General features: G+C 65.7%; 206 protein-coding genes, 3 tRNA genes, 1 other RNA gene and 1 riboswitch (2 of these 211 running past the window's edge). Of the genes, 68 read left to right on the top strand and 142 right to left on the bottom strand.

What is annotated here, in order from left to right:
* From HF684_RS05260 to HF684_RS05220, 9 genes are all read right to left on the bottom strand, one after another.
* Window positions 1-411: the start of a sugar phosphate isomerase/epimerase gene (locus HF684_RS05260; protein ID WP_169251655.1), read on the bottom strand. It extends 591 nt beyond the left edge of the window; the window shows 411 of its 1,002 coding nt (coding positions 1-411); its start codon is at window positions 409-411; its stop codon lies beyond the left edge, outside the window.
* Window positions 412-506: 95 nt separating this feature from the next.
* Window positions 507-2,039 carry a glycerol kinase GlpK gene (gene glpK, locus HF684_RS05255; protein WP_169251654.1) on the bottom strand — a complete coding sequence of 511 codons (1,533 nt, stop codon included), beginning with the start codon at window positions 2,037-2,039 and terminating at the stop codon, window positions 507-509.
* Window positions 2,040-2,097: 58 nt separating this feature from the next.
* Window positions 2,098-2,820: an MIP/aquaporin family protein gene (locus tag HF684_RS05250; protein WP_169251653.1), complete on the bottom strand. Its 723-nt coding sequence runs from the start codon at window positions 2,818-2,820 to the stop codon at window positions 2,098-2,100.
* A gap of 132 nt (window positions 2,821-2,952) precedes the next feature.
* The gene (locus HF684_RS05245) at window positions 2,953-4,671 is read right to left on the bottom strand and encodes a glycerol-3-phosphate dehydrogenase/oxidase (protein WP_169251652.1); all 1,719 of its coding nucleotides are present in this window, start codon (window positions 4,669-4,671) and stop codon (window positions 2,953-2,955) included.
* Between the two features lie 203 nt (window positions 4,672-4,874).
* Window positions 4,875-5,852: a Ppx/GppA phosphatase family protein gene (locus HF684_RS05240; RefSeq protein WP_169251651.1), complete on the bottom strand. Its 978-nt coding sequence runs from the start codon at window positions 5,850-5,852 to the stop codon at window positions 4,875-4,877.
* Window positions 5,853-5,894: 42 nt separating this feature from the next.
* Window positions 5,895-6,689, bottom strand: coding sequence for an enoyl-CoA hydratase/isomerase family protein (locus HF684_RS05235; protein WP_169251650.1), 795 nt, complete (start codon window positions 6,687-6,689; stop codon window positions 5,895-5,897).
* Between the two features lie 24 nt (window positions 6,690-6,713).
* Window positions 6,714-7,835 (bottom strand): bifunctional 2-methylcitrate synthase/citrate synthase, encoded by a 1,122-nt coding sequence (locus HF684_RS05230; protein ID WP_169251649.1) that lies wholly within the window; start codon window positions 7,833-7,835, stop codon window positions 6,714-6,716.
* Window positions 7,832-8,737 carry a methylisocitrate lyase gene (gene prpB / locus HF684_RS05225; protein ID WP_025777995.1) on the bottom strand — a complete coding sequence of 302 codons (906 nt, stop codon included), beginning with the start codon at window positions 8,735-8,737 and terminating at the stop codon, window positions 7,832-7,834. The genes HF684_RS05230 and prpB overlap by 4 nt, the downstream gene beginning before the upstream one ends.
* On the bottom strand, window positions 8,737-10,233 hold the full coding sequence (locus tag HF684_RS05220; RefSeq protein WP_169251648.1) for an MmgE/PrpD family protein: 1,497 nt from the start codon (window positions 10,231-10,233) through the stop codon (window positions 8,737-8,739). Before HF684_RS05220 ends, prpB begins: the two co-directional genes overlap by 1 nt.
* Window positions 10,234-10,428: 195 nt before the next feature.
* On the opposite strand from HF684_RS05220, the gene HF684_RS05215 reads away from it, so the two are divergent.
* Window positions 10,429-10,968, top strand: a complete 540-nt coding sequence (locus HF684_RS05215; protein ID WP_169251647.1) for a DUF4916 domain-containing protein — start codon at window positions 10,429-10,431, stop codon at window positions 10,966-10,968.
* 158 nt (window positions 10,969-11,126) lie between these two features.
* Window positions 11,127-12,044: a universal stress protein gene (locus tag HF684_RS05210; RefSeq protein ID WP_169251646.1), complete on the top strand. Its 918-nt coding sequence runs from the start codon at window positions 11,127-11,129 to the stop codon at window positions 12,042-12,044.
* Between the two features lie 36 nt (window positions 12,045-12,080).
* Here the strand turns inward: HF684_RS05210 and HF684_RS05205 are convergent, their stop codons facing one another.
* Window positions 12,081-14,042: an FN3 domain-containing metallophosphoesterase family protein gene (locus HF684_RS05205; RefSeq protein ID WP_169251645.1), complete on the bottom strand. Its 1,962-nt coding sequence runs from the start codon at window positions 14,040-14,042 to the stop codon at window positions 12,081-12,083.
* Window positions 14,043-14,188: 146 nt separating this feature from the next.
* A riboswitch (TPP riboswitch) is annotated at window positions 14,189-14,297 on the top strand.
* Window positions 14,298-14,319: 22 nt separating this feature from the next.
* Between HF684_RS05205 and HF684_RS05200 the strand changes: the two genes are divergently transcribed.
* Genes HF684_RS05200 through HF684_RS05190 form a run of 3 tightly spaced genes read left to right on the top strand, consistent with a single transcriptional unit; the run spans window position 14,320 to window position 17,316 of the window.
* Window positions 14,320-14,946, top strand: coding sequence for an ECF transporter S component (locus tag HF684_RS05200; RefSeq protein ID WP_169251644.1), 627 nt, complete (start codon window positions 14,320-14,322; stop codon window positions 14,944-14,946).
* Entirely contained in the window at window positions 14,946-16,478 is a 1,533-nt protein-coding gene (locus HF684_RS05195; RefSeq protein ID WP_169251643.1) for an ATP-binding cassette domain-containing protein, read from the top strand. The genes HF684_RS05200 and HF684_RS05195 overlap by 1 nt, the downstream gene beginning before the upstream one ends.
* A gap of 10 nt (window positions 16,479-16,488) precedes the next feature.
* Window positions 16,489-17,316 (top strand): energy-coupling factor transporter transmembrane component T, encoded by an 828-nt coding sequence (locus HF684_RS05190; RefSeq protein WP_169251642.1) that lies wholly within the window; start codon window positions 16,489-16,491, stop codon window positions 17,314-17,316.
* Between the two features lie 22 nt (window positions 17,317-17,338).
* Here HF684_RS05190 and HF684_RS05185 read toward each other — a convergent pair whose 3' ends face one another.
* The 5 genes from HF684_RS05185 to HF684_RS05165 form a co-directional block, all read right to left on the bottom strand.
* The gene (locus HF684_RS05185; protein ID WP_169251641.1) at window positions 17,339-17,881 is read right to left on the bottom strand and encodes a hypothetical protein; all 543 of its coding nucleotides are present in this window, start codon (window positions 17,879-17,881) and stop codon (window positions 17,339-17,341) included.
* Between the two features lie 50 nt (window positions 17,882-17,931).
* Window positions 17,932-18,252, bottom strand: coding sequence for a putative quinol monooxygenase (locus tag HF684_RS05180; protein ID WP_101555848.1), 321 nt, complete (start codon window positions 18,250-18,252; stop codon window positions 17,932-17,934).
* 77 nt (window positions 18,253-18,329) lie between these two features.
* Window positions 18,330-19,073: a class I SAM-dependent methyltransferase gene (locus HF684_RS05175; RefSeq protein ID WP_169251640.1), complete on the bottom strand. Its 744-nt coding sequence runs from the start codon at window positions 19,071-19,073 to the stop codon at window positions 18,330-18,332.
* Window positions 19,074-19,082: 9 nt separating this feature from the next.
* Entirely contained in the window at window positions 19,083-19,685 is a 603-nt protein-coding gene (locus tag HF684_RS05170; RefSeq protein WP_169251639.1) for a class I SAM-dependent methyltransferase, read from the bottom strand.
* Between the two features lie 22 nt (window positions 19,686-19,707).
* Complete coding sequence (locus tag HF684_RS05165; protein ID WP_169251638.1) at window positions 19,708-20,583, bottom strand: LysR family transcriptional regulator; 876 nt, start codon at window positions 20,581-20,583, stop codon at window positions 19,708-19,710.
* Window positions 20,584-20,761: 178 nt separating this feature from the next.
* Between HF684_RS05165 and HF684_RS05160 the strand changes: the two genes are divergently transcribed.
* The 5 genes from HF684_RS05160 to HF684_RS05140 all read left to right on the top strand — a co-directional run bounded on the left by HF684_RS05160 (window position 20,762) and on the right by HF684_RS05140 (window position 26,543).
* Window positions 20,762-21,982, top strand: coding sequence for an FAD-binding oxidoreductase (locus tag HF684_RS05160; RefSeq protein ID WP_248279122.1), 1,221 nt, complete (start codon window positions 20,762-20,764; stop codon window positions 21,980-21,982).
* 102 nt (window positions 21,983-22,084) lie between these two features.
* On the top strand, window positions 22,085-23,620 hold the full coding sequence (locus tag HF684_RS05155; protein ID WP_169251637.1) for an aldehyde dehydrogenase family protein: 1,536 nt from the start codon (window positions 22,085-22,087) through the stop codon (window positions 23,618-23,620).
* Between the two features lie 234 nt (window positions 23,621-23,854).
* Entirely contained in the window at window positions 23,855-24,622 is a 768-nt protein-coding gene (map, locus tag HF684_RS05150; protein WP_169251636.1) for a type I methionyl aminopeptidase, read from the top strand.
* 117 nt (window positions 24,623-24,739) lie between these two features.
* The gene (radA, locus tag HF684_RS05145; protein WP_169251635.1) at window positions 24,740-26,107 is read left to right on the top strand and encodes a DNA repair protein RadA; all 1,368 of its coding nucleotides are present in this window, start codon (window positions 24,740-24,742) and stop codon (window positions 26,105-26,107) included.
* Window positions 26,108-26,150: 43 nt separating this feature from the next.
* Complete coding sequence (locus HF684_RS05140; RefSeq protein ID WP_169251634.1) at window positions 26,151-26,543, top strand: VOC family protein; 393 nt, start codon at window positions 26,151-26,153, stop codon at window positions 26,541-26,543.
* A 4-nt stretch (window positions 26,544-26,547) separates the two neighbouring features.
* Here the strand turns inward: HF684_RS05140 and HF684_RS05135 are convergent, their stop codons facing one another.
* Entirely contained in the window at window positions 26,548-27,285 is a 738-nt protein-coding gene (locus HF684_RS05135) for a hypothetical protein (RefSeq protein ID WP_169251633.1), read from the bottom strand.
* Window positions 27,286-27,402: 117 nt separating this feature from the next.
* Here HF684_RS05135 and HF684_RS05130 point away from each other — a divergent pair, with 117 nt between their 5' ends.
* Window positions 27,403-28,434, top strand: a complete 1,032-nt coding sequence (locus HF684_RS05130) for an A/G-specific adenine glycosylase (protein ID WP_169251632.1) — start codon at window positions 27,403-27,405, stop codon at window positions 28,432-28,434.
* Between the two features lie 93 nt (window positions 28,435-28,527).
* On the opposite strand, the gene HF684_RS05125 is transcribed toward HF684_RS05130, so the two are convergent.
* Together HF684_RS05125 and HF684_RS05120 are read right to left on the bottom strand one after the other, a co-directional pair.
* Window positions 28,528-29,112: an amino-acid N-acetyltransferase gene (locus HF684_RS05125; protein ID WP_101555858.1), complete on the bottom strand. Its 585-nt coding sequence runs from the start codon at window positions 29,110-29,112 to the stop codon at window positions 28,528-28,530.
* A 107-nt stretch (window positions 29,113-29,219) separates the two neighbouring features.
* On the bottom strand, window positions 29,220-31,760 hold the full coding sequence (locus HF684_RS05120; RefSeq protein ID WP_169251631.1) for an ATP-dependent Clp protease ATP-binding subunit: 2,541 nt from the start codon (window positions 31,758-31,760) through the stop codon (window positions 29,220-29,222).
* Window positions 31,761-31,910: 150 nt separating this feature from the next.
* On the opposite strand from HF684_RS05120, the gene HF684_RS05115 reads away from it, so the two are divergent.
* Window positions 31,911-32,801: a macrolide 2'-phosphotransferase gene (locus HF684_RS05115; protein ID WP_169251630.1), complete on the top strand. Its 891-nt coding sequence runs from the start codon at window positions 31,911-31,913 to the stop codon at window positions 32,799-32,801.
* Window positions 32,802-33,093: 292 nt separating this feature from the next.
* On the opposite strand, the gene HF684_RS05110 is transcribed toward HF684_RS05115, so the two are convergent.
* From HF684_RS05110 to HF684_RS05050, 13 genes are all read right to left on the bottom strand, one after another.
* Window positions 33,094-33,423, bottom strand: coding sequence for an Lsr2 family protein (locus tag HF684_RS05110; protein ID WP_025778016.1), 330 nt, complete (start codon window positions 33,421-33,423; stop codon window positions 33,094-33,096).
* Window positions 33,389-33,640, bottom strand: a complete 252-nt coding sequence (locus HF684_RS05105) for a hypothetical protein (RefSeq protein WP_169250772.1) — start codon at window positions 33,638-33,640, stop codon at window positions 33,389-33,391. The genes HF684_RS05110 and HF684_RS05105 overlap by 35 nt, the downstream gene beginning before the upstream one ends.
* Window position 33,641: 1 nt before the next feature.
* Window positions 33,642-35,201, bottom strand: a complete 1,560-nt coding sequence (gene lysS, locus HF684_RS05100) for a lysine--tRNA ligase (protein WP_169251629.1) — start codon at window positions 35,199-35,201, stop codon at window positions 33,642-33,644.
* Between the two features lie 44 nt (window positions 35,202-35,245).
* Complete coding sequence (locus HF684_RS05095; RefSeq protein WP_169251628.1) at window positions 35,246-36,136, bottom strand: DUF2520 domain-containing protein; 891 nt, start codon at window positions 36,134-36,136, stop codon at window positions 35,246-35,248.
* Window positions 36,133-37,983, bottom strand: a complete 1,851-nt coding sequence (locus tag HF684_RS05090) for a PH domain-containing protein (RefSeq protein WP_169251627.1) — start codon at window positions 37,981-37,983, stop codon at window positions 36,133-36,135. Before HF684_RS05090 ends, HF684_RS05095 begins: the two co-directional genes overlap by 4 nt.
* Window positions 37,984-37,985: 2 nt before the next feature.
* Entirely contained in the window at window positions 37,986-38,486 is a 501-nt protein-coding gene (locus HF684_RS05085) for a PH domain-containing protein (RefSeq protein WP_169251626.1), read from the bottom strand.
* Window positions 38,483-38,944, bottom strand: a complete 462-nt coding sequence (locus HF684_RS05080) for a DUF3180 domain-containing protein (RefSeq protein WP_169251625.1) — start codon at window positions 38,942-38,944, stop codon at window positions 38,483-38,485. The genes HF684_RS05085 and HF684_RS05080 overlap by 4 nt, the downstream gene beginning before the upstream one ends.
* A 28-nt stretch (window positions 38,945-38,972) precedes the next feature.
* Window positions 38,973-39,869, bottom strand: coding sequence for a 2-amino-4-hydroxy-6-hydroxymethyldihydropteridine diphosphokinase (folK, locus tag HF684_RS05075; protein WP_169251624.1), 897 nt, complete (start codon window positions 39,867-39,869; stop codon window positions 38,973-38,975).
* A complete protein-coding gene (folP, locus tag HF684_RS05070; RefSeq protein WP_211168071.1) occupies window positions 39,866-40,744 on the bottom strand; it encodes a dihydropteroate synthase in 879 nt (292 codons plus the stop codon). Before folP ends, folK begins: the two co-directional genes overlap by 4 nt.
* A 24-nt stretch (window positions 40,745-40,768) precedes the next feature.
* A complete protein-coding gene (gene folE, locus HF684_RS05065; RefSeq protein WP_025778024.1) occupies window positions 40,769-41,392 on the bottom strand; it encodes a GTP cyclohydrolase I FolE in 624 nt (207 codons plus the stop codon).
* Window positions 41,392-43,575 carry an ATP-dependent zinc metalloprotease FtsH gene (ftsH, locus tag HF684_RS05060; protein WP_169251623.1) on the bottom strand — a complete coding sequence of 728 codons (2,184 nt, stop codon included), beginning with the start codon at window positions 43,573-43,575 and terminating at the stop codon, window positions 41,392-41,394. Before ftsH ends, folE begins: the two co-directional genes overlap by 1 nt.
* 178 nt (window positions 43,576-43,753) lie before the next feature.
* Complete coding sequence (hpt, locus tag HF684_RS05055) at window positions 43,754-44,305, bottom strand: hypoxanthine phosphoribosyltransferase (protein ID WP_169251622.1); 552 nt, start codon at window positions 44,303-44,305, stop codon at window positions 43,754-43,756.
* A 47-nt stretch (window positions 44,306-44,352) separates the two neighbouring features.
* Window positions 44,353-45,624, bottom strand: coding sequence for an MFS transporter (locus HF684_RS05050; protein WP_169251621.1), 1,272 nt, complete (start codon window positions 45,622-45,624; stop codon window positions 44,353-44,355).
* 116 nt (window positions 45,625-45,740) lie between these two features.
* Between HF684_RS05050 and HF684_RS05045 the strand changes: the two genes are divergently transcribed.
* Window positions 45,741-47,015 carry an amidohydrolase family protein gene (locus HF684_RS05045; RefSeq protein ID WP_211168070.1) on the top strand — a complete coding sequence of 425 codons (1,275 nt, stop codon included), beginning with the start codon at window positions 45,741-45,743 and terminating at the stop codon, window positions 47,013-47,015.
* Between the two features lie 3 nt (window positions 47,016-47,018).
* Here the strand turns inward: HF684_RS05045 and tilS are convergent, their stop codons facing one another.
* The 3 genes from tilS to dacB are packed head-to-tail and all read right to left on the bottom strand — an operon-like array spanning window position 47,019 to window position 50,522.
* Window positions 47,019-48,041: a tRNA lysidine(34) synthetase TilS gene (tilS, locus tag HF684_RS05040; protein WP_248279121.1), complete on the bottom strand. Its 1,023-nt coding sequence runs from the start codon at window positions 48,039-48,041 to the stop codon at window positions 47,019-47,021.
* Window positions 48,028-49,044, bottom strand: a complete 1,017-nt coding sequence (locus HF684_RS05035; RefSeq protein WP_169251619.1) for a zinc-dependent metalloprotease — start codon at window positions 49,042-49,044, stop codon at window positions 48,028-48,030. The genes tilS and HF684_RS05035 overlap by 14 nt, the downstream gene beginning before the upstream one ends.
* A complete protein-coding gene (dacB, locus tag HF684_RS05030; RefSeq protein WP_169251618.1) occupies window positions 49,041-50,522 on the bottom strand; it encodes a D-alanyl-D-alanine carboxypeptidase/D-alanyl-D-alanine-endopeptidase in 1,482 nt (493 codons plus the stop codon). The genes HF684_RS05035 and dacB overlap by 4 nt, the downstream gene beginning before the upstream one ends.
* A gap of 108 nt (window positions 50,523-50,630) precedes the next feature.
* On the opposite strand from dacB, the gene HF684_RS05025 reads away from it, so the two are divergent.
* Together HF684_RS05025 and HF684_RS05020 are read left to right on the top strand one after the other, a co-directional pair.
* The gene (locus HF684_RS05025) at window positions 50,631-51,119 is read left to right on the top strand and encodes an inorganic diphosphatase (RefSeq protein WP_169251617.1); all 489 of its coding nucleotides are present in this window, start codon (window positions 50,631-50,633) and stop codon (window positions 51,117-51,119) included.
* A gap of 171 nt (window positions 51,120-51,290) precedes the next feature.
* Window positions 51,291-51,932 (top strand): VOC family protein, encoded by a 642-nt coding sequence (locus tag HF684_RS05020; RefSeq protein ID WP_169251616.1) that lies wholly within the window; start codon window positions 51,291-51,293, stop codon window positions 51,930-51,932.
* Between the two features lie 149 nt (window positions 51,933-52,081).
* Here the strand turns inward: HF684_RS05020 and HF684_RS05015 are convergent, their stop codons facing one another.
* The 11 genes from HF684_RS05015 to HF684_RS04965 form a co-directional block, all read right to left on the bottom strand.
* Window positions 52,082-54,163 (bottom strand): PhoX family phosphatase, encoded by a 2,082-nt coding sequence (locus tag HF684_RS05015; protein ID WP_169251615.1) that lies wholly within the window; start codon window positions 54,161-54,163, stop codon window positions 52,082-52,084.
* A 146-nt stretch (window positions 54,164-54,309) separates the two neighbouring features.
* Complete coding sequence (locus HF684_RS05010; protein WP_169251614.1) at window positions 54,310-55,071, bottom strand: CPBP family intramembrane glutamic endopeptidase; 762 nt, start codon at window positions 55,069-55,071, stop codon at window positions 54,310-54,312.
* Between the two features lie 24 nt (window positions 55,072-55,095).
* On the bottom strand, window positions 55,096-58,992 hold the full coding sequence (locus HF684_RS05005) for an efflux RND transporter permease subunit (protein WP_248279120.1): 3,897 nt from the start codon (window positions 58,990-58,992) through the stop codon (window positions 55,096-55,098).
* A 237-nt stretch (window positions 58,993-59,229) separates the two neighbouring features.
* Entirely contained in the window at window positions 59,230-60,483 is a 1,254-nt protein-coding gene (locus tag HF684_RS05000) for an MFS transporter (protein ID WP_169251613.1), read from the bottom strand.
* Window positions 60,480-61,343, bottom strand: coding sequence for a nitroreductase family protein (locus HF684_RS04995; protein ID WP_169251612.1), 864 nt, complete (start codon window positions 61,341-61,343; stop codon window positions 60,480-60,482). Before HF684_RS04995 ends, HF684_RS05000 begins: the two co-directional genes overlap by 4 nt.
* The gene (msrA, locus tag HF684_RS04990; RefSeq protein WP_169251611.1) at window positions 61,343-61,873 is read right to left on the bottom strand and encodes a peptide-methionine (S)-S-oxide reductase MsrA; all 531 of its coding nucleotides are present in this window, start codon (window positions 61,871-61,873) and stop codon (window positions 61,343-61,345) included. The genes HF684_RS04995 and msrA overlap by 1 nt, the downstream gene beginning before the upstream one ends.
* Window positions 61,874-61,921: 48 nt before the next feature.
* Entirely contained in the window at window positions 61,922-62,587 is a 666-nt protein-coding gene (locus HF684_RS04985; RefSeq protein ID WP_169251610.1) for a peptide deformylase, read from the bottom strand.
* Between the two features lie 14 nt (window positions 62,588-62,601).
* Window positions 62,602-63,405: a CoA ester lyase gene (locus HF684_RS04980; RefSeq protein ID WP_169251609.1), complete on the bottom strand. Its 804-nt coding sequence runs from the start codon at window positions 63,403-63,405 to the stop codon at window positions 62,602-62,604.
* A gap of 8 nt (window positions 63,406-63,413) precedes the next feature.
* The gene (locus HF684_RS04975; protein ID WP_169251608.1) at window positions 63,414-63,944 is read right to left on the bottom strand and encodes a MaoC family dehydratase; all 531 of its coding nucleotides are present in this window, start codon (window positions 63,942-63,944) and stop codon (window positions 63,414-63,416) included.
* Between the two features lie 131 nt (window positions 63,945-64,075).
* Complete coding sequence (locus tag HF684_RS04970) at window positions 64,076-64,612, bottom strand: SRPBCC domain-containing protein (RefSeq protein WP_169251607.1); 537 nt, start codon at window positions 64,610-64,612, stop codon at window positions 64,076-64,078.
* Window positions 64,609-65,058, bottom strand: coding sequence for a metalloregulator ArsR/SmtB family transcription factor (locus HF684_RS04965; protein ID WP_169251606.1), 450 nt, complete (start codon window positions 65,056-65,058; stop codon window positions 64,609-64,611). Before HF684_RS04965 ends, HF684_RS04970 begins: the two co-directional genes overlap by 4 nt.
* Window positions 65,059-65,240: 182 nt before the next feature.
* Between HF684_RS04965 and HF684_RS04960 the strand changes: the two genes are divergently transcribed.
* Window positions 65,241-66,062 (top strand): HAD-IIA family hydrolase, encoded by an 822-nt coding sequence (locus tag HF684_RS04960; protein ID WP_169251605.1) that lies wholly within the window; start codon window positions 65,241-65,243, stop codon window positions 66,060-66,062.
* A gap of 209 nt (window positions 66,063-66,271) precedes the next feature.
* Window positions 66,272-67,243, top strand: coding sequence for a hypothetical protein (locus HF684_RS04955; RefSeq protein ID WP_169251604.1), 972 nt, complete (start codon window positions 66,272-66,274; stop codon window positions 67,241-67,243).
* A gap of 78 nt (window positions 67,244-67,321) precedes the next feature.
* On the opposite strand, the gene cls is transcribed toward HF684_RS04955, so the two are convergent.
* The 4 genes from cls to HF684_RS04935 form a co-directional block, all read right to left on the bottom strand.
* The gene (gene cls, locus HF684_RS04950) at window positions 67,322-68,794 is read right to left on the bottom strand and encodes a cardiolipin synthase (protein ID WP_169251603.1); all 1,473 of its coding nucleotides are present in this window, start codon (window positions 68,792-68,794) and stop codon (window positions 67,322-67,324) included.
* A 192-nt stretch (window positions 68,795-68,986) separates the two neighbouring features.
* On the bottom strand, window positions 68,987-70,159 hold the full coding sequence (locus tag HF684_RS04945; protein WP_169251602.1) for an acyl-CoA dehydrogenase family protein: 1,173 nt from the start codon (window positions 70,157-70,159) through the stop codon (window positions 68,987-68,989).
* A gap of 47 nt (window positions 70,160-70,206) precedes the next feature.
* Window positions 70,207-72,216, bottom strand: coding sequence for a biotin carboxylase N-terminal domain-containing protein (locus tag HF684_RS04940; RefSeq protein ID WP_211168069.1), 2,010 nt, complete (start codon window positions 72,214-72,216; stop codon window positions 70,207-70,209).
* A gap of 17 nt (window positions 72,217-72,233) precedes the next feature.
* The gene (locus tag HF684_RS04935; protein ID WP_169251600.1) at window positions 72,234-73,847 is read right to left on the bottom strand and encodes a carboxyl transferase domain-containing protein; all 1,614 of its coding nucleotides are present in this window, start codon (window positions 73,845-73,847) and stop codon (window positions 72,234-72,236) included.
* A gap of 134 nt (window positions 73,848-73,981) precedes the next feature.
* On the opposite strand from HF684_RS04935, the gene HF684_RS04930 reads away from it, so the two are divergent.
* Window positions 73,982-74,614, top strand: coding sequence for a TetR/AcrR family transcriptional regulator (locus tag HF684_RS04930; RefSeq protein ID WP_169251599.1), 633 nt, complete (start codon window positions 73,982-73,984; stop codon window positions 74,612-74,614).
* On the opposite strand, the gene HF684_RS04925 is transcribed toward HF684_RS04930, so the two are convergent.
* The 3 genes from HF684_RS04925 to HF684_RS04915 form a co-directional block, all read right to left on the bottom strand.
* Window positions 74,601-75,521 carry an NADP-dependent oxidoreductase gene (locus HF684_RS04925; protein WP_169251598.1) on the bottom strand — a complete coding sequence of 307 codons (921 nt, stop codon included), beginning with the start codon at window positions 75,519-75,521 and terminating at the stop codon, window positions 74,601-74,603. The two genes, HF684_RS04930 and HF684_RS04925, sit on opposite strands and share 14 nt — an antisense overlap.
* Before the next feature lie 139 nt (window positions 75,522-75,660).
* Window positions 75,661-77,838, bottom strand: coding sequence for a 3-hydroxyacyl-CoA dehydrogenase NAD-binding domain-containing protein (locus HF684_RS04920; RefSeq protein WP_169251597.1), 2,178 nt, complete (start codon window positions 77,836-77,838; stop codon window positions 75,661-75,663).
* 1 nt (window position 77,839) lies between these two features.
* The gene (locus tag HF684_RS04915) at window positions 77,840-79,048 is read right to left on the bottom strand and encodes an acetyl-CoA C-acetyltransferase (RefSeq protein WP_169251596.1); all 1,209 of its coding nucleotides are present in this window, start codon (window positions 79,046-79,048) and stop codon (window positions 77,840-77,842) included.
* A gap of 411 nt (window positions 79,049-79,459) precedes the next feature.
* On the opposite strand from HF684_RS04915, the gene HF684_RS04910 reads away from it, so the two are divergent.
* Window positions 79,460-82,123, top strand: a complete 2,664-nt coding sequence (locus tag HF684_RS04910) for a LuxR family transcriptional regulator (RefSeq protein ID WP_169251595.1) — start codon at window positions 79,460-79,462, stop codon at window positions 82,121-82,123.
* A gap of 122 nt (window positions 82,124-82,245) precedes the next feature.
* Here the strand turns inward: HF684_RS04910 and HF684_RS04905 are convergent.
* Window positions 82,246-82,318 (bottom strand) — tRNA-Thr (locus HF684_RS04905).
* Window positions 82,319-82,527: 209 nt separating this feature from the next.
* On the opposite strand from HF684_RS04905, the gene HF684_RS04900 reads away from it, so the two are divergent.
* On the top strand, window positions 82,528-83,646 hold the full coding sequence (locus HF684_RS04900) for a M20/M25/M40 family metallo-hydrolase (RefSeq protein ID WP_169251594.1): 1,119 nt from the start codon (window positions 82,528-82,530) through the stop codon (window positions 83,644-83,646).
* A gap of 39 nt (window positions 83,647-83,685) precedes the next feature.
* Here the strand turns inward: HF684_RS04900 and HF684_RS04895 are convergent, their stop codons facing one another.
* Both HF684_RS04895 and tmk read right to left on the bottom strand, forming a co-directional pair.
* Window positions 83,686-84,843 (bottom strand): DNA polymerase III subunit delta', encoded by a 1,158-nt coding sequence (locus HF684_RS04895; protein WP_169251593.1) that lies wholly within the window; start codon window positions 84,841-84,843, stop codon window positions 83,686-83,688.
* 1 nt (window position 84,844) lies between these two features.
* A complete protein-coding gene (tmk, locus tag HF684_RS04890; protein ID WP_169251592.1) occupies window positions 84,845-87,667 on the bottom strand; it encodes a dTMP kinase in 2,823 nt (940 codons plus the stop codon).
* Window positions 87,668-87,776: 109 nt separating this feature from the next.
* On the opposite strand from tmk, the gene HF684_RS04885 reads away from it, so the two are divergent.
* Together HF684_RS04885 and HF684_RS04880 are read left to right on the top strand one after the other, a co-directional pair.
* Window positions 87,777-88,532: a lipoate--protein ligase family protein gene (locus HF684_RS04885; RefSeq protein WP_248279119.1), complete on the top strand. Its 756-nt coding sequence runs from the start codon at window positions 87,777-87,779 to the stop codon at window positions 88,530-88,532.
* Between the two features lie 9 nt (window positions 88,533-88,541).
* Window positions 88,542-89,036, top strand: coding sequence for a GNAT family N-acetyltransferase (locus HF684_RS04880; RefSeq protein WP_169251591.1), 495 nt, complete (start codon window positions 88,542-88,544; stop codon window positions 89,034-89,036).
* Between the two features lie 141 nt (window positions 89,037-89,177).
* On the opposite strand, the gene topA is transcribed toward HF684_RS04880, so the two are convergent.
* Together topA and HF684_RS04870 are read right to left on the bottom strand one after the other, a co-directional pair.
* Complete coding sequence (topA, locus tag HF684_RS04875; protein ID WP_169251590.1) at window positions 89,178-92,015, bottom strand: type I DNA topoisomerase; 2,838 nt, start codon at window positions 92,013-92,015, stop codon at window positions 89,178-89,180.
* A gap of 169 nt (window positions 92,016-92,184) precedes the next feature.
* A complete protein-coding gene (locus tag HF684_RS04870) occupies window positions 92,185-93,843 on the bottom strand; it encodes a class I SAM-dependent methyltransferase (RefSeq protein WP_248279118.1) in 1,659 nt (552 codons plus the stop codon).
* Window positions 93,844-93,877: 34 nt separating this feature from the next.
* Here HF684_RS04870 and HF684_RS04865 point away from each other — a divergent pair, with 34 nt between their 5' ends.
* The gene (locus tag HF684_RS04865) at window positions 93,878-96,154 is read left to right on the top strand and encodes a DEAD/DEAH box helicase (RefSeq protein WP_169251589.1); all 2,277 of its coding nucleotides are present in this window, start codon (window positions 93,878-93,880) and stop codon (window positions 96,152-96,154) included.
* Between the two features lie 8 nt (window positions 96,155-96,162).
* Here HF684_RS04865 and HF684_RS04860 read toward each other — a convergent pair whose 3' ends face one another.
* The 9 genes from HF684_RS04860 to HF684_RS04820 all read right to left on the bottom strand — a co-directional run bounded on the left by HF684_RS04860 (window position 96,163) and on the right by HF684_RS04820 (window position 104,260).
* Complete coding sequence (locus HF684_RS04860; protein WP_169251588.1) at window positions 96,163-96,480, bottom strand: Rv3654c family TadE-like protein; 318 nt, start codon at window positions 96,478-96,480, stop codon at window positions 96,163-96,165.
* Complete coding sequence (locus HF684_RS04855) at window positions 96,477-96,863, bottom strand: TadE family protein (RefSeq protein WP_169251587.1); 387 nt, start codon at window positions 96,861-96,863, stop codon at window positions 96,477-96,479. Before HF684_RS04855 ends, HF684_RS04860 begins: the two co-directional genes overlap by 4 nt.
* Window positions 96,864-96,869: 6 nt before the next feature.
* A complete protein-coding gene (locus HF684_RS04850; RefSeq protein WP_169251586.1) occupies window positions 96,870-97,115 on the bottom strand; it encodes a DUF4244 domain-containing protein in 246 nt (81 codons plus the stop codon).
* A gap of 187 nt (window positions 97,116-97,302) precedes the next feature.
* The gene (locus HF684_RS04845) at window positions 97,303-97,905 is read right to left on the bottom strand and encodes a GNAT family protein (protein ID WP_169251585.1); all 603 of its coding nucleotides are present in this window, start codon (window positions 97,903-97,905) and stop codon (window positions 97,303-97,305) included.
* 42 nt (window positions 97,906-97,947) lie between these two features.
* The gene (locus HF684_RS04840; RefSeq protein ID WP_169251584.1) at window positions 97,948-98,538 is read right to left on the bottom strand and encodes a type II secretion system F family protein; all 591 of its coding nucleotides are present in this window, start codon (window positions 98,536-98,538) and stop codon (window positions 97,948-97,950) included.
* 2 nt (window positions 98,539-98,540) lie between these two features.
* Entirely contained in the window at window positions 98,541-99,236 is a 696-nt protein-coding gene (locus tag HF684_RS04835) for a type II secretion system F family protein (RefSeq protein WP_169251583.1), read from the bottom strand.
* Window positions 99,233-100,405, bottom strand: a complete 1,173-nt coding sequence (locus HF684_RS04830; RefSeq protein WP_169251582.1) for a TadA family conjugal transfer-associated ATPase — start codon at window positions 100,403-100,405, stop codon at window positions 99,233-99,235. Before HF684_RS04830 ends, HF684_RS04835 begins: the two co-directional genes overlap by 4 nt.
* Window positions 100,402-101,409, bottom strand: a complete 1,008-nt coding sequence (ssd, locus tag HF684_RS04825) for a septum site-determining protein Ssd (RefSeq protein ID WP_169251581.1) — start codon at window positions 101,407-101,409, stop codon at window positions 100,402-100,404. The genes HF684_RS04830 and ssd overlap by 4 nt, the downstream gene beginning before the upstream one ends.
* A gap of 244 nt (window positions 101,410-101,653) precedes the next feature.
* Window positions 101,654-104,260, bottom strand: coding sequence for a hypothetical protein (locus HF684_RS04820; protein WP_169251580.1), 2,607 nt, complete (start codon window positions 104,258-104,260; stop codon window positions 101,654-101,656).
* A gap of 336 nt (window positions 104,261-104,596) precedes the next feature.
* On the opposite strand from HF684_RS04820, the gene acs reads away from it, so the two are divergent.
* Together acs and HF684_RS04810 are read left to right on the top strand one after the other, a co-directional pair.
* Window positions 104,597-106,534, top strand: coding sequence for an acetate--CoA ligase (gene acs / locus HF684_RS04815; protein ID WP_169251579.1), 1,938 nt, complete (start codon window positions 104,597-104,599; stop codon window positions 106,532-106,534).
* A 177-nt stretch (window positions 106,535-106,711) separates the two neighbouring features.
* Window positions 106,712-107,119: a phage holin family protein gene (locus HF684_RS04810; RefSeq protein WP_169251578.1), complete on the top strand. Its 408-nt coding sequence runs from the start codon at window positions 106,712-106,714 to the stop codon at window positions 107,117-107,119.
* 95 nt (window positions 107,120-107,214) lie between these two features.
* On the opposite strand, the gene HF684_RS04805 is transcribed toward HF684_RS04810, so the two are convergent.
* Together HF684_RS04805 and nth are read right to left on the bottom strand one after the other, a co-directional pair.
* Window positions 107,215-107,946: a CoA pyrophosphatase gene (locus HF684_RS04805; protein WP_169251577.1), complete on the bottom strand. Its 732-nt coding sequence runs from the start codon at window positions 107,944-107,946 to the stop codon at window positions 107,215-107,217.
* Window positions 107,943-108,716, bottom strand: coding sequence for an endonuclease III (gene nth / locus HF684_RS04800; RefSeq protein WP_248279198.1), 774 nt, complete (start codon window positions 108,714-108,716; stop codon window positions 107,943-107,945). Before nth ends, HF684_RS04805 begins: the two co-directional genes overlap by 4 nt.
* A 248-nt stretch (window positions 108,717-108,964) precedes the next feature.
* Between nth and HF684_RS04795 the strand changes: the two genes are divergently transcribed.
* On the top strand, window positions 108,965-109,642 hold the full coding sequence (locus tag HF684_RS04795; RefSeq protein WP_101545702.1) for a Crp/Fnr family transcriptional regulator: 678 nt from the start codon (window positions 108,965-108,967) through the stop codon (window positions 109,640-109,642).
* A gap of 137 nt (window positions 109,643-109,779) precedes the next feature.
* Here HF684_RS04795 and HF684_RS04790 read toward each other — a convergent pair whose 3' ends face one another.
* The 15 genes from HF684_RS04790 to HF684_RS04720 all read right to left on the bottom strand — a co-directional run bounded on the left by HF684_RS04790 (window position 109,780) and on the right by HF684_RS04720 (window position 126,842).
* Complete coding sequence (locus tag HF684_RS04790; RefSeq protein WP_169251575.1) at window positions 109,780-110,544, bottom strand: MBL fold metallo-hydrolase; 765 nt, start codon at window positions 110,542-110,544, stop codon at window positions 109,780-109,782.
* Entirely contained in the window at window positions 110,541-111,515 is a 975-nt protein-coding gene (locus HF684_RS04785) for a hypothetical protein (protein WP_169251574.1), read from the bottom strand. Before HF684_RS04785 ends, HF684_RS04790 begins: the two co-directional genes overlap by 4 nt.
* Window positions 111,505-111,978, bottom strand: a complete 474-nt coding sequence (locus tag HF684_RS04780) for a RidA family protein (RefSeq protein WP_169251573.1) — start codon at window positions 111,976-111,978, stop codon at window positions 111,505-111,507. Before HF684_RS04780 ends, HF684_RS04785 begins: the two co-directional genes overlap by 11 nt.
* A gap of 82 nt (window positions 111,979-112,060) precedes the next feature.
* Window positions 112,061-112,216, bottom strand: coding sequence for a hypothetical protein (locus HF684_RS04775; protein WP_009883339.1), 156 nt, complete (start codon window positions 112,214-112,216; stop codon window positions 112,061-112,063).
* Window positions 112,217-112,497: 281 nt separating this feature from the next.
* Window positions 112,498-114,819, bottom strand: a complete 2,322-nt coding sequence (locus HF684_RS04770) for a transglycosylase domain-containing protein (protein ID WP_248279117.1) — start codon at window positions 114,817-114,819, stop codon at window positions 112,498-112,500.
* Window positions 114,820-114,922: 103 nt separating this feature from the next.
* Complete coding sequence (locus HF684_RS04765; RefSeq protein ID WP_169251571.1) at window positions 114,923-115,870, bottom strand: metallophosphoesterase; 948 nt, start codon at window positions 115,868-115,870, stop codon at window positions 114,923-114,925.
* An 88-nt stretch (window positions 115,871-115,958) separates the two neighbouring features.
* Complete coding sequence (locus HF684_RS04760; RefSeq protein ID WP_169251570.1) at window positions 115,959-116,867, bottom strand: metal ABC transporter permease; 909 nt, start codon at window positions 116,865-116,867, stop codon at window positions 115,959-115,961.
* Entirely contained in the window at window positions 116,864-117,733 is an 870-nt protein-coding gene (locus HF684_RS04755; RefSeq protein WP_169251569.1) for a metal ABC transporter ATP-binding protein, read from the bottom strand. Before HF684_RS04755 ends, HF684_RS04760 begins: the two co-directional genes overlap by 4 nt.
* Window positions 117,734-117,735: 2 nt before the next feature.
* Window positions 117,736-118,773 carry a zinc ABC transporter substrate-binding protein gene (locus HF684_RS04750; protein WP_169251568.1) on the bottom strand — a complete coding sequence of 346 codons (1,038 nt, stop codon included), beginning with the start codon at window positions 118,771-118,773 and terminating at the stop codon, window positions 117,736-117,738.
* A 400-nt stretch (window positions 118,774-119,173) separates the two neighbouring features.
* On the bottom strand, window positions 119,174-120,226 hold the full coding sequence (locus HF684_RS04745; protein ID WP_169251567.1) for an aspartate-semialdehyde dehydrogenase: 1,053 nt from the start codon (window positions 120,224-120,226) through the stop codon (window positions 119,174-119,176).
* Window positions 120,223-121,548 carry an aspartate kinase gene (locus tag HF684_RS04740; RefSeq protein ID WP_169251566.1) on the bottom strand — a complete coding sequence of 442 codons (1,326 nt, stop codon included), beginning with the start codon at window positions 121,546-121,548 and terminating at the stop codon, window positions 120,223-120,225. Before HF684_RS04740 ends, HF684_RS04745 begins: the two co-directional genes overlap by 4 nt.
* A gap of 364 nt (window positions 121,549-121,912) precedes the next feature.
* On the bottom strand, window positions 121,913-122,146 hold the full coding sequence (locus tag HF684_RS04735) for a helix-turn-helix domain-containing protein (RefSeq protein WP_169251565.1): 234 nt from the start codon (window positions 122,144-122,146) through the stop codon (window positions 121,913-121,915).
* Complete coding sequence (locus tag HF684_RS04730; protein WP_169251564.1) at window positions 122,146-122,775, bottom strand: hypothetical protein; 630 nt, start codon at window positions 122,773-122,775, stop codon at window positions 122,146-122,148. The genes HF684_RS04735 and HF684_RS04730 overlap by 1 nt, the downstream gene beginning before the upstream one ends.
* A gap of 147 nt (window positions 122,776-122,922) precedes the next feature.
* Window positions 122,923-123,528, bottom strand: a complete 606-nt coding sequence (recR, locus tag HF684_RS04725; RefSeq protein ID WP_025780860.1) for a recombination mediator RecR — start codon at window positions 123,526-123,528, stop codon at window positions 122,923-122,925.
* Window positions 123,525-126,842, bottom strand: coding sequence for a DNA polymerase III subunit gamma and tau (locus tag HF684_RS04720; RefSeq protein ID WP_169251563.1), 3,318 nt, complete (start codon window positions 126,840-126,842; stop codon window positions 123,525-123,527). The genes recR and HF684_RS04720 overlap by 4 nt, the downstream gene beginning before the upstream one ends.
* Before the next feature lie 92 nt (window positions 126,843-126,934).
* Here HF684_RS04720 and HF684_RS04715 point away from each other — a divergent pair, with 92 nt between their 5' ends.
* From HF684_RS04715 to HF684_RS04680, 8 genes are read left to right on the top strand one after another with little or no spacing between them, the layout of a single operon-like run.
* Window positions 126,935-127,597: a DUF1707 domain-containing protein gene (locus HF684_RS04715; RefSeq protein ID WP_169251562.1), complete on the top strand. Its 663-nt coding sequence runs from the start codon at window positions 126,935-126,937 to the stop codon at window positions 127,595-127,597.
* Entirely contained in the window at window positions 127,594-127,839 is a 246-nt protein-coding gene (locus HF684_RS04710) for a hypothetical protein (RefSeq protein WP_169251561.1), read from the top strand. The genes HF684_RS04715 and HF684_RS04710 overlap by 4 nt, the downstream gene beginning before the upstream one ends.
* Window positions 127,840-127,870: 31 nt before the next feature.
* On the top strand, window positions 127,871-128,899 hold the full coding sequence (locus HF684_RS04705; RefSeq protein WP_169251560.1) for a GNAT family N-acetyltransferase: 1,029 nt from the start codon (window positions 127,871-127,873) through the stop codon (window positions 128,897-128,899).
* A gap of 24 nt (window positions 128,900-128,923) precedes the next feature.
* Complete coding sequence (locus HF684_RS04700; RefSeq protein ID WP_248279116.1) at window positions 128,924-129,574, top strand: DUF4178 domain-containing protein; 651 nt, start codon at window positions 128,924-128,926, stop codon at window positions 129,572-129,574.
* Window positions 129,574-130,185, top strand: a complete 612-nt coding sequence (locus tag HF684_RS04695; RefSeq protein ID WP_169251559.1) for a DUF2617 family protein — start codon at window positions 129,574-129,576, stop codon at window positions 130,183-130,185. Before HF684_RS04700 ends, HF684_RS04695 begins: the two co-directional genes overlap by 1 nt.
* The gene (locus HF684_RS04690) at window positions 130,182-130,619 is read left to right on the top strand and encodes a hypothetical protein (protein ID WP_211168068.1); all 438 of its coding nucleotides are present in this window, start codon (window positions 130,182-130,184) and stop codon (window positions 130,617-130,619) included. The genes HF684_RS04695 and HF684_RS04690 overlap by 4 nt, the downstream gene beginning before the upstream one ends.
* A gap of 18 nt (window positions 130,620-130,637) precedes the next feature.
* Window positions 130,638-131,066, top strand: a complete 429-nt coding sequence (locus HF684_RS04685; protein ID WP_169251558.1) for a DUF350 domain-containing protein — start codon at window positions 130,638-130,640, stop codon at window positions 131,064-131,066.
* Complete coding sequence (locus tag HF684_RS04680) at window positions 131,063-132,715, top strand: polyamine aminopropyltransferase (RefSeq protein WP_248279115.1); 1,653 nt, start codon at window positions 131,063-131,065, stop codon at window positions 132,713-132,715. Before HF684_RS04685 ends, HF684_RS04680 begins: the two co-directional genes overlap by 4 nt.
* 111 nt (window positions 132,716-132,826) lie before the next feature.
* Here HF684_RS04680 and HF684_RS04675 read toward each other — a convergent pair whose 3' ends face one another.
* From HF684_RS04675 to HF684_RS04665, 3 genes are all read right to left on the bottom strand, one after another.
* The gene (locus HF684_RS04675) at window positions 132,827-133,228 is read right to left on the bottom strand and encodes a DUF4190 domain-containing protein (protein ID WP_169251557.1); all 402 of its coding nucleotides are present in this window, start codon (window positions 133,226-133,228) and stop codon (window positions 132,827-132,829) included.
* Window positions 133,229-133,331: 103 nt separating this feature from the next.
* Complete coding sequence (locus HF684_RS04670) at window positions 133,332-133,922, bottom strand: TIGR03085 family metal-binding protein (RefSeq protein WP_169251556.1); 591 nt, start codon at window positions 133,920-133,922, stop codon at window positions 133,332-133,334.
* 67 nt (window positions 133,923-133,989) lie between these two features.
* A complete protein-coding gene (locus tag HF684_RS04665) occupies window positions 133,990-134,901 on the bottom strand; it encodes a Sir2 family NAD-dependent protein deacetylase (RefSeq protein ID WP_169251555.1) in 912 nt (303 codons plus the stop codon).
* Between the two features lie 58 nt (window positions 134,902-134,959).
* Between HF684_RS04665 and HF684_RS04660 the strand changes: the two genes are divergently transcribed.
* The 4 genes from HF684_RS04660 (at window position 134,960) to HF684_RS04645 (ending at window position 137,841) form a co-directional block, all read left to right on the top strand.
* Window positions 134,960-135,409 carry an NAD(P)H-dependent oxidoreductase gene (locus HF684_RS04660; RefSeq protein WP_169251554.1) on the top strand — a complete coding sequence of 150 codons (450 nt, stop codon included), beginning with the start codon at window positions 134,960-134,962 and terminating at the stop codon, window positions 135,407-135,409.
* A gap of 156 nt (window positions 135,410-135,565) precedes the next feature.
* On the top strand, window positions 135,566-135,988 hold the full coding sequence (locus tag HF684_RS04655) for a hypothetical protein (RefSeq protein WP_169251553.1): 423 nt from the start codon (window positions 135,566-135,568) through the stop codon (window positions 135,986-135,988).
* A 13-nt stretch (window positions 135,989-136,001) separates the two neighbouring features.
* A complete protein-coding gene (locus tag HF684_RS04650; protein ID WP_169251552.1) occupies window positions 136,002-136,364 on the top strand; it encodes a transcriptional regulator in 363 nt (120 codons plus the stop codon).
* A gap of 70 nt (window positions 136,365-136,434) precedes the next feature.
* Window positions 136,435-137,841 (top strand): amidase, encoded by a 1,407-nt coding sequence (locus tag HF684_RS04645; RefSeq protein ID WP_248279114.1) that lies wholly within the window; start codon window positions 136,435-136,437, stop codon window positions 137,839-137,841.
* Window positions 137,842-137,856: 15 nt separating this feature from the next.
* Here HF684_RS04645 and HF684_RS04640 read toward each other — a convergent pair whose 3' ends face one another.
* From HF684_RS04640 to HF684_RS04625, 4 genes are all read right to left on the bottom strand, one after another.
* Complete coding sequence (locus tag HF684_RS04640) at window positions 137,857-138,522, bottom strand: DNA alkylation repair protein (RefSeq protein WP_169251550.1); 666 nt, start codon at window positions 138,520-138,522, stop codon at window positions 137,857-137,859.
* Between the two features lie 108 nt (window positions 138,523-138,630).
* Window positions 138,631-139,701, bottom strand: coding sequence for an FUSC family protein (locus HF684_RS04635; RefSeq protein ID WP_169251549.1), 1,071 nt, complete (start codon window positions 139,699-139,701; stop codon window positions 138,631-138,633).
* Window positions 139,702-139,881: 180 nt separating this feature from the next.
* Window positions 139,882-141,096: a DUF6596 domain-containing protein gene (locus tag HF684_RS04630; protein ID WP_169251548.1), complete on the bottom strand. Its 1,215-nt coding sequence runs from the start codon at window positions 141,094-141,096 to the stop codon at window positions 139,882-139,884.
* A gap of 24 nt (window positions 141,097-141,120) precedes the next feature.
* Window positions 141,121-141,528, bottom strand: a complete 408-nt coding sequence (locus HF684_RS04625; RefSeq protein WP_169251547.1) for a YciI family protein — start codon at window positions 141,526-141,528, stop codon at window positions 141,121-141,123.
* A gap of 275 nt (window positions 141,529-141,803) precedes the next feature.
* On the opposite strand from HF684_RS04625, the gene HF684_RS04620 reads away from it, so the two are divergent.
* The 3 genes from HF684_RS04620 (at window position 141,804) to HF684_RS04610 (ending at window position 144,951) form a co-directional block, all read left to right on the top strand.
* Window positions 141,804-142,472 carry a hypothetical protein gene (locus tag HF684_RS04620; RefSeq protein ID WP_169251546.1) on the top strand — a complete coding sequence of 223 codons (669 nt, stop codon included), beginning with the start codon at window positions 141,804-141,806 and terminating at the stop codon, window positions 142,470-142,472.
* A gap of 250 nt (window positions 142,473-142,722) precedes the next feature.
* Entirely contained in the window at window positions 142,723-143,256 is a 534-nt protein-coding gene (locus HF684_RS04615; protein ID WP_169251545.1) for a type 1 glutamine amidotransferase domain-containing protein, read from the top strand.
* 114 nt (window positions 143,257-143,370) lie between these two features.
* Complete coding sequence (locus HF684_RS04610; protein ID WP_169251544.1) at window positions 143,371-144,951, top strand: SpoIID/LytB domain-containing protein; 1,581 nt, start codon at window positions 143,371-143,373, stop codon at window positions 144,949-144,951.
* 102 nt (window positions 144,952-145,053) lie between these two features.
* Here the strand turns inward: HF684_RS04610 and sfnG are convergent, their stop codons facing one another.
* The 3 genes from sfnG to HF684_RS04595 form a co-directional block, all read right to left on the bottom strand.
* Window positions 145,054-146,202 carry a dimethylsulfone monooxygenase SfnG gene (sfnG, locus tag HF684_RS04605; protein WP_169251543.1) on the bottom strand — a complete coding sequence of 383 codons (1,149 nt, stop codon included), beginning with the start codon at window positions 146,200-146,202 and terminating at the stop codon, window positions 145,054-145,056.
* Between the two features lie 534 nt (window positions 146,203-146,736).
* Window positions 146,737-146,824, bottom strand: a tRNA-Ser gene (locus tag HF684_RS04600).
* A 145-nt stretch (window positions 146,825-146,969) separates the two neighbouring features.
* A complete protein-coding gene (locus tag HF684_RS04595; RefSeq protein WP_169251542.1) occupies window positions 146,970-147,866 on the bottom strand; it encodes a helix-turn-helix transcriptional regulator in 897 nt (298 codons plus the stop codon).
* A gap of 121 nt (window positions 147,867-147,987) precedes the next feature.
* Between HF684_RS04595 and HF684_RS04590 the strand changes: the two genes are divergently transcribed.
* The 3 genes from HF684_RS04590 (at window position 147,988) to HF684_RS04580 (ending at window position 151,330) form a co-directional block, all read left to right on the top strand.
* Entirely contained in the window at window positions 147,988-149,529 is a 1,542-nt protein-coding gene (locus HF684_RS04590) for an MFS transporter (RefSeq protein ID WP_169251541.1), read from the top strand.
* Between the two features lie 2 nt (window positions 149,530-149,531).
* An RNA gene (ffs, locus tag HF684_RS04585) (signal recognition particle sRNA small type) lies at window positions 149,532-149,627 on the top strand.
* Window positions 149,628-149,818: 191 nt separating this feature from the next.
* A complete protein-coding gene (locus HF684_RS04580; protein WP_248279113.1) occupies window positions 149,819-151,330 on the top strand; it encodes an Ig-like domain-containing protein in 1,512 nt (503 codons plus the stop codon).
* Between the two features lie 47 nt (window positions 151,331-151,377).
* On the opposite strand, the gene HF684_RS04575 is transcribed toward HF684_RS04580, so the two are convergent.
* Window positions 151,378-152,406, bottom strand: a complete 1,029-nt coding sequence (locus HF684_RS04575; RefSeq protein WP_169251540.1) for an iron-siderophore ABC transporter substrate-binding protein — start codon at window positions 152,404-152,406, stop codon at window positions 151,378-151,380.
* Window positions 152,407-152,584: 178 nt separating this feature from the next.
* On the opposite strand from HF684_RS04575, the gene HF684_RS04570 reads away from it, so the two are divergent.
* On the top strand, window positions 152,585-152,944 hold the full coding sequence (locus HF684_RS04570; protein WP_248279112.1) for a helix-turn-helix transcriptional regulator: 360 nt from the start codon (window positions 152,585-152,587) through the stop codon (window positions 152,942-152,944).
* Here the strand turns inward: HF684_RS04570 and HF684_RS04565 are convergent.
* From HF684_RS04565 to HF684_RS04545, 5 genes are all read right to left on the bottom strand, one after another.
* On the bottom strand, window positions 152,941-153,270 hold the full coding sequence (locus HF684_RS04565; protein ID WP_248279111.1) for a hypothetical protein: 330 nt from the start codon (window positions 153,268-153,270) through the stop codon (window positions 152,941-152,943). The two genes, HF684_RS04570 and HF684_RS04565, sit on opposite strands and share 4 nt — an antisense overlap.
* 71 nt (window positions 153,271-153,341) lie before the next feature.
* Window positions 153,342-154,016, bottom strand: a complete 675-nt coding sequence (locus HF684_RS04560) for a response regulator transcription factor (protein ID WP_169251539.1) — start codon at window positions 154,014-154,016, stop codon at window positions 153,342-153,344.
* Complete coding sequence (locus HF684_RS04555) at window positions 154,013-155,323, bottom strand: sensor histidine kinase (RefSeq protein WP_169251538.1); 1,311 nt, start codon at window positions 155,321-155,323, stop codon at window positions 154,013-154,015. The genes HF684_RS04560 and HF684_RS04555 overlap by 4 nt, the downstream gene beginning before the upstream one ends.
* 80 nt (window positions 155,324-155,403) lie before the next feature.
* Window positions 155,404-155,985 (bottom strand): ATP-dependent Clp protease proteolytic subunit, encoded by a 582-nt coding sequence (locus tag HF684_RS04550; protein WP_169251537.1) that lies wholly within the window; start codon window positions 155,983-155,985, stop codon window positions 155,404-155,406.
* The gene (locus tag HF684_RS04545; protein WP_169251536.1) at window positions 155,982-156,617 is read right to left on the bottom strand and encodes an ATP-dependent Clp protease proteolytic subunit; all 636 of its coding nucleotides are present in this window, start codon (window positions 156,615-156,617) and stop codon (window positions 155,982-155,984) included. Before HF684_RS04545 ends, HF684_RS04550 begins: the two co-directional genes overlap by 4 nt.
* Window positions 156,618-156,762: 145 nt before the next feature.
* Between HF684_RS04545 and HF684_RS04540 the strand changes: the two genes are divergently transcribed.
* The 3 genes from HF684_RS04540 to HF684_RS04530 all read left to right on the top strand — a co-directional run bounded on the left by HF684_RS04540 (window position 156,763) and on the right by HF684_RS04530 (window position 158,717).
* Window positions 156,763-157,401 carry an endonuclease gene (locus HF684_RS04540; RefSeq protein ID WP_169251535.1) on the top strand — a complete coding sequence of 213 codons (639 nt, stop codon included), beginning with the start codon at window positions 156,763-156,765 and terminating at the stop codon, window positions 157,399-157,401.
* Between the two features lie 52 nt (window positions 157,402-157,453).
* Window positions 157,454-157,759 carry a hypothetical protein gene (locus tag HF684_RS04535; protein WP_248279110.1) on the top strand — a complete coding sequence of 102 codons (306 nt, stop codon included), beginning with the start codon at window positions 157,454-157,456 and terminating at the stop codon, window positions 157,757-157,759.
* A 136-nt stretch (window positions 157,760-157,895) separates the two neighbouring features.
* Window positions 157,896-158,717, top strand: a complete 822-nt coding sequence (locus HF684_RS04530; protein WP_169251534.1) for a YidC/Oxa1 family membrane protein insertase — start codon at window positions 157,896-157,898, stop codon at window positions 158,715-158,717.
* Between the two features lie 101 nt (window positions 158,718-158,818).
* On the opposite strand, the gene HF684_RS04525 is transcribed toward HF684_RS04530, so the two are convergent.
* From HF684_RS04525 to HF684_RS04510, 4 genes are all read right to left on the bottom strand, one after another.
* On the bottom strand, window positions 158,819-161,368 hold the full coding sequence (locus HF684_RS04525; RefSeq protein ID WP_169251533.1) for an ATP-dependent Clp protease ATP-binding subunit: 2,550 nt from the start codon (window positions 161,366-161,368) through the stop codon (window positions 158,819-158,821).
* Window positions 161,369-161,484: 116 nt separating this feature from the next.
* Window positions 161,485-162,276, bottom strand: a complete 792-nt coding sequence (locus tag HF684_RS04520; RefSeq protein ID WP_248279109.1) for a DUF3152 domain-containing protein — start codon at window positions 162,274-162,276, stop codon at window positions 161,485-161,487.
* Window positions 162,277-162,381: 105 nt separating this feature from the next.
* The gene (locus HF684_RS04515; RefSeq protein WP_169251532.1) at window positions 162,382-163,050 is read right to left on the bottom strand and encodes a VOC family protein; all 669 of its coding nucleotides are present in this window, start codon (window positions 163,048-163,050) and stop codon (window positions 162,382-162,384) included.
* On the bottom strand, window positions 163,038-163,739 hold the full coding sequence (locus HF684_RS04510) for a VOC family protein (RefSeq protein WP_169251531.1): 702 nt from the start codon (window positions 163,737-163,739) through the stop codon (window positions 163,038-163,040). Before HF684_RS04510 ends, HF684_RS04515 begins: the two co-directional genes overlap by 13 nt.
* Before the next feature lie 192 nt (window positions 163,740-163,931).
* Between HF684_RS04510 and HF684_RS04505 the strand changes: the two genes are divergently transcribed.
* From HF684_RS04505 to HF684_RS04480, 6 genes are read left to right on the top strand one after another with little or no spacing between them, the layout of a single operon-like run.
* Window positions 163,932-165,641: a TIGR04028 family ABC transporter substrate-binding protein gene (locus tag HF684_RS04505; RefSeq protein ID WP_169251530.1), complete on the top strand. Its 1,710-nt coding sequence runs from the start codon at window positions 163,932-163,934 to the stop codon at window positions 165,639-165,641.
* Entirely contained in the window at window positions 165,638-166,717 is a 1,080-nt protein-coding gene (locus HF684_RS04500; protein WP_169251529.1) for an ABC transporter permease, read from the top strand. The genes HF684_RS04505 and HF684_RS04500 overlap by 4 nt, the downstream gene beginning before the upstream one ends.
* The gene (locus HF684_RS04495; RefSeq protein WP_169251528.1) at window positions 166,714-167,574 is read left to right on the top strand and encodes an ABC transporter permease; all 861 of its coding nucleotides are present in this window, start codon (window positions 166,714-166,716) and stop codon (window positions 167,572-167,574) included. The genes HF684_RS04500 and HF684_RS04495 overlap by 4 nt, the downstream gene beginning before the upstream one ends.
* Window positions 167,571-169,265, top strand: coding sequence for an ABC transporter ATP-binding protein (locus tag HF684_RS04490; protein ID WP_169251527.1), 1,695 nt, complete (start codon window positions 167,571-167,573; stop codon window positions 169,263-169,265). Before HF684_RS04495 ends, HF684_RS04490 begins: the two co-directional genes overlap by 4 nt.
* Window positions 169,266-169,270: 5 nt before the next feature.
* Window positions 169,271-170,338 carry a putative FMN-dependent luciferase-like monooxygenase gene (locus tag HF684_RS04485; RefSeq protein WP_169251526.1) on the top strand — a complete coding sequence of 356 codons (1,068 nt, stop codon included), beginning with the start codon at window positions 169,271-169,273 and terminating at the stop codon, window positions 170,336-170,338.
* Between the two features lies 1 nt (window position 170,339).
* Window positions 170,340-171,677, top strand: coding sequence for an alkylhydroperoxidase domain protein (locus HF684_RS04480; protein WP_169251525.1), 1,338 nt, complete (start codon window positions 170,340-170,342; stop codon window positions 171,675-171,677).
* 92 nt (window positions 171,678-171,769) lie between these two features.
* Here HF684_RS04480 and HF684_RS04475 read toward each other — a convergent pair whose 3' ends face one another.
* The 5 genes from HF684_RS04475 to HF684_RS04455 form a co-directional block, all read right to left on the bottom strand.
* Complete coding sequence (locus tag HF684_RS04475) at window positions 171,770-172,189, bottom strand: DUF779 domain-containing protein (protein ID WP_127363926.1); 420 nt, start codon at window positions 172,187-172,189, stop codon at window positions 171,770-171,772.
* Window positions 172,189-173,712: an aldehyde dehydrogenase gene (gene adh / locus HF684_RS04470; protein WP_169251524.1), complete on the bottom strand. Its 1,524-nt coding sequence runs from the start codon at window positions 173,710-173,712 to the stop codon at window positions 172,189-172,191. The genes HF684_RS04475 and adh overlap by 1 nt, the downstream gene beginning before the upstream one ends.
* Before the next feature lie 172 nt (window positions 173,713-173,884).
* Entirely contained in the window at window positions 173,885-174,505 is a 621-nt protein-coding gene (locus tag HF684_RS04465; protein WP_348981434.1) for a M23 family metallopeptidase, read from the bottom strand.
* Entirely contained in the window at window positions 174,496-174,939 is a 444-nt protein-coding gene (locus tag HF684_RS04460) for a GNAT family protein (RefSeq protein ID WP_211168067.1), read from the bottom strand. Before HF684_RS04460 ends, HF684_RS04465 begins: the two co-directional genes overlap by 10 nt.
* Window positions 174,936-175,163: a hypothetical protein gene (locus HF684_RS04455; protein WP_169251523.1), complete on the bottom strand. Its 228-nt coding sequence runs from the start codon at window positions 175,161-175,163 to the stop codon at window positions 174,936-174,938. Before HF684_RS04455 ends, HF684_RS04460 begins: the two co-directional genes overlap by 4 nt.
* A gap of 58 nt (window positions 175,164-175,221) precedes the next feature.
* Between HF684_RS04455 and HF684_RS04450 the strand changes: the two genes are divergently transcribed.
* Complete coding sequence (locus HF684_RS04450) at window positions 175,222-175,446, top strand: hypothetical protein (protein WP_169251522.1); 225 nt, start codon at window positions 175,222-175,224, stop codon at window positions 175,444-175,446.
* Between the two features lie 17 nt (window positions 175,447-175,463).
* Here the strand turns inward: HF684_RS04450 and HF684_RS04445 are convergent, their stop codons facing one another.
* Window positions 175,464-176,534: an AI-2E family transporter gene (locus HF684_RS04445; RefSeq protein WP_169251521.1), complete on the bottom strand. Its 1,071-nt coding sequence runs from the start codon at window positions 176,532-176,534 to the stop codon at window positions 175,464-175,466.
* 94 nt (window positions 176,535-176,628) lie between these two features.
* Between HF684_RS04445 and HF684_RS04440 the strand changes: the two genes are divergently transcribed.
* Window positions 176,629-179,211 (top strand): M3 family metallopeptidase, encoded by a 2,583-nt coding sequence (locus HF684_RS04440; protein ID WP_169251520.1) that lies wholly within the window; start codon window positions 176,629-176,631, stop codon window positions 179,209-179,211.
* Between the two features lie 127 nt (window positions 179,212-179,338).
* Window positions 179,339-179,950, top strand: a complete 612-nt coding sequence (locus HF684_RS04435; RefSeq protein WP_169253760.1) for a queuosine precursor transporter — start codon at window positions 179,339-179,341, stop codon at window positions 179,948-179,950.
* Window positions 179,951-180,159: 209 nt separating this feature from the next.
* On the opposite strand, the gene tgt is transcribed toward HF684_RS04435, so the two are convergent.
* Window positions 180,160-181,416: a tRNA guanosine(34) transglycosylase Tgt gene (tgt, locus tag HF684_RS04430; RefSeq protein WP_211168066.1), complete on the bottom strand. Its 1,257-nt coding sequence runs from the start codon at window positions 181,414-181,416 to the stop codon at window positions 180,160-180,162.
* Between the two features lie 21 nt (window positions 181,417-181,437).
* Here tgt and mmuM point away from each other — a divergent pair, with 21 nt between their 5' ends.
* Window positions 181,438-182,370: a homocysteine S-methyltransferase gene (gene mmuM / locus HF684_RS04425; protein WP_169251519.1), complete on the top strand. Its 933-nt coding sequence runs from the start codon at window positions 181,438-181,440 to the stop codon at window positions 182,368-182,370.
* 24 nt (window positions 182,371-182,394) lie between these two features.
* Here mmuM and HF684_RS04420 read toward each other — a convergent pair whose 3' ends face one another.
* A complete protein-coding gene (locus tag HF684_RS04420) occupies window positions 182,395-183,402 on the bottom strand; it encodes an isopenicillin N synthase family oxygenase (protein WP_169251518.1) in 1,008 nt (335 codons plus the stop codon).
* Window positions 183,403-183,507: 105 nt separating this feature from the next.
* On the opposite strand from HF684_RS04420, the gene HF684_RS04415 reads away from it, so the two are divergent.
* Window positions 183,508-184,113 carry a flavin reductase family protein gene (locus HF684_RS04415; protein WP_025778780.1) on the top strand — a complete coding sequence of 202 codons (606 nt, stop codon included), beginning with the start codon at window positions 183,508-183,510 and terminating at the stop codon, window positions 184,111-184,113.
* 19 nt (window positions 184,114-184,132) lie between these two features.
* On the opposite strand, the gene HF684_RS04410 is transcribed toward HF684_RS04415, so the two are convergent.
* Window positions 184,133-185,539: an FAD-linked oxidase C-terminal domain-containing protein gene (locus tag HF684_RS04410; protein WP_169253758.1), complete on the bottom strand. Its 1,407-nt coding sequence runs from the start codon at window positions 185,537-185,539 to the stop codon at window positions 184,133-184,135.
* Between the two features lie 2 nt (window positions 185,540-185,541).
* Window positions 185,542-186,603, bottom strand: a complete 1,062-nt coding sequence (locus HF684_RS04405; RefSeq protein WP_169251517.1) for an aminotransferase class I/II-fold pyridoxal phosphate-dependent enzyme — start codon at window positions 186,601-186,603, stop codon at window positions 185,542-185,544.
* Window positions 186,604-186,817: 214 nt separating this feature from the next.
* Between HF684_RS04405 and HF684_RS04400 the strand changes: the two genes are divergently transcribed.
* A complete protein-coding gene (locus HF684_RS04400; protein WP_169251516.1) occupies window positions 186,818-188,293 on the top strand; it encodes a malate:quinone oxidoreductase in 1,476 nt (491 codons plus the stop codon).
* A 101-nt stretch (window positions 188,294-188,394) separates the two neighbouring features.
* Here HF684_RS04400 and HF684_RS04395 read toward each other — a convergent pair whose 3' ends face one another.
* The 3 genes from HF684_RS04395 to HF684_RS04385 all read right to left on the bottom strand — a co-directional run bounded on the left by HF684_RS04395 (window position 188,395) and on the right by HF684_RS04385 (window position 192,050).
* Complete coding sequence (locus HF684_RS04395; protein ID WP_169251515.1) at window positions 188,395-189,219, bottom strand: bifunctional allantoicase/(S)-ureidoglycine aminohydrolase; 825 nt, start codon at window positions 189,217-189,219, stop codon at window positions 188,395-188,397.
* A gap of 34 nt (window positions 189,220-189,253) precedes the next feature.
* Window positions 189,254-190,561 (bottom strand): aldolase/citrate lyase family protein, encoded by a 1,308-nt coding sequence (locus HF684_RS04390; RefSeq protein WP_169251514.1) that lies wholly within the window; start codon window positions 190,559-190,561, stop codon window positions 189,254-189,256.
* A 106-nt stretch (window positions 190,562-190,667) separates the two neighbouring features.
* Window positions 190,668-192,050, bottom strand: a complete 1,383-nt coding sequence (locus HF684_RS04385) for an NAD-dependent malic enzyme (RefSeq protein WP_169251513.1) — start codon at window positions 192,048-192,050, stop codon at window positions 190,668-190,670.
* 161 nt (window positions 192,051-192,211) lie between these two features.
* Here HF684_RS04385 and HF684_RS04380 point away from each other — a divergent pair, with 161 nt between their 5' ends.
* Window positions 192,212-192,991 carry an IclR family transcriptional regulator gene (locus tag HF684_RS04380; protein ID WP_169251512.1) on the top strand — a complete coding sequence of 260 codons (780 nt, stop codon included), beginning with the start codon at window positions 192,212-192,214 and terminating at the stop codon, window positions 192,989-192,991.
* Between the two features lie 25 nt (window positions 192,992-193,016).
* On the opposite strand, the gene aceE is transcribed toward HF684_RS04380, so the two are convergent.
* From aceE to uraD, 4 genes are all read right to left on the bottom strand, one after another.
* Window positions 193,017-195,758, bottom strand: coding sequence for a pyruvate dehydrogenase (acetyl-transferring), homodimeric type (aceE, locus tag HF684_RS04375; protein WP_169251511.1), 2,742 nt, complete (start codon window positions 195,756-195,758; stop codon window positions 193,017-193,019).
* Window positions 195,759-195,853: 95 nt separating this feature from the next.
* Window positions 195,854-196,738 carry a factor-independent urate hydroxylase gene (gene pucL, locus HF684_RS04370; protein WP_169251510.1) on the bottom strand — a complete coding sequence of 295 codons (885 nt, stop codon included), beginning with the start codon at window positions 196,736-196,738 and terminating at the stop codon, window positions 195,854-195,856.
* 155 nt (window positions 196,739-196,893) lie between these two features.
* On the bottom strand, window positions 196,894-197,217 hold the full coding sequence (gene uraH / locus HF684_RS04365) for a hydroxyisourate hydrolase (protein WP_169251509.1): 324 nt from the start codon (window positions 197,215-197,217) through the stop codon (window positions 196,894-196,896).
* The gene (gene uraD / locus HF684_RS04360; protein WP_169251508.1) at window positions 197,214-197,705 is read right to left on the bottom strand and encodes a 2-oxo-4-hydroxy-4-carboxy-5-ureidoimidazoline decarboxylase; all 492 of its coding nucleotides are present in this window, start codon (window positions 197,703-197,705) and stop codon (window positions 197,214-197,216) included. The genes uraH and uraD overlap by 4 nt, the downstream gene beginning before the upstream one ends.
* A 199-nt stretch (window positions 197,706-197,904) precedes the next feature.
* Here uraD and HF684_RS04355 point away from each other — a divergent pair, with 199 nt between their 5' ends.
* Window positions 197,905-199,098 carry a glycerate kinase gene (locus HF684_RS04355; RefSeq protein WP_169251507.1) on the top strand — a complete coding sequence of 398 codons (1,194 nt, stop codon included), beginning with the start codon at window positions 197,905-197,907 and terminating at the stop codon, window positions 199,096-199,098.
* Window positions 199,095-199,571 carry a thioredoxin-dependent thiol peroxidase gene (gene bcp / locus HF684_RS04350; RefSeq protein WP_169251506.1) on the top strand — a complete coding sequence of 159 codons (477 nt, stop codon included), beginning with the start codon at window positions 199,095-199,097 and terminating at the stop codon, window positions 199,569-199,571. The genes HF684_RS04355 and bcp overlap by 4 nt, the downstream gene beginning before the upstream one ends.
* A 70-nt stretch (window positions 199,572-199,641) precedes the next feature.
* Here the strand turns inward: bcp and HF684_RS04345 are convergent, their stop codons facing one another.
* The 13 genes from HF684_RS04345 to HF684_RS04285 form a co-directional block, all read right to left on the bottom strand.
* On the bottom strand, window positions 199,642-200,631 hold the full coding sequence (locus HF684_RS04345) for a DUF559 domain-containing protein (RefSeq protein ID WP_169251505.1): 990 nt from the start codon (window positions 200,629-200,631) through the stop codon (window positions 199,642-199,644).
* A gap of 144 nt (window positions 200,632-200,775) precedes the next feature.
* Window positions 200,776-202,131, bottom strand: a complete 1,356-nt coding sequence (gene allB / locus HF684_RS04340) for an allantoinase AllB (protein ID WP_169251504.1) — start codon at window positions 202,129-202,131, stop codon at window positions 200,776-200,778.
* Window positions 202,132-202,243: 112 nt separating this feature from the next.
* The gene (gcl, locus tag HF684_RS04335) at window positions 202,244-204,037 is read right to left on the bottom strand and encodes a glyoxylate carboligase (RefSeq protein ID WP_169251503.1); all 1,794 of its coding nucleotides are present in this window, start codon (window positions 204,035-204,037) and stop codon (window positions 202,244-202,246) included.
* Window positions 204,038-204,123: 86 nt separating this feature from the next.
* Window positions 204,124-205,050 carry a 2-hydroxy-3-oxopropionate reductase gene (locus tag HF684_RS04330; protein WP_348981446.1) on the bottom strand — a complete coding sequence of 309 codons (927 nt, stop codon included), beginning with the start codon at window positions 205,048-205,050 and terminating at the stop codon, window positions 204,124-204,126.
* Entirely contained in the window at window positions 205,047-205,871 is an 825-nt protein-coding gene (locus tag HF684_RS04325; RefSeq protein ID WP_169251501.1) for a TIM barrel protein, read from the bottom strand. Before HF684_RS04325 ends, HF684_RS04330 begins: the two co-directional genes overlap by 4 nt.
* 170 nt (window positions 205,872-206,041) lie before the next feature.
* The gene (gene guaD, locus HF684_RS04320; RefSeq protein WP_169251500.1) at window positions 206,042-207,325 is read right to left on the bottom strand and encodes a guanine deaminase; all 1,284 of its coding nucleotides are present in this window, start codon (window positions 207,323-207,325) and stop codon (window positions 206,042-206,044) included.
* A 67-nt stretch (window positions 207,326-207,392) separates the two neighbouring features.
* Window positions 207,393-208,178 carry a xanthine dehydrogenase accessory protein XdhC gene (gene xdhC, locus HF684_RS04315; RefSeq protein ID WP_169251499.1) on the bottom strand — a complete coding sequence of 262 codons (786 nt, stop codon included), beginning with the start codon at window positions 208,176-208,178 and terminating at the stop codon, window positions 207,393-207,395.
* Window positions 208,175-210,553 (bottom strand): xanthine dehydrogenase molybdopterin binding subunit, encoded by a 2,379-nt coding sequence (gene xdhB, locus HF684_RS04310; RefSeq protein ID WP_169251498.1) that lies wholly within the window; start codon window positions 210,551-210,553, stop codon window positions 208,175-208,177. Before xdhB ends, xdhC begins: the two co-directional genes overlap by 4 nt.
* Window positions 210,553-212,010, bottom strand: coding sequence for an FAD binding domain-containing protein (locus tag HF684_RS04305; protein ID WP_169251497.1), 1,458 nt, complete (start codon window positions 212,008-212,010; stop codon window positions 210,553-210,555). Before HF684_RS04305 ends, xdhB begins: the two co-directional genes overlap by 1 nt.
* A gap of 196 nt (window positions 212,011-212,206) precedes the next feature.
* Window positions 212,207-213,667, bottom strand: coding sequence for an NCS2 family permease (locus HF684_RS04300; RefSeq protein WP_169251496.1), 1,461 nt, complete (start codon window positions 213,665-213,667; stop codon window positions 212,207-212,209).
* A gap of 287 nt (window positions 213,668-213,954) precedes the next feature.
* A tRNA-Ser gene (locus tag HF684_RS04295) sits at window positions 213,955-214,045 on the bottom strand.
* A 63-nt stretch (window positions 214,046-214,108) separates the two neighbouring features.
* Window positions 214,109-214,540 carry a nucleoside deaminase gene (locus tag HF684_RS04290; RefSeq protein ID WP_169251495.1) on the bottom strand — a complete coding sequence of 144 codons (432 nt, stop codon included), beginning with the start codon at window positions 214,538-214,540 and terminating at the stop codon, window positions 214,109-214,111.
* 32 nt (window positions 214,541-214,572) lie between these two features.
* Entirely contained in the window at window positions 214,573-215,124 is a 552-nt protein-coding gene (locus HF684_RS04285; RefSeq protein ID WP_025777001.1) for a tRNA adenosine deaminase-associated protein, read from the bottom strand.
* A 73-nt stretch (window positions 215,125-215,197) separates the two neighbouring features.
* Between HF684_RS04285 and upp the strand changes: the two genes are divergently transcribed.
* From upp to HF684_RS04270, 3 genes are all read left to right on the top strand, one after another.
* Window positions 215,198-215,836, top strand: a complete 639-nt coding sequence (gene upp, locus HF684_RS04280; RefSeq protein ID WP_025777002.1) for a uracil phosphoribosyltransferase — start codon at window positions 215,198-215,200, stop codon at window positions 215,834-215,836.
* Window positions 215,837-216,122: 286 nt separating this feature from the next.
* A complete protein-coding gene (locus tag HF684_RS04275) occupies window positions 216,123-216,941 on the top strand; it encodes a winged helix-turn-helix transcriptional regulator (RefSeq protein ID WP_101594512.1) in 819 nt (272 codons plus the stop codon).
* Window positions 216,942-217,016: 75 nt separating this feature from the next.
* A complete protein-coding gene (locus tag HF684_RS04270; RefSeq protein ID WP_169251494.1) occupies window positions 217,017-217,958 on the top strand; it encodes an endonuclease/exonuclease/phosphatase family protein in 942 nt (313 codons plus the stop codon).
* A gap of 24 nt (window positions 217,959-217,982) precedes the next feature.
* On the opposite strand, the gene HF684_RS04265 is transcribed toward HF684_RS04270, so the two are convergent.
* Both HF684_RS04265 and HF684_RS04260 read right to left on the bottom strand, forming a co-directional pair.
* On the bottom strand, window positions 217,983-219,173 hold the full coding sequence (locus HF684_RS04265) for a MarP family serine protease (protein WP_169251493.1): 1,191 nt from the start codon (window positions 219,171-219,173) through the stop codon (window positions 217,983-217,985).
* A 9-nt stretch (window positions 219,174-219,182) separates the two neighbouring features.
* Complete coding sequence (locus HF684_RS04260) at window positions 219,183-220,793, bottom strand: PrsW family intramembrane metalloprotease (protein ID WP_211168065.1); 1,611 nt, start codon at window positions 220,791-220,793, stop codon at window positions 219,183-219,185.
* A 389-nt stretch (window positions 220,794-221,182) separates the two neighbouring features.
* Here HF684_RS04260 and HF684_RS04255 point away from each other — a divergent pair, with 389 nt between their 5' ends.
* The gene (locus HF684_RS04255; RefSeq protein WP_169251492.1) at window positions 221,183-223,198 is read left to right on the top strand and encodes an Ig-like domain-containing protein; all 2,016 of its coding nucleotides are present in this window, start codon (window positions 221,183-221,185) and stop codon (window positions 223,196-223,198) included.
* Between the two features lie 9 nt (window positions 223,199-223,207).
* Here the strand turns inward: HF684_RS04255 and HF684_RS04250 are convergent, their stop codons facing one another.
* Window positions 223,208-223,933 (bottom strand): MerR family transcriptional regulator, encoded by a 726-nt coding sequence (locus HF684_RS04250; protein WP_248279107.1) that lies wholly within the window; start codon window positions 223,931-223,933, stop codon window positions 223,208-223,210.
* A gap of 47 nt (window positions 223,934-223,980) precedes the next feature.
* Here HF684_RS04250 and HF684_RS04245 point away from each other — a divergent pair, with 47 nt between their 5' ends.
* A complete protein-coding gene (locus tag HF684_RS04245) occupies window positions 223,981-224,460 on the top strand; it encodes a DUF6194 family protein (RefSeq protein WP_169251490.1) in 480 nt (159 codons plus the stop codon).
* 19 nt (window positions 224,461-224,479) lie between these two features.
* Here HF684_RS04245 and HF684_RS04240 read toward each other — a convergent pair whose 3' ends face one another.
* The 6 genes in view from HF684_RS04240 to HF684_RS04215 are tightly spaced (at most 11 nt apart) and all read right to left on the bottom strand, a layout consistent with a single transcriptional unit that may run on beyond the window.
* Complete coding sequence (locus HF684_RS04240) at window positions 224,480-225,268, bottom strand: HpcH/HpaI aldolase/citrate lyase family protein (protein ID WP_169251489.1); 789 nt, start codon at window positions 225,266-225,268, stop codon at window positions 224,480-224,482.
* The gene (locus HF684_RS04235; protein ID WP_169251488.1) at window positions 225,253-226,038 is read right to left on the bottom strand and encodes a fumarylacetoacetate hydrolase family protein; all 786 of its coding nucleotides are present in this window, start codon (window positions 226,036-226,038) and stop codon (window positions 225,253-225,255) included. Before HF684_RS04235 ends, HF684_RS04240 begins: the two co-directional genes overlap by 16 nt.
* A gap of 11 nt (window positions 226,039-226,049) precedes the next feature.
* Window positions 226,050-227,186, bottom strand: a complete 1,137-nt coding sequence (hpaD, locus tag HF684_RS04230) for a 3,4-dihydroxyphenylacetate 2,3-dioxygenase (RefSeq protein WP_169251487.1) — start codon at window positions 227,184-227,186, stop codon at window positions 226,050-226,052.
* Between the two features lie 7 nt (window positions 227,187-227,193).
* The gene (locus tag HF684_RS04225; RefSeq protein WP_169251486.1) at window positions 227,194-228,699 is read right to left on the bottom strand and encodes an aldehyde dehydrogenase; all 1,506 of its coding nucleotides are present in this window, start codon (window positions 228,697-228,699) and stop codon (window positions 227,194-227,196) included.
* Window positions 228,696-229,433, bottom strand: a complete 738-nt coding sequence (locus HF684_RS04220) for a GntR family transcriptional regulator (RefSeq protein WP_169251485.1) — start codon at window positions 229,431-229,433, stop codon at window positions 228,696-228,698. Before HF684_RS04220 ends, HF684_RS04225 begins: the two co-directional genes overlap by 4 nt.
* A protein-coding gene (locus HF684_RS04215) for a fumarylacetoacetate hydrolase family protein (RefSeq protein ID WP_169251484.1) crosses the window boundary here: on the bottom strand, window positions 229,415-230,686 show its 3' portion. The gene runs 219 nt beyond the window's last position; 1,272 of the gene's 1,491 nt are visible here — the last part of the coding sequence; the start codon falls outside the window, past its right edge; its stop codon occupies window positions 229,415-229,417. The genes HF684_RS04220 and HF684_RS04215 overlap by 19 nt, the downstream gene beginning before the upstream one ends.

The raw sequence follows: 230,686 nt of genomic DNA, 5'->3' as shown, positions 1-230,686 counted from the left end.
GTGGACCTCTTTGGCGAGGTTCGCGGTGATCCGCAGCTTCTCCCAATGGTCTTTGTGCAGCACCCGGGGCAGGAACAGCAGGGTCGGGGCATGCAGGGAGAGGACGTCGAGACCGGTGTCGCTGGCGAGTCCGTTGATGAGGTCGACATCGCGGGTGTCGGCATTGTGGGTGATCATGATCTCGACCCCGTCGTAGCCGTGTTTGGCTGCTTGGGCGAAGGTCTCCTCGACGGTCATGGGTGAGACGGAGGAGCTGGAGAGGCCGAGTCTGATCCGGTTGTCGGAGACGTGATGAGCGTCTTTCTCATAGATGTCGTGTTTGTCGAAGTACTCCTTGTGGCGCTTCGAATTCGAGCGCGCGGAATTCTTGGTGGTCAACACCTTCCGCTGGGACTTCGACTTCCTGCTCATCTCTTCCAGTCTAACGCGGCTCCCCCACCCCAGAACTACCTGACGGCGGCCCAGCAACCTCGCGCGAGGTTGCTGGGCCGCCGTCGGGTAGTAATTCAGCCGTAGAGGGTTTCGGTGTCCTCGTCGACCCAACCCTTGGAGCGTTCGACGGCCTTGTTCCAGAGGCGGTAGAGACGGTCGACCGTCTCGTCGTCCATCGACGGATTCCAGCGCTTGTCCTCACGCCAGTTGCCCTTCACGTCGTCCTCGCCGTTCCAGAACTTCACGGCGATGCCCGCCGCATAGGCCGCGCCCAGCGCCGTGGTCTCGATGACCTCGGGACGGATGACGGGCACGCCGAGGAGGTCGGCCTGGAACTGCATGAGCGTCTCGTTCGCGACCATACCTCCGTCGACCTTGAGCTCGGTGAGCTCGACACCCGAGTCGAGGTTCATCGAGTCGAGCACCTCGCGGGACTGGAAGGCCACGGATTCCAGGGCCGCACGGGCGATGTGGTTCTTGTTCACATACCTCGTCAGACCCACCATCACACCGCGGGCGTCGGACTCCCAGTGCGGGGCGAAGAGCCCGGAGAAGGCGGGCACGATATAGCAGCCGCCGTTGTCCTCGACCTGCTTGGCCAGGGTCTCGACCTCGGGGGCGTCCTTGATGATGCCGAAGTTGTCGCGCAGCCACTGGACGAGCGAACCGGTCACGGCCACCGATCCCTCGAGCGCGTAGACGGCTTCGTCCTCGCCGATCTTGTACGCGACCGTGGTGAGCAGGCCGTTCTTGCTGGCCACCGGCTCATTGCCGGTGTTGATGAGCATGAAGTTGCCGGTGCCGTAGGTGTTCTTCGCCTGCCCCTTCTCGAAGCAGGCCTGGCCGAAGGTCGCGGCCTGCTGGTCGCCGAGGATGCCGCAGATCGGGGTGTCGATGATGAGTCCGTTCTTCGCCCCGTATCCGTAGATCTCCGAGCAGGACCTGATCTCCGGCAGCATCTCGACGGGAATGCCCATATCCGCCGCGATCTCGGGGTTCCAGTCGAGGCTGTCGATGTTCATCAGCATCGTCCGCGAAGCGTTCGTGACATCGGTGACGTGGATTCCACCGTTGACTCCGCCGGTGAGGTTCCAGATCACCCAGGTGTCCATGGTCCCGAAGAGGAGGTCTCCGGCCGCGGCGGCTTCCTTGACACCGTCGACGTTGTCGAAGATCCACTTGGCCTTCGGACCGGCGAAATAGGTCGCCAGGGGCAGACCCACCCGGTCCTTGTACTTATCCGGTCCTTCGTCCCCGGCAAGCTCATCGCAGACCTTCTGGGTGCGCGCGTCCTGCCACACGATGGCGTTGTAGACGGGTTCACCGGTGTGCTTGTTCCAGATGACGGTGGTCTCACGCTGGTTGGTGATGCCCACGCCCTCGAGCTGGTGGCGGTTGATGTTCGCCCGGGTCAGGGCCTGACCGATCGCCTCGTTGGTGTTCTTGATGATCTCGATCGGGTCGTGCTCGACCCAGCCGGCGCGAGGGAAGATCTGCTCGTGCTCGAGCTGACCGGAGGACACGATCTGTCCGTCATGGTTGAAGACGATCGCCCGCGACGAGGTGGTGCCCTGGTCGATGGCGAGGATGAACTTTTCCTGACTCATTGTGACTCCTGTGTCGAAGTGATTGTCTGTGATCGTGGTCGGTTGTCTGCGATCGTACTCAGACGAATGCCTGCGAGGCCAGACCGGCCGCGACGCCGCCGACGAGAGGCCCGGCGATCGGCACCCACGAGTAGGCCCAATCGGAGCCGCCCTTGTTCGGGATCGGCAGCAGTGCGTGGACGATGCGCGGCCCCAGGTCACGGGCCGGGTTGATGGCGTAGCCGGTGGGGCCGCCCAGGGAAGCACCGATGACGACGACGAGGAGGCCGACGGCCAAGGGGCCGAGCTCGTGCGGGGTCTTGCCGAAGAGGAGGATGACGAACACGAGGACGAAGGTTGCGATGACTTCGGTGACGAAGTTCCAGCCGTAGGAGCGGATCTCCGGGCCGGTGGAGAAGGTGCCGAGGATGTTGCCCGCGTCCTTCTCTTCGTCGTAGTGCTTCTTGTACACGGCCCAAGCGAGGACGGCACCGAGCATCGCACCGATCATCTCCGCCGCCAGATAGGCGACGGTGTGACCGAAGGTCACGGCGATGCCGGGAGCGTATTCGTCGGCTCCGCTGGCGAGGATGCCGAAAGTCACGGCCGGGTTGAGGTGCGCTCCGGTCTTGTAGGCGACGAACACACCGGCGAAGACCGCGAGGCCCCAGCCGAAGGAGATCAGCAGCCAGCCGCCGCCGTTGCCTTTGGTCTTGCCGAGGACGACGTTGGCGACGACACCGACGCCGAGCAGCATGAGCATCGCCGTTCCGGCGATCTCGAAGAGGAAGATGGTGCCCATATCTCACAAACTCCTATTGTTTGTCTTTCCGGTGGGTTCTCCGGTCGTTGGTCGCCCCGGAGGGTGCTCCGAGGTCGGTCGATATTCGATTGTCGGTATTCGGTTGTGGTCCCGCACTTCGCTGTGAACGGTTCAGTGGAGGGTCGCACCGACCAGGGCCGCCGCCGAGGCGTCATCGTCGGTGGACTCGGCCGCGACCTGGGCGTCGACGTGGGCTTTGAACGCCTCGACTTCGGCCGCCCGACGGTCGTCGTCCCAGCCGAGGACGGGTGCGACGATGGCCGCGACCGCCTCGGCGGCGTTCTTTCCCCGGTCCCGGGATTCGTAGTTCAGCCGCATTCGCCTCTCGAGGATGTCGCCGAGGTGGACGGCCCCCTCTGCGGCGGCCGCGTAGTGGGCTTCGACGCGCAGGTAGCGCTGCGCGCCGTCCAACGGCTGGCCGAGTTCCGGATCCTCATCGACGAGGTCGAGCAGTTCCTCGATGAGGGTGCCGTAGCGGCGGATGAGACGTTTGACGCGATCTTCGTCCCACCCGTACTTCTCCGCGATCCCGGACTGGCCGCGCCGCAGCGCACCCACCCCCTGGGCACCGAGCAGCGGCACGGATTCGGTCAGCGACCTGCGGTCCTTCGCATCGTCGCCGAGGACGAAGTCGACGGCGTCTTCGGCCATCACTCGGTAGGTGGTGAACTTGCCGCCGGCGATCGCGGCCAGGGCCGGTTCGACTTCCATCACGGTGTGTTCCCGGGAGACCTTCGTCGAGGCCTGTCCTTCTTTGACCACCGGTTGGAGCAACGGGCGCAGTCCGGAGTAGACGCCGATGACATCGTCGCGGGTGAGTTTGTCGGCGAGGATGGCGTTGGCGTGTTCGAGCAGGTAGTCGATGTCCTGCGAGGTCGCGACCGGTGCGTCGACGTCTTCGTTCCACGGGGTGTCGGTGGTGCCGATGACCCAATAGCCTTCCCACGGGATGACGAAGAGGACGGATTTCTCGGTCTTCGAGATGATTCCGGTATTCGGGTCGGCCTTGATCTTGTCTTCGGCTACGGTGATGTGCACGCCCTTGGAGGCGAGCACCTTGAGTCCGGCGTCGGCCTTCGCCAGATCCTGCTGCTCTTCGGTCCAGACGCCTCCGGCGAGGATGGTGCGGCGGGCGTGGATGTCGAATTCTTCACCGGTGATCTCGTCCCGGGCGTGGACGCCGGTGACCTGGTCGCCGTCGTGGAGGTAGCCGATGACGGAGACGTGGTTGGCGGCAGCGGCCCCGTAGCTCACGGCCGAGCGGACCAGAGTCATGACGAAGCGGGCGTCGTCGACCTTCGCGTCATAGTATTCGAGGGCGCCGACGGCGGCGTCGTCGGCCAGTCCCGGGAAGTGGGCGCTCAGCGCCTTCTTTCCCAGGTGACGATGCATCGGCACGGCGCGTTTGCGACCCGGTCGGGTGGCCATCGTGTCGTAGAGGAGCACACCGGAGCCGATGAAAGCCCGATCGATGAGGCGGTGCTCGAAGGGGAAGACGAAAGCGACGGGTTCGACGAGGTGAGGCGCGGTGTGCTGGAGCAGCAGGTCACGTTCCTTCAGCGCCTCGGCGACGAGTTTGAAGTCGAGCATCTCGAGGTAGCGGAGTCCGCCGTGCATGAGCTTCGAGGACCGGGATGAGGTTCCCGAGGCCCAGTCCTTCGCGTCGACGACACCGACCTTGAGTCCGCGGGTGGCTGCGTCGAAGGCCGATCCTGCTCCGGTGACTCCCCCACCGACGACGAAGACGTCGAGCGGGTCCGCCGCACTTGTCGTCTTCAGGGTCTCCAGAGCCTGGTCACGGAAGTTCGGGGACAGCTCACCATTTCGCATCAGCTGGTTCGTGCTTTCTGTCAGACGTTTCGGACTTCGACCGAGGCCGGCACGGGCAGATCAGTGCGGGTGCCGCCTCAGCGACTAATCAAAAACTAGCAGGCGAACCTGAATTCCGATACCGATCGGCAGATGCGAAGGCTGATGGAGTATGTCCGGGAAACGCGAGATCGCAGTCCGGCGACCCCGGGGGCCGCGATGACTCAGTCCAGGGCAGCGACAGGCTCGACGCGCATCGCCGAGGACTGCTCGGCCGAGTCGAGGAGGTCGAGTTTGCGCATGATGATGCCTTCACGCAGTGCCCATGGGGAGATGTTCATGACGCCGATGTCGAAGATCGTGAAGGCCGCCTCGGCGACGATCGCTCCGGCCAGCACCTGACCGGCACGAGCTTCGGACACGCCCGGAAGGGTTGCCCGTTCCTCGGGTGTGCGGGAGGCGAGGGTATCGATGATGCCGTCGAGGTCGCGGCGGAAGAGCTTGCGCGGAGCGTAGATTCCGTCTCCGCTGGGGGCGGCGCCGGCGATGCGGGCCAGGGAGCGGAAGGTCTTCGATGACCCGACGACCTGGTCGGGCACTCCGACCCTGTTGATGTCGCCGGCGATGCGTCCGATCTGCGCCCGGGCATGCTTGCGCAGGCGGTGGATGTCGTCTGCAGTGGGCACCGGGTCAGGGAGGAAATCCGAATAGGTGCGTCCGGCTCCGAGCGGAACCGACACGGCTGCCTGTGGGTATTCGTCCTGGCCTGCCGCGATCTCCAATGAACCGCCGCCGATGTCGAGCAGCAGGATCTTCCCGGCCGACCACCCGAACCAGCGGCGGGCGGCGAGGAAGGTCACGCGGGCTTCGTCACGGCCGGACATGACGTTGAGGGTGACCCCGAGCTGGGCGTTGATCGATTCGATGAGGCCGACCCCGTTCGGGGCTTCCCTGACCGCCGAGGTGGCGAATGCGAGGATCTGCTCCGCCCCTTGGTCTTCGGCGATCTCGACGGCATCGGCGATGAAGGAACGCAGTCGTTCCTGACCTTCTGCATCGATCGAACCGTCGTCGCTCAAGTATTCGGCGAGCCGGAGCACCTCCTTGTGCGAGGTGGCCGGCAGGGGCGGTGCTCCGACGTGGGCGTCGACGACCAGGAGGTGGACGCTGTTGGAGCCGATATCGAGGACTGCTAGGCGCATTCGCTCAGTTTATCCTCTCCTCGGGACTCCTTGCCCACGAACTCAGGAACCGTTCTGCCAAGCAGATTTGGTGAAACCGAATTCCGGCGGTTCCTTGGCGAAGAACGCCTCCTGGCCGCGGGTGATCTCTGCACGGTAGGCATCATCGAGCCACCGAGGCGGCCGTGTGCCCTCGGTCAGATCACCGTCGAGGATCGCCTTGGCTCCGACCTGGCTGAGTCGGGACAGTCCCACGATCCGCTCCCCCAGAGCCTGCGCGGTCTCCGATGGGGTGTCGGAGACCTCGTGGAAGAAGCCGAGTTCGGCCATCGTCTCGAACTTCACGATCGAGGCCGTGATGAGCAGATACCTCGCCCAGGCATCACCGAGGATTCGAGCCAGTCGCTTCGTGGGTCCGGCCGGGTAGACGAGTCCGAGCTTTGCTGCGGTGACGCCGAAGATCGATCCGGGGGCGGCGATGCGGATATCGCAGGCCGCGGCGATCTCCGTTCCCCCGCCCACGCAGTTGCCGGTGATGGCGGCGATCGTCGGTGTCCGCGAGTTCGCCAGGGCCGCCTCGGCGGTGGAGTTGAGTTCCCAGAAATCGTCGAGCGGCACATTGAGGTCGGCGATGTCCGAACCGGCGGAGAAATGTCCGCCGGCCCCTGTGATCACCAGCGCGCCGATCGAATCGTCGGCATCGACGTTCGCGATGATCTGCGGCAGCGCCCGCCACATGGGCCGGGAGATCGCATTGCGTTTCTCGGTCCGATCAATGACGAGGGTTCCGACCCCGCCGGAGACGGTGAAGTCGAAACCCTCGAGATCGACCGGACGGTATGAACCGTCTGGTCTCATATGTGTGTTCTGCCTTTCGAGAGGTCAGCCCCGGTTGTCGGGAACCTCGCGCTGGTCCTCACCGTCGTAGGCGCTCAGGGGACGGATGAGAGCGTTGTTCGCCTGCTGCTCGAAGATATGAGCGGTCCAGCCGGTGATGCGGGCCATCACGAAGATCGGGGTGAACTGGTCGGTGTCGAAGCCCATGAGGTGGTAGGCCGGGCCCGAGGGGTAGTCGAGGTTCGGGTAGATGCCCTTGCGCCCGACGAAGTCCTCTTCGAAGGTGTTGTACAGATCGAGCAGATCGTTCGCACCCTTGACGGCGACCATGTCCTCGAAGGCCCTGCGCATGGTGGGAACGCGCGAATCGCCGTTCTTGTACACGCGGTGGCCGAAGCCCATGATCTTCGCCTTCTTGGCCAGTGCCTCGTCGATCCAGGCCGAAGCCTTGTCGGCGGTGCCGACCTCTTCGAGCATCGCCATGACGGCTTCGTTCGCTCCGCCGTGCAGCGGACCCTTGAGCGCGCCGATGGCACCGGCGACCGCCGAGTACAGGTCCGATGTGGTCGAGGTGATGACGCGACCGGTGAAGGTCGAGGCGTTGAACGAGTGCTCGGCGTAGAGGATCATCGACACGTCGAAGCAGCGCACGACTTCCTCGGCGGGAACTTCGTCGAAGACCATCTTGAAGAAGTTCGCGGCGTAGCCGAGGTCCTTCGTCGGGGCGATCGGGTCGAGGCCGTGACGACGACGGTGGTCGATGGCCACGATCGTCGGCAGCTGGGCGTAGAGACGCTCGGCCTTCGCGAGGTTCGCCTCGGCGCCCTCGGTGTCGGCCTCGGGGTCGACGGCACCCAGGTAGGCCACGGCCGTCTGCACGACGTGCATCGGGTGGCAGTCCTTGGGCAGGCCGAGAATGAGGTCGACGAGCTTGCTGTCGATCTCACGCTGGGAGCGTTCGCGTTCCTGGAATTCTGCCAGCTGCGCCTCGGTGGGCAGTTCGCCGTTCCAGATGAGGTAGGCGACGTCTTCGAAGCTGCGCTTGGCGGCGAGCTCCTGCACGGGGTAGCCGCGGTAGGTCAGCGAGTTGGTCTCCTGGACCACTTTGGACACTGCGGTGGTGTCGACCACGACACCGGCGAGGCCCTTCTTGATTTCTTCGGTCACTGGTGACCCTCCTGTGAGAAGTTGAATACTGCGGCGTCGAACTCGTTGTACGCCGAGTAGTCGATCGTGTCATACAGGTCCGCACGGGTCTGCATGCCCTCGAGCAGGTCCACCTGAGTGCCCTTGTCCCGAATGGTCTGCAGGCCCGATTTGATCGCACCCATGGCGATGCGCAGAGTCGTGACCGGGTAGATCACTAGTTTGACTCCGACATTCGCCAACTGTTCGGTGGTGAACAGTTCGCTCTTTCCGAATTCCGTCATGTTCGCCAGGATCGGCACGTCGACGGCCGAGGCGAATCTCTCGAACTCTCCGAGATCTCGCATCGCCTCGGGGAAGATCATGTCTGCTCCCGCATCGGCGTAGGCCTTCGCCCGGTCGATGGCGGCGTCGAGACCTTCCCCAGCGCGGGAGTCGGTGCGGGCGCAGATGACGAAGTTCTCGTCGCGGCGTCCCTTGACGGCGGCCTTGATGCGCTTGGACATCTCGGCCGCGGTCACGACCTCCTTGCCGTCGAGGTGGCCGCAGCGCTTCGGGTTGACCTGGTCTTCCAGGTGCATGCCCGAGATTCCGGCGTCCTCGAACTCCTGGACGGTGCGGGCCACGTTCATGGCTTCGCCCCATCCGGTGTCGGCGTCGATGAAGGTCGGCAGGTTCGTCACTCGGGCGATATTGCGTCCGTGGTCGGCCACCTCGGTGAGCGTGGTCAGCCCGATGTCGGGCAGGCCCATAGCCGCGGAGAACGCGCCGCCGGAGATGTAGACGCCTTCGAATCCGGTCTGCTCGATCAGCTGAGCATTGATCGGGTTGATGGCGCCGGGGAACTGGACGATCTCGTCGCCTGCGAGCAGCTCGCGGAACGTGGCGCGGCGCTCGGCGGGGGTTGCCTGTGCGCCGAGCATCAGAAGATGCCCTTCGATCCGCTGTGCTCGAGTCCGTCGACGACGAAGCTCAGTTCGGCAACGCCCTTGGCGTCGAGGCTCTCGAGGTTCTCGGCCAGATCGAGGAAGCGAGTCTGCTCCGAGTCGGAGACGATGCCCTCGGCCAGGGTCTTGAACTTCTCGATGTAGTTCGCACGGGCGAAGGGACGGGCACCGAACGGGTGGGCGTCGGCGACGGCGATCTCGTCGGTCAGCGTCGAGCCGTCTTCGAATTCGATCTCCACGCGTCCGCCGAAGGCCTTCTCGTTGGGGTCGATCGAGTGGTAGCGGCGGGTCCACTCGGGATCCTCGGTGGTCTCGATCTTGTGCCACAGTTCGACCGTGTCGGGACGACCGGCGCGCTCGGGGGCATAGGAGTGCTCGTGGTGCCAGCCCTGGTCCTGCATGGCCACGGCGAAGATGTACATGATCGAGTGGTCGAGGGTCTCGCGGCTGGCACGAGGATCCATCTTCTGCGGATCGTTCGCACCGGTGCCGATGACGTTGTGGGTGTGGTGCGAGGTGTGGATGACGATGCGCTTGATCTTCGTCAGGTCCTCGATCTGTCCGCCGAGCTTGCGGGCGAGGTCGATGAGCGCCTGGGCCTGATATTCGGCCGAGTGCTCCTTGGTGTAGGTGTCGAGGATCGCGCGCTTCGCTTCGCCCTTGCCCGGCAGCGGGATGGTGTAGCGGGCTTCGGGGCCGGAGAGGATCCAGGCGATGAAGCCGTCCTCGCCTTCGTAGATCGGGTTCGGGGCGCCCTCGCCGCGCATGGCACGGTCGACGGATTCGACGGCCATCTTGCCGGCGAACGCCGGAGCGTGGGCCTTCCAGGACGAGATCTCGCCCTTGCGCGACTGACGGGTCGCCGTCGTCACGTGCAGTGCCTGCTGGACGGCCTGGAAGGTGACCTCCGTGGGCAGGCGGAGCATTGCGCCGATACCAGCTGCGGCCGAGGGGCCGAGGTGGGCGACATGGTCGATCTTGTGCTCGTGCAGGCACATTCCCTTGACGAGGTCGACCTGGATCTCGTAGCCGGTGGCCACACCGTTGATGAGGTCTTTGCCGCCGATGCCCTTGTGCTGGGCGACTGCGAGCACGGCCGGGATGTTGTCACCGGGGTGCGAGTACTCTGCGGCGAGGAAGGTGTCGTGGAAATCGAGTTCGCGCACGGCCACACCGTTGGCCCAAGCGGCCCATTCCGGTGAGAAGCGGTCGCTCACCGGCAGACCGAAGATGTTGGCACCGGGATTGAACGGGTGGGCCTGGGCCTGTTCGCGAGCATGGGTCGGAGCGGAGCGACGCACGGATGCGGCAGCCACAGAAGCGTTGTCGATGACGCGGTTGATGACCATTTCGGTAACTTCGGAATCGACCGGCGTCGGGTCGGATGCGACCTCGGCGATCTTCCATGCGAGCTGATCTTCGCGAGCCAGGTTCTCTGAGCTCTTGTAGGTGCGGACTTCATGATTGATCATGGATACCCCTTCATAGTCCTTGACCGGAAATGGTCACATAGTGCTGACACAACTGTAGGCCACGTCACTCGACAGGTCCCTGCCGGTCGGAAATTTATCTCGACATCAAGATATTTTACCCGAAGCGTGTCCCAGTTCACCAACGGGGTCTCCATGCTCTTCTGCCGCGAGGGATGGTTGTGGGAATATTGGGTCATGACTCGGACTGCCCTGGACTTCGACGAGAACTGGTTCGACGACGCGGAATATGCGCGCCTGCGCAGACGCATGCCGATCCCCTATGTCAACGCCATCCCGGTGCGGGTGAGCGAGACCGGCAACGTCGAACGCATCGGCCTGCTGCTGCGCAGCCTCGAGGACGGCACCCTCGGGCGGGAGGTCGTGGGCGGGCGGATCCGCTTCCATGAGACGATCCGCACGGCGCTGGTGCGTCACGCCGAGAACGACCTCGGCCCGATGGCGCTGCCGGTCATTCCGCCGGCGATCAGCCCGTTCCACATCGCCGAATACTTCCCCACCGAGGGTTCGGCGCTTCTCCATGATCCGCGCCAGCACGCGATCGCCATGTGCTTCATCATGGAGGTCCGCGGCGAATGCACTCCGCGGGCCGATGCCCTCAGCCTCGATTGGCTGACCCCCGAGGAGACTCTGCGCCCCGATATCGTCGGCGAGCTCTGCTACGGCCAGGACCATATTCTGCGCATCGCGCTGGCCCACCTGGGCTTCCGCGTCTGAGCCACGAGCGCGCCCGGATGAGACGAAGCTTCTCACCTCCGGACTTTTTCTACAGCCCGTAGAACCTACTTGGTAGACTGAAGGCGACGCGGACGATACCGCCTGTCGGGGCCGTCGTCGGCGTCAGGGTTGACCAGGCCCCGATCGAGAGGTGCGAGATGTCTGCTCAATCCAATCCGTCCGAATCCGGCCTGAACCTCGAACTCGGCGTCCTCGTCGGCTTCGACGGCTCCGAACTCGCCGCCCAAGCCGTCCGCTACGGCTCAGTCGAGGCCGAACGACGCAGAACCGTTCTCACCGTCGTCACCGCCTATGAGCTGCCGACGATGATCTACCCGAATATGGCCTCCATCCCCAGCGAGCCCGAGGATGACAAGGCGAAGACGAAAGCAGAGAAGACCCTCGCCGAGGCGGTCGACCTTCTGCGCGACTACTCCGGTGAGACGTCCTTCCGCACGGCGCCCGGCAACTCCGCCGGTGCGCTCGTCACGCTCAGCGCCGATGCCGAGGTCGTCATCGTCGGTGCCCGCGGGCGCGGCGGCTTCATGGGCCGCGTCCTCGGCTCCGTGTCCACGGCTCTGCCTGCCCACGCTCACTGCCCGACGATCGTTGTTCCCGAACGGTCGACTTCAGCATCTGCGGACACAGACCCGGTGGTCGTCGCCGTCGACGGGTCCGAGACCAGTCGGGTCGCCATGTTCACGGCAGCCGCCGAGGCGACCCTACGCGGAGCGGAGCTCGAACTCGTCGTGGTGCTGCCGGCCGGTGAGGAGTGGCTCTATTGGTACCCCGATCTCGAACTCAGCTCCGAGGTCACCGCGCGTCGGCAGAAGCAGCTGGCCGAAGGTCTGGAGAAGGAGGCCGCGACGCTGTCCGAGCAGTTCCCGGATCTGACGGTGACCACCTCGGTGCCGGTCGGCGATCCGACCGAGACCCTCGTCGAGATCAGCTCCCGCGCTCAGCTGACCGTGTTGGGCACCCGCGGGCGCGGGCGGATCCGCAGCGCTCTGCTGGGATCGGTCTCGCGCGGAGTCCTCAACCATGCAGAAGGACCGATCATGGTGGTTCCGAGCTGATCGGCAGCGCCGTGCTGATCAGCCAGGAAGTGCTGATCAGCCGAGCCCGGCACCTCGACGGCGACGGCTCACCAAGAGAAGTGTCGCGCCGAGTGCCAGCGCTCCCGCGCCGACGGCCAAGGGTAGTGCGAGCCCACCGCCGGTGCGGGGCAGGTCTCCATCCCCACTCGCCGAGGCGGTCCCGGAGGAATCCGAATCATCGCCCGTTCCTACGGCGTTCGCCTCGGCTGCATCTGCCTCGGAGCCGGAGTCGGCAGTGCCGGCATCTGCCGTGCCGGCATCGAATCCGTTGCCGTCGTCGGTACCGTCAGACCCGACATCACCCGAGGCAGCACCGTCGGAGCTGGCGCTGTCGGAGGCGGTGCCGCCCGTACCAGCGTCGGCATCTGCACTCGGGCCATCGGCACCTGCGTCCACGTCGTCGCTGGTTCCGGCATCCTCGGAACCTGCGTCTGCGTCGTCGCTCGTTCCTGCACTGTCGGCGTCATCGTTTGCACCTGCGTCATCAGCACCTGCCGCGGAGTCGGAGCCGGCATCGGAACCGGCGCCGGCCTCCGCATCGTCATCCGGGGCTGGTTCTTCCGCCTCGGCGCGCCTGAGTTCGACATCGTCGATCTGCTCGGATGCGGCCTGAGCTTCCGCGCGCTCACCATCGGCGGGTGCCCCGCCTGCCGGCACCTCATAGGTCGTCGCTCGCAGCGCTTCGTCGCTGACTCGAACCCGGGTGAAAGCGGGCACGTCGTTGTGGACGCTCTTGCCTTCCCAGTCGAGGCCGGGAACGTAGTCATAGAACTTCGACCCTGACGAGGAGGTCAGCGTGAGGTAGAGCGTCTGCCCGTCTTCCTTCTCTTCCTCGGCTCCCGCTTCCGACCCTTCCACTCGCTTGCCTTCGCCGTCCATGAGGAAGGTGCGGTTGAAGATGTGGTCATGGCCGGAGACGACGAGGTCGATGTCATTGCGGGCCGCGACCGGAGGGATCGCCTTCCGCAGCCGTTTGACGTCGATGTCGTCCCAATGGGTTGCCGTCGAATAGATCGAGTGGTGGAACCCGAGAACAGTCCAGCGTGCCTGGTCTCCGTGCTCGGCGACGACCTCGTCGATGAACTCGGCGTGGGCATCCACGTCCGGGCTGTTCGAGTTGATGTTGAGGAACAGGACTCCATCTTCGATGAACCAGTAGTCGCCGCCGGAGGTGATGACGCCGCCACCGCCGTGGTCCTGGCTCACATTGGGTCGGTTGAAGTGCTGCTCGTAGGCTTTCGAAGACACATCGTGGTTGCCGATCGTCGTCGCCTGCGGGATCGTGCGGGTCGCTTCCGGTGCCAGGTATTGAGCATACTGCTCCTGGTTGCCGGCGGAGTTGACCTGGTCTCCCAGCGAGTAGAAGAAGCTCGGGTCGTCGGCGGTGGCCACTGCCGAGGACAGGGTCCGGTCCCAACCGGCCGCGTCGTCGGGATCTCCGCCTCCGGCGCCGACCTGGGGGTCGCCGAAGACGAGGAATTCGTCATCTCCTCCGGACGATCCCGTGGTGAACCGCTGCACCTCGGTGAACCCGTCCTCGTCGCTGCCGACCTGGTAGGCGTAGTCGGTGTCGGGTTCCAGGTCGGTCATGCTCGCGTGGTTGTAGTGGCGTTTGAGGTCGGTGGCGAGACCGGAGTCCGTGGTCTCAGCCGCTGCCGCGTCGGCGGGAAGTTCACCTCCCTCGAGTTCACTCACCGGTGCCCACCGGACCTCTCCCCCGCCGGAGCTCTCACTCATCCACGAGAGGTTGCGCGTCGTCGAGTCGGCCCCGACCTGCAGCACCGCGTCGGTGATCGCCTCACTCCCCGCATCCGCCTCGGCGGGCGTGTCCGTCGGGTCCTGGCTCGCGGTCGCACTCGGTCCGCCCGAGCCGAGAGATGGTTCGGCGCGCACGGGCACCGGGGCCGCCACCAGAGCGGCGAGCAGGGTGGCGGCGGACAGGGCACTGAGTGGTCGCTTGAGTCGTTGAGTGTTCACCCGCCCATTCCTACCGATCAGTAGTGTCTGGTCGTTCGAGGCCCGTCGACGAGACAGGGAACGGGAGGTGAATCGTCGATGACGGATCCCGGCCTCCGCGTCGCTTCCGCTCCCGGTCGCTGCTTCGCTCACCTGTTGTACAGTGGTGGCTACGACAGGGGAGCGCCGTCAGGGGCGCTGAGAGTGCAGAAGAAGCTGCAGACCCTCGAACCTGATGCGGTCAGTACCGCCGAAGGAAGTCGAGACTCTTCACCCCTCCTTGATATGAGGAGGCACAATGCCGGAAACCACCGCGCCGACCACCACCCCCGCCCGCGCGCGGGCCTTCACCGCGGCGCCGAAATCCAAGCAGTGGCGGGTCGTCGACTATGTCACCACCGCCGTGCTCGGCATCGCGGTGGGACTCGTCTTCTGGGTTCTCGCGCTGAGCTGGAAGGTCCTCGAACTCGCCTTCCAGGCATTCCCGCCGTCGATCGGCCTCATCGCCGGTCTCTGGGTGCTGGCCGGTCCGCTGGCCGGTGCCATCATCCGCAAACCCGGTGCCGCGCTCCTGTGCGAACTCATCGCCGCCATCGTCGAAGCCGTGCTCGGCTCCCACTTCGGGGCGACCGTTCTGCTCTCGGGTCTGCTGCAGGGCCTCGGTGCCGAACTCGTCTTCGCCGCTTTCGGCTACAAACGCTTCACCCTGTGGGTCACCGCCGCTTCGGGCGTGCTGGCCGCGGCGTTCATGGCCGTGAGCGAGAACATCATGTACAACGCCGAATGGCAGTTCGGCTTCCAGGCGATCTACGCGGTCTGTGCGATCATCTCCGGCCTCGTCATCTCCGGGATCGGCGCGTGGTACGCCTACCGGGCGATCGCGGCCACCGGGGCTCTGAGCTCCTTCGCCTCCGGCCGTCGCTGATGGCGCTGCCGATCACGGCCGCGGGCTTCTCATGGACGCACACCGACCGTGAGGCACCGGCGGTCGGTCCGCTCGACCTGGAGATCGCGGCCGGAGAGAAGGTGCTGCTGCTCGGCGCCTCCGGAGCCGGGAAATCGACGTTCCTCCACGCCGTCGCCGGTGTCCTGCCCGAGGAATCGGGTGAGGCCACCGGTGAACTCCTCGTCGGCGGTGAGAAACCGGATCCTCGCCGAGGATGCACCGGGCTGGTCCTCCAAGATCCCGATTCGCAGGTGATCTTCTCCCGCATCGGTGATGATGTGGCGTTCGGGATGGAGAACCTCGGACTCCCGGCCGCGGTCATCGAGGCTCAGGTTCCCAGATCTCTGCAGGCCTTGGGACTCGATCTGGCCCCGGAGCATCCGAGTGCCGCTCTGTCCGGCGGGCAGAAGCAGCGGCTGGCTCTGGCCGGGATCCATGCGATGGCCCCGGAGGTCATCGTCCTCGACGAACCGACCGCCAATATCGATCCCGCCTCGGCGACCGAGGTCCGCGATGCCGTGCTCACCGTGCAGGCCGAGACACAGGCGACCATGCTCGTCGTCGAACACCGGGTCGAGCTGTGGATCGAGCACGTCGACCGTGTCGTCGTACTCGGCCGTGACGGGATCGTCGCCCAAGGTCCGCCCGAGCGGATCTTCTCCGATCCGGACCTGACCGAAACGCTCATCGGCTGCGGCATCTGGATTCCGCAGGACTCCCCCACCCCGCGCCGAGGCGGGGCCGCAGGAAGCGGTGGGACGTCGGGCCGCCTCGGCGAGGTTCTGCTGCGCACAGATCGGCTCAGTGTTGCTCGACCGCGCATGGCCACCCCCGCCGCGACCGGCTTGGACCTGAGACTGAGCGCCGGTCAGGCGCTCGGAATCGTCGGCGCCAACGGGGCAGGCAAATCAACCACGGCCCTGACCTTGGCCGGCCTGCTGCCCGAATTCTCCGGGCAGGTCTTCGCCGAGGCGGCCCTGCGGGAAGGAGCCAAACGACCCCGACCGTTCGCGTGGCCGTCGAAGCAGTTGGCGGCGCGCATCGGCATGGTCTTCCAGGAACCAGCCCACCAGTTCCTCACTTCGAGCGTGGCGGCCGAACTCGAACTGGGTCCCCGGCTGGCAGGGTGGTCTGCCGCCGAGTCGCAGGCACGGGTGGATGAGCTTCTTGAGGGGCTCGGGCTCGTCGGGTTGGCGCAGGCTCATCCGCAGAGTCTCTCCGGTGGGGAGAAGCGACGCCTGTCGGTGGCGGCGATGCTGGCTCCCCGGCCCCGGGTGCTCATCGTCGATGAGCCGACCTTCGGTCAGGATGCGCTGACGTGGGCGGGGTTGGTGGAGATGTTCCTCGATGCTTTGGAACACGGCTCCGCGGTGGTCGCGGTCAGCCACGATCTGGCGCTCCTCGAGGCCATCGGCGCCGATCTCCTCGAGCTCGGCGACCGCAGCAGCGCTGCACGAGTCGGCGACAATGAGTCGGATTCGCATGTCAAGGCGGGTGATAGCGGTGAGTGACAGTCTCGATATGCATTCTCGCCCCGCCCCCGAGGCCGCCGTAGAAGATCCGGGGCAGCTCATCCCCGTGGTGCGTTCCACCGCTTTGGCTCGGTGCAATCCGCTGACGAAGATCGCAGTCGCGCTCATTCTCATGGTCGGGGCGCTGCTGAGCATCGATCCGGTCTCTGCGGGGGTGGTGCTGCTGGCAGCAGTGCTGGCGCTGCCGGCGACGGGACTCGATCTGGTGGCGGCGGCCAAGCGGCTGTGGTTCCTGCCCGCCGGCGCTCTGCTCGCCGCTTGGGGCACGGCTCTGTTGGCGGAGAAGACCGGGGATGTGGTCGTCGACTTCGGCCCCGTCCTGTTCACCACAGGGTCCCTGGCCGCGGCTGCGGCGATCTTCGTCCGCGCCCTCGCCTTGGCGATCCCGCTCATCGTGCTCGCATCGACGATCGATCCGCGTGACCTCGCCGATGCGCTCATTCAGCACCTGCGGCTGCCAGAGGTCGTCGTGGTCTCGGTTCTCGCGGCCTCTCGTCTGCTCGGACTGTTGGTCAGTGAGTGGCAGGTGCTGGCGATGGCGAGGAGGGCCAGGGGTGTCGCGGGTGGTTCGCTTCTGCGGCGCACGGGCAGCCTCTTCAGCGGGGTGTTCGTCCTGCTCGTGGTCTCGATCCGCCGGGCGACGACCCTGGCGATGGCGATGGAGGGTCGGGCATTCGGTCGTCCCGGACGCACGTGGCGCAGGCGGTCGAGGTTCGCGGTCCGAGATGTCGTGGCGGTGCTTCTCAGCCTGGCTGTCTGCGCGGTCGCGATCGGTGCGGCTCACATGCTCGGAGTCTGGAACCCGATCGTCGGGTGAGGCGACGTAAATATGGCACGACTCAGAGCTGTTTGAGGAGGTCCTTGCCGAAGGCCCGCCATTCCTCCAAGGCTTCGGGGCTGGGCAGTTTGGACGCGGTGAGGACGAAGAGCGTCTTGTCATCGCTCTTCGTCTCGGCTGCGGCTTCGACCTTGATGCCGCCGTCGAGGTTGGCTCGCCAGAAGGAGCGCTTCGTCGTCTCCGAGGTGCGGGGATCGCCGTCGAGGGCCACCTCGTTGAGGGTGTCGCCGACGAGGGAGGCGAACTTGGCGATGAGTTCGGAACGATCGCCCGGGATGGTGCGGGAGACGGCGACGTCGAAGGTGCCGTCGGCGCGCTGGCCGGGGACGCGACGGCCGATCTCCTGCTCATAGGCGACGACGGCGCCTTGGACCCACCAGCCGTGGTTGTCGACTCTGCCGTCGAACTGGGGATAGAGAGCGTCGGCGAGTTCTTTGTGACTCGCCGACGCTCCCCCGGCCGCCTCGAGGCGTCCACGGGTGTCTGCCCATGGTTCGCCGAGGGCCTTTTCGATCGATCCGATGTTCTGCGCTTTGGTCGCCATGGCAGAAGTCTATGTGCTCGTTCGACCCGGGATGAAGGCCTGGAAGGGGTTCAGTCGATCTTGAGTTCACCCATCTCGTCCCAGCCCTCACCGTCGATCTTGCGGGAAATGATCTTCGGGGTCGAGACCAGATGAGGGCGCATGGCTTCGAGACCGGCGGCGAAGTGATCGCTGGTGACGTGTGGTTCTGCGCCCTCGTCGGTGAACGCCTCGACGAGGACGAACTCGTTCGGGTTCTCCAGGCTCTTCGACCATTCGAAGAAGAGGTTGCCGGGTTCGGCGCGGGTCGCCTCGGTGAAGGCCCGAACGGCCTCGGGGAACGTCTCGACGCTTTCGGGTTTCACGTCATATTTCACGACGATGAAGATCATGGTTATTCTCCTTCAGCTGATCAGCAGTACGGGTCGATCCCAGCTTAATTCTGCCGCAATTGCGAATCGACCGCTGTTCAGTCGAATACTTTGCTCGCTTCCACAATGATCAAGCGTTCTTCTGCCGATCCGGTGAAAGGAGTCCGGTGCCAATCGCTCCACAGATTGTCGACCCGCAATCCGACTGAGTGAAGATCACGTTGCAGTGTTTCGGCAGACCGGAAACGCAGTCGCAAAGCAGTTTCAATGGTTCGACCGGCGCCGATGAACTCATGACTAGTTGTCATCGTCACTGTTCCATCTGCGTCGGGACCCGAGACTGATTCGGACTCTCGCAACGTACCCGCCGAAGTCTCGCGAACTTCAGTCGGGCCGCCCCACGCCTTCCACGATTCGTTGCGTGGGTTTCGGGTCTCGAATACGAGACGCCCGTCTGGCTTCAACCCTTGAGCGATATCGAGCAGAGTTGTCTCCCATGCCTCGTCGATGATGTGCATGGCGACGTTTCCGCTCATGAGAATCAGATCATTAGCGTCGCGGTCAATGAGTTCGGAGGTGCCCATTCGCCATTCGACCCGGTCGCCGCCGGGCCGATTTGCCGCGTGAGAAAGCATCGCAGCCGCAGGATCGATACCGACGATTCTGCGTCCCTTCTTGGCGAGGGTGACAGTCAGAATTCCGGTTCCACAGCCGAGGTCGGTGATAAATGAAGCCGAGAGATCGTCAGCCATCGCACGAAAGTAGTCGTGGTCAGGTCCGTCGCCGTTGTCCTCGTCATAGATTCCGACGAGAAGCTCGTCGTCGTAGCCGGCATCCTCCATCCGACCGGCTCACAGCCTTTCGGCGATGAGGACGAGGAAGTCGCTGTCAGCTTCGAAGGGACGGAGTTCCCAGGTGGAGAACTTCTGGTCGACGAACAACCCCGTGGCTTTGACGTCCTCGATGAAGTCGTCGAAATCGTACCCGCGTCCGGCACCGAAGCCGGACACGAATCGACCACCGTGCTTGAGGGTCGATTTGATGTTGCCGAGGGTCTGCCGACGCGAGGCGGGATCGAGGAAGGACAGGACGTTTCCGGCGCAGAAGGCCACGTCGATCTCGGTGATTCCGGCACCGGCGAAATCGAAGTCGGCGAGGTCGCCGGTGTGCCATTCCCCGCTGGGGAAGTCCTCCTCGGCGACGGAGATGAGGAATTCGTCGAGGTCGACGCCGAAGACGGTGTGTCCTTCGTCGATGAGCTGTCCCCCGGCCCGTCCGGTTCCGCAGCCGGCGTCGAGGATGCGCGATCCCCGCGGAGCCATGGCGTTGACGAACCTGGCCTCACCGCCGATGTCGTGCCCGGCGGCCGCGAGATCGCGCCACCGCTGCGCGTAATTCGCCGAATGGTCGGGGTTGGCCCTGCGTACCTTGTTCCACTGATGGTCGAAGCTCATGCCCTCATCCTAGGCCGGAATCTCAGGCGAAGACTTCGGTGACCACCTCGGCGACCGCCCGGACGGGATCGCCGGGGTCCGGGGAAGTCAGCACGATGATCTCGCGTCCGCCCGCCTCGGCGACCGGGTGGAGGTCGACGTCGGGCCCGCCCAACGACATCATGATCGGCGTCGCCAGGGTCAGACCGAGCCCCGTTCCGGCGAGTGCCAACGCGACCGCGGTGTCCGTGACGATGTGGGTCTCCCTCGCATTGATTCCCAGCGCCGAGGTGGCCAACCGCATCGCGCGGCCGAAGAGCTCCTCGGCCGGTGGGAGGATCCAGTCGGCCTCGGCCAGATCGTCATCGCTCGGCCGGGACGTCCCCGCGGGGACGACGATGCCGAAGTCCTCCACGGCCACCGCCTCCCAGCGCAGCCCGCGCATCGGCGGCAGCGGCGCGGCCGGGTAGTTGATCCCGATGCCTAAGTCGATGACTCCGTCGATGACGGCGGCCGACATGGTCTCGACATTGATCTCCCGCGCCCGGACTTCGATATGCGGATGACGCTCGGCCAGCGCCCGCACCACCTTCGGCAGCGCCGTCGTCGATGCCGACCCGAAGACGCCGAGGGTGACGATGGCCTCGCTGCGGAAGTCCCGGCCGAGCATCGCCATCTCCGCCTGCTGCTGAGCGGCGAGGATGCTCCGGGCCCTGGGCAGCAGGGTGCGCCCGGCTTCGGCGAGGACGAGCCCGCGGCCGCGACGTCGGAACAGGTCGGAATCGACGACTCGGCGCAGCGCTGAGATGTGCTGGGACACGGCCCCGACGCTGTAGCCGAGGTGGTCGGCCGCCCGCGTCATCGACCCGAGTTCGGCCACTGCGACGAATGTGCGCAGCTGTCCGAGCGTCCATGTCATGGCAGCACTCCCTTGTCTTTAGGTTTCTTGAACACTGTGTTCACAAACTCTCCCTTGCCCTTAAGTGTGATGGCAACCACAATGAAGTCAAGACATAAACGCCGACATCGCCGTCGGCACTCTCCGTTTCCGGGGTGACCAATGACGGTCGCCCCAGCAGCAGACAGCGAGGTGAACCGTGGAATCTCCCACCGCATCGACCACCGCCCCTAACACCCACGGGGTCCCCGGCACGTCCAGAGCCCTGCCCGCCGAAGCTTCCGTGGTCATCATCGGCGCCGGCGTCATGGGAGCGGCCATCGCCTACCACCTGGCCGAACGCGGAGCCCGCGACGTCGTCATCGTCGAACGCGACACCCCCGGAGCCGGATCGACGTCGAAGGCCGCCGGAGGTGTGCGTTGCCAATTCTCCGACGAGGTCAACATCGCCCTGGCCGCCCGCGGGCTCGACGTACTGCGGAACTTCGAGACCGATTTCGGCGTCGACATCGACCTGGTCAGCAACGGCTACCTGTTCCTCCTCGACAACGATGACGACGTGCGCGCGTTCACCGACAACGTCGCCCTGCAACAGCGGATGGGCTTGGACTCGCGGATGCTCACCATCGCCGAGGTGGCCGAGCTGGCCCCGTTCGTCAACACAGAAGGGCTGATCGCCGGGGCGTTCAACCCCGGCGACGGTCACTGCACCCCCGAGGCCGTCGTCGCAGGCTTCGTCACCGCCGCCCGCGAGCGCGGGGTCACGGTGGTCAAGAACTGCGAGGTCACCGGATTCGACACCGGCGGCGGGACGGATCGCAGAGCCACCTCGGTGATCACGAATCAGGGCGCGATCAGCTGCGAACAGGTCGTCGTCGCGGCGGGAGCCTGGTCCGGCCCCATCGGGGACATGGCCGGGGTCGACCTGCCGGTCAAGCCGCTGCGGCGGGAGATCATGGTCTCCGAACCCGTCGATTTCGACACCTCGCGGATGCCCTTCACGATCGACTTCTCCACCAGCTACTACGTCCACCCCGAAGGCGCCGGGCTGCTGTTCGGCTGCCCCGATGAGGTCGATGACTGGTCCTTCAACGACAAACGCGACCCCAACTGGCTGGCCACCCTGGCCGAGCACATCGACGCCCGCACCCCGGAACTCGGCGATGTCGAAGCGAAACACGGGTGGGCGGGACTGTATGAGATGACGCCCGACCACAATGCGCTCATCGGCGAGGCCGAGGAGAGGCCGGGATTCTTCTACGCCTGCGGATTCTCCGGTCACGGCTTCCTCATGGGCCCGGCCGTCGGAGAGGTCGTCGCCGACCTCATGACCGGCCGCAGCCCCTTCGTCGATGTGACTCCCATGGACAAACGACGCTTCACCACCACCGGACTGCGTAAGGAGCTCAATGTGATCTGAGTCCTCGCACACCCGCCCTCACACCCGACCTCCCCAACAACGACGGAACACCGCCGACCGGCCAAGCGGCCGATCGACACAGCAGATGACGAAAGGACAGCAATGACCGCACTGCCCACCGATCAGACCATCACCGACCTCCTCACCTCAGGGCTGAGCGCCTGCGGAGTGGACGCATCCGTGCTTGAGGGATCGACCGCCTCGGCGAGCCTTCCGGCCCGCTCCCCCATCACGGGACAGGACCTCGGCACGATCGCCGCGGACACCGCGCAGACGGCGGCGAACAAGATCGCCGCGGCCCAGTCTGCGTTCGAGACCTGGCGGGACGTGCCCGCTCCGATCCGCGGGCAACTGGTGCAGCGGTGGGGACAGCTGCTCGGCGAGCACAAGGAGGATCTGGCGAAGATCATCACCGTCGAAGCCGGCAAGACCCCCTCCGAGGCGGCCGGTGAGGTGCAGGAGATGATCGACATCTGTGAGTTCGCACTCGGTCAGTCCCGGCAGCTGTGGGGCAAGACCATGCCCAGCGAGCGGCCGGGTCACCGGCTCATGGAGACGTGGCATCCCCTAGGCGTCGTCGGTGTCATCTCCGCGTTCAACTTCCCGGTGGCCGTGTATTCCTGGAACACAGCTCTGGCCTTGGTGGCCGGTGACGCGGTTGTGTGGAAGCCCTCGGAGAACGCCGTGCTCGCAGCCCTCGGGGCACAGTCCCTGCTGGCCAGGGCCGCCGCCGAGGTGGGGGCACCGGAGAACCTCGCGCCCGTCCTCATCGGCGGCCGGGACATCGGCGATGTCATGGTCCGGGATGACCGCGTGGCCCTGGTCTCGGCGACGGGATCGGTGCGGATGGGTCGCGAGGTCGGCCCCGTCGTGGCCGAGCGCTTCGGCAAGATCCTGCTCGAGCTCGGCGGCAACAACGCCGCCATCGTCGCCCCGAGCGCCGATGTCGACCTGGCACTGCGCGGAGTGGTCTTCGCGGCCGCCGGAACGGCCGGTCAGAGGTGCACAACACTGCGACGGCTCATCGTGCACGAGTCCATCGCCGACGAGTTCGTCGCCAAGGTCGTCGCCGCGTACAAGACGCTGAGCATCGGATCGCCGACCGATGACGGAGTGCTCGTGGGACCGCTCATCAATTCGGGTTCGTACGAGGCGATGCAGGCAGCCCTCAAGCAAGCAGAGGCAGAGGGCGGCGAGATCCTCTGCGGAGGCGGCCGGGTGCTCGCCGATGAGCGCCCGAACGCCCACTACGTCGAACCGGCAGTGGTGCGGATGCCCAGTCAGAGCGCCGTGGTCAAGGAGGAGACGTTCGCCCCGATCCTCTACGTCGTCACGTATTCGGATCTCGATGAAGCGCTCGAGATCCACAACGGGGTGCCGCAGGGTCTGTCCTCGGCGATCTTCACTGCCGAACTCGCCGAGTCCGAGAAGTTCCTCTCCCGCTCCGACTGCGGCATCGCCAACGTCAACATCGGCACCTCCGGCGCGGAGATCGGCGGTGCCTTCGGCGGTGAGAAGGAGACCGGCGGCGGACGCGAGTCGGGTTCGGATTCGTGGAAGGCCTATATGCGTCCGGCCACGAACACGATCAACTACTCCGGCGAGCTGCCGCTGGCGCAGGGCGTCGAGTTCCTCTGAGGAACCGTCGCCGACCGCCTGCCTCGTCCAAGGGCTGGCGCAGATATCACCCCGTCCACGAATGGATATCTGCTGCCAACCCTTGACCGAGCGAGTCGGGAGGGAGGCGCCGCGCGACTGTCTGCTTGCCCACAGATCCGGGTGCGGCCGCGACTTCGGCATTGCCGAGGACTAAAATCGAGTCTGGACCAGTGAACGCCGTTGAAACCCCGCACCTCATTGAAGGAGACCCCTGTGATTGAGCTGAAGACGCCCGCCGAGATCGACAAGATGGCGGTGACCGGCCGTTTCGTCGCGAAGACCTTGGCCGAGCTGACCTCGATCGCAGAACCGGGCATGGACATCATGCACCTGGAGAAGACCGCGCGGAAGCTCATTGAGGACGCCGGAGCGAAGTCCTGCTACTGGGACTACGCCCCGTCCTTCGGCTCCGGCCCCTTCCGCAATGTCGTCTGCCTGTCCGTCAATGACGGCGTCCTCCACGGCAAACCGCACAACTACGTGATGAAGGACGGCGATCTGCTCACCCTCGACTTCGCCGTGTCCATCGACGGCTGGGTCGCCGACGCCGCCCGTTCCGTCGTCGTCGGCGACGGCAGCGATGAGGACCAGCGCCTCATCGACACCACCTGGGCCGGCCTCGAAGCCGGCATCGGCGCCGCCCAGGCCGGCAACCGCCTCGGCGATATCTCTAAGGCCATCGGTGACGTCGCCGATGCCCACCGCATCCCCGTCAACCTCGACTTCGGCGGGCACGGGCTCGGCCACACGATGCATGAAGATCCGCATGTGCCCAACCGCGGCAAGGGCGGTCGCGGGCTGGTCCTCAAACCAGGACTGACCCTGGCCATCGAACCGTGGTGGTCGTTCACGTCGAAGAAGCTGTCCGTCGACAAAGACGGCTGGACCCTGCGTCTGGCCGACGGTTCGAATGGTGCCCATTCGGAGAACACAATCGCCATCACCGAGGATGGTCCCCGAGTCCTCACCACGCTCGACTGACCGAGCTGCCGCACTCTGCCGGCAGGGGCGTCCGACGAACTCATCGTCGGACGCCCTTTCTAATGTCTCGCCGCTCCTCAGATCTGCCATGTCAGCGGTCCGTGCCAGAATTGCGGTATGTCTTTCACGTGCTCGGAATGCGGCTATTCGACGGTCAAGTGGTTGGGACGCTGTCCCGAATGCCAGGCCTGGGGCACTCTTGAGGAGAAGGGTGCGAACTCGTCGAAGGTGAAGACGAAGGTCAAGAAATCCAGCGCGGCGAAGCCCATCAGCGAGATCGACTCGACGCTCGCGCAGGCACGGTCGACATTCGTCCCCGAGTTCGACCGGGTGCTCGGCGGGGGCATCGTACCCGGCGCGGTCGTCCTGCTCTCCGGAGAACCCGGTGTCGGCAAGTCGACGCTGCTGCTCGACGTCGCTGCGAAGATCGCGATGTTCGGAGTCAAGGTCCTCTATGTCACCGGTGAGGAATCCGCCGGCCAGGTGCGGCTGCGCGCCGAACGGATCAACGCCCTGGCCGACTCCCTGCTCCTCGCCGCCGAGACCGATCTGGGTTCGGTGCTGGGAATGATCGAGGCCGAACAGCCGGAGCTGCTCGTCGTCGACTCTATCCAAACTTTGGCCTCTTCCGAGGTCGAAGGCATCCCCGGCGGAGTCACCCAGGTCCGCGAAGTCGCCTCCGCCCTCATCCGAGAAGCCAAGGCCCGATCTCTGCCGACAGTGCTCGTCGGCCACATCACGAAGGACGGCACAATCGCCGGCCCTCGCCTCCTCGAGCACCTCGTCGATGTCGTGTGCACCTTCGAAGGTGAGAGGCATTCGCGGCTGCGCATGCTGCGAGCGGTGAAGAATCGCTTCGGCCCCACCGACGATGTGGGCTGCTTCGATATGGAGGAGAACGGGATCAAGAGTCTCGAGGACCCCTCGGGCCTGTTCCTCTCGCGCAGCGGGGCGAACCCGCCCGGCACCTGCCTGACCGTGACGCAGGAGGGCAAGCGTCCGCTCCTCGTCGAAGTCCAATCGCTCATCACCGAATCCGCCGGCGGCCAGTCCCGTCGGTCCGTCTCCGGAGTCGACTCCTCACGTGTGGCGATGATGCTGGCCGTGCTCAGCCAGAACGTCGCGCAGGCGAACCTCGCCAAGAGCGACGTCTTCACCGCTACGGTCGGCGGAGCGAAGCTGTCGGAACCGGCCAGCGATCTGGCGATCTGCATGTCCCTGGCTTCGGCGCTGCTCGGCAAGCCGCTGGCTCGCCACCTCGTTGCGATCGGCGAGGTCAGTCTGTCCGGAGAGATCCGCAACGTCCCCAATCTCGGCCAACGCCTCAACGAAGCCAAACGTCTGGGCATCACCCATGCCGTCGTGGCCAAGGGCGCGATGACCAATGTGGCGACGCCGGAGAAGATGAAAGTCGAGGAGTGCGAACACATCGCCGGGGCGGTCGAACTCATGCTGACGAATGGCGCCCTGCGGGAGCAGAAGTGAGAAAGTTCGGGACTTTCGCACGGTTTTGGCGCATCCTGGTGTCATGACCACGACAGTATTTCCAGCGTTCCGGACCACCGATGCGGCAGCGACGATCGAGCTGCTGGTCACGCTCGGATTCACCGAAAGACTGCTCGTACGCAATGAGCAGGATCCTGCGCTCGTCGATCATGCCGAATTCGCACTCGGAAACAACGGCGGGATCATGTTCGGCTCGGTCCGCCACGACGGATCGGCACTCGACGCGGTGGGCGGCAGCTCGATCTACGTCGTCGTCGACACCGAACGCGAAGTCGACCGGCTCTACCAGGAGATCGTCGACCTGGGGCATGCGATCGTGCGACCGGTTGCGACTCAAGACCACGGCGGCCGCGAATTCGACTTCCGCGACCACGATGGCAACTCGTGGGGAGTCGGCTCCTACCGCGGTGCCTGAGGGCTCAGTCCTGCGGTTCCTCTGACTGCGTCTCGCCGGAGTCCTTCTCTCCGGAGTCCTGCTCCGACTTCTTCTCTTCGTCGGCTTTCTTCTTCTCCTCCGCGGCCCTCTTCTCCTCCGCGGCCTTCTTCTCCTTGGCCTTTTCAGCGGCGCTCTTCTCGAGCGTGAACTCAGTCGGTTCGCTCTTCTTGTCATCGAGTTTCACGATGAGCTCATAGTCACCGGGGGCGAAGTCATCGTCTTCGCGGTTGCAGTTCTTGTCGACCTTGATCCGGTTCCACTTGAGCTTCGCGGTCTTCTCCGACTGCGGTGCGAACTCAGTGGACGCCTCTGCATTCTCGTCTTTCGAGGCCGCGCAGTACTTCGACGACCACACGACGTCGCCGTCTTTCTCGACGATGAACTCCTGCTTGTCGGTGCCGACCTCGATGAGGCAGGTGGCCGAGTGTCCGTTCTCGATGACCATGCCGAATTCGGGTTCTTTTCCGTCCTTCACGGAATTCGGATCCACCTTCGCCTTCAGCGAGACCTGGTCCTCCGGGCACTTTCCGCTCGCCGCTTTCTTATCAGGCACCGGGGCCGCTGTCGTCGATTCGGCCGGAGTCGTCTCCTCGGCAGCAACCTTATCCGAGCCATCACTGCGGCCGCCGATGGCCGTGACGATGCCGACGATTCCGAGCACCAGGAGCCCCACGACTAGGAGGCTGGCCACAGCGAGCGTGATGCGGCGTCTGCGGTACACGTGAGCAGGCAGCTTCCCGCTAGACTGGCGGGGCTGCCCGGCAGCTCTGCTCGGCTGCGAACCACGATTGGAAGGAGTCATCGCTTTGAGCCTAGGCAATTGCGAATGAGCATCCAAATGACACACCGAGCCGGTTCCGAATCCGATTCCTCCGGGCCTTCTGCCGCCTTTCCCGAGGTGACGGAGCCTGTGCTCAGACGGGTCCAGGACACGATCATCGCCTGGTTCGAAGAAGCCGCCCGCGACCTGCCGTGGAGGGCTCCGAACACGAGCGCCTGGGCGATCCTCGTCAGCGAGATCATGTCTCAGCAGACGCCTGTCGCCCGGGTCGAACCACGGTGGCGTGCCTGGATGGAGATGTGGCCGACCCCGACCGATCTCGCTGCCGCGCCGACCTCCGAGGTCCTCCACGCCTGGGATCGTTTGGGTTATCCGCGCAGGGCCCTGCGGCTGCAGGAAGCCGCCGAAGTCATCGCTGCGAACCTGAACAACCGGGTTCCCGAAACGACCGAAGAACTCGAACGATTGCCGGGCATCGGTTCCTATACCGCCGCTGCGGTCTCGTCCTTCGCCTTCGGCCGAAAGACGACCGTGCTGGACACGAATGTTCGTCGGGTTCTCATCCGTCTCTTCGCAGGAAGAGAACGTCCTACCAGTTCCCCCAGCCGGAAGGAGACTGAGTGGGCGGCCGGCCTCGTGCCCGAGGATGGACATGTTGAGTGGAACGCCGGTGTCATGGAGTTCGGAGCCCTCGTCTGCACGGCTCGCAATCCCGACTGCCCCGCCTGCCCGCTCCAGGACATCTGCACATGGAACCAGTTGGGCCGACCCGCCTCGGCGGCGAAGCCGAAGACACAGAAGTGGGCGGGCACGGATCGACAGCTGCGCGGAGCGATCATGGACGTCCTCAAAACCGCCCATGCCGCCGGGGACGACCGGGACGGCGTCAGCCTCGACGTCTTCACCACTCCGATGACTGACTTCGATCCAGCGCTTCTCGACTCATTGGCCGAGTCCACGGCCGCAGCAGTGGCCCGAGTGCGGGAACTCAGCGCCGACCGGGACAGGCTCTCTCGACTCATCTCTGATCTCGTCACCGACGGACTGGCACAGCAGATCGACGGCCGATTGGCACTGCCGAACCGCTGAAGCCCGAGCCGGCGCGCGACAATAGGAACAGCAGAGGTGGGGCGGCCGCCATCGCCCCCACCCGGCCGGTGAGAGGTGTGATCTGAGTCCGTCTCAGAGGTATTTGATCATCCGTGAGTTGCCCAGGGTGTTCGGTTTCACCCGTGCCAGATCGAGGAACTCTGCCACACCCTCATCGGTGGAGTGAAGCAGCTCGACGTAGACCTCGGGTGAGACGGGGATGCCTTTGATCGGCTCGAAGCCGAGCGATCCGAAGAACCCGGTCTCGAAGGTCAGGCAGAACACCCGGTCGACACCGATCTCACGGGCATCGGTGAGGAGCTGTCTGATGATCGCCTTGCCCACCCCCCTGCCCCGATAGTCCGGGGACGTGGCGACCGTGCGGGCCTCGGCGAGGTCAGCCCAGATGATGTGCAGGGCACCGCAACCGGCGAGGATCTCCGACCCGTCGGGCTGCGGGTCGACGACCAACCAGAACTCCTGCAGCGACTCGAAGTACGTCACCGTGTCCTTGGCGAGCAGAATCCGCTCCCCGGCCAGCGGAGCGACCAGTGCCTCGATGCCTTTGACGTCGCCGGTCCTCGCCCGTCGCAGGTACAGGCCTCCGGGCAGTTCGTGCTTGGAATGGTGGTCTTCGGAGATCCGCTCGTGGTCGAAGTCGCCTGCGTGTGAGCTCATACCCACATTCAACACCATCCCCGGCTGCGAATACGAAAGAGTCCGGGGAGCCGGCTGGCTGCCGACTCCCCGGACTCTTACGCGTTATCCGAGAAGGTGAGGAACGATCAGGCCGAGGTCTCCGAGGACCCGCTCGAACCGGACGAACTCAAACCTGCGAGTTCGCTGTCGACATCCTCAGCGGGCTTCAGGCTCTCGGTCTCGATGCCTTCGAAGGTGAACTCAGCGTCCTTTCCTTCACCCTTGACGTCGACCTTCACGGTCTGGCCACGCCCGAGCTCCTTGAACAGGATCTTCTCCGACAGGGTGTCCTCGATCTCGAGCTGGATGGTCCGACGCAGCGGTCGGGCACCCAGGACGGGATCGTAGCCGCGTTCGGCGAGCAGATCCTTCGCCTTGGCGGTGACGTCGACCTTCATGCCCTGATCGGCAAGGCGGACGTCGAGACGCTCGAGGAAGAGATCGACGATCTTGATGATCTCGACCATGCTCAGCTGCGGGAACACGATCGTGTCATCGACGCGGTTGAGGAACTCGGGACGGAAGTGCTGCTTGAGCTCTTCGTTGACCCGCTGCTTCATCCGGTCGTAGTTGGTCTTCGTGTCACCCTCGACCTGGAATCCGAGCTGGAGTCCACTCGAGATATCACGCGTACCGAGGTTGGTAGTCATGATGATGATGGTGTTCTTGAAGTCCACCTCACGGCCCTGCGAGTCGGTCAGGCGACCGTCCTCGAGGATCTGCAGCAGCGAGTTGAAGATGTCCGAGTGGGCCTTCTCCACCTCATCGAAGAGGACGACCGAGAACGGCTTGCGGCGAACCTTCTCCGTGAGCTGACCGCCCTCTTCGTAGCCGACGTATCCCGGAGGCGAACCGAACAGTCGCGAGACCGTGTGCTTCTCGGAGTACTCGGACATGTCGAGGCTGATGAGCGAGTCCTCATCGCCGAAGAGGAACTCGGACAGCGCCTTGGCCAGCTCGGTCTTGCCGACGCCGGTGGGGCCGGCGAAGATGAACGAACCGGAGGGACGCTTCGGATCCTTCAGTCCGGCACGGGTACGACGGATCGCCCGCGAGATCGCCTTGACCGCGTCGTCCTGACCGATGACGCGCTTGTGCAGCTCGTCTTCCATCCGGAGCAGACGCGAGGATTCCTCCTCGGTGAGCTTGAAGATCGGGATGCCCGTGGCAGAGGCGAGCACTTCGGCGATGAGATCGGCATCGACGACCTTCGAGGTGTCGGTGCCGGACTTGCGCCACGCCTCGGTCTGCTCTTCCTTCTCCTTCTGCAGCTTCATCTCGGAGTCACGCTCCGAGGCTGCCAGTTCGAAGTCCTGAGCATCGATGGCGGCTTCCTTGCGGTGGCGGGCCTCGAGGATCTTCTCCTCCAGGTCACGGATCTCCTGGGGAACCGACAGACGCGAGATGCGCAACTTGGCACCGGCTTCGTCGATGAGGTCGATCGCCTTGTCCGGCAGATACCGGTCGTTGATGTAGCGATCGGACATGTTCACCGCGGCTGCCAGGGCCCCGTCGGTGACGGTGACCTTGTGGTGCGCTTCGTACTTGTCCCGAAGACCCTTGAGGATCTCGATCGAATGCGCCAGCGACGGTTCGGGAACCTGGATCGGCTGGAACCGACGCTCGAGGGCTGCATCCTTCTCGATGTGCTTGCGGTACTCGTCCAGAGTGGTCGCACCGATGGTCTGCAGCTCTCCCCGAGCCAGCATGGGCTTGAGGATCGACGCGGCGTCGATCGCACCTTCGGCGGCTCCGGCACCGACGAGGGTGTGGATCTCGTCGATGAAGAGGATGATGTCGCCGCGGGTGCGGATCTCCTTGAGCACCTTCTTCAGGCGCTCTTCGAAGTCACCGCGGTAGCGGGAACCTGCGACCAGCGAACCGAGGTCGAGGGTGTAGAGCTGCTTGTCGGCGAGGATCTCGGGGACATCGCCGTTGACGATGGCCTGTGCGAGTCCTTCGACGACAGCAGTCTTGCCGACACCGGGTTCGCCGATGAGGACGGGGTTGTTCTTCGTGCGGCGCGAGAGGATCTGCATCACGCGCTGCATCTGCTCGTGCCGGCCGATGACCGGGTCGAGCTTGGCTTCGCGGGCCGCGGCGGTGAGGTTGGTGCCGAACTGGTCGAGCACGAGCGACCCCGAGGGGGTTCCCTCTTCGCGACCGCCGGCGGACACGGGTTCCTTGCCCTGGTAGCCCGACAGCAGCTTGATGACTTCCTGCCGGACGCGTCCGAGATCCGCGCCGAGCTTGACGAGCACCTGCGCGGCAACGCCTTCGCCCTCACGGATGAGGCCGAGCAGAATGTGCTCGGTGCCGATGTAGCTGTGACCCAGCTGCAGGGCTTCACGGAGGCTGAGCTCGAGGACCTTCTTCGCCCGCGGGGTGAAGGGAATGTGGCCGCTGGGCGCCTGCTGGCCCTGGCCGATGATCTCCTGGACCTGGTCACGCACCTGTTCGAGGGAGATGTCCATGCCCTCGAGAGCCTTCGCTGCCAGACCTTCACCCTCGTGGATGAGGCCGAGCAGAATGTGCTCGGTGCCGATGTAGTTGTGTTTGAGAAGTTTCGCTTCTTCCTGCGCGAGCACCACAACGCGTCGTGCTCGGTCGGTGAACCGCTCGAACATATTCATCCTCCTCGGTCTTCTGATTCTTCTGAGCCTAACCACCACGACCGCGGATCTATTGCAGGTTTCGCCATCAGCCGAAAGGGTTTGGCTGTCGGCGAAATTCTCTAGACTCGAGACCCATACAGCAACGTCAGAGAGGACGCAGACATGCCCACCGATCCCGCGATCATCCGGGACCTGGCCCGGGCCCACGGTCTCGACATCATCACCGATTCCATCGTCATCAACGAGCTCGGCCTCGACTTCCAGGTCGCCATCGCCGAGGCGGTCGACGGCGAATCGTGGGTGCTCCGGATACCTCGGCGTCCGGATGTCTCCGCCCGCGCCGCCGTCGAGGGCCGGTTCATCAAGGCCATCGCACCGCACCTGAGCGTCGCGGTCCCGGATTGGCAGGTCCACTCGGACGATCTCATCGCCTACCCGCTGCTGCCAGGCACTCCCGGGCTGACCGTCGATGACGCCGGAGTGCCGCAGTGGCATTTCGATGTCGAATCCCCCGAGTATGCCGCGTCGCTGGGATCTGTCCTCGCGGAACTTCACACCGTCGACCCGGCCGCCGTTCGGGACACAGGCATTCCGGAGTTCTCCCCCGCAGAGATCCGACAGCGCAAGCGCGATGACATCGAAACCGTCGCCGCTGAGTTCGAGGTGGCGCCGAACCTGCTCCGACGGTGGACCGCGTGGCTCGACGATGACAGCTATTGGCCGTCGTTCTCAACCGTGACTCATGGCGAAGTGTACCCGGCGCATCAGCTCATGGACGGACCCGTCAATCTGAGCATCCTCGACTGGACGACTGCTGCAATCGGCGATCCGGCCAGGGATTTCATGTTCCACCACGCCAGCGTCTCGGCCTCAGCGTTCGAGAACGCGAGCGCGCGATACGTGGAAGCCGGCGGTCGGATATGGCCCAGGTTCGCAGAGCACTGCGGCGAGCTCTACTCGACGTCGCCCGTCGAATTGGGTCTGTACGCTCTGCAGACTGGAGACTCGGAGCATATGAGCGCAGCACGAATTCAATTGAACCCGGAGAACTGAACCAACTTCAATAGCCGTCCGGTGAGCAGAAGTCGTGCCTCAGCCGCAGTGCAGGCTCCCTTGATTCGTGTGCAACTTCATCGAATCATTTGGCTGCCCATCAATCGATATGATCTTCAACTACTCTCCACCTGGCAATTGTCTGTGATGTTTCATCATTGCTGTGTTGCCGCATCGCCGGAAGAGGTCAATTGAAAATGCCGAGGCCGAGCACAAAAGCCCGAGGGGCCAGCGATTCAATTCGCTGGCCCCTCGGGACTAATCGGAGGTTATCGGCTTTCGAATGAGCCTCTTACTTCTCCGCTGCTTCGTATGCTTCGACGATCTCCAGCGGGATCCGCCCACGATCACCGAGCTGGTATCCGTTGCTCTGAGCCCATTCGCGGATCTTCGCCGTGTCCCGCTTGGGTCCCGACGAACCCGCACGGCGGCCACGACCACCGGTGTTGGCTACACGACGTGCTTTGGCGATGAATGGGGCGAACGTCTCACGGAGCTTTTCGGCATTCTCGGTTGAGAGCTCGAGTTCGTACGTTGCCTGGTCGAGGCTGAAGCGAACGGTTTCCGCCGCTTCGCTTCCGTCGAAATCATCCGTGAGAACGAGGCGCATTTCCCTTGCCATGTTCACTCTTTTCGTAATCAGAGGATTTTGTCGATGTCATCTTAACATCCGTTTCAAGATTGTCCTCGATTCCGCTAACTTCAATCTCTGAATAGTACTTATCAACCTGTGCGCGTTCATTGCGATCTGCGCGGACGATATTCCGGAATACATACCAGAACAGCAATCCCACACAGATCGACGGGAGCAGCGCTTTGAGGATATCCAACATATTCACATCAGCCCTCCTGAGCCGAATCCTCCTGCGAAGAAGCCAATGGCTTGGTGAATGGGAACAGAATTGTTTCGCGGATTCCCAATCCTGTCAGTGCCATGAGCAGACGGTCGAGCCCCATTCCCATTCCGCCGGTCGGCGGCATTCCGTGTTCCATGGCCATGAGGAAGTCTTCGTCGAGACCCATCGCCTCGTCGTCGCCGCGAGCGGCGTCCGCAGCCTGAGCTTCGAAGCGCTGCCGCTGGATGATCGGGTCGACGAGCTCGGAATAGCCGGTCGCCAGCTCGAAGCCGCGCACGTACAGGTCCCACTTCTCCACGACGCCCTTCTTCGTCCGGTGCTCACGCACCAGCGGTGAGGTGTCGACCGGGAAGTCGGTGACGAAGGTCGGAGCCCACAGCTTGTCCTGATAGAAGTGCTCCCACAGCTCTTCGACGTACTTGCCGTGTGACCTGAAGACGCCGTCTAAGTCGACGTTGTTGTCGGCGGCGATCTTGTCGAGGACGTCCAATCCGGTCTCGGGAGTCACCTCGACGCCGGATTCCTCGGACAGGGAGTCGTACATGCTCACGACCGGCCAGTCTCCGCCGAAGTCGTATTCGGTGCCGTCGTCGAGAGTCACGATGAGAGATCCGGTGGCTTCCTGGGCCGCGTTCTGGATCAGGGTCTTCGTCAGATCGGCGATCGAGTGGTAGTCGCCAAAGGACTGGTAGGCCTCGAGCATCGCGAATTCCGGGGAATGCGTGGAGTCAGCGCCCTCATTGCGGAAGTTCCGGTTGATCTCGAAGACGTTCTCGATTCCGCCGACGACCGCCCGCTTGAGGAACAGCTCCGGGGCGATGCGCAGATACATGTCGATGTCGTAGGCGTTCATATGCGTCTTGAATGGGCGCGCCGAGGCACCGCCGTGCATGGTCTGCAGCATCGGGGTCTCGATCTCGACGAAGTCCTGGTCCGCGAAGGTCTTCCGCAGCGATGACATCACTTTGGCGCGGGTGAGCATCGTCTCCCGGGCCTGCTCGCGGGTGATGAGGTCGAGGTAGCGCTGGCGGACGCGGGTGTCCTCGGCGAGTTCGGTGTGCAGGCCGGGCAGCGGGCGGATGGCCTTCGATGCCATGGTCCACGAGTCCGCGAGGACGGAGAGTTCACCGCGCTTGGACTTGATGACCTTCCCGTGCAGGAACAGGAAGTCGCCGAGGTCGACGTCGGTCTTGAAGTCATCCAGGCGCTCCTGACCGACTTCGCGCAGCGAGAGCATGCCCTGCAGTCGGGTGCCGTCGCCGGCCTGCAGGGTGACGAAGCAGAGTTTTCCGGTGGTGCGGACGAAGACGACGCGGCCGATGACGCCGACGACGTCGTCGGTCTCCTCACCGGCTTCGAGTCCGTCGTGGGCGGCGTGGACCTCGGCGAGGCTGTGCGTGCGGGGCACCGTGACCGGGTAGGCGTCGGTTCCGTCATCGAGGAGACGCTGGCGCTTGTCCTTTCGGATCCGGATCTGTTCCGGGTCGAGGTGTTCGGGTGAAAGGTCTGCGTTCTCAGGTATCTTCGAGTCGGTGTTCGCCATGCTTCAAGGCTACCGTGGACGGGCCGCACGGGGGAATTCGGCGGTCAGTCCAGAGCAGTCAGAATCTGCTGTGCCTGGGCTTCTGTGATCCGTCCCATCGCCAGGGCTTTCGCGGCTGTCGATCGCGCGAGTGCGATGTAGCTGTTGCGCACGGATGGGTTCGACCGGCTGAGGCTGAATTCGCTCAGTGCGGCCAGGTGCGCTTCGATGGTTCCGACGTCGCCGCGGCTGATCGGCCCGGTCAGTGCCTTGGGCCCATTCTGCATGGTGTTGGCGACGCTGGCGTCGACGAGGGCGTGGAGGACGGCCGAGGGATCGGCGACTCCCGCCTCGGAGAGCAGTTCCATGGCTTCGGCGAGGATCGTGATCGAATGGTTCGAGGCATGGGTGATGGCCGCGTGGTAGAGGGGACGGTCCGCTTCGGCGATGTCGATCGGTTCGGCACCGAGTTCGACGACGAGGGCCTCCCCCACCGGACGGATCGGTGCCGGCGCGGTGACCGCGATCGTCGCCTGCCGCAGCCGACTCAGGTCGACTTCGGTTCCGGTGAACGTCATGGACGGGTGCAGGGCGATGGGCAGGGCGCCGAGGCGGGTCCCGGCGTCGAGGACGTCCGTTCCGTACCGGCCCGAGCAGTGCACGAGGATCTGCCCGGCGTGGATGCGTCCGAGGTCGGCCAGGCCCGTGACCAACGGCGCGATCTCGTCATCGGGAACGGCGACGAGGACGAGTTCGGCGCGTTCGGTGATCTCGTCCGGGTCGAGGACGGGCACTGCCGGCAGCATCTCCTCGGCGCGTTCGAGGCTCGCCGCCGAGGTGGCGCTGACGCCGATGATCGCGTGCCCCGCCTGCCTCCAGGCGGCTCCGATGCTGGCCCCGACTCGGCCGCAGCCGATGATTCCGATGCCCAGCCGCGGTGCGTCGCCCTGGCTCATCTTTCGTCCTCCTCGAGGATCTGTGTCCGGTCGGTGTGGGCACTCTTCGCCGCCGCGTCGTAGGTCTGGCGGGCGATCCGAGTGCGTTCGGCATGCTCGGTGAAGAAGCGTTTGGCGGCGTCGACGTCCTGATGCTTCACGAGCGGGGTGATGGGTCCGGCGGTCGAATGCACGGCCACAGTGCCCAGGTTCAGCGCTCGCATCAGTGGGCCCTGGTAGTAGCGCAGGGACTGGACCCTGACATGGGGCACGAAGTCGACTCGTCGGTCGAGGATGCCCAGGCGCAGCACGAGCAGGGAATCGGTGAGCGCATAGGCGCGTCGTTTCCAGACGAGAGGGTCGATTATCCGTGAGGAGCGCGGCTGCGCATGGAACAGCTCCTCGGCCGCCGCTGCGTCGGGGTGTGTGGACTTCCGGTCGTACATGGCCGACCGGACGAGGCCGTCGGCGGAGATGCCTGCGGGCAGCTGCGGGTCGGGCAGGGCGAGACCCACCATGAGCAGAGCTTGGTCGATATCGCCGACGGGCAGGAGCAGATTCTCGTCGTTCTTCCCACCGTCGCTGGCGATGTTGTATTCGGCTCTCCACCAACCGGCCCAGCGCCACAGCAGCGGCTGATGCAGGCAGACGGCCTGCAGCCGGTCGAGCGGGATGACCTTGCGGGAGGTGGAGAAGAGTCCGTGTCTGACGGCCAGTCCGTCTTCGCTGATGCGGACGACGAAATTGGCATTGTCGAGGTTCTTCTTGAATGCGGTGAATGCGGCGAAGATGCCGGGCAGTCCACCGATGAGGATCGGGAGGAAGGCCTCTTCGATCCCGACGACGAGGAAGACGACGGCAATGGCGATGAGGGCGACGATCACGCCGACGGAGATCAGCGTTCCGGTGTTGAGCAGGGAGGACACGATGACACGGTGGGCGGGCACACGGATGATCTCGCCCTCCTCACCGACATCGGCCGAGAGGTTGTACGGGGCCAGCAGATCGTTGAGGCTGCCTTCCGCTTCGTGGGAGACGTCGTCGGCGAGGGCGCCCAGCCGTTTGCTCAGCCGGACTCCGATGCTGTCGGCGCTGCGTTCGGGCACGGAGAGATCGATACCCCGCTGTTCTCCGCTGGAGTCGTGGGCTGGGCCGCCGTGGTCACCGGCCGTGACGCGAGCCTGACCTGCCGCATCCGCACCGGTTTCAGCTTCACCGGCTGCTCCTGTTTCGGGCTCGGGCCCACCGTGCTCGACTGTGGTTCCGCTCGGTGCCGTGGCGGCCGCAGTGGAAGCGTTCTTCTTCGCCTTCACCGCGGCGAGAAGCTCATCGCGAAGCTCTTCGGCACGCTTCTTCGACAAATATTTCAGGGAGATGTTCGAGTCGGTGCCGCCGGCGACGTCGAAGACGAGTTCGCCCATTCCGAGCATGCGCGGCAGCAGCTTCTGCTGCAGGTCGATCGACTGGACGCGGTCCAGACGGGCCTTGCGCAGCTTCTTCGACAGCAGTCCGCGCCGATAGTAGATCGCTTCGGCGTCGACCCGATATCCCATGACTCGCCATGCCAACCAGCTGAAGAAGGCTGTGAGAACGAGGATCAGGATGATTCCGCCGACGACGGCGAGGATCACCAGCGGGTGGGCGCCCAGCCATTCGGCGAAGGTGAGGTTGACGGAGCGGCCGGAGGCCAGGTCTTCGACGGCGCTCTGGAAGAAGTTCTGCAGACCGTAGACCGCGGCGATGAAGATGCCGACGAGGACGCCGAGGCTCTCGAGAATCGGCGTCAGCGGATGGACACGGTGCCAGACCTCCGGTGCGGCCGCCTCGGCGGGAGCGTTCGGGGTGTCGGGCGAGGATTCGTCGCTCATGGTCACAGTCCGGCGAGATTGGCCTGGCCGAGTCCGGCGAGGCTGTCGCGCAGGCGATCGGCTTCGGCGCGGGGCAGTCCGGGGATCGTCGCGTCGGTGGCGGCGGAGGCGGTGTGGAGTTTGACGGTCGCCAGGCCGAACATGCGGTCGATGGGGCCGGCGTCGACGTCGACGAACTGAAGTCGGCCGTAGGGCACGACGGTGGCGCGGTGGAACATGATGCCGCGGCGGACGAGCAGGTCGTCTTCGCGTTCGGCATAGCCGATGGCACGCGCCTGCCGAAGGATGATGATCGTCGAGATGATGCCGTAGACGGCGACGGCGATCCAGGCCAGGTGCAGCCAGGGCATCTCGGAGGTGAAGATGATCGCGACGACCAGACCGGCGATGAGCAGCGGAACGAGCAGAGTCATTGAGGCGAGGACCTCTTTCAGCCCGTACTTCGGGCTCACCCGGTTGAAGGGCACATCGGCTCCGATGGAGAAGAAGCGGTCGCGGTTCATGCTGTTTCGGCTCCCGGCGGGTCTTGGGGTGGGATCTCGCAGAATCCCTCGACGATCATGCCGACGATCATGAGCACGGCGGCAGAGATCATTGCGACAAGCATACCTGCGGCCAGGTCGTTGCGGATCCCCGGGGCCGACAGGAAATAGTACCCGGCGTTGCCGAGATACCAGCCGGAGAGTCCGGCCCCGGTCAGGGCGCTGGCCTTGGCCATGATCGCCACTCTCGCCGCTTGGATCGGGTCGATCTCCTTCGTCCGGTCCCCGTCGTTCCATTTCTTGATGGGCCAGCCGAGCATGAACAGGATGGCGGAGAGGACGAGCATGCCGATGACGGCGAACCAGGGCAGGCCCGGCAGTGAGAACCCTTGGCTTTCGAGCACCACGTCGACCACGATCGCGAGCACCGTGCCGATGACGGCCCACACGGCGAGGGTGGACGAGGAGGTTCTCTGCATGCTTCCCAGTCTCTCAGATCGCGGACGGTTATCCAGAGGTGATCCGGGAGATGTCCTGGTCGTCGAGTTCGGCCAGAACCGCGCTGAGGGGGCGCCGTCCCTGAGGGGTGTCGATGAGTGTGTCTCCGACGAGCTCGGCCCAGGGGGCGAGCACGAAGGCGCGTTCATGGGCGCGTGGGTGCGGCAGCGTCAGCCGCGGGGTCCGGCGGTGCTGCTCGGCGTCCTCGCCGCCGAAGCGGATGAGGTCGATGTCGAGGGTGCGCGGTCCCCACCTGAGTTCGCGCGTGCGCCCGCAGGCGACTTCGATTCCCTGTGCCACCGACAGCAGCTCGAGTGCCGACAGCGTCGTGGTCACGAGCACTCCGAGGTTGAGGAAGTCGTCCTGGTCGACTCCGCCCCAGGGCGCGGTGCGGAAGAGTGAGGAACGGCCGGTGACGGTGATGTCCGGATGCCGGTCGAGGGCGGCCACCGCCTGGTCGAGGGTGTCCGCGGCATCGCCGAGGTTCGCCCCGAGGCTGAGATACGCTTCGGTCTCCCCCGCGTCTGCGCCGGCAGCGCGGTGGCGTTCGACGCGGATGCGCACATCATCGAAGGTCCGCTGGATCGGAGCGGATGGTTTGTGGACGACGAGTTCGACGTGTTCACACAGGCTCAGGCAGTGGTCGGCGATGCGGTCGGCCAGTGTCTCGATGAGGTCGAAGGTGTTGTTCTCGACGATTCCGGCGACGTCTTCGGCGAGTTCGCCGTAGTGGATCGTCTCGGCGAGGTCGTCGGTGGCTGCCGCGCGTTCGATCGAGGTGTGCAGGGTGACGTCGATGACGAAATCCTGGCCTTCGCGTTTCTCGAAGTCGAACACGCCGTGATTGCCGCGCACTGTCAGCCCGCGCAGTTCGATGCGGTCGGGGGTCGCCTCGGCGCCGGTCATCGTCCGTTGCCCTCCGAGTCGAGGTTCGCGGCAGGGTTCGCTGCTGCGGAGTGTTCCCGGACCGCGGCGATGACCTTGCACGCGACCGCCGAGATGGCCGGATCGTGGACGCGGACCGCCCAGGCGCCGGCCTGTGCGGAGATCGCGGAGATCGTGGCCGTGGCCTGATCCTTCGCCGCCTGTTCGGCCCGCTTCGGGTCGTCGGGGCTGAGCAGGGAGGCGATGAAGCGCTTCCGGCTGGCGGCGACGAGGAGTCGGTGGTCGAGGGCGGCGAATTCGTCGAGGGAGGCCAGCAGCTGCCAATTGTGTTCGGCGTTCTTCGAGAACCCGAGGCCGGGATCGACGATGATGTTCGCAGGTTTCACGCCGACGTCGATGGCTTCGTCGATGCGGGTGCGCAGTTCGGCGATCACCTCGGCGACGACATCGTCGTAGTGGAAGGTCGCCGAGGCCTGATCGAGGTAGCCGCGCCAGTGCATGAGCACGATGGGGGCTCCGGACTCGGCGGCGACGCTGAGCATGGTCGGATCCGACTGTCCGGCGGAGACGTCGTTGATGATATGAGCCCCGGCTGCCAGGGAATCTGCGGCGACACGGGCACGCATCGTATCAACGCTGATGACTGCTCCGGCAGCAGCGAGCTCACGCACGACCGGCACGACTCGGCGCAGCTCTTCGGCTTCGTCGACGCGGGCCGATCCCGGACGCGTCGATTCGCCTCCGACGTCGATGATGTCGGCACCGGCGGCCACGAGTTCGAGGCCGTGGGCGACGGCCCTGTCGTGGTCGAACCACAGTCCGCCGTCGGAGAAGGAGTCGGGGGTGACATTGAGGACGCCCATGATCTGCGTCGTCTTCACTGCTGAGAGATCCATCGCTGTGTGATCCGTGTTCTGGCCTCAGCGGCCGAGGATGAGACTCATCGCTTCTGCGCGGGAGGCGCTTTCGCGCAGCTGCCCACGCACGGCCGAGGTGATCGTCGAAGCTCCGGGCTTGCGGACTCCGCGCATGGTCATGCACAGGTGTTCGGCTTCGACGACGACGATGACGCCCTGCGGTTCCAGGTGGTCGACGAGCGCATCGGCGATCTGCGAGGTCAGGCGTTCCTGCACCTGGGGGCGACGAGCATAGATCTCGACGAGGCGGGCCAGCTTCGACAGACCCGTGACCTTGCCGTTCTTGCTCGGGATGTAGCCGATGTGGGCGACTCCGTGGAAGGGCACGAGGTGGTGTTCGCAGGTGGAGTACAGGTCGATGTCGCGGACGAGGACGAGTTCCTCGTGGCTGATGTCGAAGGTCACGCCGAGGACTTCGGCCGGGTCGCGGTGGAGACCGGCGAAGATCTCCTCATAGGCGCGGGCCACTCGGCCCGGGGTCTCCAGCAGCCCTTCCCGGTCGGGGTCTTCGCCGACGGCGATGAGGATCTCACGCACGGCAGCGGCGATGCGCTCCTGGTCGACCTTGTTCTCCTGCCCCGAGGGTGCGGGGCCGAGGCCGGCGGAGACCTCTTCGATATCGGCCATCAGTCGTTGTTCCCTCTGTCTTCGTTCGTCTCATTCGTCGCCGGTCCCCCGGTTCCGGGACCGCCTGTGCCGGATCCTCCGGCCGGGCCGGTCGGTCCGCCCGTCGGGCCGGTGGGGCCGTTCGGGTTCTCGGGTCCCGGCGGGTTGTGCGGGACATGGGGTCCGCTGACACCGGTGGGTCCGGCTCCGGGGATGTCGGTGGTGTCGACCTCGGCTCCGGTCGAGCCTTCACCGTCGCTGCGTTCGCTCAGCGGTGCGGGAGGTGCGATAGGACCGCGTTCGGAGACGGGTCGATCGTCGTGGGCCAGCCACACGTCGCGGGTGGCGCGTTTGACGACAGGGGCGAAGATCTCTTCGAGGGCGGCCTGGTCCAGCGTTTCGCGTTCGAGCAGCTGGTAGGCGAGGTTGTCGAGCACATCGCGGTTGTGCGTCAGCGCCCAGTAGGCGTCGGCGTGTGCGGAGTCGATGAGACCGCGGACCTCGCGATCGATCGAGGACAGGGTCGAATCCCCGTATTCGTCGCCGCCGCCGTAGCCGCGTCCGGCGAAGGGTTCGGATTGGTCGTCACCGATCTTGACCATGCCCAGCTTGTCGCTCATTCCGTACTGGGTGACCATCTTGCGGGCGATGTTCGTCGCCTTCTCGATGTCGTTGCTGGCGCCGGTGGTCGGGTCGTGGAAGACGATCTCCTCGGCCACGCGCCCGCCCATGGCATAGGCGAGCTGGTCGAGCAGCTCATTGCGAGTCGTCGAGTACTTGTCTTCGCTCGGCAGCACCATCGTGTAGCCCAGTGCCCGTCCGCGCGGGAGGATCGTGACCTTGGTGACGGGGTCGGTCTGGTTCATGGCCGCGGCGACGAGGGCGTGTCCGCCCTCGTGGTAGGCGGTGACGAGGCGTTCCTTGTCGTTCATCAGTCGGGTCCGCTTCTGCGGGCCGGCGATGACGCGGTCGATGGCCTCATCCAGAATTCGATTGTCGATGACCTTCGCGTTCTCTCGCGCGGTGAGCAGGGCCGCCTCGTTGAGGACATTGGCCAGGTCCGCACCGGAGAATCCGGGGGTCCGCTTCGCGACCTGCCCGAGGTCGACCTCGTCGGCCAGCGGCTTGTCGGCGGCATGGACCTCGAGGATGTGCTTGCGGCCCTTCATATCCGGGGCTTCGACGGGGATCTGCCGGTCGAAGCGGCCGGGACGCAGCAGCGCCGGGTCGAGGACATCGGGACGGTTGGTCGCGGCGATGAGGATGACGTTGGTCTTGACGTCGAATCCGTCCATTTCGACGAGCAGCTGATTGAGCGTCTGCTCGCGCTCATCATGCCCGCCGCCCATACCGGCACCACGCTGACGGCCGACGGCGTCGATCTCGTCGATGAAGATGATGCAGGGGGCGTTCGACTTCGCCTGCTCGAAGAGGTCACGGACCCGGGAGGCACCGACGCCGACGTACATCTCGACGAAGTCGGAACCGGAGATCGAGTAGAACGGGACTCCGGCCTCACCGGCGACGGCCTTGGCCAGCAGGGTCTTACCCGTACCGGGCTGACCGTAGAGGAGCACGCCCTTGGGGATCTTCGCTCCCACGGCCTTGAACTTCTCCGGTTCGGCGAGGAACTCCTTGATCTCTTCGAGCTCCTCGAGGGCCTCGTCGACTCCGGCGACGTCGGTGAAGGTGACGTCCGGGTTCTCCTTGTTGACCAGCTTCGCCTTCGACTTGCCGAAGTTCATCATCTTCCCGCCCGACATCTGCGAGATGAGGAACCAGAAGACGACGAAGATGATGACGAACGGGATGAGCGTGCCCAGCAGCGACATCAGCCAGCTCTGCTTGGGAACCTCGTCGGTGAAGCCCTTGTCCGGGCCGGCGGAGTCGACAGCCTTGACGACCTGCTCGCCGCGCTGTTCGACGTAGAAGAACTGGACCTTCTTGCCGAAGTCCTTGTCGCCGACTGTGAAGTCGTCCTTGAGAGTGAGGTCGACGCGCTGGTCCTTGTCGACGATCTTGGCCTGTTCGACCTTGTCGTCTCCCAGCAGCTGCAGACCCTGTTCGGTGTCGATCTGGCTGAACCCGGACTGGCTGAACAGCAGCGCACCGATCGATACGACGAGCAGTGCCAGGACGATCCAGACCAATGGGCCCTTCGTCGCCTTGTTCAGCAGGGGGCGACGTTTGTTCGACTCGGCCATAAGTCCTCTCAGGAAAAAGATGTGGGCAACCGTTTCAGGCTACCGAGGCTGCCTGGGAACATCCCCCACAGCCTAGTACTTCGCACCCTTATAGCCCGAATGCGTGCCGAATCTATTCCGTCACAGACCCCGGAGGCGGCCCGGGTTCGCCGCGGGCGTAAAAAGCGGTGCAGTCGGTTCAGCTGTAGACGTGCTGAGCCAGGGTCGCGACGAACGGCACATTGCGGTACTTCTCCGCGTAGTCGAGGCCGTAGCCGATGACGAATTCGTTGGGCACATCGAATCCGACGTACCTGACGTCGATGTCGACCTTGACGGCTTCGGGTTTGCGCAGCATGGTGCAGATCTCGACAGTGCTGGCCCCGCGGGTGCGCAGGTTCTGGACCAGCCAGGACAGGGTGAGGCCGGAGTCGATGATGTCTTCGACGATGAGGACGTGACGATCGGTGAGGTCGGTGTCGAGGTCCTTGAGGATCCGCACGACGCCGGAGGACTTGGTGCCCGACCCGTAGGAGGACACGGCCATCCAGTCCATCGTCACCGGAGAATGCAGGGCACGGGCGAGGTCGGCCATGACCATCACGGCCCCTTTGAGGACGCCGACGAGGAGGATGTCCTTGTCTTTGTAGTCTTCATCGATGGCTGCGGCCAGTTCAACGAGTCGTGCGGCTATCTGCTCTTCCGAGACGAGTACTTTTTCGATGTCATTGCCGAGATCGTTGATGTCCACGAGTGTCGATTCTCCTCAGATGCGGGTCCTGGAGATTCCATTATGGGTCACTTTGCCTCACCGGTGCCAGTGGGCCCGGATGTCGGTGCCAGTTCGTCGTCGACGGCCCCCGGACCGGCCGACAGCCAGCCGGTGATCGCCATCAGCGCGGAGATGATGACCATGAACCACAGCGGCACCTGCCAGCCTCCGCTGACGCCGAGCAGTCCGCCCACGGCCAGCGGGCACAGTGCGGCGAGCACATAGCCCGACGACTGGACGAATGCCGAGGTCGAGGCCGTGACCGAGACCTCGCGGGTGCGTGAGGTGATGAGCGCCAGTGCGGCGGGGAAGGCGAATCCGCCGTAGCCGAGCAGAGCCGCCCACAGCCACGGGACGCTGAGCGGGCTGAGCAGCAGTCCGGTATAGCCGGCGACGGCGCTGACGCCGAAGGAGACGAGGAAGGCCCGTGGGGCGATGGACCGGACGATGATCTGCGGGGCGAGGAATCCGCCGGGCAGACCGCCGAAGGTGACGATCGTGAGCATGATCCCGGCGAGGAAGGGGTCGAGTCCGGCATCGCGGTAGATCTGTGGCAGCCACCCGAACTGCAGGTAGGCGTTGGCCGATTGGAGACCGAAGAACATCGCCATGTACCGCGCCTTGGGTGAGGTGAAGACCGGTCGCCGAGGCGGCGCCTCCTCCTGCTGCCCACCGGGATCCGCGGCCTGTCCGGTCAGGACGGGCACGGACTTCAGCGTCCGCAGCACCGTCCAGGTGACGAGTGCGGAGAAGGGCACGACCATCCAGAAGCCGAGGCCGACGCGCCACCCGCCGAACTGTTCGGCCAGGGGCGCGGTCAGCAGCGAAGGCAGCATCGATCCGAGGCCGAGCGAGACGGTGAACGTCGTCGCTCCCAGGGTGGGCCGGTGCGGGAAGCGGGACTTGACGTAGACGGGCAGGATGACATTGCCGATCGACATTCCGGCCAGGGCGAGGACCGTGAGCAGAGCGAAAGCCACCCATTCGGTGACGATCGCGCGCAGACCGACGCCTGCGACGATGAGAGCCGCACTCATGGCCAGAGCGGAGAACAGACCGAGTCGTTTGAGCAGGGGCACGGCGATGATGCCGCAGACGGCGAACACGAGTCCCGGCAGAGCCGTGAGCAGACCGGTCTGCCATTCGGCCAGGGAGAATCCGTCGGTGACCTCGGAGAGCACGGGGCCCAGCGAGGAGGCGGCCGGCCGCAGTGAGGCGGCGATGAGGACGAGGCAGGCCAGGGCCAGACCGTCGAGGCCGCGGGAGCGTCGGAAGCCCTGCTGGGGCGAAGTCGTCATGGCCTCATCCTTTCAGACAGCTGTTGTCGCCGGACACGCGGGCCGCGGTCCCACGGAGGCGCGCTATCGGACACAATCTCCGATGGTATACCGTTTGACGGTCGTAGGCTGGGCACATGATCCTTGTGAAGAATGTGCGCCTCTTCCCGCGCACCCCCGATGCTCCCGCCGTCGATGTCGAGATCACCGAGGGACGATTCTCTCGCCTCTCCCCCGCCGAGGATGCCGCCCCCGGTCCCACCCCGACCGGTACGGGGACGACGCCGACCGGGGTCGAGGTCATCGACGGTGCCGGGCGGATCCTGCTGCCGAGCCTCGGCGATGTCCATGCCCATCTGGATTCGAATCGGATGGGCCAGACGTTCCGTCCGCACACCGCCGACGGCACTCTGCACGGGTACATCATGAACGATCGGGAGAACTGGCGAGGCGGCGAGCGCAGCGTCGCCGATCAGGCCGCATTTGCGATTGCGAAGATCATCGCTTCCGGAGGCACGCGCATCCGCTCACACGCACAGGTCGATGCCGACTGCGGTCTCGAGCGCTTCCACGGGGTCAGGGCCGCGCTCGAGGCTCATGCCGATGTCCTCGACTTCCAGGTCGTCGCGTTCCCGCAGGCCGGAATCGTGCACGAGCAGGGCGTCGAAGAGCTGCTCGATGCGGCTCTGGCCGACGGCGCGGACCTCGTCGGAGGACTCGATCCGCTGCTCTACGACCGGGATCCGGTCTCCCACCTCGATGTCGTCTTCGGCCTGGCTGAGAAGCACGGCAAGGGCATCGACATCCACCTCCACGAAGCGGGCACCGCGGGACTCTTCTCGCTCGAGGAGATCGCCGCGCGGACACGAGCCGCGGGCATGGCCGGGCAGGTCACGGTCTCCCATGCGTTCGCACTGAATACGAACCCGGAACCCGAGGTCGCCCGGGCCCTTGATGTCCTCGCCGAGGCGGGAGTGGCCCTGACGACGGTTGCCCCGGCCAAGGGTGCGCTGCCGCAGGCGCTCATCCGTGCCCGACGCATGGCTCTGGGGCTCGGTGAGGACGGTCAGCGGGACTATTGGAGCCCCTATGGTGACGGCGACCTGCTGCGCCGGACCTGGCAGCTGGCGTTCACGAATGGGTTCCGTGCAGACGCAGATATCGAAGGCTGTCTCGATATCGCCTCCCGCGGAGGAGCTCAGGTCATGGCCGGCGCCCGCCCCGACGGTTCGGCGCTGGTCGACGATTCCCGGTTCGGTCTGGCCGTGGGCGCTCCCGCCGACTTCGTGCTCGTCGAGGCCGACACGGTCACCTCGGCGATCATGGACTGCCCACGGGACAGGGACGTGTTCAAGGCGGGTCGGCTCATCGCCTCCGGCGGCGAATTGGCAGGCGGGCCGCGGCTGAGCTGAGCCTCAGCGGGCCTTCGCTGCGAGCTGGAACACGGCCTGCCCGCCTCCGACGACGACTTCCGTGTCCCCGGGCAGGGACAGTCGACCGCGCCTGCGGTCGCGGATGAGGGCGCAGAGCTCGGCGACCCGCACCGCTCCGAGGTTCTGTCCGGGCACGCCGAGTGAGATCACCCAGTCGCGCACGACGCGGCTGAGCACGGCATCGTCGAGTGCGGTGAAGACCTCCACCGGCACCGAGGCGGCTCCGCGGACCTGCTGCCCTGCCGCCTCGGCGTGGGCATCGACGAAATCGGCGTCGGCTCGGCAGAGGTCGGCGGTGCGGGCGAGGTTCGCGGTGACCGGTTGACCGAGTTCGGCTTCGAGTCCGGCCAACAGCTGCCGGGCCCGGACTCGGGTGAACGCGGTGTCGGCGTTCATCGGATCGTTCCAGATCTCGATGCCCTGGGCCTGACAGGACGCTTCGGTCTGGTCTCTGTCGAGGCCGAGCAGGGGCCGCATGAGGCGACCGGCCAGCGGGCTCATTCCAGCCAGGGACCGGGTGCCCGATCCGCGCATGAGGCCGAGCAGTACGGTCTCGGCTTGGTCGCTGCGGGTGTGGGCGGTGAGGATCCAGTCGGCTCCGGCTGCGGCCCGAGCGGTTTCGAGGGCGGCATAGCGGGCGGTGCGCGCCGCAGCTTCGAGGCCTTCGTCGCCGGCGTCGATGCTCACACTCATCACCTCGGCGGGCACGCCCCAGGATTCGGCGGTGGCGGCGACCCGGTCGGCCACCTCGGCGGTGACGGTCTGCAGACCGTGATCGACGGTCAGCGCACGGGCACGGATCTCACCGCGCCGATGGAGGAACGCGGCCGCGTGCAGCAGAGCCATCGAATCCGCTCCCCCGGACACCGCGACGATGAGGCCCGGTGCGGACGCTCCTGCGTCCGCGAGTGCGGCACGAACGGCAGTGCGGATGGCAGCACTCGCCGGGTCGAGGGTCGGCCGTCTCGGCGAGGCTGCGTCGCGCGGACCCTCAGCCGTGGACACGGTCGAGCCAGAGCTGCGGATCGTGGATCTCTGCCGTGCGGGGAAGGTTCGCGGGTTCGGCATAGATGCGGGAGAAGCCCTTCTGTCCGACCTCGCGGCGGACGGCCCGGACGAACTTCGCCCCGTCGCGATATTGGGCGAGTTTGAGATCCATTCCGAGCAGATTGGTGAGGAAGCCTCCTTGGGCGGCATCGCGGCGGGCCTCGAACTTGCGGCGCAGCCGGCGCACGCTCGGGATCACTCCCGCGCCCACTTCGTCCATGACGACATCGGCGTGGCCTTCGAGCAGGGACAGGATCGCAGTGGCCTCGTCGAGTGCAGTGCGCATGTTCTCGTCACGGATGAGGTCGATGATGCTGGCCTCGCCCTTGACGATGCGCCCGAGGGTGGCGAAGAGGTCGACGATCCCGCCGACTCCCGGCATCGTCAGTCGGGTCGACACGGCCCCGGAGAGCAGGGTGCGCATATGGTCGCGCAGCCAGGGCGCGGTCGCGAACTGCACTTGATGGGTGGCTTCGTGGAGGGCCACCCACATGCGGAAGTCACGCGGATCGACGTCCATGGCCTTCTCGGCGATGAGCACGGCGGGGGCGACGAACATCAGCCGTCCCGTTTCCACGGCGAAGGGGTCGAACTGGCCGAGCACGCGGGTCGACAGGAGCGAGAGCACCCCGGCGACCTCGACGGCACCGGCCATCGCGGTGGCGGGGCTGACCGGGGCGGGCAGGGCCGCCTCGTCGAGCATTCCGTTGACGGACTGCGCGTTGGCTTTGACCCAGCTGACCTGGTCGAGGACGAGCACGGAACCGGCGGCGAGCCGCCCGCGCACAGCATCGGCGTGCTCCGGCGGCAGCAGAAACGAGTCGAGCACGAGGTCCTGAGCTGTCAGCGCATTGTCCTTCATCCCCTCGACGAGTGTCTCGAGCACACCCGGTTCGGGGACCTTCGCCGCGGAGACGAGCTCACGGGCGGTGCGGGCGGCGAATCCCTCGTCGATGATCATCGGCAGCCGCAGTTCGCGAGGGCTGTGACGATTTCGTCCACGGTCTTTCTGGCTTCCAAGATCTCGTCCTTATCCACGTCGTCGATCTGGATGGAGAATACGAGGTAACGTCCCTCCGCGTCGAGGACCCCCCCGGCCAGGGAGGTCACGGTCGACAGCGTTCCGGTCTTCGCATGCACCACCCCGGAGGCGTTCCTCTCGTCGAGGAATCGGTCATGCAGGGTGCCGGTGAGTCCGCCGACGGGAAAGTAGCTGACGAGCCCGGCCAGAGAGTCATCGGCGACGACCGAGGCCTGCAGGACGGTCGTGAGATCGTGTGGGGCGATCCGATTGTCATAGGACAGCCCCGAGGTGTCGACGAGGTGGGTGCGTCCGAGATCGACGGATTCGCCGAGGGCCTCCAGGACCGCCTTCGGACCGTTCTCGAGGCTGCCGTCCCTGCCTTGGGCGATGGCGACCTCGTTTCCGAGCACCTCGGCGACGACGTTGTCGCTGTGCACGAGCGCGTATTCGACGATCTCGGAGATCGTCGCCGACTCCACCCGGGCGAGTTCCTTCGGGTTCTCGGACGGCGTCTCGGTTTCGGACTCGTCGGCCTCCGCGGTGACGGTGATCCCGGTCTTCTTCAGCTCTTCTTCGAAGATCGAGAACGCGTCCTTGGCGGGGTGCTCGCTGCGGCCGCGCCATTCGGCGTTCGTCGATCCGATGTAGGCGGTGTCGACCATGATCGGCTGGATCGGGGTGATCACGCCCTTGGCGATATCGGACCGGGACCACCCGGAGTCGAAGTCCTCGCCGACGTAGCGGCTCGTGTCCAGGTTGAGGGCCACCTCGGTGATGTTCTGGTCTTTGAGGGCGGCCGCGGTGTCCTCGGCCAGGGTCCGCAGTCCCCCGTGCCCGTTGACCGAACCGGGATCGGAATCTCCGGCCGACAGGAGCACATCGCCTCCGGCGGTCAGCGTCAGGGTGTGCGTGTCCGCATCGAAGTCCGTCGTCGTCGCCAAACGCTTCTCCCCGCCGATCGCGGACAGCGCGGCGGCCGCGGTGAGCACCTTCGTCACGGAGGCGGGAGTGCGCGGCTTCGTCTCGTCCTTCGCGTAGAGGACGTCATCGCTGATCCCGTCGCGGACCTCGAGGCCGAAGCCCTTGACCTTCGAGTCCTTGAGCACTGCGTCGATCGTCTTCGGGATCTGCGTGGGAACGGGAGCGGAATCGTCGACCGCCGAGGCGGGGGCGGGCACCTGCCCGGCGTGAGCCTGCGGGGTGGGCACGGTCTGGACCTCGACCTGGGGGTCGGTGGTGAGCACACCGGGCAGACCGGGCACGAGGTCATAGGCGTCGACGGCGGCGTAGGCGCCGAGCACGAGAACGACGGCGCCGGCGGCGATCGCACCGCCCCTCTTCCGCCGCGATTTCCTGCGTTCGCGGCGCGGGGAGCCGGAGTCCGACGGGTTCTGCGGCGCATCGGTGTCGTTCAAACGCAGGCTCTCATTCCTCGACGACCGTGGGGTGGCCGCCGTCGGTGGGCGGTGACGGGGACTTGTACCATCTATTCTAGTGATGCACCCCTAACGTGAAGGAGCACTATGGAACTGCTGGCCACAATCGAGATCCCTCAGGGGTCCCGCAACAAGTACGAAGTCGATCATGAGACCGGTCGGGTCAAGCTCGATCGCTACCTCTACACCTCGATGCAGTACCCCGCCGACTACGGCTATATCGAGGACACCCTCGGCAACGACGGCGACCCTCTCGATGTGCTCGTGCTGCTGCCGGAGCCGCTGTTCCCCGGCGTGCTCGTCGACATCCGCCCGATCGGCATGTTCCAGATGGAAGACGAGGCCGGCGGCGACGACAAGGTTCTCGCTGTTCCCGCCGGAGATCCCCGTTGGGACTCCTACACCGACATCTCGGATGTGGACCAGTTCATGCTCGACTCGATCGAGCACTTCTTCAGCCGGTACAAGGACCTCGAGCCCGGCAAGTTCGTCAAGGGGTCGAGCTGGGCGGGCCGCGAAGCCGCCGAGGCCGAGATCAACGCCTCCATCGAACGGTTCAAGGCCGAGGGCCACTGAGCTCTCCCCTCACTCCCTGTGCTGGTCGCTCAGCACTTGTTCCGAACCGCCCGGATGATGACATCCGGGCGGTTTCGCATGTCCTCCGCCGCTGCCCGAGCGTGACGATCATCACGATTTCTTAGGTGACCCTAAGGGGCAGTGTGAGCCAGGTTATGCGATTGTCGAGTCATGAAACTCGATCATGTGTCATACGCCAGTGAACCTGACGGCTATCGTGCGACCGCCGAGCGGATCTCGGAGAAGCTCGGTGTGGTTCCCTACGACGGCGGTGTGCATCCTCGATTCGGCACCAGAAACCTCATCTTCCCCCTCGCGAACGGCCATTACCTCGAAGTCGTGGAAGCCTTGGAGCATCCGGCCGCTCTCTCGACGCCCTTCGGTCAGGCGGTCCGGGCTCGTTCCGAGCTCGGCGGCGGCTGGATGGGCTGGTGCGTCTCGGTCGACGATCTCACCGCAGTCGAATCCCGCCTCGAACGCAAGGCCGTCGACGGCAATCGCACGCCGGAGTCCGGTTTGGAACTCAAGTGGCTGCAGATCGGTGTCAAGGGGCTCATCGCCGATCCCCAGCTGCCGTTCTTCATCAAGTGGTCCGCCGACTCTTCGCAGCACCCGTCGACGTACAAGACGAATGCGGGAGTCGACATCGACACCCTGCAGATCGCCGGGGACCGCGACCGTCTGCGCGACTGGCTGGGCACTCAGGATGCCAAGCCGATCTCGGAGATCAACATCGACTGGTCCGCGCCCCACGGGACGCCGGGCATCATGTCGGTGAGCTTCAGCACGGAGAACGGCCCCGTCACCATCTGAGACCCTGCGGGGTCGCTGGTGAACCGGTGGGGCTCTGTGCCACAGCACAACAGAGTTCAGGACGATCTGTGCGGAGTTTCCCTTGAGAAACCCGCACAGATCGTCCTGAACTCGTTTTGAACGCAGCCGCTGACTATCGGCTGCGGCGCTCACTTGTCGCGGCCGTGGCCCTTGCCGTTTCCGCGGCCGTTGCCCTTGCCTCCGCCGTTGCCCTGGCCCTTGATGACCTGAACGACTGTCGGGCGCGGCATCGCAGCCACTCCCTTCTTCACGTCGGTGGAGTCGACGTAGTCGGGGAACTGCGAATGCTGATCCGAATAGGATCCGTCCTCGCCGGGGTGCTGGACGGCGACGAAGGCGGACCGGTATTCGTCGTGGATGAGCGGCCCGCAGACCTCGGCCTCACGCGGCACCGACAGGAACTGTTCGACTCGGCCGCGCTGCTTGCCCTCAATAGTCACTTTGAAGAGGCCATCACAGTAGCCGATGCCGTCGGGAGCGCCGTCGGTGGAGATCCACAGATTGCCCGCCGAGTCGAAGGCGACGTTGTCAGGGCAGGAGATCGGTGAGACCTGATCGGCGGGGAATCCCGAGAAGTATGTGGCATCGCCCTGTTTCGGGTCTCCGCAGACGAGCAGCAGGGTCCAGTCGAAGTCCGTCCCGGTGTGGTCGCCTGTCCGTTCGGTGATCTCGACGATATGGCCGTCGCGGTTCTCCGTGCGCGGGTTGGCCTCGTCGACTCCGGCCTTGCCGGAGGTTCCGCGGTCGGAGTTGTTCGTGCAGGCGACGTAGATCCGCCCGTTGACCGGGTTGGGTTCGACGTCCTCGCAGCGGTCCATCTTCGTCGGTCCGACCTTGTCCGCGGCCAGACGAGTGTTGACGAGGACTTCGTCGACGGAGAAGCCGGACACCTGCGACTTGCCGTCCTTGACCAGCGGAAGCCACTGTCCGCTGCCATCGAATTCGCCGTCGGAGGGCACGTCGCCGCTGCCGTCGATCTCGGACTTCGGGGAGTTGCCGGTGAACTTCGCGACATAGAGGTCGCCGTCGGTCAGCAGCGTCTTGTTGTGTTCGCGATCGCCTTCGATGAAGGTGTCCTTCGACACGAACTTGTAGAGGTAGTCGAACTTCTCGTCGTCACCCATATAGGCGACGGCATGACCGGAGTCGGAGATCGTGACGTTGGCGCCCTCGTGCTTGAACCGCCCCATACTCGTGTGCTTGACGGGAGTCGATTCCGGATCCCACGGGTCAACCTCGACGATCCAGCCGAAGCGGTTCGCCTCATTGGCGTAGCCGGGCTTGTTCGTGTCGAAGCGGTCGACATCGTTCTCCCAGCCGTTGGCCGAATCCTCGCTGTCGAGTCCATAGCGTTTGTCGGCCGCCGAGGTGCCCTGGGCCTTGAAGTAGGAGTTGAAGTTCTCTTCGCCGGAGACGACCGTTCCCCATGGGGTGAGTCCGCCCGAGCAGTTGCCCAGCGTGCCCTGGGTCCTGTCGCCCTGCGGGTAGTCCTTCGTCCGCAGCAGGTCGGAGCCGGCGGCGGGGCCGGTGAACTCGTATTCGGTGTCGATGAGGAAGCGACGGTTCTTCTTCCCGTTGACGTCGACCGACCACGGGGAGTTCTTGTGGCGGCGTTCGAGCTCGACGACGGTCAGACCGTGGGCCTGCCGGCTGATGGCGCGCTTGTCAGCGGCGGCCATCGACTCCGGGTACATGATCTCGTCGTTCGTGTACTCCTGGTTGGCGAAGAGCAGTGCCCGGTTCTCGTCGGACTCGTCGACCTGGATGGACAGGAAGTCGTTGTTGTAGCCGAATTGGCGACGCTGCGCTTCGGGGCTCTGGTTCTCCGGATCGAATTTCGGGGAGTCGGGGAACAGCGGGTCGCCCCAACGGACGATCGGATGCCAGGAGTAGCCCTGCGGAACGATGAACTCATCGACTTCGTGATGGACGGGGTCGATGGCGGAGAACTTCAGGGTGCCGTGTCCGGCCGCCGCGGCGCTGCCGGCGGTCGGGCTGGGTGCGGTGGTCACGGCGAGCGCCAGGGCTCCCGCGGCAGAGGCACCGAGGACGGCGCGGCGGCTGAGCTTGGCGTCGACGATGTCACGGAAGTAGCCGTTCGACGAGGTGTTGCAGGTGGCCTTGAGGCACGCGTTGTCGCATTTGAGGGCGCAGGTGACGGCGCTGCGCTTGCCGCGTACGTGGTCGGCCATCGGTAGGAATGTTCTCATTGCTTCTCTCCTCGCATCATGGTTCCGGCTCCCTCCGACAGCCCGACTGCTCGGTCCGACACCGGAGGGTTCACCCGGTCGAGATTGTCACCGGCACCTGACCCGAGTTCAACCCAAGTGTGAACACCGGGTGAACCCTGCCGCACTCAGCCGATGTCGACGAGGGCGAGCACTCCCGGGGCGAGGAATCCGACGGCGTCGATGATGACGTGCGCCCACACCAGCGGCATGAGTCTGCCCTTGCGCAGGAAGTACCAGCCGAAGATGATGCCCATGGCGACGTTGCCGATGAATGGGCCGATGCCCTGGTAGAGGTGGTAGCTGGCCCGGAAGAGCGCCAGGGAGATGATGATCGGCCACGGTCCGTACCCCAGCTGCCGCAGTCGCAGCGCCCCGAAGCCGAAGATGAGCACCTCTTCGAGGATTCCGTTCTTCGCGGCCGAGAGCAGCAGCACCGGGATCGTCCACCAATGATCGCCGAGGTTGGACGGCTGGATCTCGGCCGTGATCCCCAATGCCCTGCCGCCCGCGTACACCCCGAGGGTGCCGATGCCGATCACGAGGAAGATGAGGGCACCGTGGCCGAGGTCGCGCAGTCGGTGCCCGTCGACTCCGAGCCGGATGGGCAGCGGCCGGGCCGGTCGGTCTCGACTGAGCAGGTAGAGCCCGAGGGCGACCGGCACCAGGGCGAAGCCGATGTCCAGAAGCTGATAGATCAGGTCGAATCCGGGTCGGGGCGAGATCGAGGTGTTGAGTTTCGCCTGGGCGTCGCTGATCGGTCCGCGCGTGGCGATGTCTGCCAGGCGCACGATCGCGTAGACGGACGCCTGCCCCAGGGACAGCGTCGCGATGAGGCCGAGCTCGAACCACAGGCGCTTTCTCTCCTGCGGTTCGAGCTCGGTCGTCATGGACTCAACTCTAGCGGGGACGGCTCAGTGTTTGGGTTCACCATGCCCGTCGTCGCGGCGCGGGTGCTGGCTGCGCAGGGTGAAGTCCGTTCCCGGCGCATCGCCTCGCTCCCCGTCGGCGTCCCCGCCGTCACTGACAGCGGGTTCGTCGCCGTGTCCGTCGTCGAGGCGGTCGGACCCCGTCGTCTCCTCCGGCACCGAGGCGGCCCTGGCCGAATCCGCGGACGTCGAGTCCACAGTCGGTGCGGGCGCCTCGGTGGGAGCCTCCCCTTCTGTCCGTGTCCGGGTGTCACCGGAACCGGCGGCAGCGCCCGCACCGACAGGCACCGTGGCGGTCTCGCGCTGCCGCGCCCGGGCCTCGGCGGCGTCGAGGACCTCACCTCGGGCCATGTTCTTCACGTACTTCTTCTCGGCCCGGCGTTCCTTGACTCCTTCGAGCAGCAGGTAGAGCACGGGCACGAGGATGAGCGTGAGCAGGGTCGAGCTGACCAGACCGCCGATGACGACGATCGCCAGCGGCTTCGAGATGAACACTCCCCCGCCGGTGAGACCGAGGGCCATCGGCAGCAGAGCGAAGATCGTGGCGGCCGCGGTCATGAGGATCGGACGGTAACGCAGCCGGGCGCCGTGGACGATGGCTGTGCGCAGATCGACCCCGCGGATGCGGAAGTGGTTGATGAGGTCGATGAGCACGATCGCGTTCGTGACCACGATGCCGATGAGCATGAGCAGACCGATCATCGACGTCAGCCCCAGCGGAGTGTCGGTGATGAGCGAGAGCGCAACCGAACCGGTGGCCGCGAACGGAATCGAGACCAGCAGGATCAGCGGCTGCAGCAGTGACTTGAACGTGGCGACCATGATGACGAAGACGATGAGGATCGCCGCGAGCATCGCCAGTCCCAGCTGCGAGAACGCTTCGTTCTGCTCCTGGGTGGCGCCTCCGGTGTCGACGGCGACCGTATCGGGCAGGTCCACCTCGTCGAGGGCGGACTGCACTTCGGTCGACACGGCTCCGAGGTCATCGCCTTCGGGCGTCACGGACACGGTGGTCGAACGCTGCGAATCCGTGTGACGGATCGTCGGTGCGGTCTTGACTTCCTTGACCTCGGCGACGTCATCGAGTTCGATGAAGCGCGGCTCCGAGGTCACGGGAGCGCCCGCGTTCGGGTCGCCGCCTGCCGTACCGGTGCCACCGGCCGCTCCGGCACCGCCAGTCGCACCACCAGCGCCACCCGTGCCACCAGCGCCTCCGGCCGCGCCGGCGTCACCTGAACCGCCGGTTCCTCCGGCTGCTCCTCCGGCACCTCCTGCCGCGCCTGCTCCGCCGGCAGGCGTCGCTTCTTCCGGCTTGCCCGGGATCTTGAGTTTGCGCAGCTTCTCCACAGTGTCGGCATTGCGGTCGAAGAGCAGCACCGAATGCGAGACATCGTCGATGACGACCTCACCGATCTGCTGACCATGCATGGCACGCTGCACATACTGGCCGATGGACGCCTCGGTGAGGTTCTCCTCGGCTGCCTTCTCATGATCGACCTTGACCTCGATCACGGGCTGGACCGCAGCGATATCACTGGTCACCGACTGTGCCGAAGACACCCCTTCGAGCTTGTCGCTGACCGTCTTCGTCGCGTCCTCGAGTTCCTGTGGATCGGTGGCCGTGAGCGTGACGTCGATCGTCTGCGAACCCGGAGTCGAGCTCTGACTTGCCACCTCGACGTCGCCGGCGCCCTCGAGATCGTCGAACTGCTTCTGCAGCTCCGCGGAGATCGACTGCGCCGAGACTCCGGACTTCGTGTTGACGATATAGGTGCCTGTCAGGGACGAATCGTCGGTGAAGCCGAATGACGTGCCGCCCAGCGACAGCTGGTAGTTGTCGACATCGGATTCGTCGGCGAGGATGTCCTCGACCTTCTTCGCCTGCTCCGATGCCTCGTCGAGGTCGGTGCCCGGGTCGAAGGTCTGCGAGATCTGCAGGGAATCCTGTCCGGTGTCGCCGAAGAGTTCGGTCTTCAGCTGCGGGATCATCGCTCCGGTGCCGGCGAGCACGAGCACGGCGATGAGGATCATGACGATCGGGTGCTTCGTCGAGAACGAGATCGCCGGCATATAGGTCTTCTGCAGACGCGTCACCGGCGAGTGCATTCCGGCGAGTTCGTCGACTGCCACCGTGCCGTCTTCGGTTTCGCCGTAGCGTGGACCGCCCGCGGCCACTCCGGTCGGTTGGGAATGCGTGGCGGCGTCGGCATGGGCCGGAACATCCGCAGGAGACGGACTGTCGGCACTGTCGCGGGCCCCGGTGTCCTCGGCTGCGGCACCGGCGGCGACGAGGTCGCGCTTCTTGTCGGCCTTCTTCGCCTTCTTCTTCTCCGCCCGCCACTGCGAGAGCATCGACTTGCGGCTGCGGCGGATCTCCTTCTTCTCCGCACGGGTGAGTTTGACCTTCGCTTCACGCTGACGCAGGAACCAGTAGGCGAGGACGGGCACGATCGTCAGGGCCACGAACAGGGAGGAGAGCAGGGCGATGGTCGCGGTCAGGGCGAAGGGCCGGAACATCTCGCCGGTCTGCCCGGTCACGAACGCCAGCGGCAGGAACACAGCCACCGTGGTCAGCGTCGATGCGGTGATGGCCCCGGCCACCTCGGAGACGGCGGCGAGGATGTTCGAGAATTTGTCACCACCGGAGGCGTGGCGCCTGCGGATCGCTTCGATGACTACGATGGAGTCGTCGACGACGCGGCCCACGGAGATCGTCAGCGCACCGAGGGTGAGCATGTTGAGGGTCTCCCCACCCATCCACAGGCCGATCATGGCGATGAGGAGGGACAGCGGAATGGAGATGGCGGTGATGATCGTCGCCCGCACCGACAGCAGGAAGACGAGGATGACGAGAACCGCGAAGATCAGGCCCAGCCCACCCTCGTTGAGGAGGTCGTGGATGGACTGTTCGATGAAGGGTGCCTGGTCGAACGCGGAGACGAATTCCGTGTTCTCCCCCATCATCTTCTCGAGTTCGGGCAGCTTGTCGGCCACCGCATGGGAGACGTCGACGGTGTTCGCGTCGGATTCCTTCATCACCGACACGGACAGCGAGGGTTCGCCGTTCGTGCGCGAGATCGACTCGACGGGTTCGTCGACGAGCTTGACGTCGGCGACGTCGGAGATCTGGATCGGTCCGTCCGTGCCGGAGATGACGAGGTCTTTGATCGCATCGATCGAGCGGATGCGGGTGCCGACCTCGACCGGGGCCGTGCCGTCAGCGCCCTTGAGCTCACCCGCCGAGGTGGGCACGCCGTTGGACTGGAGGATGCCGGCCACCTCGTCGAGGTTCGCCCCTTCGTCCTCGAGGTCGTCGCGTCGGATGCTGATCTCGACCTGTTTGGTCTTCGCTCCGGCGATCTGGACCTGGGAGACGCCGTCGACCTTCTTCAGCTCCGGCTCGACGACGTCTTCGAGATTCGCTGCCAGCTGGTCCTCATCGGCGTCCGAGGTCACGGACAGGGCGAGGACAGGAATATCGTCGGTGCCCATCATCATGACGTTCGGTTCGACCCCGTCGGGCAGGGTCGGCTGCACCTGGGAGACGGCGCGCTGCAGGGCACGGACGACGTCATCGGAGTCGTCGCCGTACTTCGTGCTCACGGTGATCTGCGCACTGCCCGCCGAGGATGTCGAGGTCATGTCCTCGACCTCGGGCAGTGCGGTCAGCGCCCCTTCGAGAGGGTCGGTGACTTCGGATTCGACGGCCTCGGGGGTGGCTCCCTCGTACGAGGCGGTGACCGTGGCCTGGGGATTGTCGAGGGATGGGAAGAGCTCTTGCTTGAGGGCACCGGCTCCGATGACGCCGAAGATGACGGCGACGACGGAGATGAGCGCGATGAGCGCCCGGTTCTTCAGGCTCAGCCGGGTCAGGAAACTCACAGAGGGGACTTTCTTTGTCGTAGGCAGAGGGGCGACGACGCAGAACGCCGACTCAATCAACCATCCTAGTGAGTGTCGCCTGAACCGCCCATGAGGAAAACCTGACTTCTCGGAATCAGGAGCCGGGCACGATGCGTCTCATTCTCCAGCTCGGTGAAACTGCAGCAGCTTGGTCCCTGCACCGAGCTGGTGCAGTTTCACCAAGCTGCAGCGCATGTGCGGGTGCGTTTGAGCGCGTCACTGAGCCGGAGTGGCTGTGCGGGGGCGGGTCTCACGCCCGAAGAACCACAGGCCCGCGGCGATGACGCCGAGGACGCCGGTGAGCAGGAACGCCCACGAGTAGTCGAAGTGGTCGACGACGGCTCCGGCGATGATCGGGCCGAGGATGGCTCCGCCGTCGAGGGCCATCTGGTAGCGGGCGAGCACTCGGCCGCCCTTGCGGTCGCGGCCGATGACATCGGCGACCGTGGCCTGCTGCGCGGGGTTGGCCAGGCCGGAGCCGACACCGGCGATGATGGAGAACGCGAAGAACAACCAGATCGAGTCGATGAAGGCCAGCGCCGCGGTGGTCACGCCGAGGACGAACAGACCCCATTGGATGAACGGTTTGCGCCCGACAGTGTCGGCGAAGCGTCCGACCACTGTCACCGCCGAGGCGTTGCCGATGGCGAACATCGTCAGGGCCAGTCCGGCCACGGCGGTATCGGCTTTGAGGGCTTGGATGGCGAAGAGCGGGTAGATGGCCACACGGATGCCCATCGCCGACCAGCCTTGGACGAAGGCGGAGATGAGCGCCGAACGGTAGGCCGAATCCTTCCACGCTTCCCGGAAGGACATGACTTCCTGTTGTTCTTTGTCCTTCTCCGCCTCCAGCCGGGCACGCCCGGATTTCGTCGAGGAGCCGAAGGATGCGGTGGAGGCGAGGAAGATGCGGACGACGATCGCGGCGATGAGCAGACCGACGGCGTAGATGACGAACGGGATCCGCATCCCCCATCCGGCCATCGCACCGCCGAGGACGGGTCCGGCGATATTGCCGACGAGGAATGCGGTGGCATAGGTCGACGATGCCTTCGCGCGGGCGTCGATCGGGGCGAGACGGACGATGAGCGCCATCGCGGAGACGCTGAACATCGTCGACCCGATGCCGCCGAGTCCGCGGAAGATCAGCAGCTGCCAGTAGTTCTGGGCGAATGCGACGGCCGCGGTGGAGGCGGCGACGATGAGGAGGCCGGTGATGTAGATGCGGCGTTCGCCGAAGGCATCGACGAGGCGGCCCGACGAGGGCGAGAACACGAACCGGAAGAACGCGAAGGAGGAGACGACGATGGTTGCGGCGGTGACCCCGAAGTCGAAGCTCGCCGCGAACTGCGGCAGGACGGGGGCGATGATTCCGTAGCCCAGGGCCACGATGAAGGCCGCGGCCACGAGGACATAGATCTCCTTGGGCAGGCGGCGCGTGTCCGGAGTCTCGGTGTCGGGAGTGCTCACAGGGTATCGAGGAACTGTTCGGGTTTCGGCAGAGGGCGGGAGCTCGTGGTCAGGCGCTGTCGGTAGCGTTCGGGGACGGCTCCGATGTAGAACCAGCCCATGAGCAGTTCGTGATCGTTCAGGCGATGGAGGCGGCGGACCGGTTCGGTGTTCGTCAGGGTGCCCGAGCGCCACATGACTCCCCAGCCGGCTTGCCACAGGGCGAGTTCGAGCAGGTGGCCCGCACCGGCGGCGGTGGCGTGCTGCTCCCATTCGGGAACCTTGTCGTGTGTGACCGGTGAGGAGACGAGGGCGAGCAGGAGCTCTGCCCGCAGCGGCTTCGTATTGGTCTCACCCGGCTTGCGGACGACGCCGGCGGCTTCGTCGAGGGCGTCGCCGAGGCGGTGCCGGTCATCTCCGCGGATGATGAGGAAACGCCAGGGACGCAGGGCCTTGTGGTCGGCGACCGAGGAGATCGATCGGATGATCTCGAGCAGGTCGGAGTCGTTCGGGGTCTCCGAGTCGACCTTCGAGATCGACCGTCTGGTGCTCAGGGCGTGCAGGACCGGATCGGCGACGATGTCGATCGATGACGGCACCGAGTAGTCGGGTCCGCGGCGGATGGACGTCACGGCTGCGGTTCGGTCACTCGCCGAGGCTGCGGCATCCTCGGCGAGGTCAGCGTAGTTCTCACTCTGCGCTGAGCGGGCGGTCTGCGCGTCCTGCGCGGCGAGGTTCTTCGACCAGGGGCCGGTGTTGCCGTCGAGGAAGTGGGCACGGACCCGGTCTTTGGTCACCTCGCAGGCGTCGCCCGCGTCTGTGGATCGTTTGCGGTCCTTGTGTTTGGACTTCTTGCACTTGTCCTTCTTGTGGCTACCCATCAGCTCACCCATTCGGCGAAGGCGGTGCGGGCCTTACTGAGTTTCGGGTCGATGATGACACGGCAGTATCCGTTGTCCGGGTTCGCGGTGTAGAAGTCCTGGTGGACCGCCTCGGCGGGATAGAAGGTGCCCAGCGGTTCGAGGGTGGTCACGATCGGATCGTCGAAGAGGCTCTGCGCGGATTCGATGGCCGCCGCGAAGTGCTGCTTCTCGGTCTCGTCGCGGTAGAACATGGCCGACCGGTACTGGGTGCCGACGTCGTAGCCCTGGCGGTTGAGGCTCGTGGGGTCATGGCCGGTGAAGAACAGTCCGAGGATGACCTCATCGGGGACGATGTCGGCGTCGAAGGTCACCTGCAGGGCTTCGGCGTGGCCGGTCATCCCGGAGCAGACCTCACGGTAGCCGGGATTGTCGGTGTGTCCGCCGGTGTAGCCGGAGATCACTTCTCTCACGCCGGTGGTCCGCTGATAGACGGCATCGAGGCACCAGAAGCAGCCGGCGCCGAGGGTGAGGGTACGAAGATCGGTCATGCAACGTATAACGATGACGCGCGCAGGTTATTCCCGGCAGGTCCCGCCTCACATCACCGGGCCGGACGGCAGAGAGAAGCCGAGCTCGGCGGCTGCCTTCTGCGTCGAGGGCTGATGCCAGAACTTCGCGACCGATTCGTTCGTCGACAAGGACCGCATCTCGGCTTTGTCCAGGAAGAGGATCCCGGACAGATGGTCGGTCTCGTGGGCGACGATGCGCGCCGACCAGCCGGAGACCTCCTCGGCGATGGGGTTGCCCTGCAGGTCGACGCCCGTCAACGCGATCTCACGGGGGCGGGCGACGACGGCCTGATAGCCGGGGATCGACAGGCATCCCTCAAAGAAGGCGACATCGTCGGCCCCGGCGCGTTCGTAGCCCGCATTGAGGACCACCCGCAGCGGCATCGGCTCCCGTTGCCGGACCCTCGCGACCTCGGGATCGCGGGCACCGGGGTCTTCGGCCACGAACATCGACAGGCCGATGCCCACCTGTGGCCCGGCGAGGCCGACCCCCGGGGCGGCGAGCATGGTCGCCCGCATCACCTCGGCGAGCTGCTCGAGCTCAGCATCGTCGACCTGCCCGTCGAAGGGGCGGGTGTCGGTGCGCAGGATCGGGTCCCCGGCCTCGACGATGGGCGCGGTCCCGCCCCCCGCCTCGGCGGCGGTGAGGACGGCGCGGATCTGGTCGGCGATCAGTGCATCGGCGGCGTTCACGAGGCGGTGTCTCTTCAGTTCGCGCGGGCGACGATGAGTTCGGCGTGCTTGAGCAGCGGGGCGTCGATCATCTTGCCCTCGAAGGAGAACGCGCCCTTCTCCGTCTTCGCCAGGTCGAGCACGGACTGCGCCCAGGTCAGCTGTTCGTCGCTGGGGCGGAAGGCGTCGCGGACGACGGGCACGTGGTTGGGGTGGATGGAGACCTTGCCGGAGAACCCCGACTGCACGGCATCCTCGGCCTCGGCTGCCAGACCTTCGAGGTTCGGGATGTCCGCCCAGATCGAGTCGAGTGCGAACTTGCGGTGGGCCCGAGCGGCGAGCAGGGTCTGGCTGCGCACATGCGTGGCCACGTCCCGGTAGCCGCCGTCGTCGTTGCGGGAGGAGCCTCCGCCGAGGTCGGCGATGAGATCCTCCGAACCCCACATCAGTGCGTAGACGTTGGGGGCGGCGGCGATCTCGGCGACGTTGACGGCCCCGAGGGCGGTTTCGATGAGCGTGATGACCTGGAATCCGGACAGGATCGACACATCGGAGGCACGCTCTGCCTTCGGCAGCATCACAGCCGTGTACTCGGTGCGCGCAAGCATCTTCAGATCCTCGCCGAGGTGGCCCGAATCGTGGGAGTTCACCCGCACGACCGTGCGGGTCGGGTCGAGCGGGAAGTCGACGATGGACTCCCGTGCGGCGGCTTTGTCGGCCTCGTTGACGGCGTCTTCGAGGTCGAGGATGACGATATCCGAGCGTTCGGCCGCTTTCGTGTACCGGTCGGGACGATCGCCGGGAACGAAGAGCCAGGCGGGTTTGAACTCGAGTGACATATGGGGGCTCACTTTCCGGTGTCGGTCTGATCGGCGGACTCGGTCGCGGACGTCGTGGTTGCCGACTCGTGGCTGGAGTCGAACATCATCGCCTGGCGCACAGCCTTCGCGACGAGCTTGCCGTCCTGGTTGTAGCCGCGGTGTTCGAAGGTGACGATTCCCTGACCGGGACGGGACTTCGAATTGCGTTTGTCGAGGATCGTCGTCTCCGCGTAGAGGGTGTCGCCGTGAAACATCGGGGAGGGGAAGCTGACCTCGGAGAAGCCGAGGTTTCCGACCGTCGTGCCCTGAGTCAGCTGGGACACGGACAGACCGATGAGGGTCGCCAGGGTGAACATCGAGTTGACGAGGCGCTCACCGAAGGGTTCGGTGGCCGACCAGGCGGCGTCGAGGTGCAGAGCCTGAGTATTCATAGTCACGGCCGTGAACCACGTGTTGTCCGCCTCGGTGATGGTGCGGCCCGGTGCGTGCCTATAGGTGGCGCCGACTTCCATCTCGTCCAGCCACAGACCTCGTTGTGCAATGACCTTGTCACTCATGTAACGCTCCTCACTCGTCGTGATTTGAGTTTATCGCCATTCACCGGACCCCTGCGACCCGGGGGTCGGTACGGAGAAGCCTCCGAGGCGGCTCATCCGGCATGGAGTCCGGGTGAGCCACGTCGGTGCGGTCAGCGTAAGCTGCTGACCTCGGTATCGAGTTCGTTGAAGGCCGAGGACCAGCCGTCGTACGCGCTCTCATCCGTCCCCGAGTCATTGGGCAGGCCGGTCAGCGAAAACGTCATGCGGGTGCGATCGGCGGCCAACTCCTCGAGTTCGACGCTCACTCGCGGGGCGTCGTCGACCTCGCCGGGACTCCCCCAAGTGAAGTCGAGGCGGACGGGATCGTCGATGTGAAGGTACTTCCCGGCGGTCGGGAACTCCTGTCCCGTGTCGGGAATGCGCATCGTATAGGTGTAGTCGCCGCCGACCCGCAGGTCGACGGCGACGGATTCGCGTGGGGTGACCAGAGTTTCGGGGTGGAACCAGCGGGCCATGACGTCCGGGTTCGTCCAGGCTTCCCAGACGCGGGCCCGCGGTGCGGCGAATTCGCGGACGATGGTGAAGCCGGGTTCTCCCGCCTGTGCGCTGTTCGGATCCGTCACCGAGGTGTCCGTTTTTGCTGTGGTGTCGGTGCCGCTTGTGGTGTCAGTGTTCTCGGCGTTCATCGCTGTTCTCCTCCTTGAGTCGTGCATGAAGTCTGCGTCGCGCGTGATGTCTGCGCTGTTCGGTTCGTCGTTGACGTTGATGGTCGGTCCACATATCGGTCTGCGGCGGACGGATCGGTCGTTGAAGGGTCGGTGGGCACCTCCTCGGCGAGGATGCGATCGAGATTGTCGAAGCGCTGCTGCCAGTCGTCGTGCGCCGCCTGCAGCCAGCCGGCCGCCTCGGTGAGGGAATCGGGGTTGAGTGCGACGATGCGCTGCTGCGCGGATTTCGATCGGGTGATCAGCCCCGCCGTCTCGAGCACCTTGAGGTGCTGGGAGACTGCCGAACGGCTGATCGGCAGCGGCTCTGCGAGCTCACCCGCGGTCCTGTCTCCACCGCGCAGCCGATCGATGATCGCCCGACGCGTCGGATCGGCAAGCGCCGAGAAGACGAGATCCATACTCATTTAAGTATCCCCTTAATTAAGTATTTACTACAATACACTCTTCGGCCGCCCCGTCAAGGGAGCCCTTGGACGATCCGCGACAGGGGTACGGCACCACCGGATGGGACCTCTCAGGACACTTGCGCCCAACCCGACTAGGCTGGAAGGAGCCGCTCCGGCCCACCCCGAGCTCGAGGAGAGACATGGATCGCGATTCGATCGACTGCTGGCTGACCGACATGGACGGCGTCCTGGTCAAGGAGAACAATCCGCTGCCGGGAGCCGCAGAGCTGCTCGCCCAGTGGCGCCAGGCCGACATCCCCTACCTGGTGCTGACGAACAACTCCATCTACACCGCTCGCGACCTCTCCGCCCGGCTGCGCTCGAACGGGCTCGACGTTCCCGAAACGAACATCTGGACCTCGGCGATGGCCACCGCGGACTTCCTGTCCAATCAGGTCGAGCACGGCACGGCCTATGTCGTCGGCGAGGCGGGGCTGACCACGGCGATCCACGAGGCCGGGTTCGTCATGACCGAACACGACCCGGACTTCGTCGTCGTCGGCGAGACCCACTCCTACTCGTTCGAAGCGATCACGAAGGCGATCCGCCTCATCGATGCCGGCTCCCGGTTCATCGTCACCAATCCGGACGCCACCGGCCCCTCCCCCGAGGGTGTTCTGCCGGCCACCGGCGCCATCGCCGCCCTCATCACAAAAGCGACCAACCGCGAACCATACGTCGTGGGCAAACCGAACCCGATGATGTTCCGCTCGGCCCTGAACAGGATCGGCGCCCATTCGATGAGCACCGCGATGATCGGCGACCGCATGGACACCGACATCATCGCCGGAATGGAAGCGGGCATGCACACGGTCCTCGTGCTCTCGGGAATCTCCACCGCCGAGGATGTCCGCCGCTTCCCGTTCCGACCCAACGAGATCGTCGACGGCGTCCACGAGCTGCTCGACGTGCCGCTGGAGAGCCGCGGCGAGCTCGGCCCCGATCCCACCGGCTCCGCCTGAGACACATACTCCTTCGCCGACACACCCCAGGCACCGAGAAACGGGGACAGGCACCCCAGGCGCCGAGAAACGGGCTGAGTGTCGAGAAACGCATGTGCGCACCCGCTTCTCGACGCTCAGCCCGTTTTTCGATGGAACCAGCCCCCACACAACTTAACGTTTAATAGCCTTTGCTTGCATTTGCGCATCTTTGGAGTCATCCTTGATAGATGCTCCAAGTGCTGACGACGAAGCAGCTCCGTGGACTCGGCATGTCCCGCAGACAGCTGGCCGAAGCGAAGCGATGCTGCCTGCGCCTCGTCAGGAAAGGTCACTACGTGATCCGCAAGTCGTGTGATGCTGACCATCACGGACCCATCCGCGGTCTATCCACGGATCGCGACACTTCGTTCCCAAAAACCTTCGGAGATCTGCGGGACGAAGCCGAGGAGCTGCGGGTCCAGATCGCATGCCGCCTCGATGAGCTTCTGCCTGGGGATGTGTTCTCCCATGTTTCGGCTGCGCTCATCCACCGTCTTGACCCAGCCGTTCTCGAATCGCCGAAAGTCGAGATCTCCAGGGACTCCCCTACCCGCAATTACGATGGTGTGTTCATCTACTCGCGCAGACTTCCACCGGAACAGGTCTCATCCGCGTTCGCCTATCCGGTCACTGCTCTGCCCAGGACTCTGGCTGACATTGCCCTTGACCGTTCGCTCGAGGTTTCCGTCCCGCTCATCTCTCAAGCACTCCGCTCGGGAGAGGTGGGCCGGGCAGACATCACCGATCTGCTGGCGAAAGGGCAACGCGGACGCCGAAGAGCCCTCTTGGCCGTTGATCTCTCGAGCGCCGAATATGAATCTCCAGCCGAGGCGGTCTGTGCGGTCAAGTTCCATCGCTTCGGAATCACCGGAATGGTCCCGCAGGTCGACACCTTCACAGAGTCGGGAAGGTTCATCGGACGCAATGACTTTCGGCACAAGTTCGCTGCTGTCGCAGTGGAAGTCCACGGTCTCGGCAAGTTCTATCTCAACCCTCACGGCCCCGATGAGGCGGCCAAATTGAGTCATCAGCGCAATATGGATCTTCTCAATGCCGGTTTCAAGGTCTTCAACCTGAGCTTCGGCGACCTCTTCAGGCCTCGCATCTTCGCTGCGATCAAGCGGGCCATCGAGACGACTGATCAGCGAAAAACGGGCTGAGTGTCGAAACACGGGTGTGCGCGCCCGTTTCTCGACACTCAGCCCGTTTCTCGGCGAAGCAACCTGTCCCCAGCACGGCTACTGCAGCGATGATGTCAGGCGCATGACGGATTCCATGTACCGACGAGGCCATGGGCGCTTCTCCCATTCCTCCAGGGTGAGTTCGCGGCTGACGTCCTGATAGTCGGCGACGACGTCGACGATGTCGTCGACCAGGTCGCCGCCCGTGGTCAGCAGGCTGATCTCGTAGTTGAGGCCGAAGGAGCGCATGTCCATGTTCGACGAGCCCATCACGGCGTAGGTGTCATCGACGATGAAGCACTTCGTGTGCAGCACGGCGGGTTTCGGGTACAGGAAGATCCGCACACCTGCTTCGAGCAGCGACCGGTAGTAGGACGACTGTGCCCGGTCGACCATGTACTGGTCCGCCTGCTCGCTGACGTAGAGTTCGACGTCGACCCCACGCCTGGCCGCGGTCTCGACTGCGGCCAGCAGCGATTCGTCGGGCACGAAGTAGGGGCTGACGATGGCCAGACGCGTCTGCGCCAGGTACATCATCGAGGTGAAGACCTTGAGGTTCGGCGAGGTCGTGAATCCGGGCCCGGAGGGGACCAGCTGCATCGCGCTCGTCGCGCCGCCGACCGGCGGCTCATTGCCGTCGCGGTCGTAGGGGCGGATGCCCAGCGCCTGCCCCGATTCGGAGTACCAGTCGGTGGAGAACGCCGCTTCGATTCCGGCGACGATGGGCCCGGAGAGTTCGACCATGATGTCGTGCCAGGTCCGGCCGATCTGAGAGTTCTTCCTGTTGAGGTAGCTCGAATCGATCATGTTCTGCGACCCCATCATCGCCCGCTTGCCGTCGATGACGAGCAGCTTGCGGTGGTTGCGCAGGTCGATGCGCCGGGCCTTGCCGCGCCACGGAATGAACGGCAGCATCAGGTGCCATTCGATTCCGGCGGCGTCCAGTCGCTTGCCGAGCCGGTGGAACCCCGGATACTTCCTCGACCCGATATGGTCGAAGAGGACACGCACCTCGACCCCGCGCGCCGACGCCCGCTCGAGCGCCCGGAAGAAGACATCGGTCGTCGAATCCCACGCCATGATGTAGATCTCGACGTGGACGTAGTCGGCGGCGTCGTCGACGAGTTCGGCCATCCGCGCAATCGACGCTTCGTAGTCCGAGATCACCCCGTGGCTGTCGCCGGTCACCATCGGCAGTGCGGTCAGCGCCCGCCCCAGTTGGGCGACGGAGACGAATTCGGGCTCGGCGACAAGAGACGGCGGCACGTCCGGCAGGTCGTCGGCACCTTCGTGCATGAGTTCGTTCGCTTCGGCCTGGATCCGCGCCCGGCGCTGATTGATATACGGGCTGCCGAGCAGCAGGAATGCGGGAATGCCGACGATCGGCACGAACAGGATGAGCAGCAACCACGCCGATGACGATGACGGGCGACGGTTCTCCGGCACCACACCGACCGCGATGATCTTCACGATGTATTCGATGACGATCCACGTCGTCGTCGCCACCGATGCCACCATGCTGAGATCCATCTGCTCCCACTTCCCTTTCGGTCGCCGTCTCACCTCACGGTGATATCGGATAAGAATATCGCCCGCCGAGGCGGCCCCGCACGTCCGTAGACAGGTGCGGTGCCGCCTCGGCGGGCGATGATGGTGCGCAAGCTCGGTCGGGTGACCGACGGGAGGTCGGCACCCGCACCCGAGTCAGGCGATGAACTGAGCTCAGAGTCCGAGTTCGCGGGCGATGAGCATGAGCTGGACCTCGGTGGTGCCTTCGCCGACTTCGAGGATCTTCGAGTCGCGGTAGTGACGGGCGACGAGGTATTCGTTCATGAAGCCGTAGCCGCCGTGGATCTGCGTGGCGTCGCGCGCATTGTCCATGGCTGCTTCGCCGGCGATCATCTTCGCAATGGCCGCTTCCTTCTTGAACGGGAGTCCGGCGAGCATCCGCGAAGCCGCGAGGTAGTAAGCCGACCGGGCGGCGACGACGCGGGCTTCCATGCGGGCGATCTTGAAGGAGATGCCCTGGAAGTCGGCGATCGGCTTGCCGAAGGCCTGGCGTTCCTTCGCGTACTTCACGGATTCGTCGACGCAGCCCTGCGCGGCGCCGACGGACAGGGCGCCCACGGCGATGCGGCCCTCGTCGAGGATGCGCAGAAAGTTCGCGTAGCCGCGTCCGCGTTCGCCGAGCAGGTTCTCTTCGGGCACCTGCACATTGTCGAAGGTCAGCGGGTGCGTGTCCGAGGAGTTCCAGCCGACCTTGTCATAGGCCGGTTCGGCGGTGAAGCCGGGGGTGCCGGTGGGGATCATGATCGTCGAGATCTCCGGGACTTCGCGACCCGAACCAGAGGTTCGGGTTCCGGTCACGGCGGTGGCGGTGACCAGGCGGGTGATGTCGGTGCCGGAGTTCGTGATGAAGCACTTGCTGCCGTTGATCGTCCAGGTGCCGCCCTCCAGAGTGGCCTTGGTCCGGGTGCCGCCGGCATCGGATCCGGCCTCGGGTTCGGTCAGGCCGAAGGCGGCCAGGCCGGAGGCGTCGGTGAGCTTCGGCAGCCATTCCTTCTTCTGCTCTTCGGTGCCGAAGCGGTAGATCGGCATCGCTCCGAGCGAGACCCCGGCCTCGAGCGTGATGGCCAGGGACTGGTTGACCCGGCCGAGTTCTTCGATGGCCAGGCACAGGGCGAAGTAGTCGCCGCCCATTCCGCCGTACTCTTCGTCGAAGGGCAGACCGAACAGGCCCATCTCGCCCATCTTCGCAACGAGGTCGTAGGGGAACTCGTGCTTGGCGTCGAGTTCGGCTGAGACGGGTGCGACCTCTTCGTCGGCGAATTTCGCGACACCTTGGCGCAGGTCTTCGTATTCTTCGGGCAGCATGCCCGGAACAAAGGTTTCCATTGTTTCCTCCCCGCTTGTGGCGTGGTTGTGGTGTGAGTGGCTGGTGACTATTCGGCGGCTTCTGCGACGGCCTCGGCTGCGGCTTCGTCGACGACGGTGGCGAGCACCTCGTCGAGGGCGACCTGGGCGCCTTCGACGGCGGTGACGGTGACGATTCCGGCTGCGGGTGCGGTGAGCACGTGTTCCATCTTCATCGCTTCGACGACGACGATCGGGGCTCCCTGTTCCACTGCGTCTCCGGTCTCGACCTTGATATCGACGACGGAGCCGGGCATCGGTGCGAGCACCTCGGCGCCTTCGAGTCCCGGCGTCAGCGACGAATCTGCCAATGGCCGGGTGAAGACGTGGATCCCGGTGTCGGTGCTCACCCAGATGCTGCGGTCGCGGGCATCGGAGAAGATCCGGGCGGTGTGCTGGATCCCGTCGAGGGTGACGTGCCACAGTCCGTCGTCATCGACATCGACGGCTCCCGCACGAGCCTCGACTTCGGCCGCCTGTCCTCCGGTGGCCAGGGTGACCGTGGGGCGGAAGTCCGGGCGTGAGGTGCGCCAGGCACCGGGTCCGGCCCACGCCGAGGCGGTCGACCGATTTGCGGTCAGCTCGGCGGCTGTGACCGGTCCGGTCAGAGTCGTTCCGGCCGCTCCCCCGGTGACCGTGACAGCGGCGGCCGCCAGCTGCGCGTGGGTCTCACCGGCGGTGTGCGCCAGCTGATCCTCGCAGAGGTTGTCGATGAGTGAGGTGTCGAGGTCACCCGCGACCACCTCGGGCCGGCTCATGAGAGTGCGCAGGAAGTCGATGTTCGTCACGATTCCCGGAACCGCCGAGGCGGCGAGCGCGGAATCGAGGCGGGCGATGGCTTGGGCACGGTCATCGGCGCGGACGATGAGCTTGGCGATCATCGGGTCGTAGTCCGAGGCGATGGTCTGCCCGGCCTCGAGCCCGGCGTCGACGCGGATGCCCTCCCTCTCCGGGAAGACGACGTCGAGGGCGCGACCGCCGGTGGGCAGGAATCCGCGCGAGGGATCCTCGGCGTAGATTCTCGCTTCGATCGAGTGCCCGGTCATCGTGATGTCGTCCTGGGTCAGCGGCAGCGGTGCACCGGTGCCCACGAGCAGCTGGAGTTCGACGAGGTCGACCCCGGTGACCTCCTCGGTGACGGGGTGTTCGACCTGCAGGCGGGTGTTCATCTCCATGAAGAAGAACTCGTCGGGGCGGTCGGCGCCGACGATGAATTCGACGGTGCCGGCGCCGACGTAGCCGACGGATTTCGCGGTCTCGCAGGCGGCCTGGCCGATTCGGGCGCGGGTCTCTTCGTCCAGCAGCGCCGAGGGCGCTTCCTCGATGACCTTCTGATGGCGGCGCTGCAGGGAGCATTCGCGTTCACCGAGGTGGATGACGTTGCCGTGAGAGTCGGCCATGATCTGGACCTCGATATGGCGCGGAGTGGCGACGAGACGTTCGAGGAAAAGGGTGTCGTCGCCGAAGGAGCTCGCGGCTTCGCGGCGGGCAGTCTGCAGTGCCTCGGCGAGCTTGCCGGCTTCGAAGACCGCGTGCATGCCTTTTCCTCCGCCCCCGGCTGAGGGCTTGATGAGCACGGGGAAGGCGATGTCCGACGAGGCGGCGATGAGGGACTCGTCGCTCATGGCGGCGTCCTTCGTGCCGGGCACGAGCGGCACGCCACGGGAGGACACGGCCTGCTTCGCGGTGATCTTGTCGCCCATCGTCCGGATCGCGTCGGCCCCGGGGCCGAGGAAGACGATTCCGGCGTCGGCGCAGGCGGCGGAGAATTCGGCGTTCTCCGACAGGAAGCCGTAGCCGGGGTGGATGGCTTCGGCTCCCGTGGCCTGCGCGGCGGCGATGACCTTGTCGATGCGCAGGTAGGACTCGGAGGCGGCCGCCGGGCCCAGGTGGACCGCGGTGTCGGCGGCCTTGACGTGGGCCGCATGGGCGTCGGCGTCGGAGTAGACGGCGACGGTGCGGATGCCGAGGCGGCGGCAGGTGCGGATGACGCGCAGGGCGATCTCGCCGCGGTTGGCGATGAGGACGGTTGTGAACATTTTCGTCATGGTGGGGCTCACATTCTGAAGACGCCGTAGCCGCTGGCATTCAGCGGGCGTTCCATCGGTCCGAAGCGGGCGAGTTCGAGGGCCAGTGCCAGTACCTGGCGGGTGTCACCGGGTTCGATGATTCCGTCATCCCACAGACGTGCCGTGGAGTAGTACGGGTTGCCCTGGGCTTCGTACTGGTCGCGGATGGGCTGTTTGAAGGTGTCTTCGGCCTCTGCGCTCCACTCTTCGCCGCGAGCCTCGAGCTGGTCACGTCTGACGGTGGAGAGCACGCTGGCGGCCTGTTCGCCGCCCATCACGGAGATGCGGGCATTGGGCCACATCCACAGGAAGCGCGGGGAGTACGCGCGGCCGCACATCGAGTAGTTGCCGGCGCCGAAGGAGCCGCCGATGACGACGGTGAACTTCGGGACGCGGGCGGTGGCGACGGCGTTGACCATCTTCGCGCCGTGTTTGGCGATGCCGCCGGCTTCGTAGTCGCGGCCGACCATGAATCCGGAGATGTTCTGCAGGAACACCAGGGGCACGCTGCGCTGGTCGCAGAGTTCGATGAAGTGGGCGCCCTTCTGCGCTGATTCGCCGAAGAGGATGCCGTTGTTGGCGACGATCCCGACCGGATGTCCGTCGAGGTGAGCGAATCCGGTGACGAGGCTCGTGCCGTATTCGGCTTTGAACTCGTGGAACTCGGATCCGTCGACGAGGCGGGCGATGACCTCGCGGACGTCGTACGGGGTACGTGAGTCCACGGGCACGACGGAGGTCAGCTCCTCCGGCGAGTGTGCCGGCAGGCGGGATTCGATGACGTCCCAGTTCGGGGTGCTCTTCGGCCCGAGAGTGGAGACGATGTCGCGCATGATCTCCAGCGCATGGGGATCATTGGCGGCGAGGTGGTCGGTGACGCCGGAGACCCGAGAGTGCAGTGCGCCGCCGCCGAGTTCTTCGGCGGTGACTTCCTCACCTGTGGCGGCCTTGACCAGGGGTGGGCCGCCGAGGAAGATCGTGCCCTGTTCGGAGACGATGATCGACTCGTCGGCCATGGCCGGGACGTAGGCGCCGCCGGCAGTGCAGGAACCCATGACGGCGGCCAGCTGCGGGATGCCGGCAGCGGAGAGTGTGGCCTGGTTGAAGAAGATGCGACCGAAGTGCTCACGGTCGGGGAAGACATCGTCCTGGTTCGGCAGGTTCGCGCCACCGGAGTCGACGAGGTAGATGCACGGAAGGTTGTTCTCTTTGGCGACTTCCTGAGCCCGGAGGTGCTTCTTCACGGTAACCGGGTAGTAGGTGCCGCCCTTGACGGTGGCGTCATTGGCCACGATCACGCATTCGCGTCCGGCGACTCGGCCGATGCCGGTGATGATTCCGGCTCCCGGGCTGGCGTCGTCGTACATGCCGTTGGCGGCCAGCGGGGAGAGTTCGAGAAAGGGGGTGCCGGGGTCGAGGAGATGCTCGACGCGCTCACGCGGCAGCAGCTTGCCACGATCGATATGACGCTGCCTGGACTTCTCGGAACCGCCGCGGGCCGTGGCCGCAATGCGCTCCCGGAGTTCAGCGATGAGTTCGGCGTGGGCCTCGGAGTTGACCTGCCCCGTCGCCGGACTGACCGCAGTTCCCACTGCTCTCATTCCATCCTCATTTCAGTTAATGATTCTTAACTGACTGCTATGATACTGCTCACAGGCAGAACTGACAACGCATGAGTTCGACCGCACCGACGTCTTCCGCGACGGCGGGCATGAGGCTCAGGGAAGGAGGCCGAATGTCGATCTCAGACGAGGCCAAACCGACGGCGCGAGCGGCGGCGAAGGCAGCCAGGCGCGAGCAGCTGCTCGAGGTCGCAAAGACGCTCTATGCCCGGCACGGCTTCCATGGGGTGCGCCTCGACGATCTGGGCAAGGGTGCGGGGATCTCGGCACCGGCGGTCTACCGGCACTTCTCGTCGAAGGAGGCCGTGCTCGAGGAGCTGCTCGTCGGCATCTCCGCCTATCTGCAATCGGGAGGTGAGGAGATCGTCTCCGCTGCCTGGGATACCGCCTCGGGGATCTCCCCCGCCGAGGCGGCCCGGACCCTGCGACGTCTCATCGACTTCCATGTCGACTTCGCCATGGGCGAGCCCGAGCTCATCCGCATTCAGGACCGCGACCTCGAAGCGCTGCCGGACGAATCGCGACGGACCGTGCGCCGCCTCCAGCGTGCCTATGTCAGCCGGTGGGCAGAAGTCGTCGAGGCCGCCCATCCGACGTGGACTCTGGAGACGTCAACGGTGCGCGTGCACGCGGCGTTCGGGATGATGAATTCGACCCCGCACCAGGCTCGGCGGTCGAGCGCCGAGGTGGTCGGGGTCGAATTGCGCGCGGCTGCTGCCGCGGCGCTGGGGCTCAGGGAACGATGACGAGCTTGCCGCGGACGTGGCCGGTGGCGCTGTCCTTGAAGGCCTGGGGAACCTGGTCGAGGCCGTAGGTGGCGGCGACGTCGACGGTGAGTTTGCCCTCGTCGACGAGGAGGCCCAGGCGTGCGGTCTCGGTGCCGTCGGGACGCACCCAGATGTAGCGTCCGCCGTGGTCGGCGACGCTGGGATCGGCCACCGAGGCGTGCGCTCCGTCCTCGGCGAGCACGGCCAAGGTGTCGTCGAGAACTCCCCCAACGAAGTCCGCGACCCCGTCGACCTTGCCGCCGGCCGCCTCGAGGACTCGCTCGACCAGACCGTCGCCGTAGGTCACGGGTTCGGCGCCGAGACCGCGCAGGTATTCGTGATTGGTCTCCGACGCGGTGCCGATGACGCGCGCTCCGGCGGCCCGGGCGATCTGCACGGCGAAGCTGCCCACTCCCCCGGATGCTCCGTGGATGAGCACGGTCGTGCCCTCCAGGTCGCCGAGGGAATCGAGAGTCCGCAGAGCGGTGCCGCCGGCCAGCGGCAGTCCGCCTGCCTGTTCCCAGCTCAGGCTCTTCGGCTTCGCCGCTACGGCATGAACCGGCACAGCGACCTTCTCGGCGAAGGTTCCGCCGCCGAGGACATCCTTGCGGGCGTAGGCGACGACTTCATCGCCGATGGAGAACTCCGGGGTGTCGAAGCCGAGTCCGACGACGACTCCGGCGACGTCCCAGCCCGGGATGACCGGGAACTGTGTGGGCATGACGGGGTCGAGGTGCCCGCCGACGAGCTTCCAGTCGACCGGGTTGACTCCTGCGGTCCTGACCTCGATGAGCACCGAGGCGGGCGGCAGCTTCGGATCGGGCAGCTCGCGGACGGTGATGTCGTCGAAGTTCTCGGTGTAGGCGTCGTAGACGGCGGCGCGCATAGCAATGGCCTTCCGGTAGATGTCAGTGACACTGAAGTCTCAGTGCCTCTGGACAACACCGGAAGGCCATCGGGCTATTCCAGGTGCCGGCCCCGCCTCGGCGATCATCGGGCCAGGCAGTGCCTAGCTGACCTGCGACTTATTCGTAGGTCTCCCCGGTCTTGGCACGCTCGACCAGCGAGGCCGGCGGGGTGAAGTGCTCGCCGTACTTCGCGGCCAGATCGTTTGCCCGATCGACGAAGCCGGCCAGCCCGCCTTCGTACTGGTTGACGTACTGGAGCACGCCGCCGGTCCACGCGGGGAAGCCGATGCCGAAGATCGAACCGATGTTCGCATCCGGCACCGAGGTGAGCACACCCTCGTCGAGGCATTTGATCGTCTCGATCGCCTCGGCGAAGAGCATCCGCTCCTGGAGGTCGGTGAAGGGCTGGTCGTTCGACCCGGACTCGTACTTCTCGCGCACACCGGCCCACAGCGAAGTGCGCTTGCCGTTCTCGTCGTAGTCGTAGAAGCCGGCGCCGTCTTTGCGTCCGGTCCGTCCCTGCTCGACCATCCAGTCGAAGACGGACTCGGAGGGGTGGGAGACCCAGGTGCCGCCCGCGGCCTCGACCGCGTCGCGAGTCTCCTGGTTGATCTTCTGCGACAGGGTCAGCGTCAGCTCGTCGAGCAGCTGCAGGGCACCGGTGGGATACCCGGCCTGCAGGGCCGCCTGTTCCACGCTGGCCGGTTCCACGCCTTCACCGACGGCGGCGACCGCCTCGGCGATGAAAGTGCCGATGACGCGGGAGGTGAAGAATCCGCGCGAGTCGTTGACGACGATCGGCGTCTTCCGGATCTGCTGGACGAGGTCGAAGGTGCGGGCGAGGATCTCGTCGGAGGTGTTCTCGCCGCAGATGATCTCGACCAGCGGCATCTTGTCGGCCGGCGAGAAGAAGTGGACTCCGATGAAGTCCTTGTCGCGGGTGACGCCCTTGGCCAGGTCGGTGATCGGCAGGGTCGAGGTGTTCGAACCGAGGACCGCATCGGGTTCGACGATGTCCTGGATCTCCTGGAAGACCCTCTGCTTGAGATCGACGGATTCGAAGACCGCTTCGATGACGAAGTCGACACCGGCGAAATCCTCGGCCGAGGCGCTCGGGGTGATCCGATCGAGGACGGCCTGCGACTTCGCCTCGGTGGTCTTGCCCTTGGCCAGGGCCGATTCCTCACGCTTGGCGGCGTAGGACTTGCCCTTCTCCGCATTGGCGAGCTCGACGTCCTTGAGCACGACCTCGATCCCGGACTTCGCTGCGCTGTAGGCGATCGCGGCACCCATCATTCCGGCACCGATCACGCCGAGCTTCTTCACCTGTCGCGGTTCGAATCCGTCGGGGCGCGAGCCGCCGGAGTTGATGTGGCCGAGGTCGAAGAAGAACGCCTTGATCATGTTCTTCGCCACCGGAGTGTGGGTGACGTTGACGAAGTAGCGAGACTCGACCGTCAGTGCGGTGTCGATGTCGACCTGTGCGCCTTCGACCGCTGCGGCGACCACGGCGCGCGGAGCCGGCATCGGCGCACCCTTGCCCTGCTTGCGCAGCAGGGAGGGCAGCGCGGGAAGCATGGCTCCGATCTTCGGCGAGGACGGGGAGCCGCCGGGGATCTTGAAGCCCTTGACGTCCCACGGCTGCACGGCCTCGGGGTTGGCCTTGATCCAGGCCTTGGCCCTGGACTCGAGTTCGGCTGCCGGAGCGAGTTCGTCGACGAGGCCGAGGGCCTGAGCATCGGCGGCCTTGAACTTCGTCGACGGCAGGATGGCTTTCTGCAGTGCGGTCTGGATGCCGAGCATGCGCACCGACCGGGCGACTCCGCCACCTCCGGGCAGCAGGCCCAGAGAGACCTCGGGGAAGCCGAAGCGGGCACTCGGGTTGTCATCGGCGGCGATCCGATGGTGGGCGGCCAGGGCGAGTTCGAGTCCGCCGCCCAGTGCCGCACCGCCGAGGGCCGCGACGACCGGTTTGCCGAAGGTCTCGAGGCGACGCAGCACCTTCTTGAGGTGTTCGACGGTCTCGAATTCCTCCTCGGCACGGGCCGGATCGGCCTCGCGCAGCTTGTTGAGGTTCCCTCCTGCGAAGAAGGTCTTCTTCGGGGAGGTGAGGACGACACCGGTGATGTCGTCGACATTGGCTTCGAGCCACTCCACGGTCGCCTCGAGAGCGGCCGCGAAGTAGTCGTTCATCGTGTTGACCTTGGCGCCCGGCTCGTCGATGACGACGGTGACGATGCCGTCGGCATCGGTTGTGCGCTGGTAGTCGGCAGCGGTGGTTTCAGTGTTCGTCATGTCAGACCCTTTCGATGATCGTCGCGATGCCCATGCCTGCGCCGATGCACAAGGTGACGAGTCCACGCTTGAGGTCGCGGCGCTCGAGTTCGTCGAGGACAGTGCCCAGAATCATGGCGCCGGTGGCGCCCAGCGGGTGGCCCATGGCGATGGCTCCACCGTTGACGTTGACCTTGTCGTGGGGGATGTTGAGATCCTTCATCCACTTGAGCACGACGGCGGCGAAGGCCTCGTTGAGTTCGAACAGATCGATGTCGTCGACGGTCATGCCTGCTTTGTCGAGGGCCTTCTGCGTCGCCGGGGTCGGGCCGGTGAGCATGATGGTGGGTTCGGAGCCGGTGACCGCGGTGGAGACGATGCGGGCGCGGGGCTTCATCCCCATCGTCTGGCCGACTTCCTCGTCGCCGAGGATGACCAGCGAGGCGCCGTCGACGATTCCGGACGAGTTCGCGGCGGTGTGGACGTGGTCGATGGCTTCGATCCAGTGGTACTTCTGCAGAGCCACCTCGTCGAATCCGGTCTGCGCGGCGAGCTTGGCGAAGGCCGGGGGCAGCTGCGACAGCGATTCGACGGTCGAGCCGGGGCGGATGTGCTCGTCACGGTCGAGCACGGTGATGCCGTTGATGTCCTTGACCGGGATGATCGATTTCTCGAACCGGTTGCTCTCCCAGGCCGCGGCGGCACGCTTCTGCGATTCGGCGGCGAAGGCGTCCACGTCTGCACGGGTGAAGCCCTCTGTGGTGGCGATGAGGTCGGCACCGATTCCCTGCGGGACGAAGTAGGTGTCGTAGTTCGTCGTCGGGTCCTGCGCCCAGGCTCCGCCGTCGGATCCCAGCGGCACACGCGACATCGACTCGACACCGCCGGCCAGCACGAGGTTCTCGAACCCGGAGCCGACCTTCTGTGCTGCGAGGTTGACGGCTTCGAGTCCGGAGCCGCAGAAGCGGTTGACCTGAACTCCGGCGACGGACTCGTCGAGCCCTGCGACGATGGCGGCGACTCGGGCGATATCCGACCCCTGCTCGCCGACCGGTGACACAACACCGAGGACGATGTCGTCGATGGCCTTGTCGTCGAGCTCGGGGTTGCGCTCCCGAATTGCGTCGATGAGCCCGGTCACGAGATCGATGGGTTTGACGCTGTGCAGCGCACCGCCGCGGTTCTTGCCGCGTGGGGTGCGCACTGCGTCATAGATGAACGCTTCGCTCATGTGTTCCTCACAGTCTGGATGGAAGACCGATCACAGTATTTGATCGATCGTTCAGTAACATTCGCACGTTCCATTGTGTATCAGTTTCCGGTGATGATCAACACATCTCAGCCGGTGCGGGCTCGAACGTTTCCGTGGCTCAGATCCCGCAAATTCCACAGATTCGCGAAACTATTCAATTGCTGAAACTTTTTCTCTGCGGAGAACACCATCGAGTCTGTAGCATCATCTGCAGTTTCCACCCCAGGAACACTCCGATCCCCCATCCGCAGACGACTCCCCTGAGGCGCCGCACCCATGGCGCCGGCATTCCCCGCTCACCACCCAGCGCAGGCTGACTCCGCGCCTGGCGCGTCCCCGGTTCACACAGCGGTCAGTGGAGCAGGCGATACCGAGAAGTGAGTACTTTCGATGATCGAGAACCTACGCGAAGACGAGCTCAGCAAACTGCTGAGCGTGACCAAAGGGGCCGGATCCGACACGGTCGTCGTCACCGGCCCTGCCGGATCGGGACGAACAACCCTGCTCGCCGCTGTCGCAGAAGCGACCACCATTTCGACAAGCGTTGTCCGAGCCAACCCGACCGAGAGACAGTGGCGGCTCTCCGGACTCTCGGCGTTCCTCGCCGCTGTCGACGATGCCGTCGGAACGAACCTGCGGTCGCTGATCACGGTGTCCACCGACGAGCGATCGACCTTCACCGTTGCAGAGGACCTCGACACTCTGCTGCGGAAGAGGACCTTCGACCCGTTCGCGGTCATCATCGACGATGCCGACCTGATCGATTCCGCGAGTCTCGAGGTGATCGGATACCTGCTTCGCCGTCGCAGCATCAAGAATCTGCGTGCGATCCTCTCGGTCCGGTCGATCGGCGGCTCCGGACCTCTGAGCAGCTTCACGCGGGTCGTCTTGAGCCCTCTCAAGGTCGAGTCGCTCATCGAACTGGGGCTGTCCTCGACATCACCTCTGGTGTGGAAGAGCGTTCTCGAAATCGTTGCCAGATCCAGCGCAGGCAATCCGAGGTCATTCGAATCTCTGCTCTCGGCAATTCGCCCTGGGGCGCTGCACGAGAACGAGGCTCTCACGCTTCCGCTCAGGCCAGGACAGGAGCTGCAGGAGATTGTGGGGCGCCCCTTGGAGGGCTGTTCGGCACAGATGCCGGATGGGCTCCGGGTCATCTCATGCGCTGCGTACACTCCCACCCGCGTCCTCGAGCCGGTCGCGCAGGTCGATGAAGGCTGCGTCGAGGACCTCGTCAAGGAGGGGCTGGTCCGGCAGCTGCGGCACGGTGTCGAAGTCAGCGATCCCCGCATCCGTTCAGTGGTCTACTATTCGATGACCGAAGCCGAACGTCACCGCATCCACGCGGCAATCGTCGACGCGCTGACCGACGACGATACGGTGCTGCGCGCGTGGCACTCCATCTTCACCGCGATCGATGCAGCGACCAGCGCCGGCCTGTTCGCATGTGCGACCGAATGTGTCCGGGACGGTCGGATACTCCACGGAGTGGAACTCGCAGAGCGAGCCATTCTGCTCTCTGCGGGCCCTGCTGATCACTCGACGGTCGAAGGACTGACCACAGCGCTCATGACGCAGTGCCAGTACACGCTCGCTCGAAGATACCTGCGGTTCCTGCAAGGGCGGACAGGCACCGATGAGGTCAGTCCGTCGGTGCTGAGGCTGCGAATCCTCATCGACAATGCCGAGCTGAACGTGATCAATGATCAGAATGTCATAAGAGTCGTCGAACGCAATGCGGCGACGGCACCTGACGCCTGCGCCCGCCTCCTGGCCAGCACCGGATTCTGTTACCTCCAGCAATGGGACACGGAGAGCGCCCGAACGACTGCGAGCCGGATATCGGCTCTGCTCGGCAGCGATGCAGAGCTGGCGCAGGTGGTCGAAGAAGTCGTCGGACTGTTCGACGCGGCCGTCAATGGCCGAAGCCTTCCCTCTGTCGAAGAGCTTGTCGCCACGGGCGAGCGCATTCGGAAGAGCTTCGCCGTCGAATCCTCATGGATCGTCATCGCCCAGACCTTGTCATTGGCAGACCGGTTCGACGAGGCTCGAGCAGTACTGAGCAACTTCTTCGACCAGTCATCGCATCTCACACCCGTGTGGGCGAGATTCTCCAGGGTCGTCGCGTTCGCCAACGAGTCTCGCGCCGGCAACTACCATCGCGTTCGTGAGTTGGACGAACTGCTCACCGCCGGCAATGACCATCATGAGAGCGTGTCCGTCAACGACCATATTCGGACTGCGATGATGGCAGTCCTCGATGGCCATTCGGAACTCGCCCACAGCGCGGTGCACGACGCCCGCCGTCTCACTGCGCAGGGGTCGAGTCGGCTGCTGAGATGCAGACTCGCGACCATCGAAGCACGCATCGCGATGCAGGAAGGTGACTTCGCCTCGGCGAACAGACATTTTGCCCGCTGTCACCGTCTGTCGACGTGGCTGCCCAGCCCTCACCTTCTGCGATATCTCGATGACTTCATCGAATCACTCGTCTATGTCGGCGACATCACGAAGGCCAAGCGGATCCTCGCTGAACTGGAACAGGCTCAGCGCGATGTGCCGATGACTTGGACGGCGTCTGCGGCAGCGCGGAGCAGGGCCCTGCTCATGTCCGGAGATGAGTCCTGGAGAGAGTTCTCGCGCCTCCTCGATTCGTGGACGAGTCCGGAGCTCGAATATGTGCGCGGTCGGACGTTCCTCGCCTATTCGCACAAGCTCAAGGAACTCGGCTACAACGCCGACAGCGAAGAGATGAAGGCAATGGGCAAGTCTGTCCTCACCGACATCGGATTCGGCGACGCTCGAGTCGTCGGAGAAACGCACGCGGACTCATCCCAGTCACTCATCGACTCCCTCAACGACAAAGAGCTTCCGGTCGTCGAACTGCTCACTCAGGGCTACAAGAACCATGTCATCGCCCATGAGCTCTTCGTCTCCGTGCGGACCGTGGAGCTGAGACTGACGAACATCTACCGCAAAGTCGGTGTGAAGTCCCGGTTCGAGCTGCTGCGGGCTCTGGATCAGGAGAACAGAACGCGCTCCGAGGGCGAGTAAGTGCAGCGGTCACGTTGCGGACCAGACTACCGGCTGATGTCCTCAGTGTGGCCGTTGGCCGTTCGGCCACGAGAAAGCCCCTCCCGAATCAGAGTCTGTCCTGGCGGGAGGGGCTGTTGCCGAGCCGCCTGCGGGAATCGAACCCGCGACCTATTCATTACGAGTGAATCGCTCTGCCGACTGAGCTAAGGCGGCAACCGACCTAACTTTAGCCAACTTCTCTCCCGGCGGTCAAAACGACGATCGCCCTCCTGGGCGGTTCCGACCGAGAGCTTCGTCACCCCACGCTGACAGGCGACAGCCGAGCAGCTGTACCGCCGTCGAGCGGGTGCCTCCGGGGCTCGACGCGACACCCGTTAACCTTGAAAGGACAGTTGGCACACGAACACGAGGGAGAGACATCCATGGCAGAGTTCGACTCCGACGACTTCATGAGTGACTTCCAGGCGCTCATCGAATGTGAGTCGTTCTCCCAGGATCCCGAGTCGCTGGCTCGCAGCGCCCGACTCGTCTCGCGCATCGGCACCGGGATGCTCGGCGCCGCACCTCGGATCATCGAGACCGACGGCCACCCCCATGTCCTGTGGCGATTCGGCTCGGGACCGCGCAAGGTCGTGCTCATCGGCCATCACGACACCGTCTGGCCCACCGGCACGCTCGCCGACTTCCCGTATTCGGTCAAGGACGGAGTGGTCCGCGGACCCGGCGCCGATGATATGAAGGGCGGATTGCTCATCGCCATCTATGCGTTGGCGCTGGTCCGTACCCGGCTCGGCAGCCTCGACGGTGTCAGCCTCCTCATCACCGCCGATGAGGAACTCGGTTCCCCGGGCTCCCGGCAGATCATCGAGGACGAAGCGCGCGGAGCGAAGGCGGCTCTCGTGTTCGAAAGCGGCGCTGCCGACGGTGCCGTCAAGATCGCTCGCAAAGGTGTGGCGATCTATCGGCTCGAGGTCACCGGTCTGGCATCGCATGCCGGGGTCGAACCGGAGAAAGGCATCAACGCCACCATCGAGGTGGCGAACCAGGTCATCGAGATCGCTGCACTACACAAACCATCGGTCGGCACCTCCGTCGTCCCGACCGTGATGGCCAGCGGATCGACGACGAACACCGTGCCCGCCAAGGCCGTTGTCGGCATCGACTCCAGAGCAGCCTCGGTGGATGAACAGGTGCGCATCGATGACGCTCTGCGCGCGCTGACGCCCACAGTGGCCGGTGCGAAGATCGAACTCAAAGGCGGAATCAACCGTGCCCCACTCGAAGAGAAGATGGCGATGGGCCTCTATGCCCGTGCCCAGCGACTGGCCGGACGACTCGGACATCCCCCGCTGCGGTCGGTCGCCGTCGGCGGCGGATCTGACGGCAACTTCACTGCCGGAGTCGGCACCTCGACCATTGACGGCCTCGGCACCGTCGGCGGAGGATCCCATGCCCGGACCGAACACGCTCTGCAGATCTGGATTCCCCGCCGCATCGAGCTCACCGCGGCACTCGTCGCCGAACTCCTCGGCGACGACTGAAAGCCCAATCACTCCCCCAGCACCGGCGAACGTCGGCGATCAGATCGCGCCGGTGCGGTCCTCCTGCAGCCAGGGGTTCGACAGCAGCACGAAGGCTGCTTCGACGATGAGCACGGGCGACATGTTCGTCTGCAGTCTCTGCCGGGCCTCGGCGATCGCATCGATGCGCAGCAGCGTGGTGTCGGGTCCGTCCCGGTTCGCCTGTTCGGAGATGAGATCGATTTCGCCGGCATTGATCCATCCGTCTCGGATCCCCAACTGGTACATGAGGATGTCGCGGTAGAGGCTCATCAGCTCGAGGAAGATCCGGTCGAGCTCATCGTTGCGGGCCCGCACCGAGCGGCGTTTCTGCTCCTCCTCGAGCTTTCTGATCTGCGCTCTGGCCGAAGGCGGAATCGTCTTCTCCCCTTCGACACCCAACGTGGTCAGAAGCTGAGTCCGTTCGGCGGCATTGCGCTCTTCGACTCGTGACTTCGCGGTCTCTGCGGCGGCATCGACGATGCGACCGGCCAAGCGGATCGTCGCCCCCACGGAGGTGAGTTTGCCCGGAATGGCGAGGATCTGCTTGCGTTCGGCATCGGCCGACTCGTTGAGCGCCAGATACTTCGCGCGCCCGATATGATTCTGAGCCACGGCCGCAGCCCAATGAGCGCGGTCCTCGGAGACGTTGTCACGCTGCATCAGCAGCTGCGCCACAGCATCCCGAGAGGGGATGCGCAGTCGCACCGGTCGACACCGCGACCGGATGGTGGTGAGCACATCGATCGGACTCGGCGCACACAGCAGCCACACGGTTCCCGGAGGCGGCTCTTCGATGGCTTTGAGCAGCACGTTCGCCGTGCGCTCCATCATCCGATCGGCATCTTCGATGATGACGACACGCCATTTCGAGTTCACCGGCGACGCCTGCGCCTTGGACACCAGTTCGCGGACCTCTTCGATCGAGATGACCGATTTCTGCGTCGACATGATCGTCAGGGACTCATGATGGCCCGACAGCACCCGGGCGGTCGCATCGTTCGATTCCGTGCCCCCGGAGATGAGCGCGGCGGCGAAGGCGCGTGCCGCGTTCGACCTCCCCGAGCCGGGAGGCCCGGTGAATAGCCACGCATGGGTCATCGCCGCCGGGTTGTCCAGGGCATAGCCGAGCTGGGTGATGACGTCATCCTGGCCGACGAGTTCGTCGAAGACGCTCACTTCAGGAATCCTCCGGGTTGGTGAAGCGACGGTTGCTGCGTTCGCGCTGCCTGCGCAGACGCTCCCTGGCCTGCCGTTCGATCTCGGCCTGGGCCTGCAACCGCTCACGGCTCATCTCACGTGCGCTGCGGACCGGCAGAACCGTGGTCTCCGCGTCCCCGGCAGCGGCCGAGTCATCGGCCGCGTCATCCGCCTCGGCCTCCACAGCCGGTTCGGGACGGTGGACCACACGGGTTTCGGCCTCATCGGGATCGACGCGGTTGACGATTCGGGTCTCCGCTTCGTCGTCCGTGGCGATTCGGTCCGTCGGCACTCCGTCGGCATCGTCGCTGTCGTCGATGAGCGCTTCCGAGGCGGACCCGCTGGCCGGCAGCACAGTGGTCGCCGCGTCCTCGTCGGAACTGCGCGTGCCCTTCGCCTCTAAGAAGGACGGGAGTTCCTCCCCCGCCGAGGCGGCCCGATCCTCCCGCAGATCGGCACCGAGGTCGACGCGTTCGGTGGGAACGGCGCCGGAGATCTCAGCATCGGCGTCGGTGACGGCAGAGGGAACGAACCGGTCGCCGGAGGCGGGAACGAAACGGGGTCCACGTTCGTGTACCGCGTCATCGCCGATCGTGTCGTTTTCGTCGGTGTCGCTGTCGTCTGCGACTGTTTCGTCAGCCTCGTCATTGCCGTCGACGGCGGTGTCGTCGGGCTCGCTCTCACCGTTCACATCTGCGGAGCTCTCACCGGACGCGTCGGCGGCATCGTCGTCGGCCTCCGCCGGATCACCTTCGTCCGCGGTGCCGGCGGCCACGGCAGCGATCGGCACGGAACTGCGTTCCGGACCGCTGTCGGGCTCAGCGTTCGACGTCGAGGTGGGGGCCGCCTCGGTGCCGGTATCGCGTTTGACCAGCGTCTGCGGAAGCCTGGCGCGGATGGCTGCGAGGATCTGTTCGGTGAGTTCATCGGCGTCGACCGAGGCGTCGAGGACGACATACCGGTCGAGTTCCTTATGCGCACGGGACAAGTAGGTCTGGCGCACGCGCTGATGGAACTGCTGGCTCTCCTGGTCGAGGTAGTTGCTGTCGCCGCGCTTGCCCATCCGCTCGGCCGCGACCTCGGGTTCGATGTCGAGGACGATCGTCAGGTTCGGCACGAGCCCCTGGGTGGCCCACCGGCTCAGTGCGAGGATCGTCTTCTCGTCGAAGCTGCGGCCGGCCGACTGGTAGGCGATCGTCGAATCGATGTACCGGTCGGTGATGACGATGTTTCCGGCATCGAGGCTGGGGTCGACCAGGGATGCCACATGGTGGGCCCGGTCGGCGGCGAAGAGCAGGGCTTCGGTGCGCGGGCTCGGCGGATCCGAGTCGAAGAGGACGGAGCGGATCTTCGTGCCCAGCTCGGTGCCGCCGGGTTCGCGCGTGGACTCCACGTGATAACCGTCATCGGCCAGGGCAGCGGAGATGCGTTTGATCTGCGTGGATTTGCCCGAACCGTCTCCGCCTTCAATGGCGATGAAGAACCCGGCGCCGAGGCGTTCGGCGGAATTCCCGAGTCCGCCGGCCGCGGTCTCCGGCTGGCTGGGCGGACGGAATCCGTGGACGATGTCGACGGACAGGCCCTGCAGTCTGTGCGGGTCGAAGGTGAAGAGTCCGATGATTCCGGCGATGAGAGCGGCGATGCCGAAGACGAGGAATGCGACGTCGCTGGGTGCCAGCACCCAGTCGGGGCTCGAGCCGACTTCGACCGTGCCGCCGAGGTCGAGTGCGTTGATCACCAAGGCCAGGCCGGCGCCGGCGACGGCACCGTAGCGGCGGGAGAAGTCATAGGGCTGAGCGCGCACGCCGATGCCGACGAGGAACGCGATCGCCGCCGAGAGCACGACCTTGCCGGAGAGCTCGTTGATGCTGCCGGTGGCCAGGAGGAGCACACCGGAGACGAGCAGAGCGAAAGTGGACACGCGCGGGCGGGACATTCCGGGAGCGAAGGTCGGCCCCATCTCGAATCCGATGGCCCAGCCGACGAGGCAGCAGGCGATGATGACCGCGAAACCGGCCTGACCGTAGCCGTGGCCGATCGCAGTCGGCTGAGCGAGCATGAAGGTCGCGCCGAGGGCGGCGAAGAGGCCGATGCACACCCACGGGTTCGCGATCGCCTCGGCGGGACGGGCCACCCGGGCTTTGAACTCGGGGAACTGCCCGGTCGTCGCGGACTCCGCATGCAGGGCACGTTCGGGGGTGAGGAAGATGATGACGGAACCGGCGGCCATGCCGATGCCCACCAGCAGAGACACCCAGCCGAGAGCTTGGGTTCCCGCTGCGGAGCCGCCGAGGATCTGGAAGGCACAGGAGACGAAGACGAGGACGGCCGCGGGAATGCCGACGCGACGCCACGGCTTCTCGTGTCTGAACGGGTTGATGCTCATGAGCAGGCCCACCACGGCGCCGAGGAACAGGGCCGCGACCCACGTCAGCCACGCACTGGGAGCGAGGCTGAGGACGACGAGGAGTGCGGCTTCGACGATCGCAGTGATGCTCAGAGCGGTCTTGCGCACCGCCGGAGGTCGGGAGGCGAACACCTTGGCAGGGATGAAGAGGCCGGCGCAGGAGAGGGCGAAGACGATGAGCAGAGACAGACTGCCCATCTGGTTGTCGAATCCTCCGGCGCTCAGCGACTCCCCCATGGCGGTGTACGCGCGTCCGCCCACCGTCGCGACGAGTCCGCTGGTTCCTGCCACGACATAGCTGATCGCGACAAGAACGATCAGGGCACCCCAGGCGGCGGTCTCGGTGACCAGGCGGCCGGGGGCTCCGGGCAGTCGGTGTCCTGTAGTCGTCAACATGCTCACAGCCCTACACTATCTGCCCGAACTGACATATCTCTTGGAAACGAGTGCGATCTGCGACAACCCGAACCCGACCGACGCCTGCCGATCCTCTACTCTTGAACTCGTGCACAGAGACTCACAGGCGATGACCACGGTGGCCGCAGACGGCTTGGGCCCGGTGGAGGAACTCGCATTCGCCCGCGTCCTTCTCGATTCGGTCAAGGCCGGACGTCGCGGGGCGACTCTGCGGATGTACCGACCGGCCCCGACCTTGGCGTTCGGCGCCCGGGATCGTTTCCTGCCCGGTTTCGCCACCGCTGTCGAAGCGGCCCGTGACCACGGCTTCACGCCGGCTCTGCGAAGCCTCGGCGGACGTGCGGCTGCCTACCATCCGGGGTCCCTGGTCATCGATCACATCGAACCGAGTGATGCGTTCATCACGAACACCAATGCCCGGTTCACCGGTTTCGGGCAGGACTATGTCGAGGTGCTGCGGAGGCTGGGCATCGATGCCCGCCTCGGCGAGATCCCCGGCGAATACTGTCCGGGTGAACACAGCGTCAACGTGGCCGGTCGGATCAAGGCGATCGGCACCGCGCAGCGGGTGGTCTCCGGGGCGTGGCTGTTCTCGTCATCCGTCGTCGTCGAGGATCCGGATCCGATCCGCGCGGTGCTCACCGATGTCGAAGCCGCCCTCGGGATCGATTGGGAGCCGTCCACGGGCGGATCGATCAGTGAGATCCACCCCGAGGTGACGATCGATTCCGTCGCCGAGGCGTTCGCCGCCTACTATTCCGATGCGAATCCGCATACGCCTCTGTCCCCCACTGCCGAGGAGCTGGTCGATGTGGCCGCTCATGCGGACAGACATCGCCTCTGAGGACACACCATGACCGTCACCATTCGTGAAGCACAGCCTGCGGATCTGCCCGACATCCTGCGGCTCGTCCGCGAACTGGCCGTCTATGAGAAGGAACCGGATGCGGTCGAGGCCACCGAGGCGGACTTCGCGGCAGTGATGTTCCCCGACGATGGGCACGCGAACACGTTCGGTCTCGTGGCCGAGGCGGACGGCGACGTCATCGGCATTGCGATCTGGTTCCATTCGTTCTCCACCTGGACGGGCAGGAACGGCATCTGGCTCGAAGACCTCTTCGTCTCCCCCGACCATCGCGGCTCGGGCGCCGGGAAGGCACTTCTGGGTCGGCTGGCGCGGATCTGCCAGGAGCGCGGACTGACCCGACTCGAATGGTGCGTGCTCAAATGGAACACACCGTCGATCGGGTTCTATGAATCTCTGGGTGCGAAGCCGCAGGACGAATGGGAGACCTATCGCCTCGACGGAGAGGCGCTCACCGATTTCGCGGATTCATCGCGCGACTGACCTCGCCCCTGAGGCACTGCTGACCTCGTCCCAGCAGTCACAGGCCACGGGAGAAGAAACGACTTTCGCCACCGGCCCGGAACTTCAGGCAGGTGGCGAAAGCAGTCCAAAGCGAATGCCGCGGGCTCGGCAGCCGTCGGCTCAGGGAGTCTTCGGCTTGGCCGTGCTCGTCTTCTTCGCGGCAGTGGTCTTCGTCCCTGTCGACTTCGTCGCTGCGGACTTCGTGGTCGTCGACTTCTTCGCGGCAGTGGACTTCGCCGCCGTCGTCTTCTTCGCTGCCGTCGTCTTGGCTGCCGTCGTCTTCTTCGCTGCAGTCGTCTTGGCTGCCGTCGTCTTCTTGGCGGGTGCCTTCTTCTTCGCCGGTCCCTTCGCGCGCTTCTCAGCGAGCAGAGTCGCGGCGCGTTCGAGCGTCACGGCTTCGACGGAGTCGTCCTTGCGCAGGGTCGCGTTCGTCTCGCCATCGGTGACGTATGGTCCGAAGCGGCCGTCCTTGACGACGACGGGCTTCTTCGTCTCCGGGTCCTCACCGAGTTCCTTCAGCGGTGCCGCGGCACGACGACCGCCGCGCTGCTTCGGCTCGGAATAGATCTTCAGCGCCTCCTCGAGGGTGATGTTGAAGATCTGCTCCTCATCCGTCAGCGAACGGGAGTCCGTGCCCTTCTTCAGGTACGGTCCGTAGCGGCCGTTCTGTGCAGTGATGTCCGTGCCCTCTTCGTCCTGACCGACCACACGCGGCAGGCTGAGCAGCTTGAGCGCGGTCTCGAGGTCGATCGAGTTCAGATCCATCGACTTGAACAGCGAACCTGTGCGCGGCTTCGGCTTCTTCGCGCCCCGCTTCGGCTTCTCCTCGGGCTCGGGCAGCACTTCGGAGACATAGGGTCCGAACCGACCGTTCTTCGCCACGATGGTGTGTCCGGTCTCCGGGTCGACACCGAGCTCGCGGTCGCCGTCGCCCTGGGATTCGATGAGTTCGGCCGCCTTCGCCGCCGTCAGCTCATCGGGTGCCAGATCGTCGGGGACGGAGACCCGCTTCGGGTCCTCGCCGTCCTTCTCCGCGGCGACCTCGAGGTAGGGGCCGTAGCGGCCCACGCGCAGGTTCACACCTTCGCTGATGGCCACGGTGTTGACCTCGCGCGCATCGATATCGCCGAGGTCGTCGACGATGGCCTTGAGGCCCTCGCGGTCGTGGACCTTGTCGCCGAAGTAGAACCCGGCCAGCCAGTCATTGCGGTCTTCCTCGCCCATCGCGATCCGGTCGAGTTCGGATTCGAGGTCGGCGGTGAACGCGTAGTCGACCAGACCGGTGAAGTGCTCCTCGAGCAGGCGGACGACGGAGAACGCCAACCAGCTGGGCACCAGTGCGTTGCCGCGAGTGGTCACATAGCCGCGGTCCTGGATGACGGAGATCGTCGCAGCATAGGTCGAGGGACGGCCGATGCCGAGCTCTTCGAGCTGCTTGACCAGGCTGGCTTCGGTGAAACGGGGCGGCGGAGCTGTGGTATGTCCGTCGGCTTCGGCCTTGACGACCGACAGCGACTGGCCCTCTTCGACCTGCGGCAGCCGCGACTCCCCGGACTTCGTGTCGTAGCGGGACGCGTCCTGGCCCTCCTCATAGGCGGCGAGGAACCCGCGGAAGGTGATGACGGTGCCGCTGGCGCTGAATCCGGCTTCATGACCGTCGGCGAGAGCGGCACTGACCTTGATGGTCGCGGTCTTGCCCTTCGCATCGGCCATCTGGCTGGCGACGGTGCGCTTCCAGATGAGGTCGTAGAGACGGAATTCGTCGCCGTTCAGCTGCTTGGACACCTGCGCCGGGGTGCGGAACGAGTCACCGGCGGGTCGGATCGCCTCGTGGGCCTCCTGCGCCGATTTCTGCTTGCTCGCGTACTGGCGCGGCGAGTTCGGAACGAATTCGGGACCGTAGAGTTCGGTCACCTGCTTGCGGGCGGCGGCGATGGCCTGACCCGACAGCGCCGAGGAGTCGGTACGCATATAGGTGATGTAGCCGTGCTCGTACAGCGACTGGGCGGTGCGCATGGCCTGACGGGCGCTCATGCGCAGTTTGCGTCCGGCTTCCTGCTGCAGGGTCGAGGTCGTGAATGGTGCGGCCGGGCGGCGGGAGTAGGGCTTCGACTCCACCGCGGTCACCGTCAGCGCATCCTTGGCGCTGCCGTTCAGCTCCGTGGCCAGGGATTCCGCGCGGGCCTGGTCGACGATCGTCGCCGAGGTGTTCTTCAGCTCGCCCTTGTCGTTGAAGTCTCGGCCGGTGGCCACCCGCGACCCGTCGAGGGTGGTGAGGTTCGCGGCGAACGGGTTCGTCCCGTCCGGCAGACCGAGGTCGACGTCGAGGTCCCAGTAGTCGGCGGGCACGAAGGCCATGCGCTCGCGTTCGCGTTCGACGACGAGTCGAGTGGCCACGGACTGGACGCGTCCGGCCGAGAGCCCTGCGCGGATCTTGCGCCACAGCACGGGTGAGACCTCGTAGCCGTAGAGGCGGTCGAGGATGCGGCGGGTCTCCTGCGCGTCGACGAGCGAGGTGTCGATATCGCGGGTGTTCTCCAGGGCACGGTCGATCGCCTCGGGCGTGATCTCGTGGAAGACCATGCGCTTGACCGGGATCTTCGGTTTGAGGACTTCGAGCAGATGCCACGCGATGGCCTCTCCTTCGCGGTCCTCATCCGTTGCCAGATAGAGTTCGTCGGCGTCCTTGAGCAGACGCTTGAGTTCGGTGACCTTCTTCTTCTTGCCCGGGTCGATCCGATAGTAGGGGTCGAAGTTGTTGTCGACGTCGACAGCGAACTTTCCGTACGGCCCCTTCTTCATATCGGCGGGCAGCTCCGAGGGAGTGGGCAGGTCGCGGATATGACCGACTGAGGCCTCGACGTCATAACCGTCGCCGAGGTATCCCACAATCGTTCGCGCCTTCGTCGGAGACTCGACGATGACGAGGCGACGGGGCTTCTTCTCGGTTGTGGTCACGCTTTCACATTCCTCTCACGGCATCAGCTGCCCGCTGCAACGGACGATCCGGCCCAATGTAACACTGTTGATCGGGCACGTTCCTCATCGGCCCTTGCGGCCCGGACGCTGCCCGGACATCGTCCGATCTCGGCTCGGGCACGGGGTCAACGGTTTTCCGATCCTATCCCTATTCCGCAGACGACCGAGCCGCCGAGCTCTCGGGACCACCGCTGTCGGGCAGCAGCGCTCCCGCCGCGCACAGGGCTCTGACCTGTGCGACGAGCTGGTCTTCCAGGGCCGTGGGATCGACTTCGAGAAGCTGAGCCAGGGCCCCGGCCGTCTGTCTCAGAGTCAGTGTCCCATCCGCGACGGACACGAACCCGGCCAGTGCCGTATCGAGGTCGAAGACCTGCCCGAAGCCGATCCCCTGTTCCAGGGTGACCGAGTTGGGTTCCGGCGCTCCGGGAACGAAATGGCGATGTTCGACGAGGTCGGGTGAGCGGGTGAATGCCGTCCCGGCGATCTCCTCCGGCCCGGCCGCTGCCAGCCAGGATCGGATCGCGATGATCGTGGAGAGGAACTCCGCGAGTCCGTGCGGATTGTTCGCCGGTGCCGAGGTGACTCTCACCCGGGCCTTGAACACTCCCTCGGCCGTGCCCGACAGTCCACCGACGAGGCCCTGCTGATCGTCCCCGACCGCGGAGTCCGGAGAATCGATTGTCGGCACATCGTTATCGGACCGTGTCATCAGCACGTACCCGAAGACGATTTCGTCCACAGCTCTGGTGGCGAAGTCGTCGAGCCATGCGGCGACTGCGTCATTCCAGGCGGTGCTGGCGCGAGGGGTCCCGCCGTCGCGGATCCAGGTTTCGGCGTAGGCGATGGGGTCGAGGGCCTCGCGTTCGATGACGAACACCGACGTGTCGTCATCGCCGACCCAGGCCTCCGGTCCTTCGTCCGTCCCCGAGGCGGATTCCCAGTTTCCGAGGCAGACGCTGCGTCCGCCCGGGGTGAGGATCTCCGGGATCCGGGTGAACAGCTCCCGGACGAGGCGGTCTCCGGTCATTCCGCCGTCCCGGTATTCGAAGGTGGTGTCCGTGCTGCGCGGGGTGATGACGAACGGCGGATTCGACACGAGCAGATCCACGGGTTCGTCCAAGGGTTCGAGGAGGGACCCGTGCCGGAATTCGATCGTCGTCACCGCGTTGAGTCCGGCCGAGAGTTCGGCCAGTCGCAGGGCTCGACGGGAGATGTCGGTGGCGATGACTCGGTCGCTGTGACGGGCCAGCAGCAGAGCTTGGATTCCGCAGCCGGTGCCGATGTCGGCGGCCACACCCACGTGGTCACGCGGGGTGATCGACACCAGTGTCCGGCCGGCTCCGCCGAGTCCGAGTACGAATTCTCCGTCGAGGACACCCGGTGTGGTCAGGGTGCCGTGGTCGGCCACGAGGTAGAGGTTCTCGTCCCCGGGACGGAAGCCGCGCGGGACACCGACGGGAAGATCATAGGGGGTCAGGGCGAAGGGGGCGACCACCTCGTCGTCGTCCACGGTGATCAGCCCCGCCTCGGCGGCGGTGTCGAAGGACTCCCCCAGCAGCGCTCGGACGTCGGTGACCGGCACTGTGCGGTGGAAGTGGAAGAGCAGCGCCGCGCTGGCCAGGGCCCGGTCGGCGGCCGTCGACGACTGCTCCGCCAGCGTCCGGGTGCAGTGGTGGATGGCGGGTGCGGCGTTGTTGCGCAGCAGCGCCTCCGAGGTCGGGCCGCCCCAGAACTGGCGCAGCCGTGGTTCGGTGTATCCGGAATGGTAGAGGGTCTCGCCCAGGTGGGCCAACGGCAGATCAGTCACAGAAGAATCCTAGCGACTGCGCCATAATTGACTCATGGCCTCCTCTGCTCTTCTCGACATCGTCACCGGTTTCGGTGCCCGGGATGAGCGGATCGTCCATGTCCGCGATATCCCGCAGCGTTTCGAACGCGACGCCGCGTGGCCTGACTGGATCGACGAGGAACTCAAGCACGCATGCCATGCCATCGGCGTCGACGCTCTGTGGCAGCACCAGCTCGAAGCGGCGCAGACGGCCAGGGACGGTTCCGACGTCGTCATCGCCACCCCCACCGCCTCAGGCAAGTCTTTGGGATTCTGGCTGCCGGTGCTCGAAGCGATCCAATCGACTCGCGGGAAGCTGCGCACCGCCTCGGCGATCTACATCGCGCCGACGAAGGCACTGGCCGCCGATCAGCTGACCAAACTCGAACGGTTCGTCATCCAGGGCATGCGTCCTGCCAGCTATGACGGGGACACCTCGCAGGTCTCGAAGGACTGGGCCAGGCGACATGCGAACATCATCTTCACGAACCCGGACATGCTCCACCGCAGCGTTCTGCCCCAGCACGAGCGCTTTTCCCGGATGTTCAAGAACCTGCGATTCATCGTCATCGATGAGGCCCATCGCTACCGCGGAGTCTTCGGCTCCCATGTCGCACTCATCCTCCGCCGCCTGCTGCGCATCGCCGCCCATTACGGGGCAACACCGGTCGTCATCGGAGCATCGGCGACGATGGCGGACCCGGACGCAGCCTTTGCGAAGCTGACCGGGCGGTCCGCGCATGCAGTGACCGAGGATTCGTCCCCGCGCGCAGCCGGCAGCTTCGCCCTGTGGGAGCCTCCCGTGTCTCCCGGCGGGGACCGGCGCAGCGGTCTGGTCGAAGCCGCCGATGTCATCACCGATTCCATGTGCGCCGGTTTTCGGTCGATCACGTTCATCGCCTCCCGCCGCGGCACCGAAGCCCTCGCCCAGACTGTCCGCGACCAGGTGGGGCAGGTGGATGAGACCCTGACCGGCAAGGTCGCCGCCTACCGCGGCGGGTATCTGGCCGAAGAGCGCAGGATGCTCGAGACCGCGCTGCGTTCGGGTCAGCTGCTGGCCGTGGCGTCGACGAATGCGCTGGAGTTGGGCATCGACATCTCCGGACTCGACCTCGTCATCATCTCCGGCTGGCCGGGAACCCTGGCCTCCCTGTGGCAGCAGGCGGGGCGTGCCGGCAGAGCCGGACAGCGGTGGATGGCCGTGTTCATCGCCCGTGATGATCCGCTCGATACGTTCGTCGTCCACCATCCTGAAGTCATCTTCGACTCCCCCGTCGACGCCGGCGTCATCCATCCGGGCAACCCGCATGTGCTCTCCGGTCACCTGTGTGCGGCCGCCGCCGAGGTGCCTCTGAAGTCGGCCGACCTCGTGCACTTCCCGGACAATTCGCCCGCCGTCATCGACGACCTCGTGGAGACGAAGATGCTGCGGGCACGGCCGACCGGATGGTTCTGGGCAAAGGACCAACCGGCGGCCGACCTGTCCGATATCCGCGGCGCCGGCGGCGGACAGTTCAGCCTGGTCGAGGCGAGCACCGGCACCCTGCTGGGCACGGTCGACGAATCGGGTGCACATACGGGAGCCCATCCGGGAGCGGTGTACACGCATCAGGGCATCGACTTCACCGTCCTCGATCTCGATCTCGAGGACCGGATCGTCGCCGTCGAACGCGCCGAGGTCGACTACACGACTCAACCGCGCTCGCAGACGGAGATCTCGATCGTCGACACCGATGCGCAGCGGGTCCTGCCCTCCGGGGTGGCTGTGTGCAGCGGAACCGTCGACGTCATCGATCAGGTCGTGGCCTACCGGATGCGGGCCAAACGCGGTGGAGCGATCATCGCCGAACACGAGCTCGACCTGCCCGAACGCACGCTGCGGACGAAGGCCGTGTGGTGGACGATTCCGCAGAGCATCCTCGACGAGGCCGACGTCGTCTCCGGAGACCTGCCCGGAGCCGTCCATGCCGCCGAGCATGCCTCGATCGGTCTGCTTCCGCTCTTCGCCGGCTGTGACCGCTGGGACATCGGCGGCCTGTCGACGGCGCTGCATGCCGACACCGGACTGGCGACGGTGTTCGTCTATGACGGTCTGGCCGGGGGCGCCGGGTTCGCCGAACGCGGCAGCGAGGTCATCGAAGAATGGTTGGGTGCGACCAGGGACGCCATCGCCGCATGTGAGTGCATCGACGGCTGCCCGTCGTGTGTGCAGTCGCCGAAGTGCGGCAACGGGAACGAACCGCTGGAGAAGGACGCAGCGCTGCGGCTGCTGCGCACCGTGCTCAGGTAGCGATCCCCTCATTTCCCGGCGACGGCCTCCTCTCTGACCTTCGGCAGAGGCCCAGGGATGTCGACTTCGATGACGACGTAGGCGGATTGCTCACTCAGCGAGGCACGGCAGTCCTTGAGGTGACCGCCATTGCGAATCGCCACCTCGTTCGCCATCTCACACGGTTCTCCGGTGGCCAGTCCGCGCACGGCGTCCGCGGCGGCGAGCGCCGCCAGGTCCGCGGCGCTCTGCGCCCGACTGTGGGCCACGAAGGCCTGGCCGAGGCTGCCGATGGCGGCGACGAGGACGAGCACGGTCGAGCAGAGCCCCACAACGATGTTCGTCATGACGGCCCGGACCTGTCCCCTTCGAATCGCGCAGTGGCATGCGCATCGACGGCGTCGAGGAAGAAGATCGCAGCCGGCAGTTCGATCGTGACGGTCACGACCGAGTATCCGCCGTCGGCTCGGACGCGGACCGACGAGGACTCACCGGCGTGCTTCTTCGCTTCGGACACGACGGCGGCTCGGGGTTCGCCGCGGGCGATCTCACGGGCCGCGGACCGGGCTGCGTCGAAGGCTCGCAGCTGGGAGAAGCCGACCGCGGCGGCTCCCGTGAGCAGCACGATGAGAAGCACGACGGCCGGCATGACGACGGCGAATTCCGCGGTCGCCGTTCCCGAATCGCGATCCCAACCTCGCTGCCGCTGACGGGAGCGTCCGCGTGCCATGACGGTTCAGCTTCCCAGACCGAGCGCCGTGGAGATGACCCCGGTGATGAGTTCCTTGATCGGTTCTGATTTGAGGACGACGACGAGCAGTGCGGCGAATCCGCATGCGGCCAGAGTGGTGATCGCATACTCTGCGGTGGTCGCTCCGGTGTCGGAGTCCCAGAACTGGTCGATCTCAGTGTGGTCGGCGACCGGTTCGATCTGACCCGTCGGCGGATCCTCGATCTCCGGGGGCGGTGAAGTTGTGGCCATGCTCTCCTCCTTGGCTGAAACCCCGTTCGCACTCTGCGAGCGGACCTTCAGCCTGGGAGTGAGCGCACTGTCGTGTCCAGACGCGGTTTCGTGCCTGTGGAAACGGGTTCGGCGTCCACAGGCTCACCATGGACGAGTGGAGAGGTCGTCCACAGGAATCGGCGTGCGAGTCAGTGCCGCCGGTGCCTCAGGTGTTGCCGGCCCAGTCGTCTCTGAGGATGGCCATGATGACTTCGTCGTGGCGGCGGCCGTTGAAGAACACGGCTTCTCGTCGACGGCCTTCTTCGACGAAGCCGGCCTTGGTGTAGGAGGCGATTCCGCGGGTGTTGAACGCCCAGGTCTGCAGCTCGATGCGATTGAGTCCCAATTGGAGGAACCCGTACTTCACGGCCAGTCGCACCGCATCCGATCCGTAGCCGCGCCCGTGGAATTCGGGGCCGAGGACGATCGCCAGAGTGGCGGACTGGTTGATGGGGTTGCGTCCGTAGAGGGTGACGTGGCCGACGAATTCTTCGGTTTCGGTCAGCTCGATGCTGAAGCCGACCGCTTCGCTCGATCTGTTCGCGCTCCACTGTGAGAACTGTTCGGACACTCCCCCTTCCGGCCGCGGCAGAACCGTGTGATTCTGCAGGACGACGATCGAGGGATCGAACCACCACTGTTCGAGATAGGGCAGATCATCCTCCCTCAGTGGCCGCAGACGCACGGATCGGCCGACGAAGAGGTTCTCGGCGTAGTCCTCGGCTTGTTCGACAGTGGACAGCTGATTGAAGGGTGTGACCGGTGCCATGTCCCGAGCCTATCGGTCGAGTCTGAAAACCAGGTCACCACTTCAGAAGAACACGGTCGTGAGGTCGGTCAGCAGCGAGATGACGACCGGGACGACCGAGAGCAAGAGGAACGCCGGCAGAATGCACACACCCAACGGCAGCACCAGCTGCACACCCAACGAGGCGGCGGCCTCCTGCCGACGCCGGCGTGAGGACGCCCGCAGCTCCTCGGCCACGGACTCGATGAGTGGTGCCGGGCCGACACCGGTGTGTTCGGAGAATTCGAAGACCTCGAGCACCGGCAGCAGCCGATCGTCGTCGGCGAGCCTGCGCCCTCCGATCGTCATCGCACGGGCGATCCTCTGCAGATCCGATCGGTCATCGGTCGCCTCGGCGGTCAAGGTCAGCGCCACGGGAATCGGCAGGCCCGAGGTCAGACAGATCGCTACGAGATCGAGGTCGAATGCCAACTGATCATCGGCCACTGCCGGCTCTGTCCCCGACTCGGCCGGACCCGCCTCCGGGGTGGCCGCCTCGGTGCCGGTCGGATCGGTCCTGCCCTCGCCGAGGAGGCTCTGCAGTCTCCGGCGGGTCGATCCGGACCACAGCAGCACGCCGAGTCCGACACAGGCACCGATGAGCACAGCAAGCATGATCACCTCTGCGCTCGCAGCATCATCGTCCGCATCCACCATCGGCCGGCCCCGTACAGGAGGAGTCCGGCACCGATGCTCAGCTGTCCCGGCAGCCCGCTGATGAGTTCCAGGGGTCGGACGCCGATGAGCAGTCCGAGACCGACGCCGATGAGCGGCAGCCAGCTGAGCACCCGCACCGTCGACCGCGGGCCGGCCATGGCGATGCGCCGTTCGCGTTCGGCGTCGAGGGCGTCTCTCTGGGCGGCCGCGTAACGCAGGATCATCTCGGCTGCGGGGGCTCCGGAACGTTCGGACACCGTCCACACGGCGGCCATTCCGGTCAGCACGTGAGCGGCGGCCTCCGACAGCGCGCTGCTGCGGGTGGCGATGGCGCGTCCGGGCTCCTCACCCAACGAGATCGCTCGTGAGATCGGGGCCAGTGCGTCATTGTGGCGGCTGAGCGTGGTCATCACCGCCTGCGGAGTCATCCCCACCTTGAGCAGATGGGCGCAGTTCTCCACCGCGGCGATCGCCCACAACCGCTCGGCCTGATCATCGGCGGTGTGGCCGCCTCGGCGAAAGACGGCACGCACTCCTTTCGGCACTGATTCGCCGTCCTCTGCACGGTGCAGGAGTTCCCGCAGTCTGGCACCCGGGTCCGAGGGCGCCGCAAGGACGATCCCGGCCGCGATCAGAGCGGCGGTGAGGACGATCATTGTGCGGATTTCTGTTCGAGCACGGCTTCGAACCGGGCCAGGGCCCGGCGGTTGACGGTGCCGGTCGTCGACGGCGAGGGGCGGCCCCACACCGGTTCCATCACGACTGCCTCGGCACCGGCCCTCGTCGGGATCGCCAGTTCCGTGATTCCCCGCTCGGAGCCGCAGCGCCGCAGATGGATGACGAGGTCGATGGCGGTGGAGAACTGCGAATACACGGCGTCCGGGCTCATCTGCGCCAACGCCCCGAGCGCGGCCACCCGGCTGGGCACGGCTTCGGCGGTGTTCGCGTGGATCGTTGCACACCCGCCCTCATGACCGGTGTTGAGCGCGGTGAGCATGTCACGGACCTCCGCGCCGCGGCATTCCCCGACGACGAGGCGGTCGGGCCGCATCCGCAGGGCGTTGCGCACGAGGTCGGTCAGAGTCACCTCGCCGCCGCCTTCGACGTTGGCCTGGCGGGCTGCGAGTTGGACGGTGTGCGGGTGGGTGACGATGAGCTCGCGGGAGTCCTCGACGATGACGATGCGCTGGATCGTCTCGACCAGGGACAGCAGAGCACCGAGGAGGACGGTCTTCCCCGTGCCCGTCCCGCCGGAGATGAGGATGTTCGCCCGTGACGTGACCGCCTCGGCGATGAGGGGGCTGATCTCATCGGGGACGAACCCTGAGTCGCAGAGTTGGGAGTAGAGGAATCCGGAGCGTTTCGGCACGCGGAAGCTGATCGTCGTCGTGTCCCCGGAGATGGGAGGGACGATCGCGTTCATCCGCACCCCGTCGGGCAGGCGCACATCGACATAGGGAGAGGAATCGTCGAGGCGACGCCCGCCGAGGGCGGCCAACCGGACAGCGAGGGACCGCACCTCCTCTTCGGATCCCAGGGACAGGTCGAGCAGCCGAGGCCCGCCACCGGTGTCGGCGAAGATCTCACGCGGTCCGTTGACGAACACGTCCGTGGTGCCGGGCACCTCAAGCACGGACTGCAGGGGTCCTGCCCCGGACAGCTGCGCGGACAGCCGGGTGACGAGTTCGAGCAGGGCGGACGAACCGAGCACGCGTCCGGTGCGTTGGACCGCCTCGGCGACGGCGGCCGTGGTCACCGGTCCCGGCTTGTCGAGCAGCGTTTTGCGGACATCGGCGACCAGCGAGGCGTCGAGCCATTCGCTCATTCGACCCACTCCCCCAGCAAGCGGTCGACGAGGCGGCCGAGGTGCGCGCCACCGGGGATGCCCTCGCCACGGTCGACGGCGGCGGACAGTCCCCGATCATCGCGGATGCTCCCGGCCAAGCTCAGACCGATGGAGTCGGCGAGGAGCTCGGCGTCGAGGCCTCCGGGTCCGGTTTCGCGGACGACGAGGCGCACATCGGGGTGGGCCTGGGACAATCGCTTGGCCACTTGGGAGGAGGCGACGGCCGACCGGACCCGGGCCGGGGAGACGAGAAGGACATGATGGCAGCGTCTCGTCCATTGCGGTGGGGCGTGGCGGGGCAGATCGACGATGACGAGGTCGAAGGCCTGACCGGCTGCGGCGAGGAAGTCGTCGAAGACGTCGGGGTCGAGGTCGACCGTGTCGTCCCGACCCCAGGACAGCAGCGCGAGTCCGTCGTGGCGGGGCAGCGCATCGGCCAGGGTAGAGGGGCGCAGCTGTCCGCGAGAGGCGCTGAGGTCGGTCCACCGGGGCCCGGGCACCGCTTCGGCGCCGAGGACGAGGTCGAGTCCCCCGCCGAGCGGGTCGGCGTCGACGAGGACGGTGCTGTGATCAGCTCCGGCCCGTCGGGCGAGTGCGCATGCGAGCACGGAGGCTCCCGCTCCTCCGCAGCCGGCGACGACGCCGACCGTGGTCCCGGGTGCACCAGGCGGTTCGACGGCGGCGATCATCCGTCCGCTCAGCCATTCCGCAGCGGCGGGCAGCACGGCGAGCTGGTCGACGCCGAGGTGGGCGGCCTTCGCCCAGGTCGAGGAGGGTTCGTCATCGTTGAGGACGACGAGGATCGTGTCCGCTCTGTCGGTGGCGGGGGCTTCGCGGACGTCTTCGCCGAGGAGGATGAGCGACGCTGACTGCCAGCCTCCGGAGTCGGGAGGCAGAACGGTCAGGGAGATGCCGATGCTTTCGGCGACTCGGGCGCATTCTTCGGTGATCGCACCGAGGTCGGTGATGAGGGCTACCTGCATGCACCGAGCCTGGACTCGAGCGGTGGCCTCCGGCCAGGTCGGAGCGCTGCCCTGTGGAGGGGACGACGAAGGGGCGCCTCCTGTGAGGTTGAGTCACAGGAGGCGCCCCAAGTGGCAGCCTGCAGCTTCCATCCAGGTCAGCCGCGGTGGGTCGGCCGCTCGGTCACATCATGTGGTGCCGATGGGCACCGGCTCGACCGCGGCGTGTCCACAGCGCTGACGTGCGAGTGGAAGCCGGACCGAATCAGCCGCGCTGGATTCCTTCGATATTGCGCAGGACACCGGTGGTGCTGCCGTCGGAGTCGCGGACCTTGAACGAGGATCCGTTGTCCTCGAGACTGAGGTACCAGTCGCCGGGGTAGATCGTGAACACCGGCATTCCGGTGGTCTCGTCCACGGCTTCACGCGGCTCGGGAACGGCGAACCAGAACGCCTGGATGATGGGGCGTCCACCGTCCTGGTTCTGTGCCTGACCGTTGTCCTGACCGGCGTTCCGGCCGTTGTTCTGCTCATCAGCAGACCGGTTCTGACCGGCATCGGCGGGCACCGGCTGGTTGTCGACGGCCGTCTGCGCCATGGTCTCGTCGGTCGAGCTGTCCGGGCGCCCGTCGGTCTCCGGACGGTTGGCATAGTCGGCGACGGGAACGTACTGAGTCGGCTCTTCGCTTTCGGGAGCGGTCGTCCGCTCCGCACTGGTGGCCGGCTCCATCACAGCGGTCGCCTGCCCGTCGTCATCCCCCGCCGTGTCATCGCCAGCAGTTGCCGTGTCATCGCCCGCAGACGCCGTGTCATCGCCCGCAGACGCCGTGTCATCGGCCGGAGTGCTGACAACCGTAGCCTCGGTGGAGCGGACATTCGCATCGTCGTCTTGACCCTGCACCGGGGCTTCGTCGGTCGAGGCCGAAGAATCCGATGGCGAGGCGGTCGAGGACTGTGCAGCCGATCCCGCGCCGGCGACTTCTGTGTCTTCTGCGGAGTTCGTATCCGAGGACTTCGCGTTGACCTTGGAGACCAGGTCGCTGCTCTCGGCCGGCGACACGACCGTCGGGGTGTCGTCCTCCTTCGCCGAGGCGGCCATGGACCTGTCCGCAGACGTGTCCTCGTTCGCCGCATCGGTCTCAGCAGCCGGCGCGGAGTCGGTCTCCGATTCGGGAGCGGCGTGGCGGCCACGCCGACGTTCGGAGTCCGAGTGTGCGGCGGCGACACCGGCAGCACCGGCGCCGATCACCCCGGCGCCTGCAGCAGCGGCCGCAGCGCCCGGGTGTGTCTTGTCGCCTGTCTCGGTGGGCTGGGCCTCGGCTTCAGCGGCCTGGCCGCTCGCGCCGGTGGGCTGACCGTCGGCCGCATCGGCCTGCGGCCGGCTGGCTCCGACTCCGAATGTCTGAGTCGGTTCGCTCTGCGAATGCTGCGGGGCGTCCGAATCGCGACGGCCCAGATAGGTCTGACCGTCACCGGTGCTGTGCACCGGTCCGTCGGCCGAGGCCTGATCAGTTGTCGCGTCCTCGTATCCGGGCGCAGCGCCCGCCTCCGAGGTGCCGGCAGGTGCGGCGAAGGAGCTGGCAGAACGTTCGGCGTCCTGCTCCTGCGGCGGAGCGTAGGGGCTGGGCTGGTTCTGCTGGTCGGCAGGCTGGGCCTGCTGGTCGGCAGGGGCGAACTGATTCTGCTGTTCCGGACCGCCGAACTGACCCGACTGACCGAACTGGTCCTGCTGACCCTGCTGTGCAGGCTGACCCGACTGTCCCGGGCCGCCGAACTGGTCCGACTGTCCCGGCGCACCGAACTGACCCGACTGTCCCGGCGCACCGAACTGACCCGACTGTCCCGGCGCACCGAACTGAGTCGGCTGGCCGGACTGTCCCGGTCCGCCGGGCTGACCGTAATCGCCGGTACCCGGCTGTCCGAATCCTGGCTGACCTGCACCGGCCGGAGCGGCACCATACGGTGCGAATCCGGGTGCACCGGCACCCGGTCCGGCAGAACCCGGCACATTGGCCACCGGTGCCGGATGCTGGGTGTGCTTGGCGACGGGGCGAGCCTTCGGATGGGTTTCGATGTCCTCGCGGCCGGCGAATTCCTTGGCGAAGAACGGCAGCATCGTGAACACACCCGCGAAGAATGCGATGAGCCCGGCGAAGAACGTCAGGTACGAACCCACATGCCAGTAGACCGCCGAAGTGAGCAGGTCGATAAACACGTAGGTGAACGCGATCGCCGAGAGCACGGAGATGAATTGGTCGAGGCTGAGCGACCCGACCCGCAGTCGGCTGCTGCCGAGCTTGTTGACGAGCACGGCCGCCACGATGAGCAGGATCGTGAGCACCCCGAATACGAGCGCGCCCATATCCGCGACGTTCCAATGCCACAGAGTCGTCGTCTCATGTCCGAAGCCGTAGCTGTAGCTGCGGTAGGGCACGAACAGGGCGATGAAGGCGAGCAGACCGGCGAAGAGGAGGAAGAGATCGCGCAGAGTCAGCGGGCCGAGGATTCCCGGGCCGGTCTTCCGCTTGGGCGCTGGCGCCTGGCCGAACTGACCCTGGCCCGGCGCTGACCCGTACGGTCCCGGTGCCGATCCGTACTGCCCGGGAGCAGAACCGTATGGTCCGGGTCCCGACCCATACTGGGCCGGAGCCGATCCATAGGGTCCTTGCGCGGCGGGCTGTCCAGGTGCCGAGCCATAGGGCCCGGGTGCGGAACCATAGGCCGGCGCGGGAGCCGCACCGAACTGTCCCGGTCCCGACCCGTAGGCCGGCGGCTGACCACCGGGCTGCTGCGCGTTCTGCCCCGGGTACTGCGGGGGCTGATCCTGCCACGGCTGTGGCCCGGACCCGGTTGGATGCTGCGGCGAACTCATCGCTGACTCCAGTCGATCTCGGGGAAAGGTAACAGTGTTTCCGTGTCCGCGCGGGTCGGATCCCGACGGACTCTGACCCCATCCTTGCAGAACACAGGCCTCCTGTGCACTCATACGCGCTTTCTCAGGCACGTCGGGAACCGCGCATTCCCTCACCGAGGAGGCTCTTCGGTGACCTCATCACCGTCGAAGCCATGTGACCCATACCACGACAATTGCGCGGCGGCTACCCCCGATTTCCCCGTTCATCGCATGAAACTGCCCTCCACTGCCCCCGACCACCGGTATACAGTGCAACTAGAATTTTCGATCCACCAAGGAAGTCGGAGGGAAAGCATGACCGAAACCGCTGCCGAGCAGACAGAGACGTTTGCCCCGCCTGAGCAGTTCGCCGCAGACGCCAACGTCAAGGCCGACGAATACGAACGTGCCGAGGCAGACTACTTGGGCTTCTGGGCCGAGCAGTCCCGCGAGCTCGTCGACTGGCACGAGGACTTCGACGAGGTCCTGGATTGGACGAATCCGCCGTTCGCGAAATGGTTCGTCGGCGGAAAGCTCAATGTCGCCTACAACTGCCTCGACCGCCACGTCCTCGCCGGCAACGGCGACCGGGTGGCCATCAACTTCGAAGGCGAACCGGGCGATTCCCGTGCTTTCACCTATGCCGAACTTCTCGCCGAAGTGTCGAAGGCGGCGAACACGCTGACCGACCTCGGCGTCAAGAGCGGCGACCGGGTTGCCATCTACCTGCCGATGATTCCCGAAGCCGTGATCTCGATGCTCGCCTGTGCTCGCCTCGGTGCTGCACATTCGGTCGTCTTCGGCGGATTCTCCGCCGATGCACTGCACTCGCGCATCATCGACGCCGAAGCCCGCGTCGTCATCACCGCCGACGGAAGCTACCGTCGCGCCAAGCCCACGAGCCTCAAACCGGCCGTCGACGAAGCGATCTCCCGGGGTGACACTCCGGTCGAGCACGTTCTCGTCGTCAAGCGCACCGGTCAGGACGTCGATTGGGTCGAGGGCCGCGACCAGTGGTGGGAGGATTCCGTCGGCCGGGCAAGCGACGAACACGAATGCGAGTTCTTCGACTCGGAGCACCCCCTGTTCATCCTCTACACCTCCGGGACGACAGGAAAGCCCAAGGGCATCCTCCACACCACCGGCGGCTACCTCACTCAGGTGCTGTACTCGATGAAGGCGGTCTTCGACATCAAGCCCGAGACGGATGTCTTCTGGTGCACCGCCGACGTCGGCTGGGTCACCGGTCACTCCTATGTCGCCTACGGCCCACTGGCCGCCGGCACCACTCAGATCATCTACGAAGGCACCCCGGACACTCCGCATCAGGGTCGCTGGTGGGAGATCATCGAGAAGTACAAGGCCACGATCCTCTATGCCGCCCCGACGGCGATCCGCACGTGCATGAAGTGGGGCGAGGAGATCCCGGCGAAGTACGATTTGTCCAGTCTGCGTCTGCTCGGCAGCGTCGGCGAACCGATCAATCCCGAGGCCTGGCGCTGGTACCACCGCGTCATCGGCGGTGAGCGCTGCCCGATCGTCGACACCTGGTGGCAGACCGAGACCGGGGCCCATATGATCGCTCCCCTGCCCGGAGTACTGTCGACCAAGCCCGGTTCTTCCCAGCGTCCGATTCCCGGCATCTCCGTCGACGTCGTCGATGATTCGGGTGAGAACCCGGCAGGTCCCGAAGGCGGGCTGCTCGTCATCCGTCGGCCTTGGCCGTCGATGCTGCGCGGGATCTGGAAAGATCCGGAGCGCTTCAAGGAGACCTACTGGTCGCGGTTCGAAGACACGTACTTCGCCGGCGACGGCGCACGCCGCGATGAGGACGGGGACATCTGGTTCCTCGGCCGCGTCGACGATGTGATGAATGTGTCCGGTCACCGCCTGTCCACCGCAGAGATCGAGTCCTCGCTCGTCGCGCATCCCAAGGTCGCCGAGGCGGCTGTGGTCGGCGCTGCCGACGATACGTCCGGTCAGGCCGTCGTCGCGTTCGTCATCGTCTCCAATGGAGTCGAGGACTCCTCCGAGACATCTGAGGAGCTGCGTCAGCATGTGGGCAAGGACATCGGCCCCATCGCGAAGCCGAAGAAGGTCCACATCGTCACGGACCTGCCCAAGACCCGCTCCGGCAAGATCATGCGTCGCCTACTCAAGGACGTTGCCGAGAACCGCGAGGTCGGCAATACGTCGACCCTCGCCGATGCCTCGGTGATGGACCAGATCGAAAAGTCCGTCGCAGAAGCCTGAACCTCGCTCTGAGGCCGAGGTCGGATGACCCGTCGGTGACAGACGGCCCTGCCGCATAGCGGCCGTCGTCGGGATCCGACGGGTTTTCCCGGTTCCCCGCCGATTCGCCTTTGGCCGCAGGGCGCGATCAGACTACTCTTAAGTTAGATTGTCCTCGTTCTCGATTTAGGAGCTCTCATGGCCGAACGGTCCATCAGCGAACTGATCAAAGGCATCAGCGACGATTCCAAAGCGATCGCCGAAGAAGAGATTGCCCTCGCCAAGGCCGAAGCCACTGCCGGCGCGAAGAACCTGGGCATCGGAGCCGGACTGGCCGTTGTCGCTCTCTTCCTGCTCTTCCTGTCCTCGTTCATGGTGATCTTCGCCGGTGCGGCCGCGTTCCATGAGGGACTGGGCTGGCCGTGGTGGGGCAGCTTCCTCATCGTCTTCGGCATCCTCGCCGTCATCGCGATCGTCCTCGTTCTCATCGCCCTTCCGCTGTTCAAGAAGGGCAACCCGGTTCCCGGCACCGCGATCGGCTCGGCCAAGTCGCTGGTGGCCTCCGTCAAGCGCGCAGTGAAGAACCCCTCGGGACCCAGGTACTGACACTCCTTGCAATACTGAGAACCGCGGCAGGAACGAAGGCGGCGCCGGACATCAAGTCCGGCGCCGCCTTCGCATCTGCCTCAGAAATCGATGTCTCAGAAATCGATCGCGATGGGAGCCGTCTTGTCCCATTCGCCGGCCCAGCCGAGATGGTCGAGGGCGAAATCGAGGATGCCGGCAGTGAAGCCCCAGACCTTGAGCACTCCGACGTCGAAAGCCGGGGTCGAGATCTTCAGATCGGGACGGGAGAAGGTGCCGCGATTGGCAGGGGCGACGAGATCGGCGATGGCCACCCGATAGACAGAATACGACTCCCGCTGATCCATCACATGCACCCGACCGGGCTGACGCCAATAGCCGACCACCGGTGTCACCTCGAATTTCGAAACCGGGATATAGAGCGGATCCATCTCTCCGAGCACTTCGACGGTGTCCGGGGAGATTCCAGCCTCTTCCTCCGCTTCACGCAGCGCGGCGGCCGCCATGGAATCGTCCTCGGGGTCACGGCCCCCTCCGGGAAAGGCGACCTGGCCGGGATGATGGCGCAAGGTCGCAGCCCGCTGGAGGAGCACGATGTCGACATCGGCGACGCCGAGTTCGGCCAGGCGCTTCTCTTCTGCTTCTCCCGCCTCGGTGCGGGCTTCTCCCCCACGCCCGAAGAGCATGAGCACGGCGGCGTCACGGGCGGCAACCTCGGCCGTTCCCTTCTGTCGACGCAGCCACAGCGGGGACCCGTGCGAGACGGCGAGGGCTTCGAGCTGCCCGCGCAGGGCTCCATCGGCGATCGTCGCCGATTCGGGTGGAAGGTCGGGGATTCGGGCGCTCACTGTCCGTCCTCGGCGACAGCCTCCTCGGCGGGAGTGGCCAAGGGTGCCATTTCGAACCGGAGCATGGCGCGTGCCTTCTCCGGGTCGAGCTCCCCGATGCCGAACGAGGGGCACAGCGCGGTCAGGGGGCAGGCTCCACAAGCGGGCTTGCGGGAATGACAGATGCGGCGGCCGTGGAAGATCACCCGATGCGAAAGCATGGTGAGATCCTTCTTCGGGAACAGGGCCGCGATCTCATGCTCGGCCTTGACGGCATCGGTCTCCTCCGTCCACCCGAAGCGGCGCGCCAACCGGCCCATATGGGTGTCGACGGTCAGTCCTGGAGTGTCGAAGGCGTTGCCGAGGACAACGTTCGCGGTCTTGCGCCCGACTCCGGCGAGCTTGACGAGCTTGTCCAACTTGTTCGGCACCACACCGTCGTACTCGTCGACGAGTTCGTTCGCGAGCTTGACGATGTTGCGGGCCTTCGCCCGGTAGAACCCGGTGGAGCGGATGTGCTCCTCGACCTCGATGAGATTGGCCACGGCCAGGGCATGAGCGTCGGGGAAGGCGGCGAAGAGGCTCGGGGTGACCGAGTTGACGCGGATATCGGTGGTCTGAGCGGACAGGACGGTGGCGATGAGCAGCTGGAACGGAGTCTCGAAGTCGAGCTCGCATTTCGCGTTCGGATACACCTCGGCGAGGATGCGATGGATCTTCCGGGCCCGGCGGGTCCGCCCCAGCGGGGTCTCCTTCGCGAACTTCCGCGCGCTCTTCTCTGCCACAGTCAACACGACTCACCATCCTAATCCGTGCCCCGTCATTCCGCAGTCACGCCGGTCACACCCTCGGCTCAGGCATGTGTGCCCGGATCCGCGCGCCGGGACGCGACCGTCTGCGGAAACGGTGAGGTCGGGAGTCGCGTCGGGCGATGCGGCAGAGGTTTTCAGACTGATGGGCCACACTCCCGCGTCTTTGCTGGTATCGATGCAGATGACCAGGTAGATTTATGTGTGATTATCACGACAAGGAGGAACCAGTGGATATTGAAGTGGTGCGGGGCGCGACGCTCTTCGCAGGTCTGGACGATGAAGCCACCAGTGCATTGATGAAGTTCATGAACCCGCGGAGTCTCCGTCGGGGAACCGTGCTCTTCCATGAGGGCGATGCCGGTGACGAGCTCTACATCGTCTCCTCGGGCAAGCTCAAGATCGGCCGCGAGTCCTCCGATGGCCGTGAGAACCTGCTGTCCGTGGTCGGCCCGGGCGAGATCATCGGCGAGCTCAGCCTCTTCGATCCCGGCCCACGTTCGACCTCTGTCACCGCGGTCTCCCAGTCGGAGCTGCTCAGCCTCAAGCACGAGGACCTCACCACCTGGCTCAACGAGCGCCCGCAGGCCGCGATGAACCTGCTCAAGGCTCTCGCCCAGCGTCTGCGCCGCACGAACGAGACCGTCGGCGACCTCGTCTTCTCCGACGTGCCCGGCCGTGTCGCCAAGGCCCTGCTCGACCTGGCAGCCCGCTTCTCGAAGCCGGCACCCGACGGTGTGCTCGTCGCTCACGACCTCACCCAGGAAGAGCTCGCTCAGCTCGTCGGCGCCTCCCGTGAGACCGTGAACAAGGCGCTGGCTGACTTCGCCGCCCGCGGCTTCATCCGTCTCGAGGCTCGCTCCGTCGTCATCCTCGACATGGACAGGATGCGCAACCGCGCCCGCTGATCCTCCTCGCGGCGTCGTAACCGCCACAGCGCACGAACGCCCCAGCCGCTTCGGCTGGGGCGTTCGTCCTGGTCGGGACAACTGTGCGACGTGACCGGCGCTCGCCGTCGAAGTGGCTGTCGCGTCAGCGGCGTGCTTCAGGCGTCGGCTGCGGGCAGAGCGTCGAGGTAGGCCAGCTGGGCCTTGACGATCTGTTCGGCTGCCGGCCGCACGCTGTCATCGACGTCGTGGTAGACGATGTCACAGACCCCCGAGGCGGTGCTCGCTCCCTGCTCGAGTGCCGCTTTGACCTGCTCGATGCGTTCGAGTCGGTGGGACCGGTAGTAGTCGATCACCTCGGCGGGTGCGTCGATACGCTCGCCGTGGGCCGGCTCGATGATCGCGAACTCACCGGCGTCGAGCAGTTCTCTCAACCGGTCGAGGGAATTCAGGTAGTCACGCAGCGAACCTTCCGGGTGGGTGACGATCGTCGTCCCCTCCCCCAGGATCGTATCGCCGCTGTAGAGGGCTCCGGAGTGGATGAGGCTGATGCTGTCGCTCGTGTGGCCGGGGGTGGCGACGACGCGCAGGACATCCGCCGGGGTGCTGCCGAAGGCGATCTCGTCGCCGTCGACCACGGGATCCGTGTGCCGGGCGAAACGCTCGAGCACGGCATAGACGGGCACCTCAGGGGCCCACTGGTCGATGCTTCCGAGCATCTCGGAATGGTCGGCGTGCTGGTGGGTGAGAACGATCGCCGCCAGATCACGGTCGGCCACCTCGGCGAGGAAATTCTCACGGTGATCGGCCATCTCCGGTCCGGGATCGATGACGACCGCGGAGGTGTCGTCCTGACTGGTGAGCACGTAGGTGTTCGTTCCGGTCAGGGTCATCGGGCTGGGATTGTTCGCACGGATTCTCATGAGTCGTCGCTCTCCTCGTCTGTCGTTTCGTCGTCGTCATCGCCGCTGAAGGTCAGGAAGCCGGGGTTCTGGTCGGTGTCGGTCTCGCCGACGGCAACCGCACGGTCGCGCAGACTGCCTTTGCTGTGAGGGTCCTTGCCGGTGTGGATGACCACTTTCCAATCGCCGTCGTCGGCGATGATCTCCGGCCGCAGCGGGTGAACGTTGCGGATCTGTGCCATGGCCGCCCCCACAGACGGGACCCCGGTGAGGCTTTCGACGATGATGCGGGCGGCCGCGCTGATGCGGTTGGGGTCCCCACCCACCTCGGCGAGGATCTGTCCGGGGCGTTTCCAGCCGGCGGAGGTCTCGTTCGGGGACAGGAAGTCGACTTCCTGGCCGAAGGGGACGGTGGCGATGAAGTAGGTGGTGTCGAACCGGTGCAGCTGGGTGGGAGTGTTGATCCAGCGCAACCACGGTTTGCACAGATCGGGACGCAGCCGCAGGTCACGGTCGCGTAAGACCTGCGACCAGGAGACCTCGTTCGAGAACAGTCTCGACCGGGTGGTGTGCCAGTCTGTCTGCGGTGAGGCCACGATCTCCCGGTCGACATCCTCGGCGAGCAGGATTCCGGTGGCGGCGAAGGTGATGCGGGCGGCCGCGGAGAAGTGGTGAAGGGCGCGGGATTTGTTCTCGATGCTCAGCGCACGCGCGCACCGGGCCGAATTCCATCCGGCCAAAGGCAGCTTCCGCACATCACCCGGGCGCAGGCTGCTGGTGGGAAATGCCCACCGATTGCGGTCTTCGACGCCGCGAGCGTCGAGCTGCCGGGTGATGAAGAGTTCCAGCCCGTCCGCGGAGTCCCGGATCAGCACGATCGCCGAGGTGGGGCGCGGGGCTTCGGGGACGGGCCACCGTCCGTCGGACTGCCAGTGGTCGAGCAGCCACCGCAGCTCCGACGAGACGGGAAGAGTGCGTCCGCTAAGCGGCATCGCCTGAGACCTCGACGATGACTTCGACCTCGACGGGGGTGCCCAGAGGCAGGGTGTTCACGCCGACCGCGCTGCGGGCGTGCTGCCCGCGGTCTCCGAAGATCTCACCGTATAGTTCGGACACGCCGTTGATGACGGCCGGCTGCTGGGTGAAGTCATCGGCGGAGTTGACGAAGCCGGTGACCTTGACGACGCGCACGATCTGATCGAGGTCGCCGATGACTCCGGCGATAGCGGCCAGGGCGTTGAGCCCGGCTGTGCGTGCCAGCTGGTAGCCGGTGTCGAGGTCGACGTCCGTGCCCAGGTGTCCGGTGGCGGGCAGTTTGCCGTCGACAACCGGAAGTTGGCCGGAGGTAAAGACGTAGTTCCCGGTGCGCAGTGCAGGGACGTAGGCGCCGGCGGGGGTGGCGATCTCGGGCAGTTCGAGGCCGAGTTCGGTCAGACGCTCAAGGGTCTTCGACATGGTTGCTCTTTTCGACGTAGATGGTCAGGAGGGTGATGGTGGTGCGGGGATGGTCAGCAGCCGCCTCGGTGCCGGAATCGGATCATTCCTTCGGTCGTTTGAGGTAGGCCACGAGTCCGTTGTTGTCAGGACCCGGGACGACCTGCACGAGTTCGTATCCGTCCTCACCCCACTGGTCGAGGATCTGCTTCGTCGCATGGACGATGAGCGGCACGGTGACGTATTCCCACTTGGTCATGATTCTCCTCAGTTGTAGATGCGTCGCCGAGGCGGTCCGAAAGTGATCCGGTGTGCCGACTATCTCTGATCTGATCGACGACGCTGGTCCGTTCCCCACACTAGCCCAGACCGGGCGGGCCGGGCACCTGCGTTCCGTGACGGCCGTGTGCTCGGCTCAAGTGGGTGCGGGCCTGCAGGCACACGGGACTGTGAAGGCGGGGAGGATCTGGTCCTCCCCGCCTTCACAGGAACGGTGTCCGATGGCTTCTGTCAGCCGGTCACGGTCACGAGGTCACCGGTTCAGTTGCCGCCGAGGCCGGGAGCTTCGTCGCCGTCGCCGCCACCGTTGTTGCCACCGCCGGTTCCGCCGCCGTTGTTGCCGCCGCCTCCGTTGTTTCCGGAGTTGCCGCCTCCACCGCCGCCGTTTCCGCCGGTGCCTCCGCCGCCGGTTCCGCCGTTGCCTTGGCTGCCGCCACCGCCGCCTCCACCGCGGTTCGTGCCGGACGAGGAGCTGCCTCCACCGGACCCACCGCCCTGGAAGAACTTGCTGCTGGGCTTCGGGAAGCCGGTGTTGCCCTTGGTCTCCTTGACTGCCTGGCTCATATACGCCTGCCAGGTCTTACCGGAGATCGTGGCACCGTAGATGTGGCCGCGAACAGCGCCGGCACCGTTCGTGCGCCAGTCATGCGTACCGCTCGGGTCTCCCGTCCAGACCGCGGTCGACAGGGTCTTTGTGAACCCGAGCAGCCAGGTGTGACCGACCTCGAAGTTCGTCGTACCGGTCTTCGCACCGGCCGGGACGCCGATTTTCAGCTGACTGGTCGTACCGCCGTTGAACGTCTGCGTCAGTGCGTAGGCGACGCCCCTGGCCACATCCTTCGACAGGACTCGCTTGCAGCCTTCACCCGGCAGGTCGAGCTTCTCGCCCTTGCGGTCCTTGATCTCGAGGATTGGTTTGGGACCGCAGAACTCACCCTCGTTGGCGAAGGTGGCGAACGCCGCGGCCATGGCGATGGGCGTGGTCTCCGTCGTTCCGAGGATCGACGACGGGGACAGGGCCTGGATGAAGCCGGACTTGTCTTCATAGTCCAGGGTCTCACCGCTTCCGTAGCGGATGCCCAGATCCATCGCGGTGTCCATGATGTCGCACATGTTCATCTGGTTGCCCATGGCCGCGTAGCCCGTATTGACGGAATTCTTCGTTGCCTCGAGCGCGGTCATTGAGCCCTTGCCTTCGCCGTCGCCGGCGTTGTTCGGGTCCCAGTCTCCGGCCATGTTCGGACAACCGTCGTACTTCCAGGAGCTGGCCGGGAAGTTGCGTTTCGTCGCATTGACCGTGGTGTTGAGGCTCTTGCCTTCCTTCAGCCAAGCCGTGAGCACGAAGGGCTTCCACGTCGAACCGACCTGGAATCCGCCGCCGCCGTTGTGCTTCTTGTCGACGGTGTAGTTGATCGAGGTCTTCTTGTTCTTGTCCTTCTTCTTGACTTCTCCCGCGGTGTACTCACGGTTCTCTGCCATTGCGATGACTTCACCGGTTCCCGGTTCGATCGTCACCAGGGCATGTCCGGCGCCGGAGGGGTCGCCGACGGGGACGCGCTTCTTGACCTCTTTGTCCGCGATCTTCTGAATATCCGGATTGAGGCTGGTCTTGATCGTCAGGCCCCCGCGTTGGAGGAATGCAAGTCTCTCGTCGGCAGTATCCCCGAAGGTCTCATCATTCATGATGACGTTCTGTACGTAGTTGCAGAAGAATTCGCCTTTGCTCTTCGCCGCGGAGCAGCCATTCGGCGTCTCGTGCAGATCGAGATCGAGGTCGGTCTTGACCGCCTTGTCGTATTCCTTCTGCGTGATGTGATCGTACTTGAGCATCTGTCCCAGCACGGTGTTGCGACGCTTGAGCACCTGATCGGGGAACCGCTGCGGGTTGAACGCCGAGGGGTTCTGCACGATTCCGGCGAGCATCGCCGACTGCTGGATGTTGAGATCCTTGGCGTGGATTCCCCAATACCGGTAGGCGGCAGCTTCGACGCCGTAGACGTTCGGGGATCCCGAGTAGTTGTTGATGTTCATGTAGCGGTTGAGGATTTCCTTCTTGTCGTACTTCTTCTCAACCGCGACAGCGAGTTTGGCTTCGCGCAGCTTACGTGCGTAGCCGGCAGTGCCTTCGGACTCCTTCGCCGCCGCCACGCCTTCGGAGTTGTCCTCGGCGTGCGCGTTCTCTGCGAGCACGTTCTTCACGTACTGCTGGGTCAGCGTCGATCCGCCCTGAGTCGTCGAGGACACCATATTGTGCACCGCTGCACGAGCGATGCCTTCGATGTCGACACCGCCGTGTTCGAAGTACCGGTAGTCCTCGACCGCGATCGTCGCGTTCTGCATGTCCTGCGAGATCTTGTCGAGAGGCACTTCCTGGCGGTTCTGCCAGTAGAACTCCGCGAGCTCAGAACCGTCGGAGGCGAGCATCGTCGACTTCTCTCCGAGGTCCTTGATCTCCAAGGTAGCGGGAAGCGAATCGAAGATCTCGACAGCACTGTTCGCACTGGCTGTTGCGACGCCGACGCCGGGAATGGCCAGACCGGCCGCGACGATTCCCGCCACCGCACTGACGGCCACGAACTGCATGAACGCGCCCATTTTTGTGGGTGGGGCGTTTGACTCAGGAGACACCATGGTAGTCAGTTTAACGAATTCGCCTTGTGCAGATCTTCAGAAATCGCTGAACGGCCTAGGCTCTTGCAACGAGTTCCAGGACGCTGACTTCCGGTCGGCAGGCAAAACGCACTGGTGAGTACGGTGAGAAGCCGAGTCCTGCGGAGATCGTGACGAGACTCTGCCGGTAAGGGAAAACTCCGCGTGCGCGTGTCCGATCGAGGTCGCAGTTCGTCACCGGTGCGCCCCAGAAGGGCACACGGATCTGTCCGCCGTGCGTGTGTCCGGCCATGATGAGATGCGCCCCCGCCGAGGCGAATGCCTCCAAGGTCCGCGAATACGGAGCATGTGTCACTCCCACTTTGAGACCGGCCGACGGATCGAATTGCGGATGCTCGAGGTCGCCCTCCCCCGGTTCTCCCCCACTCCAGCGGATCCGATCACGGTCGATATGGGCGTCGCCGAGGCCCGAGAAGTGGATACGGGTGCCCTTGATCGTCAGGGCCGCCTCGGTGTTGTCGAGGAAATGCCATCCCTGCCCGCCGGCCCTGGAGACCGACGCGGATGTCGGTTCTTCGAACCCGCGGACGAGGGACTTGACGTCGAGGTCGGGGTTGACGCGGTGCTTGACCTGGGACGGTGAGCGCAGATACTTCGCAGGGTTCTTCAGCTGCGGGGAGAAGAAGTCGTTCGACCCGAGGACGAACACACCGGGGATGTTGAGGAGTCCCGAGTAGACGTCGAGGACCTCGGGCACGATGTCGGCGGAGAGGTTGTCGCCGGTATTGACCACGAGGTCGGGTTCGAGGCGAGTGAGCGCTGTGACCCAGGCGGCGCGATGCTTCTGCCAGGGAGCCAGGTGCAGGTCGGCGACGTGGAGGATCCGGATGGGCTCGGCTCCGGCAGGCAGGATCGGCAGGGTGTGGCGGCGGATGGCGAAGAGGTGCGGTTCGATGACCGCACCCCAGATTCCGGCGGCCGCGGGAACGGCAAGAGCACCGGCGAGGAGAGCGCGCTTCTTCATTCCCCCAACTCTATCCGCTCCTCCAATTGCTACCTGACGGCGGCCCAGCAACCTCGCGCGAGGTTGCTGGGCCGCCGTCAGGTAGTAATCAGGGGGTGGGGATGGGGGTGTTGTGTTCTTTGGCGGCACGGTGGGCGCGGCGGCGGTGCAGGGATCTCATCCGGCGGCGACCGACGAGGCGGCAGATGACGTAGATGAGGAACGAGATCGTCGTGACGAACGGGCTGATCGGCACCACCGGCGAACCGAGGGCGATGAGGATGCCCCCGACCGAGGCGGTCACGGCGAAGATCACGCTGAGGACCGGCACCCACACCGGGGAGGCCGAGAGCTGAGTCGCGGCGGCGGCCGGGGTGATGAGCAGCGCAAGGACGAGGAGGACTCCGACGACCTGCACGCTCAGTGCCACGGCAAGTCCGAGGGTGAGCATGAAGACGATGGTGAGCACGCTGACCGGCACGCCCTTCGCCCGAGCCACGTCAGGGTCGAGGCTGGAGAACATGAGCGGACGCCACACGATCGCCAACACCACGAGCACGGCCAGCGCGCAGATGATGAGAGTGAGGATCTGGCCGGGAGTGATGGCGACGATCTGGCCGGTGAGCAGCCCGAACTTGCTCGCCGCCCGCCCGTCGTAGAGGGCGAGGAAGAGGATCGCCAGGCCCAGGCCGAAGGGCATGAGGACGCCGATGATCGCGTTCTTCTCCGAATCCTTGGCCCCGCCGATGCCGATGATGAGAGCGGCGACGATGGATCCGACGATCGACCCGGTCACGACGTCGAAACCGACGAGCAGAGCGAAGGCGGCACCGGCGAAGGAGAGTTCGGAGACTCCGTGAACGGCGAAGGGAATGTCGCGGGCCATGACGAAGACGCTGATGAGACCTCCGACGACGCCGAGGAGCCCAGCGGCGATGAGCGAGTTGGCCAGCAGCGCGACGAGTTCGCCGTAGTCCTCGAAGGTGAAGAGGTTGGCGAAGATCTCAGGAATACTCATCGGTTCACCACCGTCCCGTCGCGGTCGAAAGAGTCATCGGGCAGATTGTGGTGGTCGACGCACTCCTCTTCACCGCCGACGACGACGAGGCGTCCGCCGACGCGGACCACTTCGACCGGGGAGCCGTAGAGCCGGGACAGCGATTCGGTGGTCATCACTTCAGAGGGGGTGCCGATGAGGAAATGCCCGCCGACGATGTAGAGGACCCGGTCGACGTACGGCAGGATCGGGTTGATCTCGTGGGTGACGAAGACGACGGCGGCATCGCGTTTGACCCGCTGTTCGTGCAGCAGAGCGGCCACCACCTGCTGGTGGTGCAGATCGAGCGACAGCAGCGGTTCATCGCAGAGCAGCACTGCGGGATCATTGGCCAGGGACTGAGCCACTCGCAGCCGCTGCAGCTCTCCGCCGGAAACCGTGCCAGCGGGGGCATCGGCATAGTCGGTGGCGCCGACGGAGGCCAAGAGTTCCTCGACCTTCTTCTTCCGACCCCGGGACAGCAGGCCCATCCCCCACCGGTGACCGTCGATGCCCATACGGACCAGATCGCGGCCGCGCATCGGGGTGTGCGGGTCGATTCCGCGCTGCTGCGGAATGTAGCCGATGGCAGGGTTGCCCTTATGCACTTCCCGACCATCGACCTCGGCGGTTCCGGCCGACAGTGTGTTCTGCCCCAGCAGCACCTTGAGCAGTGACGTCTTTCCTGTGCCGTTGGGGCCGAGCACGGCGAGGAACTCCCCCGGCGCGACGTCGAGGTCGAGATCGTGCCAGAGCACCCGCGGGCCGAAGCGCAGTTCGGCATCGCGCAGTCGAATCACCGGCTCCCGGGGTGCAGGTTGTGCGGAAGCGTCGGATTCTTTGGCCATAGTCAGTGCTTGTGTCCTTCGAGTGCTGTCGAAATATCGGTGATGTATCCGTCCATCCAATCGACGTAATGCTCGCCGTCGGGCATGGTCTCGGCGAGGTCGACGACCGGAACATCGGAGTCGTCCGCGGCAGACTTCAGCGCTTCCGCCTGGGGACCTGCCGCCTGAGTATTGTATCCGAGCAGCACCGCCTCGCCGTCGGAGATCTGCTTCTCCGCTTCCTTGAGCACGAGCGGCGGCACGTCGTTGCCTTCTTCGACGGCTTCGAGGAATTCGTCCGACGTGATGTTCTCCAGGCCCATATCGGCGAACAGCCACAGCGGCACCGGCTCGGTCGCCGCGACCTTCTCACCGTCGTGGTCCTTCTTGGCCGCGTCGATCTTCGTCTGCAGTTCGCCGAGGCTCTTCTTGTACTCATCGGCATTGGCGGTGAAGTCATCCTTGTGCTCCGGCACCGCCTCGCCGAGGTGGATCGCCGCCTCATCGACGAGTTTGGTCATCGTGGGCACCGAGTACCAGACATGTTCGTTGAACTCGCCGTGGTCATGCCCCTCATGGTCGTCGCCCTCATCGGAGTGCTCGTGGCCGTCGTCGTGCGTGTGTCCGCCGGCCTGAGCCTCGTCTTCGTCGTGGCTGTGGTCATGAGGTTCGTTTCCGAGATCCTCGGATCCGGGCAATCCCGAGATCGAGACGGCATCGATCACCTCGGGATCGGCGTCTGAAGCCTCGAGCATCGTGGTCATGAAGGCGTCGTAGCCGCCGCCGTTCTCGACGACGAGGTCGGCTTTCGACAGCTTGAGGCGGTCCTGGGTGGTCGCTTCGTAGGAGTGCGGGTCCTGATTGGGATCATCGATGATCGGGCTCACCTCGGCGTAGTCGCCGGCGACTTGGGAGACGATGTCGGCGTAGACGTTCGTCGAGGTCACGACCCGCAGCTCGCCCGATTCCGAACCGGAGGCTCCTCCCCCGCAGCCGCTGAGGACCAAGGCCGTCGAAGCGGCGATGGCTCCGGTGGTGAGAGCGATTCGCGAAGATGTCATGAGGAGCCTTTCTAAGGCATCGAGGATCAAACAACATCATCGACGATACTCAGATCAGAAGTCCGGCACTAATATAAATATTTATATATAGCAACGCTTTTATACGTCCCCACCCCTTTCAGCACTCTGCGCGTACGCCCAGGGGTTTTCGGCCGAATGGCGTGTATGAGCGGCTTCAGAATTCATACGCGGTGATCTTGATCAGGGCGTATGAATTTCGAAGCCGCGAGTGCCGACTTTCCGTGGGCCGTGTGCCGTCCGCTCTTGCGCTTGTACGAGTCTGATGGGCAGTCGAGCACAGTCGCCGGAGACGACGAACCGCCCGGAAGCGGGTGCTTCCGGGCGGTTCGTCGGCCGCTTCGCCTCACCGATCAACACCGGCGGGCACCAGCAGAGTTTCTCAGGCGGCCTTCGCTTCGAGCTTGGCAGCCAGCAGGGCAGCGATCTGCACGGTGTTGAGTGCCGCGCCCTTGCGCAGGTTGTCGTTGGAGACGAAGAGGACGAGCCCCTTGCCAACTGGCGCCGACTGGTCGGCGCGGATGCGACCGACGAAGCTGGCGTTCTGACCTGCGGCCTTGAGCGGGGTCGGGACCTCGTCGAGGGAGACTCCGGGTGCCTGCGACAGGATCTCGGCGGCCTGTTCGGGGCTGATGTCGGAGTCGAATTCGGCGTGGATGCTCAGGCTGTGTCCGGTGAAGACGGGCACGCGCACGCAGGTGCCGGCGACGAGGAGGTCGGGCAGTCCGAGGATCTTCCGGCTCTCGTTGCGCAGCTTCTTCTCTTCATCGGTTTCATTCTGCCCGTCGTCGACGACCGATCCGGCCATCGGCAGGACGTTGAACGCGATCGGTTCGACGTAGTTGTTCGGTTCCGGCAGGTTCACCGCAGTGCCATCGGTGGCGAGCTTGCGGGCATCGGGCAGACCCGCTTCGAGCTGACCGGCGAGTTCCTCGACTCCGGACAGACCCGAACCGGACACGGCCTGGTAGGTGGCCACGATGAGACGGGTCAGCCCGGCCTTGTCATGGAGTGCCTTGAGCACGGGCATGGCGGCCATGGTCGTGCAGTTCGGGTTCGCGATGATTCCCTTGGGCGGCTCGTCGAGGTCGTCGGGGTTGACCTCGCTGACGACGAGCGGAACCTCCGGGTCCGAACGCCAGGCCGAGGAGTTGTCGACGACGGTGACTCCGGCGGCGGCGAAACGCTCCGCCTGCGCCTTGGACGTCGCCCCACCGGCGGAGAACAGAGCGATTTCGAGTCCGCTCGGATCCGCCTCGGCGGCATCTTCGATGGTGATGGGCTGGCCCTTGAAGTCGATCGTCTTCCCGGCTGAACGGGCCGAGGCGAAGAGCCTCAAAGAGCCGATCTCGAATCCGGGATCATCGGCCAGGAGGTCGAGCATGACTCCGCCGACCTGGCCGGTTGCTCCCACTACTCCGATATTGACGCTCATCGTCCGGTACCTCCGTACACCACTGCTTCGTTGTCTTCGCTGTCGAGTCCGTAGGCGGCATGGGCGGCACGGACCGCGTCGTCGAGCAGGTCTGCTCGGGTGATGACGCTGATGCGGATCTCCGAGGTGGAGATCATGTCGATGTTGACCTGGGCTTCGCTGAGCGCTTCGAACAGGGTCGCGGTCACGCCCGGGTGCGAGCGCATTCCGGCGCCGACGACGGAGAGCTTGCCGATCTGGTCGTCGTAGCGAACCTGGTCGAACCCGATATCGGCCTTCACCGCGTCGAGAGCTTCAAGCGCCTTGGCTCCGTCGTCCATGGGCAGGGTGAAGGAGATGTCCGTCTTGCCCGGTTCACGGGTGGAGATGTTCTGGACGATCATGTCGATGTTGGCTTCCTGCTTGGCCAGAGTCTTGAAGATCTCAGCGGCCTTGCCGGGGACATCGGGAACACCGACGATCGTGACCTTGGCTTCCGAGCGGTCGTGGGCGACGCCGGAGATGATTGCCTGTTCCATGGTGGACTCCGTTTCTGGTTCCGCTGCCGGGATCGATGAACCCCGGCCCTGGCGGAAGGCTTCGGGGATGGGTGAATCGGTCACCCAGGTTCCTTGGTTGCGAGAGAATGAGGACCGCACATGTACGGGCACGTTGTAGCGGCGCGCGTATTCGACACAGCGGAGCATGAGGACCTTGGCGCCCGAGGCGGCCATCTCCATCATCTCTTCGTAGCCGATCTCATCGATCTTGCGTGCCGTGGGCACGATGCGCGGGTCGGCGGTGAAGACGCCGTCGACGTCGGTGTAGATCTCGCACACATCGGCATCGAGCGACGCGGCCAATGCCACAGCCGTGGTGTCCGAGCCGCCGCGGCCGAGGGTGGTGATGTTCTTCGCGGTCTGGCTCACGCCCTGGAATCCTGCGACGATGGCGACGTATCCATCGTCGAGGGAGGACCGGATGCGGCCGGGAGTCACGTCGATGATGCGGGCCTTGCCGAACTGCTCATCGGTGATGACTCCAGCCTGGGAACCGGTGAAGGACTGGGCTTCGAAGCCGAGGTTGGCGATCGCCATGGCCAGGACCGCCATCGAGATGCGCTCACCGGCGGTCAGCAGCATGTCGAGTTCGCGGGCGGGGGGCATGGGGGAAACCTGTTGGGCCAAGTCGATGAGATCATCGGTACTGTCACCCATGGCCGAGACCACGACAACTACTTCGTGGCCGGCTTGACGGTACTCGACAATTCGTTTGGCCACCCGCTTGACCGATTCCGCATCGGCTACCGAGGACCCACCGAACTTCTGGACGACTATGCTCACTGCAGTATCTTCCTTATCGCTGATAAGTTCCGTGCCAGGCGATCGATTCCATGGTTCCAAACATGGAGGTCTCGTGCTGCATCGATCAGGATTTCAGCCGTGTCGGGCTCCCGGCACCTGAACCATTGTATGAGGTAGGTCATTTCGGTTCACCTTCGCCCGTCATTCAGACACCGCCTGACCGGGCCGAACGCCCAGTCCTGCGACCCCGCGCGATGACCGTGCACACGGGCGAGACGGCGGTTGGTCACCGTGCACTCAGCCCCTGCTCAGAAATCGTTATAAATGGTGGCCTGCGGAACGCCGGATTCACCCGCCGAGGCGGCTCGCCGGCTTCGTGCCGACGGGGGGCTCCCCTTGACGATCAGTCCGACCGTCGCTCCACCGTGAAGAGGTCACCGGGCTGACAGTCGAGGACCTCACACAAGGCGATGAGCGTCGAGTAGCGCACGGCCTTCGCTCTGTTGTTCTTGAGCACGGAGAGGTTCGCCAGCGAGACCCCGACGCGCTTGGACAGTTCGGTCAGGCTCATGTCTCGCCGGGTCAGCAGACTCTCGAGGTGGCAGACGACCCTGGCGGAGTTGAATTCTCCGACCATCACACGAGCCCTTCGAGTTCTTCTTGAGCCGCGCGTCCTGACCTGAAGCACCGCCGCAGCAGTTCGGCGCCGCCGACGATCCCGAGAACGAGGAAGGCGTGGACGACGGTGAGCCCCGATCCCACGTCGTCGGCAATGCCGATATCGGCGGAGATCCAGTTGCCGCCGGGAATCTTGGTGACGAAATGCAGGATCCACCCGATTGCCACGATCCATTCGAACGCCGCGAACGCTCGGGATGCCCGAGGTGTGAAGGGTGTTCCCGCTGCGATGTCTCGGATGACAGGCACCAGGGAGATCGCGGCGGCCAACACCGTGAGGATGAGAGTGACCTCGGCGATGATCACGAGCACCACCGCTCCTGCCGAGACGTCGGCCGTCGGAACGACGATCTCGGTGAGCCCGGTCAGCGATGCCGCTCCGGTCCCGGCGTCGAGCGGGGAGGGTGCGCCTTCGGAGAAGTCCACCGTCACCGCCACTTCGGAGTGAAGCATTCGTGTGACGAGGTCAGTGACGGCGTAGATGACGAAGAACCCGACCGCCAAACCGATCCAGAGTTCGTACCCTGTGCCGAACGCTTTGCGCTTCTGCGGTTCGTCGTCTGGCTTCTGTTCTGCAGTCGGTGTCATGACTGTGCCTTCCCGTCTCGGCGAGGAGCTGGCGAGCCTATTCCTCTGACCTCTGCCCCATTCGATGACTTATCGTTTGTCGATATATCGATAATCAATATGTTTCACGATTATCGATATGGTGTCAAGAGGGCGAAACTGAGGCGGTCAGTCGATCTCGCGGCGGCCGGAGAACGCCCGGCCGAGAGTGACCTCGTCGGCGTATTCGAGGTCTCCGCCGACGGGCAGCCCCGAGGCCAGGCGGGTGACGGTCACACCGAGCGATCCGAGCAGCCGGACGAGGTAGGTGGCGGTGGCTTCACCTTCGAGGTTCGGGTCGGTGGCGATGACGGTCTCCTTGACCTCGCCGTCCTGCAGGCGGGTCATGAGCTCCTTGATCCGCAGATTGTCGGGCCCCACCCCGGCCATCGGGTCGATGGCTCCGCCGAGGACGTGGTACAGCCCCCGGTACTCCCGGGTCCGTTCGATCGCGACGACATCCTTGGGTTCTTCGACCACACAGATCATCGACCGATCGCGGCGCGGATCCTGGCACACCGTGCACTCGGCTTCCTCGGAGACGTTTCCGCAGATCTCGCAGAACCGCACTCGCTTCTTCACATCGGTGAGTGCCTGAGCCAGCGCATTGACGTCCTGCGAGTCAGTCTGCAGGATGTGGAACGCCAGACGCTGGGCCGATTTCGGCCCGATGCCCGGAAGCTTGCCGAACTCCTCGACCAAGTCCTGGAGGGCACCTTCATATACAGCGCTCATACTTCTCTTTCGTCAATGATCTCGCCGCCGAGGACCCGTGCGATCACGTCGACGCCCATCTGCGGCGCTTCAGAGACGTCGAGGTCCGTTTCCGGATCATACTCGTCCTCGTCCGATCCCGACCGCTGCGGGGAGGGGTTCGGTCCCGGCGCCGAGGCGGCACCCGGTCCCGATCCGCCCGCCGGGTTGACCGTGGGTGCAGATCCGTAAGCGGATCCGGCAGGCGGAGTGGTGGTGACACCGTGCTTCTCGGCAAGAGCTGCAAAGCGCGATTTGAACGGCTTCTCTCCTCCCTGAGTCGAAGCCGGCGGCGGAGACTGCACGGCAGGTGCCGACTGGTCGAAGGAGCCTCCTCCGAAGCCGCTCGGGGTGTCGGCGAGATCAGGATCGTCGAGATCGTCGTCGGGCGGCGGAACGACGACGGCTCCGACGTCGACGGCTCCGCTGCCTGCGCTCGTCTCGTCGATGTCGGCCGAGGCTGCGGCGGTCGACGCAGCGCCTGTCGGTGAGATGTCGATCGGCGAGGGGCCGTCGTTCCAGCTCGGTTCCTCCCACCGCGGTTCGACGTACTCCATCGGCGAATCGTCGCCGAATTCGGATGACCTTGCTGGCGCTGGTTCCTGCCGGCGGGAGTGGTCAGACCGGCCGAAGTCGTCTGCCGGTGCATTGCCGGAACCTGTCGAATCGGTTCCGGCGTCCGTCGGCGTACCGAAGAAGTCGTCGTCGGACAGATCGGGCACTACGACATCCGGGACGGCTGTTTCGGAAGGATCGTGGTCAGGAACGCTCGGTTCAGGAGCGTTCCAGTCTGGGGTTTCGGAGACGGACGAGTCCGAAGCGGGAACCTGTTGGACCGAGGATTGTGGATCAGAACCAGCCGATTGCTCTTCGGTCTGCTCAGCCGGTCCGACGGGGTTGTCCTGAGGTGTGGGTTCAGTTTGTGGACCCGGCTGTTCTCCCTCCTCGTCGTCGGAGGACCAGGGGCCCTGTGTCGGACCACTGGGTTCCCAGAACTTCTCGTGGTCGACCTGGGGTTTGTCGACTTCACGGGTGCCGACGACTGCGGCGACTTCCTGCGGGCTCGGGCGGCGCTGGCTCGGCGCCGGTCCGTGATTTCCTCCGGAGTCGTTCACGGGCGGAGCAGAGGACCCCTTGCCCTGGCTGCCACCGCCGGCACTTCCTCCGCCGATCCGACCGACATCGCCGATGTCGATTCGAGCCTGGATGCCGAGGACGTCGTTGATCGCTGCCGCGAGTTTGGCCGCATGATCGCGCTGCTGGAACCCCTGGACGGATCCGGCATTGTTGAAGCCGAGGTAGACGACTCCATCGGAGAACGATTGGGGAATCGCATTGGCTGCGATGATCGCGCGAGTCAGACGGCTGCGCTTCTCCACCGAGGCGAGGATGCTCGGCCAAGCGCGGCGGATCGCTTCGATCTCACCGCCGATGTCGCCGGATCCCGCCACCGAGGTGGCTTCCGGTGCCGCTGCCTGCTCGGTCATCTGACGCTGATGCTGGTCCGCCGGCGCCGAGTCCGGCGCCGAATCCGGCGCGGAGTCCGGTCCGGAGTCCGTTGCGGAACTGGGCGCTGAGACACCGGCAGGGTCGTACCTCTGCTGATTGTCCTGCACAGATTGCGACTCAGTTCGCGGCGCACCCGCCGCTTCGACCGAAGGCTCGGGCGACGGATCGGCCGAAGGCTGCGGTTCCTGCGCCGGCCGGCCCACATCTGCGCTCCGGGGGTCCTCAGCAGGCTGCTGCTGCGGCCCCGCGTCTGCGGTCTGAGATTGCGGCTCGGACTGCGACGCCGGCTCCGGCTCGGTCTGACGCTGTTGCCCCTGCTCAGGTTGTTGCCTCGGCTGCGCCGGATATTCGTTGAGCATCGACTCGGCGGCTGCGGCCATGGCTGCGATGTCGTCGAAATCATCGTGAGCTGCACTCTGAGACTGCCCGGCGGGCGCGTTCGCAGCAGGTGCCTGCACCTGGCCTGCCCCATCCGCCGACGGCCGACCGCTCGCGTGTCCCTGGTCAGCTGCAGGTGCCTGCCCCTGCCCTGTCCCGTCGGCCGGAGCTCCCGGCCCAGCGCCCTGACCAGCACCCTGGTCCGGGGTCTGCGCCGGCGGCATGTTTGCGGCCACGCCGGTGGCCGACATCCCGATGCGACGCTCCATCCGCTCGACGCGGCTGAGCACAGCGTCTCGGCTGCGACCGGAGCCGGGCAGCAGAATGCGGGCACAGATGAGTTCGAGCTGCAGCCGCGGCGAAGTGGCACCCGACATCTCCGTCAGGCCCACATTCAGCAGGTCCGCGGCACGGGAGAGCTCGCCCTGTCCGAAGCCGTTGGCCTGCAGGGTCAGCCTCTCCAGACGGTCCGGCGGCACTTCGGGCAGGAAGGCATGGGCCGCCTCGGGGGCGGCATGGATGACGATGAGATCTCGGAAGCGCTCCAGCAGGTCCTCGACGAAGCGCCTGGGGTCCTGACCGGATTCGATGACCCGCTCCACCGCGCGGTACACCCCGGCCCCGTCACCGGCGGAGAACGCATCGACGATGTCGGACAGCAGCGAATCCGGAGTGTATCCGAGCAGAGCGACGGCTCGACCGTAGTCGACCCCGTCGGGCCCGGAACCGGCGATGAGCTGGTCGAGGACCGACAGCGTGTCACGCACCGAGCCTCCGCCGGCCCGGACGACCAACGGCAGCACGCCCTTGGCCACCTGCACACCTTCACGCGTGCACAGCTCGTCAAGGTAGTTGCCCAGGGCCTCCGGCGGCACCAGGCGGAACGGATAGTGGTGGGTCCGCGATCGGATCGTGCCGATGACCTTCTCGGGCTCGGTCGTGGCGAAGACGAATTTGATGTGCGGCGGCGGCTCTTCAACGATCTTGAGCAGAGCGTTGAAGCCCTGCGAGGTGACCATGTGGGCCTCATCGAGGATGAACACCTTGTACCGGTCGCGCGCGGGCGCATAGACGGCGCGCTCACGCAGGTCACGGGCGTCGTCGACGCCGTTGTGACTGGCTGCGTCGATCTCGACGACGTCGAGTGAACCGGGTCCGCCGTTGGCCAGATCCCGACAGCTCGGGCACTCCCCGCACGGAACCGGAGTCGGCCCCTGCTCACAGTTGAGGCACCGAGCCAGGATCCGCGCCGAGGTGGTCTTTCCACACCCGCGCGGGCCGGAGAACAGGTAGGCATGGTTGATGCGGCCACGTTCGATGGCGGCCTTCAGCGGATCGGTCACATGCTCTTGACCGATGACCTCGTCGAAGGTCTCTGGGCGGTATCTTCTGTACAGTGCGGTGGACACGTCCCCTAGCCTAATGCCAACGACTGACACGGGATACGGCTCCCCGAGTCCCGCCGTTGTCGCTGACCTCCCGATCAGGCACGATAGAGATCATGAGCTCAGCCACCCCCTCCCCCGGCGAGAACGACCCCGCGAAGACCTTCCGCATCGGCCACAAGGAACGCGACGAGGCGATCGAGACCCTCCGCGAAGCCGCCGGCGACGGTCGGATCACGGTCGACGAGCTCGACGAACGGATGGAGAAGGTCCAGGCTGCGAAGTTCCCCATCGACCTCGACGCGGTCCTCGCCGACCTCACCACCGAGCTGCCCTCCGATCGCTTCCGTCCCACCTCGGCGCTCGCACCCGCCGCCGGTCACGCCATGGCGATCCAAGGCCACGACCGCTTCGATCCGCTCGTCGTCAGGGCCGGCTGGGAGTCCGAGGTCCGCCGCGCGCGATGGGCTGTCCCGCCCTTCATCCGCTGCGAACCCTCGATGTCGAACATCGAGCTGAACTTCCTCGAGGTCGAGACCGATCTCGAGGTCATCGAGATCGAGGTCGTCGCCGGTATGGGCTCGGTCACCGTCGTCATCCCCGACGACTGGGCGGTCAACGTCGACCAGCTCTCAAAGTCCTGGGGCAACGTGAAATCCGTGGTCAACGCCGTCCCCACCGGCGGCAAACCGCTCCTCCGGGTCGGCGGATCGATCGGGATGGGAACGTTCAAGGCCCGCTTCGCGAACTACTTCGACCGCCGTCGATTGGCGAAATGATGGAGACCGGACTCGGCGCTGTCATCTTCCTCACCGTCTGCATCATCGTCGTCTTCAGCATCGGCGCCTGGCTCGTCTACCGGGTGATGACGAAACCGGGTGCGCACATCGGCTCCCGCCTGCCCAAACACGACCCCCACGCCGAGGCGGGCCCCACCGACCCGCCCGACCGCGGATCCGATGCGGACCGAACCGGAGCAGACGACCCCGACAGTCCCGATCACGGTCACCGGCATCCTTGAAAACCGGTCCCCGCCGTGATCGACTTTCACTATGTCTGAGATCCAGATCACGCGCATCGCTGCCGACGATGAGTCTGCGCTGCTGACATGGAACGACGTCATGCGCACCGCCTACACCGAGGGCCGCACCGCCGCCTGGTGGCGCAGCGCCGAGACGACGCTGACCCAATTCGCCCACCCGCGCCCGGGAGGGCAGGACATCGCCCTGATGGGCCGCCTCGGCGAGGAGATCGTCGGCGGCGTCGAGATCAGCCTCTCCCCCGACACACCGACCGATATCGAACTCGGTGTCCTCTCCGTTCACCGTCGTCGAGGTTTCGGCACGGCCCTCGCCGAGGCGGCCGCGCAGTTCCTTGGACACGATGACCGATCCTCGGCGATCGTGCAGACCGAAACCTACTGCCCGGCCGGGGTCGCCTTCGCGAGAGCGCACGGGATGAGCGTCGGCAACGCAGAGCACCGGCTGCTGCTCGACCTGCCCGCCTACCTGGCGGCCGATGCGAATCGGTACAAGGATTCGGGGGCGTCGACGGTCGTGCCCGTGATCAGGGAGGACCCGGACTTCTCGGTCACCTCATGGATCGGAGCCTGCCCCGAGGACGTGTTGGACTCCTGGACGCAGCTGCGGGAACAGATGGATGAGGACGTGCCCGTCGGCGACCTCACCCGCTCCGCCACCCATGCCAGCACCGCAGCGATCCGCAGCCATGAGGAGCGGATGGAAGAGCAGGGCTGGACCTTGGTCAGCTCGATGGCGCATGTGGGCGACCTCGCCGTCGGCTATACGGAGATCATGGTCTCCGCCCACGATCCGCAGATCGTCATCCAGGAGGACACGCTCGTCGACCGTGCCTTTCGAGGGCGTGGGATCGGTCGGGCCCTCAAGGTCGCGAACCTGCGTCAGCTGCCCGCGGTCGCCGCGACCGCCTCTGCGGAATGGGTGCAGACGTACACGGCGACGGACAACGAACCGATGCTCGCACTCAACCGGGACCTCGGGTTCGTCATCGCCGATACGATGACCGCCCTCGAGAAGAAGATCGAGCGCAGCCACGCGTGACAGTCCAGTCGACTAGAGTGGACGGTGACCCGTCCGGCCATCGAATCGAAGCAGACCGCCGTGCCCTCAGAACTCCTCATCGCCGTCCTCGTCTTCATCATCGTCGTCCTCGTGACCGTGCTCGTCATCCGCTCCCGTGCGAAGAAGGCCCGCCACGACGCCGAAGCGAAAGCACCCGCCGCCCCACGCGATCCCTTCGCCGCCGACCAGAACACCGGCGGTGACCCGGAGACCATCAAAGCCGGGGACCTCCTCGAATTCGGCAACGAGAAATTCTTCGTCCGCGGCACCCTGCGCATCTCCGAAGGCGGCTACGACTGGGCCGAGCACTTCTTCCAGGCCGACGCCTCGGCGACCCGCATGTGGCTGAGCGTCGAACGCGACCCCGATGTGCAGATCGCCCGCTGGCGCGACCGCCCCGACCTCGACATCGAACCGAAGGCCCGGACCATCACCATCGACGGCACCGATTACGACCTCGTCGAACACGGCACTGCCTCCTACCGGTCCGAAGGCACCACGGGACTGAACGAGAAAGGCGGGGTCGACTATGTCGACTACGAATCCGGCGACGGCCGCCTGCTCGCCTTCGAACGCTTCGACCACGGGCGCTGGGAAGTGAGCACCGGAGAAACCATCCCGACCGGCTCCTTCACCATCTACTCCGGCAGCTGATGCTCACCCTCCCCCGCCCGCTCGACGTCCCCTTCACCGACACCAGTGCCGAGGCGCTGCGGCTCAGCCTCGACCACGACCGGATCGCCCCGCTGGCTGCCCGCAGCATCAATGTGCCCACCGTAGATGCACCCACTGACACAGGGTCCACCTTCGCCGAGGCGGCGCCAGAGCTGACCCTGACCCTGACCGTCATCGGATCTTCTCACCAGGCGATCCTGACCGCCGGGCCCACCGATGCGTTCACCGAGACCTTCGCCTGCCTCGGCGAGGATGCCGACGATTCGTCTCCGAACCGGCCGCAATGGGACCGCGAAGTCATCCGCCACGGTCGGTGGGCCGGTTTCACCGAACACCGATTCACCGCGTCCCGCACGAGTGTGCACGGGGATTTTCCGGCCGCCGCCGCCGAGGTGCTCGCCGCCGGTGCCGACCGTGCCCTTTCTGCAGACGACCACCTTTCGGTCGCGTTCCCCGGACAGCCCGGCGCACTGACGGCATTGTCGCTGACGTGCGCGGGACCTGACCGGATAGCCTGGCAGTCGTGGCACTGCTACCCGCAGCATCAGGAGATCGTCCACAGCAGCTCCGAACTGAGGAGGTCGACATGAGTCAGGGACCGAACGTCTCGATGAGCGGAGGCTCCTTCGACTTCGACCGTGCAGGAGGCGGCGGGAACGGCCCGCAGCGCCCCGGCGGACCGCATCGTCCCGGCAGCGGACCCGGGCGAAAGCCGCGCCGCGTCGGCTGCGGAACCATCATCGGAATCGTCATCGTCCTCGTCGTCCTCGGCAATGTCTTCCGCGGCTGCGGATCGTCCGCGAGCGCCGACTGCGGTGACTACGACCTGACCAACGGCCAATACGTCTCGAACCCCGGCAAGGGCGACTACGAGAAGAACGGCAGCAGCTATGACTACGTCGGCTGCGACACCTCCCGGTCCGGAGGCGGCGGATTCTTCTTCCTCCCCTTCTTCACCGGCGGCGGATCGAACTACGGCGACGGCTCGGGCTTCCGCGGCGGCGGACCGGGCACCGGAAAATAGGCACAGCGAAAGGCAGACATGCTTCTGAACTACCTCATCTACGAGACCGGAGTCGTCCTCTCCTATGCGGGCTGCGGACTCCTCCTCATGGTCATCGGCTACTTCGTCGTCGACCTGCTCACCCCGGGCAAGCTCCACGTCATCCTGTGGGAGCAGAAGTCGCGCAATGCCGCAGTCCTCGTCGCCTCCGACCTGGCCGGAGTCGCGATCATCGTCATCGCCGCCATCCGTGCCAGCTCCGATGACCTGGCCGCAGGCATCCTGTCGACCCTCGTCTTCGGCATCCTCGGCATCATCCTCATGGCCGTGAGCTTCCTGCTCATCGGGCTGCTCACCCCGGGCAGGACCGGCGACCTCATCAATTCCCCGCAGATGCACCCCGAGGTCTGGGTCAACGCCACCGCCCACCTGGGCATCGCCGGCATCATGGCCGCAGCCCTCCTTTGAGCACCGCTGACGAATCCGGTCAGACGTCGGCCGAAACCGCACCGACCGACACGACCACCGACACCGTTACCGCCACCGAGGCGGCCCGTCCGATCACCCTGCCGATGCGTCCGGGTCCGGCTCGGTTCTTCGTCCTGCTCGCCGTGTTCATCTGCGCGAGCTGCGGAATGGTCTACGAGCTCGCGCTCGTGGCCTTGGGGTCCTATCTGCTCGGCGACACCATCGTCCAGGCTTCCATCGTCCTGGCCGTCATGGTCTTCGCCATGGGTGTGGGGTCGCTGGCGACCAAACGGCTGACCGGGTTCGCCGCGGTCTCCTTCGCCCTCATCGAAGCGGCCCTGGGCATCATCGGCGGCCTGTCCGTCATCCTCCTTTATCTCGCCTTCGCCTTCGCTGACGTCTACACGGTGGCCATGGTCGCCCTCGCCTTCGTCATCGGCGCGCTCATCGGCGCGGAGATCCCGCTGCTCATGGAGCTCGTTCAACGCATCCGCGCGCAGAAGGCCTCGAGCGCGGTGGCCGACCTCTTCGCCGCCGACTATGTGGGCGGACTCATCGGCGGGCTCGCCTTCCCGTTCCTCCTGCTGCCGCTGCTCGGACTGCCGCGCGGTGCCCTGGCGGTGGGGATGACGAATGCGCTGGTGGGCATCCTCATCGTCCTCTGGCTCTTCCGCTCCGAACTCAGCCGTGCCGCGACACTCATGTTGGCAACGCTGCTTGTGCTCATCCTCGGCGGGCTCACCGTGGTGTGGGTGTTCACCGATGACATCGAAGTCACCACCCGGCAGCGTCTCTACCGGGATCCGATCGTGTATTCGCAGCGGTCGGACTACCAGGAGATCGTGCTCACCGAGGCGAAGAGGACCGGCGATACGCGGCTGTTCCTCAACGGGGATCTGCAGTTCGCCTCGGCCGACGAGTACCGTTATCACGAAAGCCTCGTCCATCCTCTGCTGAACGGTCCTCGCCGCAACGTCCTCGTCCTCGGCGGCGGCGACGGCCTGGCGGTGCGCGAAATCCTCAAGTATCCCGACGTCGAGTCCGTCACCCTGGTCGACCTCGACCCGGCAGTCCTCGAGCTTGCGAAGACCTCGGAGCACTTCACCGCGTTCAACGACGACTCCCTCGACGATCCGCGGGTGAGAACGATCGCCGCCGATGCCTTCACCTGGCTGCGGGAGGCGAAGCACACCGCCTATGACGCGGTCATCGCCGATCTGCCCGATCCCGATGACGTGGCGACGTCGAAGCTCTACAGCATCGAGTTCTACGGGCTCATCCGCCAGGTGATGTCCGCGGAGGCGCGCCTCGTCGTCCAGGCCGGCTCCCCATACTTCGCCCCTGAAGCCTACTGGGGCATCGGTGAGGCCGTCGCCGAGGCGGGACTGTCGACGACTCCGTACCACGTCGATGTTCCCAGCTTCGGTGATTGGGGATACTTCCTCGCCGATCTCGGCGGAAAGGGCCCCGAGGTGTCCGTGCCCGATGATGCTCCGGACGGATTGAAATTCGCCACCGCCGAGGTGCTCGCCTCCTCGACGACGTTCCCACCGGACCGTGGTCGCGCGTCTGTGGGCACGGTCGAAGCTTCGACGCTGCTGCACCCGCGGGTGCTCGATCAGGAACGCGGAGCCTGGGTCGGCTACTGACGGCGGCGTCTGACACGGGCTTCTGACAACGGCGTCCGACTGCGGCAGAGGGCCGACCCAAGCGGGTCGGCCCTCTGCCGTTCCTCTGTCGGTGTTGCCTCGTTGTCGCGGTCAGCCGGCCATGAGGCTGGCCAGGCCGCCGACGATGCCGAAGGAGATTCCGAGTGCCCATCCGAGGACGAGGAGTCCGAGGAAGACAAGGCCCAAGATGAAGCCCCATTTGCCCATCTCGTTGTCTCCGTACCTTGCTTCCTGTGAGCGCTTGCGCGCCATGTGTCCGGTGATGATGCCGATGACTGGTCCGATGAAGTTGAATCCGAGGAAGGTCGACAGACTCGCCACGAGCGAGACGATGCCGAGCACCCTGCCCGGATCCTCCTCGGCGCGCTGGCCGTAGCGATTCTGCGTCGGATAGCTCTGCGGTGCCTCGTACTGTCCGGCGGACGGGTGGGGGTACTGACCCGCGGAGGTCTGATCGAACTGATCGGGCGTCGGGCCGGGTGTTGCGTTCATGGTGCTGGTCTCCTCTGTGTCGGCTGTTGGCACCAGCCTAGGAAGACCTCACCGGCTGCCGACAGGGACCAATCCCCCGACCTGGAGGGGGTTTTCCCGATATTCAGTGCACGTCGACAAGTGCGTGGTCTTCTCGTCCCATGAGATAGAGAAGCAGCTCGAGCGGTGCCCCGGTGATCGTCGTGGCCTCGCCGCTGCCCTTCTTCCCCGCTGTGCGGGTACCGAAGCCCGGAGCTTCGATCGTCACGGGACCCTTCGCCTTCGCCGCGTAGGGCAGGAGGGCCACCTTCGTCTGTGCCCAGACGGTCGCGGTCTCTGCTTTCGACAGCCGACGCGGAATCCACTCGATCGCGGCGCGGCGGATGTCCTCGTGGTGGACGAGGAACTCGGTCGTGTTCATCACCGTCTCCACTCCCGGCAGGGCGCCCGGGGTCCACTTCGGCGGCGCGGCGACGAGTCCGAGCAGCCGACTGAACGGCATCTCGGCGTACTCGTCTTCCTTCGCCCGCAGGCGGTCGGAGAACCTCGGCATGAAGATGCCCGCGGCTGCCCGTGGGTGGCGTTCGCGGATGACGAGGTGGGTGGCAAGGTCCCTGACCGTCCACCCCTCACACAGGGTGGGGGCGTCGTCCCCGGCGCGGCGGGCGGTGTCGACAAGGCGCAGTCGTTCGGCTCGAGCCAGATTGTCTCTCATGATTCTCAGTCTTCCATTCCCGGCTTGGACTCTCCTGGATGCCTGGCCCAACCGCCGCCCGATCGCCTCACCGGCCTGCCCACGCGGTGACGAAGTCGGCGACGCGGGAGATCGACCGATAGTCGGCGAGCTCGTCACCGCGGGTCGGTCCGTCGGTGACGATGACGACGGGTTTGCCTTCCTTCGCGGCCGCCCTGACGAAGCGCAGTCCCGACAGCACCGCCAGCGAGGACCCGAGCACCACGAGACCTGCGGCTCCGTCAGCGATCCGATTGGCTGCCTGGACCCTGGCGGCCGGGACGGAATCGCCGAAGTAGACGACATCGGGTTTGAGCAGCCCACCGCATTCGGGGCAGTCGAGGACGGCGAAACCGGCGGTGTCCTCGAGTTCGACATCGCCGTCGGGTGCGGTTTCGACGTCGATGGGGTCGATGCCGACCTCCTCGGCGAAGTCCGGGTTGAGTTCGCTCAGTCGCCGCTGCACCCAATCGCGGTCGAACAGGTGCCCGTTGCTCAGGCAGATCACCCGGTCGAGGCTGCCGTGGAGGTCGATGACGGGACTCGGCGCCGGCGCTCCGGCACCGTTCCCCCGGTCGGCGGCGACCGCCTCGGCGGCGGCCTGATGGAGTCCATCGACGTTCTGGGTGATGATTCCGGCCACGGACAGCTCGGCCAGGGCGAGGTGGGCGCGGTTGGGTCGGGTGCCGCGCATCCGCGGCCAGCCCATCCATGATCGCGCCCAGTACCTGGCTCGCTGGTCGGGGTGGGAGTGGAAGGTCTGGATCGTCATTGGCTTCCGCGGCGGGGAATCCGGTCCGCGGTAGTCGGGGACGCCTGAGTCCGTGCTCATTCCCGCCCCTGTCAGCACCGCCCAGTCCGCATTCGCATGCTGCCTGGTGAGGACGTCGATGATCTCGGCATCGGAGTGGCTCGCTTCCGGACGCACACGTCCGCGCAGGGGGTCGAAGATGACTGCCATGGCTCCACTGTAGACATGAGGGCTGACGGAAGGTACCGGGCGGGGCTAGGGTGGGGCCATGGTCAACGTTCTGCTCGTCCATCATTCCCCGTCAGCGGCGACGGTACAGATCGCCGAGGCGGCCGAATCCGGACTGCGCATGCCCGAGCTCGGCGACATCGACGTCACCGTCCGTCCGGCGCTGGAGGCGAGCGTCGAGGATGTGCTCGCCGCTGATGCCTATGTGCTCGGCACGACCGCGAACTTCGGCTATATCTCCGGTGCCCTCAAGCACTTCTTCGACACCACGTATGACGCGGTGCGCGAGCCGACTGCCGGCAGGCCGTTCTCCTACTGGATCCACGGCGGCTATGACACGACCGGGGCCGAGACCGCGATGAAGCAGATCACGACGGGCCTGGGCTGGAAGCTCGCCTTCGACCCGCTCATCTTCACCGGCGAAGTCACCAAGGCGCATTTGGAGCGGGCCACTGAGCTGGCCGCCACAGTCGCAGTCTCCACCCCCTAATTGCTACCTGACGGCGGCCCAGCAACCTCGCGCGAGGTTGCTGGGCCGCCGTCACGTAGTAATTGGGGAGTTTTTGGTGAAAGTACTTTCCAATATGGAAAGTCGTTGGTACTGTGGAATCACTTCCACAGAGCAACCCCAATCAGAGGAACCGACATGAACGCCAACCCCACCCCGCAGCAGGCGGCAGATCTTCTCAGCCAGGTCGAAGCGAACCAATCCCAGGCCCGCGGCGGAGATGCGTGGCCGCTGGTCACACTGCTCTTCGTCCTCTCTACAGGACTTTCCGTCGGGCTCATGGCCATCGGCATCATCGACGACAACACCACCCAGCTCGTCGTCGCCGGAGCCGGACTGAGCTGGATCATTCCTGCCCTGGTCGTCTACCTCGTCAAGGCCCTGTCCTGGAGCCGCCGCTCCACGGCTCTGCTGCTGACATGGCTGGGCGTCATCATCCTCGCCTTCGTCGCCGGCGTCATGGCCGATTCGTTCGCAGTCGGCGGTCCGATCCCGTTCATCGCCGCAGGACTGCTGTGGGTCGCCGCCCCGTTCTTCTCCCTGCTGGCCCTGCGCCGCTGAGGAGGGACCGACGATGACTGCGAAACACAACTCCGCGACCGAACCAGAGGACGCGCGCACCGAAGACGACACGATCCCCCACCTCGGCGACTCACTGACCCGGCTCGAACCGGAGCTCAACAACCCCACGAGGCTCGGCATCGTCTCGAGCCTGAAGAACCGGGACAGAGCTGAGTTCAAACTGCTGCGCGACAGTCTCGGCGTCTCCGATTCCGTGCTCTCCCGGCACATCACCGCACTCGAGAAAGCCGGAATGATCGAGGTGAAGAAAGGGTACGTGGGCAAACGCCCGCGCACCTGGGTCTCGATCAGCAAAGACGGGAACACCCGTCTCGAGGCACACATCCAAGCACTGCGGGAACTGGCCGGCGCATAGGCCTGAGAATCACTGTTCCCCCTGGTGAGAAGATCAGTTAGGGTGATGGAAACCGATGCAGGGAGGCATGATGACCACACCGACGAGCACCGAGATCCCGCTCCTCGAACTCCACGAAGTCTCGACACTCATTCGGACCAGGCAGCTGTCCTCGCGTGAGGTCACCGAGGCGATGCTCGAGCGCATCGACACCCTCGAACCCCGACTGCAGGCCTTCGCCACGGTCATGGCCGAAACGGCCCTCGCCGAGGCCGACCGCGCCGATGCACTCCTGGCCCGCGGAAACTGGCTCGGCGATCTGCACGGTGTCCCCGTAGCGGTGAAGGATCTCGCGAACACCCACGACGCACCGACTGGTGCGGGCACTACGATCCACTCAAACTTCCGCCCCGACTTCGATGCCACCGTCGTTTCCCGACTGCGGTCCGCCGGAGCCGTCGTCCTCGGCAAACTGCGTCTGACCGAGGGCGCGTTCACCGGCCATCATCCGGACCTGCCGACCCCGGTCAACCCGTGGGATGCCGACACCTGGTCGGGGGTCTCCTCCTCCGGTTCGGGTGTGGCCACCGCGGCCGGGCTCTGCTTCGCCTCACTCGGCTCGGACACCGGTGGATCGATCCGCCTGCCGTCCTCGGCCAACGGCGTCACGGGACTCAAACCGACCTGGGGCCGGGTCTCCCGCCACGGCGTCTTCGCCCTCGCACCCAGCCTCGACCACATCGGGCCGATGACCCGCAGCTCCCGTGACGCCGCGATCGTGCTGCGCGCCATCGCCGGCCACGATCCTGCCGATCCCACCTCGTCGCTCGAACCGGTCCCCGACTATCCACAGGCTCTGCGCGTCGACCAGGCCCCGGTCGTCGGCTTCGACCGCGCACTGGCCGAAGAGCACTTCGATGCCGCGACGAATGCGATGCTCGAGGACACCATCGACACGATCACCGACTTGGGATGGCGGGTTCTCGAGGTCGAAACTCCCGGTCTGGAAGCTGCGGCCCAGGAATGGACGGCTCTGTGCGGGATCGAGACCGCCGGCGTCCACTCAGAAATCTATCCGGCCCGCAAAGATGAATACGGCCCCGACCTGTCCGGTCTCATCGAGATCGGACGCGGACTCTCCGCCGTCGACTACCATCGTCTGCTCGAAAACAGGCGAGCTTTCACCGGGCGCATGCGCACCCTCATGGCCGATATCGATCTGCTCCTGCTGCCGGGAATCGGCGTCGGCTCACCGACGATTGCGCAGATGGCGAATCTGGGGTCCAATCAGAAGCTGTTCGCCGCGGTCACGGTGCCGACGGCTCCGATCGACAACTGCGGAATGCCGTCGATCACTCTGCCCGCAGGGTTCACCGAGCGGGGCACTCCCCTGGCCGCGCAGTTCGTCGGCGGTGACTTCCAGGAGGCGCACGTTCTGGCCGTCGGTCACGCCTTCCAGCAGGTCACAGGCTTCCACACCCGCCATCCGGCAGTGTAGAAGCAGCACCGCGGCTCACTTCGCCGCGCTGCGGGCCACCATCTCCGTGATCCACGTCGGGGCGAAGGGCGAGGTACATCCCGGTGAGGTCGGGTAGTCGCGGAGCACGCCGAGGCGCTCACCGATGTCGATGGCCCGGTTCCGCAGGTCCGGGTTCTCGATGCCGATATAGGACAGCGTCTCGTTCATCGCCCACTGCAGACGTTCGGGTGCCTCCGCCATCTCCGCTTCGATTGTGTCCAACAGTCCGGACAGATCGAGGCCATCGGGTTTCCGGTTCACCCGCTCGCTCGTCAGCGCCCATCCGGCGGAGGCGACCACCGGGTCCGGATCGTCCATCCAATCCCGGCGCAGCGCCTCGGCGTGGGGCGACTTCTTGACGATGTAATTGACCAGCCACCCGTGGACCTTCGGGACTCGGGAGTCACGCAGCATCTCATCGAGCTGTGCTTGACTCCAGGTCTTCGGGCGCATGATGAGGATCGCGACGAGGCGGGCCGCGGTGTCTCCGGAGTCCCACAGTTCGGCGGCGAGTTCGTCGTTCTTCTTCAGGTCTTTCGCTACGGCCCGCAGCTTCGTGAGGTTGACCGCGTGGTCGTCGCCGTGGCGGGCGTTGACGGCACGGATCTTCTCATCCTCGAGCGAGGCCAGAGTGGCGAGCACTTCGGTGCTGGTGGTCATGGTGTCCTCCCGGATCGGGTCCGTGTCGGCGCCGAATGCGCGCATCGGTGTGAGCCGATGATAGCCGACGCACAGGCGACGCGGCAGAAGTTCTGTCGGCAGTCCGGCTCAGTCGTCAGCATCAACATGAGGTGAGGCATCGAATTCGGTGCGCGCCTTCTTCGCATGGCTGAAGCCGACGATGACGACGATCATGCCGACGGCGGCGCCGATGACGGTTTCGATGGCGCGGGAGGCCAGCAGCTCCGGAACCGGGTGCGGGGCGCCGATCTGGGTCATGAGCAGGGCCAGCGGTGTGATGAAGAGCAGAGCCACCGAATAGTTGCGCAGCACGAAGATCTCGGCGAGGAACTGCAGCAGGATCACCCACACCACCAGCTGCCACGCCTCGGTGGGGAACGACAGCAGGAACGCGGTGACGATCACGCCCAGCAGGGTTCCGACCACACGCTGGACGCCGCGCTTGAGACGGGCCGAGCGGCCGGGCGGAGTGATCGGGGCGACCGCCGCGACCATCGCCCAATAGCTGTGGGACAGAAGCGGCAGCACATCGATGAGCAGGGTGCCGAGAATTCCGGCGATGAACGGGGCGATCGTGAATCGGGCGGCATGGGCTGCCAGGTCGGACTTGCCCACCGGCGACAGCCCGACCCGCACATAGGTCTCCTTCTCCGGAGGCATGCGTTCCCCGGCGAAGTGGGCAAGCGCTCCGAGACCGATGCACACCAACGCCGAGGCAGCCGCCACTCCCATCGCCACCGGCACCGATGCGCCGCCCGGAATGGATCCGACGGCTCCGGTGGCGAAGATGAAGAAGATCGACCCGCCGGGTTTGAGCCGGAAGCGCAGGGCGATGGCCGCACCCGCACCGGACACGAGCGAAGTGATGACGACGAGCACCCACACCGAGGCTCCGAGGCTGCTGAGCAGGGCCCCGATGCCCACGCAGATGACAAGGACGGCGGCTGCGATCGACTGGCGTCTGGTCCGCGATCGTCGGGATTCGAAGCGCGCATAGATGCCGGTGAACGCACCGAAGGCGGCATAGACGGCGAGGTCGAGGCGGTCGATTCCGAGCAGCACGAGGAGCGGGACGGCAACCCCCAAGGCGATGCGGAACGCTGGAATATGGTCGCGCTCGCCCGGTGGGATGCGGAAGAACTCCTGCAGGTGGCTCAAACGGATTCGGCCTCTTTCGACATCGGGAACGGACCCCGGTGACGGGATCGCTGAGATGGGTGGTGAGCTGAGTGCTCCCTTCGATCGTAGTCCGCCGCAGGCGCGCTTCGATGTCATCTGCCGACAGGAGTGATCAACCTCGCTCGCCGAGGCGGCCGACCGAGACCGTGAACGCCACCGTCACCGTCGACGAGGCCGAATGCGGTCATCCTGTCCCGACCGAACACGTGCCGACTGCCGGTTGAGATGGTCGCGTTCGGCGCGGCTGCCGGCACGTTCGGCGGCCCGAGCGTAGAGGTCGGCGGCCCGCTGTGACTCCCCTGCCCGTTCGCGCAGGTGCGCTTCGACGGCGAAATAGCGCGTCAGACCCTCGTCCAGGCCCCGAAGCTCGGTCAGGCCCGCCGCCGGCCCGTCGGCCTCCCCGACGGCCACGGCCCGATTGAGACGCACGATCGGGGTATCGCGCAGCGCCAGCAGTTCGTCGTACCACTGAACGATCTGCACCCAGTCGGTGTCCTCGACACTCTGCGCGTCGGCGTGGAGAGCCGCGATGGCAGCCTGCGCCTGATATTGGCCGAGTTCGTCGCGGGCAAGCGCCGCCTGCAGGAGATCAATGCCCTCGACGATGAGCCGTCGATCCCACAGGGTGCGGTCCTGATCGGCCAGGGCGATGAGTCGGCCGTCCGGGCCGAACCGGGCGTCGCGGCGGGCGTGGTGGAGGAGCATGAGGGCGAGCAGTCCGTCCACCTCGGCGGAGTCGATCATCGACGTAAGCGTGCGCGTCAGGCGGATCGCCTCGGCGACGAGGTCGACGTCTCCCGAGTGACCTTCGTTGAACACGAGGTAGAGGGTGGTGAGCACCGAGGACAGGTCGCCGGGTCGGTTGAGCCGCGCCCCTGCGATCGTGGCCTTGGCGCGGCTGATGCGCTGGGCCATCGTCGACTCGGGCACCATATAGGCTTCGGCGATCTGCTTCGTCGTCAGTCCACCCACCGCCCGCAGGGTCAGGGCCACCGCCGAGGCGGGGCTGAGGTCGGGATGGGCGCAGAGGATATAGAGGTCGAGGGTGTCATCGGCGTTCGGAACGCCGTCGGTCCCGGGTTCGGCCGAGGCTCCGGGTGAGGCGAGGGTGGCGGCCATGACCCGTTCTTCACGTTTCATCCGCGATCCTTCAGATCGCACGGTGTCGAGGAACTTCCGCCATGCCACCGTCACGAGCCAGCCCCGCCGGTCACGCGGCGGGTCGGACGGCCACGATCGCAGGGCTTCGATGAGCGCGTCCTGAACGGCATCCTCGGCGGTCGGGAAGTCTGCTCCACGACTGACGAGGATGCCGATCACGGCGGGGACGAGCTCACGCAGCTCCGCCTCGGCGAGGGGATCCGGACCGGTCATCGCGGACTCCGTTCGCGTCCCTGATCATTCGTCCACGCTGGGTGCGTGGTCGAGGAAGGGGCGCAGTTCGAGCCATTCGTTGATCGGCTCCCCTCCCTTGCCCGGCGCCGCAGACAGCTCACCAGCGAGTTCGAGAGCGCGGTCGTAGTTCTCGACGTCGATGACCATCCACCCGGCGATGAGATCCTTCGTCTCCGGGAAGGGACCGTCGGTGACCGGAGGCTTGCCCGGTCCGCCGGATCGGACGAAGGTGCCCTCGGGCGAGAGCGCCTGGGAGTCGACGAATTCGCCGGAATCCTTGAGCTTGTCGGCGAAGGCGTTCATGTACGCCACATGCGCGTCGACCTCCTCGGGACTCCACTGATCCATCGGGGTGTAGTTCATGAGGTCGCTCGACATCCGATAGTGCTTGAGCATGAGGTACTTGGCCATGATGGTCTCCTTGTCTCGTGCCGCTCGCACTGGTTGTGCTCGCTGACATGTCTGGGACGCAGCCGGACGAGTATTCTCGACATCGACGGCGAAGATTTCTCGGATCTCTTCGGCGCCGATCGTCGAACACAGTCCCAGAATAGGCCGATGTGTCCGTCCTGGAACATGCGTCACCGGATCCGAACACGAATCGGCCCAGGTCACGGCTCCGCGCTGAGAGGCTTGTCTTGTACGAAACACCGACAGCTTTTTCCACACGAGACCAGGAGCAGATCATGAAGGCACAGACACTTCTCAAGACCATCACCGTTGCCGGAGCTCTCGCCGCGACCCTGACACTCTCGGCCTGCGATATGAACATCACCTTCGGCCCAGAAGGCCAGGAGCAGGAACAGGGCCAGGAGCAGGACGGCCAGCAGGCGCAGCAGACCGAGGACACCGAGACGACCGCCGAAGAACCGGCATCGGATTCGGGCTCCACCTCGGACTCCGCCGGTTCGGACTCCACCGGATCGGATTCGACGGGCACGACGGATAACGGCACCACCGACACCGGCACCACCGGCAGCGGCGGATCCACGGACTCCGCCAGCGCCTCCTCGGCGAGTGATTCCTCCACATCGAACGGATCCTCGTCGTCGAGCGGCACGACCGACAACGGCTACCAGGGCCCGCGCATCGGCGAAGACGGAGTCGAACTCGATGCCGACGGCAACGGCAAGATCCCCGCCGACGTTCTCGAGGCGGACATCAAGAACGCCTACGCCAAGCAGGGCACCACGGTCGACAACGTCGACTGCTACTCCGACCTGCGGATCTTCTCCCACAGCGGCTCGCAGAACTGCACCGTCACCGCTGCCGGCAAGAATCACTACGGCACTGTGAAGATCACTTCGGCGTCGCAGTCCGGCATCGGCTACAGCCTCGAATTCCCGAACATCTGAGCCGACTCCGCACGCTCGCCTCATCGGCGCAGCGATCTCGATCCGCTCTCCTCGAGCAGCCGCGATTCGCCTGACGAAGTGCGCGCATCCCCACCCGTACTCCCCTGGCCCGCATCGGCCCGGGGAGTGCGGTCATTCACGTCGTGGAACACGTCGGCTTCCTGTGGTGTTATTCTGAGGCGGTTGCTGACAGAGACGGCAGCCGCCAGGACAGACAGTCTGCACGACAGAGACAGATAGGAGCACCATCATGGCCATCACCGATAAGAAGGTCGCATTCCTCCTCACCCGCGGGGTCGAGCAGATCGAACTCACCAGTCCCCGCGCCGGACTCGACGAGGCCGGTGCGACGACCGTCATCGTCTCCCCGTCAAAGGGCACACTGCAGGCGATGGAAGGCGATTGGGAGCATGCCGAGACCTTCGACGTCGACGTTCCCGTCGCCGAGGCCTCGGTCGATGACTTCGACGCCCTCGTCCTGCCCGGCGGCACCCTCAACGCCGATGCCCTGCGTCTGGATGAGGACGCCGTCAACCTCGTCAAGGCGTTCTTCGCCGCCGACAAGCCCGTCGCGGCAATCTGCCATGCCCCATGGATCCTCGCCGAGGCGGGAGTCGCCAAGGGACGGAAGCTGACGTCCTTCATATCGACGAAGACCGACCTGATCAACGCCGGTGCCGACTGGACCGACGCCGAGGTTGTCGTCGACGGCAACCTCATCACCTCCCGCAACCCCGGCGACCTCGACGCGTTCAACAAGGCGATCGCCGAAAAGCTGAGCTGACCGGAAACGTCGACCCGATCAGGGCAAGCCTCGACGAGCTCCTCGGAACGATCGTTCCGGGGAGTTCTTCTGTTCGACACCTGAGGTATTGACAGCCCCGCTTATGATCTACTCATGCCAGCTTCCCCGTTCGTCAAGGCGACGACTCCTGCCCTCGCGGCCGTTCTCATCGGACTGCTCCTCACGCTCGTCGCAGCCCCGTCCCCCGCGAACGCCGCGTATCCGACCGCGGGGGCGATCGGGACGATGCACAAGTCGCTCGGCGGAAACGGCGGCAAGCTCGGTCCGGCCGTCGGTCCGCAGCGCTGCACGCTGGTCCAGAAGGGCTGCTATCAGTCGTTCACGAACGGCAGCATCCATTGGACGAAGTCGACCGGTGCTCATGCCACGTGGGGTGCGATCCGCACCGCGTGGAAGAAGTCCGGCTGGGAACGCGGAGTTCTGGGATATCCGACGAGCAATGAGTACCGCTCCGGGTCCGAGACCCGGCAGAAGTTCCAGCACGGCATGATCGTGTGGACGGCGAAGTCCGGGGCGAAGGTGCAGGTGACGAAGACGGCGGCTCCGGCGTCGTTCACAGTATCGGGATCGGGGTTCGGCCACGGCGTCGGCATGAGCCAGTACGGAGCGCGTGGCATGGCCGCAGCCGGGAAGACATCGACTCAGATCCTTCAGCACTACTACACCGGTGCGAAGGTGACGACGACGTCGAAGAACGCCGACGACAGGCTGCGGGTGCAGCTGCTGACCGGGAAGAAGTCGGTGACGATCACTCCCCGGTCCGGGAAACTGAGGGTCAAGATCGGGTCGAAGACCGTCGAGTCGGGAGCGACGGTCACGGTCGAGCGCACCTCGACCGGCACGGTCAAGGCGAAGGTCGGGTCGAAGAGCTATGCGGCCTCGAAGCTCATCGTCGAATGGCAGGGAACTCGCTATTGGAAGTCATCCTCGGCGACGACGGTGTCGGTCAGCGGTGCACAGAACGGGGCGACCGGCGCCTACCGGCACGGGCGGATCGAGATCGGGCAGCTGAAGAGCTCGCTCAATGTCATCAACGTGGTGGGTCTCAACAGCGAATATCTGCCGGGCATCGCCGAGGTGCCGGCATCATGGCAGTCCGAGGCACTGCGTGCTCAGGCCATCGCCTCCCGCACTTATGCCTATCGCAACCTCGGTACTCCGAAGTCCGCGTGCGACTGCAATGTCTACGACGAAGTGGCCTCGCAGCGTTTCCTCGGGTGGACTCATGAGAACGCAAGCGATTCGGGTCCGTGGCGCAAGGCCGTGGCGGCGACCCAGACGATGAGCGGTTCGACGGTGAAGTCCGCGCGCGTCGTGACGTACAAAGGCAGCCTCATCGACGCCGTGTACTCCTCTTCTGCCGGGGCCAAGACGCATTCGGCCGCCGAGGTGTGGGGATCACCCGTGCCCTACCTCGTCTCCGTCGATGACTCACCGTCGAAGTATGCCTCCGCGAAGAACCCGAACGCCTCGTGGACGGTGACGATCAAGCAGACTGCTATGGCGCGGGCCTTCGGGCTGGCAGATGTCCGGTCTGTGACGGTGACGAAGACCGGGTCAGGTCTGGTGAAGACGGTGAAAGCCACCTCGGTGAAGGGGAAGACCGCGAGCCTCACCGGCAGTCAGCTGCGAACGAAGCTCACACTCAAGTCCGCATCGTTCGGTGTGAAGTGACATGACGTCGTGAGATGAATCGACGTGCCCCGACACCCTCTTCCGGGTGTCGGGGCGCGGTCATGGTCTCCGACCGGTTCGAACGCTGGCTCGGGCGCCGGATCAGACGCCGGCAGGGGTGAGCAGACCCCGGTCGACGAGTTCGGCTTCCTTCTCGCGCACGATCGGGATGACGGTCTTGCCGAACGCCTCGAGTTCCTCCTGGAAGTGGAGGAAACCGGTGAGGATGAGGTCGACGCCGATCTTCTTGTACTCGATGATGCGGTCGGCGACCTGTTCGGGAGTGCCGATGAGCTGGGTGCGGAAGCCGTCGTTGTACTGGACGAGGTCTTCGAAGCTCGAATTCGCCCACATGCCCTTCTTATCGTGAGTCGAGGCACCGGCCTGCTGCACGGACTTGCGGAATCCTTCGAGGGCGCCTTCGTCGGCTTTGGCAATGATCTCGCGCAGCTGTTCGCGGGCCTCGGCTTCGGTGTCGCGGACGATGGCGAACCCGTTGAGTCCGAATCGGACCTTCCGATTGTGCGCCCGAGCCACCTCGGTGACATCGTCGTACTGTTCGCGGAATCCGTCGAAGTCCTTGCCGTTGGAGAAGTACCAGTCGGCGTGCTTGCCGCCGTTGATGCGCGCGGCCGAGGAGTTTCCGCCTTGGAAGATCTCCGGGTGGGGGCGGCCTTCGACCGGGTAGGGTCCGGGACGGAGGGTGAAGTCGTCGACGGTGTAGAAGTTGCCGCGGTACTCGACGTTCTCCTCGGTGAAGAGCTTGCGGACGACGTCCATGAACTCCGCGGACCGGCGGTAGCGTTCGCCGTGTTCGAGCCAGGGCAGGCCGAGGCGGGTGTACTCATCCTTGAACCAGCCGGAGACGACGTTGATCGCGGCCCGGCCCTTGCTGAACTGGTCGGCGGTGAGGATGAACTTCGCGAGCACGGCCGGTTCCCAGATGCCCGGATGGATGGCGGCGATGACCTTGAGCTTCTCCGTGGCCAGGGCCAGCGCGAGCGAGGTGGCGGTCGACTCGTGCTGCTGGGCCGCACCATAGCTCGAGAGGTACCGAACCTGACTGAGCGCGTATTCGTAGCCGACGGCCTCGGCGGTCTGCGCAAGCTTGACGTTGTAGTCGTAGCCCCAGTCGGTGCGCTGTTCGATGTTCGACACGACCAGGCCGCCGGAGACGTTGGGCACCCAGTAGGCGAACTTCAGGTCTTCGGGCTCACCGGTATAGATCGGGTTGGCGTGGATGTTCGTCATTGTGTGTCCCTTCCCATCGAAACTGGCATGAGCACCGTGTCCGCGGGTCGTGCGCTGCGCAGGCTGCGGGTTGCGCGATCTGTCCGCCCCGGACCGGTTGCTGCGACGTCATCGGGCCAGTTCCCTGAGGTCGCTCGTGATGTGTGCAGGTGTGCAATATCTTGTGTGCAGGTGTGCTGTGCCAGACTACTGAGACGCAGACCACACGCGGCGGACAGATTTCGCGAAGCGACGCACGCCGTCACAATGACGCACTTCGCCAAGAACCGTCATCCGATTTGCGTTCCGGCAACGGCCGTCTGCTGCACCCAGCTCCGCATCCCTCACCCTTGGCGGCACACCACCTCGTTGCACCGGTGCGTTGGGGCAGGACCGATGGGGGATGCGGACGCACCTGGAGGAGGTGGCACGAATGGCGTGAACTGCCACGAACGGTGTGGGATGCCTGACAACGAACCTCCCGCGTCCAGCGGAGAGCCCCGCGGTGAATCGACGAAGTCCCGGCCCGCAGATTCTGCGAGACCGGGACTTCCGTGGCGGAGGATAGGGGATTCGAACCCCTGAGGGCGTTAACCCAACCCGCGTTCCAGGCGAGCGCCATAGGCCACTAGGCGAATCCTCCGCAGATCAGCTTATCCGAGTCATGACGACAATGCGAAATCGCGGTGGCCGAGTGTGAAGCATCCCACTTCCCGCAGGTGAACAGGCGACCTCAGACTCCGCTTCCGACCGCGAACACGCGACCTCACCACCCGACGGCACACGGTTCAGTCGGCCACGGCGCGCAGATGCCGTTGTGCCGCCGGCTGTACGTCGGGACGCCTGCGTTCGATGCTGCCGTCGTTGACCCAGCCGTGCAGCGTCTCCAAGCGAGACCGCGACACCGTGTCCACGGGCTGATAGGCCGAGAGCGTCAGCCTCTGGTTCTCCTGCGCGATGAGCGTCGTCATCGTCAGCTTGAGCGTGCCCACATACGGGTTCTCAATGGTCTTGACCCGCCCCACGGAACGACCGACCGTTCCCGAATCCCAGAGTCGGCAGAATTCCGGATTCCTGCGCAGCCGCGACAGCAGCGGCGACCATTCCGGATCGTCGATCGACTCCGCGTAGGAGGCACGCAGTTTCGCCACGACCTGCGCCCGGTGGCCGTCATCGGAGTGGAAGGTTCGCGCCCATTCCGGGTTCTCGAAGGACTGGATCGCGCAGTTCCGGTCGGCCGGAGTGAGTGCTTCGAGGTCGGAGGCGAGATACCGTTCGACGGAGTTGAACGCGAGGATCGTGTACCGCGGGTCGGTGACCATCGCCGGCAGCGGCAGCAGTTCGTCGAGCAGGCTGCGCATCTGCTCACCGACCGCCGAGTCCCCGGGGTTCGCCACCCGGTCCGGGTATCCGCCCAGCAGGAAGAGATGGGCACGCTCCTCACGGTCGAGCAGCAGCGCCTCGGCGATGGACTCGAGCACCGACTCCGAGGGGTGAACCTCACGCCCCTGCTCCAGCCAGGTGTACCAACTGGTGCCGATGTTCGCGAGCACCGCGACCTCTTCACGCCGCAGTCCCGGCACCCTCCGCCGGGTACCGGCCGCAAGACCGACCTCGCAGGGCCGCACCCGATTGCGTCGCGAGCGCAGGAATCGTCCGAGCTCCTCGGTTCTCACTTGTGCCATGCCTCCATTGTCCGCCCGACGGTCAGGCTCTTCCACCCTGTCACCGCTCTCAACCTGGTGGTCCGACCAACACCATCGACACGCCCTCCCACTGCCCCGCGGCCCATCGCAGACTGGATCCATGAGAGATTCCCACACGCAGACATCATCGACCTCTGCCGATGAGGTTCCGACATCGGCCCCCACCGAGGCGGCTCCCGGTCACGGACCCAACGTCGACCCCGCGCCCACCGCAGGCCATCCCGCCCCGGTGCTTTGGCCGCTTCACCTCGGCGCGTTCCTCGCGACGTTCATGTTCTCCGTCTCGAACGTCGCGATCCCCGCGGTGAAGGCGGACATCGGTGCGAGCGATGCAACCTCGGCGCTCGTCGTCGGTCTGTTCTCCGCCGCCTTCGCCTCCGGTCTCATCCTCTGCGGTCGCATCGGGGACCGACTGGGCCGGCGCCGCCTGTTCATGATCGGCACGGGCGCGCTCGTCATCACCTCAATCGCCGTCGGACTGTCACCCGATCCGCTCTTCCTGCTCGGGGCACGCACGGCACAGGGCCTGGCGGCGGCAGTGATGATGCCGCAGATCCTCGCAAGCTTCCAGCATTCGCTGTCCGGAGCCGCGCGATTGAAGGCGATCAGCCTCTTCGGCGCGTTCTCCGGAGTCGGCACCGTCGGCGGTCAGGTCCTCGGCGGCGGACTCATCTCCCTCTTCGGCGATACCTGGGGGTGGAGGGCGGCGTTCCTCAGCTGCGCGGTCGCCGCCGCAGCCGCCTACGCAGGTTCCCTGCGATTGACCGAATCACGCAGCACCGACCCTGCACCCCTCGACGTCCCCGGCGCGATCCTCCTCGACCTGGGCATGATGTGCCTCGTCATCGGACTGGCGCTGGGACCCGTCACCGGATGGCTGCCGGTTCCGGTGATCCTGCTGACGGTCAGCGCCTTGGGCTTCGCGGCTTTCGCCCTGTGGCAGTCGCGGGCCGACGCGACCGGCCGGTTCCCGCTCATCCCACCCGACGTCGTCGCGGTTCCGGCCGCGTGGGTGGGAATGCTCATGGCCTTCGTCTTCTTCGCGGGTTTCGGCACCTTCCTCTTCAACTTCTCACTGGTCTCCCAGACCGGACATTCCGATCCGGCGTATGTCTCCGGTCTCACCCTCGCCGTGTTCTGCATCGCGTTCCTCGTCGCCTCCCTGTATGTCCACCGCCTGGTCGCATCGTTCACCGGCCCCGGCACCATGCTGCTGGGCACCGGCCTGCAGATCGCTGGACTTCTCGGCATCGCATTGGTCTCCTCGAGTGCGGGAGCCGGGTGGCACCTGTGGTTCCAGGCCCCGGCCCTCATCCTCGGCGCGGGGCAGGCTATGCAGTTCGGCCCCTTGGTGGGCACAATCGTCGGTGCCGTCCCCGACCGGGTGGCGGGGCTGAGCGGCGGCCTCATCGCAACGATGCAGCAAGCGGGGATCGCCGTGGGTGTCGCACTCCTCGGCGCACTCTTCCACTCGTTCACCGCTGTCTTCGGGTTCGACAGGGCGTTCGGCCTCGCCTGTTTGGTGCAGATTCTGCTGAGCATCGTCTTCGGCGCCGGCGCGTGGTATCTGCGCCATGCGGCCCGTCCGCGTGTGGCCCCGCCCACTCGTTTTGTCCGCCGAGGCCGCTCTCGACTAGACTGATTCACGGCTCCCCGTGCGGCGTCATCTTGTGAACTCCCCCAGGGCCGGAAGGCAGCAAGGGTAAGCGAGCTCTGTCGGGTGCACGGGGAGTCCTCTATTCCCCGACAACTCCCCAACATCACAATTCCACAACTCCCCTTATCCCCCATCTGCCCAGGTCAGCTCTGCCTCCACGGCCATCCGGTCACCGGATTCGGCGCCGCGATGCAAATTCGTTAATACTTTCGTGATTTTGCTTCATTACCATGAATCGCAGTTCTCATCCCTGTGCTTGAACGAGGTTTCCCTGTTGTCCACGAAGATCCACGGGGCCGTTGCCGCCCTGTCGGCACTGGCCCTGCTCACGGCGTGCACGCCGTCGAGCGATGATCCCGATGCCACCCGTGATGGCGCGAACAAGACCGCCGAGGCGGCCGCGGATCCCGTATTCCGCGTCGGATCCATCACCGCCGAAGCAGCAGAATCCGCGACCGAATCGACGTCGACGTCCCAGCCCAGCGACGATGCGACCTCCACCGCGGAACCGAGTCCGGCCACCGATGCTGCGACCGCGATGCCCGGCGCCGGAGACTTCGGGGAAGTGACCGAATCCGGCGACGAGATCGATCTGGAAGCCGGCCAGAGGATCGGCATCTCCGTCGAGAACGCCGACCTCAGTGACATCTCCGTCACCGAGGAGGCCCACCCCCGAATCGCGCACGATCCCGGCACATTCTTCGATGCTTCCGGTACCGCGCTCGAGTCAGAGGAGGACGCCCAAGCCGGTTCGTCGACACCGAGCTCCACCGAATCCGGATCCAGCGACGACGAGTCCACGGAAAAGTCGAAGGGCAGCGATTCAGAGAGCAAGGACGATGCCGAAGCGGTCTCCGCCCCGGATGACTCCGCCGCCTGGATCTCGACCTACGGCCTCGTCGCCGACAGCGAATACACCGTGAAGGTCACCGCCACTGCTGCTGACGGAGACGAAGTCGACCTCGACGCAACGATCACTGTCGGCGCCAGCGACGGGGCACCGATGTCGGTGCGCACGACACTCGCCGATGACCAGACGGTCGGCGTCGCGGCCCCCATCATGCTCAACTTCGGTTCCACCGTGTCCGAGGAATTCCGTGACGATGTGGAACGTCGACTCTCGGTCAAGGTCACCGACGAAGACGGCGAGGAGCGTGAGGTCGAAGGCTCGTGGGGTTGGCTCTATGACGATCCGCAGTCCCGCCTGCACTTCCGTCCGAAGGAGTTCTGGCCCGCTCATTCCAAGGTCTCCGTCGACGTTCCGCTCAAGGACGTGCCGACGGGTGAGAACAGCGTGGGACAGAACGATCTCACCCTCGATTTCGAGATCGGACGCAAACAGGTCGTCAAGGCCGACGTGAAGACCCACCGGATGACCGTCACCCGTGACGGCAAGACGGTCATGGACTTCCCGGCCTCCCTCGGCGCACCGAAGTCACCCTCGTACAACGGCACGCACGTGGTGATGTCGAAGGCCGCCGACTATACGATGACCTCCGAGCAGTGGGACTACGAGACCGATGTCCAGTGGGCTGTGCGCATCCACAACAACGGCGAATTCATTCACGCTGCTCCCTGGTCGGCAGGCGTGCAGGGTTCTCAGAACGTCTCGCACGGCTGCGTCAACCTCACCACCGCACGGGCGAAGGAATACTATGACTCCGCGATCTTCGGTGATCCCGTCGAGATCACCGGTTCGCAGGTGAGCCTGTCGACCAATGACAGCGACATCTCGGACTGGGTCTATTCCTGGGATGAATGGAAGAAGCTGAGCGCCCTCGATTGAGAGCGCCCAGCTCGCCCGGCTGATTCGGCTGCTGCTTCGCCGTCGACCTACTTGTCGAGCTTCTCGACAGCTTTGTCGATCATCGGCACATAGCGCTCGAGCGTCCAGGGGACGGTGAGCGGGTTGATGATCGAGGAGCCGGTGACGAAGGGCTGGTCATCCGGAGCCACGACGGCCCCGGCTTTGATCGCCGGAATGTTCGCATACAGTCCCTGCGATTCGATCTCTTTCCTGTTCTTCTCATCGGAGTAGAAGGTGAAGATGAGGTCCGAATCGTTGAGCTTGTCCGCGTTCTCCAGACCGATGAGCGCTGAATCCGTTCCGGGCTCGTCGTAGTCCTCCTTCAGCTCGTCGATGATCGGATCCGGGGTCAGCCCGAGCGCCGAGACCATCGCCACCCGCTGCTCGTTGGGGTAGAAGACGCCGAGGGTGCCGGGACCCGAGTTGTAGATGAAGGAGAATGTGAGGTCCTTGTATTCCTCCCGCTTCGCCTCTTTCAGCTGCGTCTTGATGTCGTCGACGAGACCAACGGATTCCTCTTCCTGACCGAGCGCCTTGCCGATCGTGGTGATCTGCTCATCCCACTTGATCGTCCACGGCTGCTTCGGGTACGCCACGGTCGGGGCGATGGCATCGAGCTGCTCATACTGGTCGGCCGTGATTCCCGACCAGGGAGCGAGGATGACATCGGGTTCGAGCTCGGCAATGGCCTCGACGTCGAGTTCCGTATCGCCCTGGAACTGTTCGGGCAGCTTCTCGCCCTTGTCCTTCACGGCCTCGTAGATCCACGGCATATAGCCGGTGTCATCGGATCCCCAGGCGTATTCCTCCATACCGACCGGAGTCTTGCCCAACGCGATCGCGGTCTCCGTCGATCCCTGACCGAGGGTGACGACGCGCTCGGGCTCGGACTCGATGACCGCTTCGCCGAGTGCGTGCTTGATCGTCACGGTCTCGAAATTCGCTGACCCGGACCCCTCCGCGGCCTGCGATCCCTGCCCGCAGGCGGTGGCGGTGAGCGAGAGTGCGACGAGCGCTCCGGCGATGACGGCCCGGCGGCTGTGAGGAACTGACATTCCTGTCCTTTCGACAGTGGTCGGAGCCGGTTGCGGCTCCTCGACATTAACGTAGGACAGCCTAACTTAACTAAGGGCGCACTTGGCAATACATGTGACTCACTTCACGTCAATCGTCTTCATCTGCTCACAGCGGAAACCCTCGCCGAGGCGACCATGCGAACCGTAGGCTCACCCCATGACCGACATGCTCCCGCACAGCTCGACCCCGCCGCTGCTGTGGCGTGAGGCGCTCGGCCGCGCTCTCCGCCTGCGCCGCACCGATCTGGGTCTCACCCTGGCTCAGGTCTCCCACCGGTCCGGGGTCTCGACCCAGTTCCTCTCCGAGATCGAACGCGGGCTCAAGGACCCGTCGTCCGAGGTCATCGAGGCCGTGGCCGAGGTACTCGGGCTCCAGCTGCCGCAGATCCTCGTGCTCGCGGCCCTCGGCCTGACCTCTGGTGTTCCTGCAACCGCGCTGCTGTCGGCGACCGGGATGACGCAAGCCGCACCTGCTCCGCCGGCAGCGGGTCAGGTGCGGCTCGCTCTGGCGGCTTAGCCGTTCCCGGCCTCGGTCCTGTTCGCCCTCAGCACCTCGAGGCGGGCGCGATATTCGGCCTCCTCGATGTCACCCTGGGCGAAGCGCTGCGCCAGAGTCGCCTCGGCGCTCCTCGTTCCTTCTCGTGCCGCAGCCGCCCACGGCGGTCCCCCGGCCTGCCGCCACCGGCGACGGTTGAGCGTCACGATGAGAGTGACGATGAGTCCGATGACGAGGACCCAGAAGATCGGGATGAGGAAGAAGAACGGCCAGGCCAGCGGTCCGTGTTCCATGTGCATGATGCCTCCTTGGCGGGTGTCCACGCCGTTCGTGGACCTGGTATCCATGACACACCTCGAACCGGTCGCAGCGAATCCGCTGGTGGGAGTCACCTGTCCTGCTCCGCACGGAGCACCACTCAGTGCTCGTTCAGCCAGCCGGGCGAGACCAGCCCCGATTCGTAGGCGAGGACGACGAGATGAACACGGTCCCTGGCCCCGACCTTCGTCATGATGCGTGAGACATGCGTCTTCGCGGTCAGCGGGGAGAGCACGAGCGAGTCGGCGATCTCATCGTTCGACTGACCGCGGCCGACGAGCGCGAGGACTTCGCGTTCGCGGTCGGTCAGCACGTCGAGTCCCGCATCCGGCTCTGCCTTCAGGCCCAAGGACATGCGCGAGAGCAGGTACTTCGTGACTTCGGGTGAAAGCAGAGCCTCACCGGCGGCCACGACGCGCACGGCGCGGATGAGGTCGGTCGGGTCGGTGTCCTTGAGGAGGAATCCGCTGGCCCCGGCCCGCACGGCGCGGACGATGTATTCGTCGAGCCCGAAGGTCGTCACGAGCACCACGCGCACGGCATCGAGCCGCGGATCGGCGGCGATCTCCTCCGTCGCCCACAGGCCGTCTCCGTCGGGCATGCGGATGTCCATGAGAACGACGTCGACAGGTGCCGTGCGCAGCGCTTCGAGCAGGGCCCGCCCGCCGGAGGCGTGGATCGTGACCTCGATATCGTCCTCGGAATCGAGCAGTGAGGCGAAGCCGGCGCGCACGAGCTGATGGTCATCGGCAATGGCGACTCGGATCGGTGTCATCGCTGTGCCTCCTCGTCGGGAAATTCTGCAGGGTCGGCGTTCCAGGGAAGGTCGACGTCGACGGTGGTTCCCCGCTGGCCCTCCGATGTCAGGGTGAGTGACCCTGTCAGCAGTTTCGCCCTCTCGCGCATGCCCATGATTCCCGTCCCTTCGACTTCTCCGGACATTCCCGATCCGTCATCGCTGATGCGCACGTGCAGCCGGTCCGAATTCCGCTCGATCACGACACGTGCGCTGTCAGCGCGAGCATGTCTGAGCACATTGGTCAGTGCTTCCTGAATGATCCGATAGGCGGCTGCGTCCGTCGATTGACCGGGCTGCTCCCGCGCTCCGTCGGAGTCTGTGGCTCGCCGATCGTCCACGCTGATGTCCGTGGAGCCGACGAGGCGGGAGACCAGTGCCGGAACAGCGTCGAGGCCGAGCACCGGTGCCAAGGGTGCCGGTCCTGAGGCTTCCGCAGCACCGGTGTCGGAGCGCATCGTGTGCAGCACGGTGCGCACTTCGTTGAGTCCGGTGCGGCTGAGTTCTCTGATGGCCGCAAGTGCCGAACGCGCCTGTTCGGGATCGCGGTCGATGAGGTGTTCGCCGACTCCGGCTTGGACGTTGATCTGGGACAGTGCATGGCCGAGGACGTCGTGGAGATCCCGGGCGATGCGCAGCCGTTCGGCCTGGACCACCTCGGCGCGGTGGGCGCTCTGCTGGGCGGCCTCCTGGCGACGCAGTTCGCTGCGGCGGCGGACGAAAGCACCGATGCCCACGGCGATGGCCAGTCCGATCGTCGCCGAAACCACTCGCCCCACTGACCACTCGATTCCCAGCAGGGGACCGAGCAGCAGGCTTCCCAACCAGACTCCCACCGCCGAGGCGATCGCCCAGAGTCCACGTCCGCGAACCATCGCTGCGACGACGGCGAAGAGGAAGGCGGCGTAGAACGGCGTCGCTCCTGGTCCGGCCGGTGACCACGGTCCGTGGTCGCCCCACGCGTCCGGTCGCATGCCGACGTCGCCGGGGCCCGAATCGGGCGTCGCTGCCGCCCACACCAGGATGTCGAGGACGACGAGTCCTGCCAGTGCGGCCACGCGCGGTCCGGGCCACCTCGCAGCGAAGAGGAAGACCGCCGGGGAGACGACCGCAGTGCCGATGCGCACGATCATCGCGGCCGCAGACGTCTCGGTGTGGAAGGCGAGGACGATCGCGAAGGGCAGCTGCAGCACCACCGCGGCGACGGTGAGCAGGACGATTCGTCTGCGTGTGCGCGGCGAAGATCCTGCCGCGCGGGCGCGACGATCTCGACGGTCCGGTCTCATCCTCCGATCGTAGCGACCCGGCCCGGATGTCGTCGTCATCCTCGGGGAGTACGTTCGACCACCACGCTGGGAGCAGTGAGTCAGAGGATGACGTCGACGAGTCCGAAGTCCCGCGCCGCTCTTGCGTCGAGAACGAGATCGCGATCGAAGTCACGGTGGATCTGCTCCGGGGTCCGTCCCGTGCTGTCGGCGAGCATCTCTTCGACCTCTCGGCGCTGCCGGACGATCTCGTCTGCGGCGACGATGAGGTCGGGGATCGTGCCGCGTGCACCTTCGGCATGCGGCTGCCGCAGCACGGCGCGGGCGTGTGCGAGCATGGCCCGCCGGCCCGGTTCTCCGGCGGCCAGGAGCACGGCCGCATCGGCGACCGCCTGCCCGACGCAGGTGGTGGCCACGGGCGCACCGATGTGGTGCATTGCGTCGAAGATCGCGGTCATCGCGGTCAGGGAGCCGCCTGGGGAGTTGATGTACATGCTGATCGGCAGGTCCCGGCTGCTCGAATCGAGGTGGAGCAGCTGCGCGATGATCGTGTTCGCCACTCCGTCGTCGATGGGCACGCCGAGGTAGACGATGCGGTTGCCGAGCAGGTGCGAGTAGACGTCGACGATCTTCTCGCTGCCACCGGTCCGGTCGACGACGTTGGGGATCGTGTACTGGCTCATCGCCCTCCTCCGATCTGGACGTGCAGGTCGGCCGGGGAGTCGATGATGCGGTCGATGAGTCCGTACTCGATCGCCTCCTCGGCGGTGAACCACCGGTCTCGCAGGGAGTCTTCGAAGATGCGTTCGTAGGTCTGCCCGGTCGCCTCGGCGATCCGGTGCAGGACGGTGTCCCTGACCGAACGGAGGTCGTCGCCCTGGAGTTCGATGTCGGCGGCGGCTCCGCCGATCCCGCTCGAGCCCTGGTGGAGGAGGATGCGGGCGTGGGGCAGAGCGAGTCTTCTTCCCGGCGTGCCCATCATGAGCACGAACTGTCCCGCCGAGGCGGCCCACCCGAAGGCGATCGTGACCACGTCGTTGGGCAGGGCGGCGATGGTGTCGGAGATCGCGTGCATCATCGGCACTGACCCGCCGGGAGAGTTGATCCACAGGTGGATATCGGAGCGCGGATCCTCGGCGGAGAGGAGGACGAGTCGGGAGATGATCTCCATTCCGTTCTCGTCCCGCAGCTCGCCGTTGAAGACGACGGATCGGTAGGCGTAGAGCATGCGCTGGGATTCGGGGATCGCGGTCGTCGTCGGAGACTCGTTGGCCTCGGCGAACACCGATGGGCTGGTTGCGGTTCGTGTGTGCATGTCTCAACTGTGCGACCCAGCGACGGCGGCCCGTGCACGGATCCGCTGGAAGCGGGACCGTGCCGCTGTGAGCGGACGGGCACCGGCATCTGAGGCTCCGGCGACCTTTGACTCTTCGACCGGGCGCGGACTTAGGATCGACGGCATGAGCACACAGCGAGATCGGGCCGGTCGCCTCATCGATGTGCACGGTCGCACATTCGCCGCGGAGGCCGGGATCACACTCCGGGACAAGCCGGCCCCGCTGTGGCAGCTGCTCGTCCTCAGCCTGCTCCTGTCCACGCGCATCAGCTCCGACATCGCCCTCGCGAGCGCGCGCGAGCTGTTCTCGGCGAAGTGGAGAACGCCGCAGCGTCTGCGCGCGAGCTCGTGGCAGCAGCGCGTCGATGCGCTCGGACGCGGCGGGTATCGCCGCTACGATGAGAGCACCGCCACCCGTCTGGCCGAGGCCGCCGATCTGCTCATCGGCCGATGGGACGGGGACCTGCGGAAGCTGCGCGATGAGGCCGAGGGGCAGCCTCGTCGGATTTCGGGGCTCCTGCAGGAATTCACCGGGATCGGTCCGACCGGGGCATCCATCTTCCTCCGAGAGGCCCAGCAGGTCTGGCCCTCGGTGAGGCCTGCATTCGACACTCTCGTTCGCAAGGGCGCGAAGACGGCCGGGCTGCCGGAGCAGGACGAGAAGCTGGCCGCATTGGTCGATGACGATGACCTCGCAGGACTCGCGGCCGCGCTCGTGCGTCTCGCCCGAGATCCGGACCTCTCCGCCGACGCAGAGGACTGAGACCTTCGCCCAGGCCCGCGTGTTAGCATCGTGGCGTCTGAAAGGGGACGAGATGATGGCGAATATGTGGCTGACGCTGCAGCTGCTCGTCGTCGTGCTCTCTTCCGACCTCGACTCGGTCGTGCCCCAGTCCCCCACTCATCTCATCGTCCTCGCCCTCCTCGGTGCAGCCCTGCTGACGCCGATCGCTGCATGGGCGAGCATGGCTCTGCTGCGTGTGCTCTCACTGTCGGCACTCCCGCCGTCTCTGCCGGGCACGCGCCGAAGCATCCGCGAATTCCGTATGCCGGAGGAACCCGGCACTCCGGGTACGGCTCTGCCCAGAGCCCCCTCTTCCGTCGTTCACGCCATCGCCTGAACGACCTCGATCGCGTTCCGTACGCAGCTCCTCCCCCGCCTCGGCGCGGGTGATCCTCATCAGTCATCACGGTGATGGCCGCACACGGCCCATTCAACCGCGCCTCAGTGCGCCTAAGTCCGAAGGACGATCACCTGTGAACATCTACGAATTCCTGCCCATCCGCCTGCTCGTCGAGGCCGCCTACACAGTGGTCACGGGGATCAGCGACATTCTCGAACCGCTCGCCGGCGGCTTCAGCGCCGCTCTGGCCGTCATCGTACTCACCGTGCTGGTCCGCGCCGTGCTCATCCCCGTCGGGGTGTCCCAGGTCAGGGCCGGCATCACTCGAAAACGGCTGGCCCCGAAGATCAGAGAGCTGCAGACGAAGCACAAGAAGCAGCCCGAACTCATGCAGCAGAAGCTCATGGAGCTGTACAAAGAGGAGAATGCCTCCCCCTTCGCCGGATGCCTGCCGGTGCTGGCACAGACCCCAGTGCTCATGGCCGTCTATGGCCTCTTCATCAATGCGACGATCGGCGGGCATGCCAATGAGCTGCTCGATCACACGCTCTTCGGTCTGCCCCTGAACACGAGCTTCGTCAGACTGCTCGGCGCCGGGGATCTCACCGGCACGGCCATCACGGTCTACCTCATCCTCGTCGTGCTCATCACCATCGTCGCCGGCTTCTCCCGCCAACTGCTCACTCCGGCTGCGCCCGAGACCCCGGCCGTTCCCGCGGGGAATCCGGGGAAGAACGGGTCGGATGCTCCGACGATGCCGGATCTGTCCGGGGTGATGAAGACCCTGAGCTTCATGCCCTTCCTCACCGCGATCTTCGCGCTCTTCGTCCCCTTGGCCGCCGCACTCTACCTGGCGACGACGACCACGTGGACGCTCGGCGAACGGCTCGTCCTCAACAAGCTCCTCGGGGCGAACGACCCCCAACCCGAACAGTCCTCTGCCACCCGCGGCTGAACCGGGACGCGACGCTGCCCGCAGCAACGACAGAGCCCGGGACGAAAGAACGGAATCCTTCGTCCCGGGCTCATGCGGGGACCGCCTCGGCGATCGAGGGATCAGGCCATGATCGGCTCCGGGCGAGCACCGGCCACGACCCTGAGGTCGCCGCCTTCGACGGTGGCACGCACGGTGCCGCCCTCGTCGACCGCCTCGGTGACGAGGAGGTCGGCGATGCGGTCGTCGAGTTCGCGCTGGATCACGCGGCGCAGCGGACGGGCACCGAACTCGGGCTCGTAGCCCTCATCGGCGAGCCAGTCGAGAGCCTCTGCCGAGACGTCGAGGGCGATGCCCTGAGCCTCGAGACGCTGCTTCGACGCGGCCAGCTGCTGATCGACGATGGAGCGCAGCTGCTCGCGATCGAGGCGGGCGAACATCACGGTGTCGTCGATGCGGTTGATGAACTCCGGCCGCATGAATTCCTTGAGCCGCCCCATGACCTTGGCCTTGAGGTCTCTCTCTGCATCCTCCGCAGCACCGGAGGCGAAGCCCAGCGGAGTGCCGGACATGAACTCGGACCCGAGGTTCGAAGTCATGATGATCACGGTGTTGCGGAAGTCGACCGTCCGGCCCTGACCGTCGGTGAGACGTCCGTCGTCGAGGACCTGCAGCAGCAGGTTGAACGCATCCGGGTGGGCCTTCTCGACCTCGTCGAGGAGGATGACCGAATACGGGCGACGGCGGACCTTCTCCGTCAGCTGACCGGCTTCGTCGTAGCCGACGTAGCCGGGAGGGGCACCGACGAGCCGGGACACCGTGTGGCGTTCGCCGAACTCGCTCATGTCGAAGCGGATCATGGCCGACTCGTCGTCGAACAGGGTCTGTGCCAGTGCCTTCGCCAGCTCCGTCTTTCCGACGCCGGTGGGGCCGAGGAAGAGGAAGCTGCCGATGGGTCGGTTCGGATCGGCCATACCGGTCTGGCTGCGGCGGATGGCGCGGGAGACGGCGGTCACGGCCTCGTCCTGTCCGACCACCCGGTCGTGGAGGACCTCCTCCATGTTCGCCAGACGCGCCTTCTGGCTCTGCGTCATCCGCTCCGCCGGGATTCCGGTGGCGCGGGAGACCACATGCGCGATCTCCTGCTCGCCGATGATCGCCTCTGCGGCAGCGGTCTTCACGGCCTCCGCGTCCGGGTTCTCGGCTGATTCGATCCGGGCGGCCACCTCGTTGATCTCATCGCGGACGCGGCCTGCGCGTTCGTAGTCCTCGACCTCGATGGCGGACTTCTTCTCCGCTTCGAGCTCGGAGAGCTTGAGCTTGAGCGCGTCGATGTCGACCGCGGGTCCGCGCCCCAGCGACATCCGGGCGCCGGCCTGGTCGATGAGGTCGATGGCCTTGTCCGGCAGGAACCGGTCGGTGATGTAGCGGTTCGACAGCTCCACGGCTGCGCGGACCGCCTCGGGGGTGTAGGTGACCTCGTGGAACTCCGCGTAGCGGTCTTTGAGTCCGTCGATGATCGTCACCGCGTCCTCGACGCTCGGCTCACCCACGGTCACCGGCTGGAAGCGGCGTTCCAGAGCGGAGTCCTTCTCGATGGTGCGGTACTCCTTGAGCGTGGTTGCGCCGATCATGTGCAGGTCGCCGCGAGCCAGCCGCGGTTTGAGGATGTTGCCGGCGTCCATCGAGTTCGCTTCGCCGTTGCCGCCGGCACCGACGAGGGTGTGGAGTTCGTCGACGAAGACGATCATGTCTCCGTCATCGGCGATCTCGTTCAGCGCTCCGGTCAGGCGCTCTTCGAAGTCACCCCGGTAGCGGGTGCCGGCGAGCATTCCGGGCATATCGAGCGCGATGATGCGCTTGCCCTGCAGCTGCTTGGGCACCTGACCGGAGTGGATGGCCTGGGCGAGGCCTTCGGCGACCGCGGTCTTGCCGACGCCTGCCTCGCCGAGGAGGACCGGGTTGTTCTTCGTCCGGCGGGCGAGGATCTCGATCGTCTGTTCGATCTCCTCCGCACGGCCGATGACGGGATCGAGTCTGCCCTCGGCTGCGAGTTCGGTGAGGTCGGTGCCGAACTTCTCCAGCACGGATTCCTGACCGTCCTCACCCTCGGCTTCCTGGCCGGGGTGCATGCCTGCGGCTTCGGCCGCCTCGGCGCCGGCCTGCAGTGCGGCCTGGGTGACTCCCGCCTGGGCGAGGATCCGACCGGCGGGCATCTCCTGATTGAGCACGAAGGCGAAGAACATGTGCTCCGGATCGATGTAGGTCGATCCGAACGCTCGCGCCACCTGGTAGGCATCGAGCAGGGCGCGCTGGGCGGAGCCGGTCAGTGTGGGAGTGGAATCCGCCTCGGTGTCGGTTGCAGCCGGAAGCCGCTCTTCGACGCTGGCGGCGATGGCCTCGGGGTCGGCGCCTGCCTGGCGCACGGCGGAGATTCCGGGTTCGGAGTCGACCATGGTGCGCAGGATATGGAGTGCGTCGACCTCGGACTGGCCGTGGCGGCCTGCGAACTCCGCGGCCGCTTCGATGACCTCATGGCTGCGCTTGCTCAGCAGTCGGTTGATGTCGACGGAACGGCCTCGGCGGGCTCCGGTCTGTCCCTGGAGGAAACGAGCGAGGAACTCGTCGAACGAGTCTCCGCCCGAGCCTGCGGGTCCGAAGAATGTGGCCAAAGCTGACCTCCTCTTTCAAAGTTGAGCGTATACGACTCAATCAACAGAGGTGGGCGCGCGGTTATTCCCGAGTCGGCTGAGGTCGGTGTCACATGCGGTGACGGGCGGACGTGCGGTCACCCCTTCGAGGGCCAGCCGTTGGGTTCACAGCCCTGCAGACCCTTCGTCTGCTGCTGCATGAGCGGTGCGGTCTTGCCCGGTCCGGGGCAGGATTCGTGACCGTGGCCCAGCGCATGCCCGACCTCGTGATTGATGAGGTACTGCCGATACTGGACGATGTCATCGAATTCATCGGTGGCCGCCACCCAGCGCTTGGCGTTGAGTATGACATTGGGTCCGTTGCGGCACGAAAGCTTGCCCAGGGTGCGAAGAGGCAGGCACATCTCGTCGACGGTGTCAGGGCTGGCGATGGAGATCATCGTGTCCTGTCCTTCGTCGACGAGTTCGATGGAGACGTTGTCGATGTCCTGCCAGCCGCGTTGGTCCTGGAGGGTCTTGATGATGAAGTCGCCGGCCTCGTCGACGTCGATGGGCAGGTTGTCTTCGACGCGCAGAGCGACCTTGAAGGTGGTGCCGTCGTCGCGGTTGGGTCCGGTCTCGTCTTTCGGCCGGTCCCATTTGCCGCTGCCGTGGTTGTCGATCTCGTCTTCGCTCACCCCGGTGGCTCCGGCGTCGTCGATGCTCGAGGTCTCGGAGGGCGAAGAGGATTCCGTCGGCTCACCCGACTGCGTGGTCTCCCCCGTCGGGTCGGCGGAGGCGGCAGGGGTCTCGGCGGCTTTCGGAGTCGGTCGGGTCTCGTCGTCGGCTGCGGGCGCGCAGGCGCTCAGCCCGATGAGCAGCGAGACCGCGGCAAGGGAGGTCAGGGTGCGGAGGCGTGGGCGGGAGACGGGGCGGGTTCGACTGAGCACGCCTGTGAGTCTATCCGCTGCCGATTCATCGAGAAACGGGCTGCGTGTCGAGAAACGCGTGCGCACACCCGAGTCTCGGCACTCAGCCCGTTTCTCGGCGAGCGGTCAGAACTCGAGGATGCCGCCGGGCCCGCGCAACCTGGCATGCAGGCGACAATCCGCCCCCTCGACCACAGTGGTGTCCCCGGCCCCGAGCTCCTCGAGCACCTCCCGTGCAGCCTCAGGTTCTGGACTGTCCACGCGGAAGTCGAGCAGCTCGAGGGTGGGCAGCGCCGCCTCGGCGGGGTGGACGGATTCGCCCCAGTCGATGAGGAACGGCTGCGCACCTGAGTGCGGCAGCGGGGAACGCGTGGTCAGCCGCCACTCGAGACGGTCACCCTCGGCGGTGTCGCGGGCCATGTCCTGAACCTCCCCGAAGTCGATGCCCGCGGAGTTCGCGGCAGCGATCTTCGCGAGAAATGCCGGCGGGTGGATGGCCCAGGTCTGCAGGGTCGGCTCGGAGGCCAGATGCGCGTCGAGCGGCAAGGTCCCGTCAGCGGGCGGTTCCTGCTGCGGGTCGGGGCCGAGGATTTCGAGATAGGTGCGCGCCCCCTCCGGCCAGCCCGCCGGGGCGAGCCCGAGGAGATAGTTCGCGGTCCCCCGTCCCGGGTGCGAACCGCCGGGGACCGCGCGCAGACCGGTGGCCTCTTCCACGGCGGCGACCCCGGCCTCGAGGTCGGGCACCGTGATGATGAGGTGGTCGAGCTGCGCGGGAATGGTGTTCAGAGTGTCCATGATCCACCCGGACCTTTCAGATGAGCGTGCAGACCCTCAGTCTCCCCTTCTTGACCGTCGAGGGCAATGATGTCGAGCGCGATGCCGAAGAAGTCGAGCACCGAGCCGACCGCGGCCGGGGCGTCACTGGCTGCCCACAGCCGTTCGAGACGAACCCACGGCATCTCCTGCCTTGCCGGATGGTCGGAGTCCTTCCAGTCGATGAGGAACGGCTGGATTCCCGACCAGGGCAGCGGGGTGCGCCTGGTCAGGCGCCAATCGAGCACGGTTCCGTCCGGTCTGCGCCGGGTCATGTCACGAACCTCGCCGAGGTGGACCCGCGGTTCCCGTGACCGCGCAGCGGCCATCACGAGACCGTCGAAATCGTCCGGTCGGATGGCCCACCTCTGCACGGTCGGTGCGGTGATCCCGGCCAACCGCGCGGCCGCGAGTGCCGGGTCCTGCTCTGGGTCGGGACCGAGGATCTCGAGGTACGTGAGCGGGTTCGGACCTTCTTCACGCGCGAGTCCGAGCGAATCGGCGAACTCATCGCTGAGCTCGAGCCCGAGCAGCGCATTGGCCGTCCCCAGACCCGGATGAGCGCCCCCGTCAACGGCCGCGACACCGAGGCGAACCTCACATTGCTCAACATATTTCTGAAGGTTAGGAACGGCGATGACCAGATGGTCGAAGCAGGAATTACTCAACATGTCTCAATATTAAGCCACGGATTGACTGCGATTGCACGGATGCGCTTAACTCAGGGCATGCACATCCACTTCGGGTTCCGCGCCGGACACTGCCGCTTCCTGCCGTCAATGGCACCCGCAATGTCCGCAGATTGTTGAACTATCTCTCTCAGTTCCTCCTGTTCCACCCCTTTGACCCGAAGGACCTCTTCTATGACGGACCACCGTCTCTCCACCTCAGCGCGTCTGACTCAGCGACGCCTCGACCGCCGCTCGGTCCTCAGCCTCGGTCTCGGCTTCGGCGCTCTGCTCACCCTCAGCGCCTGCACACCGCGTGACTCCGGTTCGCTGGCCGAGGGCGAACCCGTCCGCGGCGGAGTGCTCACCTACTTCGAACCCCAGACCTGGACGCTGCTCTACCCGCCGTCGGTCGGCTTCTACCCCAACGGCGGGATCATGAACAACATCTCCGCCCGTCTGCTGTGGCAGGATCCGAAGACTCTCGAACTCCACCCGTGGCTGGCCACCGAACTGCCGGAGACGAACGCCGATGCCACGACCTACACGTTCACCATCCGCGAGGGTGTGACCTATTCGGACGGTTCGCCGCTGACGCCGGAGAATGTGGCGAAGAACTTCGATCTCTTCGGTCGCGGCGACGAATCGCGCACGCTGCCGGTGTCCGAGCAGATCTCGAACTACGAGCGCAGCGAAGTCCTCGACGAGAATCGGGTGCGGTTCCACTTCTCGGCCCCCTCCCCCGGTTTCGCGCAGGCGACGTCGACGATGAACGCGGGACTGCTCGCCGATTCGACCCTCGACCTCGATGCCGAGGGCTTCGGCCCGGGCGGCGCCACGCAGATCCACACCTGCGGCCCCTTCCACATCACTGCCGAGACGATCGGCACGAAGCTCTCCGTCCGTGCCCGCGAGGACTACGACTGGGCGCCCCCGCATCTGAAGCATCAGGGCCGGGCCCACCTCGACGGCATCGACTATCTGACGAACAACGAATACTCCGTGCGCATCGGGGCCGTGCTCTCCGGACAGGCCGACGGCGTCCGCGACGTCCAGGCCCCGGATGAGTCCCGTGTCACCGAGCAGGGTCTGCGCCTCTATGCGAAGGCGACGAACGGCATCAACAACAGCATCAATCTCCGGTTCCGCCACGACCTGCTGTCCGATATCGACGTTCGGCGAGCGCTCATCGCCGCCATCGATCGCCAGGAGATCGTCGACAAGCTCTTCACCCCGAACTACCCCTTGGCCACCGGCCTGCTGGCCAAGGGCGCCATGGGATATGTCGACCAGTCGGGATCCTGGGACTTCGACCCGGAGAAGGCGAACCGCCTCCTCGATCAGGCCGGGTGGAGTGAGCGCAACGGGCAGGGCTATCGCGTCAAGGATGGTCAGCCACTGGCGCTGACGGTGAATATCGCGCTGCCGCAGCCCCGGTCGAACGAGGTTCAGACCCTCATCCAACAGCATCTGCGCCGCGTGGGCGTGCGCCTGTCAATCAACCCCGGTGACCAATCGAAGCAGACTCTCGACGCCCTCGAACTCGACACCGTGCAGATCTACCACTCGATGGTGGCCCGCGCCGACTTCGACAATCTGCGCTCGAACTACTCCTCGATCAACCGCGACGTCTTCCTCAACGGAGTCGACCGCACCGACGCCGACGATGACTCGATCGATGCGAAGATCGACGAACTCCTCGAGACACTGGCTGCCGAACCGAACCAGGAGAAACGCCAACAGGCCGCCGAGGCGGTCCAGAACTACCTCGTCGACCAGGCCTATGTGCTGCCGTTCTTCGAAGAGCCGCAGGTCTTCGCCTTCCGCCGCCGCGTCCACGGCTTCGCCACCGAACCCGTGGGACGACCCGACTTCTACAGCACCTGGCTGGCAGGAGAGAAATGATCCTCGACACCCGTTACCTCATCCTGCGCCTGGGCCAAGCGGTCCTCGTGCTGCTGCTCGCGTTCACCGCGGCTTTCATCCTGCTCAGCCTCATCCCCGGAGACGGCGTCACTGCCCGCTTCGCCGATCCCGCCCTGGGTCTGTCTCCCGATCAGATCGCCGAGATCCGTGAGGCCACCGGAGCCGATGACTCCTGGTTCGGCCGATACCTCACCAGCCTCACCGGGTTCCTCACAGGCGACTTCGGCTACTCGGTCCAGACCGGTGCGGCCGTGTCGACGATCATCGCGGCGGCTCTGCCGTCGACCGTGGTTCTCGCGGCCTCCGGTTTCGTCACTGCCCTCGTCCTCGCCGTGGTCATCGCCGTCTTCGCGACCTTCGGTCCGTCCACCGGGCCGACGGCCAGGGTGCGCCGGGTCCTCGACTCGGTGCCCAGTCTCTTCATCTCCATCCCGGTGTTCTGGCTCGGAATCCTGCTCATCCAGGTCTTCTCCTTCCAACTCGGGGTCGTCTCCGTCGTCGATCCCGGCCCCGCCGAGGCGCTCGTGCTGCCGACCCTGACCGTGGCGGTTCCGCTCTCGGCCCCGATCGCCCAGGTGCTCATCCGCTCCATCACCGAGGTGCAGGCCTCCGGCTTCGTCAAGGTCACCACGGCCAAGGGCGCCTCCGAACTGTGGATCCTCGTCCACACCGTCGCCCGCAATGCGGTGCTGCCGGGGCTGACGATCATCGGCCTCGTCTTCGGCGAGCTCGTCGCCGGCGCCGTGGTCACCGAGACCGTGTTCGGCCGCAACGGCATCGGACTCATCACCGCTCAAGCGGTCACCCACCGGGACAATCCGATCCTGCTGGCCGTCGTGGTCATCGCCACCTTCGGCTACGTCATCATCAACCTCGCAGTCGACCTCCTCTACCCCGTCATCGACGTCCGGCTGCGCACGAAACGCAGCGCCGCCTCGGCGGGCAAGGCCCTGCGCAGCCACGACGAACCCACCCGTCGCGCCATGACGGCGACTGCGGCCAGCGTCGGCGTCGACCTCGATTGGGACGACGAGTCGAAGGAGAAGAACTCATGAGCATCGTCTTCACCCGCGGCCAGGTCACCGAGAACCGGCGCGCACGCGGCGGCCGGGCACGCGCCGCGCTCACCCCGGCCACCATCGTCTCCGCTCTGGTTCTGCTCATCGCGATCGCCTGGGCGCTGGTCCCCGGCCTCTTCACCCATTTCGACCCCAACGACGGCGGAGACACCCCCGCGCTGCTGGCCCCGAGCCTCGAGCATTGGTTCGGCACCGACCAGACCGGCCGCGACGCCTTCACCCGAGTCGTCTACGGCGCTTCCCAGTCCCTGTTGGCCGCGCTCGTGGCTGTCGGGGTCGGGCTGATCGTCGGCACCACGATCGGACTCATCGCCGGCACCCGGCGCGGACTCGTCGACGATGTGCTCATGCGGTCCATCGATGTGCTGCTGTCGATCCCCGCGATCCTGCTCAGCCTTTCGATCGTCGTGGTCCTCGGCTTCGGGACGATCAATGCGGCCATCGCCGTCGGCGTCACCGCCATCGCCCAGTTCGCACGTCTCGCCAGGTCACAGGCGGTGCAGATCAATACGAGCGATTTCGTGGCCGCGGCCTACGGGTCCGGCGCCACCTATCTGACCGTCCTGGTCCGCCATATCCTCCCGAATTCGATCTCTCCCGTGCTCTCGCTCGCGGTGCTGCAGGTCGGTTCGGCGATCCTCCAGATCTCCACTCTCGGGTTCCTCGGCTACGGCACTCCGCCGCCCACCCCGGAATGGGGGCTCATCATCGCCGAGGGCCGCAATTTCGTCGCCACCGCCTGGTGGCTGACAGTGCTGCCCGGCCTCGTGGTCATGGCCATCGTGCTCGCCACCCACCAGATCGGCAACACCCTGCGAAAGGTGACATCATGACCGACTCCTCACTGCTGCGCATCGACGGCCTGTCCGTCGACTACTCCCACCGAGGCGGCTCCGCGGCACCGGCCGTGAGCGAGCTCGATCTCGTGGTCCGTCCCGGTTCGATGACGGCCGTGGTCGGGGAATCCGGTTCGGGGAAGTCGACGACGGCGAACGCGGTCATCGGTCTCCTGCCCTCCTCGGCCAGGGTCGCGGCCGGGCGGATCCGCCTCGGCGAGGTTGATCTGCTCAGCCTGGGCACCTCCGGTTGGCGGGGTGTGCGCGGATCTCAGATCGGCTATGTCCCGCAGGATCCGGGGTCCTCGCTCAATCCCCTGCAGACGGTCGGCAAGTCCGTCGCCGAGGCGCTGCACATCCACCGTCGCGCGGGCCGCGCCGAGGCTCGCGCCCAGGTCGTCGAGCTGTTGGGCCGGGTCGGCATCGACCAGCCGGAGAAACGGGCCGACCAGTTCCCGCATGAGCTCTCCGGTGGGATGCGGCAGCGTGTGCTCATCGCCGCTGCCATCGCGCTGCGCCCGCGCCTGCTCATCGCCGACGAGCCCACCTCCGCCCTCGACGTGACGGTGCAGAAGCAGGTCCTCGACCTCCTCGACGAACTGCGCACCGAGACCGGGATGGGCATCCTCTTCATCACCCACGATCTCGCCGTCGCCGGCGAACGCGCCGACGAGGTCGTGGTCATGCAGGGCGGACGCATCGTCGAATCGGGGCCGGCCGGACGGGTCTTCTCCGACCCGGCCACCGATTACACCTCCCGCCTCATCGCCGATGCTCCCGCACTGCAGACGAAGGCACGAACTGCCCGCGCCGAGGCGACCACTCAGTCCGCAGACCCGTTCGTCTCCGTCGAATCGCTGACCCATGTCTTCGACCGTACGGATGATCGGATCACCGGCATCGAGGGTGTGGGTTTCACGGTGGCGCGCGGGACCACGCACGGTCTCGTCGGCGAGTCCGGCTCGGGCAAGACCACCACGGGCAAGGCGCTGACCGGGTTCCTCACCCCGCAGTCCGGGCATGTGCGCATCGGTGACTTCGACGCCGCGGAGCTCGGGCGCGGTCGTCCCTCGCGGCAGCGGCTGCGGGAGTTCCGGCGCACCGTCCAACTCGTGCATCAGAACCCGTTCTCCGCTCTCGATCCCAAACATTCGATCCGGTCGACCCTGACCGAGCCTCTGCGCAACTTCCGCCTCGGCGATCGTGCGTCCCGGCCCAGGCGTGTCTCCGAGGCGATGGATCGGGTGGCGCTGCCGAATGAGTTCCTCGACAGGCGTCCCGCCGAACTCTCCGGCGGGCAGCTGCAGCGAGTGGCGATCGCCCGCGCTCTCATCGTCGAACCCGAGCTCGTCGTCTTCGACGAGGCGGTCTCGGCTCTCGACGTTTCGGTGCAGGCGCAGATCCTCACTCTGCTCGATGAGCTGCAGCAGGAGCTCGGTCTCACCTATGTCTTCATCACCCATGATCTCGCCGTCGTGCGTCAGATCGCTGATACGGTGTCCGTGATGTCGCATGGGCGCCTCGTCGACGATGGCGCGACCGAAGAGATCTTCACTCGCCCGCGGTCTGCCTATACCCGCACTCTGCTCGAGGCGATCCCCCGTCCCGCGACGCTGTCGGCCGCAGCAGCGCCTGCGAATGATCGACCCGCGACCCCGACCCTGCTCACCGCAGCAGCAGAAAGCTGAGAACCATGACCCCTCACCCCACCGACCCTCAGGCCACCGACACTCAGGTGACCGGACCGAAGCTCGGCTTCTTCACCCGCCTGCTCGAGGACGCTCCGGCCGTAGACCGCTATCGCTTCGCGCTCGAACAGATCGAGACAGCTGAGGACTTCGGCTTCCATTCCGCCTGGGTCGCCCAGCATCACTTCTCCGCAGCAGAGGGCGGACTGCCGTCCCCGCTCGTCTTCCTCTCCCACGCCGCCGCCCGCACCCGCCGGATCAGCTTGGGCACCGCGATCATCACCCTGCCGATGGAGAATGCCGTGCGGGTGGCCGAAGACGCCGCCGTCCTCGACGAACTCTCCGCCGGTCGCCTCGAGATCGGTCTGGGTTCGGGCGGGAACCCGAAGTCGTTCCCGGCCTTCGGAACGAGCTTCGATGAGCGTCGGGAGGTCTTCGCCGACAACCTCGCGACCCTGCGCACACTGTTCTCAGGTGACCGGCTTCCCACCGATCACGGTCTCTACCCTGCCCCCGATGGGCAACGTCCGAACCTGGAGCGGCGCCTGTGGCAGGCGACGTTCTCCGCCGACGGGGCCGGTGCGGCCGGCGCTGCCGGTGACGGACTCATGCTCTCGCGGACACAGCCGCGCCCCCAGGACGATCCGGCGGCACGCCTCGACGAGGTGCAGCTGCCGGTCATCGACACCTATCTCTCGCAGCTGCCGGACGGAGCCGAACCGCGCATCCTCGCCTCTCGTACCGCCGTGGTCGCCGATGCTGAGGATCTGCCCCGGCTGCGCGAAGTCACCGAACCGGCGCTGCGGGCCGAGGCCGACCGACTCGTCGGCTATGACACGTCGTCACTGACCCTCGACGAGCTCCTCATCGCCACCGACACCTACCTCGGCACGCCCGAGCAGGTGAGCCAACGTCTGCAGCATGACCGCGTCCTCGACCGGGCCACGGACGTCAGCTTCCAGGTGCACTCGGTGCCGGCGACGAACGAGACCGCCCTGCGGTCGATCGAACTGCTCGCCACCGAGGTGGCCCCGGCCCTCGGGTTCTCCGTGACCAAGGAGCGGGTGCACTGAGATGGCCGATATCATCAACCTCCTCGCCGGAATCGCGGCGAATGATCCGCTCGATGAGCTGCGTGATCACCGGGCGCAGGCGAAGGAGAACGCCCAGCTGAGTTTCGAAGCTCTGCTCGAGCCCGAGGATCCGCGCGGTGTGTCTTACCGGGAGCGTTATGCCGTGGCCGCGTTCACCGCCGGACTGCTCGGTTCGGACCGTGCCGAGGAGTTCTACCGTGACCTGCTTCGGGACGAAGATGAAGCCGCGTCGTGGGCGGTCGCGGAACTCCTCGACGAGGCGGTGCTCGCACTCGATTCGCGCGCCGAGGTGCGCGGACCCTACGGGATCGTCGATTCCGCGGCACTGTCGGCGGAGAATGTGCCCGGTCCGTGGTTCACCGCCGACACACAGTCACGCCAGACGTTGGGAGCCCGGCTCATCTCGGGGCTCGAGTTTGCTCATCTCCTTGCGCTCCATCCGCGCGATGCCAGGCCGGCGCACCTCGCCCTGCTGCTGGAATCCGGATGGGACGAGGACGGCATCGTCACCCTGGCTCAGCTCGTGTCGTTCCTCAACTTTCAGATCCGCATCAGCACCGGGCTGGCCGCACTCGCGCTTGCGCCGATCGCAGCCGGTGCCCCTGTCCCGGATTCCCTGTCGCGGGACACCGGCGGGGCAGGCAACGCCGTGGTCAACGAGGACGAGGCGGCCGCCTCGGCGAGGGAATCTGGTGCCCTGACCGCCGTCGGGGATCGAGTGAACACGTACCCGGATCTGGCACGGCCCACACTGTTCCAGCAGTCGGGTCTCGGCTGGGTGCCGTGGATCGCGCCCGTCGCCGAGGCGGAGCTCACGGAGACGCAGCGTGACTCGCTCATCGAGGCCGGGCGGGCGAAGAACCCGTACTTCCGACTGCTCGCCCGCGATCCTGCAGCCCTGCGCGCGCGGACGCTGACGGACCTCGACATCTTCTTCAACACCACCGACGGTCTCGGGCGAGCCGAACGCGAACTCGCGGCGACTGCGGCGTCACGGCTCAACGGGTGCCTGTTCTGCGCGTCGATCCATTCCGATCGAGCCACCGAGGAATCCGGGCGTCGGGAACTCGTCCAGCGCCTCCTCGACGAGGGAATCGGCACGAAGAGCCGCCTCGGTGATCAGGTGTGGGACGCCGTGGTCGATGCCTCGGTCGCGCTGACGCTGACCCCGCAGGCTTTCGGTGCCCGGCACGTCGAGCAGCTGCGTGCGGCGGGTCTGGGAGACGGCGACATCATCGACGCCCTGAACTGTGCCGCCTTCTTCAACTGGGCGAACCGTCTGATGCTCTCCCTCGGCGAGCCGGAGCAGCTGAAGTAGGCCTCGCCGAAAAACGGGCTGAGTGTCGAAAAACGCATGTGCGCGCGCGTTTCTCGGCACTCAGCCCGTTTTTCAGTGGGAAGGTGCAGACCTCAGCCGACGTCCATGAGCGTCGAGCGGATGATGAAGCGGTTTCCCGTCGGTGATTCGACGCTGAAGCCGCTGCCGCGGCCCGGCACCACATCGATCGTCAGATGCGTGTGCTTCCAGTACTCGAACTGCTCCGTCGACATCCAGAAGTCCAGTCCTGCTTTCTCCGCATCGTCGATGGGCAGGTCGAAGTGGCCGAGCAGCACATCGGCTTCCGAGGTGAGGAAGTCGCCTTCGGGGAAGCACATGGGCGACGAGCCGTCACAGCAGCCGCCGGACTGGTGGAACATGAGCTGTCCGTGTTTGTCGACGAGGCCGGCGAGCAGGTCGATGGCGGCCTGAGTCATCGCCACCCGCGATTTCTCTTCGCCCTCGATCGTCGGTGTCGATTCGAGGGCGGCTGTTTCGGTGGTGTCACTCATCAGAAGAATCCTTGTGCATTTTCGGAGTAGCTGACCAGCAGGTTCTTCGTCTGCTGGTAGTGGTCGAGCATCATCTTGTGGTTCTCTCGTCCGATGCCCGAGGACTTGTATCCGCCGAACGCGGCGTGGGCCGGGTAGGCGTGGTAGTTGTTCACCCAGACGCGGCCGGCCTGGATGTCGCGTCCGGCTCGGTAGGCGGTGTTTCCGGTGCGGGCCCAGACGCCGGCTCCGAGGCCGTAGAGGGTGTCATTGGCGGTGGCGATCGCGTCGTCGTAGTCGGAGAACGAGGTCAGGGCCACGACGGGTCCGAAGATCTCCTCCTGGAAGATGCGCATCTTGTTCGTGCCCTTGAAGATCGTCGGCTGGATGTAGAAGCCGCCGGCGAGGTCACCGTCGAGTTCGGCTTTGTCGCCGCCGATGAGCACCTCGGCGCCTTCATCCTTGCCGATCTTCAGATAGGACATGATCTTCTCGAACTGGTCGTTCGAGGCCTGTGCGCCGACTTGGGTGTCGGTGTCGAGTGGGTTGCCCTGCTTGATGGAGCGGACGCGTTCGACTCCGGCGGCGACGAAGTCGTCGAAGATCGAGTTCTGGACGAGTGCACGCGAGGGGCAGGTGCAGACCTCGCCCTGGTTGAGGGCGAACATCGCGAAGCCTTCGAGCGCCTTGTCTCTGAAGCTGTCGTCGGCGGCCATGACGTCGTCGAAGAAGATGTTCGGTGACTTGCCGCCGAGCTCCAGGGTGACCGGGATGATGTTCTGCGAGGCGTACTGCATGATCAGGCGACCGGTCGTCGTCTCTCCGGTGAAGGCGACCTTGCGAATGCGTTTGTTCGATGCCAGCGGCTTGCCGGCTTCGACACCGAACCCGTTGATGATGTTGAGGACGCCGGGAGGCAGCAGGTCGCCGATGAGTTCGGCGAGGACGAGGATCGACGCCGGGGTCTGCTCGGCAGGTTTGAGGACGACGCAGTTGCCGGCGGCGAGCGCCGGTGCGAGCTTCCATGTGGCCATGAGCAGGGGGAAGTTCCAGGGAATGATCTGTCCGACCACGCCGAGGGGCTCGTGGAAGTGGTAGGCGACGGTGTCGTCGTCGATCTGTGAGATGCCGCCTTCCTGCGCCCGGATGGCCGAGGCGAAGTAGCGGAAGTGGTCGACGGCCAGCGGGAGGTCTGCGGCCAGCGGTTCGCGGATGCCCTTGCCGTTGTCCCAGGTTTCGGCGACGGCGAGCATCTCGAGGTTGGATTCGATGCGATCGGCGATCTTGAGCAGGATGTTCGCACGTTCGGCGACCGAGGTCTTGCCCCAGGCCGGTGCCGCGGCCCATGCTGCATCGAGTGCGGTCTCGACATCGTCGGCTGTGGAGCTGGGGATCTCGGTGAAGGCCTGCCCGGTGACGGGGGTGATGTTCTCGAAGTAGTTGCCGTCCTTCGGCGGCACCCACTCTCCTCCGATGTAGTTCTCATAACGGGGCTTGAACGTGACGAGCGCGCCGTCGGTACCGGGTGCTGAGTAGACTGCCATGACACTCCTTCGTGTGAGTCCATCCACCCCGTCTCTCATGCCGTTTCGCACGCTGCGCCGGGCTTTCGTGGCCGACGCGGAGCAGATGTGTCCGTGTCCTCTCACCCTAAGCCGGAACCGAGGTGCGGACAATAGTTCGTCATTGCTTCGTGATCGAGTTCGGAGAGTCCGCTCACGCTTCGACAATGGTGCCATTGGTGGGCAGCGTATCTTCGAATCGAATCGGTACAGCGTCTGCACGGGAGATGTCCATACTGCTGATCGCCTGGACATGCAGATGAGGTTCGGTGCTGTTGCCGGAATTCCCGCAGCGCCCGAGCCTCTGGCCGATCCGGACAGTCTGTCCGACCTGAACTTCGACACTCCCCTGTTGGAGGTGGCAGAGGGCAACAACAGTGACATCACTTCGGATCATCACGTGGTTCCCGGCGAGTGCGGGCCATCCGGCATCGACCCGTCTGCGTTGAGTCATCGCATAGCCGAGCGAAGGCAGACCCCGGTAGGCCGGGTGATCTGCCGCGGAGTCGTGGATTGCCACAACAGTGCCTCTGATAGGTGCGAGTACGTCGCGGCCGAAACCTATGAACTTCTCTGGCTGTTCCGGACGAAACAGCGACTCGAGTCCGAATGCGGCCGACCGCCCGGAGCCATCGACCGGCACGAAATCGATCGCGTACGAACTCGCGAACCGCGTGGTCCCGTGGCTCGGCACACGATCCCCTGGACTGTTCTGGACCAGCCAACGACCAGTGAAAGGGTAGGCGAGCACAAAAGGTTCAGCTGTCATTTCCATCGTCGCCGCATTCCCCATTCGGAAGAAGAAGCTGTGAAGTCGATTGCGTCGCAGAGTCTGCCGCCGATTGTCTGGTGCTCCACGAACAACTGACCGCGGAGATATCCCGCACGTCCAGCCGTGCGAAGAGACGGAACGTTCCAGGGTTCGATATACAGATCGATGCGCTGGATCTGAGGAATCGACAGACCGAAATCCGTCAACGCGATAAGGGCGTCTGTTGAGAACCCACGGCCTTCTGCGTGGCGGCCCTGCTGCCGACGGACCCAAGAACTGGCTTCCGCCTTGTCGGCAGTGCCAAGCAGCGAACCGGTCAACGGCACAGAGGGGTCGGTCGACAGGCTTCGTGCCATTTCGACGTCATGTTGGTCAGCCGGGCGCTGCTGAATCGCCCCGTGGGCTGGAAGAATCTGTGCCCGATTCGGCAGTGTCATCCCACCGACTTCACCATGATCAGGCACGGCGTATCCGCTCCCCACAGGTCGGTCTCCTCCAGCGGCAGGAAGCCCATCTTCTCGTAGAAGTGACGGGTCCGCGCATAGTTCGGGTCTGCCTTCGACGGTCCGAGGGTCTTCACCTCGAGCAGCTTCGTTCCCCGGGCCCGCGCTTCCTCGGTGATGGCCTCGTCGCGCTGAGCGCTCCAGCCCGCTTCAGTCATGGGCTCCACCCTAGACTCCGCATCGATGCTCCGGTACCCCGTTGCTAGACTCAGCCCCATGAGCGAGCCCGAATCCCCCGTCCTCCGACTGATCCCGTACCTCGCGGCGATCTCTGCAGCAATCTTCGCGGGACTGGCCATGGCAGGAACCGGAGAGAGCAACCTGCTTGTCACTCTGGTCGCGGCAGGAGCCGGGTACTTCGGTGCCTATTTCATCGTCAAGCTCATCATCCACGCCATCGTCACTCGAATCGATTCCGGCGGCCACAACGACCAGAGCTGACGTTCTCTCCGCCGCCCCTACTTCTTCGCCTGCGCGGGCACGACGACCTTGCGGATGATGATGAGCGCCGAGGCGGCCACCGGCACCGCGACCACCGCACCGAGCACGCCGCCCAAGGTCCCACCGGCGATCGCGGCGATGATCACCAAGGCACCGGGCACGTCGACCGCTGCCTTCATGATCCGCGGGCTGAGCAGATACGCCTCGACCTGCATGTACACGAGATAGTAGATGCCGGCCGTGATGCCCAGCCCGGGCGAGACCATCAGACAGGACGCAGTGATGATGATCGCGCCGGTGATCGGTCCCACCAGGGGAATGAGCGAGGCGAGGAACGCCACGAACGCCAAAAGCGCCGGCAACGGGGCACCGATGATGGTGAGGAAGATCGCCGAGCACACACCGTTGACGACTCCCAAGGACACCTGACCGAGGACGTAGCGTCCGATGGAACGGGTGACCTCCTCGGTGACGGATTCGACCGTCGGCCGCGATGAGGCCGCGACCAAGGAGAACATTGCGGATTTGATCGTCGGCATGGACACGGCGAAGTAGATGGTGAGGATGACGACGATGATCACACCGGTGAGGAAGCTGAGGATTCCCGCCCCGATGGACACGACGCCGCCGCCGAGGGAGAGCACATTCTTCGGATCCGAAGCCCAGTCCGAGATGTTGGCGAACACCGCATCGATGTCGATCGCGCCGGTGAACTGCTCCTCGAGCTCGGTGACCCATCCGGTCGTGGCGAGGTTCGCCACGATTCCGGGCAGATCCGCGATGAACGTCTGGATCTGACTGATCACGGCCGGAGCGATGAGCAGCGCAACGCCGACGACGATGAGGATGAAGGCCACGACGACGATGAGCACCGACAGCGACCGCGGCACCTTGCGATCGACGAGCCACTGCACGATCGGTTCGAGCCCGAGGGCGAGGAACAGCGCCAGACCGATGTAGATGATCACTGTCGCCACGGACTGCAGCGCCGTCATCACCAGGATCGCCAGCCCCACGCCCAAGGCTCCGGTGAAACCGAGCCGGAACGCGCTGTTGAGTGTGAGGGACTTGCCCTGCCCAGTGCCCATGGAAACCAGTGTAACCAGCGATCATGCACTGGTCGGTCGACTCACGTTAGGATCGGAGCGAACCCTCAACCGCTAAGAAAGTGAATCGTCGAGAATGAACGCAGATCCGAACGGCATCGATGTCTGGGAAGCGTTCCTCGACCCGCAGACCGACTATTCGCTGCCCGACTTCTCCGCGGTCACCGCACAGACGCTGCTGACCGCGGTTCACACGGCCACCGATTTCGCCCGCGCCGAGGTGGCTGCCATCGTCGCCGACGACGCCGAGTCCACGTTCTTCTCCACCACGGTGAGATTCGAATCCGCGTCCGTGCCGATGACCCGCATCGCCTCCGTGGCGGCAGCCATCGAGTCGAATCATCTCCGTCCCGAACTCACCGACGCCATCTCCGAGATCTGGGAGCTCCTGTCGGCCGCCCAGACCGAGATCCTGCTCAACGTGGACCTCTTCCACCGCATCGAACAGGTCTCGGTCGCCGACCTCAACCCCGAGGACAAGCGTCAGCAGGAACTGACCATCGATCTCTTCGTGCGTGCGGGAGCCCGCCTCGGCGAAGAGGAACGAGAGCAGATGGCCACGATCGCGGCCGAGCTGACCACGCTGGAGAACTCCTTCTCCCGCGCTCTGCAGCTCGATACGCGCGAGTTGGCCGTCCACCTCAGCGAGGCCGATTCCCTGGCCGGGATGAACGACGATCAGATTGCGGCAGCGGCGAATCGCGCCGCCGAGCGCGGCGTCGACGGCTACCTGCTGCCGCTGAACAACTTCACCCAGCAGGGTGTGCTCGAATCCCTGAACACAGCGCAGACGCGCCGGCACGTGCTGAACAATTCGATGGCGCGCGGTTCCCGCGGCGGCGACGGCGACACCCGCACCCAGGTCGCCGACACCACGGCGCTGCGTGCGCTCAAGGCGCATCTGCTCGGATACCCCTCTTACTCGTCCTTCGCCGTCGACAATCAGACCGCGGGCAATCCCGATGCCGCTGCCGATATCGTCTCCTCTCTCATCAATCCGGCGAACGCCCAACTCGATGAGGAGCTGGCACAGGTCAAGACCCGCTACGGCCTCGAGACGGTCGCAGCAGAAGACGTCAAGTACTACCTTGCGAAGTTCCGCGCCGACGAGTTCGGCATCGACCCCGACGAGGTGGCCAAGTACTTCGAGTTCGACGCGGTCCTGACCGAGGGCGTCTTCCGAGCCGCCACCGGCCTGTACGGCATCACCTTCGCCCCCTACGACGGTGTGACTGCCTGGCATGAGGACGTCCGCGTCTACGAGGTCACCGACGTCACCGAACGTCCCTTGGGGCTCGTGCTCATCGACCCCTACTCGAGGGACACCAAGCGCGGCGGAGCCTGGATGGACCAGCTGGTTCCTGCCTCCCGACTGACCGGGCTGCTGCCGGTCGTCACTCTCTCGCTCAACCTCGCCAAGCCGGGCCCCGGACGCCCGACTCTGCTCAATCCGACCGAGCTGACGACGTTGTTCCACGAATTCGGTCATGTCCTCCACGGGCTGTTCGCGAACTCGACCTACCCGTCGACGGCAGGCACTGCGGTTCCGCGCGACTATGTCGAGTTCCCGTCCCAGCTCAATGAGATGTGGCGCTTCCACCCGCAGGTCCTCCCCCACTTCGCCAAGCACGTCGACACGGGTGAGCCGATGCCGCCCGAACTCGTCGACGCCCTCATCGCCTCAGAGAAGTTCGGGCAGGGCTTCGACACCATCGAATACCTGGCCGCTGCCATGCTCGACCTGTCCTGGCATTCGCTTGAGGCGGGTGAACACATTACCGATGTGCTGTCCTTCGAATCCGAGGTGCTCGCCGCGGCCGGGTTCTCCCCGCTCGTTCCGCCCCGTTACCGGTCGACGTACTTCGGACACATCTTCGCCTCCGGCTATGCGGCCGGCTACTACTCCTACCTCTACTCCGAGGTCATCGCCGCCTGGGTGAGCGAATGGTTCGAGGCCCAGGGCGGGCTCAACCGGGAAGCCGGTGAGGCCTTCCGCGCGGCCATCCTCGCGCCCGGCTATTCGGTCGACCCGATGGCCGCGATCGAACGCTTCTTCGGCACTCGCCCGGATGTCGCCCCGCTGCTGCGTCGTCGCGGTCTCGCCGAACCCGTCACCGAGGCGGACGACGAGGGCGAGGAGGCCACGACCGAGGCCGAGTCCGGAGCCGCCTCGGCGAGGTGGGACCACCCCAACCACGAGGCGGTCGCCGCCGATCTCACGGCTGCGGGCATCGATCCGCGCATCGAGATCTTCGACGGCTCGACGCCGACGGCAGCGGCAGCGGCCGAGGCCCTGGGCACCGAGGTCGGGGCGATCGCGAACAGCCTCATCTTCTCCTCCGGCGGCTCCCCCGTGCTCATCATGGCCTCGGGCGCCCACCGGGTCGACACCGCCCATGTCGCCGAACTCATCGGCGTCGACTCCCTCGACCGGGCGTCGAAGGAACTCGTCCGTGAGGCCACGGGGCAGGTCATCGGCGGGGTCGCTCCCTGCGGTCATCCGGGCCCGATCCCCACGTATGTCGATGTGTCGCTGAAGGACTATCCTGTTCTCTGGGCCGGCGCGGGGACACCGAATTCGATGGTGCCCCTGACGTATGAGCAGCTGCTCACGGTCACCGGAGGAAAGGAAATCACCGTTGTCGCAGAAGAGTCCTGAGTCTGGGCGTTCCGAGTCTGAGTCTGGGCAGCCGGGTCGCACCCCCGATCCGGCGCACACCACCTCGGCTGCACGTTTCGCAGCTTTCGCTTCCTCTCGGGGCCGCTACTATGCGGTCTTCCTCGCCGTGTTCTGCGCGGTGCTCATCATCTCGAACATCTCGGCCACGAAGGTCATCGGCTTCGGACCCGTAGTCACCGACGGCGGCGCATTCCTCTTCCCCATCGCCTACATCCTCGGCGATGTGATCAGCGAGGTCTACGGCTTCAAAGCCGCTCGCAAGGCTGTGATCACCGGTTTCGGCCTGCAGATCCTGGCCACCTTCGTCTTCTGGCTCGTGCTCATCTCGCCTCCTGGGCCCGGCTACGAGAACCAGGACGCCTTCGCGGCGGTGCTCGGCTTCTACCCGCGCATCGTCGCGGCCTCCCTCGTCGGCTACTTCGTCGGCCAGCTGCTCAACTCCTGGGTGCTCGTGGCGGTGAAGAAGCGCATGGGCGAGTCGAAGCTGTGGGTGCGTCTGCTCACGTCGACCGGTGTCGGCGAGTTCGTCGACACGCTGCTGTTCTGCGTCATCGCCTTCGCCGGAGTCATCCCGGGACTCGACTTCCTCAACTACATCGTCGTCGGCTTCGTCTACAAGGTCGCCGTCGAGATCATCTTCCTGCCTGTGACCTACCGCGTCATCAAGCTCGTCAAACGCCACGAACCCAGCTACGAACTCGACTCCGCCAGGGCTTAGGCGAACCGGACGCCCAGCGCGGCTGGCACCGGACGCAGCGTGGTCGGCCAGGTACGAACGGTGGTCTGCGGCAAGTGTCATCGAGTTTCGTCCTCGGCCGTCATCGACTTCTGATCAGGTCATCGAGATAAAACTCGATGTGCTGATCAGAAGTCGATGACCGACCGGAACGGACCGGCGGACGATCGCCGCCACCACCGGGTCCGCGCCTACTTCTTCGCGTAGTACCGGCCGAGGACGTCCGCCTCGAACTCTGAGAAGCGGCCGTCGACCATCGACTGCCGGATCTCGTCGACGAGCGAGACGACGAAGTGCTCGTTGTGGATGGTGCACAGGGTGGAGAAGAGCATCTCCTTCGCCTTGTACAGGTGCCGCAGGTAGGCCCGCGAGTAGTTCCGGCACGTGTAGCACGAGCAGTCGGGGTCGAGCGGGCCGAAGTCGCGGCGGTACTTCGCGCCGGTGAGGTTGTACCGGCCGTCGCGGGTGTAGATCGCGGCATTGCGGGCCACGCGGGAGGGTGAGACGCAGTCGAAGGTGTCCGCGCCGGTCTTGATCGCCTCGAACAGGTCGTCGGGTTCGGAGATGCCCAGCAGGTGCCGCGGCTTGTTCTCCGGCAGCTCCTCACACACCCAGCGGATGATGATGCCGAGGTTCTCCTTCTCCAGCGCCCCGCCGATGCCGTAGCCGTCGAAGTCCATGGCGCCCAGGTCGCGGGCGGCCTTGCGCCGCAGGTCTTCGTACTGCGCACCCTGCAGCACACCGAACAGCGCCTGGTACGGCCGGTGCGACCGCTCCTCGGTGAGGCGGAAGTGCTCCTCGATGCAGCGGATCGCCCACAGTCGGGTCCGCTCCAGCGACTCCTCCTGGTAGCCGCGGGTGTTGACCAGCGTGGTCAGCTCGTCGAAGGCGAACATGATGTCCGCGCCGAGTTCGTGCTGCACGCGCATCGAGATCTCAGGGGTGAAACGGTGCATCGACCCGTCGAGATGGGACTTGAACGTCACCCCGTCGTCGTCGACGTTCGACAGCCGCTCCTTGCCGACGGCGACGAGGTCGTCGTTCTGCTCCCCCGTCGACTCCATCGAGATGACCTTCTTGAACCCCGAGCCGAGGCTCATCACCTGGAATCCGCCGGAGTCGGTGAAGGTCGGTCCCGGCCAGTTCATGAACTTCCCCAGCCCGCCGGCCTCGTCGATGAGGTCCGAGCCCGGCTGCAGGTAGAGGTGGTAGGCGTTCGAGAGCACCGCCTGGCCGCCGAGTTCGGCGACCTCGTCGGGGCGCACCGCCTTGACCGTGGCCTTCGTGCCGACCGGGATGAATGCGGGGGTCCGGATGTCGCCGTGCGGGGTGCGGATGACTCCGGTGCGTCCGCCCGTGTCCAGGCGGGTGCCCACCTCGAAGCCGAACTGTGATCGGTCGTTGATGGGCGCGGTCTCGGATGCTGCCGGGGATTGGTCTGTAGTCACCAGACAAGCTTAACTAAGTCCATGACGTTCACCCAGATGCTCACCTGCGCAGAGGCCGCCCCCATCGTCATCGACGGCGGGCTGGGCAGTGCCGCCGAGGATCGCGGCATCGACCTCGACCATGCGCTGTGGTCGGCCGAGCTCATCCGCCGTGAGCCCGACATTCTGCTCGCTGTCCACACCGCCTTCGCCGACGCCGGGGCCCGAATACTGACGACCGCGAGTTACCAGGCGACCCCGCTCGGATTCGCCGAGGCGGGAATCAGCGCCGAGGAGGGCAGCCGGATCATCGGTGAGAGCGTCCGGATCGCGCGCAGTGCGGCACCGGATTCACATGTCCTCGTCGCCGGTTCCGTCGGCCCGTATGGTGCAGCACTCGGCGACGGCGCCGAGTACTCCGGGGACTACCATCTGAGCTTTGAGGAGTACACCGCCTTCCATCGTCCGCGCATCGATGCCCTCGCCGAGGCGGGAGCGGACCTGCTCGCCGTCGAAACCCAACCGCGCCTCGACGAGATCGCAGCGATCATCGACCTGGTCGAGGAGACCGGTCTTCCCGCGTGGGTGACCGTGACCCTACAGACCGGCACGCACACGACCGCAGACGCGAAGATCCCGACCCTGCCCGACGGCAGCAGTCTGGCGGACCTCGCCGAGGCGGTGACCGCCTCAGCGAGCGTGAAGGCGGTCGGGGTCAACTGTGTGCGTCCGTCCCTCGTCACACCCGCACTCGAGGCGCTCTCGCAGCACACCGACCTGCCGCTCATCGCATACCCGAACTCGGGCGAGACATACGACGCAGACGCTATGGCATGGCGCAGCCACGGTGCGGAAGCCGGAGTCGGGTCGTGGCCGGTGGAGACCTGGACCCGCCTCGGCGCGCGGATCACCGGCGGCTGCTGCCGCGTCCGGCCCGAGGACATCGCGGAGCTGTCTGACCGGAATCGCCGCTGAACGATCGGTCCCGCCCCCGACCTCTCAGACCTGAGCGTTCACGAACTCCGGGTAGTACTTCTCGGCGACGTTCGGGTGGGAACGCAACCGGGAGGCGAACGCGTTCTCTCCGTACACGGCGTGCAGGGCATCGCGTTCGTCTTGAGTGACACCGCGAGCCTCGCCGGCGAGTTCGGCCGGCAGCTCCACTTCGGGCAGGCGGGCGCTCAGTGCCGGGTTGAAGAAGAACGGGATGTAGATGCGGTCCTGACCGGGCCCGGTCGGCAGGACCCGGTGGACGGTGGCCTTGAGGTAGCCGTTCGTGGCGACTTCGAGGAGTTTGCCGATGTTGACGACGAAGGTGTTCTCGATCGGATCCGCATCGATCCAGCCGTCGTCGGTGAGCACCTGCAGACCGGTGGTGCTCGGCTGCGGGTAGAGCAGGGTGAGGGTGCCGCCGTCGCGGTGCTCGCCCACGCCCTGGGTGACGGACTCGGATTCGGCTTCGGGATAGCGGACGATCTTGATGAAGGATTCGGCATCCTCGGCGAACGCGGACGCGAAGTGGTCGCCGGGCTGGCCGAGGCTGAGCGCCCACTGTTCGAGGAGGCGAGCTCCGACTTCGCTCAGACGGGCATGCCAGGATTCGGTGGCCTCCCGCAGCTCGGGCAGCGATTCCGGGTACTGGTTGGGTCCGGTGAGGTGGTCGAAGTCGTGGACGGGTTCGGCCACGGGTGCGCGTTCGGGGCCGATGTCGATCTGCTCCCGCCAGTCGACGCGTCCCTGGGTGCGTTCACCGCCGGTGCGGGTGTAGCCCCGGAAGTGGGGAGAGTTCGTGTTCTCGATCGCGAGCTTCTCGTCCTCGGGCAGAGCGAAGAAGCGGCCGGCGACATCGATGATGCGGCTGAATTCGGCGTCGGGGATGCCGTGGCCGGTGAGGTAGAAGAAGCCGATCTCGTGAGTGATGCGACGCAGATCCTCGCGGAACTGCTCGGCGGTCGCGGGGTCACCGGCCAGGCTGAGGTCGAGGACGGGGAGCTGGGTGAGGGTCATGTCACAGACGATAGGCACGTCCGCCGTCGTCGCAGCGGCATTCCGTCATCGTGCGCAACACTCAGTCACAGTGCGCTCTCCCGGAACTACTGCTTGAATGGTCGGGTGACCCACTTCTATCGCCCGTCCGAGGGCCACCGCCTGCCGCACGACCCCTTCAACGCCATCGTCGCACCGCGACCCATCGGCTGGATCGGCACAGTCGATGCCGAGGGCCGCCGCAATCTCGCGCCCTATTCGTTCTTCAATGCGCTGAACTACTCTCCACCGCTCGTGGGCTTCTCCAGCAACGCGTGGAAGGACACCGTTGCCAACTGCCGAGAGACCGGGGAGTTCACCTGGAACCTCGTCACTCGGACCCTCGCCGAGGCGATGAACGCCTCGTCGACCACCGCGGAGGTCGACGAGTTCTCCGCCGCAGACGTCGAGGCGGCCGAGTCCGTGGAGATCTCTGCGCCACGTGTGGCAGCCTCACCGGCGACCTTCGAATGCCGAGTCACTCAGATCATCGACCTGCGCACCGCGGACGGGGAGAGCTCCGGCTCGTGGTTCACCGTGGGTGAAGTGGTGGGGGTCCATCTCGACGAATCCCTGCTCACCGACGGGATCGTCGACACAGCCGCCGCCGAGCCGGTGCTGCGCGGCGGCGGACCGACCGCATACTTCGGGATCAGCTCGGATCAGCGCTTCGATATGCGCCGACCGGGCTGAGTTCGATCACCCGAGGAGCTCAGCCGAGCATCTTACCCGGGTTGAGGATCCCCAAAGGATCGACCGTGGACTTGATCGACGACTGCAGCATCTGAGCGCCGGCATCGAGTTCGCGCACCAGCCAGTCCTTCTTCAGATACCCGACCCCGTGCTCGCCCGTGATCGTCCCACCCAGATCGAGACCCAGCTGCATGATCTCCGCGAACGTCTCCTTCGCTTCGGCCACGCTCGCCGGATCGTGAGCATCGAAGAGCACACTCGGATGCATGTTCCCATCCCCGGCATGACCGGCCGTGGACACCTCCACCGAGTGCGCGGCCGCGATCTCGTCCAACCTGGCGAAGAACTCGCCGAGGCGGGACCGAGGAACGCACACATCATCGATGAGCTCTCCCCCACCAAGCCCCGACACGTACTTCTCCATCGCCGGAGACACCGCACGCCGGGCCGCCACCAGCATCTCCGAATCCGCCGGATCATCGGAGAAGAACACCTCATCGGCACCCTGCGCCCTGGCGATCGCCTCGAACGATTCCAGCTCGGTCACACCAGCCTGCCCCGGAGCATCCGACTGCACCAACAACAGCGCACCGGCCCCGTCGGGCAGCCCGAAATCACCATAGGCATTGATCATGCCCACGGTGCCTCCGTCCATGAGCTCGAGCATCGACGGGGCCGCCCCGGACGCCATGTACGCAGACACCGTATGCCCGGCCGACTCCAGATCCGGGAAGATCCCGACTCCCGTCACCGGCGGAGCCAACAGAGGTCTGAGCCCGAGGGTGATCTCGACGATGACTCCCAGAGTCCCCTCGGACCCGACGAACAGACCCGCCAGATCGAGACCGGCCACACCCTTCGCCGTCTGCCGACCCAACCGGGTCACTGTCCCATCGGCGAGGACCACGGTCAGTCCCCGCACATAGTCTCGCGTCACCCCGTACTTCACACAGCACATGCCGCCGGCGTTCGTCGCGACGTTCCCGCCGATCGTGGAGATCGCCACCGACCCCGGATCCGGCGGATACGACAGACCGTGCTCGGCCAGAGCCGATTTGAGATCTTGGTTGATGACACCGGGCTGGACACGGCACGTCTGGTTCACCTCGTCGATGTCGACGATCGCGTTCAGCTTCGCGACGTTGAGCAGGATCGCCCCATCGGTGGCGTTCGCCGCCCCCGACAAACCCGTCCTGGAACCCTGAGTGACCACCGGGATCCGATGCGCGGTGGCAAACCGCATCACCGCGACCACATCATCGACGTCGGCAGCACGAACGAGCGCCGAGGCGGTCCCCACCGGACAGAACAGGGCCTTGTCCGCCGAATAGGAGTCGATGACATCCCGATCGGTGACCAGGGCGCCTTCGCTCAGTTCGGCCGCAAGTCCGTCCAGGTCAGTGCCCACCGTCGTCTCCGCACTCATCGTCACAGCGACGCAGCGACCTTGAGCACGCGCTCGAGCGCCTCGTCGGGGCCGATGCTCACACGCACGCCGCCCTGCAGGCGACGCACGGCCACGGCCTGCTTGGCACACGCGCCTTCGAAGGCGACGGCCGCCTCGGGGTCGAGCGCGATCCACACATAGTTGCCCTGGGCATCGGGCACGGACAGACCCAGCTCCCGCAGATCGTGCGCGAACCGGTCGCGCACCGCGGCGATCTCCTTGGCACGCACGGCCACCTCGTCGACCCGGGACAGCGATTCCCGGGCCGCGGCCTGGGCGCCGGCGGTGACGGAGAACGGAGCGATGACCTGTCGCATCGCCGAGGCGATCTCGACGTCGGCGATGCCGTAGCCCACACGCAGACCCGCCAGGCCGTGCGCCTTCGAGAAAGTGCGGGCGAGCACGAGATTCGGGTGCCGCTTCCGCGCGGCCAGACCGTCAACCGCCTCGGTGGCGAATTCGAGGTACGCCTCGTCGAGGACGACGATGACGGACTCGGGCACCTCGGCGAGGAATCCGTCGAGTTCGGCGTCCGTGATCGTCGGACCGGTCGGATTGTTCGGCGAGCACAGCAGCACGAGGCGGGTGGTGTCGTCGATCGCCGCAGCCAGGCCGGTGAAGTCGTGGCGACCGTCTGCCAGGAGATCGACGGGGCGCTTCTGGGCACCTCGCGCCGAGGCGAGGATCGGGTACATCTCGAACGACGGCCACGGATAGACCACGGAGGTGCCCGCCTCGAGGGTGATGTTCGTCAGCGCCGTGAGGACCTCGGAGGCACCGGCGCCGGGGACCACCTCGGCGGGTTCGACATCGAGGTGGGAGGCGATGTCGGCCACGAGCGCGGCCGCGGTGGGATCGGGGTAGTTCCCCGGAGTCGCCGAGGCGGTCGCCACCGATTCGACGATGCCCGGCAGCGGCGGCAGGTGATTTTCGTTCGAGGACAGTTTGAACGGGGTCAGGCCCGGGGATGCGACGGGAGGCTTGCCGGGAACATAGGGAGGGAATTCGGCGAGCGCGTCACGGAGCAGGAAGCGTTTGGACATGTGCCCATATTTGCACACCTTGTGGCGAGCAACACAGACTGTCTTGCCAAAGCGTCCGAATGGTCGGATTCGGACGGCTGGGGCGGACACTCATCCGCTGTGAGAATGCTCTCGCCACGCGCAGTTGCCACTGCCCGGGTTACAGGAGTGCTGATGCCGGAGAGTACCCTGAGAGACGAATACACGTAGTCAGAGACGAGGAATGAGAGTCCAAATGCCCTCACCGCAGGAAAAAGTCGACGTCGTCTTGATCGGCGGCGGCATCATGAGCGCCACTCTGGGCGCCATGCTGACCGAACTTCAGCCCGACTGGGACATCCGTGTCTACGAGAAGCTCGACTATGTGGCCACCGAGAGCTCGGATCCCTGGAACAATGCCGGCACCGGCCACGCCGCACTCTGCGAACTCAACTACACTCCCGAGGACTCCAATGGTCAGATCGACCTGGAGAAGGCCTCGAACATCAACCAGCAGTTCCACCACTCGCGCCAGTACTGGTCGCACCTCGTCGACACCGGTGTCATCACCGACCCGAAGTCGTTCATCAACCCCATCGCCCACGTCAGCTACGGCCGCGGCGACAAGGGCCGTGACTACATCAAGAACCGCTACGAGACGATGGTGCGCAACCCGCTGTTCGCGGACATGGAGTACACCGACGACCCGGCGACTCAGGCCGACTGGCTGCCGCTGATGTTCGAGGGCCGCGGACCGGGACAGGTCAACGGCATCTCGCGGATCAAGAAGGGCACTGACGTCGACTTCGGCTCTCTGTCGACTCAGCTGCTCAGCTACATCGCCGACAAGGGCGCGACCGTGCGCACCAGCCACCAGGTCACCGATCTGCAGCGCTCCTCCGACGGATGGACTCTCACCGTCAAGGACCTGCTCTCGCACGAGACCCACCAGGTGGGCGCGAAGTTCGTCTTCGTCGGTGCCGGCGGCGGCGCGCTGCCGCTGCTGCAGAAGTCCGGCATCCCCGAGGGACGCGGCTACGGCGGCTTCCCGGTCTCGGGAATCTTCCTGCGCACCGGCAATGAGGATCTCGTCGCCCGCCACCAGGCGAAGGTCTACGGCCAGGCGGCGCAGGGCGCTCCCCCGATGTCCGTGCCGCACCTCGACACCCGCGTCGTCGACGGCAAGGACTACCTGATGTTCGGCCCCTACGCCGGCTTCTCGCCGAAGTTCCTCAAGAAGGGCCGTTTCACCGACCTGCCGTTCTCCGTGCGCGGGAACAACCTCGCTACGATGCTCAACGTCGCCAAGGACAACACGGATCTCGTCACCTACCTCCTCGGCGAGCTGGCTGCGACGAAGAAGGCGCGCTTCGAGGCGATGAATCAGTTCATCCCGAACATCGACCCATCCGACTGGGAGTTCATCCAGGCCGGTCAGCGCGTGCAGGTGATGAAGAAGGATCCGAAGAAGGGCGGTGTGCTCCAGTTCGGCACCGAGCTCATCTCATCGGCCGACGGTTCGATCGCCGCTCTCCTCGGCGCCTCGCCGGGTGCCTCGACGGCGGTCCCGATCATGATCGAACTGCTCAAGACCTGCTTCCCGCGTGAGTACGCGGGCTGGGAGAAGAGCTTCAAGAACATGATCCCTTCGCTGGGCCGCGACCTCGTCGACGACGAGACGCTGCTCAAGGAGGTCTCCGAGTACACCTCGCGGACGCTGCAGCTCATCTGACGCAGAGCGTCATCTGACACAGCGCAGACGAGAGAAGCGGCCTGCCGGAATCACTTCCGGCAGGCCGCTTCTTGTGTCAGGCTAGGTCCCTCAGCAGGGCCTCAGAGCTCGACTTGGCGGTTGACGTCCTTGTAGAGCAGGTAGCGGAAGCGTCCGGGACCGCCGGCATAGCAGGCCTGCGGGCAGAAGGCGCGCATGGAGATGAAGTCACCCTCCTGCACCTCGACCCAGTCGCCGTTGAGACGGTAGACGGCCTTGCCCTCGAGCACGTAGAGGCCGTGCTCCATCTCGTGCGTCTCCGCGAACGGGATGACCGCTCCGGCCTCGAACGTGACGATGTTGACGTGCATGTCATAGGCGAGATCGTCCGGGTCGAGCGGACGGGTCGTGCGCCAGCGTCCGTCGGTGCCGGGCATCGGCGAAGGCTCGACATCGGCTTCGTTGCCGAACTTCGCCTCCGGGGTCAGCCCGGCCACGGGCTGGTAGCGTTTGCGCACCCAATGGAAGCGGGCCGCCTCGGTGCCGGTGGACTTCGCCGACCACGTCGATCCGGCGGGCAGGAACGCGAACCCTCCCGGGGTCAGCGTATGCGCGGTGCCCTCATGAGTGACCTCGAGTGTTCCCGCCATGACGAAGAGGAACCCCTCGACCTCGGGCTGCGGTTCCGGCTTCTCGGAGCCGCCGCCGGGGGCGACTTCGAGGATCGTCTGCGAGAACGTCACCGCTCCCCCGGCCACGGGCTTGCTCAGCACCCACGACCGGGTCCCGGTCCATTCGGGCAGATTCGAGGTGACGATGTCGCGCAGCACTCCGCGCGGGATGACCGTATAGGCCTCGGTGACGAGAGCACGGTCGGTGAGCAGATCTGACTGCGGCGGGTGTCCGCCGGTCGGGGCCCAGTAGGTGTACGGGTCGGTCGTCGTCATGGGCAGGGTCTCCTTCGGTCGGTGGTCAGTGGGCTCAGTCGAGCGAGCCGGTGCGGGCGAGCTGCCCGAGCTGGGCGAGGCTGAGGTTCGTCCGCGAGGTCACGAACTCCTCGGTGTGAGCTCCGCAGACGAGCCCCCGGTCGAGGTAGCGGGCGAGCGCCTTCGCGGTGGCGGGTTCGTCGAGGACCGTCGAATCCGCCTTGAACACATAGTCGTGCAGGCGCTGCGCCGCCCTGGCCCCGCCTTCGCGGTAGAAGGCGAAGGTCGCCAGGAACCGGGTCGGCAGCTGGTGCGGGTGCAGGTCCCAGCCCTGGTAGATCCCCCGCTTGAGGTGGCGGCGGACGAGGCCGGCGTGCAGCGCCCAACCGTGGTGGACCTCTGCGGGCTCGCCGAGCGGGAGGATGTTCGTCGACCCGTCGGAGAGGTGGACTCCGGTGCCGGCGACGGCGAGCATCATCTGGTTCTTCGCGAAGTCCGCAACCGGATGGTCCATCGCCTGGTAGGCCGCGGCCACGCCCAGCGACGCCGAATAGTCATAGGTTCCGTAGTGCAGCGAGGTCACGCGCCCGGCCCCGGCCTGCAGTGCCGTCGCCAGGGGCACGGTGCCGTCGGCGGCGAGGACGATCTGCGGGGTCTCGACCTGGATCTCGAAGGTGATCGTCCCCTCGCCGAGGCGGTGCTCGGTTTCCAGCGCACGCGCGGCGAGCACCATCGCCCTCACCTGGTCGACGGTGCTGACCTTCGGGAGGGTGAGCACGAGGTTGTCCGGCAGACTGCCGCCTGCCTTGATGAGCTCGGTCAGGAACAGGTCGAGGGTGCGCAGACCGCGTTCCCGGGTGGCCTTCTCCATGCATTTGAATCGGATGCCGACGAAGCCGGGGGCTCCTTTCTCGGTGCGCCCGGCCACCGCATCGCGGGCGGCCTGGACGACCCACCGGTCCTCGGTCTCATCGCCCTGGTCGCCGAAACCGTCTTCGAAGTCCAGGCGCAGGTCCTCGATCGGCTCATGTTCGAGTTTCGCGGTGACCGCCTCGGCGAGGAGTTCGGCCTCTCTGGCCACCTGATGGATGCTGGCCACCTGACCGGGGATCGCGGGCCCGGATTCCTTCCGGGCGGCGGTGATGACGCGTTCGGCCAGCTGCAGCATTCCGCCGTGGGCCTCGACGCACTCGAGCGCCTGCTGACCCCACTGGTACGGCAGGTCCGCACTCGTGCGGTGTCCGGGCACGTACACGGTGTGCACGGGCTGTCGGACGTCACGATCTCCCGGATACGCGGTCGCCAGAAGCTCGTCCGTGTCCCCCAGCAGTGAGTCGATATCGGCCAGTGTTGATCGTTCCACTTTCACATTCTCTTTCTCTGCACGGGGTTCGACGGCGAGGCGGCAATGCCCGGCCCGGCCTCATTGTCTCTCATTCTCCGCCCCCAGGCACGCAAGGCTCTCCGGGTCATCGGGACGAGACGTGGGCGACCGCCTCGGCGACCTTCTTCGCGACTTCGGGATCGAACACGGAGGGGATGACGTAGCCGGGGTGGAGTTCATCCTCGGGGATGCACGAGGCGATGGCATCGGCGGCTGCGACCATGATGTTCTCGTCGACATCGCGGGCTTCGGCGTCGAGGAGGCCGCGGAAGATCCCGGGGAACGCGAGCACGTTGTTGATCTGGTTCGGGAAGTCGCTGCGGCCGGTGGCCACGACGGCGGCGTGCTTCGCCGCCTCGGCGGGGTCGACCTCGGGGTCCGGATTGGCCATGGCGAAGACCAGCGCGTCCTTGTTCATCGCCGCGATATCGTCCCCGTTCAGCACGTTCGGGGCGGAGACGCCGATGAATGCGTCGGCACCGACGACGGCTTCCTTCAGCGTGCCGGAGAAGCCCTCGGGGTTCGTGTTCGCCTGCAGCCACCTCTTGTGGTCGGTGTCGACCGTCGAATCCGGGCCGATCGCTCCGTCGCGGCCACAGGCGATGATGTTCGTGGCTCCGGCGACCTGGAGGAGGCGGATGATGGCGTTGCCGGCTGCGCCGACTCCCGAGACGACGATGCGCAGGTCCTCGAGCTTCTTGCCCACGACCTTGAGCGCGTTCTTCAGCGCGGCCAAGGTGACGACGCCGGTGCCGTGCTGGTCATCGTGGAAGACGGGGATGTCGAGTTCTTCGCGCAGCCGGGCCTCGATCTCGAAGCAGCGCGGGGCCGCGATGTCCTCGAGGTTGATTCCGCCGTAAGCCGGGGCAATGGCCTTGCAGATGGAGATGATCTCCTCGGTGTCCTTCGTATCGAGAGCCACCGGCCAGGCGTCGACGTCGGCGAACTGCTTGAACAGCACGGCCTTGCCCTCCATCACCGGCATGGCCGCCTCGGGACCGATGTCGCCGAGGCCGAGCACCGCGGTGCCGTCGGTGACCACGGCGACGGTGTTGCGTTTGATCGTCAGCCGTCGCGCATCCTCTTTGTTCGCAGCGATCGCCTTGCATACGCGTGCCACACCGGGGGTGTAGGCGCGGGAGAGGTCATCGCGGTTGCGCAGGGGCACCTTCGGGGCGGATTCGAGCTTGCCGCCGAGGTGGAGGAGGAAGGTTCGGTCGGAGACCTTGTGGACCTTGACACCGGGCAGGGCGCCGAGAGCGTCGGAGACCTCGTCGGCGTGGGCGACATCGCGGGTATCGGCGCTGACGTCGATGATGACCGAGTGCGGAGTGGACTCGACGACGTCGAGGGCGGTGACTGAGGCGCCGGTGGCGGCGGCCGCGGCGACGAGGTCGGAGGTCGAGGCCTGACCGATCTCGGTGCCGACGCGCAGGGTGATGGAATATCCGGGGCTGGTGGCGACCATGGGAAATATCCTCCTTGATATCGAATTTCCGTATTATGGATAATAACTTTTGCCTGGTGGAAATTCTAGACGGTACCCGTGAATTCGGAAAGTTTCTTCCATTCACGACTACACTGAACGGAGTTTCACTGCCGAGACTCACCACAGATTAAGGAACTTCGATGAGCAGCAACGACACCCCGGCGGTCCGCCAGTCCAAGGGCGGAGTGCAGTCCGTCGAACGTGCGTTCGGACTGCTTGAATGCATCGCGAACTCCGCAGGATCGGCGACGCTGAGCCATATCGCCGCGGACGTCAATCTGCCCCTGCCGACGATCCACCGCCTGCTCAACACCCTGGTCAACCTCGGCGTGGTCCGACAGCTGCCCGACCGCGGCTATGCACTGGGACCCGGTCTGGTGCGGCTCGGCGATATCGCCGGCTCTCAGCTCGGCGCGATCGCCCGGCCCTATCTGCGCGAGCTCGTCGCCGAACTCGGAGAGTCGGCGAATGTGGCGACGATGGACGGAGACATGGTCGTCTACGTCGATCAGGTCGCCTCCGAACGACAGATGCGGATGTTCACCGAGGTGGGACGCCGTGCCCATATGCACGCCACCGGGGTCGGCAAGGCCATCCTCGCGGGCCTGGGATCCGAGCAGGTGCGGCATATCGCCGCCACCGCAGGAATGCCCACCCCCACGGAATACAGCATCGGCACGATCGAGGACCTCGAGGCAGAGCTGGGCCGCATCCGTGAGCGCGGCTATGCCATCGACGAGCAGGAGCAGGAGCTCGGAGTGCGCTGCTTCGCCATGGCGATTCCCGACTCCCCCGCTCCCTTGGCGATCTCCGTGTCGGGTCCGATCAGCCGCGTCGACCAGGCGTTCGCCGATCGGGCGGTGCCGCTGCTCAAAGACGCGGCCGCCCGCATCTCCGCAGAGATGCAGAGCGGCCGCTGACGTCGCCCTCGGGTCCTCGACCGGGTCAGGAGTCTCCGCCGGCCGTTCCCGAAGTGCCGGCGTTGACGTCGTTCAGACGATAACGTCGAGCCGCCTCGGCGGGGATGGATCCGTCGATCTCACCGCGCTTGGCAAGCAGCTGCAGGGTGCGCACGACCATCGAGTGCGCGTCGATCTTGAAGTGCCTGCGCGCGGCGGCGCGGGTGTCGGAGAAGCCGAACCCGTCGGCGCCGAGGGTCGCGAAATCGTGGTCGAGGTACGGCCGGATGAGGTCCGGCTGAGTCGAGTCGAAGTCGCTCGTGGCCACGATCGGTCCCGGCTGGCCCTCCAGCTTCTGCCGCACGTACGGCACGCGGTCGGCCGCCTCGGTGCCGTCGGCGGAGTTGAGCTCCGCTGCCTCGCAGTCGAGGCCGTCGCGGCGCAGCTGGGCCCATGAGGTCACCGACCAGACGGCGGCGTCGACGCCCCAGTCGGCGGCGAGCAGGTCCCGGGCTTCGAGCGCCCAGGGCACGGCCACACCGGAGGCGAGCAGCTGCGCATGCGGACGCTCCCCCGGGGCCTCGGCGACGCGGTGGATGCCCTTGAGGATGCCCTCGACGTCGACGTCGTCCGGTTCGGCCGGCTGGAGCATCGGCTCGTTGTACACGGTGAGGTAGTACATGACGTTGCGCTCGTCCTCGCCGAGGTCGTGCTCGCCGTACATGCGATGCAGACCGTCGCGGACGATGTGCCCGATCTCGTAGCCGAAGGCCGGATCATAGACGCGCACGGCCGGGTTCGTGGCCGCGAGCACCGGGGAATGGCCGTCGGCGTGCTGCAGCCCCTCACCGGTCAGGGTCGTCCGTCCGGCGGTGGCGCCGATGATGAATCCGCGGGTCATCTGGTCACCGGCGGCCCAGAAGGCGTCGCCGGTGCGCTGGAACCCGAACATCGAGTAGAACACGTAGATCGGGATCATCGGTTCGCCATGGGTCGAGTACGCGGTACCCGCAGCGGTGAATCCGGCGGCGGCACCGGCCTCGTTGATGCCCACGTGGAGGAGCTGACCGCTGGTGGCCTCCTTGTAGGAGAGGAACATCTCGCGGTCGACGGCGAGGTAGTTCTGCCCGTTCGGGTTGTAGATCTTCGCGGTCGGGAAGAACGCGTCGATGCCGAAGGTGCGGGCCTCATCGGGGATGATCGGCACGATCCGCTCGCCCAGCCCCTTCTCTCGCATGAGGTCCTTGAGCAGCCGGACGAAGGCCATCGTCGAGGCGGCCATCTGCTGGCCCGAGCCCTTCTTCGTCTGCGCGAACGCCTTGTCACTCGGTGCGGGCAGGGTGATCCGATTGTTCTCCGGCTTCCGCGCCGGCAGGAATCCGCCGAGCTGACGCCGGCGGTCGAGCATGTACTGGATCTCCTCGGAGTCCTTGCCCGGGTGGTAGTAGGGCACGGCATACGGGTCCTCGTCGATGACCTTGTCGCTGATCGGGATGTCCATCCGATCGCGGAAGGCCTTGACGTCGTCGGCGGTGAACTTCTTCATCTGGTGGGTGGCGTTGCGGGACTCGAACGTCGTGCCCAGGCCGTAGCCCTTGACGGTCTGCACGAGGATGACGGTCGGCTTGCCCTTGGTGTTCACGGCCTTCTGGTAGGCAGCGAAGACCTTGTGGTAGTCGTGGCCGCCGCGCTTGAGGTTCCAGATGTCGTCATCGGAGAGGTGGTCGACGAGGCCCTTCGTGGCAGGGGTGCGACCGAAGAAGTTGTCGCGGATGAATCCGCCGGATTCGGCCTTGAACGTCTGGTAGTCCCCGTCGAGGGTCTCGTTCATGATCTTCACGAGGTCGCCGGTGCGATCCTTCGCCAGCAGGTCGTCCCATTCGCGGCCCCACAGGACCTTGATGACGTCCCAGCCGGCGCCGGTGAAGGTCGCCTCGAGCTCCTGGACGATCTTGCCGTTGCCGCGCACGGGTCCGTCGAGGCGCTGGAGGTTGCAGTTGATGACGAAGGTGAGGTTGTCGAGTCCTTCGTTGGCGGCCAGCTGCAGGGCGCCGCGCGATTCGGGTTCGTCCATCTCACCATCGCCGAGGAACGCCCACACCCGCTGATCCGAGGTGTCGGAGATGCCGCGGTTGTGGAGGTAGCGGTTCATCTGCGCCTGATAGATCGCGTTGATCGGGCCCAGCCCCATCGACACGGTCGGGAACTGCCAGAATTCCGGCATCAGCCGTGGGTGCGGATACGAGCTCAGTCCGTGCGGGGCGCGGGAGACCTCCTGCCGGAACCCGTCGAGGTCGGCCTCGGTCAGGCGGCCTTCGAGGAACGCCCTGGCGTACATTCCCGGTGAGGCATGGCCCTGGAAGAAGACCTGGTCGCCGCCGCCGGGATGGTCCTGGCCGCGGAAGAAGCTGTTGAAACCGATTTCGTAGAGCGTGGCGGCACCGGCGTAGGTGGAGATGTGTCCGCCCACGGAGATCTCGGGCCGCTGCGCCCGGTGGACGAGCATGGCGGCGTTCCAGCGCAGCCATTTCCGGAAGCGACGTTCGACCTTCTCCTCACCCGGATAGAAGGGCTCCTGGTCGACGGGGATAGTGTTGACGTAGTCAGTGGTGGTGACCTTGGGCTGGGCGACGGAGTTCGTGGCCGCGCGTGCACGCAGCGCCTCCATGATCTCGGCCGCGCGCTGGGTTCCGCGCGCGTCGACGAGCCCTTCCCAGGACTCGATCCATTCATCGACCTCTTCGTCGGTGATTCCCCTCGAACTCGCCGAGGTTGTGTCCTGTGTCATATCGGGGTTTCCTTCTCACGGGGTCCGGGCTCCCGGAACAGTACCCCGGGAGCCCGGAGATGGAAAGTCCTGTCTCAGCAGGTGATGGTCAGGTCTCAGCAGAAGCCGGCGACCTGCGCCCACGCGTCCTTGTTCTCGTCGACGCCTTCACGGGTGAAGGTGGCTTCGATGAGGCCGTAGGGACGGTCGGCGACGATGAAGACCTCGTTCGGGTTCTCGAGCCCGAAACGGTCGATGTCATAGAGGAAGTGGTGCTTGTTCGGGCAGGAGAAGCGGATCTCGTCGATCTCCGGCACGGCCTCGATGACCTTCTCCCCCATCTGGTACAGCGTGTGCTGCAGGGCATGGGAGAAGTGGTCGGTGAATGAGTCGAGGATGATCTCCTTGACCTTGGTGTAGACGGCCTCGAAGTCGAGGTCGGTGGTGTTGTAGATCCACCGGGTGGCGATATCGGTGGCGAGGATCCGGTCGTCGGTCTCCGGCAGAGTCGTGTACTTGTCCTTCGGGTAGCCGACGAAGCCCGACTCCGTGGTCTTGAGCACGGTGAGCCCGTTGAAGCCGGAGATCAGCGTGTCCTTGTCGCCGTCGCGGGTGAAGACGGCGGTGCGTACCTCGGGTGCGGACTTGAAGAACGAGTGCTTGTGGTCGTTGATCCGGTCCCAGCCGTATTCTTCGGCCTCCCAGCGACCGCCGGTGACCCAGTCGAAGCTCGACGTGAAATGGTCGGCCAGGCCCATGAGGAACTGTTCGGGCGAGCTCACGCCCAGCTCCTTGGCCTTCGCGAAGACCGTGTTCTTCTGCGTGTCGGTGGCGACGACGTGCTCGTTGTTGCCTTCGGTGTGCGCGGTCTCGAAGTCACCCCACAGCTGCGAGGTGACATTGAGATCGCGGATCTCGTGGCGGTCGGTATCGCGATAGACCCGCATGAGTCGGTTCTCCGCCTTGCCGTATTGGTTCGATGTCAGTCGGACCTTGCTCATTTTCTTCCTCCAATTCGTCGGCGTGCGGCCCTGCGCACACCGTGACCATTCGATTGACGAGGCCTGCCGGCAGTTCCCGGTCGGCTTCGGCGGTTTGTTGAGGATGGCGATCCTGCAGGGGGCCTGCTTCCCCTGTGAGCGGTTGTGGGCGCGGCTCAGCTGCCGCGGTAGGTGCTGTAGGCGAAGGGGCTGAGCAGCAGCGGAATGTGATAGTGCTCCTGGCCGGCCTGGACGGTGAAGTCGATGGTGACCACGGGGTGGAAGTGGTCGACCTTTCGGGCTGCGAAGTATTCGCCGGTGCCGAAGACGATCCGGTAGTTGCCCGGCTCGAGATGGTCGGGGCCGAAGTCCGAGACACGTCCGTTGTCGTCGGTGCGGGCCGAGACGATGACCTCGTCACCGGAGTAGAGAGTGACCTCGAGATCAGCGGCCGGGGTGCCGACCATCGAGTCGAGGGCGTGGGCGGTGATGAAGCTCATGCGAGGATTCCTTCGAGTCTGAGTTCGGCGATCTGGATGAGCTGCTGCCCGACCTCGGCGGCCTCATCCTCTGCGGTGTTGTCCATGCGGCGCTGCAGTTCGGACAGGATCTCCTCAGGGGTGCGGCCGGCGGCGCGGATGAGGAATACGCGGTCGAAGCGGGCTTCGTAGGCGGCGTTGCCCGCGGCCAGCTGGGACTGCACATCGGCTTCCATGGTGCCGAGTCCGGCCTGTTCACGGCTCGAATGGGCCGCCTCGGCGCTGTCGCCCTTCGCCTTATCACCGATGCGCGGATGATGGGACATCGCCGCGTCGATCTCGGCGCCGGTCAGCGGTGTCGCAGTTCGGGATGCCGCCTTGGCGGAGTCGAGGTCGGCCAGGGGGCGGGCGTCGACGACCGCGTCGATCCACCGGTCGACGTCGAGGCAGGGACGCAGAATTCCGCGGGCATCATCGGCTGGGAGTCGGTTGAACTCGGCCAGGTCCACGGTGACCTCCTTGGCAGGCGCTGAATGACTTTCACCGTTCGGAATACCATTTCCGAACAACTGCTCCGAGTCTGCTGGGCACTACTGGGAATGTCAAATTGCTCACACATTCTTGTGGAAACTTTCTTCCGTATGGTGGATACTGGGTGTGTGGCAAACGCCGCATACCCGACCATCGACGATGAGGTTGAATGAGTGCATGAGCCTGACAACCATTGATCCGACCCCGACGATCGTCTGTGCGCCGGATTCCTTCAAGGGTTCGGCCTCCGCCCCTGCCGCCGCGGCCGCCATGGCCCGCGGTGCCCGGGCGGTCTTCCCCGACGCGCGAGTCGCCGAGCTGCCCTTCGCCGACGGCGGGGAGGGCACGCTCGACGCTCTGCTCGCCGTCTGGGGAACTCGGCCGCGCACCGTGGACACGGTCGATGCCCTGGGCAGGACCACCTCGGCGGACTTCGGTCTCTCCCCGGACGGACGGACCGCGGTCATCGAAGCCGCCCAAGCCAATGGCCTGCCGCAGGTCTCAGACGTGGGGCTGCAGCCCGAACGCGCCGATACCTTCGGCGTCGGGCTCATCGCGGCCGCGGCACTCGACCTCGGCGTCGAGGAGATCCTGCTGTGCATCGGCGGCTCGGCGAGCACGGACGGCGGGACCGGAATCCTGGCCGCCCTCGGCGCACGCTTCAAAGATGCTGCAGGTCAGCCGGTCGCACCGGGCGGTGGCGGGCTGGCAGCGATCGCTGAGGTGGATACCTCGGGGCTGGATCGACGGGCCACGGCGGTGCGGTGGCGCATCGCCGTCGACGTCGACAATCCGCTCACCGGGCCTCGCGGGGCCGCCGCGGTCTTCGGCCCGCAGAAGGGAGCGGATGCGGACTCGGTGACCGTGCTCGATTCCGGGCTCGGGCACTTGGCCGGGGTGCTCACCGGCACCCCTTCCGAGGCGAGAGACCTGGCGGCGACTCCGGGATTCGGGGCCGCCGGCGGGATTCCGCTGGCGCTGACGACGCTGCTCGGCGCCGAGGTGGTTCCCGGATCGACGATGGTCGCCGAGGCTGTGGGCCTGGCCGAGGCTCTGGCTGATGCCGACTTTGTGCTCACGGGAGAGGGGTCCTTCGATTCCCAATCCTTGGGCGGGAAGGTCGTCGCGGCCGTACGGGACCACGCCCCCGCCTCGGCGAGGGTGATCGTCATCGCCGGTCGGGTCGGCCTGTCCGCCGCGGAGTGCCGGGAGGCCGGGATCACGGCGGCGCTGTCGATCGCACCGGGACCCGCGGACCTGGCCAGCCTGTCCGAGCGCGCCGAAGCGCTTATCGAGGACACGGCCGCGCAGGCGTGCGCACTCAGCTCGCCGCCGAACACACCATTTCAACGACGAAAGGACGCACCATGACCACGACCATTCAGACTCAGCTCACCGTCGGAGACATCGCTCCCGACTTCACGCTCACCGACGCCGAGGGACGGACCGTCTCGAAGGACGACTTCGCCGGCCGCAGCGTCATCCTCTACTTCTACCCGAAGGCGGCATCGCCGGGCTGCACGACGGAGGCCTGCGATTTCCGGGACAATCTCTCTGCCCTGGCGGCCGCCGGCTTCGAGGTCCTCGGAGTCTCCCCCGACGACACCGAATCGCTCAAGGAATTCGCCGCCGAGGAGGGACTGACGTTTTCGCTGCTCTCCGACCCGGGCGCTGCGGTGGCGAAGGCCTACGGCAGCTACGGGCAGAAGACGATCGGGGAGCACACGTTCCAGGGCACTCAGCGCTCGACCTTCGTCATCGGCGCCGACGGCACGCTCACCCACGCCGAGTACAACGTCGACGCCCGCGGCCACGTCGCCCGCCTCCGCACCCAGCTCCTCTAATTACTACCTGACGGCGGCCCAGCAACCTCGCGCGAGGTTGCTGGGCCGCCGTCAGGTGCTTCTGGGCGCATCATCCGGTGCGCAGACGGGCGGCGAGGGTCCCGAGGATGCGTTCGAACGGCGCGGTGCGGAACAGGTCTCCGAAGGTCAGGCGTATGATCTTGTACCCCCGGGCCTCGAGCGCTGCTTCGCGCGCCTTCTCCGCGGCGAGACTCTCACGGGACGTGCGGCCGTCCATCGTGTACTTCTCCATCCCGTCGATCTCGACGATGAGTCGGGCGTCGTGGTTGCAGAAGTCGACGCGGGCGATGACCTCGCCGAGGTGGCCGAAGAACTCCACCTGCGGTTCGAATCCGGAGATGCCGTGTTCGAAGAACCGCACCGCGGCGATCGACTCCGAGGGGGCTTCGCGCCTGCCGTCGGTGAGGTCGAGAGCACGCAGCACCGCGGCGTCTCCGCGGGATTCGGGGCATTCGGCGAGCACCGCTTCGATGCGGAAACGCGTGGTGCGCCGCCGGCGGATCACCTCGTCGAGCATCGGCACGGACACGTCTGGCGCGTAGTCCCGGGCGATGTCGATGAGCGTGCGCTCCATCGTCGTCACCGCATAGATGCCGACCATCTTCCGATGCGCGGACGGAATCTCGCGATTGCGCACATAGAGGTGCCGGTACTTGCGACTGACGTTCGGCCGGAACACCTCCACCCTCATCTCACCCGGATAGGCGATCGGGAGCTCGTGGATGAGTGCCGCCGACAGATGGGAGAAGACCTCGCGCCCTTTCGTCACCCGCCATCGCCCCGATGCGGTGTGGATCTTCTCGGCCCGCGTGCGGATGAGCACTCTCAGGGGTTCGATCTCATCGCGCATATCGCCCTGGTAGCCGAATTCCTCGAAGTCGGCTTCGGTCAGAGCCGCCCAGATCGGCTCATGTCGCGCATCCGCGCAGGAGCCGGTGGCCACATATCGTCCTCGCGCTACGCGTTCGAGACAGCACTTCTCCCCGCGCCGGATCTCGTCTTTGGTGAACCCGAGCCGATAGAGCTTTTGAGTCGTCATACTTAAGTACATGAAACCAAATTGCACTACTCATCATCAAAGCACAATATGTGGGCGCAATCTGTGGATAACTTCTCCCCGGAACTACCCGACGGCGGCCCAGCAACCTCGCGCGAGGTTGCTGGGCCGCCGTCGGGTAGTAATTCAGCGGGCTTTTAGGAGGCGGCCCGCGGGGGTCTCGAAGTCGACCGGGGCTCCGCGCAGCACCGTTCGCGTCACACGACCGCGGACGGTGCGGGTGTCGTACGCGCTGATCTGGTTGCGGTGCCAGAGTTCCGTGGCCCGCACCGTCCACTCGTCGTCGGGGGCGAAGACGGCGAAGTCCGCGTCATTGCCCTCGGCGATCGAACCCTTGCCTTCGACCCGAGCCACGGCCGCCGGAGCCGCGGACATCCAGCGGACCACCTCGGCGAGCTCGATTCCGCGCTTCGCGGCTTCGGTCCACACGAGCGAGAGTCCCAGCTGCAGCGACGAGATCCCGCCCCACGCCGCACCGAAATCGCCTGTGTCGAGCAGTTTGAGTTCGGCCGTCGAGGGCGAGTGGTCGGAGACGATGCAGTCGATCGTGCCGTCGATGAGCCCCTGCCACAGCGCCTCCCGGTTCGATTCCTCACGGATCGGCGGGCAGCACTTGTGCGTCGTCGCCCCGTCCGGGATCTCCTCGGCGGTGAAGACGAGGTAGTGCGGGCAGGTCTCGACGGTGAGCTTGATGCCCTCGGCCTTGGCCGCGGCGATCTGCCCCAGCGCATCCGCCGAGGACAGGTGCAGGATGTGCGCCCGGGCCCCGGTCTCCCGGGCAGCGTCGATGACGCGGGCGATCGCGACGTTCTCGGCCTCGCGGGGGCGCGTGGCGAGGAAGTCGGCGAACTTCGGACCCGAGTTCTTCGGCGCCGAGGTCATCACCTCGTGGTCCTCGGCATGGACGATGAGCATTCCGTCGAAGGAAGCGATCTCGGCCATGTCCGCCTTCATCTCCGCCGGTTCCAGCGGCGGGAACTCCTCGACGCCGGAGTCCTCGAGGAAGCATTTGAACCCGTAGACGCCCGCGTCGTGCAGGGGCCGCAGATCCGCGGTGTTGCCAGGAATCGCCCCGCCCCAGAAGCCGACGTCGACGAAGGCCTTGGGCTCAGCGACAGCCCGCTTGGTCTCCAGGGCCGCGACGTCGACCGTCGGCGGCAGGGAGTTCAGCGGCATGTCGACGATCGTCGTCACTCCCCCGGCTGCGGCCGCGCGGGTGGCGCTGGCGAAGCCCTCCCACTCGGCGCGACCGGGATCGTTGACGTGAACGTGGGAGTCGACGAGACCGGGCAGCAGCACCTGATCATCCCCGATCTCGATGACGTCGACCCCCGCCGAGGCGGCCGTGCCCAGATCCTGTCCACCGCGGGCGATCTCGGCGATCTTCCCGTCCCTGACCCCGACCGTCGCCGGCTCGATGCCCTCGGGCAGCAGAGCCTTCGCGGCATGGATGATCAGGTCGAAGTCGGCGTCGTTGCTCATGTTCCTCCTCGGTCGCGCGCCCCTGAGGGCCGGTGAATGCAGTTTCGGTATACCGTTCTAGCCTACTCGGCTCGGGCCGTTCGGCCCAGCCCTCCGGCGGGTTCGACCCCGCCTATTTCGCTGCGGCCAGTTCGCCCATCGGGATCAGCGCGCTCGGAGCGTCGGCCGGAGTCTGGGCGAGCGTCTCGAACTCGTTGATCTGATCGAGGGCGGTGCCCATCGAGATGTTCGTGACGCGTTCGAGGATGACTTCGACGACCACGGGAACCTGGTGTTCGTCCATGAGCTCCTTGGCCACGCGCAGCCCTTCGCCGATGAGCTCGGGATCCTCGACCCGCAGCGCCTTGCACCCGAGCCCCTGGGCCACGGCCACATGGTCGACGCCGTATCCCGACGATGCGGAACCGGCGGTGTTGATGTTCTCGAATGCCAGCGACACCTCGTAGTCCATCTCGAAACCGCGCTGGGACTGGCGGATGAGACCGAGGTAGGAGTTGTTGACGACGACGTGGACATAGGGGATCTTGTGCTGCGCACCGACGGCGAGCTCTTCGATCATGAACTGGAAGTCGTAGTCGCCGGACAGAGCCACGACGGTCTCGCCGGGCTTGCCCTTGGCCACGCCGAGCGCTGCAGGCCCGGTCCAGCCCAGGGGTCCGGCCTGACCAGCGTTGATCCAGTGCCGGGGACGGTAGACGTGGAGCATCTGAGCGCCGGCGATCTGGCTGAGGCCGATCGTCGAGACATAGGTGACGTCCTTGCCGAAGGCTTGGTTCATCTCCTGGTAGACGCGCTGTGGTTTGATCGGCACCTCGGTGAAGTTCGTCTTCCGATGTTCGGTCGCTTTCCGTGCCGTGCATTCGCCGGCCCAGCCGGTGAAGTCCGGCAGTCCGCCCGACCGCGAACGCGCCGCCGCCAGCAGCGCATCGAGCGCGGCACCGGCGTCGGAGGCGACTCCGAAGTCGGGGGCGAAGACGCGTCCGATCTGGGTGGGTTCGATGTCGATGTGAACGAACTTCCGACCCTTGCGATAGACCTCGAGGTTCCCCGTGTGGCGATTGGCCCAGCGGTTGCCGATGCCGATGACGAGATCGGATTCGAGGAAGGACGCGTTTCCGTAGCGCACGTGCGTCTGGATTCCGACCATGCCCGCGGCCAACGGGTGGTCATCGGGGATCGCACCCCAGCCCATCAGGGTCGGCGAGACCGGGATGGAGGTGAGCTCGGCGAATTCGACGAGCCGGTCGGCGGCATCGGCATTGATGATTCCGCCGCCGGCGATGATGATCGGGTGCTCCGCCTCGGCGATGAGGTCGAGGATCTTCTCTGCCTGCGCTGCGGTGGCCGCAGGCTTCGCGGGTGCGAGCGGTTCGTAGGTGTCGATGTCGAAGTCGATCTCGGTCTGCTGCACGTCGATGGGCAGGTCGATGAGCACGGGACCGGGGCGGGCCGAGCGCATGAGCTGGAACGCCGTCTGGAAGACGCCGGGCACCTGTCCGGCTTCGAGCACCGTCTTTGCCATCTTCGTCACCGGTTTCGCGATCGAGGCGATGTCGACGGCCTGGAAGTCCTCCTTGTCGAGCACGGCCACGGGAGCCTGGCCGGTGATGCACAGGATCGGCTGGGAGTCGGCGGCCGCGGCGTAGAGGCCGGTGATCATGTCCGTCCCTGCCGGGCCCGAGGTGCCCAGGCAGACTCCGATGTTGCCCGGTGCCGAACGGGTGTAGCCATCGGCCATATGCGAGGCTCCCTCGACGTGCCGGGCCAGGGTGTGGCGGATTCCGCCGTGGGCCCTCATCGCCGAATACAGCGGGTTGATCGCCGCTCCCGGCAGCCCGAAGGTCTCGGTGGCGCCTTCCTTCTCGAGGATGAGCACAACGGCGTCGACTGCGCGCATGCGTGTCATTGTTCGTCCTTTGTTCTGGAGCCGACGACGACGCTGTCGCCGGCTCGGTTCGTGGTGGGGCGGTGGGAAATCGCCGAGGCGGTCGTTCAGTTCTCGTTTGTGCCTGAGAGGGCCTCGATGACGGTGAAGAGACCCGAATGGTCGAGTCCTCCGTTGCCCTGCTGCACGGTTGCGGCGACGAGCTGGGCGACCGTGGCGCCGAGCGGGATCGCCACTCCTGCCTCGCGGGCGGCGGCGGTGACGATGCCCATGTCCTTGTGGTGGAGTTCGAGCCGGAATCCGGGGTCGAAGGAGCGGTCGAGCATCTTCTGCCCCTTCTGATCGAGCACCTTGGACCCGGCCAGTCCCCCGCCGAGGACCTGCAGTGCCGCACTCGTTTCGACTCCATAGGCTTCGAGGAAGACGACGGCCTCGGCAAGGAGTCCGATATTGCCGGCGACCATGAGCTGGTTCGCGGCCTTGACGGTCTGGCCGGCGCCTGAGGGGCCGACGAGGACGATGGTCTTGCCGACGGCGTCGAAGACATCGGCCGCGGCGTCGAAGTCGGCCTGGTCTCCGCCGACCATGATCGACAGGACGCCGTCGATGGCTCCGGGTTCGCCTCCGGAGACGGGCGCATCGAGGGGTTTGAGACCGGCGTCCTTGGCCTGGGCCGCCAGTTCGGTGGCCACATCGGGACGGATGGTGGAGAAGTCGATCCAGGTGGCCCCGGCTGAGGCGTGGGCGAGGATTCCGTCGTCGCCGGTCAGCACGGCTTCGACGTCGGGCGAGTCGGGAACCATGGTGATGATGACATCGGCCCCGTCCACCGCCTCGGCGATGGTGGCGGCGGCACTGCCTCCCGCCTCGGCGAGGGCGTCGGCCTTGGCCGGGGTGCGGTTGAAGCCGCGGACGTCGAATCCGGCGTTGATGAGGTTCTTGGCCATGGGCAGGCCCATGATGCCGAGTCCGATGAATGCGATGGTCTTGGACATAGTGGGGGTTTCCTTCGAGTCGTCGGTGGTGAGGTTCAGGCGGTCTGGGCGGCGCGATCGAGCCAGTCGAAGGCGGTGGCGCGGTCCTGTTTGTATTCGAGTGCCACGGATCCGGTGTAGCCGAGCTCGAGGGCGCGGTCGATCCACTGGCGCAGCGGCAGCGATCCGGTGCCGGGTGCTCCGCGGCCGTCGGCGTCGGCGATCTGGATGTGGCCGAAGTTCGGGGCTTCGGCTTCGATGACGGCCGCGACATCGTCGCCGTTGACGTGCATGTGGTAGAGGTCGGCGAGCACGGCGATGTTCTCGGGCCCGTCGGCGCGGACATGTCCGACCACCTCGGCGGCGTCGGCGTAGCGCTTGAGCGGGTAGGCCTCGGCCCCGGAGACGGGTTCGACGAGGACGGTTCCGCCGATCTCGGCGACCTTGCCGGCGGCCAGCGCCAGGTTGGCGGCGGCCGTGGCGTCCTGTGCGTCCGCGTCCTGGCCGTCGGTGCGCAGTCCGTAGAGCGCGTTGAAGGCGCGGCAGCCGGTGCGGCGGCCGATGTCGACGACGATGTCGACGTTCTTCGCGAAGTCCTCTTCGGCACCGATGATCGAGACCATTCCGCGGTCGCCGGCGGCCATGTTCCCGGCCCAGAAGTTCAGGCCCTTGAGGGCGACCCCTGCGGATTCGAGGGAGGCGATGAACTCATCGACCTCCGCCGAGGTGGGGGTCGGGTTCCCGTCGAAGGGCCACCAGAATTCGACCTCGTCGAATCCGGCGTCCTTCGCTGCCTGGGCGCGTTCGAGAACGGGCAGTTCGGTGAGCAGGGTGGAGCAGTTGAGGACGTAGCTGCCAGGTGAGGTGAAGTTCTGGGACATGGAGCTCTCCTTTGAGTTGCCGCTAGTTTCCGTATTGTGGAAGTGTATTTCCATTCCGTGAAATCAGCATAAGCGGCCCATGGAGTTCCCGTCAAGACCTTCGTCCCAGAACTACGTGACGGCGGCCCAGCAACCTCGCGCGAGGTTGCTGGGCCGCCGTCAGGTAGTAATTAGGGGTGGAGGGAGGTGCCGTCGACCCAGACGCCCGCGATGTCGGCCGGGGTGCCCATGGCGAAGATCGTCGCCAGGGCGTCGCCGTCGTCGGCGGCGTGGCGGATGCCGACGTCCAGGGGCTGCCCCTCGGCGGGACGGATGAGCACGGCGTCGAAGCGCTTGCCTTCGCTGAGCACGCCGACATCGTCGAGTTCGAGCGCTTCGGCACCGGCCGCAGTGGCCAAGTGGAGCAGATGCGCCGAGTTCAGGGCCACTCCCCCGGACGGATCGAGCTGCTGCATGAAGTACGACTGCACCCCTTCCTTGAGCAGGTTGAACCCGGTCCCCGCCCCGACGTCGGAGCCCAAAGCCACCCGGACGCCCGCCTCGATATGCCGGCGCAGCGGGAAGAAACCGCTGGCCAGAGCCGAGTTCGAGGTCGGGCAGTGCGCGGCCACGGCCCCGGCCTCGGCCATGCGTGCCAGTTCCCGATCCTGCGGGTGGACGTTGTGCGCGAGTACCGTGCGCCGACCGACGAGTCCCGCCCGGTCGTAGGTGTCGAGATAATCACGAGCCTCCGGGTGGATCTGCGCGACTCCGGAGATCTCATCGACGTTCTCGTTCAGGTGCGAAGTCACCCAGATGCCCGGATTCTCCTCCACGAGTCGGCCGCCGGCGGCCAGCAGCTCGGGACCTGCGGAGAACGAGAACCGCGGCGTCACCGCGTAGCGCAGGCGTCCGTTCCCGTGCCACCGGTCGATGAGCGCCTGAGTCTCCTTCGTCGAGCGCTCCACATCGGTGAGCAGCGACTCGGGCAGGTTCCGGTCGCTGGTGACCAGGCCAGAGGTGATCCGCAGCCCCGATTCTGAAGCGGCGGAGAAGAAGACGTCCATGGCGCTCGCGAAGTGCGAACCGAAGACCATCGCCGAGGTGGTCCCCGCCGAGATCAGACCCGTGAGGAATTCGCCGGCCACCGCCTTCGCGTAGGCCGGGTCGGCGAGTTTCGCCTCTTCGGGCAGGGCGCACTGGTCGAGCCAGTCGAGCAGAGGCCGCCCGAGGTGGCCGATGGCCCTGACCTGCGGCAGATGAACGTGCGTGTCGATGAGTCCGGGGATGAGCACACCGTCGCGGAGGTCGATGACCTCGGCGTCCGGATGCGCTGCCCGGGCGGCGTCGACATCGGTGCGGGAGGTGATGAGCCCGTCGTCGACGACGAGGGCGACATCGGACGCCGAACGCAGCCGGCCTCCGGTGAACGGGTTGTCCGGCGTATCGAAGACGCGGGCATGGTAGATGACCACAGTGGTTCTCCTTGAGTCAGTGATGAAAGTCAGTGGTGAAAGTCAGTGATGGAAGTCAGCGTGAAGCTCAGCCGATGCGGCCGAGCAGGTCCGCGGCGACGCTCACGGCGATCGTCGCGGGCGCTTTGCCCGGCAGCTCGGGCAGTCCGATGGGGCACCGGATCGTGTCGACGGCCTCGAGGTCGAAGCCCTCGGCGGAGAGGTTCTTGCGAAAGCGCTGCCATTTCGCATTCGAGCCGATGAGTCCGACCGAGCCGAGGTCGCCGCGGGTCAGTGCCGCGGAGCACAGGTGCAGATCTTCGGCATGGTCATGGGTCATGATGACCACATGCGCTCCGGCCGGCAGGCTCTCAAGCACCTCTTCGCCGACGACCGCGAATTCGCGGCGGATCCGCGCCACCGGCGCCTCCAACTCATCGAGAGCCTCGAGCTGCTCCGGCCGCGAATCGGACACGGTGAGGTCGAGAGCGTGGCGGGCCAGGATCCGAGTGAGTTCGAGGCCGATGTTGCCGATGCCGAAGATCGCCACCGAGGCGGGCACCGGCAGGGGTTCGAAGAGCATGGTGACCTCTCCGCCGCAGCATTGGCGACCGTATTTGGCCGGAGCCTTGTCATTGAGCCGCAGGGTGAGCATCTCCGGGGCCGTCTGACCCTCGGCGAGCAGTTCCCGGGCACGGGTGAGGGCCGTCATCTCGAGATTGCCCCCTCCGATGGTCCCGAACAGGTCATCGGCGGTGGCGATCATCTTCGCTCCCGCTTCACGTGGGGCGTGCCCACGCACCGCGGCGAGAGTGATGAGGACTGCCGGCACCCGAGCTGCGCGAAGCTCGGCTGCGGTGTCCATCCAGGTCATGACGGAACTCGTTGTCCTTCCCTCGCCGAGGCGGCCGCCCCCGAGCCCTGACCGCGGGCTTCTTCGATCGCCCAGAACACAGCTTCGGGCGTGGCCGGAGAGGCGAGGTCGACGCTGTGACCGGGTCGTGCGAAGGCCCCGACGGCCTCGCGCAGGGCTTCGCGGACGGAGAAGGCGAGCATGAGCGGGGGTTCGCCCACGGCCTTCGACCCGTACACGGCTCCCTCTTCGTGTGCCTTGTCGAGGAAGGTGACGTTGAAGACCTCGGGGACTTCGGAGAAGCTCGGGATCTTGTACGTGCTCGCCGCCTGAGTGGCCAGACGCCCCCGGCTCGGCTTGTCCGATTCGTCCCAGCGCAGATCTTCCAGCGTCAGCCAGCCGGCACCCTGGATGAAGCCGCCCTCGATCTGTCCGAGATCGAGCAGCGGGGACAGGGAGTCCCCGACGTCGTGGACGATGTCGACGCGACGCAGGGTGTAGGAGCCGTCGAAGCGGTTGACTTCGACCTCGGACACCGCCGCCCCGTAGGCGAAGTACTTGAACGGCTCCCCGCGCATCTGCGAGAGGTTCCAGTGCAGTCCCTCGGTGCGGTAGAAGCCTGAGGCCGAGAGCTGGATGCGTTGGAAGTACGCGGTGTTGATCAGCTCTTCCCAGGTCACCGTCTTCGGTGAGGACAGCGCGGAGACGATTCCTCGTGAGATCTCGACTTCATGCGCAGGAGCACCGAGGATGCCCGCGGCGACCTGTCGCAGCCGGTCGAGGATCTGGTCGCAGGCGTTCTTCACCGCTCCGCCGTTGAGGTCGGATCCGGAGCTCGCCGCCGTCGCCGAGGTGTTGGGCACCTTGTCCGTGCGGGTCGGCGCCAGGCGCACCGTCGACAGGGGCACGCCGAGGGTGGTGGCCGCGACCTGCAGCATCTTCTGGTGCAGGCCCTGGCCCATTTCGGTGCCGCCGTGGGTGACGAGGACGGAGCCGTCCTTGTACACGAGCACGAGCGCCCCGCCCTGGTTGAAGGCGGTGAGGTTGAACGAGATCCCGAACTTCACCGGAGTGATCGCCAGCCCCCGCTTGATGTGCTCGTGGCTCGAGTTGAACGCCTCGATCTCGGCTTCGCGGACCTCCAGATCGGATTGGGAGATGAGCTGATCCCAGCACGCTTCGATCCGCTCGGGGTGGCGCACCGGCTGATAGTAGGGAGTGTCCTGGCCGTCGGCGTAGAAGTTCCGGCGCCGCAGCTCCCGGGCGCTGAGTCCCAGCTGCGGGGCGACACGTCCGATGATGTCCTCCATGACGAGCATGCCCTGCGGACCGCCGAAACCGCGGAAGGCCGTCTGCGAGGTCTTGTTGCATTTGGCGATGCGGCCGGTGACTCGGATGTTGGGCACCCAGTAGGCGTTGTCGATATGGCACATCGCGCGGGTGAGCACGGGTTCGGACAGGTCGAGGCTCCACCCGCCGTCGGCGGTCAGTGTCGCATCGAGGGCGAGGATCTTCCCCTCCTCGGTGAATCCGATCTTCCACGACGAGTGGAAGCCGTGTCGTTTGCCGGTCATGGTGATATCGCGGGTGCGGTCGAGCCGCAGTCGCACGGGCCTGCCGGTCAGCTTCGCACCGAGCGCGGCCAGGGCGGCGTAGCCGTGGGGCTGCATCTCCTTGCCGCCGAAGCCGCCGCCCATGCGCAGGCACTGCACGGTCACCTCGTGGGCGGGGACTCCGAGGACGTGGGAGACGATGTCCTGAGTCTCGGTGGGGTGCTGGGTCGAGGACTGGATGAAGACCTGTTCGTTCTCGTCCACATGAGCCAGGCAGGCCTGCGTTTCGAGGTAGAAGTGCTCCTGACCGGCGAACTCGAATTCGCCTTCGAAGACATGAGCGGCGTCGGCGAACGCGGAGTCGACTTCGCCCTTGTCGATCGACAGGGTTGTGCCGTGGTAGCTGTCGGCGGCGATCGCATCTCGCACGGTCACCAGCGACGGCATCTCCTCGACCTCGGCGGTGACTGCTGCAGCGCCTTCCTTCGCGGCCTCGAGATCCTCGGCGAGGACCCAGGCCAGGGGCTGGCCGAAGAACATGATCTCGTCGACCGGCAGCATCGGCTCATCGTGTTTGACGCCCTGGTCGTTGACACCGGGGATGTCGGCGGCGGTGATGACCTTGACGACACCGGGCACCGCATAGGCGGGTGCGACGTCGATGGCGCCGAGGCGGCCGTGCGCGGTCGTCGACTGCACGGGGAAGGCGTGGAGGACGCCGGTGAGGCGGCCGATGAGGTCATCGGTGTAGAGCGCGGTTCCGGTGACGTGGCCGAAGGCGCTTTCGTGGTGGTGGCGTTCGCCGACGACCGGGTCGGCGGGGCGCTGGGAGAGCTGGCTCATCACTGGACCTCCTTGCTGGTCACGGCCGGGTGGCCGAGCTGCTCGGCGTAGAAGCGTTCGAGGGAGGACCGCAGCATCGCGGTCCGGTATTTCGCACTTGCTCGGTGGTCGTCCATCGGGGTGCCTTCGGCGGCGAGGGTCTCGGCCGCCGCATGCACGGTCTCCAGGCTCCACGGTCGGCCTTCGAGGAGGGCTTCGGTGGCGGTGGCGCGCAGCGGGGTGGCCGCGACTCCGCCGAGGCCGATCCGGGCCTTGGCGAACATGCCATCGCGGATGTCGACGGCGTAGCCGATCGCCACCGAGGAGATGTCATCGAAGCGGCGTTTGGCGATCTTCTGGAACGACGTCAGCGGAGACAGCGGCAGCGGGATGCGGATGGCGGTGATGAGCTCATCGGAGGCCCGCACCGTCTGCCGGTATCCGGTGAAGTAGTCGGCCAGCGCCACGGTCCGGGACCCGCGCACCGAGGTGAGCACGAGTTCGGCTTCGAGGGCCAGCAGGGCCGGCGGGGTGTCGCCGATGGGCGAACCGGTGCCGAGGTTGCCGCCGATCGTCGCCCCGTTGCGGATGAGGCGGGAGGCGAACTGCGGGAACAGTTTGCCCAGCAGCGGAATGCTGCCGGAGAGTTCGCGTTCGAGTTCGGACAGGGTGCGGGAGGCACCGAGTTCGACGAACGATTCGGTGCGGCGGATTCCGCGCATCTCCTCGAGCCGGTCGACGGCGAGGATGTTCTTGGCGCGCGCTCCCTTGATGTTGACCTCGACGCCCCAGTCGGTGGCCCCGGCCACGACGGTGACCTCGGGATCCTGACTCAGGATGGAGGTCGCCTCGGCGAGGGTGGCGGGACGACGGTAGCGTCCGATCCGGCCCGTGGCGGTGTCGGCCCGCTGATAATCGGTGGCCACGGGGGCCGGTGCCGGGCGGTCACGGCGGGCGGCCAGCGCATCGTCGGCGGTGGGCTGTCCGAGAGCGTTCGCGGCGTCGCGGATGGGACGGTAGCCGGTGCAGCGGCACAGGTTGCCCGACAGGGAGTGGAGGTCGAAGCCGTCCTCGCAGCGATCGGGGCGGTAGTATTCGGCGGCCATCGAGGAGATGAAACCGGGGGTGCAGTATCCGCACTGGGATCCGCCGCGCACGGCCATCTCTTCCTGGACGGGGTGGACGGTGTCTCCGTCGGCCAGACCTTCGGAGGTCACGACCTCTCCCCCGTCGAGGGCTGCCGCCGGCAGCAGGCAGGAGTTCACTGAGGTCCAGCGGGTTCCGCCGGATTCGTCGGGGCGGGCGACCATGATCGCGCAGGCCCCGCATTCGCCTTCGGCGCAGCCTTCCTTCGCTCCGGTCAGACCCTGACCGCGCAGGAAGTCCAGCGCATTCGTATGGGGTGGGCCGTCGAATTCGCGGACGGTCTCGTTGATTGTCACTTCGGCAGTTGACTGGTCCGTTGTCGCTGCGGACATCGCACTTCACACCTCCCGCGCCTCTTCACTGAGGCGCACAGTGCATGGTTGGAACAATGTGCTTCGTTCTTCGAGCTTCTGGTTATCCATGCGAACAGCGCAGAAGAACGTGGAATCGGGGACTCATGCGTCCCCGCAGGTCAAGCCCCGTGGGCGATCTGACCCTTTCCCCAAGCTGAGTGTCCAACCATTTGTCTCATGCTCCCAAGATAGCCGAAATCGGGCCGCGAACGAAGTACAGGACGAAACCGGCCGAGACGACCCACAGCAGCCAGTGGACCTGGAGGGCACGGTTGCTCATGGCGTGGATGAGCGCCCAGGAGATGAATCCGACGCCGATTCCGTTGGCGATCGAATAGGTCAGCGGCATCGTCACCATGGTGAGGAAGACCGGCAGCGAAGTGCGGAAGTCGGTCATGTCGATCTCGCGGATCTGCGTGACCATCATGGCGCCGACGACGACGAGCGCGGCGGCTCCGGCTTCCATCGGGATGACGGCGATGAGCGGTGAGAAGAACATCGACAGCAGGAACAGCACACCGGTGATGCAGGCGGCGAGCCCCGTCCGTGCCCCCTCGGCGATTCCCGCTGCGGAGTCGACGAAGACCGTGTTCGACGATCCCGAGGCGGCTCCGCCGAAGACCGCACCGAGACCTTCGACGATGAAGGCTCCGCGGATGCGCGGGAACATTCCGTCGTCGGTCTGCAGTCCGGCGCTGCGGGCCAGTCCGGTCATCGACCCCATGGCGTCGAAGAAGTTCGTGAACACGAGGGTGAACACGAGCATCGTGGCCGCGAGGACGCCGATGTGCTGGAATCCGCCGATGAGGTCGAAGGAGCCGATGAGACCGAAGTCGGGCAGGGCGATGACCTGCTGAGGGAATTCCGGAGCGGCGAGGTTCCAGCCCAGCGGGTCCGGGTCGACCGGGTCGCCGACGGTGCCGAGCTTCGCGAAGGCCTGGATGATGATCGCGGCGATCGTGGCCACGATGATGCCGATGAGGATGCCGCCGGGAATCCGCCGTGCCACGAGGATGCCGATGAGGACGAGGGCGAAGACGAAGACCAGGGTCGGCAGGGAGCCGATCGATCCGTCCTGGCCCAGCTGGACGGGAGGTCCGGCCGGGGTGCGGGTGACGAACCCGGCGTTGACGAAGCCGATGAAGGCGATGAAGAGTCCGATGCCCACCGTGATGGCGATCTTCAGCGCGTGCGGGACGGCGTTGAAGATCGCGGTGCGGATGCCCGTGGCGCCGAGGACGACGATGATGATGCCGTTGATGACCACAAGGCCCATCGCATCCGCCCAGGTGACCTCCTGGACGACGGACACGGCGAGGAAGCTGTTCATCCCCAGGCCCGCGGCGAGACCGAAGGGCAGCCTGGCGACGACCCCGAAGAGGATCGTGATGACGCCGGCGACGAGCCCGGTGACCGCGGTCAGCTGAGCGAAGTCGAGGCTGTCGCCGGCGATGTCCTGGGAGCCGCCGAGGATGAGCGGGTTGAGGACGACGATATAGGCCATCGCGACGAAGGCGACGATGCCTCCGCGGATCTCCTGTCTGATCGTCGACCCGCGCCCTGTGATTTCGAAGAATCTGTCGAGAAGCCCCGGTCTCGAAGATGCGGTCTGCACCGCTTGGTCGTTGTCAGCCATTTTCATGGACCACCTCAGGTTGTTCGATTTGGTCAGTCGGCGACACCATCGTCGTCGACCCTGCGCCTTGAACATGCGCAATGAAACAGTCGAGTCTTCAGCCCCGGATACCGGACCCGGATACCGAAAAGTAATTCCATATTCCGGAAAACTCTTTCTGTTTCATCGAGCAAGTCTCGCCGCTCGACCCTGATGTGTCAATCATCACACCCCTGCCCGCACCGATGCCATCTTTCGACGGGACAGACGAAACCCCTGATCAGAATCGACTGATCAGGGGTTTCCCGTGGCGGTGGCGGTGGGATTTGAACCCACGGTAGGGGGTTGCCCTACACAACATTTCGAGTGTTGCACCTTCGGCCGCTCGGACACGCCACCGCCGACAACTGTACAGCGGTGGACTTTCTGCGTCCAAATCGGTTCGCCGTGAGCTGGGACACGTCAGCGTCTGGCCGCGAAGAACTCCCGCAGCAGGGCCCGAGCCTCCTCCGCTCGGATCCCCGAGGTCACCTCCGGATGATGGAGTGCGGCGCGGTCCCGCAGCAGGTCCCAGACAGACCCGACGGCACCGGCCTTGTCGTCGAAGGCGCCGAAGACGACTCGGTCGATCCGAGAGCCGACGAGGGCCCCGGCGCACATTGCGCACGGCTCCAGGGTGACGACGAGCGTGCAGCCGTCCAAGCGCCACCTCCCCCTCGCCGAGGCCGCAGCGGAGATCGCCATGAGCTCGGCATGGCCGAGCGGATCGGCATCGACCTCCCGCCGATTGTGACCGCGCCCGATGATCTCACCGTCCCCGTCGACGACGACGGCACCGACGGGAACGTCGTCATGAGCCGGGGCGAGGACCGCCTCGGCGAGGGCATGCCCCATCCATTCGCCGAACCGGGCCGTGGTCGCAGCGGTCAGCGTGCGGCCTCGAGCTGATCGGCGAAGCCGACGGTCTCACCGACGTGGGCGACGACCCGGGCGGGATCGGATCGATAGCTCTCGACCTGGTCGATGAGCGTGGCGGCGGGGACTCCGCGGTCGGAGTAGATATCGGCGTCTCCACCCCATTCGGAGTCGGCGTCGAATTCGAGCATCTCGACCTCGTCTTCGTCGTCGTCCTCGGCGGCCGCGTCCTCATCCTCCTCGGCGCCGAAGTCGTCTTCGGGTTCGGCATCGTAGGCGTCGGGGCGGGAGTCGAGGAAGTCGGCGAAGATCTCCGCGAACGGGCTCGCCTCGACGGCGGCGAGATCGGACAGGAAGACCTTGACCTCGTTGTTCCCGCACAGACGCACGAGCCCGAACCATTCGTCTTCGTGTTCGATGACGGCCACGGCCTCTCCGTCGTCGCCGGCGGCCGAACGCATCATATCGACGAGGTCGTCGAGGTCGTTCGCGTCGCGGACGTCGACATCGAGGGCGCGGAAGCCATCGCCGGAATCGGCCAGGATCTCAGTGAAGTACGACATGCCTCCATTGTGAACGCTTCGGACCGCATTGACCACTGCCGAAGCGGCGAAGTTCTCCCGTACCATTTGGGGTATGCATCTTCACGTAGCCGATCACCCGCTCATCGCACACAAACTCACCGCTCTGCGCGATGCGAACACGGATTCCGCTCGCTTCCGCCAGCTCACCGAAGAGCTCGTCATGCTGCTGGCCTACGAGGCGACCCGATCGGTGGCGGTCGAGGACAAGGAGATCTCGACCCCGGTGACGACGACCACCGGCACCCGCATCGCCGAACCCCGCCCCGTCGTGGTCCCGATCCTGCGCGCCGGCCTCGGCATGCTCGACGGAATGCTACGCATCCTGCCCACCGCCGAGGTGGGCTTCCTCGGAATGGTCCGCGACGAGACGACCTTCGAACCCAGCGCCTATGCCGACCGCCTGCCCGATGACCTCACAGGTCGGCAGATCTTCGTCGTCGATCCGATGCTCGCCACCGGCGGCACCCTTGCCATGGCCATCGACTTCCTGCTCGCTCGCGGGGCTCGCGACGTCACTGCGGTGTGCCTCGTCTCCGCCCCCGAGGGCGTGGCACGCATCGAACGCGACTACAGCGATTCCGCCGAGGTGAAGGTGTACACGGCCGCACTCGACGAGAAGCTCAACGAGAAGGGCTACATCGTGCCCGGACTCGGCGATGCCGGGGACCGGATGTACGGAATCGTCGACTGAGACCTCGCGGATGACGATTTCGGTCGTCAGCCTCGGCGAGTGGGACGTCATATTTCGTCACAGTCGTCTCATTTTCGGGTTTTCCTTTGCGCGGCCGAAGTTTTGTGACAAATAATGAAGCCATGACTTCGACGATTCATCAGATGCGAATGCCGGGCGCACATATGTGTATGCCCTGCGTTCGTGGTCGGTGATCTCACTCCCGCTGTCCGGCCTCGAACGAGTTCACTCAAGCAGCGGACTCCTCCAGTCATATCGACCTCATGGTCGAAAGCAAAGGACAGCTATGCCGAATCCAGAACCCGCCTACGTCCACCCGCGCAGTGCAGTGGCCACTCGACGTGCAGGAGCCAGGTTGAGCGCAGTCGACCCGCAGAACGCACCGCACACCTTCGGACCGGCCGGGGTCGTCCCCTCGCCGAAGGCCGCTCGCGGAATCATCGTCTACATCGGACTCGATGAGTCCAAGGCCGCAGCCGACGGCACGAACCTCTCCGCGATCGCCGCCGAACTGCAGGCCTACGCCAAGGAACTGGCCAGCCAGGCCGAGACCCAGGCCGTCATCGCCTTGGCCCCGGAAGGCCGCGGCAGCGACATCGACGCCGTCCGGGCCGTGGCCACCGGCTCCCCCGCCGCGACAGGCGCGCCGGCGGCGACCCACGGGCCCGTGCGCTCGCGCATTCCCAACCGCATCCACCCGCCGGCTCTGCGCGAGGAGACTGCTCCGGCGGCTCCCGCACCCCGCGGTTTCGGTGGTCGCGCCGGCGATGCCTACACCCAGGCGACAGGGGAACGCCTGCGCATCGACATTCCCCGCCGCGAGGTCCGCATCGACGGTGACCTCGTCGATGTCACGACGAAGGAATTCGACCTGCTCGCCACCCTCGTCTCCCACGCCGATGAGACCCTGCCCCGGGAGGACCTCATCACCGCGGTGTGGTCCGGCGGTGAGGTTCCCGACGAACGCACCGTGGACGTCCATATCCGCCGACTGCGGCGCCGCCTCGGCGAATACGCCTCCGTGGTGCGCACGATGAGGGGTTCGGGATATCGCTACGACACTCACCCCGATGTGACGGTGTGGAGCGCGACGGCGCGTCGCTGATGTCGAGCGGCTGTGAGCCGCGTCGCAAGTCGCTTCCAGCGTGGGGCCAGACTTCCCGGTTAAGATCGTTGATCGATGAACCAGGCATATTCCTCACCGCGCAGAAGGCACAGCCCCGCGAAGGGCATCACCGCATTGATCTTCGGGATCCTCTATGCGGCATTCCTGCTTCTCCACAATCTGCTGCCGACGCGGATGGGCGTCGCGCTCATCCTCGAATCGGTGCTGCCGTGGACGGGGATCGTCCTCGCGCTCGTGCTGCTCATGTTCCTCATCCGCTTCTCGTGGCTCTCGGCCATCGGATTCCTCGTGCCCGCTCTGGTGTGGACGGGGATGTTCGGTCCGGCCCTGCTGCCGAACGATGATTCCGGTGATCCGGACCTGACGGTGGCCACCCACAACGTGGGGGCGAGGATGCCGCAGCCCACCGCTGCCGCGCAGAACATCGTCGACCGTGATCCGGACATCGTCACGATCCAGGAGCTCGAGTCGCTGTCGGGCAAGATCATCCACAAAGAGCTCGACTCCTCGTTCGAGCATTCTCAGGTCGTCGACACCATCGGAGTGTGGTCGAAATGGCCGATGTCGGAGCCCGAGGAGGTCGACCTCGGCCTGCAGTGGCCGCGGGCTTTCGCGACCACGATCTCGACCGATCACGGTGACATCCGCTTCTATGCCGTACATATGCCATCGGTGCGCCCCGGCCACGAATCGATGCGCAATGCCGCTCTGCGCCGCTTGGCCACGGCCGTGGAGACCGACAGCGCCGAGCATGTCGTCGTCGCCGGCGACTTCAACACGGCGACGACCGACAACAATATGGAGACCCTGGTGCCGCCGCTGCAGGATACCCGGGAGGAGGCCCGAGGCGGCTTCGGCTTCACCTGGCCCGCCCGGTTCCCCGTCACCCGGCTCGACCATGTCCTCTACCGCGGTTTCGACGCCACCTCCGACGAGGTGCTCGAACGCGGATCGAGTGACCATCGCGCCGTCCTCGCCGGGCTCGACCTCAAGTAGTCGGGGTCAATGCGTGCACGCGTCTCAGTTCGTGCACTGCCCTGTCGGCTGCGGTGTGCGCTCGGCGGCACCGGCGTCGAGTTCGTCGGCGATCTCGGCTCGAGTGAGGGCGTAGCCGGTTTCGTCATCGGTGGCCGAACGGGCGAAGACCATGCCGACGACGTTTCCGTCGGCATCGATGAGCGGGCCTCCCGAGTTGCCTTCCCTCACGATTCCGCGCAGGGCATAGACTTCCCGGACGACCGACTGCGAGTCGTAGATGTCGAGTCCGCGGGCGTTGATCTTCTCCCGCACGCGGGCCGGTGAGATCGTATAGGGACCGTTGGCGGGGAATCCCACGACGACGGAGTCGTCGCCGGGTCCGAGCCCGTTTCCGAAGTCGAGGGCGGGGGCCTCGAGCCCGGCGACTCGGAGCACGGCCACATCGGCTTCGGCATCGAATTCGACGACCTCGGCCCGGTACGGCCTGCCCTTGCCGCCGACCTGCACGGCCAGTTCCGTGGACCCGGCCACGACGTGGGCGTTGGTGGCGACAAGTCCGTCCTCATAGACGAAGCCGGAGCCTTCAGAACCGGTGGCGCAGCTGGTGGCCGTCGTCGTGATCTTGACGACCGAATCGTCGACGCTGCGTCCGACGGCGACCATGCCTTCATCGGGTTCTCCGACTCCGCGGATCTGTTCGGGCTGACCGGAGAACACCTGTGGGAACCCGGAGGCGCTCAGTCCCTTCGCCAGTCCGCCCAGCGCGTTCTGGGAGGAGTAGGGAATGGTGCGGTCGATCGCGGCGATGACGGTGGAGTCGGCGACCCAGCGGTTGGGTTCGACGAGCGGGGTGGTGCGGATGAAGCCGGCGGCGAGCCAGACGACGAGGACATAGACGACTCCGGCGGTGATGGTGCCGCCGATGGCATCGATGCCCTGACCGAGGTCGGAGTCCATATTGTGCTTGATCCACGCGCCGATGCCGCTGCCGGCGAAGGCGAAGAGGACGCTGAGGACCAACGGCATCGAGGCCAGCAGCATGAGCACACCCGGGTTGTCCATGACATCGGTGCCGGTGCTCAGAGATTCGACGAACGGGGAGAGCAGGCGCCCGAGAATCCAGCCGACGATGAAGCCGGCCGCGGTTCCGAGCGCGGTGATGATGCCCTGGCGGAACCCGGCGAAGAGCGCCCCGATGCCGAGGGCGATGAGGAGGATGTCGAAGATCGTCACCGCTGGAACTTACCGCACAGTCTGTCTGGAGGCCGCGAGCAGTCGTTCGCGGGCGTCGGAGAACTGTTTGAGTTCGGCTCGTTCGATCTTGCGTTCCTGTTCTCCACCGATACCCGCGAGCACACGCATCCGCGTCGTCGACAGTTTGCCGGAGGTGCGGATCATGGTCTTCATCTCCTCCTTGCCGCCGGGGAACGACTTCGCCCAGTCGCGGCCGTTCTTCCGACCCTTCCAGGTGCCGAGCATGTCGACCTCGGCGTGGGTGAGCCAACCGGAGTTCGCATAGTCGCCGAGCATGTTCTGGGTGTGCATTCGCTCGCTGCGGCGCAGAATGAGTCCCAGCGTCACCCAGGCGGCGGAGAGAATGGCGCTGAGCACGACGAGGCCGATGATCTGCGGGAGCATTCCGCCCATCACGTTGCGGGTCGCTTGCCCGAACGCACCGAGGAGAGTCATCGAGGCGTTCCAGAAGCCGTGCAGGACCATGCCGAGTGCGAGCCCGGGCAGCCACATGAGGATGAGCGACCACCACGGCCATTTGCGGGCGGCGAGGCCGATCGACACACCGGCGCAGGTCGAAAACGCAGTGTGCAGCAGCGGTGAGCCGAGGCAGCGCATGGCGAATGTCACTGCCAGTCCCGGAAGTTCGCCGTCGTTCCACGATTGGCCGAGGTAGAGGATGTTCTCGGTGAAGGCGAATCCGGCACCGATGAGCGAACCGTAGACGAGCCCGTCGAGGGGGCCTTCGAAGTGGCGACGGGCGGCGAGGACGATGACGAGCAAGAGAACGGTCTTGGTCGATTCCTCGAGGATCGGAGCCTGAATGACTGCACCGATGACGTCGGGCACCCCATTGATGCCGACCATATAGAGCGCGATGTCACCGACGAGTGAGAAGCCGAGGGTGAGGATGACCGAGGCGACGGCTCCCCAGAGCAGACAGATACCGAGGAGGAGCTTCGGCTGCGGTTTCCATCGATCGAGCCAGAGCACATACGCGATGATTGCCAGAAGCGGGATCGCCGCGAGTCCGATGAGACCGAAGAGGCGGACACCGAAGCTCAGTCCGCCGAGCAGAGCGAGAAGACCGAGCCCACCGACAAGAGCGACGAGAACGAGGATCGCGGCGACGAGGCGGACGATGTTTCCGGTCGAATCGGGTTCGGTCTCCGGTTGTGCCTTTCGCACGGCACCGGTCCAGGGAGTATCGGTGACGACCTGTTGAGGTGCCTGCATTCCTGCACGGATCCGCATCTCCTGAGTCACCGTCGGCGCAAACCGCGGCTGAGCATAGACGCGAGCCTGCGCAGGCGGGGGCGCATACATCACCGGCTGACCGGGCATCGGCTGCCCCTGAGGCGGCATCGGGTGGCCGGGAACCGGCTGCATCTGAGGCTGGCCCTGCATCTGAGGCTGGCCCTGCGGCAGCTGGGGTCCGCCGGGCGCCTGCTGCGGAGTCGGCTGCTGCGACCCCTGAGGCCGCGGCCGGAACCGATCATGATTCTGCGGCTGGCCCTGAGGCGGCACCTGTCCCTGTGCCGGGGGAACATTCGGGTTCGGTGGGCCCTGCACCTGGGGCGGCTGCGGTCTCTGCGAACCGGGACCGTTCTGTGCCGACATAGATCGTCCTTCTGCAATGGGGGAAATTCCGCTCACCTCAGTCTAGAGTCCAAGCCCTCAGCGAACGGCCCCGTCATGTATCTGTCCAGCAACACTTCAGCCGACTGCCACGTTCTGCTGACGGCTCCCCGAGCCCCACTCAACCATTTTCGGGTGTGGATGGTTGCGAACTCTTCGACTCCACCTCGGCGCATTCGATCATCGTCCGACTGCCGACGTCGCCCACCTCACGCGCCCGACGTCGCCATTCTTGCCTGCACCACTCCCCTCCCCCTCGCCTCCGACAGGTCGCCCACTCGCACGTCACATCCTGTGGATTCTCGAAGCGGTATCCACAGCCTCTCGGACGGCCCTAGTCCGACACGGGGCTCTCCGTGTCGAATCGGCCTATGACTACTCTCAGACTTGCGTCGCTGCGCACCGCATTGCTCCTCACCGTCCTCACAGTCGCGTCCCTCATCGGGCTGGGACCGGCCATGGCCGCGGGACCACCGGTCAGCCTCGGCGAGGTTCCTGTGCTCACCGCTCCCAACGCCTACGGACCCGGTATCTGGCACGATGCCAAACAGGGCAAGACCTGGTACGGCTCCTACCGGACCTTCCCGGACACCTCCGCCTACTGCATCGATGCGGGAAAGAAATCCCCGCTGCCGAAGTACTTCAAGGGCGCGAAGGCCGACACGGTCACCTCGGCTCGCACCGCGTGGGCACTGCACGAATACGCCGACTCGCAGTCGAAGGATGTGCAGGCGGCGCTGAGCGCGATGGCCCGCCTCGACAAGGCGCTCCCCCATGATCACAAGGTGCCGCCGGCGAAGCCCGCCGACTTGGGCAAGAAGTTCACCGGTGCCGCGAAGAAGCACTCGACGATCCTCGCCGAGGCGAAGAAGTTCGCCGGCCCCTACACCCTCGACATCAGCCTCAAGCCGGTCATGCGCATGCCCGTGCTCGAGCCCTATGCCGCCCCGGAGTCCGCCCCTTCTCCTGACTCCTGGGCGTCCGATTCGCCTGCCAGCAGCAAGGACAGCGCCAAGGATGGCCCCGGCAAAGGCGCGGTCCTCGGCACCCCCACCGATGAGGCGACGCTGACGGTCTCCCTGCTCAGCGCTTCCGGGGCACAAGTCCCCGACGTCCCCGTCACGCTCACGACCGCCGGCGCCGAGAAGGCCCCGAAAACCATGACCACGGGGAAGGAGCCTGTGACTACGACACTGCAGGCGAGCGCACCGGGCACTCTGTCCGTGACCGCGAAGGCGAAGGTCGCCCCGCAGACTGTGCGCGTGTTCGAACCGACGTCCGGCACGCGAGTGCAGCGAGTCATCACCCCGGACACGCCCGATTCCGTCACGGACAAGGCGTCATTGGAGCTGAGTTCCCAGCCGAAGGTGACCACTGAGATCTCCGATCAGACACCGACACCGGGAGAGCCAGTCACCGACGACTTCACCGTCTCCGGCCTCATCGGCGACCACACCGTCACGGTCGTTCACACTCTGTGGCAGACCGCGACGGCACCGACGCACGGCACGAAGAACGATGACGCTCGCGAAATCGGGTCCGTGACGTCGAAGAATGTCGGCAACGGCACCCATACCTCCGGCGAGGTCACCGTACCGACTGACTTCCACGGCTGGCTGTACTTCACCGAGACGATCGCCGGGGACAAGGCGACGAAGGAGTGGAAGGGTGTCCACGGCCAACCCCGTGAGACAGGGTTCGTCCCGTGGACCCCGACAGCCGACACCGAGGCGGTGCTCGAGGGCACATCGACTCACGACGAGGTGGCCGTGACGGGTCTGCGGCCGGGTTCCGAAGCCGTCCTCACCATCACCGCCTACCATGTGGAGACCGAACCCGAGCAGTCGAAGAAGACCGACGGCACGGAGCTGTCCGTGCAGGACTTCACCGTCATCGCCGACGAGAAGGGCCACGTCGAGATCGACACGGAGCCGATCGATATGCCGATCGGTTGGGTCACCTATGTGACCGCGATCGAGGGCAGCGACGTCAATAGGGCGTGGACAAGCGATTGGGGTGTTCCCGCCGAGACCGTGCACCGTCCGCCCGAGGAGAAGCCGTCGACTCCCCCGGCACCGGAAGAGCCGAGCACTCCGCCGGAGGAGCCAAGCACCCCTCCGGCTCCCCCGGAACAGCCGGAGCAGCCGAGCACTCCCCCGTCTCCTCCCGAACAACCCGAGGCTCCTCAGGCCCCGGAAAAGCCCGAGTCTCCACCGGTCGAACCGGTCGCGGAAACTCCCACGGCGCCCGCGGCCCCGGCACCATCCGGTGAGCTGCCCCGCACGGGCACGACTGGCACCGGCATGCTCATCGGCCTGGGCATCGTCTTCGTCGGACTCGGCTCAACGATCCTGCTGATCTGCGGCAGCCGCCGCGAGAAGGACTGAGAATTGAGCTCAGGGGTGTTCTCCGCCGATCGTCCCGGCGAGAACACCCCCAGCCCGCAAGACTGCCGCCCCACGCAGCGCCAGATCGTCCAGTCTGTCGTCGAGTGCGGCGAGCATCGAGCTCGTGTCACCGAGCTCTCGCATCATTGCCAAGGCTTCGCGGATTTCGTGAATGCCGTACCCTCCGGACCGCAGCGCGGCAGTGCTCCTCGCATCTCTGATCGCTGCGAATCGGTAGAGACGCGCAGTTCGAGCCCCGGATCCCACCCGGTGCGGGGTAACCAGTCCCTCCGATTCCCAATATCGCAACGTGGATGCACGCACGCCCACCGCCTCAGCAAGTTCGGTGATCGTCATCGATTCGTGGGTCGTCTCGCCCCCAGGCTCGCCGGCAGTTTCAGCTTCGGACCGGATCGAGAACAGCATCGAGCGTGCTGCAACGACCTGCCGACGATGCTCGTCCACTTCAGTCACTTTGCCGGTGAGAAGGGCGATCGCCTCACCGGGATCGAGCCGCGGAAGTTCGGTCATCACCGATCGGGCAGCAACAGGGCCGACGGCGAAAGCAAGATCACGGTATGCGGACAATGCACTGACATGCACGTCTGAGTACCGCCGGTAGCCGTTGACCTCCCGTGCGGCCGCGGGAATGACACCGCGGGATTCGAGCTGACGGACCTGCTGTACCGAGTACCCGCTGATCGAAGCCACGTCCGAAGTGCGCAGAGTGATCACTTCCCTAGAGAAACCCGACATAGGCACTTCAAGTGCACACTTGAATCATGAGTATGCACGAGATCATCGACCGAGTCCACAGTCTCGACGGACTGCTCCACATCGCTCCTGAGGCCGGCGGCCCGTACCCAGAGTTGACCTGGGGAGACCACTTCTTCTATTTCGCTCCCGACGGAGAAGTGCCTGCGAACACTCAGCCTTTCGCCACCATCACCACCAAGGACTACCCCGATGACACAGCCTCCGAGCTCTCGGCTCCCGATCGGTGGAGGCTCAATCTCCACATCGGGCGTGCCCGGTACTCCGCACTCTTCGGCGAACCTGACCCCGATGTCGACGCGAACGCGGACATCCTGGGTCAGCAGTCCGTCACAGACGCAGTCCACCCCCACCCGCTGTATCGCAGGCAGGGGTGGGTAGCCGTCGTGAATCCGGGATCACGCACAGGGAAGCAGGTCGACGAACTCCTCATCGCCGCCCACGACGATGCTCGGCATCGCTGGAAGCGAGCTCATCGCCAGGGGTAGGGCCGCCGCGGCGGGATCCTCAGTCCTGCACCCAAGTGTCGGCCCAGGCTCGGGCGCCGTTCATCATCAGGCCGACATCGGCACCGACGAGAACGAAGGACGCTCCGGCTTCCAGGTACTTCCGTGCCTGCTCGGGATCGAAGGCGTTGACGCCGACAGGTTTGCCGGCAGCCTTCACTGCCTCGAAGGTCCTGGCCACCGCGTCGGTGACGTCCGGGTGGGTCTGCTGGCCGAGCAGCCCCATCGACGCGGCCAGGTCCGAGGGACCGACGAAGATCTGGTCGATTCCGTCGACCGCGGCGATCTCGGCGGCATTGTCGACCGCAGTCGCCGATTCGATCTGTACCGTCAGGGACACGAATTCCTCGGCGCGCCCCAGGTACCCGTCCACGGCGTTCCACCGGGAGGCCCTGGCCAGGGCCGAACCGACCCCGCGCACACCCTTCGGCGGATAATGGACGGCCGCCACGGCCGCCTCGGCGTCGGATTTCGTATCGACCATCGGCACGAGCAGGTTCTGCGCTCCGAGGTCGAGGTACTGCTTGATGAGCACCGTGTCGTTGACCGGCACCCGGACGACGGGGGTGGCCGGGTAGCCGTTCATCGCGCGCAGCAGACTCGTCGTGGTCTCGAGTCCGATCGGGGAATGCTCGGCGTCGATGAGCACCCACTGCATTCCCGAGGCCGCGGCGATCTCGGCGGCCACGGGCGAACCCGAGCACACCCACATTCCGGCCAGGTACTGACCGCCGCCGAGTCCGGCCACACGGTCGGTGAAGGTCTGCGGAAGCTCTACTCGAAACGGCATGTGATGACTCCCAGCTCTCCGTAGTCGGCGTGGACCGAGTCGCCGGGATGGACCCACATAGGGCGGGTGAACGATCCGGCGAGCACGGTCTCTCCTGCCCGCAGCACGTCTCCGTGTTCGGCGAGTTTGTTCGCCAACCACACGATTCCGCGCGCCGGATGGTCGAGGACGGCGGCGGCGACTCCGGAGTCCTCGATCGTCTCATTGCGATAGAGCAGAGCGTTCACCCGACGCAGGTCGACGGCATCGACGGCGACCGGCCGACCACCGAGGACCATCGCCCCCAGCGCCGCATTGTCGGAGATGGTGTCGACGATCGTGCGACCCTCCATCTCGATGCGCGAGGACAGGACCTCGAGTGCGGGGACGACGTACTCAGTGGCGCGGAGGACGTCGAAGAGACTGACATCGGGTCCGCGGAGCTCATCACGCAGCACGAAGGCGAGTTCGACCTCGATGCGCACCCCGGAGTACTGGGAATGATCGATCACGGAACCGGTGGCATAGACCTGGTCGGCGAAGATCGCTCCGTAGTCGGGTTCGGTGATGCCGGTGGCCTGCTGCATCGGCTTCGAGGTCAGTCCGATCTTATGACCATAGAGCCGACGGCCGGCAGCCTCCCCGCGACGGCGCCATTCGTTCTGCACCGCATAGGAGTCTTCGACTGTCATATCCGGATACTTCGCGGTGAGCAGACCGATCTTCTTTCCTGTCCGCTCCGCAGCCGCGAGATCGTCGGCGATGGCCGCGATCGTTGCCTCATCGAGCATGTGGATTCCTTTCAGAGCTGGTTGCCCAGCTTGCCCTCGTTTTCATCCGCGCGGGTGTAGGAGAACCCGTCGGCACCGATCGTCACGGCCATCTCCGAATCGTCCGTGCGGGCGTGCACGGGCTGCGGGTTGCCGTCGAGATCGAGGACGAGTGAGGCATCCGTGTACCAAGACGGCACAACAGGGTTGCCCCACCAATCGCGGCGCTGATTGTCGTGGACGTCCCAGGTGATGACCGGATTGTCCGGGTCGCCGGTGTAGTAGTCCTGCGTGTAGACCTCGACGCGGTGTCCGTCGGGGTCGCGCAGGTAGAGGTAGAACGCGTTCGAGACGCCGTGGCGGCCGGGCCCGCGTTCGATCGAGTCGGACCGGCGGAGGGCACCGAGTTTGTCGCAGATGGAGAGGATGTTGTGCTTCTCATGCGTGGCGAAGCAGACATGGTGCATGCGCGGTCCGTCTCCGCCGGTCATCGCCGTGTCATGGACGGTGGACTTGCGGCGCATCCACGCGGCGTAGACCGTGCCCTCTTCGTCCTGGATGTCCTCCGTGACACGGAACCCGAGATCCTGCATGTACTTCACCGCCCGCGGCACGTCCGGGGTGACCTGATTGAAGTGGTCGAGGCGGACGAGTTCGCCGGGGATGTGCAGGTCGTAGCGCCACGACATGCGTTCGACATGATCGGATTGGTAGAAGAACTCGTACGGGAAGCCGAGCGGGTCGACCACCCGCACGGAGTCGCCCACGCCCTTGACGAAGCCGTCGGCGCTGCGGCGGACATCGCAGCCGAGTTCGGTGTAGAAGGCCACGGCCTTGTCGAGCTCTTCCGGGCTGCGCACCCGGTAGGAGAACGCAGCCACGGCAGCGACCTCGCCCTTGCGCAGGACCAGGTTGTGGTGGATGAACTCCTCCGTCGAGCGCAGGTAGAGCGTGTTCTCGTCCTCTTCGGTGACATAGAGTCCGAGCACGTCGACGTAGAACTCCCGCGACACGGCCAGATCGGTGACGACGAGTTCCATATAGGCGCAGCGGAGGATGTCGGGCGGGCTCGCCTGCGGCGTGGCGATGGGATTGTCGGTGGAGATGCCCGTCTCCTGGCTGACGAAATAGCCGGCGGAGGTCCGAGTCATATCAGTGCGTTTGGTCATGGCTGCTTCACTGCTTTCCGAAGACGGGGTTGTGGACCTCGCCGAGGTTGATGTGCACGGACTGCTGTTCCGTGTAGAAGTCGATCGACCGGTAGCCGCCTTCGTGGCCGAGCCCCGAGGCCTTGACGCCGCCGAAGGGGGTGCGCAGGTCGCGGACGTTGTTCGAGTTCAGCCACACCATTCCCGATTCGACGGCCTGGGAGAAGTTGTGGGCGCGCTTGAGATCCGAGGTCCAGATATAGGCGGCCAGACCGTACTTCGTGTTGTTCGCCAACTCCAGGGCCTCCTCGTCGGAGGAGAACGGGGTGATGGCGACGACGGGCCCGAAGATCTCCTCCTGGAAGATCCGCGCGTCGGGCTTCACGTCGGCGAACACGGTCGGCTGGACGAAGTTTCCGGTCTCGAAGCCCTCGGGGCGTCCGCCGCCGGCGACGAGGCGGGCCTCGGACTTGCCGATCTCGACGTAGGACATGACCTTCTCATGGTGCTCGGGGTGGACGAGCGCAGCCACCTCGGTGTCGGGATCCGAGGGCAGACCGACCTTCACACGCTTGGCCTGGGCGGCGTAGCGCTCGACGAACTCGTCGTAGATCGATTCCTCGACGAGGATGCGCGAACCGGCGGTGCAGCGCTCCCCGTTGAGGGAGAAGACGCCGAAGATCGTGGCGTTGACGGCAGCCTCGATGTCCGCGTCGGCGAAGACGACAGCCGGGGACTTGCCGCCGAGCTCCATCGACAGGCCCTTGAGCCAGGGGGCGGCATTGGCGAAGATCGTCTGGCCGGTGCTCGATTCGCCGGTGAAGGAGATGAGCGGAACGTCGGGGTGCTTGACGAGCGAATCGCCGGCGAAACCTTCCTCACCGAAGCCGTTGACCATGTTGAACACACCGGTGGGCAGTCCTGCCTCTTCGAAGATGCCCGGCCACAGGGAGGCCGAGAGCGGGGTGAACTCGGCGGGTTTGAGCACGACGGTGTTGCCGGTCGCGATCGCCGGTCCCAGCTTCCAGGACTCGAGCATGAACGGCGTGTTCCACGGAGTGATGAGCCCGGCCACGCCGATCGGCTTGCGGTTGACGTAGTTCGCCTGGCGGCCGGGGACCTTGAAGGCGTCATCGACCTGAGCGACGATGAGGTCGGCGAAGAAGCGGAAGTTCTCCGCCGCGCGCGCCGCCTGCCCCTTGGCCTGGGTGATCGGCAGTCCGGAGTCGAAGGACTCCATGGCGGCGAGTTCGTCCTTGCGGGATTCGACGATATCGGCGATCTTGTTGAGGATGCGGGCGCGCTCGCGCGGGAGCATCGTCGGCCACGGGCCCTCGTCGAAGGCCGTCTTCGCCGCGGCGACGGCGGCTTCGATATCGGCCTTCTTGCCCGAGGCCGCCGTAATGTAGGGCTCGTTCGTCACCGGGTTGAGGACGTCGAATTCGTCTCCGTCGATGGAGTCGACGAACTCGCCGCCGATGTAGTGGCGGATCTTCTCCGGCATTGCGGCCGGCAGGGTGGTGGACTGTGTCATGAGTTGTCCTTTCGTGAATCTGTCTGCAGATCCGTGGTCGGGGCTGTGGTCGTCTGGGAGTTCTGGAAGCTGTGCAGCGTGGCCGAGCGGTGCTCGCGCACGGCCCGTTCGACCTCCTGCGCCGAGGCGCGAGCTCGGATGAGGGCGACGATGCGGGAGTGTTCCTCCACCGACTCGAGCGCCCGTTCGGGGACGAAGGAGAACGTCGAATCCCGCAGGTGGTTGAGTCGGTCCCATTCGAGTTCGACGAGGGTGCACAGCCGCTCGTTCGGGCAGCGCCGGTAGAGCGTCTCGTGGAATTCGTGGTTGAGTCGGGTGAACTCGGCCGGTTCGAATTCGTCGAGCAGCGCCCGCATCCGATCGTTGATCTGCTCCGCGGCATCGAGATCATCGGCACCGAGGTGGCCCTGAGCTTGGGCGACGGCCGCGGCCTCGAGAATCGCGACCGCTTCCATCGACTGGGTATAGGAGCCCTGGTCGACCATGGCCACGCGGGCCCCGACGTTGCGCTCGAAGGTCACGAGCCCGTCGGCCTCCAACCGACGGATGGCCTCGCGCACCGGCACCACGGAGGTGTCGAGTTCGAGGGCGATCTGCGCGAGCACAAGTTTGTGCCCGGGCTGGTAGGTCTGGTCGGCGACGCGCTCGCGGATCCACCGGTAAGCGGTCTCGGCCTTGCTCAGGGACGGGGCCGCGGTCGCTGCCTGTTCGGTCTTCACCGTGAGGCCTTCCATTCGTCGAATTTCGCCTTCCATTCGCCCTTGGGCGGGAAGAGCTCTTCGATCGGGTTGCCGGCGGCGACCTGTTCGGCCACCCAACCGTCCTCGACCTCCTTGGCCAGTGCCGCGTCGACGACTTCTTCGACGAGGCCACGGGGGATGACGATGGCTCCATCGTCGTCGGCGACGATGACATCGCCGGGTAGGACGGTGGCGTTTCCGCAGGCCACGGCCACGTCCGATTCCCACGGCACGTGCTTGCGACCTAGCACGGCAGGGTTCTTCGCGGTGGAGAACACGGGCAGGATCTCGGCCACCTCGGCGGAGTCGCGGACTCCCCCGTCGGTGACGACGCCGGCGGCGCCGAGAGATTTCGCACGCAGGGCGAGGATGTCGCCGAGGGTGCCCGAACCGGATTCGCCGCGGGCTTCGATGACGACGACCTCGCCGGGGCGGATCGAGTCGAACGCCTGCTTCTGGGCGTTGAAACCGCCGCCGTGGGACTTGAACAGGTCTTCGCGGTTGGGTACGAAGCGCAGGGTCTTCGCGGTGCCGACGATCTTCGCGCCCGGTTTCAGCGGGGCCACACCTTCGATGACGACATTGTTGAGTCCGCGCGACCGCAGCTGAGCCGACAGGCCCGCGGTCGGAGCCTCGGTGAGTTTGGCGACGAGGTCGGCGTCGAGTGCCGTCGCGGCAGTGCCATCGGCGTCGCCCTCCGGGGCAAGTCCGGCGGCAACACGCGAGCCCCAGGCGTCGACGGTGAGTGCCTCGTTCACCGCGGGGAGGCTGCCGAGATTCTCGTCGAAGTCGCCGGGCCCGTCGACGACCGTGGTGGTCAATCGTCCGGAGCTCAGCTCTTCGCCGTTCGCCGAGGCGGCCGTGACCTCGACCTCGACCGTGTCACCGGGGGCGACGACCGAGGATCCGGCCGGGGTGCCGGTGAGGATGACGTCACCGGGCTCGAGGGTGAGATGCTGGCTGAGGTCCGCGACGATCCGCGGGAGGGTGAAGATGAGCTGGTCGGCTCGCGTGCCGTCATCCTGGACGACCTCGCCGTTGACCCAGGTGCGCAGGCGCAGGGAGTCGGGGGCCGCCTCGGCGGCGGGAATGAGTTCGGGACCCAGCGGGGTGTAGCCGTCGCGGCTCTTCGAGCGCACGTTCGACCCCTTGTCCGGGGTCTTCATGTCGTAGAGGCCGAAGTCGTTCGAGGCGGTCACGCCGGCCACATACGACCAGGCGTCGGCCTCGGTGACATTGCGGGCAGA

This window comes from Brevibacterium sp. 'Marine', assembly GCF_012844365.1.
GTDB lineage: Bacteria > Actinomycetota > Actinomycetes > Actinomycetales > Brevibacteriaceae > Brevibacterium.
This window is presented reverse-complemented; position numbering and strand designations above follow the sequence as displayed.

Coding starts and splice junctions, on each gene's coding strand:
- HF684_RS04355 (WP_169251507.1), top strand. CDS start 197,905: ATGAGCCTGACAACCATTGATCCGACCCCGACGATCGTCTGTGCGCCG.
- HF684_RS04750 (WP_169251568.1), bottom strand. CDS start 118,773: ATGACATCTTCGCGAATCGCTCTCACCACCGGAGCCATCGCCGCTTCG.
- HF684_RS04930 (WP_169251599.1), top strand. CDS start 73,982: ATGTCGATCTCAGACGAGGCCAAACCGACGGCGCGAGCGGCGGCGAAG.
- mmuM (WP_169251519.1), top strand. CDS start 181,438: ATGACGTTCACCCAGATGCTCACCTGCGCAGAGGCCGCCCCCATCGTC.
- folK (WP_169251624.1), bottom strand. CDS start 39,869: ATGACCGGCGCCGAGGCGACCCCCGACCGCATCGAACTGCGCGGGCTG.
- HF684_RS05195 (WP_169251643.1), top strand. CDS start 14,946: ATGGCGCTGCCGATCACGGCCGCGGGCTTCTCATGGACGCACACCGAC.
- HF684_RS05010 (WP_169251614.1), bottom strand. CDS start 55,071: ATGACGACCGAGCTCGAACCGCAGGAGAGAAAGCGCCTGTGGTTCGAG.
- HF684_RS05130 (WP_169251632.1), top strand. CDS start 27,403: ATGACACACCGAGCCGGTTCCGAATCCGATTCCTCCGGGCCTTCTGCC.
- HF684_RS04675 (WP_169251557.1), bottom strand. CDS start 133,228: ATGAACGCAACACCCGGCCCGACGCCCGATCAGTTCGATCAGACCTCC.
- HF684_RS04860 (WP_169251588.1), bottom strand. CDS start 96,480: ATGACGAACATCGTTGTGGGGCTCTGCTCGACCGTGCTCGTCCTCGTC.
- HF684_RS05185 (WP_169251641.1), bottom strand. CDS start 17,881: ATGGCGACCAAAGCGCAGAACATCGGATCGATCGAAAAGGCCCTCGGC.
- HF684_RS04965 (WP_169251606.1), bottom strand. CDS start 65,058: ATGAGTATGGATCTCGTCTTCTCGGCGCTTGCCGATCCGACGCGTCGG.
- sfnG (WP_169251543.1), bottom strand. CDS start 146,202: ATGACGAACATCCACGCCAACCCGATCTATACCGGTGAGCCCGAAGAC.
- lysS (WP_169251629.1), bottom strand. CDS start 35,201: ATGGCGAACACCGACTCGAAGATACCTGAGAACGCAGACCTTTCACCC.
- radA (WP_169251635.1), top strand. CDS start 24,740: ATGTCTTTCACGTGCTCGGAATGCGGCTATTCGACGGTCAAGTGGTTG.
- adh (WP_169251524.1), bottom strand. CDS start 173,712: ATGGCAGTCTACTCAGCACCCGGTACCGACGGCGCGCTCGTCACGTTC.
- xdhB (WP_169251498.1), bottom strand. CDS start 210,553: ATGAGCCAGCTCTCCCAGCGCCCCGCCGACCCGGTCGTCGGCGAACGC.
- HF684_RS04515 (WP_169251532.1), bottom strand. CDS start 163,050: ATGGACACTCTGAACACCATTCCCGCGCAGCTCGACCACCTCATCATC.
- HF684_RS04290 (WP_169251495.1), bottom strand. CDS start 214,540: ATGGGGCATGCCCTCGCCGAGGCGGTCCTCGCCCCGGCTCATGACGAC.
- HF684_RS04275 (WP_101594512.1), top strand. CDS start 216,123: ATGCCGAATCCAGAACCCGCCTACGTCCACCCGCGCAGTGCAGTGGCC.
- HF684_RS04260 (WP_211168065.1), bottom strand. CDS start 220,793: ATGTCGGCACAGAACGGTCCCGGTTCGCAGAGACCGCAGCCGCCCCAG.
- HF684_RS04480 (WP_169251525.1), top strand. CDS start 170,340: ATGGCCGATATCATCAACCTCCTCGCCGGAATCGCGGCGAATGATCCG.
- ssd (WP_169251581.1), bottom strand. CDS start 101,409: ATGCAGGTAGCCCTCATCACCGACCTCGGTGCGATCACCGAAGAATGC.
- HF684_RS04690 (WP_211168068.1), top strand. CDS start 130,182: ATGAGTCAGGGACCGAACGTCTCGATGAGCGGAGGCTCCTTCGACTTC.
- HF684_RS04300 (WP_169251496.1), bottom strand. CDS start 213,667: ATGGCTGACAACGACCAAGCGGTGCAGACCGCATCTTCGAGACCGGGG.
- HF684_RS05170 (WP_169251639.1), bottom strand. CDS start 19,685: ATGAGCTTCGACCATCAGTGGAACAAGGTACGCAGGGCCAACCCCGAC.
- HF684_RS04465 (WP_348981434.1), bottom strand. CDS start 174,505: ATGGAAATGACAGCTGAACCTTTTGTGCTCGCCTACCCTTTCACTGGT.
- bcp (WP_169251506.1), top strand. CDS start 199,095: ATGACCACGACCATTCAGACTCAGCTCACCGTCGGAGACATCGCTCCC.
- HF684_RS04345 (WP_169251505.1), bottom strand. CDS start 200,631: ATGACGACTCAAAAGCTCTATCGGCTCGGGTTCACCAAAGACGAGATC.
- HF684_RS04440 (WP_169251520.1), top strand. CDS start 176,629: ATGAACGCAGATCCGAACGGCATCGATGTCTGGGAAGCGTTCCTCGAC.
- HF684_RS04755 (WP_169251569.1), bottom strand. CDS start 117,733: ATGGCCAAAGAATCCGACGCTTCCGCACAACCTGCACCCCGGGAGCCG.
- HF684_RS04685 (WP_169251558.1), top strand. CDS start 130,638: ATGCTTCTGAACTACCTCATCTACGAGACCGGAGTCGTCCTCTCCTAT.
- upp (WP_025777002.1), top strand. CDS start 215,198: ATGCATCTTCACGTAGCCGATCACCCGCTCATCGCACACAAACTCACC.
- HF684_RS04880 (WP_169251591.1), top strand. CDS start 88,542: ATGACCGTCACCATTCGTGAAGCACAGCCTGCGGATCTGCCCGACATC.
- HF684_RS04695 (WP_169251559.1), top strand. CDS start 129,574: ATGCTCACCCTCCCCCGCCCGCTCGACGTCCCCTTCACCGACACCAGT.
- HF684_RS05110 (WP_025778016.1), bottom strand. CDS start 33,423: ATGGCAAGGGAAATGCGCCTCGTTCTCACGGATGATTTCGACGGAAGC.
- HF684_RS05090 (WP_169251627.1), bottom strand. CDS start 37,983: ATGAGCGACGAATCCTCGCCCGACACCCCGAACGCTCCCGCCGAGGCG.
- HF684_RS05120 (WP_169251631.1), bottom strand. CDS start 31,760: ATGTTCGAGCGGTTCACCGACCGAGCACGACGCGTTGTGGTGCTCGCG.
- HF684_RS05095 (WP_169251628.1), bottom strand. CDS start 36,136: ATGAGCCAGGGCGACGCACCGCGGCTGGGCATCGGAATCATCGGCTGC.
- HF684_RS04645 (WP_248279114.1), top strand. CDS start 136,435: ATGACCACACCGACGAGCACCGAGATCCCGCTCCTCGAACTCCACGAA.
- HF684_RS04565 (WP_248279111.1), bottom strand. CDS start 153,270: ATGGATACCAGGTCCACGAACGGCGTGGACACCCGCCAAGGAGGCATC.
- HF684_RS04910 (WP_169251595.1), top strand. CDS start 79,460: ATGATCGAGAACCTACGCGAAGACGAGCTCAGCAAACTGCTGAGCGTG.
- HF684_RS04770 (WP_248279117.1), bottom strand. CDS start 114,819: ATGCAGTTCGTGGCCGTCAGTGCGGTGGCGGGAATCGTCGCGGCCGGT.
- prpB (WP_025777995.1), bottom strand. CDS start 8,737: ATGCTCGGCGCACAGGCAACCCCCGCCGAGCGCCGCGCCACGTTCCGC.
- HF684_RS04545 (WP_169251536.1), bottom strand. CDS start 156,617: ATGCACACACGAACCGCAACCAGCCCATCGGTGTTCGCCGAGGCCAAC.
- HF684_RS04840 (WP_169251584.1), bottom strand. CDS start 98,538: ATGCTTGCTGTGCTCATCGGTGCCTGTGTCGGACTCGGCGTGCTGCTG.
- HF684_RS04570 (WP_248279112.1), top strand. CDS start 152,585: ATGACCGACATGCTCCCGCACAGCTCGACCCCGCCGCTGCTGTGGCGT.
- HF684_RS04935 (WP_169251600.1), bottom strand. CDS start 73,847: ATGAGAGCAGTGGGAACTGCGGTCAGTCCGGCGACGGGGCAGGTCAAC.
- HF684_RS04655 (WP_169251553.1), top strand. CDS start 135,566: ATGAACGCCAACCCCACCCCGCAGCAGGCGGCAGATCTTCTCAGCCAG.
- HF684_RS04535 (WP_248279110.1), top strand. CDS start 157,454: ATGATGGCGAATATGTGGCTGACGCTGCAGCTGCTCGTCGTCGTGCTC.
- HF684_RS05035 (WP_169251619.1), bottom strand. CDS start 49,044: ATGATCATCGACGAGGGATTCGCCGCCCGCACCGCCCGTGAGCTCGTC.
- HF684_RS04460 (WP_211168067.1), bottom strand. CDS start 174,939: ATGACACTGCCGAATCGGGCACAGATTCTTCCAGCCCACGGGGCGATT.
- HF684_RS04780 (WP_169251573.1), bottom strand. CDS start 111,978: ATGTCGAAGACCCTTGAGCGTCTGACCGAACTCGGCCTCGAACTGCCC.
- aceE (WP_169251511.1), bottom strand. CDS start 195,758: ATGACACAGGACACAACCTCGGCGAGTTCGAGGGGAATCACCGACGAA.
- HF684_RS04595 (WP_169251542.1), bottom strand. CDS start 147,866: ATGGCACAAGTGAGAACCGAGGAGCTCGGACGATTCCTGCGCTCGCGA.
- HF684_RS04575 (WP_169251540.1), bottom strand. CDS start 152,406: ATGTCAGTTCCTCACAGCCGCCGGGCCGTCATCGCCGGAGCGCTCGTC.
- acs (WP_169251579.1), top strand. CDS start 104,597: ATGACCGAAACCGCTGCCGAGCAGACAGAGACGTTTGCCCCGCCTGAG.
- HF684_RS04270 (WP_169251494.1), top strand. CDS start 217,017: ATGAACCAGGCATATTCCTCACCGCGCAGAAGGCACAGCCCCGCGAAG.
- HF684_RS04380 (WP_169251512.1), top strand. CDS start 192,212: ATGAGCAGCAACGACACCCCGGCGGTCCGCCAGTCCAAGGGCGGAGTG.
- HF684_RS04395 (WP_169251515.1), bottom strand. CDS start 189,219: ATGACGACGACCGACCCGTACACCTACTGGGCCCCGACCGGCGGACAC.
- HF684_RS04620 (WP_169251546.1), top strand. CDS start 141,804: ATGAAGGCACAGACACTTCTCAAGACCATCACCGTTGCCGGAGCTCTC.
- HF684_RS04555 (WP_169251538.1), bottom strand. CDS start 155,323: ATGAGACCGGACCGTCGAGATCGTCGCGCCCGCGCGGCAGGATCTTCG.
- HF684_RS04450 (WP_169251522.1), top strand. CDS start 175,222: ATGAGCGAGCCCGAATCCCCCGTCCTCCGACTGATCCCGTACCTCGCG.
- cls (WP_169251603.1), bottom strand. CDS start 68,794: ATGGATCTCAGCATGGTGGCATCGGTGGCGACGACGACGTGGATCGTC.
- HF684_RS04640 (WP_169251550.1), bottom strand. CDS start 138,522: ATGACCACCAGCACCGAAGTGCTCGCCACTCTGGCCTCGCTCGAGGAT.
- HF684_RS04285 (WP_025777001.1), bottom strand. CDS start 215,124: ATGTCGTACTTCACTGAGATCCTGGCCGATTCCGGCGATGGCTTCCGC.
- HF684_RS04235 (WP_169251488.1), bottom strand. CDS start 226,038: ATGCTCGATGAGGCAACGATCGCGGCCATCGCCGACGATCTCGCGGCT.
- HF684_RS05020 (WP_169251616.1), top strand. CDS start 51,291: ATGAAACTCGATCATGTGTCATACGCCAGTGAACCTGACGGCTATCGT.
- recR (WP_025780860.1), bottom strand. CDS start 123,528: ATGAGCGCTGTATATGAAGGTGCCCTCCAGGACTTGGTCGAGGAGTTC.
- HF684_RS05080 (WP_169251625.1), bottom strand. CDS start 38,944: ATGCAGAGAACCTCCTCGTCCACCCTCGCCGTGTGGGCCGTCATCGGC.
- HF684_RS04820 (WP_169251580.1), bottom strand. CDS start 104,260: ATGAGTTCGCCGCAGCATCCAACCGGGTCCGGGCCACAGCCGTGGCAG.
- HF684_RS05180 (WP_101555848.1), bottom strand. CDS start 18,252: ATGATCTTCATCGTCGTGAAATATGACGTGAAACCCGAAAGCGTCGAG.
- uraH (WP_169251509.1), bottom strand. CDS start 197,217: ATGAGCTTCATCACCGCCCACGCCCTCGACTCGATGGTCGGCACCCCG.
- HF684_RS04455 (WP_169251523.1), bottom strand. CDS start 175,163: ATGACTGAAGCGGGCTGGAGCGCTCAGCGCGACGAGGCCATCACCGAG.
- HF684_RS04625 (WP_169251547.1), bottom strand. CDS start 141,528: ATGGCCAAGTACCTCATGCTCAAGCACTATCGGATGTCGAGCGACCTC.
- HF684_RS04590 (WP_169251541.1), top strand. CDS start 147,988: ATGAGAGATTCCCACACGCAGACATCATCGACCTCTGCCGATGAGGTT.
- HF684_RS05175 (WP_169251640.1), bottom strand. CDS start 19,073: ATGGAGGATGCCGGCTACGACGACGAGCTTCTCGTCGGAATCTATGAC.
- HF684_RS04705 (WP_169251560.1), top strand. CDS start 127,871: ATGTCTGAGATCCAGATCACGCGCATCGCTGCCGACGATGAGTCTGCG.
- HF684_RS04790 (WP_169251575.1), bottom strand. CDS start 110,544: ATGAGAATCCGTGCGAACAATCCCAGCCCGATGACCCTGACCGGAACG.
- HF684_RS05125 (WP_101555858.1), bottom strand. CDS start 29,112: ATGAGCTCACACGCAGGCGACTTCGACCACGAGCGGATCTCCGAAGAC.
- HF684_RS05085 (WP_169251626.1), bottom strand. CDS start 38,486: ATGAACCGCGACCGCTTCTTCTCCATCGGAGCCGATGTGCCCTTCAAC.
- HF684_RS05050 (WP_169251621.1), bottom strand. CDS start 45,624: ATGACGACTTCGCCCCAGCAGGGCTTCCGACGCTCCCGCGGCCTCGAC.
- HF684_RS04810 (WP_169251578.1), top strand. CDS start 106,712: ATGGCCGAACGGTCCATCAGCGAACTGATCAAAGGCATCAGCGACGAT.
- HF684_RS04730 (WP_169251564.1), bottom strand. CDS start 122,775: ATGACACCGACTGCAGAACAGAAGCCAGACGACGAACCGCAGAAGCGC.
- HF684_RS04255 (WP_169251492.1), top strand. CDS start 221,183: ATGACTACTCTCAGACTTGCGTCGCTGCGCACCGCATTGCTCCTCACC.
- HF684_RS04920 (WP_169251597.1), bottom strand. CDS start 77,838: ATGACGAACACTGAAACCACCGCTGCCGACTACCAGCGCACAACCGAT.
- HF684_RS04760 (WP_169251570.1), bottom strand. CDS start 116,867: ATGAGTATTCCTGAGATCTTCGCCAACCTCTTCACCTTCGAGGACTAC.
- HF684_RS04735 (WP_169251565.1), bottom strand. CDS start 122,146: ATGGTCGGAGAATTCAACTCCGCCAGGGTCGTCTGCCACCTCGAGAGT.
- HF684_RS05025 (WP_169251617.1), top strand. CDS start 50,631: ATGGAACTGCTGGCCACAATCGAGATCCCTCAGGGGTCCCGCAACAAG.
- HF684_RS04510 (WP_169251531.1), bottom strand. CDS start 163,739: ATGTTGAGTAATTCCTGCTTCGACCATCTGGTCATCGCCGTTCCTAAC.
- HF684_RS04495 (WP_169251528.1), top strand. CDS start 166,714: ATGAGCATCGTCTTCACCCGCGGCCAGGTCACCGAGAACCGGCGCGCA.
- HF684_RS05190 (WP_169251642.1), top strand. CDS start 16,489: ATGCATTCTCGCCCCGCCCCCGAGGCCGCCGTAGAAGATCCGGGGCAG.
- HF684_RS04405 (WP_169251517.1), bottom strand. CDS start 186,603: ATGTCCAAACGCTTCCTGCTCCGTGACGCGCTCGCCGAATTCCCTCCC.
- HF684_RS04665 (WP_169251555.1), bottom strand. CDS start 134,901: ATGGCAGTCATCTTCGACCCCCTGCGCGGACGTGTGCGTCCGGAAGCG.
- HF684_RS04325 (WP_169251501.1), bottom strand. CDS start 205,871: ATGTCCCAGAACTTCACCTCACCTGGCAGCTACGTCCTCAACTGCTCC.
- HF684_RS04490 (WP_169251527.1), top strand. CDS start 167,571: ATGACCGACTCCTCACTGCTGCGCATCGACGGCCTGTCCGTCGACTAC.
- HF684_RS04855 (WP_169251587.1), bottom strand. CDS start 96,863: ATGGCACGCGGACGCTCCCGTCAGCGGCAGCGAGGTTGGGATCGCGAT.
- HF684_RS04915 (WP_169251596.1), bottom strand. CDS start 79,048: ATGAGCGAAGCGTTCATCTATGACGCAGTGCGCACCCCACGCGGCAAG.
- folE (WP_025778024.1), bottom strand. CDS start 41,392: ATGGCCGATATCGAAGAGGTCTCCGCCGGCCTCGGCCCCGCACCCTCG.
- HF684_RS05250 (WP_169251653.1), bottom strand. CDS start 2,820: ATGGGCACCATCTTCCTCTTCGAGATCGCCGGAACGGCGATGCTCATG.
- glpK (WP_169251654.1), bottom strand. CDS start 2,039: ATGAGTCAGGAAAAGTTCATCCTCGCCATCGACCAGGGCACCACCTCG.
- HF684_RS04670 (WP_169251556.1), bottom strand. CDS start 133,922: ATGAGAGACAATCTGGCTCGAGCCGAACGACTGCGCCTTGTCGACACC.
- HF684_RS04660 (WP_169251554.1), top strand. CDS start 134,960: ATGGTCAACGTTCTGCTCGTCCATCATTCCCCGTCAGCGGCGACGGTA.
- HF684_RS04305 (WP_169251497.1), bottom strand. CDS start 212,010: ATGTCCGCAGCGACAACGGACCAGTCAACTGCCGAAGTGACAATCAAC.
- hpaD (WP_169251487.1), bottom strand. CDS start 227,186: ATGACCAAACGCACTGATATGACTCGGACCTCCGCCGGCTATTTCGTC.
- HF684_RS04835 (WP_169251583.1), bottom strand. CDS start 99,236: ATGATCGTCCTCACCGCCGCTCTGATCGCGGCCGGGATCGTCCTTGCG.
- HF684_RS05015 (WP_169251615.1), bottom strand. CDS start 54,163: ATGAGAACATTCCTACCGATGGCCGACCACGTACGCGGCAAGCGCAGC.
- pucL (WP_169251510.1), bottom strand. CDS start 196,738: ATGAGCAAGGTCCGACTGACATCGAACCAATACGGCAAGGCGGAGAAC.
- HF684_RS04500 (WP_169251529.1), top strand. CDS start 165,638: ATGATCCTCGACACCCGTTACCTCATCCTGCGCCTGGGCCAAGCGGTC.
- HF684_RS05155 (WP_169251637.1), top strand. CDS start 22,085: ATGACCGCACTGCCCACCGATCAGACCATCACCGACCTCCTCACCTCA.
- HF684_RS04830 (WP_169251582.1), bottom strand. CDS start 100,405: ATGAGCGAATGGCTCGACGCCTCGCTGGTCGCCGATGTCCGCAAAACG.
- HF684_RS04715 (WP_169251562.1), top strand. CDS start 126,935: ATGAGCTCAGCCACCCCCTCCCCCGGCGAGAACGACCCCGCGAAGACC.
- HF684_RS04865 (WP_169251589.1), top strand. CDS start 93,878: ATGGCCTCCTCTGCTCTTCTCGACATCGTCACCGGTTTCGGTGCCCGG.
- HF684_RS04240 (WP_169251489.1), bottom strand. CDS start 225,268: ATGCCGTTTCGAGTAGAGCTTCCGCAGACCTTCACCGACCGTGTGGCC.
- HF684_RS05210 (WP_169251646.1), top strand. CDS start 11,127: ATGTCTGCTCAATCCAATCCGTCCGAATCCGGCCTGAACCTCGAACTC.
- HF684_RS04955 (WP_169251604.1), top strand. CDS start 66,272: ATGCTCCAAGTGCTGACGACGAAGCAGCTCCGTGGACTCGGCATGTCC.
- HF684_RS04995 (WP_169251612.1), bottom strand. CDS start 61,343: ATGGGTAGCCACAAGAAGGACAAGTGCAAGAAGTCCAAACACAAGGAC.
- HF684_RS04785 (WP_169251574.1), bottom strand. CDS start 111,515: ATGCCGCTTAGCGGACGCACTCTTCCCGTCTCGTCGGAGCTGCGGTGG.
- HF684_RS04980 (WP_169251609.1), bottom strand. CDS start 63,405: ATGTCACTCGAGTTCAAACCCGCCTGGCTCTTCGTTCCCGGCGATCGT.
- HF684_RS04850 (WP_169251586.1), bottom strand. CDS start 97,115: ATGGCCACAACTTCACCGCCCCCGGAGATCGAGGATCCGCCGACGGGT.
- HF684_RS04845 (WP_169251585.1), bottom strand. CDS start 97,905: ATGGCACCGGTCACACCCTTCAATCAGCTGTCCACTGTCGAACAAGCC.
- HF684_RS04560 (WP_169251539.1), bottom strand. CDS start 154,016: ATGACACCGATCCGAGTCGCCATTGCCGATGACCATCAGCTCGTGCGC.
- HF684_RS04975 (WP_169251608.1), bottom strand. CDS start 63,944: ATGAGTGACAAGGTCATTGCACAACGAGGTCTGTGGCTGGACGAGATG.
- HF684_RS05215 (WP_169251647.1), top strand. CDS start 10,429: ATGACTCGGACTGCCCTGGACTTCGACGAGAACTGGTTCGACGACGCG.
- HF684_RS05045 (WP_211168070.1), top strand. CDS start 45,741: ATGATCCTTGTGAAGAATGTGCGCCTCTTCCCGCGCACCCCCGATGCT.
- ftsH (WP_169251623.1), bottom strand. CDS start 43,575: ATGGCCGAGTCGAACAAACGTCGCCCCCTGCTGAACAAGGCGACGAAG.
- HF684_RS04420 (WP_169251518.1), bottom strand. CDS start 183,402: ATGACCCTCACCCAGCTCCCCGTCCTCGACCTCAGCCTGGCCGGTGAC.
- HF684_RS04960 (WP_169251605.1), top strand. CDS start 65,241: ATGGATCGCGATTCGATCGACTGCTGGCTGACCGACATGGACGGCGTC.
- HF684_RS04615 (WP_169251545.1), top strand. CDS start 142,723: ATGGCCATCACCGATAAGAAGGTCGCATTCCTCCTCACCCGCGGGGTC.
- HF684_RS04745 (WP_169251567.1), bottom strand. CDS start 120,226: ATGAGCGTCAATATCGGAGTAGTGGGAGCAACCGGCCAGGTCGGCGGA.
- HF684_RS04485 (WP_169251526.1), top strand. CDS start 169,271: ATGACCCCTCACCCCACCGACCCTCAGGCCACCGACACTCAGGTGACC.
- HF684_RS04385 (WP_169251513.1), bottom strand. CDS start 192,050: ATGGTCGCCACCAGCCCCGGATATTCCATCACCCTGCGCGTCGGCACC.
- HF684_RS04475 (WP_127363926.1), bottom strand. CDS start 172,189: ATGAGTGACACCACCGAAACAGCCGCCCTCGAATCGACACCGACGATC.
- HF684_RS04220 (WP_169251485.1), bottom strand. CDS start 229,433: ATGGAAGGCCTCACGGTGAAGACCGAACAGGCAGCGACCGCGGCCCCG.
- HF684_RS04540 (WP_169251535.1), top strand. CDS start 156,763: ATGAGCACACAGCGAGATCGGGCCGGTCGCCTCATCGATGTGCACGGT.
- HF684_RS05200 (WP_169251644.1), top strand. CDS start 14,320: ATGCCGGAAACCACCGCGCCGACCACCACCCCCGCCCGCGCGCGGGCC.
- HF684_RS05235 (WP_169251650.1), bottom strand. CDS start 6,689: ATGAGACCAGACGGTTCATACCGTCCGGTCGATCTCGAGGGTTTCGAC.
- HF684_RS04925 (WP_169251598.1), bottom strand. CDS start 75,521: ATGCGCGCCGCCGTCTACGACGCCTACACCGAGAACTTCGACGACATC.
- HF684_RS04245 (WP_169251490.1), top strand. CDS start 223,981: ATGAGTATGCACGAGATCATCGACCGAGTCCACAGTCTCGACGGACTG.
- HF684_RS05240 (WP_169251651.1), bottom strand. CDS start 5,852: ATGCGCCTAGCAGTCCTCGATATCGGCTCCAACAGCGTCCACCTCCTG.
- HF684_RS05245 (WP_169251652.1), bottom strand. CDS start 4,671: ATGCGAAATGGTGAGCTGTCCCCGAACTTCCGTGACCAGGCTCTGGAG.
- HF684_RS04970 (WP_169251607.1), bottom strand. CDS start 64,612: ATGAACGCCGAGAACACTGACACCACAAGCGGCACCGACACCACAGCA.
- HF684_RS04710 (WP_169251561.1), top strand. CDS start 127,594: ATGATGGAGACCGGACTCGGCGCTGTCATCTTCCTCACCGTCTGCATC.
- HF684_RS04765 (WP_169251571.1), bottom strand. CDS start 115,870: ATGAAGAAGCGCGCTCTCCTCGCCGGTGCTCTTGCCGTTCCCGCGGCC.
- HF684_RS05140 (WP_169251634.1), top strand. CDS start 26,151: ATGACCACGACAGTATTTCCAGCGTTCCGGACCACCGATGCGGCAGCG.
- HF684_RS04940 (WP_211168069.1), bottom strand. CDS start 72,216: ATGTTCACAACCGTCCTCATCGCCAACCGCGGCGAGATCGCCCTGCGC.
- HF684_RS04650 (WP_169251552.1), top strand. CDS start 136,002: ATGACTGCGAAACACAACTCCGCGACCGAACCAGAGGACGCGCGCACC.
- HF684_RS05115 (WP_169251630.1), top strand. CDS start 31,911: ATGCCCACCGATCCCGCGATCATCCGGGACCTGGCCCGGGCCCACGGT.
- HF684_RS04630 (WP_169251548.1), bottom strand. CDS start 141,096: ATGACCGGTCCGGATCCCCTCGCCGAGGCGGAGCTGCGTGAGCTCGTC.
- HF684_RS04225 (WP_169251486.1), bottom strand. CDS start 228,699: ATGACACAGTCCACCACCCTGCCGGCCGCAATGCCGGAGAAGATCCGC.
- HF684_RS04505 (WP_169251530.1), top strand. CDS start 163,932: ATGACGGACCACCGTCTCTCCACCTCAGCGCGTCTGACTCAGCGACGC.
- HF684_RS05220 (WP_169251648.1), bottom strand. CDS start 10,233: ATGATCAATCATGAAGTCCGCACCTACAAGAGCTCAGAGAACCTGGCT.
- folP (WP_211168071.1), bottom strand. CDS start 40,744: ATGGATCTCTCAGCAGTGAAGACGACGCAGATCATGGGCGTCCTCAAT.
- allB (WP_169251504.1), bottom strand. CDS start 202,131: ATGAGCAACGACGCCGACTTCGACCTGATCATCCATGCCGCGAAGGCT.
- xdhC (WP_169251499.1), bottom strand. CDS start 208,178: ATGACCTGGATGGACACCGCAGCCGAGCTTCGCGCAGCTCGGGTGCCG.
- HF684_RS04410 (WP_169253758.1), bottom strand. CDS start 185,539: ATGAGTGCGGAGACGACGGTGGGCACTGACCTGGACGGACTTGCGGCC.
- HF684_RS04775 (WP_009883339.1), bottom strand. CDS start 112,216: ATGACCAAGTGGGAATACGTCACCGTGCCGCTCATCGTCCATGCGACG.
- HF684_RS04445 (WP_169251521.1), bottom strand. CDS start 176,534: ATGGGCACTGGGCAGGGCAAGTCCCTCACACTCAACAGCGCGTTCCGG.
- gcl (WP_169251503.1), bottom strand. CDS start 204,037: ATGACACGCATGCGCGCAGTCGACGCCGTTGTGCTCATCCTCGAGAAG.
- HF684_RS04900 (WP_169251594.1), top strand. CDS start 82,528: ATGGCAGAGTTCGACTCCGACGACTTCATGAGTGACTTCCAGGCGCTC.
- HF684_RS04400 (WP_169251516.1), top strand. CDS start 186,818: ATGCCCTCACCGCAGGAAAAAGTCGACGTCGTCTTGATCGGCGGCGGC.
- tmk (WP_169251592.1), bottom strand. CDS start 87,667: ATGTTGACGACTACAGGACACCGACTGCCCGGAGCCCCCGGCCGCCTG.
- HF684_RS05165 (WP_169251638.1), bottom strand. CDS start 20,583: ATGACATGGACGCTCGGACAGCTGCGCACATTCGTCGCAGTGGCCGAA.
- HF684_RS04945 (WP_169251602.1), bottom strand. CDS start 70,159: ATGGAAACCTTTGTTCCGGGCATGCTGCCCGAAGAATACGAAGACCTG.
- msrA (WP_169251611.1), bottom strand. CDS start 61,873: ATGACCGATCTTCGTACCCTCACCCTCGGCGCCGGCTGCTTCTGGTGC.
- HF684_RS04610 (WP_169251544.1), top strand. CDS start 143,371: ATGCCAGCTTCCCCGTTCGTCAAGGCGACGACTCCTGCCCTCGCGGCC.
- HF684_RS04550 (WP_169251537.1), bottom strand. CDS start 155,985: ATGAGCCAGTACACGATCCCCAACGTCGTCGACCGGACCGGTGGCAGC.